Consider the following 227069-nt stretch of genomic DNA (forward strand, 5'->3'; position numbering starts at 1 on the left):
GGGCGCCTGGTCATCGATATCGACGACACGGGCTACAAGTTCGATGTCGAGATCGCTGGCAGCCCGAGCGAAGGCATCAGCAAGATGAAGATTTTCTGCTATGATCTCATGCTCTTGTGCTTCGCACGCCAGCGCGGTCTGGGCATAGACTTCCTTATCCATGACAGCACCATCTTTGACGGTGTCGATCCGCGGCAGCGAGCGCATGCGCTCGAACTCGCCGCCGAGATGTCCGCCAAGTATGGCTTTCAATACATCTGCACGCTCAACACCGATATGGTGCCGGTGAGCGACTTCTCCTCCACCTTCGACCATCAGGCGCTTGTCCGCCTACGGCTGACGGACACTGACCCGAGCGGCAGCCTGCTCGGCTTCCGATATTGAGTTCGCAGGCATCGTCCATCGGCCCGACATCAAGCGCGCACCCGCCAATATTGTCATCGCCTCGCCGCCGGAGTGATACGCAAGCCCCCTGGATATATCGCTTCGGGGCAAACGAATTGGTCTTCACCGGCGCCGCCACATTGATTGAACACTTCTTCGATCGGCTTTGGGGCTTCACAAGATTATCCCGAAGGCCGGATCGAGCGAGTAGCGCCTGCGTGCATCATCCACTTCATTGGGCGCGCAAGTTTAGATGGGCTACCTCAATTAATAAGAACGATTGCACCGATGAAGGAGAGCGACGAGAAACCAATCCTCGACAGACCGTTGGCGATCATCCGGCTGCTGTACTCGTAGGTAACGGAATAAGCATTCTGTTCGACGAGTCGCAGAAGATCGACAAAGTTGGCGGGGAGTCGCTGCAAATTCAAGATCGCCAATCGATCGAAGCTGCCTTCTAAGGCCCTTGAACTCAGGCAACCGTGGCGCGCGGCGCAATTGAGAAAATTAGCTAGGGCGGAGCCTTCCATTTCGGCCGATTTCAGTCATGGGCTTCCGCCATCTCACCTCACCGTATTGGAAAACCTGGGGATTTTTGGCTGAAATCGCGCGGAAGCGTTGCGCGCGGCTTGACCGGCCAAGTCAATTTGTTCTAATTTTGTTCTCGCGGCGGAGAATCCGCGGAAAGCCGACCGTCGAGGTCGGGCCAAGCTTACTCGAAGTTTCAACAGCAACCGCACCAGCCCTCTGTCAGGAAACATGCACGAGATCATCTGTCCCCACTGTGACAAGGCCTTCAAGGTCGACGAGTCCGGCTATGCCGAGATTCTGAAGCAGGTCCGTGACGGAGATTTTGAAAAACAACTGCACCAGCGGCTGGAATTGGCCGAGCGCGACAAGCGGAACGCTGTGGAATTGGCCAAGGCAACTATTAGCAGCGATATGCAGAAGACCGGGGCCGCCAAGGATGCCGAAATTCAGGAACTGAAGTCCAAGCTTGAGGCGAGCGCGGTCAATCAAAAGCTCGCCGTCACCGAAGCTCTCAGCGTAGTGGAGAAACAGCGAGACACGCTCGCGAACGCGCTCGCGCAGACTGAACGCGAGAAGAAGGCTTCGTCAGAGCTCGCCGACGCCCTTCTGGCCAGCGAGCTGCACAAGGTTTCTGCTGCCAAGGAAGAGGAAATCCGAGTGTTGCAAGCCAAGCTCCAGGCCGTTGAGCTCGAGAAAAAGCTCGCCGTAACCCAGGCCGTAGGTACGATCGAAAAAGAGCGCGATGAGCTGAAGAACGGCATCAAGCAGGTACAGCTTGAAAAGCAGCTCTCTGAACAGTCGCTCAAAGACAAGTACGAGACCCAGATCAAGGATCGCGACGACACGATCGATCGCCTGAAGGATATGAAGGCCCGACTGTCGACCAAGATGGTTGGCGAGACGCTCGAACAGCACTGCGAGACTGAGTTCAACCGAGTGCGCTCGATGGCCTTTCCGCGGGCCTACTTCGAGAAGGATAACGACGCTCGAACCGGCAGTAAGGGCGATTACATCTTTCGGGACTCAGACGACGCCGGCACCGAGATCATCTCTATCATGTTCGAGATGAAGAACGAGAGCGATAGAACCGCTACGAAGAGCAGGAACGAGGACTTTCTCAAGGAACTCGATCGGGATCGCGCCGAAAAGGGCTGCGAGTATGCCGTCCTGGTCTCATTGCTCGAACCCGACAGCGAACTTTATAATACCGGTATCGTTGACGTCTTTCACCGCTATCCGAAGATGTATGTCATCCGGCCGCAGTTCTTCCTGCCAATGATCACGCTACTGCGAAACGCGGCCACCAACTCTTTGAAATACAAGACAGAGCTAGCGCTCGTTAAGGCGCAAAACATAGATGTTACGCAGTTTGAGAATCAGCTTGAGACTTTCAAGAACGGGTTCGCCAAGAATTACGATCTTGCCTCCAGGAATTTCCAGACGGCGATCAACGAGATTGATAAGTCCATCGACCATCTACAGAAGACAAAAGATGCGTTGATCGGGGCTGACCGCAACCTGCGCCTGGCGAACGACAAGGCCCAGGATGTCACGATTAAGAAGCTGACGCGGGGCAATCCGACGATGGCCGCCAAGTTCGCGGAGCTCAAAGCTCCAGCGGTTGAAGCAGCCGAATAAATGGCCGTTTGCATCGAAGTGGACCGCAATTGGCTTGCCGCGCGGTGCTAGCGCACCATCCTGTTGGCGCCCAAGGCGGGTCGGGGTGCGGGCGGCGCTGCTGGCTTGGGCGACGACGTAGGTTGCGGTAGCAGCTCGATTTCCTAGCTTTTCTTTTCAATTCTCCCGCAGTGAGGATCTCCAAGCAGCGATAACGACCGCGCCCTGACAAAGCACCCTTTCACCCTCGGTCCTGTGCATCTGAAGTCGCGCGAGCACTCGCTGCTCCATCTCGTAGGCGCCGACCGAAGACTGCCACTCTTGCTGCATAACTAGGCCCCACTTCTCGCCGAGAATCTCGTGCGGAATGTGCTTGTTAATGTCCTGAAGCCTTGCGGCGAGGTCCTGGGCGTGGCCGATCTTCCAGAGGTCGCGGCTGCCGAAACGCAGCGCATAGGTGTAGGCAGTCACAGCGGCGGTTCTGGACATCTCTCCGGACCAATCAGATGGACGAGGGCCAGTAGTTGGCTTCGCAAAGGTGGCGCTAAGAGGCATCTCGGTCTGCGGCAAGATTATCTCCGTCCTTGGCAACGCCAGCACTGTGGTTGAGTCGTCCGCGTCGAGAAGCACAGCGCGTATCGTCGCCTCGTACGTAAGTTGCTCCTTCAATACGTCGATGAGCTTCATGCGGGGATCGTCGAAGCGCCACGCGCGCAGTATCGGCAGTGCCTTCGGGTAGACGAAGGTTCCGTCGAGATTAAGATCGTGAGCACGTAACCCGGACCGATCGACGAAATCCTCGGTGGCCACTGCGATGGGCGCGAATTCAGCGAGCCCGAGAAGTCTACCCCGTTGCCCGGCTAGTGTTGGCTCGCCCTGTGTGCCCACGAAGACCAGAAGGTCTCCCGGCCCCCACATGGAGATGAGCATGTCCAAATTCCCGTCACTTCCGAAGGAAGCGACGGGAATTCGGACAGGATCAAATTCGTAGCACCGCTTCGCAAAGACTTGCATGATTAGGCAGATTTCCTGAGGTCGTCGAAGACCTCATCGAGATCACCTTCGGAAACAGGCGGGGCCAACAGGCCTTTGGACATTTCTCGTTTTTTAGCCAGAAGTCGATCTAGCGACATGTCAAACGATTTGTCTCCCCACTTCGGGTGGCGCGCTAGGGGCACGTGAATAGTGACGGGCTTGGTCTGTCCAATGCGGTAAACCCGATCGTTGCACTGGTCCTCGACGGCGGGGTTCCACCACCGGCTGAGATGAACGACGTGATTCGCAGACAGGATTGTCAGACCGACGCCAGCAGCCTTCGGCGAGAGAATCATGACATCGAACGACTCCCGCCCCTCCTCGAAATCGTCCACTAAGGCCTGTCGTCTTGCTCCCGGCGTGCTGCCGTTGATGATGATCGGGCGGGGAATGTTCATATCGGTCGCGATCGCCTCCGCCAACATTACTTGCATGGCGCGGTGTTCGACGAAGACGAGAGCACGCTCGCCGCGACGCTGGACGTTTCGAAGTATCTCAAAGGTCTTCCCGAGCCTTGCTGATTGGCCAATCCAAGCGAGGCAATCTTCTCGCTTAGTCAGGTCAAACTTGCTGGGATCTCCCGGAAAAAGACTGATTCCTCGCAACCGCTGGACGGTCTCGAGCATAGCACCTCGATTGCGCTCGCTCGGCGCCAGCGCCTTCTCGACCACGTCGTCGTAATACTTCGCTTGCAGCGGCGGCATCTCGACAGGGTATGGAACTACTGTTTTGCTCGGAAGCGAGATCTTCACGTCCTCCTTCATCCGACGCAGAATGATCGAGGGCGCGCTCGTGCTCGGCTTCAGAAGAAGGTCGGACAGCGCGCGGTACCGGTCTATGTCAGCATCACGATAGGTCTTGGAGAATGTCTGAAGATCACCGAGCAGGCCCGGCGACACGCGGTCCATTATCGACCATAGGTCTTCGATACGATTCTCGATCGGAGTACCGCTCAACCCGAGGACGAAATCCGCGTTCATCGCCTTCGACGCCCATGTGTTCAGGGTGCCCGGCTCCTTTATCTTCTGGATCTCATCGAAGACCGCAGCGGAAAACCTTATCTTCGCGAAGGCCACGTGGTTGTCGGCGAGGGTTTCGTAAGTCGTCAATACCCAGTCGTGGTCAGCGATCTTGCGCCAGTCAAGCGGTTCGATGTTTGCAGTAGTTTGCTCCATGTTCCTAAACTTGCGGATGCCCGATCCGAAGACATCTGCTCTGTTCGGTCCGAGCGCATCTGGAACGAGATGCAGTCCCGCCTCCTTGATCCAGTTTTGGAGAAGGGCGGTGGGAGCAACAACGAGGATGGGAAGCGATCGGCTACCCTTATTACGCGTTTGGATTTCAGAGTTCTTGCGAATCCACGAGAGGAATGCGAGCGACTGGAAGCTCTTTCCGAGCCCCATATCATCGGCAAGAAGAACACCTTGCCAGCCGGCAAGCCACGAGTGGATCAGCCATTTGAAGCCATCGGCCTGATGCGGCTTGAAAGCATTTCTGCCGAGGCGTTCGGTGGGCGCGGTCGTTTCAACGAACGCGCGCCGTGGTACCAGTGTTGCTTCGTAGCTAACATCCTTGAAGTTGGTCTTGATCTGGACGACGAACGGGCCCTTGTGGTTATGCTGTTCTGTCTCGTTCCCGCGCGACCGATCTTCCGCATCAGACGAGATGGCCAAATCAGGGTCCGTAGCAGCGCTTCCGATCACCTGTCCGAGTATCTGGCGAGCCTCCTCCACGGGGATCTCGGCGCCCTTGAAGGCAACGTTGTCCCGTTTCTCTGCCTCGGCCTGACGACACTCATCATGCAGCTTCTCGACTTCTTCCCGTGTAACCTCGACCTCAGAGTCACCCAATCGTACCGGAAACCGCTCGGGCAGCCATTGCGTGGAGGAATTCGACAACCACGATAGCTCGGGGCGCTCCCACAGCCCGAGTCCAGTTACCCGGTCGGAGTATTGGCGAGTCTCCACGAATAGCGCGCTGGAGAGGCCATCGGACGCTCCAAGTCCGAGCTCTTTCGCGATGGCTGCGCGCGGGTTCTTGACGAATTCTCGCTTCTGAGCATCCGGTGCCGAACGAGCATTCTTGACGATTCTTAGCGCCCCCCGCAGATCCGGGTCGATTAGTACGTACGTCGTGCGGCGTAACCGATAGGCCCGGCTGACTTCGTGTTCGCCCTCGAAGGCACGCTGGAAGGCAGACTGATCGGTCGCAGCCAAAAGCCGATTTGCTTCCTCGTCGACCAATTCGTCGAAAGGGTTCTGGTCTGTTTCGCCGTCCGTATCGAGAGCTGGGGCGTTGTCATCCAGAGACCTGGCTTTGCTGCGGCTCATAAGTATGGGAACAAAGTCAAGCGAGCCGGGGATGTCTCGAACATCGAGCGAGAATGAGCCAGCCTGAAAGACAGTGAAGCTCCTAGTAAATTCGTCAGCTTCGACCATAGCCGGGTCGACCCGTGCGAGCGCGGCCGTGACAGCGGCCCACTTCTCCACCCTTTCCTCGATTGTCTTCTGCGCGACGGCGTTGAACGCCTCGGCTGCGGCGACGAGTTGGAGGAGCGCTCCTTGAAGAACACCAGACCTGCCGCCCCACTGCAACAGAATGCCCATCCGCTGCGAGTCAATGATCAAATAGCTCGTGTCTTTCCAGATAAGGCGAACAGAGGGATCGCTACTTAGGGTGCCCGCGAATGAGACGTCCACCATTACTGGTGCGGGACCAGGCAGTCCGATCATACCGCCAAACGACGAAGTGAATTCGGCGGCCGTGTCATTGGGAATCAGAAGCTTGTTTCCGTCCCAGGTCGCGACCTTATCGCGCGCGAGCGCGATTAGGCGTCGAGCGATGGGCTGCAACCGGTCTTCAACAGACGCCCACGCGTCTTGGCCGAGCTCCTTCGGGGCTCCGATTCCGAGACTCCGTGGCTGGACGAGCCGTACGGCGACATGTTCGCTCTCGCATGTCGAAAGAAACTTCGTGCTCATGCCTATCTCACCGTGTATTCGCTCTGCATGATCCGTGTGTTAGTAAGGGCAAAAATTTCGTCAGCTACCTTGCTCTGCCAGCTGTAGCCGTCCGGTGCCACGTGATTGTATGCGCGCCTTGTCCAACGCCGATCGGAAGCCGGGGCCATTACGTCGTTGGACATGTAGCTTTCGGAATGAAGTTCTGGCGCGCTCGGATCTTGAGCGTCGTGCCAGATGTTGCATCTTCCGTTGTGGCTCCATTCGGCGACTAGCCCGTTGCCGATACGCAGAAGAAGACACGAGTGACCGCGCTCGATCGGTTTGCTTCCACCCTTGCTCCAAATTGAGTAGGGCGTTTCGCCATCGAACATCCGACGAGCGCGCGCGGCTCCGGTCTTGTCGAAAATCACGCACGCGTCGGAAATGAGGTTCCTATCATAAACGGAGGTCCAGAAAGCCCTGCGGTATTTCCAGTGTCGTTCCAGTGCGATCTCGTCGACGACATCGAGAAATTGCCGCAATGACTGCTCGATGAGCCAGCGCTTGACGACATTTGTGCAATTCATCGGCGACCATTTTGCCTGGCGCGTCCTCGGATCGCCGAATTTGCCGAGGAGAAACGCGAGCATGCGGTCGCGGATGGGCTTTTCTGGTATGTTGCCTGCGTGAGGCAGTACGAGAGAGTCAGCCACTAGTCCGCGATGCCTTTCAAACGGCGCGCCGGCTTTTCTCTTGCCGCACCAGGACGACACCGCTTCTAGCCGATGGGCCGGTTGCATTTCGGCGGCTGCGATGTGGCGAAGTCCCGCCGCAAATGCCGCTTCGGCCAACCCCGCCTCCGCCGCTAGGTTGCCGATACCTTCAATGGATAGGAGTTCGGATGGCGATAGATGTCGGACGATAGCAGCCGAGGCTACGCGAGCCGGCGCCTCTGCGGCATCGAAGATACGAAACGATTGATGTGCGGCCGACCAAGCGCCGGTGAACTTGGGCGCGAGCCGGGCTAGGCATTCGGCCACAGCCTGCAGCGCCTTTGAATCTTCAGGGAACCGCACGGCATAGGCACCGGCGAGCCTACGGAAGTGCGACTTGCGCGAGAAGGACTCCACGAGGCGTAGGTATCGATCAAGCAGCTCGGGTTCATCCGCCAACGGGCTCACGCCGTCCCAGACACACCAGGGAGCGCGGAGCATGTCCGACGAGTTCGGCGACAATCCTGCGATGAGCGCGCGTCTGATCCGCTCTGCGATCTCGTCGAGGTCGGGCGGAGCCCGAACTTCGACTGATTCTGTTGGCGGGCGTATGGCGCTTGCCGCGGCCTCGGTAGCGAGCTGCCTAGGAACGTCGAAGCGAACGCTTCGAAACGTCCGCAGGTCCTCCAAGGCTGCCTTCAGCGGCATCGAGAGGTCCCTTCCTGATTAAGTTGCGCCATGCGCTCGATTTGCTGTCGGATCTCGTCGTTGAGCGTCTTGATCGCGCGAATGTCGTCGATGCCGTACTTGGTTTCAGCGTCCATCACGAACCGGAGATCGATGCGGCGGTTTCTGGCCCAGACGTCCCTACCGTCTGCCGCTGTGATTGGACGTGTAGAAGAGTACCCCGCGACCGAAAGGATCTGCTCACCACGACGGTTCCGGAACTGCCGCAGCTCGGGCTGATCGGCGAGGATTTCACGATAGGTGTTGGTTGCCCGTTCCGTCGACAGCTGCCAATTGTTGCGATCACGCTGGACTGGGTCGGCCACTCCCGTGGAGTCAGTGTGCCCCTCCAGGAAGACCGTCTCAAGCACAGCGCCGCGATGGCCGGAGCAATGGTCCGTCGCTCCGTCTTGGCACGCTGAATAGCGCTGGATGATCGGCTCGAGCACGCGCGCTATACGCGCCACGTTGTCCCGCGCGGCCGAGTCCAAATCGGATTTGTTCGGATCGAACCGGATGGCTCGCTCAGACAGCCTGACCACACCATTTTGCTCGTCGATCTCGACCTGTTGGATGCCCTCCGCCTCCAGTCTTGACTTAATGTCAGTGAGAAGCTTCTGACGCTGGTCGGCCGCGACCTGCAGTGCCTCAATCGGCCCGCGGATCGTCTGCTGGACCGACGCAATCTTCGTATTGACGTCGGCGCTTAATGCGGCGTTTTCGTTGACGACTGCCTGGAGGCAGTTACGGATGCGTTCTGCATCCTCGTCACCCTTCCTGAAATTGAGCGCGAACATCATCAGCATAATGATGAACAAGAATAGCATTCCGACCATCATGTCGGTCATGGAGATGAAGTAGTTTTCGTCCTCCGCCTCGTGACTTGATCCCGCGTCTAGTTCGATCTCGCTCATCGCGGTTTACTCCGCTGCCTCTCGCTGCGCGATCCTGCCAAGAAAGTCCTGTAATGCCTCTGCAATATCTGTTGTGTTTGCCTCTAGTGCGGCCGCCGCTCCTGACAGACCAGTGATGGCGCGCCCGCAGTTGGTGTCGATTTGACCAACGAAGTCCTTGATGGACTCTTGGTACTTGTTCGACTCCTCGATGATCGAACCGACGGCCGCCGCCAAAGACGCGTCGACACGTTCGAACTTGGCGGAATACTCGCTCCAGAGCGTCTGGAGTGCCTGGTGCTGGACGAGGAGCGACTCTGCGAGCTGTCGTGCTGCACCTTGGCTTTCGTGCAACTCGACGACGGAGGCGCGCAGTGACTGCGACATCTCTTGAGCTGACGTTGCGATCTGCGACGAGGCGTGCACAAGTGGCTGGGTTGCCGCCCCAACTGCCTCCGCGGCCTTTCCGAATGAAAGAGCGACGCTCTCGGAGCGCTCAGTGCTCAGGCGGAGGCCTTCCGCTTGGCGGCTCATGGCGGATTCCGTCTCCTTAAACGTGGAAGACAGTCGCTCAACGTCGGAACGCATAGTGGAAAGGACTTCACCCATCCCCGAGCGTAGCGCCTCCGCCGTGTGCGAGGCGGCCTTGGATGCGGCCTCCATGACCCCATCGAGGGCGGCGCGCGAGCGATCCACTGAGGCGTTCGCCTCGGACGCCGCCAGCTCGGTGACTTTGCGCATGTGCGATTGGAGGACTTCCATCTGCTCTTGAGAGCGCTGACGCATTTCCTCTTCGGCCACGCGGAAGCCCTCTGCCGCGCGCGCGACTTCTGTCCGGACACCGTCGAGCATTTCCCCAATGCCCGAGCGGATGGCTCCGGCGCCGTCTTCGGAAGCCTTGGCCGTCGAGCTCGCCAGCTTCTCGATAACTTCACGAGATCGGGCGGCAGCTTCGGCGGATTCCCGCGTCATCACCTCCTGAAGGCTCGACATGACCTGCCCGAATCCATCCATCTGGCTTCCGACCTTGGCCAGCACGTCCCGCAGACCTTCCTCCATGATTCCCGTAGCGCTTTTCGACGCAGCTTCTGTACTAGCTTGGACCAGATGCCGAGCTTCCTGGGCAGCCGACGTGAGGGTTTGGACCGCATGCTCGACGGCTTCCTTTCCGCCGATGCTAGATTGCGAAAGCTTCTCGGTAGCATCCGCGACCAGACGCGCGAAGTTGTCGGTCGCGCTTTCGATCTTTGTCGCGAACGCGTCTCCTGTCGAAGCCAGCTTTTCCTGCATGGCCCGAATTACCTCGCCGCTGCTGGCAAGTGCGGCCGATATCTCGCGTAACTCCCGACCAGCGCTGCCCTGGACTACTTCGCTAAATTGCTCCAGCAGCCCCTCAGTTCCAGTCTTGGTCGCGTTCTCCATCTGAGTGGCCGTAGCCTCGAGCGTTCTCGAGAGTGGCTCCACAGCTTGAGCGACTGCTGTTCCGATTGTGGGAGCGATCGCCTCCCCCAATTTCCGAAAGTACTGATCCGTATTCATCTCGCGCAGCTGCAGAAGCTGCTGCTGGCCAAGATCCAAATTTTTGATCGCCAGCGCCTGGGCCGAAACGGCCGACGTGCGCGCCTCCAACGCCCGGCAGAAACGATCAAACCCCATATCGATGAGGATGCCATACGACCGAAAAAAGATGCTCAGAGCGATTGATGAGAAGAGGCCGGCAATGGACGTAGAGAACTTGAAGGTCGCGGCGTTCAGAAGCTCGCGCAAAGATTGCGTCATGTCGTTCGCGGAGGCGCCTGTGCCGTGGGAAGCCTTCGAGAGCGCGATCACCAACCCAATAAACGTGAGGAGCAGACCGAGACCAACGAAATAGCCAGGAATGCTCGGCATAAGGCGCAGACTGAACATGTGCTCGCGCGCCAGGCCGGAATTGAAGAAGCTCTGGGGACGGACCGTCGCAAACCGAATAACCCGACCGTTCACTTTCTCGCTGACTTGGGTCTTTGAATAGGCGAACCAAGCAGCACCGATGAGCGGATCGATTGCAAGCGACTGGTTAAGTGCGTCGTAGTTGGCCTCGAATTCCTTCTGGTCCTTCAATTTCTCCACCTTGCGTCGGGCACGCCATAGTAGGAAGCGAACAGGAACCACGTCACCCAGAAGGAGCGCGAACGCGATTGCGACGGCACAGCGCACGATCTCTGATGCAAGTGCGTAGGCAAACTCGGGCCGGCTTACGTTATCGATGTTACTTCGAGTGACTTCCTCGAGGACCTCGCGAACTAAAATGGGATTCGCGTGTTCCACGATGAGAGGCAGATGACCTGACATCACGTAGAACGCAACAAAGATACCGATGAGAATCGGCGCCCTGACGAATGGCGACCAAACCAGCTTTGCACTCGAGATCAAGAATAACGCCCCCAGAACTTATTCCGGACCGAAGCGCATACCCTGTGCTTATCGATCCTTGAATGATGGCCCTCTCACGCTTGCGGAGTTTTAGAAAGTGAGCTTAGGCGCGCTCGCGATTCGAACAATTAGTGAACGCGCTTGCCCGCATCGTCGGTCCGTTCTAAAGGCTGCGCGGGCCGCTGCAATCGCAACTTACGTATTGTCCCTAGCGCAACCGCGGCCAACTCGCGTAATCCAAAGGAAAAGTCGGACGCAGGGCGCTCACGTGGAATATGGCCTTAACTCCAAGCGGTAGCCTGTTGCCAGCCATGGGTCGCGCCCCAAACGTGACGACGGACACCAATAGCTAAAACCGAGAGGTCCAGAGAACGCACCGTTTATTCGGAAGCTGGCATCTATTCGCTCGCCAAAATGCTCTTGAAATATCCTTATTTGCATCCGTGATTATACGGGGGCCATTTCTAGTTCCGACATTGTCCACGCAACTCGCTGCGAGAATGCGCGTGATTGGCGTCCCTTTCGCCGGTGCATTGCCGGATCGGCTGCCTGCCTGATACAGCACTGATAAGGTTTGGTCGCAAACGGGGGCAGTTTGTTTACTGATAAGGAGACTCTCAAATCCTATCCAGTTTCAGAACTGATAAGGTCTCTGCGAAACCCTTATCGGTATGAGCAATCGAAGGAACGGTCGAAAGGCAGGCCAAGCCGAAACTCGGCTTAGCCCAGGTTGATACCAACTTCGCCAACTAGAGCCGACGTGAGCAACGAATGTCCAACGTCGCGCACTAGCGACTACACTCATTCAAAATAGTGGACCAACTTTTTTACCGCCCGCAACGGCACATCAAGCTCTTGCGCAAGCTCATCCATCGCTCGTAGTAGATCTTCAGCGATTAGCATAAACGAGAAAGGTTCACTGGCGCTATCCATTTGGCGATAATATTTCCGGATTCGCACCAACATCGCGCGTATTTTTTTCTGCTGTTCTAAATTCACATCCTCTTCGTCAGTGGCCTTAACTAATCCTTCTAAGTGGACCACAGCGTCCGATATCGAGCCTTGAAGGTCGGCAATGTCTTCGTACAAGCTATAGGCCCTGAAATGCGATTGTTGCAACAACTCCGAAGCACGCTTAGCTTCAGCCCACAGCGCATGCCCAGATAGAAATTGGCCACGCAACTTTTTCTGCTTCTTTTTCGATTTCATTTTGACATTCCAATCTTTGATAGGGTTGAGATTCGCAACGGTCTTTGTCGTCGCGGACTACTTTACAAGATTGATTTTTGACTTATGCGTCCGGCCTCGTATCGAGCTTGCCCAGAGCGTACGAATTGAACCATCCGCTTCATGACTGATAAGAAAATTCTGATTTCCTTATCAGTCCCGGTCTTGGCCCAAAACGTCGCCCTCGTTGCTACGCATACGGAGCACGCGGGAGATCCTCCCCAGCCAGGGATGACTAGGTTTCGCGCTCCCTTGCTCTGCGTCTACGCGGCTGAGGTGCGCGCTACGCCAAGGCTGGCGCCATGATCAAATCGACCGTCGGCACGGTGGTGATGCCGACGGCATTGTTGTGCAGACGCTATCAGAGATATCGGCCGTAGACGAACCTTTATCAGGACCGCTCGAGTTTAGTCCGGACTTGGAAAATTGCGAACGAGCTTGCCGTCCACCAATGCGCCACCCTTCCCTTCTGCATAGATTTCTCGTGCTTCACGAGCCAACATGCCTTTCTCTACGACAAGCGGGCTATTTTGATACGAACCCCACTGCTTATGAAACGGCGCCACACCGGAACGGTGGCAGTCGGCGATGACGTCACGAACCCATTGCGTGGTCCATAGAACGGGCATCCGCCCCACTTTCCCTCCGCATATTAGCCATTCCGGCAGTAACCCATTGGAAGGCAATCGCATCGGCCCAAGAGCAGGCTCGTAAGAGATGAAGCGGACAACCGCTGGCACCTTCTTTAGACGTTTCCACCGGAGATCAAATCGCTTCTGATCTTCGGCCGTTGTCCGGCGAGACTTTTTGGCAGCCAATCCACGGATTGAACGTATGATCGCACCATTCTATCTTTGAGTTTTCACCCAACACTAATCTCCACTGGTTCAGAGCATCGCTCTGCCCGAGACAACGGTCACGGTCCCATCCTTTACAAGCCTTTGCGGCAGACAATCTCGCCTTCTCTTTCTGAACGTGACTGAACTGCAATTTGCATTCGCCATTGCGCAACTACGTTGCCCGAGCGGTCTGTGCACACCGTGCTGCACACTTTGCACATGACGAATCTTAGGCAGGCCGAGCGCACTGCAGCTGCGGACTGATAAGAAAATATTGAAGCTTATCGGTCTGAGACATGCGAGATTTTCCCTTGCACGCAGAGGCTGATTGTCTAGAATCTTACTGTAACTGGTTTAAGTACGATGGCCGGCAAGCAAGCCAAGACACTTTCGACTGATCATATCGACGATCTCTTGTTTTTCGCCGAGCGCTCTCGCCACCCACTTCGCAACCGTTTGGTCGCGCTACTCTCGGTCAAGGCTGGTCTTCGCGCCGCTGAGATAGCCAAGTTGACCTGGGCTATGGTGCTTGACCCAAGTGGTCAGGTCGGCTGCACGCTCAACATTTGCGACCATATCGCCAAGAAGCGCGGCGGCAGGTCAATTCCGATTCATCCGGATCTTCGCCAGGCGTTGATCGAGGCGCGACGAATGTGCGTTGGCCAAGGGCCCGTCATTAGATCGGAACGTGGCGGCGCAATGACGCCAATGAGCATTGTCGTTTGGTTCAACCGCGCGTTCAGCGAGCTCGGCTTCGAAGGCTGCTCCTCGCATTCCGGTCGCCGGACCTTCATCACGCGTGCCGCCCGCGTGGTGCACAAGGCAGGCGGCTCGTTGCGCGATGTTCAGCTGCTCGCAGGGCACCGGTCCATTCAAACCACACAGCGCTACATAGATGGCGACAGTGACGCGCAGCGGAGGCTAGTATCACTGATCTGATAACCAGCGCTCCTACTTCACGCTTGCCGGGAGATCGTTCCGGCAAGAAGTCGCGCGCGTTCAACAGAGGCTCCGACGCGTTTGCGCGCGCAGATGGGTTGATCCGGACCGTCTGTGCTGTGGCTGGGTCCATGTCGTTTCTCGACGAAATCGACGACGAAGTTCGAGAAGCCGGTCTGGACCGAGCCATTGCTTTGGGCAGTACGCCCCCGATCTTTGATTGGCTTTTGACGACGTTCAGTCTCCAGGGAGTTAGCGACAAGGTCGCCCGGAACTACGTTGCCAAGCACGGTGCGGCCTGTTGGGCCGACATCGAGGCCGCCATTAGGGATGCGCCCTCCTGTCCAAAGCTTCGCAGCTACTGGCATTTCGAAGGCTGCCGCTACGACAAGACGAGCTTTACTTGCTCAGAGCCGGACCACATCGACGCGTGCCCCCTTCCGCGCCCCCGCTTACGCAACGGCCGCTTGAACAGTCTCGCTTGGGCCTTCGGCTTGTTTGTCCGCGACATCATGGGCGGAGACCTGGTCGGTTGGATCGACCACCAACTGGAGAGCGCGCAAGGCGCGAGTAGGCCGGAATTAGAGGCCGCACGGCAGGAAGCCCTGATTGGTCCGCTTCGGAACATTTACGGCATCAGCGACAAGATTCTGACGATGACGCTGTCAACGCTTCTGATTGGCGCCCGCAACATTCGGCCGGTCTGGTTCGAGACTGGCAAAGCCATGATCGCGGTGGACACGCTGGTCCATAATTGGCTCGTTCGAACCGGGATCGTACAGGAGTGCGGCGTGCCTCATGCCTTTGGTGCCGCCTGCTACGGCCGCGGCGGCTGCGCCGAAATCATTCGCACGGTGGCCGACCGTATCGATGCGAGCAGCTTCAATCGTGCATTTCCGCCATGGTTTCCCCGCTTCGTTCAAAATAGCATCTGGAGGTTGTGTTCTGCCGATTTCCTCAACCTGTGCAACGGCAACAGAATTGACGACCGGCGCGCCTGTGAAATTGGCTATTGCCACCTGTACCAAAGGTGCAGCCGAATACCACTAAGATTACCAAAAAACACTAATAAATCAATTATTTAGATCGACGATACCGCCCACCATTTGCTTGAAGGCGCAGCACGATTCGTCTATACTCGTTCTACAAAGTCTAATAATGACTTTGCAATTTGTAATGGAGATAAATCCGTGATTTGTTTGCCTCAGCGGGCGCCTGGCCCGCCACCATGGCCAAGCCATGACATCGTTAGAACCGCAGATCACGGGGCCCTATTGGGCCCCGTCTGCTTTTGAGGAGGGGAAACATGGGAAAGCAGCCAGAGAAGAAGACGGCCAACGCAACGGACAAGCTGTTTGTCTTCGGCCTTGATGAAGACGGAAAGCCGAGGGGCGCACGGTTTGCGGAGTTCAACGAGAAAGTCGTCAGCGCCGCGGCGCAGATGAAGCTAGCGTCCGTGCACCCGGCCTCGCCAGCAGTCACTGAGATCGGCATGAAGCTGCCCGTTGGGAGACTATACGCCAGCGGCAAGGCATTCGTGCCACCGATCCGGCGGGACCTTCTGGGCAAGCTCAAAGCCGCGCTCGATGTGCCTGGCGACGAAAGTCAGGTACAACAGCCCGCCCCAGCGCCATCCCCCGAAAAGGCAAACGAAGGCGCCGTTGTTGCTGCTGGCCTACCACGAACGTGGGAGAGCATCGCTGTCGGCCAACTGGTGCTCGTCGAGGACGACGACCCCGGGTTTGGGTGGTGGCCTTGTTTGGTGACCCAGCGCCAGGGCCAGGTCTTAACGCTTCGGCTTCGCGACTACCCAGACAAGGGCACCTACGTCCGGCACATCGCTCAGGTGGGGCTTGTAAACCCCGGTCCAGAATAACCTGCTCGCTTAGCGCCAAGCCCGGACCACGGCCCGGGCTTCGACCACCTGCCCCTGCCTGACGCTCAGCAGAGGCGAGCCAGGCCCACCAACCAACAGACATTATGGAGAACAGGCATGTCCCTTCACACGGACCGGATACGCATGCTCAATGACGAACTTCGCCAGCACCTCCTCGGCGGCGGCGCCGTGATTACTACGGGGATCGCCGAACTAGGGGCTGAGGCCGTCAAACGTCTGGTCAAAACAATTGCAGCGTTCGACGACTTTTGCCAGGCCAACGGTTCCTACCAAGAGCATGACTATGGTGTCTTTGAATTCGAGGGCACCCAGGTCGCGTTCAAAATCGATTACTACGATAAATCGCTTACCTTTCATTCGCCCAACCCGGCAGATCCCTCCGTCACCGAACGGATAATCACGATCATGAGGGCGGACGAATACTAGCGCCCTCGCAATCGACCAAGCATACCCTCACTGCTCGCTCAAGAGTTTGACGAGCGGCACCGACAAAGCCTCAGCAATTCGAGCCATCGCCAAGAGGCTGGGGTTACGCCGCCCCCGCTCGATCCCGCCGATGTAGGTCAAGTCCAGGTCAGCTTCGAACGCCAGCTTCTCTTGGGTCATTCGACGCTGCTGGCGCATACGCCGGACATTCTTGCCAACAATGACGCGCCAATCGTGCATTGCACGATGGAGCATCATCGGGCATATAGTCTCTAGGGACTATATTCCCTATCAGCGAGATTTTGGGTCGAAGCGAGGGCGAATTCCAAAAGACTGCCTTGAAACAGGAAAGCCAAAATGACTGAAGAACTGTCTGCACCACCCCCGCTGCCAAGCTTCGGAGACCCGAACAACCAGCCATCAACAGAGTGGTACTACGTGGCGAATGGCTCCCGGCAAGGACCTGTGCCCGCTTCGGCCATCAGAGAGCTATTGAAGAGGAAGGAGCTCAAGACTGACACGCAGGTTTGGCGGAAAGGCATGCCCGAATGGAAAAGCCTGCGTGAAAGCGATCTCGCGGAGTTTGTTGCAGCGGAGCCGCCCGCGATTTCGGCTCAGCACATCGGTAATGGTTACGTATGGACGCTGGCGCTCTTGCCTCTCGTTGTCGGTGTGATTGAGGCAGCCGTGAGCGCGAGCAACCAGGAAGCTGCGGCTCGGTCCTTGATACTGGGATTTCCATATCACCCGAGCAAAGGGCTGCCGTTCCAGATACCCCTTCTCGTCAATGCTTTGCTCGGTTGGCTCGATGATCGGAAATTGAAGCAGGCCGGGTATGGTTCTCGGATAACGCGCGTCACTGCGGTGCTATTCCAACCCGTCTATCTGTTTTTAAGGGCGAAGCGCCTAAAGCAGCGGCCATACTACGCTGTCGCCTGGATCATCAGTTTTATTGCCGGCCTCCTGATATACGCTTCGGTCGAGGGATAGACGTAACGCTGATGCCGGGCTCCATCGCGAGCCCGGCCCTTTCAATCAGCAACCATACATGGTCCATCGGAGAAGTTCGCCAAAGCCGTCAAACTCCGATCCACCAAGGACCTTCTCAATGGGTCAGAAATCGGAACCTGCGGCATTCGAACAGGTCTATGTCGTCGGTCTGGACGACGATGGGAGACCGCTCGGCGCGCGGTTCACTATGCTAAGGGACAGTATCGTCTCCGCGGCCATGGATATCAAAAACTGCCGGGTTCTAATCCGACAGCCCGCCGAGGTGTGCGCAGTAGCCAGAAAACTGCCGATAGGACATGTGTTTGGCTCGGGCAAGATGGTAACGTTGCTCCTGTCGAACATCCGCCGCGAGCTCTATGTGGCGATATTGGCGGCGGAACGACTTGCTGCCCAGCAAGACAACCTCCGGGTCGCGGGAGCGCTTCTTCGTACGATTCATTGAGCGGGCCCGGTGGCCGCATATCTTTGCTGTCGTCCAGAATGCCGCTCAACAACGCGTTCTCGACTGTTTTCGCGAAATTTAGCCGATCTGAATCGGCAATCTTTTCTGGGTGAGATAGCACCCGCTTTTCCGCACGAATGATCGCCTCAGGCGACCCTAATTTCTCAGACATATCGCCTGAGGAAAAAGGGAAAGATCATCCATGCAGACCACCCAACAAGACAAAAGGCTCGCTACGCGCTTGTCGCCCGAACTCGCAGCGGCCATTCGCCCTGCAATGAAAGCAGCAACAAGACTGAGGCTGCGTGGCGGCCGGTTCGAAATCTACAACGTCGTGGAAGCGGTCTATTCCGTCTATATCGATTGGAAGCATCGCAAAATCGCGAAGCGGTCAGCTCGCGCCCTCGCTGACCAGCTAGGCATCGCCCAGCGCAAAGGCATGACCTCGATCCGCATTTTGATCGAGGCCGTTCTGCCTGACGCGGACCATAAGCAAAAGAGCCGGTGGGCACGAGCCCTGGAATACATCTACTCACAAGATGTCCCGGCCACTAGGCTGCGGCAATTCGCTCGACTACACGATGGATTGGCCGGATGTGCGCGAGCAGCCGTGGAGATCAAAAGGAAGCGGAGGCGGTCGCTTCGCGATTATCCTGAGGGCGATTGGAGCGACTAAGCGGAGACCTACCTCATGCAAGCGGGGCGGTCCATCGATCCGCCCCGTTGCCGCACGGCTACTGCTAGACAGAAACGGGGATAGTGCATCACTCGAAAATACACTTAGGCTCTGCTCAGGGTTTGCCGTTCGCAATGCACGACCGATTGGCGATCAAACGGAAGCTACCGTGCCTCGTCGGCCGCGGACATTGCCAACACGAACCACGAACCTCTTTTCGAGCGATGATGGTATGAATTTTGTTCTCCGCATAAAGAGATCCACGACGCTGGTGTTCTGCCGCCACGAAAACACGCGTTGTGGGACCATCAAGGTCAGATAGTTTCTCGCGCGGGACATTGCCACGTACAACAGCCGCCGCTCTTCCTCCATTTCCTCACCGGCCCTAGCACGCGAGGACGGAATGCAACCATCGATGGCGTTCAAGATGTAAACCGAATCCCACTCCTGGCCTTTGGCAGAATGTATCGTGGAAAGTACAAGCTGATCATCCGCGGATTGCTCGCGGGTGGGGCCTGCGCAAATCGTGCTTTCAGGCGGTTCAAGGGTAACCTCGACTAGAAACTGCTCCCGCGAGCGATAGGCAGCCGCGACGATACATAGCTGCTGGAGATCCGCAGTACGAAGTTGAACGTTATCGTGCTTCATTATGGGGATGTACCACGCAACCAACTCTCGCAGACCGGCCTTCCAGTTCCCTTGTCGGAGACGCTTGATAAGCCGCACAAACGCCTTCCAGTGATGATAGTCGCAACCAGGGGGCCTATCCGCCTGTCGCAATGAGCCGCCGGATCTCTCGCGAAGCCGGTTAATGAGTCGCATGGCCGCGCTGGGTCCGATGCCCGACAACAGTTTAAAGGTGCGCAGTGCGGCAACCTCGTCGCGCGAGTTCTCCAACCAACGCAGAACGCTCAGCACGTCTTTGACGTGAGCGGCCTCCAAGAACTTGATACCACCCCATTTTTGAAATGGTATTTTTCGCTTCGCGAGTTCGATTTCGAGCTTTTGGCTGTGGTGTGACGACCGCATCAGGACGGCTTGCGATCTAAAGGGTATGCCTCCTTCTTTCGCACGGAGAACACTCTCGGCAATATATCGAGCTTGCTCGGCGTCATCCTGAACGAGCCGTAGCTCAGGTTTGCCAAAATCGGGACGGCTCGACCACAGCTTCTTACGATATGCTTGCTCCGACAGGTTGATGACCGAATTGCAGGCCCGGAGGATTCGGTTCGTGGACCGATAATTTTCCTCCAGATCAATCACGCGCACGTTGCGAAATAGATTAGGAAATTCGCGGATGTTCTCGACCGTGGCAGCCCGGAACGAGTAAATGGCCTGGGCATCATCACCGACAACAGTGACACCTCGCCCGGTTGGCTTCAGGACGACTAGGATTGCCGCTTGTAGGCGATTGGTGTCCTGATATTCATCGACTAGAACGTGACGGAAGCGGGCCTTTAGTTGTTCGGCAACTTGGGGGCACTTCAGCAAGCGCAGCCAGTACACCAGCAGATCATCGTAGTCGAGTACGTTCTGCTCGCGTTTGGCACGCTTATACTCCCGGAACAACTTCACAAATTGAGCAAGCTGCCCTTTGTAAGTAGAGAACTTGGTTCGTAGGACCTGCTTCAACGTCAGCCGCGCGTTGGTCCTATAGGAGTGGATGTCAAGGCAAATGTCCTTATCGGGAAAGTGGACCTCTGACGAAGAAAGGCAGAGCTTCTGCCGAACCATTTCCATCAGGTCTGCACTGTCGCCCCGGTCCTTGATCGTGAAATTTGGCAGTAGCCCGACATCCTGCGCAAACTCTCTGATCAGCCGCGCACCCACCGCGTGAAAAGTACCCGACCATGTAATCTCAACCGGTCTTGCGAGAGCCAGTCCCGCGATTTTGGTTGCACGATTGGCCATCTGCTGAGCGGCCTTTCGGGTGAAGGTAAGCAAGAGTATCTCGTCTGGACTCGCGCCATTCTCAATGAGATGGGCCACTCGATTCGACAGAGTTTCCGTTTTGCCAGTTCCTGCGCCAGCGATAATCAGAAGCGGTCTGGATCCGTGCTGTACTGCCGCACGCTGCTGCTTGTTCAATTCACTGAGAGCCTTGGTTGCCATGTTATCCTCACGAGCATTCACTAGCCTTCTCTTTACAAGTGCCTTCGCGAGAAGCGGCGAATGCTCATTCATTGACGCACCGGAGCTGCTAAAGAGCTACAACGAGCAAGCCACCAGCGATAAGAGCCGCGTAGTCCTGCGCGATGCATCAGTGCCACGATGTTCTGAGCCTAGACCCCGCCTAACGGGCCGCAGAACTTGAGTCCCTACATAGAAGACCCCACCGTTCTGGCGGGGCTCTCATCCGTTGCACGATCAAGTAACGCAGTTCATTAGCTTGAGCCTGCTACTTGGCCCCTCCCTGCTCAAGCGCCGCTCGCGCGACCCGGATCATAGCCAGCAGGTCCACCACCCGGGACATAGAGCCGGTAAGGCTCGCGTCTAGGTGATCGAGCAGAACGGCATCTCTATCGACCTCGTGGCCGACGGAAGCCAAAGGTGGCGGCGCGACATAAATGGCATCGTTCCAACCCTCGACGAACGCGCTCAGCCGACCCAAGTCCGACAGCAGCCCTGAGATAGATTCGACAAACTTCGGTCCGTCGAGGCCGCCGCGAGCAGTGCTATACTTTTCCGTTTCGATGTGATCTTCACCCATTTGTTCCTCTTGTCACGACAATCACGTTGCGAATGGCGTGGCTTTGCCACGCAGGAACCATTTACAACATGGATGTCGGAGACGCTGCGGAAGGCAGAACTGCGAGATTCGTTGCGAAAAGTGGCGTCCATCGCCGCGCCATGGCGACCCGTCTGCGCTTTCTTTCGATTGGGCCGGGGACGCAGCTTCGGAGCGCAGTGTCATCCCTCAAGGCGAGCCGCTTGACAGTTTTGAGAAGCTTTGCACCCTCACCGCCAGCAACGGCGAGCTTATCAAGGTGAAGATGCTTCATCGCTTGGAAAATTACGATCCTATCTCCGTGCCGCAGATCCTCCTTGCCCTGTTTGAACTGCTGCACAACCGCACCACTAGCGTCGGTGATCGGCCTCCCCAATTGATCCTTTTTAGCGCACACCGAGAGTCGATAACCTTTGCACGGCGATTTCAGCAAATAGGCCACATGCCTAGGCAGCCGACCCTGTTTGATTTTGCGGATGTGAGTAGCGCGCAGACCATCGGCGATTGCGCTATAGTAGCCCGCGCGCACTAGCTTTCGCAGCCGCTTCTTTAGCTCCTTACGCGAAACACCCCAGACGAGGGCATGCAGGTGCCAGAACATGCACCGCTTCCCGTTGTACCGCACGCCGTGCTGCAGATCGACGAAGTAGGCAGGCTCGATCATCCCAATAAAGGAATATACTCGTAAGCCATACTTCAGCCGGTTCTTGATGAGCTCCAGGTCGTCTGCGGTCAGCCGATCTTCGGGCGATCTCGCGCACCGCACATCCATAAGGGAGACAAAAAATACATCCTGGTTGTGCGTTGAGCCATCCCCACCGTCACAGAACAATTGCGACAACAGCCCACTCACAACTTCGCCCCACCTTCTACGTGAGAACGAATTTACGGCCAGCAGGTCATATTTGAACTTTGGTTTAGGCAGCTCTGGGTCTCCGCGGGACAACGTGTGGCGGCTGCGAGCTTTCTCAAAAGCACGCCGCAGGGCTGAATGCTGACGCGACTGCCAATAATCGATCCTAGTGTTGGAATAGAAGTCCATGACCATCTCCAATGATGTACTGGATATGCTTTACAAGTATCGCGTCACGCAATTCTCGTCGTTGGTGGCTCAAACTGTCCAGTTGCAGCCTGTAGAGCGTCAGTTGGTCGATTGGTGTGTTCAAGCAGCAGCAGCGAGAAGGCAGGGGGAAAGTGCGACAAAACCAAAGGAGCACGTCCAGTCGCACTGATATCCAATAGCTCGGCCGTGCAATCCGTGCTCCTGCGGAGCTTTAATTCAATTTCTCAGTGTGTAAATCTGCGACTGACTCGGATCGCCTTGTGTGAAAGGAACGAATCGTTGCACGGATCGCACACCTGAATAGGCAGTGGGTCGTGTTGTGCCAAAAACCGGCATCTCGCAGCGCTTCAATCCGAAAGACGCAATCGCCGTCCTCACCGGGGGTCGACGGGAGCATTTTGGGAAGGAACGCGAAACGGCCCTGGTCGGGTTTATCGCTTGGATGTGCTACCCTAACAACCCGAAGGTCATTGCGGCCGCCCAGGCAATCGGCGCTGCAAATTATCTTCTTAACTCAAAGGGCGACACGAGGCTACCACGATCCAATCCTCACTTTTCGCAAGCCACCTTCGCATCGACCTTGATCGATTATCCCCTGGATGCCTCTTTCAAAGAGTTGGATTTAGAGTTCGACGATCTCCAAAACATAACCGAGATTGTGAATTTTTTCATGAGTTGTCCGGATGAGCAAAAGCCCTCTCTCCTTAAAGCAATCTACTTCATCGACGAAGGCGGGTTTGTCCCGAGCGACGTTCGACCCGAGGAGAGAAGGAAGTATAAGCGATCAGCCGCTACGTTGAAAAATAGCTGGCGAAAGCTTGCTGTTGCCGCTCCATTCATTTGGGCCGCTAGCCTTGATGATTTCAAGATCATTTTCGATTTGTCGCCCGCGTCACCAACAATGGTAAAGGCAAGCAGCAAGCTATTATCTCACCGCAGCGCACTTCTAGATTTTTTTGGCAACGCAAAATTTTGCCAGGAGCAGTTGCTCAGTCGTTTTTCTCCCAGGACCTTCCAGTTCATCACGTTTCCATCGAGCGTCCAATCGCAGCCAGTTCAGAGCGAGGCACTTGATAAAGCCGGAATTGAGCTAATCAGGACCTACCGTGCTCCCAAGTGGAGCTAGGGTAAAAAGCTGTTAGCATAGGCTAGCCTACTGTCAGACGATTACATCGCGTCTCTAAACGCTATAGATGGACGGCCTCAAGGCGTGTGCATTCCGTGCACGCACAGGAGGCAGGCAATGCCCGTTTTGAAAAAGACTGCACTTATCGAGGACCTATCAGACAATCAGTTCGTTCAACGCTATTCTTTCACGCGCGAAGATGGCGCCGAGGGTTCAATTGAACTGAGGCCTGCGGAAGCAGACAAGTGGACCACCTTCCGCGATCAACTTCGGAACAGGAACGCTCATCCCTCTTTGCTCATCAAGCCTACGATCGAGGCTGCGGCGGCATCGGAACCAGAAAAGCGATCCGCATACGCCGCCACTACCGGTTGGCGCCCCGGCTATAAGACGTTTGTGCTGGCAGATCGGGCCATTGGCGCCAACACGAAGAACATCTGCGGCTTGCCGCCTGATGCGTATCGGCCGCAACCGCGAGGTACATCCAAGGCTTGGCTCAGGTCGGTCGGAATGCTCGCCAGGAAGTCGTCGGGCATGATGCTGACCACGTGCTGCTCATTTGCGGCGCCCCTCTTGCGCATCGCTAACGAGCAGTCGTTCGGATTTTGTCTCGCAGGGAAAACCGGAGGTGGAAAGACGACAGCTACCTTAGTCGGCTCGTCAGTTGGTGGGGCCGGACAGATCGACCAGTTACTCACTTGGAACGCAACATTGGCTGGCCTTGAGCCAGCCCTGCGCTCATATAATGACTGCCTGATGGTCGTCGACGATCTAAACAAGATGCCAGTCGCATCTGAGAAGGAAAAGTATCACAGTACAAACAATTTCGCCCACAATCTTGGCACAGGCTCGACCAAGCTACGCAGCCCCGCGTTCGACGACGGTTCGGACAATGGCGAGCAATACCGGGTGATTTCGCTCACATCAGCGGAGACTACAATAGCGGAGCTTGCGGCCAAGTGCGGCGAGCAAAGAGGCGGTGATGCTCGCCGCCTAATCGACGTGCCCATTTATTTGGACGGTCTCGATCACATATTTGATCGAGTGCCAAACGCTGGTCAGCTCAGCCAATCAGAATTGCAGCAACTGTTTTCGGCGGTTCACACCGCGTGCGCCCAAGAGCACGGCGAAATCTTCGCACAGTATGTTAGGTTTCTGATCAGGTCTCGGTCAGAGCTCCCGGATAAGATAGTCAAGCACATGAAGCGGTTTAGGGCGAATGCTACCGGCGGGACAGATGGCATCGTGTACGCCGACATCATACGAAAGTTCGGTCTGGTTTACGCGGGCGGCTCACTTGCTATCGAAGGCGTTGGCCTTCCCTGGAAAAGGGCAGAACTCTTGTACGCAGTCGCAAAATGCTGCGACGTGGCTCTCGATACGCTTTCAACTGAACAGCGAACCCTTGAGGCCGGCTGGAAATTGCTCAAGGCCCGGCTGATGAGCTTACCAAGGGCTTCGACGGTCGAGCGGAGTGAGTATTCTTCGATTGATGGGTACGTTGAGCAAAAGCCAGATCGGTACCGCTGCGTGATCAAGAACGACAAGTTCAACCGTATGTTCAGCAACCCTTTGCAGCGCAAGATGGTGATGGATAAGTTGGCGCGGCTCGGCTGGATCACTCTCTCGAGGTCGCAAGAGAACCAAGGTCAATTCATTTGGCCAGATGGCGTCCGCAGGCGATCTTTAGAAATTAACTGGCGGCGCCGAACTTCGTGATCAACGAGAAAGGTGGGGACGCGGCTTGGTGGCGAAATCTTGCCGCCCGGCTTTGACTTCACCGCTCTTCTCATGTATGTTCTTGACAACACACGGTTATATCCGGTGTCACGCTTCTTCTCCTTCCACTCAGTCTCTAAGACGAGTCACGTGAAACAATCGCCGCTGGTACCGGCGACTGGCACGTCAAAATGGAATCGAATCTTGAGAACGTAGCACCTCACGCCCCTCTCCGACTTTCAATTGCAGCAAAGTTAGCCTTTCCCGACGGATCAATGACCGAATCGGGCCTGCGGCGCGAGGCTAAGCGCGGTCGGCTGCAAGTGGAGCGTATTTCGGGCAAAGACTACACCACCCTGGAAGCCATTAATGAAATGAGGAAACTATGCCGCGTCCAAGCAAGGGAGCTCGGCTCTACAAACGTAAGCCCAGATATAGAGACGGTAAGGTCGTCCACCAAGCCGTCTGGATCATCAAAGACGGCGATCGCCATATCGCCACAGGATGCGTTGCGAGCACGTCTGAAAAAAAGCCGCCAGCAAAAGCAGAGCAAGCGCTAGCGGACTACATTGCTCGTAAGTATCAACCCGAACGGCGCCGCCAAGACATTGAGGACATCGATTGTGCTGATGTCCTCTCGATTTATCTGACCGACATTGGCGAGCCCGGCGATCAGTTCGAGATCGAGGCCCGAATTGAGCGGCTCAACGAGTATTGGGGTGGCAAGAAGCTGGCGCAGGTTAATGCCCAGACTTGTGCAGGCTACACCAAGCATCGTGGCAGTCCGGGTGGTGCTCGCCGCGACCTTGAGACACTGCGCGCCGCGATCAATCACCACGCAAAGGAAGGCTTTCACCGCGGCTTAGTGCGAGTGTCGCTCCCTCCCAAAGGCGAGGCACGCGACCGATGGCTGACTCGCAAGGAGGCCGCAGCGTTGCTTTGGCATTGTTGGAGGTATCGCGAGAAGCAGACGATCCACTCGGGAACGTCGAAGGGCGGCCCGATCGCCACGAACCGAAGGCCTCTGCGTCATATCGCGCGGTTCATCCTGATCGGCCTGTACACCGGCACGCGAGCAGGCGCGATCGCGTCGGCGTCGCCCTATGCGATAACTGGGCGCTCGTACGTGGATATGGAGCGCGGCATTTTTTATCGTAAGGCCATTGGCAAGCGCGCGACAAAGAAGCGACAGACGCCAGCCCCAATCCCGCCTCGGCTGCTCACCCACCTTCGGCGTTGGTGGAACCGTAAGCTGATCGCAGAGTGCTTTGTTGAGTTCAACGGCAAGCCGGTAGCTTCGGTGAAAAAGGGCTTCAAGACCGCCGTAGGGCTTGCCCGCCTGCCTGGGAGGGTCACACCCCACACCCTACGCCACACCGCTGCGACGTGGCTCATGCAGCGTGGCGTGCCAATCTGGGAGGCGGCAGGGTTCCTGGGAATGTCACCCGAGGTCCTGCAGGACACCTATGGCCATCACCACCCGGACTTCCTCCAGGGGGCGGCCGCGGCCATCGGCCAAAAGAGCCGATACGTTTCGGTGGCCGAAACGGTGGTCAACTTGACCGAGGATCGAAATCAGAAGAAAAAGCCTAATGATTTCTGGTCGGAGTGGCAGGATTCGAACCTGCGACCCCTGCGTCCCGAACGCAGTGCTCTACCGGGCTGAGCCACACTCCGACAAGAAGGCGGCTTATAGCGTCGGGTTTCGCGCACCGCAAGCGGCCGAGTTGAGGAATTTTATCCCTGTGAAAACGGGTCTTGAAACGCTGATTTTACCGGCCGGAGAGGCTGCCGCCGCGGCCGCGGCCCGGGCGCTCGCGGCCGGTGGGCTGGTCGCGTTTCCGACCGAGACGGTCTATGGGCTCGGGGCGGATGCCGCCAATGCCGCCGCGATCGCCCATCTCTACGCCGCCAAGGGGCGGCCCGCGTTCAATCCGCTGATCGCCCATGTCGCGGACGTTGCCGCCGCGCGGCAGATCGGCCGGTTCGATGCACGCGCCCTGAAGCTCGCGGAGGCGTTCTGGCCGGGGCCGCTGACGCTGGTGGTGCCGAAGACGGACGACTGCCCGGTGGCCGATCTCGCCACCGCCGGCCTCGACACGGTCGCGATCCGCATCCCCGCCCATCCGGTGGCGCAGGCGATCCTGCGCGCTTTTGGCGGGGCGGTGGTGGCGCCGTCCGCAAACATCTCCGGCCATGTCTCGCCGACGTTGGCCGCCCATGTCGAAAGCGACCTTGCGGGGCGGATCGATCTGATCGTTGACGGCGGCTCCGTCGAGGTCGGCGTCGAATCGACAATTGTCGGCTGCTTCGAGACCTTGATGCTGCTCCGCCCTGGCGGGCTGTCGCGTGAGCGAATCGAGGCCGTGCTCGGCGCGCCCTTGGCGCGGCCGCCCGCGGAGGCCGAGAGCGAGGACAGCCAGCCGCTGGCGCCGGGCATGCTGGCCTCGCACTATGCGCCGCGCGCGGCCGTACGGCTCAATGCGCACGAGGTGGCACCGGGCGAAGCGCTGCTGGCATTCGGCCCGGCGCGCCTTTCCGGCGTTGATGCCGCCGCCGCTGTCATGAATTTGTCGCCCGCCGGTGATCTCGATGAAGCCGCTGCCAATCTGTTCGGCTATCTTCGCGCCCTCGATGCCAGAGGGCCACGTGCGATCGCCGTGATGGCGATCCCCGAAGAAGGACTCGGCGAAGCGATCAACGACCGGCTGCGCCGGGCTGCGGTTGCGCGATAAGAAGCTTGAGAAGAGACAACACCATGAACGTCAATCAATCCGCCACCCCGCCGCTTGCGCCCGAGTTGATCGAACAATTTCGCAAGATCGTCGGCGAGCGCCACGCGATCACCGATGCCGCAGACATCGAGGCTTACGTCACCGAGGAGCGCAATCTGTTTCACGGCCGCTCGCCGCTGGTGCTGCGTCCGGGCTCGACGGCTGAAGTCTCGGAGATCTGCAAGCTCGCCTCCGCGCACAGGATCGCGCTGGTGCCGCAGGGCGGCAATACCGGCCTCGTCGGCGGGCAGACGCCGCACAATGGCGAAGTCGTGGTGTCGTTGCGCCGGCTCGACAAGATCCGCGAGGTCGACACCGCCTCCAACACCATGACCTGCGAGGCCGGCGTCGTGCTGCAAATCGCGCAGCAGAAGGCGTCCGACGTAGACCGGCTGTTCCCGCTCTCGCTCGGCGCGGAAGGCAGCTGCACCATCGGCGGCAATCTCTCGACCAATGCCGGCGGCACCGCCGCGCTCGCCTATGGCGTCGCGCGCGAGATGGCGCTGGGGTTGGAGGTGGTACTGGCCGACGGGCGCGTGCTGAACGTGCTGTCGAAGCTGAAGAAGGACAACACCGGCTACAACCTGCACAACCTCTTCATCGGCGCGGAAGGCACGCTCGGCATCATCACGGCGGCGACTTTGAAACTGTTTCCGAAGCCGCGGGCGGTCGAAACGGCCTTCGTCGGGCTGAAGTCGCCGGCGGCGGCGCTCAAACTGCTCACGATCGCGCAGAGCGAGGCCGCCAATGTGCTGACGAGTTTCGAGCTGTTGTCGCAGATGGCGGTCGATTTCTCGATCCGCCACGGCATCGACGTGCGCGATCCGCTCGCAGAAAAGCATCCCTGGTACGTGCTGATGGAATTGTCCTCTCCGAGCGAGGATGCGCGCACGCCGCTGGAGACGATCCTGACCCGCGCCATGGAAGAGGAGATCGTCGACGATGCCGTGATCGCGGCCAACCTCACCCAGCGCGCCGGCTTCTGGAAGCTGCGCGACGAGATGTCGGCGGCACAGAAGCCGGAAGGCGGCTCGATCAAGCACGACATCTCCGTGCCCGTCGCCGCCGTGCCCGCCTTCATCGCCGAGGCCGATGCTGCCGTGGTGAAGCTGATCCCCGGCGCGCGGCCGGTGCCGTTCGGCCATCTCGGCGACGGCAATCTGCACTACAATGTCAGCCAGCCGGTCGGCGTCAACAGTGCGGACTTCCTCGCCCGCTGGCACGAGATGAACGCGGTCGTGTTCGAGATCGTGCTGCGCATGGGTGGCTCGATCTCGGCCGAGCACGGCATCGGCGTGCTCAAGCGCGACGAGCTGCCCGAGGTAAAGGACAAGACCGCGATCGAGCTGATGCGGTCGATCAAGGCGATGCTCGATCCGCTGGGAATCATGAATCCGGGGAAGGTGCTGTGAGCGCCCTTACGATCGATGCCATCACGGATGCCGACATCGAGCCCGTCGTCGCGCTGTGGCAGCGCTGCGGCCTGACCCGGCCCTGGAACGATCCGCATGCCGACATCGCGCTGGCGCGGCGCCGCGACAATTCCACCGTGCTGCTCGGCCGCGACAATGGCGCGACCGTCGCCACAATCATGGTCGGCCATGACGGCCATCGCGGCTGGGTCTATTACGTCGCCGTCGATCCCGACCGCCAGAAGCGCGGCTACGGCCGCGTCATCATGACAGCGGCCGAGGACTGGCTGCGCGCGGCCGGAATTCTCAAGCTCCAGCTCCTGGTCCGGCGCGAAAACGCGCAGGCCAATGCGTTCTACCAGTCACTGGGCTTCGAGGAATCCACCTCGGTGATGTTCCAGAAGTGGCTCGACGGCCGCGCCACGACTTCAAGCAACTGAGATCGAGCCATGACCATTTCCGACCGTGTCCGCATCAAGGACGTCCGCGTGCTCTCCGACAATTGGACTCCCCTGAAGAACACCACGCTCGAGTACCGGCGCGCCAATGGCGAGTGGCAGACGCAGCACCGCGAGACCTATGAGCGCGACAACGCCGCGGCCGTGCTGCCCTACAACCGCGCCCGGCGCACGGTGATCCTGGTGCGCCAGTTCCGTCTGCCCGCCTATATCCGCGGCTACGACGATCTGCTGATCGAAGCGGCCGCCGGCGTGCTCGACGATGCCGCCCCCGAGGTGCGCATCCGCGCCGAGGCCGAGGAGGAAACCGGTTATCGCCTGCACGACGTCCACAAGGTGTTCGAGGCCTTCATGAGCCCCGGCGCCATCACCGAGAAGCTGCACTTCTTCGTCGCCGAATACGAGCCGGAGATGCGGGTCAGCAACGGCGGCGGCCTCGAACATGAGGGCGAGGACATCGAGGTGCTGGAGCTTTCCATCGACGAGGCGCTGGCGATGATCGCAGACGGCCGCATCATCGACGCCAAGGCGATCATGCTGCTTCAGTATGTGGCACTGCAGGTGTTCAGGTAGGTGACGCTCTTCACCCTCCCCTGGAGGGGAGGGTCGATCGCGCGCAGCGCGAGCGGGGTGGAGTGATCTTTCCACTCGGGCTCTGTTGGATGTGGAGAGACCGTCACCCCACCCCGGCTCACATTTCGCTACGCTCCATGTGAGCCGACCCTCCCCCTCCAGGGGAGGGTAAGAGTCCGCGCCGCATCATCCTCATCTGCAATTCTGGCCTGCGCCACCCCACTCCCCGTTGAGCAACTCGAAAACTATCTCTAGTCTGGGCCCTAACCAAGAACCAGGAGACGCGCCCATGTCCGCTCCGCGCGACGACGAATTTGGCTTTGCGCCCGACTACGATTCGCCCGTGCCCTACATGCAGCGCACGCGCGACTATTACGCGGCGATCGGCTACACCACGCCTTATCGCTGGGCGCACTACACGGAGGCACCGTTCCAGCCGCTGAAGAAGCCATTGGCGCAGTCGCGCGTGACGATCATCACGACCGCGGCGCCGTTCGATCCGGCCAAGGGCGATCAGGGGCCGGGCGCGGCGTATAATGGCAGCGCGAAATTCTACCAGGTCTATGACGGCGACACGTCGAAAGAGCACGACCTTCGCATCTCGCACATCGGCTACGACCGCAAGCACACCAGCGCGACCGACAGCGGCACCTGGTTTCCGCTGCCGCAGCTCCTGATGGCCAGCGCCGCTGGCCGCATCGGCGAGGTCGCGCCGCGTTTCTTCGGCGCACCGACCAACCGCAGCCATCGGGTCACGCTGGATACCGACGCGCCGGAGATCCTGGCGCGCTGTCTTGCCGACAAGGTCGACGTCGCCGTGCTGGTGCCGAACTGCCCGGTCTGCCACCAGACCACCGCGCTAGTCGCGCGGCACCTGGAGCGGAACGGCATTCCGACCGTGATCATGGGCTGCGCCAAGGACATCATCGAGCACGCGGCCGTGCCGCGCTTCCTGTTCTCCGATTTCCCGCTCGGCAATTCCGCCGGCAAGCCACACGACATCGCCTCGCAGGCGCAGACGCTCGAGCTCGCGCTAAAACTGCTGGAGACCGCAAGCGGTCCGCAGACGACGATGCAGTCGCCGCTGCGCTGGAGCGAGGATGCCTCCTGGAAGCTCGACTACAACAACGTGGCGCAGCTTTCGCCGGAAGAGCTGGCGCGGCGCCGCGCCGAATTCGACAAGCAGAAGGAGATCGCGCGCGGCAACCGCGCCGCCTGACGTCCTCCGATAACGAAGAAAAAGGGGAGAGCGACGTGACGCGACCGTTCGAGGGCGTGAAGATCCTGGACTTCACGCAAGTGCTGGCCGGTCCCTATGCGAGCTATCAGCTCGCGCTGCTAGGAGCCGACGTCATCAAGGTCGAGCGGCGCGAGGGCGAGGACATGCGCCGCACGCCGCTCAGCCGCGAATGGGCCGAGCGCGGGCTGGCGCCGGCATTCCAGGCCATCAACGGCAACAAGCGCAGCCTGACGCTCGATCTGCAGAAGCCGGAGGCGATCGCGATCGTGAAGAAGCTCGCAGAGACCGTCGACGTCGTGATGGAGAATTTCCGCCCCGGCGTGATGGACAAGCTCGGCATCGGCTACGAGGCGCTCTCGGCGATCAATCCGAAGCTGATCTATTGCGCCGTATCAGGCTTCGGCCAGACCGGCCCGGACCGCTTGCGGCCCGGCTATGACGGCAAGATGCAGGCGCTGTCCGGGATCATGGCGATCACCGGCCATCCCGAGACGGGACCGACGCGCGCGGGCTTTGCGGTGTGCGACGTGCTGTCGGGCGCGACCGCTGCGTTTGGCGTGTCGAGCGCACTGTATCAGCGCGACCGCACCGGCAAGGGCCAGCTCATCGACGTCTCCATGCTCGAGGCGACGATGGCGTTTCTGTCAGGGCAGATCGCGGACTGGTCGGTCGCCGGCCACCGTCAAACACTTTCGGGCAACCAGGCGGTGAGCCGCAGGACCACGGCCAACCTGTTCAAATGCGGCGACGGCCACATCCTGCTCGCGGTCAACAACGAGAAGCAGTACCGCGCGCTGATGAGCACACTCGGCCGCGAGGACACGCTGAGTGATCCGCGCTTTGCCGACTGGTTCTCCCGCAACGAGAACGAGGGCGCGCTCCGCGCCATCATCGAGGAAGCGCTGGCGGCAAGGCCGGCACGCGAATGGGAGACGATCCTGGAAGACGCCGGCGCACCCTGCGCCAGCATTTGGAAGGTCGAGGAGGTGATCGACCACCCGCAAATCAAGGCACGCGGCGCGATCCAGGAGCTGGACACGCCCTATGGGCGCCTGCGCTTTGCCGGCAGCGGGTTCAAGCTCGCCCATGGCGGCGGCAAGCTGGACCACATGGCGCCGGAGCTGGGCGCGGATACGGATGCGGTGCTGGGCGAGCTGGGATTCGACGCGGCGGAGATCGCAGCGCTGCGGGCAAGGGAGATTGTGTGAAACACCGCTGCCGTAGGGTGGGCAAAGGCGCAACGCGCCGTGCCCACCACCTATCGATTGCTTGGCGCACGATGGTGGGCACGCTTCGCTTTGCCCACCCTACGGCATCGGCGATCAGAACAACGACCCCTGCCCGTCATCCACCGAGGTAACCGCAGCCTTCCGCGCCACCTTCTTCGGCTTCACCACCTCCGCCGCCATCTCCTCCGCACTGATCTGCAGCAGCAACTGCTCGTCGTCATTGGCGACGCGGTTGACGCGGGTGGAGACCGGATGCCAGGCGAACTCGCCGATGCGCGGGGCGGCCATCAGCGGCAGGATCGCGTCGATTTCGTCGCTGCGGCAGTCGAGCCAGCGCTCGAAATCGCGCGGGCCGATGGTGACGGGCACGCGGTCATGCAGTGCGGCGAGATCCTCGCCCGCCGCCGCCGTGACGATCGCGACCGTGTCGAGTTCCTCGCCGTTCGGCCCGACCCATGTCTCGAACACCGCAGCAAAGCCGAGCGGCGCGCCGTCGGCGCGATGGATGAAGAAGGGCTGCTTGCGGCCACCCTCCGCCTTCCACTCGTAATAGCCGTCCGCCGGGATCAGGCCGCGCCGGCGGCGAATCGCCTTTTTGAAGGCGGGCTTCTCCAGCACCGTCTCGGAGCGGGCGTTGATCAGGAGCGTAAATCCGCGGGGGTCCTTGACCCAGCTCGGCAGCAGGCCCCAACGCATCAGGCGGAAATGGCGTGCGTCGTTCTCGATCAGCACGACCGGAATCGGCTGCGTCGGGGCGACGTTGTACCGAGGCGGGAAATTCGGCTGCTCGACATAGCCGAACAGTTGCCGCAAAGCCGCGGGGGCCGAAGTTATGACGAAGCGTCCACACATCCTGGGGTATCTATATAGGGTCCGTTCAGGTCCTTTTAACCCCGAACGTTAACACTGCGGCCGATGAGCTCAACGGTCTCCCAACCCGCGCGGACGCATGTACAGACGGGCCCCGAGGCCGCCGCCTGGGCCGAGCGGCTGCGCGTCGCCAACATCAATCCGCGGACCGGGCTTGCCACCGACTATCTCAACCATTTCAATGAAGCCGTGATGCTGCTGGAAATGGTCCCCGACATGCCGGAATGCGCGGAAGATTTTCTGACCTGGACGCCACTGTCCTATGCCGAGCATTTCACCGCGTCGAATTTCAGGGCGCGCGACCTCGCCATCGAGGCCTATGAGAAGGCCGATCCCAACGTGCGCGCCCAGTTCGACCACATCACGGATACCATGACGTCGATCCTGACCGCGGTCGGCTCGGCCATGCGCGAGGTCGAGAAGGACACGACGCGCGTCCGGCTCGCCGAGCAGGCCACGGCCTGGGTCAAGCCGCTGATCGCGGCCTGCGGCGGCATCATCAATGGCGGCGCCGAAGCCGACATCGACACCATCATGGCGAACTGAGCCGTGGTTTCGGCGGTCCAGCCTGCTCACCCCCAGATTGCGGTCAGTGCCGCGATTTTTCGCGACGGCAAGGTGCTTCTGACCCGCCGCGCCCGCTCGCCCGCAAAAGGGTTCTATTCGCTGCCCGGCGGCCGGGTCGAGTTCGGCGAATCGCTGCACCAGGCCCTGCTGCGCGAGGTCGATGAGGAGACCGGGCTCGCCATCGAGATCATTGGTCTCGCCGGCTGGCGCGAGGTGCTGCCGGCGGCGGCCGGAGCCGGTCATTACCTGATCATGTCCTTTGCCGCCCGCTGGGTAGCCAAGGAACCCGTTCTCAACGACGAGCTCGACGACTACCGCTGGATTGCCCCGGACGCGTTGGCAGGCCTCGCCGACCTCAAGCTGACCGGGGGGCTGGAGGAGGTCATCCAGTCGGCGCGGCGTCTGATTGGGGCTTAGAGCGAGCCGCGAGCTCCGCTGCACCTCTCCCGCTTGCGGGAGAGGTCGACGCGCGAGAGCGCGGCGGGTTAGGGTTTTCTCCTCTTGGGGATTCTCGCCCGCGGAAGCACCCTCTCCCCACCCCTCCCCCGCAAGCGGAGGAGGGAGCGCACCGCTCCCGTGGCTCGCCTTGCGTCCATTGAGCGAAGGGGGCATACACCCGGCGATGTCCACGCGATTTCTGGCCATTTTTGTCCTGATTCTCGCCTGCGCCTCCGTGCCCGCCCGGGGCCAGGAGGGGGCAGCGCCGTTTGACGGCGATTTGCAGCGGCTGGCGGAGATCCTCGGCGGGCTGCACTATCTGCGCGGCATCTGCGGGTCCAACGAGGGCAACAAATGGCGCAACGAGATGCAGGCGCTAATCGATGCCGAAACCCCCTCCGGCGAGCGCCGCACCCGCATGATCGCCGGCTTCAACCGCGGCTATAACGGCTTCCAGCAGACCTATCGGAGCTGCACGCCGGCGGCCACGGTGGCGATCCGCCGCTATATCGAGGAAGGCTCGAAGATCTCGCGCGATCTCACGGCGCGCTACGCGAACTAGACTCTTTCTTTCAATCGCGCCCTGCGCTGCTAGTCCCTCATCCTGAGGAGCCGCGAAGCGGCGTCTCGAAGGATGAAGAGCCCGGCTGCAACAGCGTGGGCCTCTATGGTTCGAGACGGCGCTGCGCGCCTCCCCACCATGAGGGTTTGGCGGTAGCTGGAACTCTGTCATCGATTTTGTTCACAGCCGTTAACCGTTCTTAAAGATGTGGCCTAGCGGTCGTTAACGCCCGTGCTACACCTCTCGCACAGCGCATCGCCGTGGATCGCGCCCCAGCCCTGATCGAGTTTCATGAGCCAGCCGATTTCCTACGCCCCCGCCCGCGCGCCACTGCCCGATCACGAGCAGAAGCAGGCCGCACTGAGCTATCTCAATGAGGCATGGGCCGAGGCGCGCCATGAAGGTGTCGACGGCGACTGCCTTGCGCAGGCGAGCCTGTTCGCGGCCTTTGCCGAACTCGTCGGCACCTACGGCGAGGACGCGGTGGCGAAATTCGTCGAGGGCTTTCCCGGCCGTATCCGCAACGGTGAATTCTCGGTCAGCCTCTCCAGGCAATAACCGTTTTCGAAAAATGACCCCGCCACGGGACGGGGCCAGTTCACGGATGAATGACTTTGCGAAGTGCTCGCGAAGTCTGCCGCGATTTATCGCATGGAAGCGATTGAACGCGGACAAGCATTAGTCTGGCGATGACCGGGAGACGTTCCCGATGCGATCGGGAATGCACGCCCAGGGATCAGGGCTCGACTTTCAGAGTCGCCTTCATATTGGGATGATAGCGACAGTAGTAGCCGACCGTTCCCGCCTTCTTCAAAACGAACGTCGCTGACTTCTTCGGCAGCAGAGGAACGTCGAAATCGCCATTGGTCGCGGTGGCGGTGTGGGCGAAGATGTCCTTGTTGATCCACTCAACGGTGTCGCCGACCTTGGCCGAGATTTCGGCCGGCGAGATCACGAGATTGTCCATCGTGATTTGAATGGTCGCCGCACGTGCCGGGACGACCACTGACAGGACCATGACCGCAAGCGCGATCGAGGCGAGGCGTCCCGGCTTCATCGCACCCTCCTATTTCAGCTCGGCCGCGACGTGCTCGGCGTGCTGCTGATGGCCCTGGAAGATCTTCAGGCCGGTCTGCAACAGGCTCTTCAGCTCGTTATTGCTCGCGGACGGAATGAGCTGGGTCTCGAGCGCGCTATTGACCGCCTTGTGGTAGGCGACCTCGTTCTGGACATAGGCCTTGTCGAAGGCGGCGCCGCTCAGCTTGTCGAGCTCAGCCATCTTGTCACTCGCCTGCTTCGACAGCGCCCGGCTGGTGTCGTTATCTTCAGGCGTGACGTTCAGCTTTTTGACCAGCGCGAGCGCCTGCTTGTTGACCGCCTCGTGGTCGCGCAGCATGTCCTCGGCGAAGGCCTTGACGTCCTTGTTCTTGGCTTTCTTCTGCGCCTGCTTGGCCGCGCTGATGTCGATCACGCCCGCGGTGTAGGCGATATGGGCGATCTGCGGATCGGTGGGCTTGTCGGCTGCGCGAGCGCCCTGCAGCAGCGCAGGACTCGACAGCAGGACGGCTGCGGCGATCGCCGCGCTCGATCGGAAGAACATGGCTTGATACTCCTGTGGTGCCGGACGTTTGGGCCGGCGCGTTGCTTCACAGGAGTTGGATGGGCATTTCGCGCAAACGTTCCCGAAAACTTTAGCTGCCGAAGCCGAGCCGCTTCAGCACTGCTTCAGTCAAGCGCTCACAGCGCCACCCGGCGAACGGGAACGCATCCATCACCACCGGGCCGATCTCCTTCTCGACGTTCTCGCGCAGCATGGTGCGGGCGCGGTGCAGCCGCGTCTTCACGGTCTCAGGCTTGACGGCGAGCAGATCGGCGGTCTCCTCGATACTCATGCCTTCCATGACCCGGGCGACGAACACCATGCGGAAGACATCCGGCAACTCGTCGATGGCGCGTTCGACGACGCGCTGGATTTCACGTTGGGCCATTGTCCTTTCCGGATCACCTGCGGGAGAAACGGGAAACTTGATGATCTGCGCGTCGAGCGCGGCATCTGGTATCGCGCCAAGTTCGACATCGGGCTTTCGGCTGCGCACCCGGCCGAGCGCCTCGTTGATGGCGATGCGCGACAGCCAGGTCGACAACCCGGCCTCGCCCCGGAAGCCATCGAGACGGGTGAACGCGCGGACGTAGGTTTCCTGCACCACGTCCTCGGCTTCGCTGTCGCTGCGCAGGATTCCGCGCGCGAGGCGATAGAGCCTGCGGTTGTTGGCCTGCATGATCTCGCGCAAGGCGGCTTCGTCTCGGCCCCGCGCCCGGTCGATCAGCTCGGCTTCCAATGTCCTGGCGCCGGCGGACAGGCCGGCTGCGGTCCGTTGCATGGCTGTTACCTGCTTGTTTCGCTTCGTTCCGGACATTGGATGCAGGCCCAAACGAAAGGTTCCCAACATTCTTACTCGGGGCTCCGACCCGGAGGGGGAGGGTCGCTTCGCATGGAGCAAAGCGCAATGCGAAGCGGGGTGGGGTGATCTCTCCAAACGGGCACTGCCAATGGCGAAAGACTGTCACCCCACCCCGCTCGCGCTGCGCGCGACCGACCCTCCCCCTCCAGGGGAGGGTAAGTAAGCACCCTAATCCGTCTCGATCGGCAGCGCCGGATCCCGCGCCCATTCGCCCATGGAGGCGTCATAGAGCGTGAGCTTATCGTAGCCGAGCTGCGTCAGCATGAGCAGGTCGATCGTCGCCGAGATGCCGCCGCCGCAATACAGGATCACATTCTTGTCGCGCGTAACGCCTTGGGCCGTGAATTTGGCCTCGGCATCGGCCAGTGTCGTCAGCGTTTTGTCGGCATTGGTGAGCGACGCCGCCGGGACGTTGACGCTGCCCGGCACACGGCCGGGCCGGCCGTAGCGGCTCGGCTCGAGACCCTGATGAAATTGCGGACCGAGCGCGTTGAGGATCACCGTCGCGGGATCGCCGATCCGGGCCTTCACAGTATCCTTGTCGACGAAGAAGGCTCGGCGCGGGGCGGCCTTGAACGTGGTTGCCGGATAGCCCTTCGGCGCACCTCTCTCGACCGGGCGCCCCTCGTCCTTCCATTTGTCGAAACCGCCGTCGAGCACACGCGCATCGACGCCGAGCGAGCGCAGCATCCACCAGAACCGCGTCGACCACATCATCGTGCCGATGCTGTAGAGCACGATGGTCTTGGACGCATCGAGGCCGTGCCGGCCGAAGGCAGCCTCCAACTGGGCCACATCGGGCATCATGAAAAACTGTTGCGACGAGGTGTCGGAGAACTCGCCCTGCAGGTCGAGGAAATCGGCGCCGGGAATGTGGCCGGCCGCAAACGTCTTGTCGCCGGGCACCGCACGATACGGCACATCGCTGCCCGGCGGCACCGGCTCGTTGTAGGTCGTGCAGTCGTAGAGGCGGAGATTATGATCGCCGAGCAGGCCTGCGAGTTGCTCAGTGGTGATGAGCGGTTGAGTCATAGAATGCTCTCCCATGCTTCCTCAATGTCGTCCCGGCGAAGGCCGGGACCCATACCGCGTGACCTATCGGTGAACGGAGGTATTCGTACCGAGAGAAGGCCCAGCAACGACTAGTCTCCGCCAAACGTCTCCCTGTGGTTATGGGTCCCGGCCTTCGCCGGGACGACACCGAGTGTGGAGCGGCCTACGCCTTCAGCGTCTCCAGAAACCGCACCGGCTCGCCTAGCGAGGCCGTCACCAACTCGCCCTGCCACATCACGCGGCGGCCGCGGATGAAGGTGCCGACGGGCCATCCGGTGACGCGGACGCCGTCATAGGGGGTCCAGCCGGCTTTGGATGCCACCCATTTGTTGGTGATGGTCTCGCTGCGCTTCAGGTCGACGATGGTGAAGTCGGCGTCGTAGCCGGCGGCGATGCGGCCCTTGCAGGCCATGTTGTAGACGCGCGCGGGGCCGGCGCTGGTGAGATCGACGAACCGTGCCAGTGACAGCCGGCCGGCACTGACGTGATCGAGCATGATCGGCACCAGCGTCTGCACGCCGGTCATGCCGGAGGGCGAGGCCGGATAGGTCTTCTGCTTCTCGTCCAGCGCATGCGGGGCGTGGTCGGAGCCGAGCACGTCGATGATGCCCTGCTCGATGCCACGCCAGATTCCGGCGCGATGTTCGGCGCCGCGCACCGGCGGATTCATCTGCGCCAGCGTGCCGAGCCGCTCGTAGCATTCGGGCGCGGCCAGCGTGAGATGATGCGGCGTTGCTTCGCAGGAGGCGACGTCCTTGTGGTCGCGCAGGAACTCGATCTCTTCCTTGGTCGAGATGTGCAGCACATGGATGCGCTTGCCCGTCTCATGCGCGAGCTTGACCAGGCGCTGTGTCGCCATCAGCGCCGCGGTCTCGTCGCGCCAGACCGGATGCGACCGCGCATCGCCCTCGATGCGCAGCGATTTGCGGTCGTTGAGGCGGTACTCGTCCTCGGCGTGGAACGCGGCGCGGCGGCGGATGACCTGGAAGATGCGCCGCAGGCTCTCGTCGTCCTCCACCAGCAGCGCGCCGGTCGAGGAGCCAATGAACACCTTGACGCCGGCGCAGCCCGGCGCGCGCTCCAGCACCGGCAGATCCTGCACATTCTCGCGGGTGCCGCCGATGAAAAAGGCGAAATCGCAATGCATGCGGTGACGAGCGCGCTTCACCTTGTCGGTGAATTCGGCTTCCGTCACCGTGAGGGGCGAGGTGTTCGGCATCTCGAACACGGCGGTGACGCCGCCCATCACGGCGCTGCGCGAGCCGGTCTCGAGGTCTTCCTTGTGCGTCAGCCCGGGCTCGCGGAAATGCACCTGCGTATCCATCACGCCGGGCAGGATGTGCAGGCCCTTGCAGTCGATCACCTCCGCGGCGCTGGCTTGTGACAGCGCGCCGATCTCGGCGATGCGGCCACCCGTGATGCCGATATCGCGCAGGCCCTCGCCGTCCTGGTTGACCACGGTGCCGCCTTTGAGGATCACGTCGAAACGCTGAGTCATGGGGCCTCTCTCATCCCCAAGCGCAGGGCTCGAGGTCTTGTCGTTTTTGCCTTGCGGGCTTACGTTCCGGAGCAACATGTCGCAAGAGATTTTCGCATGAAATCAGCGTTTCTTCCCGACCGGGGCGTGGTCAAGGTCGCGGGCGAGGATGCGCGCAACTTCCTCAACGGCCTCGTCACCACCGATGTCGACAGGCTCAAGCCGGGCTTGGGGCGATTCGGCGCGCTGCTGACGCCGCAGGGCAAGATCATCGTCGATTTCCTCATCACGGAGGTGCCCGCCGGCCATGGCGGCGGGTTCCTGATCGATTGCCCGAAAGCGCTGGCCGAGGGCCTCGCCACCAAGCTGAAATTCTACAAGCTGCGCGCCAAGGTCACGGTGGAAAACCTCTCCGATGCTCTGGGTGTGCTCGCAGCCTGGGACGGCCAGCCTGCCGCTCAGCCCGACCTCGGCTTCGCCGATCCACGCCACAATGAGCTCGGCTATCGCATCCTGATCCCCGAGGATCTCAAGCAGAAGCTGTCCGATCTCATCGGCGCCGAGCTGGTCGATGCCGCCGAATACGAGGCTCACCGCATCGCGCTCGGCGTGCCGCGCGGCGGGCTCGATTTCATGTACAGCGACGCCTTCCCGCACGAGACCAATATGGACCGGCTTGCCGGCGTCGATTTCGACAAGGGCTGCTATGTCGGCCAGGAGGTCGTCTCGCGCATGCAGCATCGCGGCACCGCGCGCACCCGCAGCGTCAAGGTGCTGCTTGAGGGACCCTCGCCCGAGATTGGTGCCACGATTCTCGCCGGCGACAAGCCGGTCGGCACCATCGGCTCGACCGCCGGCGGCAAAGGCATCGCGCTGGTGCGTGTCGACCGCGTCGCCGATGCGCTCGATGTGGGCCAGCCGCTCACAGCGGGCGGCCTCGCGCTGACGCTCGCCGAACCCGACATCGTCCGCATTCCATCGAAGCAACCCATCGCATGAGCCGCGCTCCTCGCCTGCATCCCGACGGAAAGACCCGCTGCCCCTGGCCCGGCGAAGATCCGCTCTATGTCGCCTATCACGACACCGAATGGGGCGTACCTGAGTATGACGACCGCGCACTCTACGAAAAGCTGATCCTCGACGGCTTCCAGGCCGGCCTCTCCTGGATCACGATCCTGCGCAAGCGCGACAATTTCCGCAAAGCCTTCGACGATTTCCAGCCGGAGAAGATCGCGCGCTACAACGACAAGAAGGTGCACGCGCTGATGAACGATGCCGGCATCGTGCGCAACAAGGCCAAGATCGACGGTACGATCCTGAGCGCAAAATCGTATCTGGAGATCATGGAGAAGGGACCGGGCTTCTCGAAGCTGTTGTGGGACTTCATGGACGGTCGCCCCAAGGTCAACAATTTCAAGACCAGCGCGAGCGTACCAGCCTCGACGCCGCTGTCGGTGCAGATCTCCAAGGAGCTGTCCTCGCGCGGCTTCAAGTTCGTCGGCCCGACCATCGTCTACGCCTTCATGCAGGCGACCGGCATGGTCAACGACCATCTGGTCGACTGCCATTGTCACGCGACCTGCGGCAAGACGCAGCGCAAGCCGCGCCTCAAGGCCAAATGACAGCCGAGAAGAAGACCGCGCGCGATGCGCAGTCCCGCGCCTGGCAGCGCATGCTGTCGGGCCGGCGGCTCGATCTGCTCGATCCCTCCCCGCTCGACGTCGAGATCGCCGACATCGCGCACGGGCTGGCGCGCGTGGCCCGTTGGAACGGCCAAACCATTGGCACCCACATCTTCTCGGTCGCGCAGCATACGCTGCTGGTGGAGACCGTGATGCGGCATGAGATGCCGCGCGTCGACCAGCGCGTGCGGCTCGCAGCCCTGCTGCATGACGCACCCGAGTATGTCATCGGCGACATGATCTCCCCGTTCAAGGCCGTGCTCGAGGGCCATTACAAAACGGTCGAGAAACGCCTGCTCAGCGCCATCCACATCCGCTTCGGGCTGCCGCCGGTGCTGCCGGAGGAGATCACGCAGGCGATCAAGGCCGCCGACCGCGGCGCGGCTTATCTGGAGGCGACCGAGCTTGCCGGTTTCAGCGAGAGCGAGGCACGGCGCCTGTTCGGCAAGGATCCCGGCCTACCCGACAGCGTCCGGCGCGACTATCTCACGCCCTGGACCGCGGCGCGGGCCGAGAAGCAGTTCCTGGAGCGGTTTGGCGCGGTGATTGCGTAGGGCAGTGGTGCCTCGATCTCTGTTGTCGTCCCGGCGCAGGCCGGGGACCCATACTCCGGGAAGGGGTTTTGCGAAGACTGGGAGTTGCCACCGCCTCAGTCACGCCGGCCGGTGGTTATGGGTCCCGGCCTGCGCCGGGACGACAATGTGGGATGCTTTGCCCACCCTACGGCCGCTCGCTATAATCGGCGCCAAAAAGGTCCGCCATGATCCACGTCTGTTCACTCGCCGCACTTCCCGAAACCGTCCGCCTCACTGGCGCCAGCCACGTGCTGACGGTGATGGCCAATGTCGAGCAGGTGGCGCGGCCCGTGTCCGTGCTGCCAGCCAACCATCTCAAGGTGTCGATGGACGATATCACCGAGGAGATGGACGGCTTCGTCGCACCGTCAGAGACGCATATCGAGCAGGTGTTGAATTTCGTGCGGGGCTGGGACCGCAGCGCGCCGCTGGTGGTGCATTGCTACGCCGGCATCAGCCGCTCCACCGCCAGCGCGTTTGCAGCGGTATGCGCGCTCAATCCGAACCGCGACGAGATCGAGATCGCCAAGAAGATCCGCGCGGCCTCGCCGATCGCTTCGCCGAACCGGCGCATCGTCGGCCTCGCCGATCGTGCATTGGGACGCAACGGCCGCATGCTGCGCGCGCTCGACGAAATGGGCCCGGGCGCGATGATGGTCGAGGGCCGCCCCTTCGTGATCGAGCTCGAATGAGTCGGGAGCCGAATAGCAGCCGCGACGGGACTGCGCCCCCTCTCCCGCATGCGGGAGAGGCACAGGCGGCCTTCGGCCGCCGTCCTTTAAGAAGACGCCGATGCGAAGCATCGGCTATGGGTGAGGGTGCTTCCGCATCGGGGCACCCCCAGCGTGGAGAGAGCCCTCACCCGCCGCTGCGCGCCGACCTCTCCCGCAAGCGGGAGAGGTTACAGCGAGCATGCGGAGAGACCGGCTCAATCAGCCGGCATATCTTGTTCACAACACCAGCGACCTCAGCCGCATGAGCGAGATGCTGCTGACGCCGATCGAGATTGGCCTGACCGCCGCGATCGTCGCGATCGAGGACCACGAACCGCAGATCCTCACCGCACGCGCCGGTGACGGGCTTGCCGGCCTGCCGTTCGGGCCGTTCGATGCGCTCGCCCATCGCACCTTCGAGATCGGCCTGCGCGCCTGGGTCGAGCAACAGGCGGGACTGCGGCTCGGCTATGTCGAGCAACTCTACACGTTCGGCGACCGCGGCCGTCATGCCGAAGCCGCCCACACCGGCGCGCACATGGTGTCGATCGGCTATCTGGCGCTGACGCGCGCCGTCGATGGCGAGCTCGCCGCGACCGGCGCGAGCTTCGAGCCATGGTATCGCTTCTTCCCCTGGGAAGACTGGCGCGAGCAGCCGCCAGAGATCATCGCCCGCGACATCATCCCGGCGCTGATGAAATGGGCCGAGGAGGAGACGCCGGAGACGACGCGCGCGCTGCCGCGGAAGGATCGCGTGCGGTTCTATTTCGGTCTCGACGGTGCGCCCTGGGACGAGGAGCGCGTGCTCGACCGCTATGAGCTCCTGTACGAGGCCGGGCTGATCGAGGAGGCGCGGCGCGACGGCAGGCCTGCGGCATTAGCGCGCAAGACGCTTCCCGCGCTTGGGACCTCGATGCGGTTCGATCACCGGCGCATCCTCGCCACAGCCATCGCGCGGCTGCGTGCAAAACTGAAGTATCGTCCTGTCGTCTTTGAACTTTTGCCCGCCGAGTTCACACTCACGGAATTGCAGCATACGGTGGAGGCCATCTCCGGCCGCCACCTGCACAAGCAGAATTTCCGCCGCCTCGTCGAAACGGAAGCTCTGGTCGAACCGACCGGGGCGATGTCGACACAGACCGGCGGACGCCCGGCGGCGCTCTATCGCTTCCGCCGCGACGTGCTCCAGGAGCGGCCCGCGCCGGGCTTGCGCGTACGCTCCCGGCGCTGAGCATGATCCGGAAAAGTGCGTAAGCGGTTTTCCGAGCAAGGTCATGCTCCAAACTAAGATCGTAAGATTTCGCGTTGCCCGGAGGCTTCATGTTCGACGGCCCGTTTGACGTCTTTGCGTTGATCATTGCGATCGCCGCCTTCCTCGTCGCGATCAAGGCCTCCAGTCAGGCAGCCGAACTGCGCCGCCGACTAAGCTCGCTCGAAGAGACGTTTGACGCGCAACGGCGGGTTCAGCCGCCGCCACTCACGCCGACGTGGGAGCAGGCGCCCGCGACGGCTGCGGCGGAGCCGCCGCCGCTTGCGCCGGAAGCTGAGCCGGCACCGCCACCCGCCACCGAAGCTGCTTCGCCGCCGCCGCTCGAAACGAGCACCGAGGCCGCTGCACCGCCTCCGCTGCCTGCATCCGCACCCGGCTTCGAGGAGCGACTCGGCACGCGCTGGGTGGTGTGGATCGGCGGGCTCGCACTCGCGCTCGGCGGCTTCTTCATGGTGCGCTATTCGATCGAGGCCGGCCTTGTCGGCCCCGGCGTGCGCGTGTTCCTCGGCGGCCTGTTCGCGCTGGCGCTGCTAGGTGCCGGCGAATGGACGCGGCGCAAGGAAAGCATCTCGACGATCCAGGCGCTGCCGATCGCCAACATCCCAGCGATCCTCACCGCGGCCGGCACGGCGGTGGCGTTCGCGACCATCTATGCAGCCTATGCGCTCTACGGTTTCCTCGTGCCCGCCACCGCCTTCGTGCTGCTCGGCCTCGTCGCGCTCGGCACGCTGGCCGCTGCGCTGCTGCATGGGCCCGCGCTCGCGGGCCTTGGCGTCGTCGGCGCGTTCGTGACGCCGGTCCTCGTCTCCAGCGGCAAGCCGGACTATTGGGCGCTCTACATCTATCTCGCGATCGTGACCGCCGCGAGCTTCGGCCTCGCCCGCATCCGGCTGTGGCGTTGGCTCGCGGTGACCACCATCGTCTTCGCGGTGCTCTGGACTTTCATGGGGCTCGAGCCCGAATTGCAGGTGGCGCCGCACGCCTTCCACGTCATTGCGGGCTTCACGCTCGCTTCCCTCCTCGTCGTCTGCGGCTTCATGTTCGGCCCAACCATCGAGGACGGCGAGATCGAGCCGGTGTCGTCAAGCTCGCTCGGCGCCTATCTGTTCGCAGCCATGATCATCGTGCTGTCGAGCGCGCATGCCGATCTGGCGCTGATCGCCTTCACGCTACTCGTCGGCGCGACCCTGCTCGTCGCCTGGCGTGGGCCGGCAGCAACCGGTGCGCTGGGCGCGGCCGCGGCAACCGTCTTCATCGTGTTCGCCGAATGGGCGGTGCGGGCCAATCCCGACATGCTGGTGCTGCCGGGCGGCCCGCTGCCGGGTGTCGGGCCAGCAGCGATCGACAGCTCCGTGACGCTGCATCTGGTGATGGCCGCGGTCTTCGCCGCCGGCTTCGGCATCGCGGGCTTCCTCGCGCAGGGCCGGTCGAATTCGGCTGTCATCCCGGTGGTGTGGTCGGCGGCAGGCGTCGCGACGCCGATCGCGATCCTGGTCGCGCTCTATGCGCGCATCGCCCATCTCGACCGCTCGATCCCGTTTGCGATCCTCGCCGTGCTGCTCGCCGCCGCCTTTGGTGCTGCGACCGAATCGCTCACGCGCCGCGAGACCCGGCCGGGCATCATGATCTCCACGGCGCTGTTCGCGACCGGCACGCTCGGCGCGCTGGCGCTGGCACTGACCTTCGCGCTGGAGAAGGGCTGGCTCACCATCGCGCTCGCGCTGATGTCGCTCGGCACCGCCTGGATCTCGATGCAGCGGCCCATCCCGTTTCTACGCTGGCTCGCCGCCATCTTTGCCGGCATCGTCACCGCTCGGATAGCCTACGATCCGCGCATCGTCGGCGATGCCGTCGGCACCACGCCGATCCTCAATTGGCTGCTTTGGGGCTACGGCCTGCCGGCGGCATCGTTCTGGGGCGCGAGCATCTTCCTGCGCCGCCGCGCCGACGATCCGCCGCTGCGCATGATCGAGACCGCCGCGATCCTGTTCACCGCGCTGCTCGCCTTCATGGAGATCCGGCACTTTGCGACTGGTGGCGACATGATCTCGCCGCCGTCGCTGCTCGAGTTCGCGCTGCAGGTCTGCGTCACGCTCGCGATGGCGATCGGGCTGGAGCGCCTGCGACTGCGCAGCCACAGCATCGTGCACAATGTCGGCGCGATCGCGCTCAGCGCGATCGCCGCACTCATAAGCGTGTTCGGCCTGCTGATCCTGGAGAACCCGCTGCTGTTCTCCAGCGTCAATGTCGGCGGCCTCGTGTTCAACCTGCTGCTGCTCGGCTACGCGCTCCCCGCGATGCTGATGCTGCTGCTGTCCTACGCCGTGGCGGGACATCGCCCCGTCGCCTACGCCAATACGATCGCGGGCGGGGCACTGGCGTTTGCGCTCACCTACGTGACGTTGGAGATCCGCCGCTTCTATCACGGCCCGGTCCTGCTCTACGGCGGCACCACGGGCGCGGAGCAATACACCTATTCGATCGGCTGGCTCGCCTTCGGCGTGGTGCTGCTCGGCGTCGGCGTCCTGGTCAACTCGGAGCGCGCGCGGCTGGCCTCTGCCGCCGTCATCGCGCTGACGATCCTCAAAGCCTTCGTCATCGACGTGTGGACGCTGACAGGCGTCTATCGCGCGCTGTCGTTCATGTGCCTCGGCGTTGTGCTGGTGGCGATCGGCTGGCTCTACCAGCGCATCCTGTTCCGGCGACAGGCCGCACCGCCGCCGGTTCCACAGACAGGCAGTTGAGGATCAGGCGGCGCGGACCGACTCCAGGAACTGCGCGACTTCGACCTTCAGGCGGGTGCTGTCGGTCGCCAGCGATTTGGCCGCCGACAGCACTTCGGTCGAGGCCGAGCCGGTCTCGGTCGCACCGCGCTGCACGTCGGTGATGTTCATCGAGACCTCCTGCGTGCCGACCGAAGCCTGCTGCACGTTGCGTGAGATCTCCTGGGTGGCCGCGCCCTGTTCTTCGACGGCGGCGGCGATCGCCGCCGAGACCTCGGACAGCCGCTCGATGGTGCCGCCGATCTCCTGGATGGCGCTGACGGATTCCTGCGTGGCGGCCTGGATACCCGACACCTGCGCTCCGATCTCGCCGGTCGCTTTCGCGGTCTGCTCGGCGAGCGCCTTCACTTCCGAGGCAACGACGGCGAAGCCGCGGCCGGCCTCGCCAGCGCGTGCCGCCTCGATGGTCGCGTTCAGCGCCAACAGATTGGTCTGGCCGGCGATGGTGTTGATGAGCTCGACGACGTCGCCGATGCGGGCCGCCGCCTGCGACAGCGCGTTGACGCGCTCGTTGGTCCGCGCCGCCTGTTCGACGGCTTCCGCGGCCATCCGCGCCGAATCCTGAACGCGGCGGCTGATCTCGGTGATGGAGGAGGACAGCTCCTCCGAGGCGGAGGCCACGGCCTGGACGTTGGTGGAGGCCTCCTCGGAGGCAGCTGCGACGACGGTCGCGAGCTTCTGGCCGCGCTGCGCCGTGTTGGTCAGCGTCGTCGCCGATGCCTCCAGCTCGGTCGAGGCCGACGACACGGTCCCGACCACTTCACCGATCATCGCTTCGAACTTGCGGGTGATGGCGTCGACGCGGCGACCGCGCTCGATCTTGGCCTCGGCGTCGCGCGCCGCTGCCCCGTCGGCGGTTTTCTTGGCAATCAGCGCCTCCTTGAAGATCTGCAGCGCATCGGCCATCGAGCCGATCTCGGTCTTCTCGCCGCGATGCGGCACCTCGGCCGAGAGGTCGCCTTCACCGAGCGACTGCATCGGACGGATGATCGAAGCAATGCCGCGGGAGACGTCGCGCACGAGATAATAGGCGGCGCCGATCGCGATCACGACCGAGAGCAAGATGATGCCGACCAGCACGCGGAAGATCGTGGCATAGCTGTCGGCCGCCTGCTTCGTCTCCAGCTCGGCGCCCTGATTGTTCAACTCGATGCCCTTCTGGAGCAGGGGATCGGCGGCCTGGGCCATCTTCGCGACCTTGGTCTGCAACAGCTCGTTGGCATCGGTCGGGAAGCGACCGACGCTCTTGCGCGACAGCGCCATCACGTCCTGAACGCCATTCAGATACTCAGCCCACGCCTTGGCCCATTGTCCGTAGAGCGAGCGCTCCTCGGCAGCGGTGATCAGCGGCTCGTAGACCTTGCGGGTCTTCTCGATGCGTTCGCGCAAGGAGGCCAGGCGCTTCTCGGCGGCTTCCTTGCCTTCAGCTGTGTCCTGCATCAGGTGCAGACGCAGCGCGACGCGCAGCTCGTTGATGTCGGCGCGCATGGAGCCGAGCGCACGCACGCTCGGCAACCAGCTCTGCGCAATCTCGACGGTGTGGGCGTTGATGTTCTGCATCGTGCCGATCGCCGTCACGCCGACACCGGCGAGCGAGAGCACGAGGACCGACAACACGGTCAGCAGCTTGAAGACGATCGACAACTTCGACATCACACGAATCCCGATGATAGCTGGCAGCGCGCACGTCGCCTGCGCCACAGCGTCACGACGGACGACCGGGCGGAGGTCAGTTCAACAATGCTGGCTGGTTCTTATTCCGTAGAATTGCGCCCTATATTCGCAAGCAGGCGTTAACATGGTCCTACGTAAAACTATTGGACGTCCCGACAATCGCTATTTTCCCCGACCATCCGCTGCAGCTGCACAGATCTCGCGCGGCGCCGTGCTTCATGCATAGCAACATCGCCAGGGCCGACGTCGTCACGCGGCCCGCACCGACTCCAGGAAACGCGCCACTTCGCTCTTCAGCCGGTTGCTCTCCTGCGAGAGCGACTGGGCGGCCGAATGCACCTGCGCAGAAGCAGCCCCGGTCTCGCCGGCGCCGCGCTGGACATGGCCTATGTTCGCCGAGACCTCCGAGGTGCCCTGCGCGGCGTTTTGGATGTTGCGGGAGATCTCCTGCGTCGCAGCGCCCTGCTCCTCGACCGCGGCGGCGATGGTCGACGAGATCTCCGACATGCGCGCTATGGTGTCACCGATCTCCTTGATCGCGCCGACGGAGTCCTCCGTCGCGGCCTGGATCGCGCCGATGTGCTGGCCGATCTCGCCCGTCGCCTTGGCGGTCTGCTCGGCAAGCGCCTTCACTTCCGTCGCCACCACGGCGAAGCCCTTGCCGGCCTCGCCGGCCCGCGCCGCCTCGATCGTCGCATTCAGCGCCAGCAGGTTGGTCTGGGCGGCGATGGTGTTGATCAGATCGACCACGTCGCCGATGCGGCCGGCCGCTTTTGTCAGCTCGGCGACGCGCGCATTGGTACGCTTCGCCTGTTCCACCGCAACGTCGGCGACCCGCGCCGATTCCTGCACCTGACGGCTGATCTCGGTGATCGAAGAGGTCATCTCTTCACTTGCAGCCGACACCGACTGAACGTTGGCGGAGGCCTCCTCCGAGGCCGCAGCCACAGCGGTGGCGAGCCCGTTGCCGCGCTCGGCGGCCTCAGTCAGCGTGTTGGATGACGCTTCGAGCTCGGTTGCCGCCGATGATACGGTCTCGACGATCTCGCCGACCGCGCCCTCGAAGGCGTCGGCAAGCCGCTGCATGTCCGCCTTGCGCTGTTCGCGCCGACGTGCATCGGCCTCCACCTGCTCGACGCGCAGCCGCTCGGCCTCCGCCATGCCGGTCCTGAACACCTCGACCGCGCCGGCCATCTCGCCGATCTCGTCCCTGCGTCCGACACCGGGAACGGCTATCGAAAGCTCGCCGCGCGCCAGCCGCGTCATCGCGCCCACCATGGCGCCGAGCGCGTTCGAGATCGAGCGTCCGAGCAGGAAGCCGACCGCCGCGAGCACGACGACGGTGACGCCGAAGGCGACCATCATCCACAGACGTACGGCATCGCGGGTCGCGGCCTCGGCAGCATCGGCCTGCTTCTGCATGGCATCGACGGCGCTCTGCACTTCCGCCATGACCGGCTCGAGCTCGCGAAACGTCTTCATCATGCTGGCGTCGAGGGCCGCAGTCTGCTGCGCGGTCTCCGCCCAGGCCGCGAACTCGGACTGGTATTTCTGCAGCTTGGCGGTGATGTCGTTCATCACCGCCGTAGGGACCGCGACGACTTCTATCGCCTTGGAGAATTCGGCCGCCGCCTTCTTCATCTCGGCAATGTATTTTGGATCGCGCCGCAGCATGAAATCCTTCTCGTGCCGGCGCATCATCAGCATCCAGCTCGTCGTCCGCGGATCGTCGATCTGCTTCAGCTTGGTCTCGATGTCGTGCGCCGCGGCGCGGAGCGAGCCGGACAGGCCGAGCGTCTCGCTCAGGCCGAGCCTGGTCTCGGCCGCCACCAGAGCGCCGAAATCCAAGGCATAGCGCTTGAAGCCGTTTTGAGCCTGCTTCATCCTGTCGGACAGCGCACTCATGCCGCCAGTCGTCAACAACTGCTCCACATCGTCGAAATCACGGTTGATCGGTCCGATCAGCTCGGCATGCGCCTTGGCGAAGCTTTCGTTTCGCCGCTGCTGGAAATTCTTCTCGTTGCGGCGCGCTTCCAGCATTTCGATCGAAAGCTGCTTGTCGAGATCAGCGATCGCGCGGGCGCGGTTGGCAACCTCGCGCGACGCATCCTGGGAGAGGCTGCCGATCTCGTAGATTGCACCGAAGGCGGCGAGACCGATAAGGCCGAAGAGTCCGATCGCCATGACCTTATGGGTGAGGCGAATGGAAATGCCGCTCATTGAATGTGCTCCAACGACTGAGACGCAATACATGAAGGGCGACTCAGCGCCCGGAATATTGCGGAGATCATGCCTGCATCGCTTTTCCGGAAGGTTAACCCTGCGCGCATCGGTCGCGGCGTCGAAATACGAACGCGCGCAACCATCGCAGTTTCGCGCGCGGCGGTTGCAGATCGGGGTCTGCTCAAGACGCCACCGTCAGCCGGCGCGCACAGAGCCGAGAAACTTGCCGACCTCGAGCTTGAGGCGGTTGCTGTCACCGGACAGCATTTGCGCGGCAGACAGGACTTGCGAGGACGCCGAGCCGGTCTCGCTTGCGCCGCGCTGCACGTCAGTGATGTTGGACGACACCTGATGAGTGCCTTCTGCAGCCTGCTGCACATTGCGGGAAATTTCCTGCGTCGCGGCGCCCTGCTCTTCCACGGCCGCCGCAATCGTCGAAGAGATCTCCGACAGCTTCTCGATGGTGTTGCTGATGTCCCTGATCGCGCCGACCGAATGTTCGGTCGCGGTCTGGATGCTGGAAATCTGCTGCCCAATCTCGCCGGTTGCCTTGGCCGTCTGCTCGGCCAGGGCCTTGACCTCGGAGGCAACCACCGCAAACCCCTTGCCCGCTTCGCCGGCGCGGGCGGCCTCGATCGTGGCATTGAGTGCGAGCAGATTTGTCTGGCCAGCGATCGAATTGATCAACTCGATCACGTCGCCGATGCGCGTCGCCGCCTTGGACAACTCGCTGACCCGCTCGGTCGTGACACGAGCCTGGCCCACCGCTTCGTTGGCCACGCGCGCGGACTGCTGAACCTGACGACTGATCTCGTTGATCGATGAGGACAGTTCTTCGGTAGCGGATGCCACCGACTGCACGTTGGTCGAGGCCTCTTCGGAGGCGGCAGCAACCACCGTGGTCAACTCCTGCGCGCGCTCGGCGGTCGAGGTGAGCGTCGAAGCCGAGGCCTCGAGCTCGGTCGAGGCCGAAGAGACGGTCTCGACGATCTCGCCGATGGCGGATTCGAAACTGTCGGCGAGCTTGTGCATCTCGGCCTTGCGTCGCGCGGCCGCGATCTGGTCCTGCCTGATCTTGGCTTCGGCCTCCTCTTGCGCCTTCTGCTCGGACACGATCTTGAATTTCTCGACGGCAGCAGCAACGCCGCCCACCTCGTCCTTGCGACCAAGCCCGGGTAGCACCACTGAAAAATCGCCGCCGGCGAGCTTGTCCATGGCCACGGTGAGCGCGCGGATCGGCCGCGCGATGCTGAGGAAGGAGAGGAGCCAGGAGCCGATCAGAACGAGCGCCGCGAAGGCGCCGACCGCCGTTCCGATCTGCTCGCTCGATCTCATCTGAGCGGCAGCCGCGGCGTTGTCCTCGTCGGATTTGTGTCTCGCATAGTCGGCGATCTGGCTGATCAGCGTGTCGAGTTGGGCTGCGATCGGCAGGGTAACCTCCCGCGCGATGCGAATGCCTTCGTCATTGAGCTTCGCGGCGCGCGTCGCGCCGTCTGGGCCAGACGCGGCGACGGCGACGGCTTCGCCGCGCACGCCGGCAATCTGCTGCGCAGCTTTGCCATAGTCCGCCGCGAGCGATCTCAGTTTCTCCATGCGGACACGATTCTCCGCCGCGTGAGAAAGCCTCAGCATCGCCTCGACCAGCATGCTCATCGAATTCTGCTGATCGCCGAGACTCTGGCTGGCCTTGTGAAGATCGGCCGCACTATTGGCGAGACGAAGGTCGCGCACTGCGAGTTGCATGCCGCGAACTGCAACTTCGGCCCTGACTGCGTCGCGCGCGATCTCCTGCTGTGCAAGTGCGCTTTGGCTGGTCTCGCGGATGCTCGCATTGCCGAGCATCTGGCTCGCAATCATGGCTCCAACCAGGAGCACGCCGAGAGCCGAAGCGATCGCCAGCTTGGTCCCGATCCGCATATCCTGAAAAAGGCTCAACATGGTACGTTTCCCAAGCAACGAGCTGCCAAGTCATTGCTGGCCGCTTGGACGTTGATCGCCCTTACCGTGAAAGCCTATCGGTCAGAGTTCCTCTTTTGGTTAATGAGCGCCCTCGCAGAAATACTGATTTTGCGCGCTAAATAATTGAAATTGAACGAGGATAGTCTCGTCATAGTTGTAAATTGCAGCTTGAAGTCGGACCTAGGACGTTTTGCATCCGACAGCCTCTCCAACCAGGCTGACGCGAAAAATCGGCTGCTTGTTCTCGTCAAGCAGCTCCATGCGCCACTCGGCATTCGGCTTCAGGCCGCGAGCGATGCCGCCGAGCAGATTGGCGCAAACCTCGGTCATCTCGGTCCAGGCCGCTGCGCGATCCTCGAACTCGTAAGGTTGGTCGGCAGCGCCGGAATAGCGGCCGGTGCTGATGCGGAAAAAGTACAGCGACATCGTTGAACCCTTGCGTAGGGCCGCGTCCCCCGGCCGTACGCAAACTGGGACGCGAACAGCTACCAACGCATGAAAGCCGCCGTCCGTATGACTACGGCGCGGCGGCTTCGTGTTCGATAGGAATCTTCAACGACAAAGTGCGCGGCCTGCCCCGCGCAGCCAGCTCACTGAGTCGAACGGCGCAGCTCCAACGGGGCCTCGGTCTTCGCGGGTTCCGACTTCACCGGCTCGAGGCGACCGCTCTCGACACGCGGCGTCTCGACCCGCGCGGCGACCTCTGTGTTGGGCGCGCCGATCGAACCTGTGCGCTCCGATGAGCGCAGCGAGCGCGGACGCGCGACGGCGCGCGCCATCAGCATCTGATTGCCGCCCTGATGGTGGAAGTCGCAATAGGCGAAGCCCATGCCCGACACCGAGCCGCGGAAGCTGCGTTCGTCGGTCTTTTCCAGGTTGAAACAGGGCTCGAACGGAATGCCCTTGATCGAGGCGCAGACGTTCTGGCCGCGAATCTGGAGCGTGTTGCCGGGCAGGCGGAGATGTTTCACCGGGCCTGCGCCGGAGAACTGCACCGCGCCGGCGGCACCGAGGTCGTCGAGGATGCGGCCCGCACCGCGGGTGCCGTCGAAACAGGTGAAAGCAAACACCTTGCCGGCGACGAAGCGGCGCGCCTCGTCTGCATTCATGCTTCCGGCAATGGCCGGCGCAAACGTCGCTGCCGCCGTGACAGCCCCCAACACAATACGCGCAAGCATGCTCAACTCCGAACCAACCCCGCGGCGGGCGATGCCTTATCTCTCTTTACCCGCTGCTTACCATACTAACCATGGCAAGATTGGAGCAGGTTGGTTGGTAAAGTCTGAACGCCGTCAGACTATTTTTACCACGATGCGCCCGCGGACCGCGCCGGCCAGAATTTTCGCGCCCCAGTCGGACACCTCGGCAAGCGGAATTTCATGAGTGATTTCAGCTAGTTTCGTCCGGTCGAGATCGGACGCCAGGCGCTGCCAGGCGGCTTTCCGCGGCTCGATCGGGCACATCACCGAATCGATGCCGAGAAGGCACACTCCGCGCAAAATGAACGGCGCGACGGAAGATGGCAGGTCCATGCCGGCCGCCAGGCCGCACGCCGCGATCGCTCCACCGTATTTTGTCATCGACAGGAGGTTGGCGAGCGTGGTCGAGCCGACGCTATCGACGCCACCCGCCCAGCGCTCCTTGGCCAGCGGCTTCGCCGGTGCCGACAATTCGTTGCGGTCGATCACTTCGGCTGCGCCCAGGTGCTTCAGATAGTCTGCCTCCGAGGCCCGACCGGTCGAAGCGATGACGTGATAGCCGAGCTTCGACAGCACCGCGGTCGCAACCGAGCCGACGCCACCGGCGGCACCCGTCACCACCACCGGGCCACTCTTCGGCGAGATGCCGTGCTTCTCCAGCGCCAGGACGGACAGCATCGCGGTGAATCCGGCTGTGCCGATCGCCATGGCGTCGCGCGCCGACAGGCCCTGCGGCAGCGCGACCAGCCAGTCGCCCTTCACCCGCGCCTTCTCGGCATAGGCGCCGAGATGGGTTTCGCCCATGCCCCAGCCGGTGCAGACCACCTTGTCGCCCGCCTTCCACTGCGGGTGCGAGGACGCTTCAACCGTGCCGGCGAAATCGATGCCGGCGATCATCGGGAAGCGGCGCACCACCGGCGCCTTGCCGGTGAGCGCGAGGCCGTCCTTGTAGTTCAGCGTCGACCATTCCACACGCACGGTGACGTCGCCGTCCATCAGCTCGGCTTCGTCGAACTGCGTCAGCTGCGCGGTGGTGCCCCTGTCCGCCTTGTCGATCCGGATTGCGTTGAACGTGGCCACGACTGAACTCCCTGACTTGTTTGTCGGGAATGTTTAGCCGATCAGGCCGGCTGCGCAACCGCCCGTGCGACCGGTTTCTCCACGATCGGGAGATTGATCAGTGCGGAGAGCACGCCAAACAGGATCGAGAGCCACCAGATCGGCGTGTAGGAACCGAAGCGCTCGAACACGACGCCGCCGAGCCAGACACCGAGGAAGCCGCCGACCTGATGGCTGACGAAGGCAAAGCCATAGAGCGTTGCGAGCCAGCGCGTGCCGAACATCAGCGCCACCAACGCCGAGGTCGGCGGCACCGTCGACAGCCAGGTCAGGCCGGAGATCGCACCGAATGCGATCGCCGAGAACGGCGTGATCGGGAACGAGATGAAGGCGAGCGTCGCGAGCGCGCGGGTGAAATAGATCGTCGAGAGGATGTAGCGCTTGGGCAGCGTGTTCTGGAGGTAGCCGACACTCAACGAGCCCATGATGTTGAACAGGCCGATCGCCGCGATCACCCAGCCGCCGGTTTGCGCCGAGATGCCGCGATCGACCAGGAAGGCCGGCAGATGCACCGTGATGAAGGCGAGCTGGAAGCCGCAGGTGAAGAAGCCGAGCACCAAGAGCACGTAGGAGCGGTGACCGAAGGCTTCCGCCAGCGCCCTGGTGAAGGTCTGCTCATCCGCAGGCGCCGCGGTCGCCGCGCTTGCGACCGGCGGCGTCGAGAGCGCCAGCGACAGCGGGATGATCAGCAGCATCAGGAAGCCGAACACGGAGAGCGCCTGCTGCCAGCCGAAATTGTCGATCAGCGCGACGCCGATCGGCGCGAACAGGAACTGCCCGAACGATCCCGCCGCGGTGCCGGCGCCGAGCGCAAGGCCGCGCTTCTCGGCCGGCAGGAGCTTGCTGAACGCCGACAGCACCAGATTGAACGAGCAGCCGGCGAGGCCGAAGCCGATCATGACGCCGGCGCCGATGTCGAGCGACACTGGGGTCGAGGAGTAGCGCATCAAGAGCAGACCGCCGGCATAGAGCAGAGCGCCGACACACATCACCCGGAACAGGCCGAAGCGATCGGCGACCGCGCCGGCGAGGGGCTGGCCCAAGCCCCACAGCAGGTTCTGCATGGCGATCGCGAGGCCGAACACGTCGCGGCCCCAGGCGAACTCATGACTCATCGGCTGCACGAAGAAGCCGAGCGCCGAGCGCGGGCCGAAGCCAAGCATGCCGATCGCGCAGCCGCATAGAATGATGACGGCCGGGGTGCGCCAGGTCGAGGAACGTGAGACCGGAGCGAGCTCGCCTATCTGTGTCGACATGGTGTTCCTCGTCTGTTGGCGGATTCGCAAATAGGAAGTCAGGGCTCAGGCGTTTAATGCATTTGCATGAAAATCCCAAGTCAAAAACGGTTGCATTCCACGAGGAGCTATCGCGAGAGCATTGCGTTTCACGCGGCTCGCCGGACGCGCGTCGGGTGACTTGACGGGAATGTGTGCGATGGGGCCTAGCGATCTTCGGCGGAGCGTGTTATCTTTGATTTACTCATATTGAGCATATTAGAGTGTCGATGACATCCAGCTCCGGCCTTCGGCCGGATTACTCGGGCTCAAAATATACTCATATTGAGCATAATTGGCATGCAAGGGAGGCTTCGATGCCGATCACTGGAATCTACGGTCCCGACGACTTCGCCAACCGGCCGCACGGCCGAATCAATGGCCAAGTCAATGTCCAAGACATCAGCTCCCCTCGCGCCGCGCCCTCCCGAGCGGGAGCCGCGCTGCCAATGCCCTCGCTGGACTGGACGCCCGAGGTCGAGCGCGCCACTGCATCCCTTTACGAACGCGTGAAACACGTGATCCCGCCGATCGAGTGGCCGCTGCTAGCGCCGACCATCAAGGCGATCAACGAGCTGAAGCGCGCCCGGAACGCCGTGATCCTCGCGCATAACTACCAGGCGCCGGAGATCTTCCATTGCGTCGCCGACATCGGCGGCGACTCGCTCCAGCTCGCGGTCGAGGCGACCAAGGTGAAGGCCGGCATCATCGTCCAGTGCGGCGTGCACTTCATGGCGGAAACGTCGAAGCTGCTCAACCCGGACAAGACGGTGCTGATCCCGGATTCACGGGCCGGCTGCTCGCTCGCCGCCAGCATTACCGGCGCCGACGTGCGCCTGCTCCGCGAAAGATTCCCCGGCGTGCCGGTCGTCGCCTATGTCAACACCTCAGCGGAGGTGAAGGCCGAGGTCGATATCTGCTGCACCTCGTCGAACGCGGTGCAGGTGGTCGAGAGCCTGAACGCGCCAAGCGTGATCTTCCTGCCCGACCGCTATCTCGCCACCTACGTGGCCTCCAAGACCGATGTGAGGATCATCGCCTGGAAGGGCGCCTGCGAAGTGCACGAGCGCTTCACGGGTGAAGAGCTGCGCAACCTTCGCGATGGCGATCCCACGGTGCAGATCATCGCGCATCCCGAATGCCCGCCCGACGTGCTGGCGGAGGCCGATTTCACCGGCTCGACCGCGCACATGATCAACTGGGTGCGTAACAAGCGGCCGCGACGGCTGGTGATGATCACGGAGTGCTCGATGGCCGACAACGTGCGGGCGGAGCTGCCCGACGTGGAGATGCTGCGCCCCTGCAATCTCTGCCCACACATGAAGCGCATCACCCTTGCCAACATCTTGGAAAGCCTGCGGACGCTCCGCGAGGAAGTGACGATCGACCCCGCACTCGCGATGCGCGCACGGCGCTCGGTCGAGCGAATGATCAATCTGAAGAATTAGCAACACACTCGGTGTCGTCCCGGCCTAGTGCGCAATTGCGCACGGGGGCCGGGACCCATAACCACCGAACGATGTGGTTTGCGAAGAACGTCGTTACAGAGCTTCGCAAAACAACAACCGCCGCGGCGTATGGGTCCCGGCTTTCGCCGGGACGACGACGGAAAGCTTGGAGAGAACTATGACGAACACGATCCACAATCTCACCCGCGCCACCGACGACGTCGTCATCGTTGGCGGCGGCCTTGCCGGACTCTTTTGCGCGCTGAAGCTCGCGCCGCGGCCGGTGACGCTGATCTCGGCGGCGCCGCTCGGACAGGGCGCATCATCGGCATGGGCGCAAGGCGGCATCGCGGCGGCGGTGGCCGAAGGCGATACGCCGGAAGCGCATGCCGCGGACACGATTGCCGTCGGGGGCGGTCTCGTCGATGAAGCCGTTGCACTTGGCATCGCGCGGGAGGCGGCGCCGCGAATCCATGAGCTTCTCGCCTATGGCGTCCCATTCGATCGCGACCTCGAAGGAAAGCTCGCCGTGGGACGCGAAGCCGCACACTCGGCCCGGCGCATCGTGCATGTGCGCGGCGATCGGGCCGGCGCCGCGATCATCGCAGCGCTGAGCGAGGCCGTGCGCCACACGCCGTCGATCCGCATCATCGAAGGTCTCGTCGCCGAAGCACTGCTGAGCGAAGACGGCGCCGTCGCGGGCCTCCAATTGCGCGAGGCCGGCAATCCCGCTGCACGGCCGATCATCCTCGCCTCGCGCGCGATCGTGCTCGCCACCGGCGGCCTCGGGCATCTCTATGCCGCCACCACCAATCCGCTCGAGGCCTGCGGCTCGGGCCTTGCGATCGCCGCTCGCGCCGGCGCGGTGATCGCCGATCCCGAATTCGTGCAGTTCCATCCGACTGCCATCATGGTCGGGCGTGATCCGGCGCCGCTTGCGACCGAGGCGCTGCGCGGCGAAGGCGCGACGCTGATCAACCGCCACGGTGAGCGCTTCATGCCGGCGCGCCATCCGCTCGCCGAGCTCGCGCCGCGCGACATCGTGGCCCGCGGCGTCTTCGCCGAGATCGCGGCCGGGCGCGGCGCCTTCCTCGATGCGCGACAGGCGCTGGGGACGCGCTTCGCCGAAAAGTTTCCGACCGTGTATGCGAGCTGCATCGCCGCCGGAATCGATCCCGCGACAGAGGCGATCCCGATCGCGCCGGCCGCGCATTACCACATGGGCGGCATCGCAGTGGACGCGCGCGGCCGCAGCTCGATCGACGGGCTTTGGGCCGGCGGCGAAGTGTCCTCCACCGGCGCGCATGGTGCCAATCGGCTGGCGTCGAATTCGCTGCTGGAGGCCGTGGTCTACGCCGCGCGCATCGCTGAGGACATCGACGGCTGCGCCGCCCCCGCGCCTGCCCGGCTTCCGGACGCGCTGGTGACGCCGCACGGCGGTGTGCCCGATGCTGCGGCCGTGAAGCGGCTGCGGGCGGTGATGACCGCACGCGTCGGCGTGATCCGCCACAGTGACGGGCTTGCCGAGGCCGTCCACAGCTTCGCTGCGCTCGAACGCGAGGCTACGAGCATCGCGCTACGCAACATGGCGACGTCCGCGCTGCTCGTCGCGGCCGCGGCCTGGAGCCGGCAGGAGAGCCGCGGCGCGCATTTCCGCTCCGACCATCCGGCGGAAGTCCCTGCCCTGGCGCAACGAATGATGACCACGCTCGCCGCAGTGCGCGAGGTGGCCGACGGCCTCGCCGATCACTCAATGCCGCACACCGCGCAACCCATCATGGCCTGACGGAGTTCTCATGATCACCGCAACCTCACTGCTCCATCCCGACGCCTTTCTCTCGCCGCTCGCCATCGACGGGGCCGTGCAGCGCGCGCTCGACGAAGACCTCGGGCGCGCCGGCGACGTCACCTCGCTGGCAACAATTCCGGAAGCCACGACGGCGCAGGCGATCCTGGTCGCGCGCCAATCCGGCGTGATCGCCGGATTGCCGCTGGCGCTGGCGACGCTGCAAAAGCTCTCACCCGACATCGAGGTCCGCGCGCATGTCCGCGACGCCGCGCGGGTTGCCCGCGGACAGCAGGTGTTGACGATCTCAGGGCCTGCGCGCGCCATTCTCACGTCGGAGCGGACCGCGCTGAACTTCGTCGGTCGCCTGTCGGGCATCGCGACGCTCACGGCCGACTACGTCGCGCGCACCGAAGGCACGAAAATGCGCATCTGCTGCACGCGGAAGACCACGCCGGGATTGCGGGCGCTGGAGAAATATGCCGTGCGCTGCGGCGGCGGGTTCAATCACCGCTTCGGCCTCGACGATGCGATCCTGATCAAGGACAACCACATCGCGGTCGCCGGCGGCATCCGGCCCGTGCTGGAGCGCGCCCGCGCTTATGCCGGCCATCTCGTCAAGATCGAGATCGAAGTGGACACGCTTGCGCAACTGCGCGAGGTGCTGGCCACCGGACTGGCCGACGCGGTGCTGCTCGACAACATGGATATCGCGACGTTGCGCGAGGCAGTGAGGCTCACCGAGGGCCGCCTCAAGCTGGAGGCGTCCGGCGGCGTCACGCTGGACTCGATCGCGGCGATCGCGGCCACCGGCGTCGACTACGCCTCGGCCGGTGCGCTGACGCATTCGGCGCCGAATTTCGATTGTGCGCTGGATATCGAGGCGTGATTGGAACACTAACGCCTCCACAACGTCATGGCCGGGCTTGTCCCGGCCATCCACGTCTTGCGGCACAGCGCGAAGAACGTGGATGCGCGGGACAAGCCCGGGCATGACGGTCTTTCGTGAAGGCGCTACCGCCGCTCGCCCATCTCCGCGGAACTCTTGGCTTCCTGCGCGAGCGCGGCGGAGAGCGCCGCGGTCTGCGCGGGCGTGCCCCAGCTCGGCTCCTCGCTGCCGTCGCCCCAGTTGCGTGGCCGATAGAAGGTGTGCACGCCGGTCTTGTACATCTTCTTCATCTCGGCGACCCAGGACGGGCGCACCCAATAGGCGTGGTAGTGCGTCGACTTGCCGACCTCGGGCAGCCAGATCTGGCCATCGAGCATCGCCTTCGAAATCTTCTTCGCGCGCTCCCACATCTCGGGCTCGCGGATCACGTCCGGATTGTTGTCGCAGGCAAAGGTGAACTGGCAGGCGAAATGGCGGTACTTGTTCTGGTAGACGACGCCGCACACGGTGTCGGGATATTTGCCCGAGAAGACGCGGTTCATCACCACCTGCGCCACCGCGATCTGGCCACGCACGGCCTCACCGCGCGATTCGAAATAGACCGCTTCGGCGAGACACTTCTCGGACTTGGCGCGCGACTTGTCGTCGAGCGCGAGCCGCTCTGCCGGCGACCTGGCGCGCTGGTTGTCGGCGTTGACCTCGCCCTTCGGCGCGACGCTCTCACCGCTTTCGACGTCCTTGGCAATCTCCGCTGTCGGCGGCGACAGCGAGGCCGTCACCTTCATATCGGGATCAGGTATCACGATCAGCGGCTCGGCCCCGGGCTGCCAGCTCTCGATGCTTTCGAGATTGCCGCCGAGCGAGGAGCTGCCGAAGAACAGGTTCGACGTCTTGACGGTGAAGGGATCGCGCGCCGGCGCGGTGGCCTGCTTCAGCGCTTCCGGCGGCTGCACCGCAAACGCGCGCGCGCTATCGCTCGCCTGCGGCGCATTGGTATATTGCGGCAGCGGCGGCGCACGCAGCGCTTCCTGGAGCTCGGGATCGAGCGCGGCCGCGGACTCCGGCGACATCGGCTGCGGTAGCGTGGCGGTCTTGGCGCCGAACACGGAGCTGTTCGACGTCGCAGGATCTTCCTGCGCGGGCGCTGCCGGCGGCGTAGCCGCATCGGGAGACGTCGTCGGCGTCACGATCGCGAGACGATCACCCTTCATGGAGCGATCGACCTTGGGAAAATCGGCGGCCTGGTAGCGCGGCGGCGCCTGCAGCGCCGGATTGCGGCTGATCGCGCCGGTGACGTCGCGGCCATCGATGCTGGCGAGGCGAACCATCGCGCTCTGCGGAACCGAGGTGCCGATCGGCCGGGAAAAACTGTAGGTGGCGAGCTGGATCGAGGATGCCGCGGAATACACCTGCTTCTGCCACCGCTCGGCGACGCCGGGTTGGCGCGCCAGCAGCGAGGCAATGTCCTGATAGCCGGTCTCTCTCGGCATCAATGCGAAGATGCAGAGACCGATGCCGAAGGACGCGAACCGCGCGCCCTTCGGATGGTTACGCAACACTGACATCGATACGCTCACGCTACGCTTACGCCAGAAAAATCGAACGGCAGTACGTCCGTGCAATTCGATCTTTATTGTAAGTATCTAATTTAGGTTGCCGGGGCGTTAATCGACGTGGCGCGCACGGCACACTCAAGCGAACACAGGTGTTTTCACGGAGTGATCGCGCGTGTTGGTAAATGCCGAGCGAGGTGAAGCGGTAAATAATGGGTCAACGCATATGGTGAAGGAACTCTTGCACGCACGTATCATTACGGGACGTGTGATGAGTTCCGTTGTTGGCGTTTGCGCAAAGCGTTTCCACATAACCGATGTCATGCCCGCGAAGGCGGGCATCCAGTACGCCGCGGCTTCTCGATTCAGACACTGCCGTCTCGGCGTACTGGATGCCCGGTTAAGCCGGGCGATGACACTAAGTGTGTGGCGCGAGGCACATGCAACACGATCGTCATTGCGAGGAGCACTTGCGACGAAGCAATCCAGAATCGCTCCGCGGAAAGATTCTGGATCGCTTCGCGGAGCCTGTCATCGGGCCGCGCTTCGCGCGGACCCGTTGGGCTCGCAATGACGGTGTGGATACAGCACGGCGCAAAATGAAAGAGGCGGGGTTGGGCCCCGCCTCTTCGCATTCAACATTTGACCTCGTCGCTTTACGCCTGGCTCGCGATCTCCTTGCCGAGCGCGGCTTGCGCCGCAGCGAGGCGGGCGATCGGTACGCGGTAGGGCGAGCAGGAGACGTAGTCGAGGCCGATCGTGTGGCAGAAGGCGACGGAAGCGGGATCGCCGCCGTGCTCGCCGCAGATGCCGACCTTGAGCGAGGACCGCGTCTTGCGGCCGCGCGCGACGCCGATCTTGACGAGCTCACCGACGCCTTCCTGGTCGAGCGCGATGAAGGGATCGACCGAGAGGATGCCCTTCGCAACGTACGGACCGAGGAAGCTCGCCGCGTCGTCGCGGCTGATGCCGTATGTCGTCTGCGTCAGATCGTTGGTGCCGAACGAGAAGAACTCGGCGGACTGCGCGATCTCGGCCGCGAGCAGACAGGCGCGCGGCAGCTCGATCATGGTGCCGACCTGATAGGCGAGCTTCGTATTGGTCTCGCGCATCACCGCCTGCGCGGTGGCATCGACCCGCGCCTTGACGAGGTCGAGCTCGGCCTTGGTCGCGATCAGCGGCACCATTACCTCGAGACCGACGGCCTTGCCGGTGCGCTTCTGCGCCTCGACCGCCGCCTCGAAGATCGCACGCGCCTGCATCTCGGCGATTTCAGGATAGGCGATCGCGATGCGGCAGCCGCGGAAGCCGAGCATCGGGTTGAACTCCGAGAGCTCGCGGGCGCGGTCGGCGAGGCGCCTGGGGTCGGTGTTCATGGCGCGCGCCACTTCCTCGACCTCGGCATGGGTGTGCGGCAGGAATTCATGGAGGGGAGGATCCAAAAGCCGGATCGTGACGGGCAGGCCCTTCATGATCTCGAACAGCTCGACGAAGTCGGCGCGCTGCATCGGAAGCAGCTTTGCGAGCGCGGCACGGCGCGACTGCTCGTCTTCGGAGAGGATCATCTCGCGCACCGTGCGGATGCGCGTCTCCTCGAAGAACATGTGCTCGGTGCGGCACAGGCCAATGCCTTCCGCGCCGAACTTGATCGCGGTGTGCGCGTCCTCCGGCGTATCGGCATTGACCCGCACGCCGATCTTGCGGACCTGGTCGGCCCAATTCATCAGCGTGCCGAACTCGCCGGACAGCTCCGGCTCGATCATCGGCATGCGGCCGGCGAGCACCTGGCCGAGCGATCCGTCGATGGTAATGACGTCGCCGGTCTTAAAGGTGCGCGAGCCGATGCTCATGGTGCCGCGGCCGTAATCGACGCGGATGGTGCCGCAGCCGGAGACGCAGGGCTTGCCCATGCCGCGCGCGACCACCGCCGCGTGCGAGGTCATGCCGCCGCGCGTGGTCAAGATACCTTCGGCGGCATGCATGCCGTGAATGTCTTCCGGGCTGGTCTCGATACGGACCAGGATCACCTTGCGTCCGTCGGCCTGGAGCTTGGCCGCTTCATCCGAGGAGAACACGATCTCGCCGGACGCAGCGCCAGGCGAGGCCGGCAGGCCGGTCGCGATCACGTCGCGCTTGGCGTTGGGATCGATGGTCGGATGCAAGAGTTGATCGAGCGAGGCGGGATCAATCCGCGTCACCGCTTCCTTCTTCGAGATCAGGCCCTCATTGGCGAGCTCGACCGCGATGCGCAGCGCCGCTTTCGCGGTGCGCTTGCCGCCGCGGGTCTGGAGCATCCAGAGCTTGCCCTGCTCGACCGTGAACTCCATGTCCTGCATGTCGCGGTAGTGCTTCTCGAGCAGCGTGTAGATCCGCGTCAGCTCCTTGAAGGCCTCCGGCATCGCCGATTCCATCGACGCCTTGTCGGAGCCCGATTCCTTGCGTGCCTCCTCAGTGATGTCCTGCGGCGTGCGGATGCCCGCCACCACGTCCTCGCCTTGCGCGTTGATCAGGAACTCGCCGTAGAGCTTGCTCTCGCCGGTCGAGGGATTGCGCGTGAAGGCAACGCCCGTCGCCGAGGTCTCGCCCATGTTGCCGAACACCATGGCCTGCACGTTGACCGCGGTGCCCCAGGATTCCGGAATGTCGTGCAGCTTGCGGTAGGTCACCGCGCGCGTGTTCATCCAGGAGGAAAACACTGCGCCGATCGCGCCCCAGAGCTGGTCGTGCGGATCCTGCGGGAATTCCTTGCCGGTCTCGCGGGCGACCGCGTCCTTGTACTTGCCGACCAGCTCGACCCAGTCGTCGGCGGACAGATCGGTGTCGAGCGTATAGCCCTGGCTGTCTTTGAAGGTGTCGAGGATTTCCTCGAAATGATGATGCTCGAAGCCGAGCACCACGTCCGAATACATGGTGATGAAGCGGCGATAGCTGTCATAGGCGAAGCGACGGTCACCCGACAGCTCGGCCAGCGCTTCCACGGTCTGGTCGTTGAGGCCGAGATTGAGCACGGTGTCCATCATGCCCGGCATCGAGGCGCGCGCGCCGGAGCGCACGGAGACGAGCAGCGGGTTCTTGGTGTCGCCGAATACCTTGCCGGTCAACTTGCCGACATGCTCCAGCGCCTTCTCAACCTGCGACTGCAGTTCCTTCGGATAGGTTTTGCCGTGTGCGTAGAAATAGGTGCAGACCGAGGCCGGGATGGTGAAGCCCGGAGGCACCGGCAGGCCCAGATTTGCCATCTCGGCGAGGTTGGCGCCCTTGCCGCCGAGCAGGTCACGCATTTCCGAGCGGCCCTCGGCCTTGCCGTCACCGAACGTGAACACCCATTTGCCGGCCTTGGCCGCTGCTGGCGCCGCTTTCGCGGGCGCAGCCTTCTTCGGTGCGGGCTTCGCAGCGACCTTCGGCAGAGCCGCCTTGGTCACGGCCTTTGCCGCCGGCTTGGCGGCGGACTTGGCAGCGGGCTTGGCGACCGACTTCGGCGCTCTCTTGGCCAGCGCCTTGCGGGCCGGCGGCGCGGCCTTCGCGGCGGCGGAGGACTTTGATTTCGCTGGGATTTTCGCTGGCATTTTCTTCGGCTTCGAAGCGGCTTTGGCCATAGCTTGCACACAACCTGCGAGAGGAATGGGAAATCGCGGGCCTTACACCATTTTGGGCGGGCCCGCGCAAGACGGACAGTTCCGAAAAGTGAACGCCTAGAAGCGGAGCCACTTCAGGAGCCCAAGCCCGATCGCGCCATTCACGATGAGGAAGATCGCGACGATCAGATTGAGGAGTCGCGGCATGATCAGGATGAGCACGCCCGCAATCAACGACAGGATCGGCGAAATGTGGGCGACGGTGATGTGCATGAATTATCTTTCTGTGGAGGTGGACGAATCGCGGGCGGATCATAGCGGCCCCGGTTCCGCGAGTAGAGACGCGTAAGACCGATGCGAGTTCCCGGCTTCGCGAAAACTGCCCGAAATTGCCGCGGATACGGCAGGCCCTTTCCCGGAACATTGCGAAGTCGCATGCATTGGCAACCGAATGCGCCACTGGCGCTTGCCGAACATCACTTCGAAGGAGTTGCCCATGCGAAACAGGATTCTTGCGCTCGCGGCGCTGTGCGTTGCGATCGGCTCGCCCCTCGCGGCACAGGCGCAAAGCGATGTCACGGTGGGACGCGCGCCCGCCGTGGTCGACAGCAGCCCGACCATTGCGGCCGACCAGCGGGTAGCCTTCCGCGACTATGTCGTCGAACAACGTGTGCCGCCCTTCCGCATCCCGGATCGCGTGGTGGTCGGCGCCATCTTACCCGAGAGCGGCATCACCTATTATGACGTGCCGCAACGTTTCGGCGCCACCACCTATCGCTACACCGTCGTGAACGGCGAGACCGTGCTGGTCGAACCGCGCTCACGCCGCATCGTCGAGGTGCTGAACTGAGATCGACGACCTGAGATCGACTAGATGTCCGGCGCGCCACATCAGGCTGGCGCGAGCAGTATTAATCGGACATCAGGCCCCGCCCGGTCCTCCCCCCGCCGGGTGGGGCTTTTTTGCGCCACACCAATAGCCGTCATTCCGGGACACGCCGAAGGCGTGGACCCGGAATCCATCGGGCCGCAGCGCATGAGGATGAATGGATTCCGGGCTCGCGCTCCGCGCGCCACAGCCTCCTGCGCGACTCAATCCTGGATCTTCGAGAAATCCGCCACCGCCCGCGTGGCGCTGCGGATCTCGTTCAGCAGCTTCAACCGATTCTCGCGCACCTTCGCATCGTCGTCATTGACGCGGACCTTGTCGAAGAACGCGTCGACCGGCGGACGCAATTTCGCCATCGCGCTCATCGCGGCGGCAAAGTCTTCCTTGGCGACGGCAGCGCTCGCTTCCGCCTTGACCTCACCGATCGCCTTCGCCAGCGCTTTCTCCTCGTTGAGGCTGTAGAGCGCAGCATCGGGCGCGCCGTCGAACGTGCGCTTGTCCTTCTTCTCTTCGATCGAAAGGATGTTGCTGGCGCGCTTGGTGCCGGCGAGCAGGTTCTTGCCATCGTCGCTATCGAGGAACTTGCCGAGCGCCTCGACTCGGCGGACGATCATCAGGAGATCGTCCTGGCCGCCGAGCGCGAACACGGCATCGACGAGATCGTGCCGCGCCCCCTGCTCGCGGAGTTGGACTTTCAGGCGGTCGGCGAAGAAGGCGAGCAGGTCACTCGGAAGCTTTTGCGCATCGGCCGGCTTGACCGACAAGCCGGCGAGTGCGGACGCCGCCACCTCCATGAGCGACAAACGCAACGCGTTCTCGGCAATCAGCCTGATCACCCCGAGTGCTGCCCGCCGCAGTGCATACGGATCCTTGCTGCCCGTCGGCTTCTCGTCGATGACCCAGAAGCCGACGAGCGTATCGATCTTATCCGCGAGCGCCACAGCCACGCTGACCGAATCTGTCGGCACGCGATCGGCAGGACCTTGCGGCTTGTAATGCTCCTCGCAGGCAGCAGCGACGGATGCATCCTCACCCTGTGCCAACGCGTAATACTTGCCCATCAGGCCCTGCACTTCCGGGAATTCGCCGACCACTTCGGTCAGCAGATCCGCCTTGGCGAGATGTGCGGCACGCATCGCCTTGGCGACATCGGCGCCGACCAGCGGCGCGATCTCGGCGGCGAGGCGTTCGATACGCTTGATGCGCTCCGCCTGCGTGCCGAGCTTCTCGTGGAACACGATCTGCTCGAACTTCGGCAGCCGATCCTCGAGCTTCGTCTTCAGATCGGTCTCGTAGAAGAATTTTGCATCGCTGAGCCGCGCGCGGATCACGCGCTCGTTGCCGCCGATGATGGTCTTGCCGCCATCGGTGGCCTCGATGTTGGCGACCAGGATGAACTTGTTGGCGAGTTTGCCCGTCTTGGGGTCGCGCACTACGAAGCACTTCTGGTTGTTGCGGATGGTGGCGCGGACCACCTCGTCGGGAGTTTTCAAGAACTCCTGCTCGAACGAGCCCATCAGCACGACCGGCCATTCGACGAGGCCTGCGACCTCATCGAGCAGGTTCTGGTCCTCGACCAGCTCGAAGCCTTGCGCGAAGGCAAGCTGCTTGGCGTCGGTCAGGACCGCGTCCTTGCGCCTGTCAGGGTCGAGCACGACCTTCGCATTCAGGAGCTTGGCTTCGTAGTCCGCGAAACGGCGGACAGAAATAGCTGATGGCGCGAGGAAGCGATGGCCGTAGGTGGTCTGGCCGGCCTCGATGCCATCGACCGAGAATTTTACGACATCGGGCTCTTCGGTCTCGAGGCCGAAGGTCGCGGTGATCGCGTGCAGCGGACGCACCCAGTTGAGCGAGCCGGGCTTGGCCGAGCGCGCGCCCCACCGCATCGATTTCGGCCAGGGGAAGGTGCGGATGATGACGGGCAGGATTTCCGCGAGCACGTCGATGGCGTCGCGGCCGGTCTTCTCGATCAGCGCGATGTAGAAGTCGCCCTTCGGGTCGCGCTGGATCTTGGCTTCGTCCAGCGATTTCAGACCGGTCGCTTTCAAAAAGCCCTGCACGGCCGCATCGGGGCCGCCGACTTTCGGTCCGCGGCGCTCGGTCTTGAGATCAGGCTGGCGCGCAGGGATGCCGTGCACGGTGAGCGCAAGGCGGCGCGGCGTCGCGAAGGCTTTCGCGCCCTCATAGACGAGGCCTTCGGCGACGAGCTTGTCCGTGACCAGGCGGCGCAGATCGTCGGCCGCCTTGGCCTGCATGCGCGCGGGGATTTCTTCCGAGAACAGTTCAAGCAACAATTCGGGCATCAGGCCGCTCCACCGGCTTCGGTGTGCACCCAGGCTTCGCCGCAGGCTTTCGCCAGCTCGCGGACCCGGAAGATGTAGCTCTGTCGCTCCGTCACCGAAATCACGCCGCGCGCGTCGAGCAGGTTGAAGACATGGCTCGCCTTGATGCACTGGTCGTAAGCCGGCAGCGCCATCAGATGCGCCTCGCGCTTCTCGTCCTTCCAGCCGGCATCGAGGTATTTCTTGCAGGCCGTTTCGGCCATCTTGAATTGCTCGAACAGCATCGCGGTGTCAGCGTGCTCGAAATTGTGCCGCGAATATTCCTGCTCGGCCTGGAAGAACACCTCCCTGTAGGTGACCTTCTCGGCGCCCTCGCGACCGTTGAAGTTCAGATCCATGATGCGGTCGACGCCTTGCAGATAGCAGGCCAGCCGCTCGAGCCCGTAGGTGAGCTCGCCCGCGACCGGCGCGCATTCGACGCCAGCGACCTGCTGGAAATAGGTGAACTGGCTGACTTCCATGCCGTCGCACCAGCACTCCCACCCCAGGCCCCAGGCGCCCAGCGTCGGGCTTTCCCAGTCGTCCTCGACGAAGCGGATGTCGTGCACGGCGGAATCGATGCCGATGGCCGCGAGCGACTTCAGGTACAGCTCCTGAAGGTTCGGCGGCGACGGCTTGAGGATGACCTGGAACTGATAATAGTGCTGGAGCCGGTTCGGGTTCTCGCCGTAGCGGCCGTCCTTGGGCCGGCGGGAGGGTTGCACATAGGCGGCATTCCACGGCCTCGGACCGAGCGCGCGCAGGGTCGTCCCGGGGTGGAAGGTGCCGGCGCCAACTTCCATGTCGTAGGGCTGAAGGATCACGCAGCCGTAATCCGCCCAGTAGCGCTGCAAGGCCAGGAGCAGGCCCTGGAACGAGCGTTCCGGGCGCATATGGGCGGGCAATGAGGCGTCCATCGTCAGATCAGGCTCTCGCGGGGGGTTGAATCGCGCGGGACCGTATCGACGGCGGGGGTGGGAATCAAGGCGAAGGGGGCTTCTTACCTCGCCCGCCTGCGGGAGATGTCGGCGCGAAGCGCCGGGTGAGGGCTTTCTCCTCTTGGGGTTCTCGCTCGTGGAGGGACCCTCTCCCCAGCCCTCCCCCGCAAGCGGGAGAGGGGGCGCACCTTGCGCGCGGGAAGAGCTAGCCCGGCCGGTAAGCTCCGGTCACGGGGTCACGTTTCAGCGTCTGGATGTCCCCCATAGGGGCGGCCTCGGTGACGCGCGACAGGCGCATCTCCTCCAGCTCCTGGTTGATCCGGACAGCGGTCTTGTAGGCCCAGCGGACCACGGCAAGCCCGCCCAGGACGCCCGCGAAAGCGACGAACGGCGGCATCGGTCGATCCTTGTCTAATGCTCAGCCCCCACGCGCATTGTTGCGCAGATGGACCTGCGCCGCAATCGGAGCGTCGAGGGGCCAAATGGCGCGGGAGCGCGAGCCCTAGAACCCGAATTTCGCCCAAATCGCCCGCGTCTCGACCGCCGAGATCAGCTCGTCCGGCAGGCCGGCCATTGATTCCAGGGCCGAAAGCTGCCCCGCGCCGGGCGCTTTCCGGCCCAGAAGGCCGGAGAGGAGCCCAGTCGGCTGCGCGATCACCGGGGTGAGAACCTTCTCGCCATAGCGGGCACGAAGAGTTGAGCGGATATCACCGATGCCGTCGGCGAGCCCCAGCGCGATCGCGCTCTCGCCGGCCCAGTATTCTCCCGTGAACAGGGTGTCGTCCGCGCCCTTCAGCCGCGCGCCGCGGCTGTCCTTTACCAGCGAGATGAAGATCTGGTGGATCTCGCGCTGGATCGCCTTCAGCTTGGCGACGTCATCCGGGTTCTCGGGGAGGAACGGGTCGAGCATCGCCTTGTGGGCGCCGGCGGTGTAGAGGCGCCGCTCGACGCCGAGCCGCCTGATCGCCTCCTGGAAACCAAAACTGCCACCGACCACGCCGATCGAGCCGAGGATCGAAGAGGGATCGCAGATGATCTCATCGCCGGCACAGGCGATCATGTAGCCGCCCGAGGCCGCAACGTCCTCGACGAAGACCAGCACGGGCAGCTTCTTCTCCGCCGCGAGCTGCTTGATGCGCAGGTAGATCTGGCGCGACTGCACCGGCGAGCCGCCGGGCGAATTGATCACCAGCGCCACCGCCTTCGCGTTCCGATACGAAAACGCCCGCTCCAGCACCCGTGCGACGGTCGCGAGCGTCATGCCCGGACGCAGCGGCGTCACTGCGCCGATTACGCCGGATAGCCGCACCACCGGCACGATTGCCGCGCCGGGCCGGAAACGCGCCGGCAGATATTGCATGAGCTTGTCGGCCAGGCCGGAACTCTCACGATCGTTCAATTGTTCGGCCATGCCGTTACCTCTGCTTAACCATTTCTTATCACGCGACTGTCATTGGAAGTGCCTGGAACGTGTTTTGCAGATTTTCCGTTGGGAGGCTGCAATGAGGCAGCGGAGAACGCCATGAAAATCTATTTGCTGATGCTGCTGATCGGTGCGCTATTCATGGCGATCCGTCTGACGACGCCGCAGGAACAGCAGTCGGAATCGCTTCCGCAGTAGGCCGTCACGGCTCCGCCAACGGCAACACCGCCCTCCCCTCCAGAATCTCCTTCACCTCTTTTTTAGGGACGCCTGACTCGTCGTTGAGCATGAGGCCCGGCAGCAGTCGCGTCGGCGCCCGGCCGCCTTTGACCGCGCGCACCAGCACCCGGATCGCGGGACGTCCGGCTTCCCCATGAACCGGAAGAATCGACAGGCTGCCGAAGCCGCGTGACAGCGCTGCCAGGACGTCGGCAATCCCATCTGCACGCCAGATCAATGTCAGCACGCCATTCGATCGCAGGATGCGCCGCGCCGCATGCACCCATGCATTCAGCGTCTCCTCGCTCGCGACATGGGCGGTGTGACGCGCCTGGTCCGGCGACCCGCGATGCCGAGCCGGATCGTTGAAAGGCGGGTTCATCAGCACCACGTCGACGCTGTCGGGCACGAGCCCATGTGCCGCAAATGCCTGGGCATCGGCCGTGACGTCGAGCACGATCGCTTCGGCGGCAATTCCATTCGCCGCGGCGTTGGCCCGCGCAAGCTCCGCCAGCTCCGGATCGATCTCGACCAAGCTGAGGTTGATCCCCGCCACGCGCCGGGCGAGCGCGAGGCCCGCCGCGCCGATGCCGGCGCCGAGATCGACCACGCGATCGCCTGCCCTGGCCTCGGTCGCCGCCGCGAGCAGGATGGCGTCGTGCCCGGCGCGATGGCCGGACCGCTTCTGCTTCAGGCGCAACTGCCCGCCGAGAAAGGCGTCCTCGGTGATATCAGCCGGCGCCTCAATCATCGCCGCGCAGTTCGTGGCTGAGGCCAGCCTCGGTGAGGAGCTGACGGGCCTCGAGGGCGTCGTCTTCATGGACCAGGATACGGCGCGGCAAAATGCCGAGCGAGCCCTCGATGATGCTCATGTTCTGGTCCAGCACCAGATGATGGATGTTGGCACCGTCGAGCAGTGCGCCGATCGCCGACACCAGCACCATGTCGTTGGTCCGAACCAGTTCACGCAAAACGCAGGTCTCCTGCCTGAAAAAGGGGGAAAGCGGCAAATGTCAATGGTTCCGCGGCACTTGCCGCGTCCGCCGCCAGTTTCTATTGTCTTTCCATCAGAATAGCCCTTCCGGGGCAAATATTGGAGACCGGCGTGGCCGTCATCGTACCTTTCGAAACTCCCGGCGCGTCGATCGAAGAGCTGGTTACCCTTGTCGCCGGTGACATGGAGCGCGTCAACGCCACGATCCTGTCGCGGACCGGTTCGGATGTAACCATGATCCCGGAGGTCGCCAACCATCTGATTTCCTCCGGAGGAAAACGACTGCGGCCGATGCTGACGCTCGCCATGGCCAACCTCGCCGGCTACACCGGCGACGGCCACATCAAGCTCGCCGCCTCCGTGGAGTTCATGCACACCGCGACGCTGCTCCACGACGACGTCGTCGACGAGAGCGAGATGCGCCGCGGCAAGCTGTCGGCGCGCATGCTCTGGGGCAACGAGGCGAGCGTGCTGGTCGGCGACTTCCTGCTCGGCCAGGCTTTTCGCATGATGGTGGAGGTCGGCTCGCTGCGCGCGCTCGACATCCTCTCCGCGGCTGCCGCCACCATCGCCGAGGGCGAGGTGATGCAGCTCGCGGCTGCCAAGAACACCGCGACCACTGAGGACGAATATCTCGCCGTGATCCGCGGCAAGACCGCCGAGCTGTTCGCGGCCGCCTGCGAGGTCGGCCCTGTCATCGCCAACCGTCCGAAGGCGGAGCAGACCGCCTGCCGCTCGGTCGGCATGAATCTCGGCATCGCCTTCCAGCTCGTCGATGACGTGCTCGACTATGGTGGCAAGAGCGCCAAGCTCGGCAAGAACACCGGCGACGATTTCCGCGAGGGCAAGATCACCCTGCCCGTCGTGCTCGCCTTCCGCCGCGGCAACGACACCGAGCGCGCCTTCTGGATCCGGGCGCTGGAGCGCGGCGAGATCGGCGATTCCGATCTCGACCACGCCATCGGCCTGATGAACAAGCACCGCGCCCTCGAGGACACGCTGAGCCGCGCCCAGCACTACGGCGCCATGGCGGTCGACGCGCTGGCGCTGTTCCCGCCCTCGCCGATGAAGAGCGCGCTGGAGCAGGTCGTGGCGTTCTGCCTGGCGCGGTCGCATTAGGCGCCCCTCTACGGCACACACCGGCGACACCGGTGAGATCCGCCCACCGCTGCCTCCACATCGTCATTGCGAGCGCAGCGAAGCAATCCAGAATCCCTCTGCGGAAATAGTCTGGATTGCTTCGCTCCGCTCGCAATGACGGAGTGTGGCGCACGACCATGTTTCGCCAACTCGCATTTCAACTCACCCCACAGCCCCGCGGTCGCGCCGCTTCCTTACCAGCCTCCACCCGCGCTCACCCGGTAACTTGCATTTTGCAAGTTACTGCCCTACCTTCCCGCCATGCAGCCCAAATCCCCTTCCATCCTGGAATGCCCGGTCGGCCGCGCCGTGGAGACGGTCGGCGAATGGTGGAGCATTCTGATCCTGCGGGATGCGTTTCAGGGCGCGACGAAGTTCGACGAGTTTTCGCAAAACCTCGGCATCGCGCCGAACATCCTGTCGCGGCGGCTCGCCCATCTCACCGAGAGCGGCATGTTCGTTCGCCGCCGCTATCATGAGCGGCCGCCGCGCTACGAATATGTGCTGACGGATAAGGCGCGGGATTTCTTCCCCGTGATCGTGGCGCTGCTCGCCTGGGGCAACAAGCATCTCGCTCCCAAAGGCGAATCTATCCTGCTGGCGAACCGAAGCGACGTTCGCCCGCTCGATCCTGTCGTCGTCGACGCCGCCGACATGCGTCCGATCACGCTCACCAATGCAGTCGTCATCGCAGGCCCCCGCGCCAGCCGCGGGATGCGTGCGCGGCTCGCTTCGCTCAAAGCCATGAACCCGGCCGTCGCGCCGGCTGGAGACTGACATGCGTCGTATCGTTGTGACCGGAATGGGCGCAGTGTCGCCGCTTGGCTGCGGTGTCGAACTGTCCTGGCGCCGGCTGCTGGCCGGTCAAAGCGGGCTGCGCCCGCTGCCGGAATGGGCGCAGGCACTGCCGGCGCGCATTGCCGGGCTCGTGCCCGACAGGACCGATGACACCGAAGGCGGCTTCGATCCCGCACAGGCGGCCGCGCCAAAAGACCAGCGCAAGATGGACCGCTTCATCCTGTTCGCGCTGCTCGCCACCGCAGAAGCGGTGACGCAAGCCAAATGGATGCCGCAAGACGCAGCGGCGCAGGAACGGACTGCGACGATCATCGCCTCCGGCGTCGGCGGCTTCCCGGCGATGGCGGAAGCGGTGCGCATCACCGAGCAGCGCGGCGCGCGCCGGCTCTCGCCGTTCACGATCCCCTCGTTCCTCGCCAATCTCGCCGCCGGCCACGTCTCGATCAAATACGGCTACAAGGGCGCGCTGGGCACGCCTGTCACGGCCTGCGCCGCCGGCGTGCAGGCGATCGGCGATGCCGCGCGCATGATCCGCGCTGGCGAAGCCGACGTTGCGATCTGCGGCGGCGCGGAGGCCTGTATCGATATCGTCAGCCTCGGTGGCTTTGCAGCCGCACGTGCACTGTCGAGCGGCTACAACGACGAGCCCGCGCGCGCCTCGCGCCCGTTCGATCGGAAGCGCGACGGGTTTGTGATGGGCGAAGGCGCCGGCATCCTGGTGATCGAGGGGCTGGAGCATGCGCTGGCGCGCGGTGCAACGCCGATCGCGGAGATCGTCGGCTACGGCACGAGCGCGGATGCCTATCACATGACATCGGGTCCGCCCGATGGCGACGGCGCCCGCCGCGCCATGGAGATCGCGCTTCGGCAGGCGGATCTTGCGCCCACGGATTTGCAGCATCTGAACGCGCATGCGACGTCGACGCCGGCCGGCGACGAGAGCGAGCTTGGTGCGATCGGCGCGCTGTTCGGCCGTAACCGCGGCATTGCCGTGAGCGCGACCAAATCGGCCACCGGCCATCTGCTTGGCGCCGCCGGCGGTCTCGAGGCGATCTTCACGGTGCTCGCTTTGCGCGACCAGATCGCGCCGCCGACACTCAATCTCGAAAACCCGGATCCTGGCGCTGATGGCATTGACATCGTCTCCGGCGCAGCGCGGCCGATGCCGATGCAATGCGCCATCTCCAACGGCTTCGGCTTTGGCGGGGTCAATGCCAGCGTGATCTTCCGCCGGATGGGCTAAACGAGGGCCTTGCAATCGCGTCAGGCTTCGTTACCAAAACAGCATGATCACGACGAATTTCTGGCTGTTCCTGGCAGCAGCCTGTCTCATTGCCGCCATTCCAGGCCCCGGCATTTTCTATGTCGCGGCACGGACCTTGTCGGAGGGACGCATCAGCGGCTTTGCGTCAACCGCGGGCACGGCGCTGGGCGGACTGGTTCATGTGGTGGCGGGCAGCCTCGGCATCTCCGCGATCATCCTGGCCAGTGCCGAACTGTTCGCGGCCGTAAAATTCGTCGGCGCGCTCTATCTGGTCTGGCTCGGTATCAAGACGTTCCGCAGCGCCGGCCGGACGCTGTCGCTCGAGAGCGAGCCCGTCGGCGACAAGCGCGCCTTCCGCGACGGTGTGCTGGTGGAGGCGCTGAACCCGAAGACCGCGGCGTTTTTCCTCGCCTTCGTTCCACAATTCCTGGATCCCGCGGGATCGAACCCCACGCTTCATTTCATCGTGCTCGGCGCGATCTCGGTGATCTTGAACACGCTCGCCGATGTGGCGGTGGTGCTGATGGCATCAGCAACGCGCAAGCAGTTGATCGGAAGGCCACATCTGATGCGGCGACTTACGCAAGGCTCGGGCGTCTTCATCGCCGGCCTTGGCCTGTCGCTCGCACTGGCGCGGCGGCCGGCAAATGGCTAGCGCCCCGCAAAGCCGCTATTATGAATCGCACGGCCTGCGGCTGCATTATGCCGACTGGGGCAATGACGGCGCGCCCGTCGCCATCCTGGTCCATGGCGGCCGCGATCATTGCCGGAGCTGGGACGTCATCGCAGAATCGTTGCAGCCGCACTTTCACGTGCTCGCACCCGACCTGCGCGGACACGGCGATTCCGATTGGACCCGAGGCGGCAGCTACGCGCTGACGGAATATGTGTACGATCTTGCCCAGCTCGTCCGCAGCATCGCAGCGCCTCAGGTGACGCTCATCGGGCATTCGATGGGCGGCATGGTCAGCCTGATCTTTTCAGGATCATTCCCCGATCTGGTCTCGAAGCTCGTCGTCCTCGACGGCGTGACCATGTTGCCGGACACGCCGAAGCCGCCGGTGCATGAGCGCATCGGCAAATGGATCGCCCAGCTCGACAAACTGCATGACCGCACGCCGCGCCGCTATGCGAGCCTCGAGGCCGCAGCCGCGCAGATGATGCTGCACAACAAGCGCCTCGCCCGCGACCTCGCGCTGCATCTCGCCACGCATGGCGCGCGGCGGAACGAGGACGACACCTATAGCTGGAAATTCGATCCCTACCAGCGCGCCAGCGCGCCGCACCGGCTCTGGTCGGACGACCACGTCGCGCTGTGGTCACGCATCGCCTGCCCGACGCTGCTGCTCAACGCCGGCGAAAGTTTTCTGGTGGGCGCAAAGGCAGCAGGCCTGGAACGGTATTTTCGGAACGCGCGCATCGAGACCATCGCCGGGGCGGGACACTGGCTGCAGCATGACCGGCCGCAGGAGGTGCTGGGCGCGATCCGAAAGTTTCTTGGGCTGGCAGCGGTCAGCGGCTAGCTCAACTGCCGTAGGGTGGGCAAAGGCGCAACAGCGCCGTGCCCACCATGCATCCAGATTGCACGAATAAGTTCGTGGGCACGCTTCGCTTTGCCCACCCTACGGCACCGTCTTCGCAGAAATACCTAGCTCAACGTCCCCGCATGCACCCACCAGCCGGGGTGATCGCGCCGGATCTTTTCGGCGGCGGTATGGGCCTCGGCCGGCGCGCCATAGATCGCAAAGCACGTCGCGCCGGAGCCGGACATGCGGGCGAGCTTGACGCCGGCGGAATCGCGCAAAGCTTCCAGCACCTCGCCAATGACAGGTTCGATGCGCATCGCGGGCGCTTCGAGGTCGTTGGGGACGGTTTCGAGAACGTCGACCCAGTCAGCGATCGACGCCCCCTCCTCCGGCCAGGCCGGGGCGCGGATGACGTCGGTGACGCCGACCAGGAGCTCGCCGTTGCGCAGGCCCAGCGCCTTGAACACGTCCTTGGTCGCGACCGGCACGCGCGGATTGACCATGACGCAGGGCATGCTCGGCAACGCGAGCGACAGCAGCTGCTCGCCGACCCCGGTCATGTCACAGGCGCGCGATTGGAGACACACCGGCACGTCCGCGCCGGTCGCGAGCGCGACCTTCTGAACGCGGGAATCATCGAGCGACAAATCGTTGAGACGCGCCAAGAGCCGCAGCGCCGCCGCGGCATCCGCCGAGCCGCCGCCGATGCCGGCTGCAACCGGGAGCACCTTGTCGAGCACGAAGGCGCCCAGCTTGAGGCCGGGCACAGCGTCGGCCAGAAGCTTGGCGGCCTTGAGCACGAGATTGTCGGCGGTGTCGCCGCAAGCTGCCGCCAGCGGTCCGGTGGTGGTGAGCTTCAGTTCGCCACCCGGCTCCAGCGTCAGCCGGTCGGCGCAGTCGGCAAACGCAACCACGCTTTCGAGATCATGATAGCCATCGGCACGACGGCCGACGACGCGAAGGCTCAAATTGACCTTCGCCCGTCCCTCTTCAATCAACGCCGACATCAGCGACACGCCCCCAACAAACCTCAGCCGCCCTTGCCGTCGTCCTTCTTCTTCTCGGCCTGCGCCGCCGAAGAGTTCGAATTGTCGTCGGTCAGCCCGTTGGCGATCTTGGCCTCGATCTTCGGCAGTTCTTCCGGCTCGGGCTTGAGATCGCGCGCATGCGACCACTGGAACTTTGCTTCCAGCGTGCGGCCGACGCGCCAGTAGGCATCGCCGAGGTGATCGTTGATGGTGGGATCCTCGGGCTTGAGATCGATCGCGCGCTCGAGGTTCTTCACCGCCTCCTCGTAATTGCCGATGCGGTAATAGGCCCAGCCGAGGGAGTCCACGATATAGCCGTCGTCGGGACGCTGCTCGACGGCGCGCTTGATCATCTTCATGCCCTCGTCGAGATTCACGCCCTGGTCGATCCAGGAATAGCCGAGATAGTTGAGGACGTGCGGCTGATCGGGCTGCAGCTCGAGCGCCTTCTTCATGTCGGATTCGGCCTTGGCCCACTGCTTGGAGCGCTCCTCGCAGATGCCGCGATAGTAGTACCAGACGCTGTTGGCCTTGTCGTTGCCGGCCGGCAGCACATCGATGCCTTGCGAATAGGTCGCACCGCAATCGCCGAACTTCTTGCGGCCGCGCTCGATGTTGCCGAGCGCCATGATGGCTTCGAGATCCTTGGAATCCTCCGACGTGACGCCCTTGAGGATCTTGATCGCCTCGTCGGTGCGGTCCGCGGAATCGAGGTCAATTGCGAGCTGGATCTGCGCGTTGCGCTTGAGCGGCGAGGACGAGGGCACGCGCTCGTAGACCTTGATCGCCATCTGCGGCCGCTTCACCGATTCATAGAGATCGGCGAGCGAGAGCAGCGCCAGCGGATGGCTGGGCTGGAGGTAGAGCGAGAGCTGGAGATAGACCAGCGCCAGATCCTCGCCGCCACGGCGGGTCAGCGTGGCGCCGATGCCGTAGAGCGCTTCGGCGGCGCCGGCTTGCGCGGAATCGACCAGCGGCGGCATCTTCTTGCCGGCCTTGGTCTCGCGCAGGCCTTCCACGATCAGCGGATGGCGGGCGAGCTTCTTGTCGAAAGCCTGGTACACGGTGGTCGCGGCGGCGGAATCCTTGTTGCGCGACAGCCAGCGCGCATAGGCCTCGGTGACGCGCAGCATGGAATCGTCGAGCTTGTAGGCGCGCTCGAAGCGGGTGCCGGCATCCTTCTCCTTGCCGGAGAGCTCGAGGATCATGCCCGCGTGGAGGTCCTTGAACAGCGGATACCATTCCGGACCGGCCAGCTTGTCGATGGTGGCGACACCGCCCTTGGCGTCGCCCGCACCATAGGCGGCCCAGCCCGACAGCAGCGTGGCGACGAGATCGGTGATCGGACCGCGGATCGACTGGTTGATGTTGGTTTGCGCCGTCGCATACTTCTTCAGCTTGAGATCATGCACGCCGACGACGAGCCGCGCGACGCGGTTGGTCTTGTCGATGGTGAGGATGCGCTCGGCGAGCTTGACGGCCTCGTCGATGTCGCCGTCGGCGACCGAGGAGATGAAGGCGCGGTCGAGCAGTTCGTTGTTCTTCGGATCGGTGCGCAGGGCCGAGCGGTAGAACGCGGCGGCGGAGGCTGCGTCGCGCTCGACGCTGGCGTGGCGGGCGGCGAGATAGCTGCCGGCGCCGGTGAGCGACTTCAGATCGTTCCGGGTCGGAAACTGCGCCGCCGTGTTTTCCGGGTGATCCGGCGTCTGCGCCAGGACCGCGCCGGGGACCGCGACGAACGCGGTGCCCATGAGAGCGATGGCGGCAGCAGTCCAGCGGTTGAAACGATTCGAAAACATCAGGGCTCGCCTTGAGTTGGTAGTGCCTGGGTCTGCAGCAGAGGGCCGTATCGCATGCGAACGCGGCCGGTGGCATCGGGACCCGGAACCGTCAGGCCGACAATGCCGCTTTTGGCGCTTCGCCGCAAGGATTCGGACCGGGCGATCCCCGCCGCACGCCCCAAATCGGTCAGATGAATCGGCCAAGAGCGCCCCAAGACGCTGCTACTATGGCCTTATCGTGGCCGCGGGCGTCTCCCGCGGCCCGGTTCTCACGCGAACGTGCGTCACATTGCCGGGGTCGCGTAACCTTGGTTACATCGGCCCAGGCTGCATGTTCCCCGGCTTACATCGCCTCGTAATTCGGACCGCCACCGCCCTCCGGGGGAACCCAGGTGATGTTGCCGTTGGGGTCCTTCACGTCGCAGGTTTTGCAGTGAACGCAATTCTGGGCGTTGATCTGGAAGCGCGGGCCAGAACCCTCCTCAATCCACTCATAGACGCCGGCCGGGCAATAGCGGTTCGAGGGACCGGCGAACACGTCGTGCTCCGAGGTCTTCTGGAGGTCCATGTCCGTGACCTTCAGATGGATCGGCTGGTCTTCTTCGTGATTGGTGTTGGACAAAAACACCGAGGACAGCTTGTCGAAGGTGATTTTGCCGTCCGGCTTCGGGTAGTTCTTCGGCGCGTGGCTCTTGGCCGGATCGAGTGTGGCGCGGTCATGCTTGCGATGCGACTGGGTGCCGAACAGCGATGCGCCGAACAGCGTGTTGCACCACATGTCGAAGCCGCCGAGCGCGACGCCGAGCACGGTGCCGAACTTCGACCACAGCGGCTTGACGTTGCGGACCAGGAACAAATCCTTGCCGACCGACGACGTGCGCCAGGCATTCTCGTATTCGACGAGCTCGTCATTGGCGCGCTCGGCGGCGATCGCGGCCGCGACATGTTCGGCGGCGAGCATGCCGGTGCCCATCGCATTGTGCACGCCCTTGATGCGCGGCACGTTGACGAAGCCGGCCGCGCAGCCGATCAGCGCGCCGCCGGGGAAGCTCAGCTTCGGCACCGACTGATAGCCCCCCTCGGTGATGGCGCGCGCACCATAAGCGAGCCGCTTGGCGCCTTCGAAAGTGCCGCGGATCGAGGGATGGGTCTTGAAGCGCTGGAATTCGTCGAACGGTGACAGATAGGGATCGTCGTAATTCAGATGCACGACGAAGCCGACGGCGACAAGATTGTCGTCATAGTGATAGAGGAACGAGCCGCCGCCGGTCTTCATGTCGAGCGGCCAGCCGAAGGAATGCTGGATCAAGCCCTTCTGGTGCTTGGCGGCATCGATCTGCCAGACCTCCTTGAGGCCGATGCCGAACTTGGGTGGCTCGGCCTTGGCGTCGAGCGCGAATTTGTTGATGAGTTGCTTGGTCAGGCTGCCTCGGGCGCCTTCGGCGAACAGCGTGTACTTGCCGAGCAATTCCATGCCACGGGTGAAGGAATCTTTCGGCTTGCCGTCGCGGCCGATGCCCATGTCGCCGGTGGCGATGCCCTTGACCTTGCCCTCCTCGTCATAGAGCACTTCGGCCGCCGCAAAGCCCGGATAGATCTCGACGCCGAGTGCCTCGGCCTTGCGCGCCAGCCAGCGGCAGACATTGCCGAGCGAGCCGATGTAGCAGTGATGATTGTCCATCAGCGGCGGCATCATGAAGCCCGGCAGCTTGATCGCGCCAGCGCCCGTCATCCAGTAGAAGCGGTCGTCCTTCACCTGCGTCTTCAGCGGGCAGTCCGAATCCTCGCGCCAGTCCGGGATCAGCTTGTCGAGCCCCGCCGGGTCGATCACGGCGCCGGAAAGAATGTGCGCGCCGACCTCGGAGCCTTTCTCCACCACGACGACGTTGAGATCGGCGTTGAGCTGCTTCAGCCGGATCGCAGCCGACAGGCCGGAGGGGCCGGCGCCGACGATGACGACGTCGAATTCCATGGATTCGCGCGGGGGAAGTTCTTCGGTGCTCATCTGATCTCAGCCCTTGAGACGGTCCTTGGTCGATTGCGCCCTCTTGTTTCCGATTTTTCCGGGTAGGACAACCTCGGAATCGCGTTCTGCCGGGATGCAAGGCCGCCCAAGGTGATATAATAGTCAAACTTTCCCATGATCCCCGAGCCCGCACCCACCGTTCGTGAGCTTCTCGCCTTCTATCTGGAGGCCGGTGTCGACTGCACGCTCGCGGAGGAACCAATCGACCGCCTGGCGGAATTAGATGCCCCGCCGCCGGCCCCGCGCGTGGCACCGCCGGTCGAGCCATTGCGGCCGGTCGCTGCGCCGACGGTCCTGCGCGGCGAAGCCGCCCCAGCGCCCGACGTCGCGATCGCTTCCGCACGCGAGGCCGCGCGGACCGCGCCGACGTTGGAGGCGCTGCGCGAGCTGATGCAGAGTTTTGAGGGCTGCGCGCTGAAGCATACCGCGACGCGGCTGGTGTTCGCCGACGGCAATCCTAAGGCGCGCATCATGTTTGTCGGCGAGGCGCCCGGGCGCGACGAGGACATCGAGGGACTGCCCTTCGTCGGACGCAGCGGCAAGCTGCTCGACCTCATGATCGGCGCGATCGGGCTCAACCGCACCACCGCCTACATCGCCAACGTCATTCCCTGGCGGCCGCCCGGCAATCGCACGCCGACGCCGCAGGAGACCCAAATCTGCCTGCCCTTCATCCAGCGCCAGATCGAGCTGGTGAATCCGGATGTGCTGGTGACGCTCGGCAATCCCTCGACGCAGACGCTGCTGTCGACGCGCGAAGGCATCATGCGCACCCGCGGCCGCTGGTTCGACTACGACACCGGCCAGCGCACCATCCGCGCGTTGCCGACATTTCACCCGGCGTACCTGCTCCGCTCGCCGTCTTACAAGCGGCTGGCCTGGCAGGATCTGCGCGCGGTCGCAAAGGTGCTGGCGGGCACGTGAGGGGCGGGATGCTCCCTCCCCGTCATTGCGAGCGGAGCGAAGCAATCCAGGCTGCCACCGCGGAAAGACTCTGGATTGCTTCGCTCCGCTCGCAATGACGACGGAGAGACCGCGCTAAGTCCCCTTCGGCCGCACGATGGCCCAGCCGATGCGCAGCAGTTGCTGGCGGCCGTTCACCAGCCATTCGAAGGCGCGCGGGACTTCCGGCACGATGCCGGGGAAGCGCTTGAGGATCTCCGGCGGCGGGGTGCCGGCGGTATCCGAGGCGCGCCAGACCACGACGCCGCCGGTCTCGCTGAACCTGGCCTGATTCATCCACGGCGTGCGCGCCGGGTCGGCGTCGATGAAGAGATGCGGCCGCCCGGAATGCAGCGTGATCAGGCTCGCAAGCTGGGTCTCGCCGGCGACCGCGCGCAGGCGATGGTTGGTGCGGCGGGCGAAGCTCTCGTCGAAGAAATCGGAGATCGCGCGCGCCGGCATCGAGGTCGCGATCTCGCCGGTACCGGTCCAGGGCATGACCAGGACGGCGAGCACGACGCCGATGGCGGGCGCCACGACGGCGGCGGCCCATACCATGCGCAGCATCCGCGCGCGGCGCATCGCGATGAGATCCCCTGCGGCAACCACCACGACAAGCCCGGACATGACGAGCACGACACCGGCGCCGCCGGCGGCGGATTCCAGCCCAAGCAGACCGGAGATCAGCACCGCGCCGAGCGGCGGCGCCAGCGCGAAGAAATAGACGAAGTTGCGCGCGAGCGGCTCGACCGGCGGGCGATAGATGATCGGCGCTTCCTCGCCCTTGTCGGCGAACATCCCAGTGTTGAGGAAGGTCAGCGCCGGAATCGCCGCCGCCCCAACCACGAGCCCGCCGAGCAGCCAGGCTGCGTGCAGAGCGCGGGCGCTAAGCTCCGAAACCTGCGGCAAGGCCGGCATGGTCAACGTCTCGGCCCGCATCAGCCAGACCGCGTAGGGCAGCGCCAGCACGGCAACGACGATCAGCGCAAACAGCGGATCGAGCCCCCACAGCGTCCTGCGGCCGCGCGCGGTCGAGATCGCGAAGACGACGATCAGCAGGAGGAGGAAGATTGCGGCGGGCGTGGTGAGCAACAACAGGCCGGCTTCGATCGACCAAGCGAACCAGGCATTGCCGTGGCGCTGGCCGATGATCTGCCAGGAGTGCAGCAGCAGCAGCGCCCAAAGCGGTCGCGCCAGCACCAGCGGGCCGAAATCGAGCGCGGACGAGGAGAAGGCCAGCACGGTCATGGTCAGCAGCACGGCGAGCACGGCCTGCTGGGAGCCGACCACGGCGCGAGACAGATGAAAGAGCGCGATGAAAGTCGCGATCTCGCAGAGCTGGGCGAGCACATAGACGCCGAACATGTGACCGCCGGCGGCGCGATAGGCAATGTCGGCGAGCCAGATCGGCAAGGGAGGGCCGAGATCGGTGCCGACTTGGTACTCGCGGCCGAAAGCCAGCAGCGTCGCAAGGGTGCCGGGCGGGCTGCGGTAGAACACCAGCGCCACGAACAGCCACATCGCTGCCTGAAGCAACACGGCGATCCACACGATCAGCCGCGGCCGGGCGCGAATGAGCTCGATGACCAGGGAGGTAAACCGCATGCAAGGTCCGAAAGATGCAGCCAACCCGTCCAGCCGGCCCTATTCGCTCACATCTGTTTTGATAAAGGGCGCTGCGCGTCGTGGCAACTTCGGTCTGCTGTCTCTCCCCGACAGTGTCTCTTCTCCCCTCTCCCCGCACGCGGGGGAGGCAAAGAGGCCGCAGCGAAAAACGGAGTCCTCCTAGAGACCTGTGGAGGCGCCGGCTTCGACACCCGCCTCCACCTCCATCTCGACCTCGGTGACGGAGAACAGATCCTGCACCGGCTCGACGGTCCAGGGCATATGCTTGGCGCGGGCGGCCGCGACGGGGGCGAAGAAGCGGCGGTGGTGGATGGAGGGGCCGAGGCGGTCGAGGGCGTCGAGATGCTCGGGCACGGCGTAACCCTTGTGCTGCTCGAAGCCGTAGCCGGGGCAGTCTTGCGCCAGCGCGCACATCAGCCGGTCGCGCGTGACCTTGGCGACGATGGATGCCGCCGCAATCGACAGCACGATGCCATCGCCGCCGATCACGGCCTCGCAGTCGCATTCCGTATCGAGTCGGTCGCGGCCGTCGACGAAGACGTGGCGCGGCGTCTCGGGCAACGCCACCACGGCACGCTTCAGTGCCCACAGCGAGGCGCGCAGGATGTTGTCGCGGTCGATCCGCGCGGGCGAAGCCACGACAACCGAGACCTGCGCGCTGGCGCAGATCTTGTCGAACAGCTTTTCGCGCTCCTCTACCGTCAGCCGCTTGGAATCGTCGATGCCACGCGGAATGCGGTTGGGATCAAGGATCACGGCCGCCGCCACCACGGGGCCGGCCAGCGGGCCGCGGCCGGCCTCGTCGCAGCCCGCGACCGGCCAGACGCCGCGCTTGATCAGCGCGCGCTCGCGGCGGAAGCTCGGCGGCGCTACGGCGATGATGCCTTTCGGGCCCTCACTCTTGCCGGCTAAAGCCTCAACCTCCGACGGCTTGGCTTCCGGCGTCTTGGCTTCCGAGGCCTTGGCAGGCGCGGCCTTCTTCGCACCGTTCTTTTTTGGCGCGTCTTTGGCCGGCTTCTTGGCGGACTTGTCTCGAATCATGGCCGGGATCGTGCGCAAGGGACTTCGCCAGCGCAACTAGGAACCCCAGATAATTCCCGTTATTCAGATGAGCCGCCCTACTCCGCCAGATGTACCCGCCGGTCATCGCCGACATCGATGCCGGGCGCGACCACAACCTCCCACGGATGGCCGTCGGGGTCCGTGAAATAACCTGCATAGCCGCCGTAATCGGTCTCGTGCGCGGCTTTCAGCAGCGCTGCGCCCTTGTCGACAGCGAAAGCCAGCACCGCATCGACCTCCGCGCGCGTCCGGCAGTTCCAAGCGAGCGTCACCCCACGAAAGGTCGACGGCCTCGGATTGTCCGGCAACGCCGCCTCGGCGGCGAGTTGATCCCAGGGATACAAGGCGAGCACCGGACCACCGGTATCGTAGAAGGCGACCGCCTCACCGGTCGCCTTCAGCCGGCGCGAGAAACCCAGCGCGTCGTAGAAAGCGATGCTGGCGCGGATGTCGCTGACACCGAGCGTGATGACGGTCAGCCGCGGCACCGGCACGGTGAGTTCCCTAACCATGCTACCCCTCGTCCACTTCCCGATCAGAACAGGCTGAGCTGATCGCCGTTCCGCTTCGGCCGCGCGAAGTGATCCGTGGTCAGCTTGGAGCGCCGTTTGTTGAGGCCGAGCCTGTCGCAGGCGATCTCGAAGCGGCGGCCGATGGTCCAAGCCATCGGGCCGGTTCCCTTCATCCGCTCGCCCCATTTCGCATCGTAGTCACGGCCGCCGCGCATGTCGCGGATTAGCGTGAAGACGTGGCGATAACGGTCCGGATAGTTCGCCATCAGCCATTCGCGGAACAGATCGCGCACCTCGAGCGGCAGCCGCAGCAGCACGTAGGAGGCTTCCTTGACGCCGGCATGGGCTGCGGCATCGAGGATGCGCTCTATCTCGGAATCGTTCAGCGCGGGGATCACAGGTGCGACCATCACCGTGGTCGGAATGCCGGCCTCCGAGAGCTGCCTGAGCGCCTCCAGCCGCTTCGGCGGCGTGGAGGCCCGCGGCTCCATGGTGCGCGCAAGTTTTGGGTCGAGTGACGTCACCGAGATCGCGACCTTGGCGAGGTTGCGCTTGGCCATGCGCGCGAGAACGTCGATGTCGCGCACCACCAGCGCCGACTTGGTGACGATGCCGACGGGATGGCCGGTGCGCTCCAGCACTTCGAGAATGCCGCGCATGATTTTGCGCTCACGCTCGATTGGCTGATAGGGATCGGTATTGGTGCCGATCGCGATCATCCGCGGCTCGTAGCCTGAGGCTGCGAGCTCCTTCTCGAGCAGCGCCGGCGCCTCGGGCTTCACGAACAGCTTCGACTCGAAGTCGAGCCCGGGCGACAGCCCGAGATAGGCGTGGGTCGGCCGCGCGAAGCAATAGACGCAGCCGTGCTCGCAGCCGCGATAGGGATTGATCGAGCGGTCGAAGCCGATGTCGGGGGAATCGTTGCGGGTGATCACCTTGCGTGAGGTATCGACGGCGACCGTGGTCTTGAACGGCGGCAGCTCCTCCAGGCTCTGCCAGCCATCGTCGAAGGCGACGCGCGCCTCGGCCTCATAGCGGCCGCTGGCATTGGACTGGGCACCCCGCCCTCGCCGGCGCGCACGGTCGATGGCGACGCCAAGCTCGGGAAAATCGGCAGGAAAATCAGAAGGCGCACCCGCCGGCTCGGAGGGCGCCGTGACCGGCGGGTGCTTGAGGGCACGAGAAGATGCTCGACTCATGAAGCCAACATAGCACCCGAACGGAACAAATCAAGAACAAGAACAAAAAACGCGAAAACAACCCCATGCACAGTAGCGCTGCCCAAACTTCGGGCGCGCGCCCTTGACCTCACGCAACACCGGTGCCGCGGCGATCCCGTTTCATGAAAAGGGATCAATCGCTCCGGAACAATGTTGGTGACGATCGCTGGGTGAAGGTCGGCAAGAACATGACAAGTCAACGACAATTGCGCGACGCGAGCAGCGAACTCGATCTCCTCGATCGCTACTGGCGTGCCGCCAACTATCTCTCCGTCGGGCAAATCTATCTCCTCGACAATCCGCTGCTGCGCGAGCCGCTGCGGCCCGAGCACATCAAGCCGCGCCTGCTCGGCCATTGGGGCACGACGCCCGGTTTGAACTTCATCTATGCCCATCTCAATCGCGTCATCCGGGCGCTTGACCTCAACGTGATCTACGTCTGCGGCCCCGGCCATGGCGGCCCGGGCATGGTCGCCAACACCTACCTGGAAGGCAGCTACAGCGAGATCTATCCCGACATCGCCCGGGATGCGGACGGATTGCGCAAGCTGTTCAGGCAGTTCTCTTTCCCCGGCGGCATTCCGAGCCATGCGGCGCCGGAAACGCCGGGCTCGATCCACGAGGGCGGCGAGCTCGGCTATGCCCTGGTGCACGCCTATGGCGCAGCATTCGACAATCCCGACCTCATCGTCGCCTGCGTCGTCGGCGACGGCGAGGCCGAAACCGGCCCGCTCGCGGCGTCCTGGCACTCCAACAAGTTCCTCAACCCTGCCCATGACGGCGCGGTGCTTCCGATTCTGCATCTCAACGGCTACAAGATCGCCAACCCAACCGTGCTCGGGCGGATGCGGGACGACGAGATCCGCGATCTCTTCCGCGGGCTCGGCCACGAGCCGCTGTTCGTCGCGGGCGACGATCCCAAATTGATGCACCAGGCCATGGCGGATGCGCTCGACGTTGCGCTCGCCAGCATCCGTTCGATCCAGCAGCACGCCCGCGATGGGCGCAGAAACGTCGAGCGGCCGCGCTGGCCGATGATCGTGCTGCGCAGCCCCAAGGGCTGGACCGGCCCGAAGGAGGTCGACGGCAAGAAGGTCGAAGGTTTTTGGCGCGCGCATCAGGTGCCCGTTGCGAGCTGCCGCGAGAATCCCGCGCATCTGAAGCTGCTCGAAGACTGGATGCGCAGCTATGAGCCGGACAAGTTGTTCGACGCCGGCGGCGCGTTCATTCCCGAGCTTCAGGCACTGGCGCCCGAAGGCCAGCGGCGGATGGGCGCCAATCCGCATGCCAATGGCGGGCTGTTGAAAAAAGAGCTGAAGCTGCCGGACTTCCGCAGCTTCGCAATCGAGGTGCCGCAGCCCGGCGGCATGGTGGCGGAAGCCACGCGCGAGCTCGGCAAATTCCTGCGCGACGTCGTCCGCCTCAATGCCGAGGCGCGCAACTTCCGCATCATGGGCCCGGACGAGACGGCATCAAACCGGCTCGATGCGGTGTTCGAGACGACCGAACGGGTGTGGATGGAGCCGATCGAATCTTACGACGTGCATCTCGCGCAGGACGGCCGCGTGATGGAGGTCCTCAGCGAACATCTCTGCCAGGGCTGGCTCGAAGGCTATCTGCTGACCGGCAGGCACGGCTTGTTCTCCTGCTATGAGGCCTTCATCCACATCGTGGATTCCATGTTCAACCAGCACGCCAAATGGCTGAAGGTGACGCGCGATCTGCCCTGGCGGCGCCCGATCGCCTCACTCAACTATCTCCTGACCTCGCATGTCTGGCGCCAGGACCATAACGGCTTCAGCCATCAGGACCCTGGTTTCGTCGATCTCGTCGCCAACAAAAAGGCCGATATCGTCCGGATCTATTTCCCGCCTGATACCAACACGCTGCTGTGGATCGCCGATCATTGCCTGCGCACCTACAACCGCATCAACGTGATCGTCGCCGGCAAGCAGCCGGCGCCGCAATGGCTGTCGATGCAGGAGGCGGCCACGCATTGCGATGCCGGCATCGGCATCTGGACCTGGGCGGGCACGGAGGACACAAACGCAGAGCCCGACGTGGTGATGGCCTGCGCCGGCGATGTACCGACACTGGAGACGCTCGCCGCCGTCGACCTCTTGCACACGGCGCTGCCCGACCTGAAGATCCGCGTCGTCAACGTCGTCGACCTCATGACGCTGCAGCCGAAGGAGCAGCATCCGCACGGTCTGTCCGACCGCGATTTCGACAGCCTGTTCACATCGGACAAGCCGGTCATCTTCGCCTATCACGGCTATCCTTATCTCATTCACCGGCTGACCTATAACCGCACCAACCATGCCGGCATGCATGTGCGCGGATTCGCCGAGGAAGGAACCACGACGACGCCGTTCGACATGGTCGTGCTCAACGAGCTCGACCGCTACCATCTCGCCATCGAGGCGATCGAGCGCGTGCCGGGGCTTGCGACCAGGGCTGCGCAGGTCAAGCAACAGTTCCGCGACAAGCTGATCAAACATTCCCGCTATGTCCGCGAGCATGGCGAGGACATGCCTGAGGTCCGCGATTGGGTCTGGCCAAACAGCGCCGGCGGCAACACGCCGGCCAAAGCCGGCGACTGAAGCCATGTCGGATACCGTCCTTGTGCTCAACTCGGGATCATCGAGCATCAAGTTCGGCCTGTTCGAGCTGCCGGCGTCCGGCCCCGACCTGCTCTGCAACGGCTTGCTCGACGAGCACGAGGCAGCGCCCCGGCTCGTGGTGAAGAGCCCAGCGGGCGAGACAATGTTCGAGGCGCGGAAGGACGCATCCGATACGAACAGTGGTCATCTGTTCGCCGAGGTGCTGGCGTTCATCGACGAGCGTTTTGGCGAGCATCGTCTGCGCGCCATCGGTTACCGCATCGTCCACGGCGGTCCGGATTACTCCGGCCCGGTCGAACTGACGGACGACGTCTACGCCAAGCTGGCGGCGCTGACGCCGCTGGCTCCGCTGCATCAGCCGCGTTGCCTCGAGCCGGTTCGCACCATCCAGGCGATCCGCCCCGGTCTGACGCAGATCGCCTGCTTCGACACCGCCTTTCATCACAGCATGGCCCAGCCCGCGAGCCGTTTCGCCATTCCGAGGCGCTATGAGGAGCGCGGCGTCCGGCGCTACGGGTTTCACGGCCTCTCCTTCGAATATGTCGCGGGGCGCCTCGCGGCAATCGCGCCGCAGCTCGTCGCAAAGCGCACCGTCATCGCGCATCTGGGCAACGGGGCGAGCCTTTGCGCGCTGCGCGATGGCCGCAGCGTCGACACCACGATGGGACTGACACCGCTCGATGGCCTCGTGATGGGGACGCGCTGCGGCGCCATCGATCCCGGCGTGCTGCTCTATCTGCAACAGCACCAGAACATGTCCAGCGAGGATATACAGCATCTGCTCTACAACGAGTCCGGCCTGCGCGGCGTCTCCGGCATCTCCGCGGACATGCGCACGCTGCTCGCAAGCAGCGAGGCTGCGGCACGGGAGGCGGTCGATCTGTTCGTTTTCCGAGCGGCGCAGGAGATCGCGATGATGGCGACCACGCTTGAAGGATTGGACTGCCTGGTGTTCACCGGCGGCATCGGCGAGCATGCGAAGGAGATCCGCAGCGCGATCGGCGAACGTCTTAGCTGGCTCGGTGTGAGCATCGATGCCGCGGCGAATGATGCCGCGCGCGAGCGCATCAGCGGGGGCGATAGCGCTGTTGAGGTGTTCGTCATTCCAACGAATGAGGAACTAACGATCGCGCGGCATTGTGCGGCGGTGCTGCAGACAATAGAGTCTTATCCGATTAGCCCGTGATGGCCGCCAATCCGTCATTGCGAGCAATCCAGACTGGCGGCGGGACTCTGGATTGCTTCGCTCCGCTCGCAATGACGACGAATGCGGCAAAGCAACGCATCACAACGCACCGGCGATTATGCGGCGACAACCCCTCACCGAAGTGAGCTTGTGTCGACCAGCGTCGCCGCCCTCTCCCACAAGGGGAGAGGGCACAGTAACGCGTCTCGCTCGCGAACAAAATTCAGCTTGGCTAATGCGTCCCCGACCATATCTGAAAGCACCCGATCGCGACCTCGATCACGATCAGCACCACCACCGCGATTTCGAGGCGGAGCGAGCGCTGGGTGTCGATGATGTCGGTCAATGCGTTGGCGGTCTCCGACACCGCTGTGAGCTTGCGCTCGAGCGTGTCGAGGCGCTCCTTCAGCTCATACTCGTCCTCGAGACGAGCATAGAGCCGGTCGAGCTCGGGCTTCTCCCAGAGCACGTCGGGTTTCTCGGCGACGGCAACACGGCCCGCGACACGCTGCTGGACAAGAAGCGCATTGCCGATCAGCTGTAAAATGCCCTTGCGCCGCCGCGGCGTGCGGCCGCGCTCGGCTAGCTCCCGTGCAAACGGCTCGATCACGTCGAAGACCGCCGCGACGCGCCGCTCGTCGCGGGCGAGCGACGTGCTCTTGGCGAGCGCATCCGCGATCAGGAGCAGCCGGTCGTCGGAGAATTTGGCGAGGCAGATCGGCCCGCCCGGCTGGATCGCCTCGACATTCTCGTCCTTGCAGAGCTGCGCCTGCGCGGTCTCTTCCTCATGAGGACTGAGCTCGCCGATCACCCGCGGCTTCAGGCTGTCGATCAGCACCTTCTCCTCCGAGGGCAGAAGACCGATCAGCACCACGACGCCGTAGCGGAAAATCACGACAAGTCCGGCGTGGACGCGGAAGGCAGCCGGCGTCGAGGAGACCAGCGTGCCGATCTCGAGGCCGGAGGCATTGATGCGGTCGCCCAACATCAGCGCGCGAACCCGCAGGGTCGGCGCGGCGTCCTGCTTCGGCGTTGCTGCCGTCGCGTTGACGGCGAGTTGATCGGCATTCATGCAAAGCCTCCGTCAGCACCAATCAGCGCCCAAGTCAGCACCCAAGTCGCACATCGTTCCCGTTCGACGGTTGGTTGCATCCCATCCTCTCCTTGGACGGTTGCGAACTGCCCTGCGCCGCGCAACATCATCGTCGGGCTCCGGGTTAATACGGGCCGGACGAGCTTGTGCCGAAACATTCGACCAAAATACCATCCCGCGCGCGACACATTTGGTTGCGAGTTTACCATTGCATGCCGAAGCCCCGCCGAAAAAGTTGCACTCGGCAACGCCACGTGTTTATGACAACATCATGAAAAGCTACGCTTCTTCCGAAGTGCAGATATTGAAGCTTCAATCATGCTGAGCGTCATCATTCCGACCGAAGGCGTCGAGCAGACGGCAGTCGCAACGCTGGCCGCGCTCGTCCCCGGCGCCGCGGCGGGCATCATCCGGGAAGTGCTCCTGGTCGACGGCACCCGCAACGGCGTCATCGAGCGCGTCGCCGACGTCGCAGGTTGCCGCTTCATCGGCTTCGAGGGCTCTTCGCAAGGGGCCGCGCGCGCCGCCGGCGCCCTCCAGGCCCGTTCGCCGTGGCTGATGTTCCTCCCCGCTGGCGCGGTGCTGGAAACCGGCTGGATCGAGGAGACCACCCAGTTCATCCAGGCCGTCTCGAGCAGCGGCCGCGATCGAGCGGCGGTGTTTCGCTATGCGCGCTCGCCCTACGCCGACACCGGGCTCGGCGACATCCTCCGCGCCGTGGCGCGCAAGCTCGTCGGCCCGTTTGGCGATCAGGGGCTTTTGATCGCGCGCGATCATTATGACCGGATCGGCGGCTACCCGCCGCAGGCCCGCCGGTCCGAGGCACGGCTGCTCCGGCGGCTCGGCCGCTCGTCCCGGACCATGTTGCGCAGCCGGATCGTCATGGTCGGCTGAAGCCTCCAATACTTGCCAAAGTCAAATAATTGTTTGACAATGGCAAGTATCGAGGTGACCCATGTCCTTTGAAGCTACCGACGACCACATCGGAGCGGTCCGCGCCTTCAACCGCTTCTATACCCGCAAGCTTGGTGTGCTCGACCAGCACCTTGGAAAGAGCCCGTTTTCGCTCAGCGAGGCCCGGGTGCTCTATGAACTCGCGCATCGCGACGACCTGGCAGCCAAAGAGATCGGAAACGAGCTTGGTCTTGACCCCGGCTATCTCAGCCGCATCGTACAGAGCTTCGACGAAAAGGGGCTGATCACGCGAAGACCCCTGCCCGCAGATCGCAGGCAATACCAGCTCAGCCTCACCGCCAAGGGCCGCCAGGCCTTCGCCAAGCTGAACCTAGGCTCGCAAAACGACGTTGCCGCCATGCTGGCTCAGCTTTCGGCCAGCGATGCAACGCGGCTCACGCAGGCTATGGCGACCATCGAGGCTGTGCTGGAGCAACGTCGAAGCCAGCCCGCGGCTTTCATGCTGCGCAGCCATCGCGTCGGTGACATGGGCTGGGTCATCTCCCGACAGGCCGCCGCCTACGCCGCGGATTACAACTGGGATATCAGCTACGAGGCGCTGGTCGCCGAGATCTGTGCACAGTTCATCAGAAACTACGACGCCGCGCGCGAGCACTGCTGGATCGCGGAAGTAGCTGGCGAGCCGGTCGGCTCGATCTTTCTGGTCAAGGCCTCGGATGAGATCGCCAAGCTGCGCCTCTTGCAGGTGGAGAAGAAAGCACGAGGGCTCGGTGTCGGCCGCGCACTGGTCGAGCAATGCATCCAAGGCGCACGCGAGAGGGGCTACAGCAAGATGACGCTGTGGACGCAGAGCATCCTCGTCGCCGCGCGCAGCATCTATCAAAGTGCAGGCTTCAAGCTCGTGAAGGAAGAGAAGCACCACAGCTTCGGTGCCGATCTGGTCGGCGAGACCTGGGAGCTGGATCTCTGATCTCGCAGCGGGCGGCATGCGCATGATTGCGCCCTCTCCCCTTGCGGGAGAGGGCATCTCCGCTGGCGGATACGAACTCGGTTGGGTGAGGGTCTCTCGCCGCGAGTCTGGAATCGTAGGGTGGGCAAAGGCGCATTAGCGCCGTGCCCACCGATCTAGCATTGCGACAGGAGTGGTGGGCACGCTTCGCTTTGCCCACCTACGATACTGATGGTGTGGAGAGACGCCGGAGAGCTATCCGTGCTTACACCGTCGCGCCCTGCGCCTTCGGTCTCCGCAGATGCTCATCTAACCGCGGCATGATCTCGACGAAATTGCAGGGCCGCGTGCGGTAGTCGAGCTGAGCGGCAAGGATGCCGTCCCAGCCGTCGCGGCAGGCGCCGGGCGAACCTGGCAGGCAGAAGATGTAGGTCGCGCCGGCGACGCCCGCAGTGGCGCGGCTCTGGATCGTCGACGCGCCGATCTTGGCGTGGCTCAGCATATGGAACGCGATCGAGAAACCATCCATGCGCTTATCGAACAGCGGCTCGATCGCCTCCGGCGTGACGTCGCGCCCGGTGAAGCCGGTGCCGCCGGTGGTGATGACGACGTCGATGCCGGCATCCGCGATCCAGCGGCGGATCACGTTGCGGATCGCCTCGATGTCGTCGGTGACGATCTCGCGCGCGGCGAGCTTATGGCCGGCAGCTAGGAGACGGTCGGCCAGCGTCTGGCCCGACTTGTCGTCGGCGAGGGCGCGCGTGTCTGATACGGTGAGCACCGCGATGTTGAGCGGGATGAATTGCTTTGTCTCGTCGATGGAGGCCATTGTATCGCACCTTCTATCCCGCCCACCGCCGTCATCCTTCGAGGCTCGCCGAAGCGGCGAGCACCTCAGGATGACGCCACTACTTCTGAATCCTCAGAAGCGCAACCGCGCAACATAATTCGTGCCGCGCTGCGTCCGGGGCACGAAGCCTTCGTTACAGCGCCCCGGCACTGAACGTGTTGCAGGCCTGCACCGATCCCTGCTGGTAGCCGGTCATGAACCACTGCTTGCGTTGCGCCGCCGAACCGTGGGTGAAGGAATCGGGCACGACGCGACCCGTCGCCTGGCGCTGGAGCGTATCGTCGCCGATCGCGCTCGCCGTGGTCAGCGCGGCGTCGATGTCGCCGGGCTCCAGGAAGTTCGGACGCTTCTTGGCCTCGCGGTTGACCCAGACGCCGGACAGGCAGTCGGCCTGCAATTCCACCTTCACCTGAAGCGCATTCGCTTCGGCCTTGCTGCCGGCCTGCTGCTGCAGCCGCGTCACGCGCGGAATAATGCCGAGCAGGTTCTGGATGTGATGGCCGGCCTCATGCGCAATGATGTAGGCGGTGGTGAAGTTACAGGCGGACTTGCCGGAGCAGCCGCGGAAGCGCGTCTCGACCTCTCGGAAGAAGCCGGTGTCGAGGAAGATGGTGCGATCGGGCGGACAATAGAACGGCCCCATCGCCGACTGCGCCATCCCGCAACGGCCGCCATTGGTGGCGTTGCGGAACAGTACGATCTTCGGACCGGTATAGGACTGGCCGCTGGCCTGGAAGATCTCGCTCCAGCGATCGTCGATCTCGCCGAGAATGCCGGAGATCATGCTGCCCATCTCGTCGGTCGGTGCGCCGCGCTTGCCGGAGGAGGCCTGGCGGTCGGTCTGGTAGGTGGGCGCATGGCCGCCGCCGGTGAGGATCTCGGCGCCGCCGATCAGGATGCGCGGGTCGATGCCGAAGGCGTAGCCGACCAGGCCGAGTATGATGATGGTGCCGATGCCGAGCCCGCCGCCGCCCATCGGCAGCCCGAGCCCGCCTCCTCCGCCGCCGCCAAACCCACCACCTTCGTCGCGACGATCCTCGATGTCGTCGCTGCGGCGGAAGTCATCGTAACGCATGGCGGCCTTTCCCCTGGGGGTCCCTGGTTTAGTCGGCTTCGTCGGGCACATGAGCGCCAAAGCTCAACGCGCCACACAGGTAAAATTTCCGTTGCGTTTATCAATATCGTGGCCGGCAAAAATTGCCTAGTGCGACACCATGCCGATGCCAGCAATTTTTTCCGAGGGTCGAGCAATTTTTTCCGAGAGAAATTTGGATCTTTTCTGAAGCCTCGACTGCTCGCGTGAGGCGAAGAAGCACGAAATGCACTGTAAAACACGGCGAATGCGCGCAACGTCCCGCACACGACGCGCGATGCGGAGGCTGCTCACGAAAGCGGCGGGTTAAGTCGATTTTTACTTTGCCGCTTCAATGTAGCGGTCAGTCGGTTGTTTGGTCCCGCGTCGCCGACAGCGTCGCCTGAGTCAGAGTTCTTGAGTCATGGTAGAGTCGCGTCGCGGGGCGTCTGCAAGGGCGCCCCGCACAAATTTTGAGTCCCCTTCGCATCGCATCATCCTCGGCGATTGCGTCGCCGAGATGTCGAAGCTTCAGGCCGGTTCGGTCGACCTCGTGTTCGCCGATCCGCCCTACAATCTCCAGCTCAAGGGCGATCTCAAGCGTCCTGACGAATCCCATGTCGATGCCGTCGACGACGAATGGGACAAGTTCGATTCGTTCTCCGCCTATGACGATTTCACCCGCGCCTGGCTGCTTGCCGCCCGCCGCGCGATGAAGCCGTCGGCGACGATCTGGGTGATCGGCTCCTATCACAACATCTTTCGCGTCGGCGCCATCATGCAGGATCTCGGCTTCTGGCTCCTGAACGACATCGTCTGGCGCAAGACCAACCCGATGCCGAATTTCCGCGGCCGCCGTTTCACCAACGCGCACGAGACCATGATCTGGGCCGCGCGGGATGAGAAGGCCAGGGGCTACACGTTCAACTACGAGGCCCTGAAAGCCGCGAACGAGGACGTGCAGGCGCGTTCCGACTGGCTGATCCCGCTCTGCACCGGCGAGGAGCGCCTCAAAGGCGCCGACGGCAAGAAAGTTCATCCGACGCAGAAGCCGGAGGGCCTGCTCGCGCGTGTGCTGCTGTCCTCATCCAAGCCCGGCGATCTCGTGATCGATCCCTTCAACGGCACCGGCACCACCGGTGCGGTCGCAAAGCGTCTCGGCCGCTCCTATATCGGATTCGAGCGTGACAAGACCTATGCGAAGGCGGCCGAAGCCCGCATCGCGGCGGTCGAGCCGCTGCCGGAACAGAGCCTCGCCCCATTCATGACCGCGCGCGAGGCGCCGCGGGTCGCATTCTCCGAGCTGATCGAGCGCGGCATGATCATGCCCGGCACGAAACTGTTCGACGCCAAGAAGAAACTCGGCGCCCTCGTGCGCGCCGACGGCGCCATCATGTTCGGCGACAAGGTCGGCTCGATCCACCGCATCGGCGCCGTGGCGCAAGGCTCGGCCGCCTGCAACGGCTGGACCTTCTGGCACGTCGAGACCAAGAAAGGTCTCAAGCTGATCGACGAGCTGCGCGCCGAGATCCGCGCCGGCATGGCGGCGGAGTAAGGTCCCTCCATCGTCATTCCGGGGCTCGCGCAGCGAGAACCCGGAATCCATCGAACCACAGCGCAAGCCGCCCAATGGATTCCGGGCTCGCGCCAAGAGGCGCGCCCCGGAATGACGGCGGCGGTGCTTGAATGCCGCCCCCGCCAGGACTAGATTCGCCCGATCAGTCTCGTCCCGACCGGTCCTCCCATGCGACGACAGTCCGAGACATTGCTGCTGGTGCCGCTGCTGCCGATCTTCCTGCTCGGCATGTTTCCGATGTTCCTGATTGCGCTCTTGGGATTTTTCGGCCTCGCCTTGTTCGGCGTGCTCGTGGTCTGTGTCGGGCTCGCCAGCAGCAACGAGGCCCACGACAATTTCAATCACGACGTCATCGTGCACGGTTACGCGCGCGGAACGGAGCGCAAGGCGCGGGCGTCCGATATGCATCTCGCCACGCGACTCGGCCTGCGCCTGGAAGCGGTCGGCGCGGCGATGATCATTACGGCGGCGATCGGCCTCTGTTACGCCGCCTGATCTGCGCTGCGCGCAGATACCGCCCGGCAAACTCGCCGGTTGCGCTTCCGAAAGGTTCGGGCAAGACATGCGGCCTCGCTGCAATGATGCTGCGCTCGCTCTCGGCAACACCCCCCTGGGGAGATGATCGATGCTCAAATTCTATTTCAACGGATCGCCGAACCCGACCAAGGTCGCGCTTTATCTCGAAGAGTCCGGCCTGCCCTTCGAGCCGGTCGCGGTCGACACCCGCAAGGGCGAGCAATTCACGCCGGAGTTCCTCAAGATCAATCCGAACGGCAAGGTGCCGGCGATCGATGACAATGGCACCATCGTGTTCGACTCGAACGCCATCCTGCTCTATCTCGCCGAGAAGACCGGAAAATTCCTGCCCGCCGCCAGCGTGCGCGGCGAGACGCTGTCGTGGCTGATGTTCATCGCGACCGGCGTCGGGCCCTATTCGGGTCAGGCCGTGCACTTCAAGCATTTTGCGCCGAAGGACCAGAACCACGACTACGCCCACAACCGCTACCAGTACGAGACCGACCGCCACTACAGGGTTCTCGACGGTCACCTCAAAGGCCGCCGCTACATGGTCGGCGATGACTATTCGATCGTCGACATGGCGCTGTGGGGCTGGGCGCGGATGGTGCCGTTCAAGCTCGGCGACGACGCCTTCGCCCGATACCCGAACGTGAAGCGGCTGGTGGACGAGATCTCGGCGCGGCCCGCGGCGGCGCGCGCCATCGCCTTGAAGGACAAGTTCACCTTCAAGGCCGAGATGGACGAGGAGGCGAGAGCCAACATGTTCAAGCACATGAAAACGAAAGCGGCCTGATCGCGCGCCGTTCTTCGAGGCCACGCGCATGCGCGTGGCCTCTTGCTTTTAAAGCTCAGGCGGCGTGAACCGTCTCCAGGAACCTGGCGACTTCGACCTTCAAGCGGTTGCTGTCCGCCGACAGCGAGCGCGCCGCCGAGAGCACCTGCGATGAGGCCGAGCCGGTCTCGGAGGCCCCACGCTGCACGTCGCCGATATTGGTCGAGACGCGCTGGGTCCCGTGAGCGGCCTGCTGCACGTTGCGCGAGATTTCCTGCGTGGCGGCGCCCTGCTCTTCCACGGCGGCGGCGACCGCTGAGGAAATCTCCGACAGCCGCTCGATGGTGCCGCTGATCTCCCTGATGGCGCCGACCGATTGCTCGGTGGCGGCCTGGATGTTGGCGATCTGCTGGCCGATCTCGCCGGTCGCCCTCGCCGTCTGCTCCGCGAGCGCCTTGACCTCGGAGGCGACCACGGCAAAGCCGCGGCCGGCTTCGCCCGCGCGCGCGGCCTCGATGGTGGCGTTGAGCGCGAGGAGATTGGTCTGGCCGGCGATGGTGCTGATCAGCTCGACCACGTCGCCGATCCGGGCGGCCGCCTTGGAGAGCTCGCCGACGCGGTCATTGGTCCTGCTCGCCTGCCCGACGGCCTCGCCCGCGATGCGGGCGGATTCCTGCACCTGGCGGGCGATCTCGCTCACCGAGGAGGACAGCTCCTCGGTGGCGGAGGCGACCGCCTGCACGTTGGCGGTGGCTTCCTGCGATGCGGATGCCACTTCGGTCGACAGATCCTGGGCGCGCGAGGCGGTCGTGGTCAGCGTGCCGGCGGAGGCTTCCAGCTCGTTCGACGCCGCCGACACGGTGTTGACGATCTCGCCGACAGCCTGCTCGAACTGGTCGGCGAGCCTGACCATGTCTTTCTTGCGGCTCTCGGCCTGCCGCGCCTCGAGCTCGGCCTGCTCGGCGCGCATGCGCTCGGTGTCGATCATGTTGTCCTTGAACACCTGGATCGCCTTGGCCATGTCGCCGGTCTCGTCGGCCTTGCCGCGCCCGGGAATCTCGATGTCGAGATCACCGCCGGCCAGCCGCCCCATCGCACGCGTCATCGAGGTCAGGGGACCGACGATGCTGCGGGCAATCAGGAAGGCGACGATGCCGCCGAACAGGATGGCGAGACCGCCGGCGATCTCCTGAACAGTCGTCGTGCCGGCGATCACGGCTGCGGCATGGTTGCGCGATTCCTGATAGTCCTTCTTCAGCGTCGTTTCCGCGGCCTTGAGCCTGCCGATGCTCTCGACGATGAGCGGCGCGAGATTCTTGTGATAGATCTCGTCGGCCTGAAGCATCGCGGCCGATGTCGTCTCGAACGCGGATTTATAGATTCCGAGCGAGGTCTTCACCGGCGCGATCGTGGCGCGCAAATCCGCGGCCTGCGGGCTTTTCTCGATCGCCGCGAGCCGTTGCGCAGCCCTGTCCACACTCGCCCTGAAATTCGCCGGTCCCTGCGCGTCGCGCAGGGCCAGGAAACGCCAGTTTGCGACCCGGACAAGGAGGATCCTGGATTCGAGGTCGGCGACCAGGGCCGCGGTGTCTTCATCGACGGCGGCGCGCGCCGCATCGACCAGCTTGCCCATCTTGACGGCCAGCTCCTCCCCGCTCGGCAGCAGCGTCGCCTTGCCCGTTCTCGCCTCGTTGACGGCATCCCCGAGATTGTCACGCAGGCGTCGCATCTTGGCGATGTCGCCGATGAGGCCGTTGTAGAGCGCTCGCCGCTCCTCCGAGAGCGTGCCCTTCGCCCCGACCTGCAACAGCTCGGTCGCCGCGGTCTCCCGCTCTTGCGCCTCTTTCATTGCGGGTTCGTTGGCGTCGTAGACGTAACGCAGATTGGCGCGCTGGATCGCCTGAAGATGGGTCGATATCTCCAGCACCCGCGCCGTGCTGTCCGAGAGCGCGGATTGTCTTGCGACCTGATCCTGCACCGCCCGCAAATTCCAGACGGCGACCACCGCCATCACCAGACCGACCGCCACGAGGGCCATGAAGCCTGCGTACAGGCGTCCCCTGATCCGCAAACGAAACTTCGGCATTCCCACTGTCCACCCAGATGCATTTCACTTCGAGCGGCCGAACGATTCCGGCGATCGTCACCGGCCACCCCGGCAGCCGCGTGTCGCGTCTTTGCGACTCACGCTGCACCGCGACACAATGGGGGACACTCGTTAATTGAACCTTCCAATTGTTCGCGCAGAGCTGCGGCAGCGCCGACAAAACCTGCTGATTTTGTCGGCAGTTGCTCCCGCTCCCTACTTCCGCCGGACAGGCTTCTTCAGCTCGTACGCAATCTCCGCCCGGGTCAACCCACAGTCCTGAAGCTCCCGTTCGGTCATGGCGGCGAGCTGACACCGTGCCCGAGACCGCTCGCGCCTGATACGAACCATCTCGACCAGCGCCTGCCAGGCCCGCACGATCATCACCGGCTCTGACGGACGAGATCGGCCGGCGGACGGGATGCAGCTCAATCCACTCAGCTCGCAGCCCTCACGCCCGCTTGCGGAAAAGGACCGAGCGCCCTCTCGGTCAGGACCGAGTCGCAATATTCCCGGATCTCCTTGATCTTGCCGTCCTCCAGGCGAAACACGAGACAATAGTCGTTGTCGTAACGGACGCCTTCGGGCGTGACGTTGTCGCCCTTGGCTTCCACCACGACGATGTCGCCATCGGCAATGAAGCGGTGGGCGACCGTGCGCGTGCGGTCACGCAGGCGGGTGCGGACATATCCGTGCAGATCGTTGAGGATCGCCTCCTTGCCCGAAAAGGTGCGCGACCAGGAATATTGCCCGGTCACGACCCATTTGGCGTCGTCGGCAAGGCTCGCGGTGAATAGCGCGCGGTCACGCGCGGCGGGGTCAGGGTTGGCGGCGGCGGCAAAGATATCCTGCATCAGTTTCTTGTTGGCGCTCGCGCTCATGGCGGCATCTCCGTTTTGGTGGCAACACGGAGAACATCGCCGCTCAACGGGAATTCTTCAAATCGATAGCGAATATGATATCTATTCACCTCATGAATTTGAATACGCTTGACCTCAATTTGCTGACCGCCCTCGACGCATTGCTGCGCGAGGCCAATGTCAGCCGCGCCGCACTTCGGATCGGCCTGTCGCAACCGGCGGCGAGCCATGCGCTCCAGCGCCTGCGTGACATCTTTGGCGATCCGCTTTTGGTGCGCACCGGCGCGCGGATGGAGCTGACGCCCCGGGCCGAGGCGCTCCGCGCACCGCTCGCCCACGCGCTCGACCAGGTGCGCGGGTTGTTCGTGCCTGAGGATTTCGACGCGGCGCGCAGCGAACGGCAATTTCGCCTGATGATGCCGGACTTGGCGGTCGAGCTGTTGATGCCGCCGTTGATGGAGAAGGTGACGCGCCTTGCGCCCAACGTCCGCATCGAGATCGTGCCGTGGCGCGGATCTGCGATCTTCCACGCCGAGTTCGCCCGCACCATTGACCTCGTGATCTCGATCGGCAACGCCTTCAAGGGCTTTCACCGCCAGCTGCTTTACACCGACAGCGACGCGCTGGCGGTGCGGCGCGGCCATCCGATGGCTGCAAAGCTCACGCGGCGCGAAACGTTCCTGGCCGCACGCCATGTCGGCGTCATCATCCGCGGCAGCGCTGAGGACCTGATCGACACCTGGCTGCGCAGCAAGGGCATCGAGCGGCACATCTCATTGGTGGTGGCAGGCTATCTCGAAGCGCTGCACGTCGCCGCCCGCACCGATCTCGTCGCCTTCGTGCCACGCCGGCTGATCGCGGCGCTGTCGAAGCAGCTCGGCCTCGTCACGGTGACGCCGCCGCTCGACCCTGGGATCGACGAGCAGTTCATGTTCCATCCGACGCGCGCGCAGATGGACCCCGGCTCGATCTGGCTGCGGCGGCTGATGCTGGCGACGGGACGGGAGTTGGAGCAAGCCAAGCGCAAGCTCTCGTAGGGTGGGCAAAGCGGAGCGTGCCCACCGCTCTTACAATCGTGGGAAGATGGTGGGCACGACACTTCGCGCCTTTGCCCACCCTACAAGAGCCTGAGTGTGTGGCCGCGCGCTACGCCTTCTGCGCGTCCATCACCTTGCGCACCGCGGGCCGATCCGACATGCGCTTGAAATGATCGGCGATCTTCGGCGTCGCGTTGATGTCGACGCTGTCGCCTTCGAGCCAGGTCGAGAGCGTGTAGAGATAGGGATCGCAGATCGTGAACTGCTCACCCATCACCCAAGGCCCTCTGAACATCTTCTGCTCGATCAGGGCGAAGCAGGCCGCCATGGTCTTCGGGACCATCGCCTTCATGTCGGCGAACGAGCTCTCCTGCGTCGCCCAGCGCGCGCCGCGCATCTTGTGGGCATGGTTGATGTGCACGGTCGAACAGAGATAGGAGTTGAACGACTGCACCTGGGCGAAATCGAAGGGATCGTCGAGCGGCGCGAGCTTCGCCTTGGGAAAGGTCTGCGCGATATAAGCCAGCATCGCCGGCGTCTCGGTCAGGATCCCGCGATCGGTCACCAGGGCCGGCACGCGGCCCTTCGGGTTGATCGCGAGATAGTCCGGACTGTTCTGCTGGTTGTCCTTGAAGCTCAGCCGCTCGGCCGTGTAGTCGGCGCCAACCTCCTCCAGGGTGATGTAGGTGGCGAGCGCGCAGGTGCCGGTGGCGTAATAGAGCTTGAGCATGTCGGACCTCCTAGGAAAGCTGGAAATTAGCGGCTGTCGGCCGTCAGGTCCATAGCACGAGCCCCTCTTCGCAGTTGCCCACCGCCGCCCGCCTATGCCAAGACGCCCGCAGTCGGAGGGGTTTTGTCATGACGGTACTCATCGCCGGTGGCGGCATCGGCGGGCTGACGCTTGCGCTCAGCCTGCACGGAATCGGCGTTCCGGTAAAAGTGTTCGAGAGCGTCGCGGAATTGAAGCCGCTCGGCGTCGGCATCAACGTGCTGCCGCATGCGGTGCGCGAGCTGATCGAGCTCGGCTTGATGGACAAGCTGGATGCCAGCGGCGTGCGCACCCGCGAGCTCGCCTATTTCTCCAAGCACGGCAAGCCGATCTGGAGCGAGCCGCGCGGGCTGGAGGCCGGCTACAAATGGCCGCAATTCTCGATCCATCGCGGCACGCTCCAGCAACTCCTGCTCGACACCACGGTCGAGCGGCTCGGCCGCGAGAACATTCTCACCAGCCATCATCTGACCGGCTGGACCGAAACGGCGGATGGCGTGCGCGCCGACTTCATCGACAAGGCGACCGGCAAACCCGCCGGGACCTACGACGGCGCGATCCTGATCGCCGCCGACGGCATCCATTCCGCCGCGCGCGAAAAGCTGTACCCGGGCGAAGGCGCGCCGATCTGGAACGGCCGCATCCTCTGGCGCGGCGTCACGCCTGCGAAGGCCTTCCTCAGCGGCCGCACCATGATCATGGCTGGTCACGAAATCCTGAAATTCGTCTGCTACCCGATCTCGAAAGAGCCGGATGCGGCGGGCAATCACCTCATCAATTGGGTGGCCGAGCGCCACATGCCGCCGACCTATCGATGGCGCCGCGAGGACTATAACCGCACCGCGCGGCTGGAGGAGTTTCTGCCCTGGTTCGAGAGCTGGACGTTCGACTGGCTCGACGTGCCCGGCCTGATCAAGAACTGCCCGCACGCCTATGAATATCCGCTGGTCGACCGCGATCCGGTGTCGCAATGGACGTTTGGCCGCGTCACGCTGATGGGCGATGCCGCACATCCGATGTACCCGATCGGATCGAACGGCGCCTCGCAGGCGATCCTCGATGCACGCGTCATCACGCGCGAAATCCTGGCGCATGGACCGACGGAAGCCGCGCTGCTCGCCTATGAGGCCGAGCGGCGGCCCGCGACCACCGACCTCGTCCTGCTCAACCGCAAGAACGGTCCCGAGCAGGTGATGCAGCTGGTCGAGGAGCGCGCGCCCGACGGCTTTGAGGTCGTCACCGACGTGCTGTCGCAGCAGGAGCTGGAAGACATCGCCGCCAATTACAAGCGCGTCGCGGGATTCCAGGTCGAGGCGCTGAATGCCAAGCCGGCGATCGTGAACGCAGGCGCGACGCGCGCGGGGGCGTGAGTTTTTGCTGATCGTCGAGCCGCGGGCTCCTCTTCACCTCGCCCCGCTTGCGGGGAGAGGTCGGATTGCATCGAAGATGCAATCCGGGTGAGGGGGTACAGGTCTCTCGACAATCTCCCGTGTGGAGAGAAGCCCCTCACCCCAACCCTCTCCCCGTAAGAACGGGGCGAGGGAGTGAGAGAGCGGTGCACACCTCACTTCACCACCCTCGCCGCCTCCAGCAGCCGCTCGCTCGCGCTCGCCGTCGCCAGCACGGTGCCGTCCTCCGCCGTCAGCTTGCCCTCGACGAACGCAATGGTCTTGCCGAGCTGCGTCACCCTGGCCTCACCGATGATCGGGCCGGGCTTTGCCGGGCTGAGGAAATTCACGGTCATGCTGATGGTGGTGGTGTAGAGCCGGCCCTCGCTCATCACCAGCACGGCGGGACCCATGGTGTCGTCGAGCATGGCCGAAAGCATGCCGCCCTGGATGAAGCCTGCTGGATTGCAGAACTCCGGCTTGCCCTCGAAGCCGAGCTTGATCCAGCCCTCCTGCGGGCGGGCATCGAGCAGGCGCCAGCCCAATAGCTCGGCGCAGGGCGGCTTTCGAAAGTTGTCCAGCGCAGTCTTGACCATACTCACCTCCGTTGCCGTCGAAGGGGATAACGCAGGCCTGCTGCCAGCATGATGTCAGTAGGGTTGGACGCTAGAGATCCAATCCATGCGCGATGACCTTGCGCATGACGTTGGGCAGCGCTTCGCCGGCAAGCGTGGCGATCGGCACCCAGCGCATGCCCTCGGGCGCGCGGGTGCGGACCTCCGCCTTCGCCGTGTAGACGATCAGCTCCAACGGAAAATGCGTGAAGACGTGGGTGACGACGCCCACCTTGCGCTGCCAGCGCGTCAGCCCCTTCAGCTCCGGCGCCTGCTGCTTCGCCGCCGCGTCGTCCTGACCGGCGAGCCAATCTGAGCCCGGCACCTCCGTCATGCCGCCGAGCAGACCCTTTTCGGGTCTTGAGCGGACGAGCAGCTCGTCGCCGCGCGTGACGACGAAGGCAGCACCGCGGCGGAGCGTTCCGCTCTTCTTCGGCGCCTTGCGCGGAAATGTTTCCTGCGTGCCCTGCGCACGCGCGATGCAATCCTCGTTGAGCGGACACAGCGAGCAGGCAGGCTTCTTCGGCGTGCAGATCGAGGCGCCGAGGTCCATCAGCGCCTGCGCGCTGTCGCCGGCCCGGGAGGCGGCCAGCAGCGTCGCGGCCAGCTGCTGGATCAGCGGCTTGGCCTGCGGCAGCTCCTCCTCGACCGCGAACAGGCGCGAGACCACCCGCTCGATATTTCCGTCGACCGGCATGGTGCGGCGGTCGAACGCGATCGCCGCAATCGCGGCCGCCGTGTAAGGCCCGATGCCCGGCAGCGCGCGCAGGCCTTCCTCTGTGTCGGGAAAGACGCCGCCATGCTCGCGCGTCACCGCGACCGCGCAGGCATGGAGGTTGCGCGCCCGCGAGTAGTAACCGAGCCCGGCCCACATTCGCAGCACGTCGTCGAGCGAGGCCCGCCCCAGCGCCGTGACGTCAGGCCAGCGCGCGACGAATTTTTCGAAGTAAGGGCCGACCGCCTTCACCGTCGTCTGCTGGAGCATGATCTCCGACAGCCAGACGCGGTAAGGGTCCGGTGCCTCTCCGGGCGCCGCGCGCCAGGGCAGTCGGCGGCGGTGGCGGTCGTACCAGGCGAGTAGGAGTTTCGGGCGCGATGAGGCTTTCGACTGAACTGGTTCCGACTTGGCCATGAGGGCAGATCTGGGGCTCATGGCTACACTGTAGCGGCAACGCGCCGGTCTCTCCACGTCATGCCCGCGCCTGTCGCGGGCATCCACGTCTTTCTTCGCGGCAAGACGTGGATGGCCGTGACAAAGCCCGGCCATGACGGCAGCAGTTCCTGAGGCATCGCGCACGGTGCTATAAGGGCCCGATGTCCAAATTCCCTCCCAAGCCCGGTCCCATCAGCGCCAAGCCGCTGTCGCTCCTGCTCAACGACGTCTTTGCCGAGGCCTATGCCAAGCAGGGCTTTGCGGCGCGCGAGCTGGTGACGCGGTGGGCGGAGATTGCAGGGCCGGAGATCGCGGCCCATGCCGAGCCCTTGAAGATGCAATGGCCGCGGCCGGTGGAGGGCCAGCCGCAGGAGCCGGCGACGCTGGTGCTGCGGGTCGAAGGGCCGATGGCGCTGGAGATCCAGCATTCGGCCGATGTGATCCTGGAACGGGTCAATCGCTTCTTCGGCTGGAGCGCGGTCGGCAAGCTGGCCTTCCGCCAGGCCCCCCTGTCGCGCCCCCGGCGGCGGGTGCGGCCCGGCCCGCCGGATCCCAAAGCGGTGGCCAAGGTGGCGGAGAGCCTGGGCGACATCGAAGATGAACAGCTCAAGACGGCGCTCGCGCGGCTCGGGGCCGCCATCAAGCGAAATTGAGCCTCATTCCCTAGCTAATCTGGACCCCGACTTGCCGCTCGCCATTGCCTCAAACGACGTTTCAAGCTAGCGACAGGCCGCCCGAGCGGGAACTCGATAGACCCCTGGGGCGACACCTTGCCAATCCGGGAGCCGACCTTGATCATCACCCGCCGCGCCTTCACCACGATGCTGTCGCTGACCGGGCTTGCCGCGCTCGCCGGGCTCTCGCCGCTGCGGTTCATCTCCGAGGCCATGATCCCCGAAGCAATGGCGCAATCCGCCGCGGATGTGGCCAAGCCGGTGTCTTTGCCCGACATGGCGCTCGGCCCGAAGGATGCCGCCGTCACCATCACCGAATACGCCTCGATGACCTGCCCGCACTGCGCGGCCTTCAACGAGCAGGTGTTCCCCAAGATCAAGAAGGAATACATCGACACCGGCAAGGTGCGTTACATCTTCCGCGAGTTCCCGCTCGACATCAAAGCCGCCGCCGGCTCGATGCTGTCGCGCTGCATCGCCAAGGACGACGCGCCGAAATATTTCGCGGTCACCGACATGCTGTTCCGCCAGCAGAGCGACTGGGTGATGAAGAACACCACCGAGACCCTGACGCGGATCGGTAAGCAGGCCGGCCTCACCCAGCAGCAGGTCGAGGCCTGCCTGAAGGACCAGTCGCTGCTCGACAAGATCGCCGCGGACCAGAAATACGCCAGCGACGTTCTGAAGGTTGACTCGACGCCGACCTTCTTCATCAACGGCGAGAAGATCAAGGGCGAGGCCTCGTTCGAGGAGTTCGCCAAGAAGATCAATCCGCTGCTGAAGAGCTGATTCGCAACGCCACAATCCTGATTCGCGCATCTAAAGCCGTATCATTCCCGGCATAAATCCCTTGGGAAAAGCGGCTCTCGCCGGTTGCCCTCGCGGCGCACCGCGGCCATTGTCCGCCGCACGAGCCGCCTCGCGCGACTCGCCCAGACAGCGACAACGCCTTCCATGGTATTGTCCCGGCAGGGGATTCGCGCCTGCCAACAGAGATGCGTGCTTATGAAAATCACCCGCCTGCGCCTTCACGGTTTCAAGTCCTTCGTTGAGCCCACGGACTTCGTTATCGAGCCCGGCCTGACCGGCGTGGTCGGACCCAATGGCTGCGGCAAGTCGAATCTCGTCGAGGCGCTGCGCTGGGCGATGGGTGAGACCTCGTACAAGTCGCTGCGCGCCGCCGACATGGACGCGGTGATCTTTGCCGGCTCCGGCAACCGTCCCGCGCGCAACCATGCCGAAGTGACGATGACGATCGACAATGCCGATCGCACCGCGCCCGCGGCGATGAACGACAGCCAGCTTCTCGAAATCTCCCGCCGTATCGAGCGCGAGGCCGGCTCGGTCTATCGCATCAACGGCCGCGACGTGCGCGCCCGCGACGTGCAGATCCTGTTCGCCGACGCAGCCACCGGTGCGCGCTCGCCGGCGCTCGTCCACCAGGGCAAGATCGGCGAAATCATCCAGGCCAAGCCCGAGCAGCGCCGCCGTGTGCTGGAAGACGCCGCCGGCGTCGCCGGCCTGCACGCCCGCCGTCACGAGGCCGAGCTGCGGCTGAAGGCGGCCGAAACCAACCTCACCCGCGTCGAGGACGTGATCGGCCAGCTCTCCGGCCAGATGGAAGGCCTGAAGAAGCAGGCCCGCCAGGCCGTGCGCTACCGCGAGGTCGCGGCCAAGGTGCGCAAGGCCGAAGCAACCCTGTTCCATCTGCGCTGGATCGGCGCCCATGCCGACGTCAACGAGTCCGGGCAGACCCATGATCTCGCGGTCCGCGAGATGGCCGAGCGCACCCAGCACCAGGCCGAAGCCGCCCGCATCCAGGCCATCCGCGCCGCCGAGATGCCGGCGCTGCGCGATGCCGAAGCGCGCGCCGCGGCCGGGCTCCAGCGCCTCACCAATGCCCGCGAGCAGCTCGACCGCGAGGAAGAGCGCGCGAAGGAGCGCGTCGCCGAGCTCGAGCGCCGCCTCGCCCAGTTCGAGGGCGACATCTCGCGCGCCCAGCAGCAGACCATGGACGCCGACGTCGCGCTCCAGCGGCTCGACACTGAGGACGCCGAGCTGAAGGAAGAGATCAAGTCGCGCGTCGAGAAGCGCTCCGGCGTCGACGAGCGCGTCGCGGAAGCCGAGGCGGTGCTGACCGAAACCGAGCAGCGCTTCGCCGAGCTCACCACCGCGCTCGCCGACCTCACCGCCAAGCGCAACCAGCTTGAAGCCAATGTCCGCACTCATCGCGACAAGCTCGCCCGGCTCGACCAGGAGATCGCGAGTGTCGCGGCGGAAGAGCAGAAGCTTGCGCAGGAGACCGGCGGCTTCGGCGATCTCGACGAGCTGACCGCCCTGGTCGAGACCGCGGAGCAGACGCTGGCAGCTTCCGAAGCCGCGGCGCAGGCGAGCGAAGCCGCCCATGTCGCCGCGCGCCAGACGCTGGAATCCTCGCGCTCGCCGCTGGTCGAAGCCGACAAGCGCGTGCAGCGGCTCGAGACCGAGGCGCGCACGATCTCGAAGATCGTCAACGGCGAGACCAAGAATCTGTGGCCGCCGATCATCGACGGCATCACCGTCGACAAGGGATTTGAGAAGGCGATCGGCGCCGCGCTTGGCGACGATCTCGACGCGCCGGTCGATCCGTCGGCGCCGATGCGCTGGACCAATGCCGGCGTCACCGACGGCGATCCGGAGCTGCCCGAGGGCGTCGTTCCGCTCGCCAACCATGTGCAGGCGCCGGCCGAGCTGGCGCGCCGTCTGGCGCAGATCGGCGTGGTGCCGCGCGAGCGCGGCGCCGAGCTGGTCTCGCAGCTCAAGACCGGCCAGCGGCTGGTCTCGCCCGAGGGCGACGTCTGGCGCTGGGACGGCTTTGTCGCCGCGGCCCACGCCCCGACCGGTGCCGCGCGGCGGCTTGCCGAACGCGCCCGCCTCGTCGACATCGAGAACGAGCTGGAGCAGGCCCGCATCGACGCGCAGATCAAGCGCCAGGCGCTGGAGAACGCCGAGTCCGAACTGCAGATGGCCGCCAGCACCGAAGGTGCCAGCCGCGAAGCCTGGCGGGCCGCGCAGCGCGAGCTCAACGTTGCCCGCGAGCGCCACGCTGGTGCCGAGCGCGAGATCAGCCGCCACGCCGCACGCAAGGCGACGCTGTCGGAAGCGCACAGCCGTCTCGCCGCCGACCGTGCCGAGGCCGAGGCGGCCTACGAATATGCCGAAGCAGGCATCAGCGAACTACCGTCGAGCGAGGACACCGAGACCCGTCTCGCCGCCGTCCGCAGCGACATCGAGGCCCATCGCCGCATCGCCGCTCAGGTCCGCGCCGAGGCGCAGGCGCTGGCCCGCGAGGCGGAGCTCGCCGACCGCCGCGTGCAGGCGATCCTGGCCGAGCGCACCGAGTGGCAGAACCGCAAGGAGAGCGCGGCCTCCCACATCGACACCATCCAGGCCCGCATCGCCGAACTGACGATCGAGCGCAGCGAGCTCGAAAACGCGCCGGCCGTGTTCGCGGAGAAGCGCAGCGCGCTGATCACCGAGATCGAATACGCCGAGAACGATCGCCGCATGGCCGCCGACGCGCTCGCCACCGCGGAAACCGCAATGGCCGAAACCGACCGCGTCGCGAAGCTGACGTTAGAGGCGCTCTCCAGCGCCCGCGAGGCCACCGCCCGCGCCGAGGAGCGCATGGAAAGCGCGCGGCGCCGGCTCGAGGACATCGAGCGCGAGATCCGCGACATGCTCGAAGTCGAGCCGCAGGCCGTCGCCGGCCTCGCCGAGATCGAGCCCGGCGCCGAGCTGCCGCCGCTGCACGACATCGAGGAAGACCTCGAAAAGATGCGCCGCGACCGCGAGCGCCTGGGCGCAGTCAACCTGCGCGCTGAGGAAGAGCTGCGCGAGGTCGAGACCCAGCACACCGGCCTCGTCACCGAGCGCGACGATTTGGTGGAGGCCATCAAGCGGCTGCGCCAAGGCATCCAGAGCCTCAACAAGGAAGCGCGCGAGCGGCTCCTGACCTCGTTCGAGATCGTCAACAACCACTTCAAGCGCCTGTTCGTCGAGCTGTTCGGCGGCGGCGAGGCCGCGCTGCATCTGATCGAGAGCGACGACCCGCTGGAAGCCGGTCTCGAAATCATCGCCAAGCCGCCGGGCAAGAAGCCGCAAACGCTGTCCCTGCTCTCCGGCGGCGAGCAGGCGCTGACCGCGATGGCGCTGATCTTTGCGGTATTCCTCACCAACCCCTCGCCGATCTGCGTGCTGGACGAAGTTGACGCACCGCTCGACGACCACAACGTCGAACGGTACTGCAACCTGCTGCACGAGATGACCGGCTCGACCGACACCCGTTTCATCATCATCACGCACAATCCGATCACGATGGCGCGGATGAACCGGCTATTCGGCGTCACCATGGCCGAGCGCGGCGTCTCGCAGCTGGTGTCGGTGAGCCTCGCAGAGGCCGTGGACATTCTCGACCAGAACGTGGCGTGACGCTGCAGTCGGTCCGCCCCCATTGACGTCATCATCCGCCTTGTGCGCAAATTGCGCACTGGAGCGGATGATCCAATACGCCGCGGCTTCTTGGTTGACGGCTACCGTCTCGGAGTACTGGATGCCCCGCCTGCGCGGGGCATGACCGCGGATGATGATCTCACCCAACCTCCCCGCCGAACTCAAAGCCGCCCTCGAGGCCAAGCTCCGGGGCTTTTCGCGCAGCGACGCCGCACAACGATCGCAGAAAATATCGACCACCTATCGCGCTGGCGGCGGCTCCGGCACGATCAAGTCGGAGGCCGATGCCCTCGCCTATGCGCTGGCGCGCATGCCGGCGACCTATGCGGCCGTCGCCGCAAGCCTGAATGCGCTGACCGAGATCGCGCCGGACTTCGCTCCGGAAACACTGCTCGACGTTGGCGCCGGCCCGGGCACCGCCAGCTGGGCCGCTGCCGAGGCGTTTCCGTCGCTGCAAGATTTCACCCTACTCGACGCCAACAGCACGCTCAGCCGGCTGGCGCTCGAATTGGCGCGCGACAGCTCGCGGTTGTCGGACTGCCGTTATCTGCCCGGTGACGCGGGCGGTAACCTCGCCGAGGTCTCGCAAGCCGATCTCGTTGTTGCCAGCTACATCATCGGCGAGCTCAGCGAGGCAGATCAGCGCAAGCTCGCGGAGGCCATGTGGGCCAAGGCGCGGCACGCGCTGGTGGTGATCGAGCCCGGTACGCCAGCCGGCTACGCCCGTATCCTCGCGCTGCGCCAGCAGCTGATCGTGGCGGGCGCCTATGTCGCCGCGCCCTGCCCGCACGAAAAGCCCTGCCCGCTCATCGCGCCCGACTGGTGCCATTTCAGCCAACGCCTGCCGCGCTCGCAGGCGCACCGGCAGATCAAGGGCGCCGAAGTGCCATTCGAGGACGAGCGCTTCATCTACGTCGCCCTGACCCGCACGCCGCCTAGAAGCCGCGCCGCCCGCGTGCTGGCACCACCGGATGTCAACAAGGCCGAGATCAATGCAAAGCTTTGCACCGAGGACGGTGTCGCTATCACCAAGGTCCCGCGACGCGACAAGCCCGCCTATGCGGACGCCCGGCGCTGGCGCTGGGGCGATGCGATCATGTCCGAAAGTTAACCTCGTCCGGCACTTTGGCCTTGAACTTGGGTGGTTCCTGATCCGACCAAGCCTTACCTCCCCTCTGCGCCGGGCTCTCGCTTCGCGCCAATTTGGTCTACCCTAGCGCCCGCCTTCTTCCCCCTTCAGGAGTTCTCCATGTCGACCGGCTGGATCGTTCTCGGCGTCATCGTCGTCCTCGTGCTGTTCGCCTTCAGCGCCTACAACCGCCTGGTGGCGCTGAGCCAGCGCGTCGGCCAGGCCTTTGCCGACATCGACGTCCAGCTCAAGCAGCGCCACGACCTGATTCCGAACCTGGTCGAGACGGTGAAGGGCTACGCCTCGCACGAGCGCGGCACGCTCGACGACGTCATCAAGGCGCGCAACTCGGCGATGTCGGCGCAGGGACCGGCGCAGGTATCCGCGGCCGAGAACCAGCTCTCCGGCGCGCTCGGCCGGCTGATCGCGCTGTCGGAGGCCTATCCCGACCTCAAGGCCAACGCCAATTTTCAGCAGCTGGCATCCGAGCTCTCCGACCTTGAGAACAAGATCGCGGCGAGCCGCCGCTTCTTCAACAATGCAGTCCAGGAATACAACACCGGCATCCAGCAGATGCCCGCTGCGCTGTTCGCCGGCATGTTCGGCTTCACCAGGAAGGAGTTCTTCGATCTCGGCACCAGCCGCACCGAGGTCGAGGCGGCGCCGCAGGTGAAGTTCTGATTTGAGCCGATAGGCCGGCAGGGCACCCGCGTCATGGCCGCGTATGGTCTCTACACGCACATCGCCTCGAACAAGTTTCGTTCGATGCTGCTGCTCGCCGGCCTGTTCATGCTGGTCTACGTGCTGGTCTATGCCGGCGCGCTGGTCGCCGAAGTCGTCATCAACGGCAATGGCACGGTGGCCTACTATCTGAGCCGCGCCTTCGCCGACCTGCTCAAAGCCGCGCCCTTCGCGACCATTGCGGCGATCGCCTGGATCGCGATCGCCTATTTCTTCCACCAGTCGATGATCGACGCCGTGACCGGCGGCCACGACGTCACCCGGCAGGAGGAGCCGCGGCTCTACAACCTGCTCGAAAACCTCTGCATCTCGCGCGGCATCACCATGCCGAAGCTGAAGATCATGGAGAGCCCGGCGCTGAACGCGTTCGCGACCGGCCTCAATCCGCGGCAATATTCCATCACCGTCACCACCGGTCTCCTCGATGCGCTGAACGACAAGGAGATCGAGGCGGTGCTGGGCCACGAGCTGACCCACATCAAGAACGGCGACGTGCAGCTCATGGTGGTCGCCGTCATCATCGCCGGCGTGGTCGGCTTCTTCGGTGAATTGTTCTTCCGCCTGTTCACGAGCTTTGACTGGAGCCCCAGCTCCGGCGGCTCGTGGTCCTCAGGCTCCTCCTCTTCGTCGCGGTCGTCCTCGTCGTCGAGCGACAGCAAGAGCTCCGGCGGCGGCGCAATCATCGTCATCATCATCGCGGTCGTGCTGATCGTGCTGGCTTGGCTGCTGTCGCAGGTGGTCAAGCTCGCGCTGTCGCGGTCGCGCGAATATCTCGCCGACGCCGGCTCGGTCGAGCTGACGAAAGACCCCGACGCCATGATCTCGGCGCTGCGCAAGATCGAGGGCCGCGGCGAGCTGCCGGGCGCGACCTCGGCGGTGATGGAGCTCTGCGTCGACAACCCGCGCGAGGGCTTTGCCGATCTGTTCGCGACCCACCCCTCGGTGCAGTCCCGGGTCGACGCGCTGGTCAAGTTTGCCGGCGGCCGCGACCCCGGCCCCCTGCCGACGCTCACGGAGGAGACGGAGGAGCTGGGGGCGCAAGCCGACCGGCAGCAGGACGCCCCGCCGCCGTTGCGCCATGGCCCGTGGGATGACGCCGACGGATCGGCCAGCCCACCGCCCGTGCCCGCCCCCAGTCGCTCCGGAACCGCCCCCAGCAACCCGGCAGGCAATCCTATGGGTAACTCTATGGATCCTTGGGGCCGCCATTGAGCACCTGATTCCCGCCACACGCGGCGAGTTTCACCGCGATTGGGAAAAACCTCGGGAATTGCCGTAACTGGGGGCCTGCGGAATTGAATTCTCCCTTGTTTCTGCCATGTTCGCGCCCAACAGCAGACTTGGGACATCGATTTGGGGCCCGGCCGATTGCGACCTAGCGATCGGGGGCGCGCGTTAGGGGACAGCAATGGCAAAGCCGGCAGTGGTTGTGGTGGGCGCGGACAAGGGCGGGGTCGGCAAGACCACGGTGTCGCGTACCTTGCTCGATTATTTTTCCGCCAACAACGTGCCGACGCGTGCGTTCGACACGGAGTCGCCGCGCGGAACCCTGAAGCGCTTCCACCCCGACATCACCGAGATCGTCGACATGACGACCACGGCCGACCAGATGAAGATCTTCGACACGCTCAACGCGGTGAGCCCGTCGGTGACCGTCATCGACGTCCGCGCCGGCCTGCTCTCGCCGGCGCTGGCGTCGCTGCGCGACATCGGCTTCCTCGACGCCGCCAAGGCCGGCCAGATCACCTTCGCGGTGTTCCACATCCTCGGCCCCTCGATCGCCTCGCTGGAGGAGATCGCCGAGACCGCGGGCTTCATGAACGGCGCAAAATATTTCCTGGTGAAGAACTTCATCAACGACACCCAGTTCTTCCAGTGGGACCAGTCGACCTACAATTCCTACTTCCACCGCATCAAGGACGCGACCGAGCTGACCATCCCCAAGCTCAATGAAATGGCCTATGAGCAGGTCGAGGTCTCCTCCGTCCCATTCCTGAAATTCGTCGCCAACAAGGGCATGAACGACGACGCCGCGAACTATTCGTTCGTGCTGCGCGGCTATGTCCGGCATTGGCTCGCGAATGTCTGGAGCGAGTTCGACCGGATCCGGCTGACCGACATCGTCGGTTCGAAACCCGTCACTCGCAACAGCGAAAAATAGTTGCGCAAGCAGGGCTGATACGGCTGGATTGGGCGACAAGTTCGCTCAGATAATGCGTAATGCCCGCGACACCCGTCTACATCATCTGCTCGCCCCGCCCGCAGGTCGGCAAGACCCTGCTGGCGCGGCTATTGAGCGAATTCCTGCTGCTCAAGAATGGTGACGTCGCGGCCTTCGACGTCAACCTGAAGGAGCCGTCGCTGCTGGATTACTTGCCGAAGATCACCGAGACCGCCGACGTGATCGACACCTACGGCAAGATGCAGCTGATGGACCGCGTCATCGTCGATGATGGCCTTGCCAAGGTGATCGACCTCGGCTTCCACGCCTTCGACGAGTTCTTCAAGATGACCGACGAGATCGGCCTCTTGAAGGAGGCGGCCCGCCGTCACGTCGCGCCTCAGATCCTGTTCGTCGCCGACACCGACCGCGTTTCGGCCCGCGCGCACGAGATGCTGCGCGCGCAGATCCCGCGCATGAACCTGATCACGGTCGACAACGAATATGTCGTGCGCGGCGAGCTGCCACCGGCGATGGCGACCGGCCGGCTGTTCCGCCTGCCCGCGCTGCCGGGTTTCCTGAAGACCTATATCGACCGGCTGAACTTCTCCTTCACCGGCTATCTGCGCCAGGAGAAGGATTCCTCGACCGAGCTGCACCAGTGGACCCGGCGAAACTACATCGCCTTCCGGGAGCTCGAGCTGAACCTGATTCTGCAGCGATCGTAGCCTGGAATTACCCGGGCTCTATATTGGTCAATGCCCCTCGAACGTCATCAGCGTGCGCACGGGCACGTCCATGGCGCGCAGCTTGGCGGCGCCGCCGAGTTCGGGCAGGTCGATGATGAAGCAGGCCGCGACGACGTTGGCGCCGATCTGGCGCAACAGCTTCACCGCGCCCTCCGCGGTGCCGCCGGTGGCAATGAGATCGTCGACCAGGATCACGCGCTCGCCGGGCAGGATGGCGTCGACATGCATCTCCATCTCGTCGATGCCGTATTCGAGGGAGTAAGCGATGCGCACGGTGGTGTGCGGCAGTTTGCCTTTCTTGCGGATCGGCACGAAGCCGGCCGAGAGCTGATGCGCCACTGCGCCGCCGAGGATGAAGCCGCGCGCCTCCATGCCGGCGACCTTGTCGATCTTGTTGCCGGCCCAGGGATTGACGAGCTCGTCGACCGCGCGGCGGAAGGCGCGCGCATCCGCAAGCAAGGTCGTGATGTCGCGGAACATGATCCCTGGCTTGGGATAGTCGGGAATGGTGCGGACGCTCGCCTTCAGATCGTGGTCAAAGGTCATTGGTGCCTCTCAATCAACGCGCGCATCCAGCCGGAACGCGTTTTCAACAATACGCAGCCCCACCTCGCCGCCAAGCGACATCAGCGATTCCGGGTGGAATTGCACGCCGGCGACGGGCAGGGTCTTGTGCTCGAGCGCCATGGCGACGCCGTCCTCGGTACTGGCGGTGACGTTCAGAACTTCGGGCATGCTGTCGCGCTCGACGAACAGCGAGTGATAGCGGCCGATGACGATCTCGTTCGGCAGATTGCGCATCAGGCGGCCGCCGCGCACCTGCACCCGCGAGGGCCGGCCGTGGGCGGGATGGGTGAGCTGGCCGAGTTCGCCGCCAAAATATTCGCCGATCGCCTGCACGCCGAGGCAGACGCCGAACACCGGCAGCCTCTTCTCCAGCGCCGCATCGATGGTCCTCTTGATCGCGAAATCCTCCGGCCTGCCGGGGCCGGGCGACAGCACCAGCAAATCCCACTTCTTCTGCTTGAGCATGTCGAGCGCATGCACATAGCGGACCACGGTGACGCTGGCACCGACCTGGCGGAAATAGTCGGCGAGCATATGGACAAAACTGTCGTCGTGATCGATCAGCAGCACCTGCTTGCCGCTTCCGGTGGCATCGGGCGCAAAGGTCGATAGCGGCTTTGGCGGATCGCCGCGCAGCGCCTGGAACAGGGCGGCGGCCTTGACCTGGCATTCGCGGTCTTCCGCGGCGGGATCTGAATCGAACAGGCAGGTCGCGCCGACACGCACTTCAGCCAAGCCATCCTTCATGCGGATGGTGCGGATGGTAAGACCAGTGTTGATGCTGCCGTCGAAATTCACCGCGCCGATCGCGCCGGCATACCAGCGCCGCGGCGAGCGCTCGTGATCCTCGACGAACTGCATCGCCCAGAGCTTTGGCGCGCCTGTTACCGTCACCGCCCAGGCGTGGGTGAGGAAGGCGTCGAGCGCGTCGAAGCCGGGGCGCAGCATGCCCTCGACGTGGTCGACGGTGTGGAACAGCTTCGAATAGGTCTCGATCTGCCGCCGCGCCAGCACCTTGATGGTGCCGGGCACGCAGACGCGCGCCTTGTCGTTGCGGTCGACGTCGGTGCACATGTTGAGCTCGAACTCGTCCTTCTCCGAGTTCAGGAGCTGGCGGATCTGCTCGGCATCGCCGATCGCATCGGTGCCGCGTGCGATCGTGCCTGATATCGGGCAGGTCTCGACGCGGCGGCCGTCCGAGCGCACGAACATCTCCGGCGAGGCCGAGACGAGAAACTCGCCCTCGCCGAGATTCATCAGCGCGCCGTAGGGCGAGGGGTTGATGACGCAGAGGCGCTGGAACACTTCGGCCGGCGAGCGGTCGCAGGGCTCGGCGAAGAGCTGGCCCGGGACCGCCTCGAACAGATCGCCACGCGCGAAGGCTGCGCGCGCCGTCTCGACGGTGGCCTGATATTCGCCGGGCGCGTGATCGGCAAAGCCCTGGCGCGGCGTCTTCAGATATGGGCTGTCGGCCGTCTCGCGCGGCAGGCCTTCGGTCGACTTGCCCTTCCAGGCGAAATCGTAAGTGAGCACCACGCCGCGGCCGGTAGCGCGGTCATAGGCCAGCAGGCGATCGGGCACGTAGAGCACGATGTCGCGCTGGTCGCTCTCTCGCGCCCGCTTCTGCACGAGATCTTCGATCTGGAAGACGAGGTCGTAGGCAAAAGCGCCGAACAGGCCGAGCAGCCCGTCGTCATTGGCGGAGAAGGCGGCGACGAGATCGCGCACCAGCGACATCACGCTGGCACGCCGGGTGCGCTGGTCCTCCTCGACCGGCGCATCGCCGCGGATGATGTGACCTGTAAGCCGCGTGGCTGTCTTCTCGGAGATCACCACGCAGGGCTCGCGCAGGACCTCAGTGAGAAAGGTGATCAGCACCTGCCCGCGTTGGTTCAGCGCTTCCAGCTTGAAATTGACGCCTGATGTCTCGAGCTTGAGCGGCGGGTCGGAGAAGCCGAGATCGAAGCTCTCATAGCGGCCGGGCACGGTCGTGCCCGAGGACAGCACCACGCCGCGGCGGCGGTCGAGCAGGCTAACGAGATCGTCGAGCCGGCTCGCGCCGCCGGTGAACTGCTCGGCCACGCGCGTGATCGCGAGACCTGCACGGGTCACATAGTCGCTTCTGGCCGGGAGGGCAAAGACTGTCCTGTTCATGTCGTCCTCTTACGAAACTTGCCGAGGGAACGCCACACAGGACAAACGATCAGGCCGCCGCACTGCGTTGGCGACCTCAGACGATTTGGGAAAGGAAAATCGCACGGCCACCTCGTTAGGAGGTGCGCCACCAGAGACGGGCTGGGCGGACGGCGGTGCTCATGGGGCGGATACTCACCATGGCGCGGGGGCGGCGTCAAGGGCGGCGCCAAGGGCTGTAGCCCGGATGGAGCGCAGCGTAATCCGGGGTCATGCCACGAGACAATCCCCGGATTACGCTTCGCTCCATCCGGGCTACGGGCTATCAGCCGAGATGCTTTCGGAAAAACTCCGTCGCCCTGCCCCAGGCGAGCTCGGCGGCCTCGCGGTCGTGCACGGCCTGGCGCTGCTCGTTGACGAAGGCGTGCTCGGCGTCATAGCGGAACAGCTCCAGCGACTTGCCGGCGGCCTTCATGGCCTTTTCGAAGCCATTGACCAACTCCGGCGTGCACCAATCGTCCTTGTTGGCGAAGTGAGCCTGGAGCGGGATCTTGACGTCGGCGGGCTTGGCCGCCTGCTCCGGCGGGATGCCGTAGAACACGACGCCGGCCGCGAGCTCCGGGATCTTGGTCGCGCCGATGATAGTGACGGCGCCGCCGAGGCAGAAGCCTGTTAGCCCGACCTTGGCGCCGTTGCGCGACAGATACTGCGTGGCGCCGCGCACGGTCTGCGTGGTGACGTCCATGAAGTCGAGCGAGTTCATCTCCTTGTTGGCGCTGTCCGTGTCGTGATAGGGCACCACCTTGCCCTTGTAGAGATCCGGCGCCAGCGCATCGAAGCCCGCGAGCGCAAAGCGATCGCACAGGCCCTTGATCTGGTCCGACAGGCCCCACCATTCCTGGATCACGACCACGCCCGGCGCGTTGCCGCGCCCGGCATTGGCGAGATAGCCCGAGGCGTCCTTGCCGTCCGGGCGCTTGAAGGTGATGGTGGTTCCCATGGTGTCCTCCGATGAGTTTTGGGGGAGCGGTTGTGGGTATTCTGGCGGGTGCAAGAGGATGAAGCAATCCACACTCACGTCATTCCGGGGCGCCCGCAGGGGCGAACCCGGAATCCGTCGGGCTACGGCGTTGGTGGAGGAATGGATTCCGGGCTCGATGCTGCGCATCGCCCCGGAATGACAGCCCAACAAAAAAGCCCCCTCGCGGGGGCTTCTTCATTCTCGTCTCGCGCCACTCAGTGCGAGCCGGCCCAGACCTTCTTCTTGGTGAAGTACATCAGGCCCGCGAAGATGATCAGGAACACGAACACCTGGAAACCGAGGCGCTTGCGCGCTTCCATGTGCGGCTCTGCGGTCCACATCAGGAACGTGGTGACGTCCTTGGCGTATTGCGCGACCGTGGTCGGCGAGCCGTCATCGTAGGTCACCTGGCCGTCGCTGAGCGGCTTCGGCATCTTGATGGCGTGACCCGGGAAGTACTTGTTGTAATAGGAGCCTTCCGGGATGGTGACGCCCTCGGGCACCTTCTCTTCAAAGCCCTGAAGCACGGCCGCGACGTAATCCGGACCCTGCTCCTGGTACTGGGTGAAGAAGTCGAAGATGAACCAGGGGAAGCCGCGCTTATACGAGCGCGCCTTGGTGATCAGGGACAGGTCCGGCGGTGCCGCACCGCCGTTCGCCGCACGCGCGGCCTGCTCGTTCGGGAATGGCGAGGGGAAATAATCCGCCGGCCGGCCCGGACGCTCGAACATGTCGCCGGCATCGTTCGGGCCGTCCTTGACCTTGTACTCGGAGGCAAACGCCGTCGCCTGCGCCACCGAATAGCCGGGGCCGCCGGCTTCCGCGAGGTTGCGGAAGGCGATGTAGGACAGGCCGTGGCAGCTGGCGCAGACTTCCTTGTAGACCTTCAGGCCACGCTGGAGCGCGCCGCGGTCGAACTTACCGAAAGGGCCCGAGAACGACCATTTGTTGGCCGGCGGCTGGTCGCTGCCTTCGGACGCTTTCGCGCTGTCGATCGAGCCCGCGAACAACGAACCGGCGAGCGCCAGCACAATCGCGGTCGACACCATCGGCGTCGATCTGCTCCCGGTTTTGGCCAGCACCGCATCCGAGATCGAGTTCGGAACCGGTCGCGGCTTCTCGATGCGCGCGAGCAGCGGCAGCACGATCAGGAAGTAGGCGAAGTAGCAGACCGTCAGCACCCGGCCGGCAATCACGTAGATGCCTTCCGGCGGCTGCGCGCCGAGATAGCCGAGCAGGATGCAGACCACGACGAAGATCCAGAAGAACTGCTTGGCCAGCGGACGGTACTTCGACGACCTCGTCCTGGCGCTGTCGAGCCAGGGCAGGAAGGCAAGGATGATGATCGCCCCGAACATCGCGATGACGCCCGCGAGCTTGTTCGGGATCGAGCGCAGGATCGCGTAGAACGGCAGGTAATACCATTCCGGCACGATGTGCGGCGGCGTCACGCCCGGATTCGCCGGGATGTAGTTGTCGGCGTCGCCGAGATAGTTCGGCATATAGAAGATGAACCAGGCGTAGAGCAGCATGAAGCAGGCGACGCCGAACATGTCCTTGATGGTCGCGTGCGGCGTGAACGGCACCGTGTCCTTTTCCGTCTTCGGCTCGACGCCATCAGGATTGTTCTGACCGGCGACGTGCAGCGCCCAGACGTGGAGGACGACAACGCCCGCGATCAGGAACGGCAGCAGATAGTGCAGCGAGAAGAAGCGGTTCAGCGTCGGGTTACCGACCGAATAGCCGCCCCACAACAGTGTCACGATGCTCTCGCCGACATAGGGAATGGCGGAGAACAGATTGGTGATGACCGTGGCGCCCCAGAAGCTCATCTGGCCCCAGGGCAGCACGTAGCCCATGAAGCCCGTCGCCATCATCAGCAGGTAGATGATGACGCCGAGGATCCACAGCACCTCGCGCGGCTCCTTGTACGACCCGTAATAGAGGCCGCGGAACATATGGACGTAGACGGCGACGAAGAACATCGAGGCGCCAACCGCGTGCATGTTGCGCAGCAGCCAGCCGTAGTTCACGTCACGAACGATCAGCTCGACCGACTTGAAGGCGAGATCGGCTTGCGGCGTGTAGTGCATCGCCAGGATCACGCCGGTCAGGATCTGCATCGCCAGCATGAAGGAGAGGATGGCGCCGAAGGTCCACCAATAGTTCAGGTTGCGCGGGGTGGGATAGGCGACGAAGGAGGAGTGGATGAGACCAAAGATCGGCAGACGCCGCTCGATCCATTGCAGGGCCGGATTGCTCGGCTGGTAGTCGGATGGTCCGCTCATGATGCGATCCTGAGGAAATAATACGACGAGACGGCGCGTCGCTTCGGACGATAGTCCGAAGCTCAGCCGATCTGGATTTTCGTGTCGGAAACGAACTGGTACGGCGGCACTGGCAGGTTCGCGGGCGCGGGCCCCTGGCGTATGCGGCCGGACGAATCGTACTGCGACCCATGGCAGGGGCAGAAGAACCCGTCGTAATTGCCCTCATGAGCGATCGGGATGCAGCCGAGATGGGTGCAAATGCCGATCACGACCAGCCACTGCTCGTGGCCGGACTTGACCCGGGCTTCGTCGGACTGCGGATCGGGCAGGCTCGCCACGTTGACGGCGCGCGCTTCGTCGATTTGCTTCTTGGTGCGGTGGCTGATGTAGATCGGCTTGCCGCGCCAGAACACCTTGATGTCCTGACCCTCGGCGATCGGGCTAAGATCGACCTCGATCGGCGCACCGGCGGCGATGGTCGAGGCATCCGGATTCATTTGCGAGATGAAGGGCCAGAGCGCGGCCGCGCCCCCTACTGCAGCGGCTGCCCCCGTTGCAACGAATAAGAAATCACGGCGTGTCGGATGGTCCGCCGAAGACGCTGTCGTCACGATTCCAACCCTTTCTTCTTATGCGACCGGTCGAACCGCTCCGGGGGGCGCCCATGAGGTCCCCAGAAGGCTGCCGGCGCCCGCGGCCCCCCGCGGCGGCAGAACTTTGCTTGCTCACGCCCAAAACGGGGAAAACAGCAGTCCAGAATCGTTCTATTGGCACCCTTGCCGGGCGAGCGCAAGCCCGCTATCGGCGCGGGAGCGTGCAATGCACGAATTCCCGGGGATGCGATGTTTTATTGAGACATTTTGCCCCCGCAACCAACCCGCCACAGCCCATGCAGATAGCGCTTTTCCAACCCGACATTCCCCAGAACACCGGCACGATTCTCAGGCTCTGCGCCTGTCTGGGCATGGCCGCTCACATCATCGAACCGGCAGGGTTCCCCGTCTCGGACCGCTCGTTCCGCCGGGCGGGAATGGACTACCTCGACCAGGTCAGCATCACCCGGCACGACTCCTGGGCGAGATTCGAGGACTGGCGTGCGGCACAAGGCGACCGCCTGTTGCTGTTCACCACCAAAGGTGCCACCGACTACCGCGATTTCCGTTACCAGACGTCGGACATCCTGCTATTCGGACGCGAGAGCGCCGGCGTCACGGATGCGGTGCTCGAGGCCGCGGATGCGCGGCTGGTGATACCGATCAGGGCCGGCCTGCGGTCGCTCAATGTGGCCATGACCGCGGCGATGGCCGCCGGCGAGGCGCTGCGCCAGATCCGGAACCCCGAAGGCCCAAAGGATTGAGGAGAGAGAGTTGAGTTACGCGGTCAAGGAAATCTTCCTGACCCTGCAAGGCGAAGGCGCCCATGCCGGGCGCGCGTCGGTGTTTTGCCGTTTTGCCGGCTGCAACCTCTGGAGCGGCCGCGAGGCGGACCGCAGCGAGGCGACCTGCAAGTTCTGCGACACGGATTTCGTCGGCACCGACGGCACGCTCGGCGGCCGCTACGCCTCGGCCGCGGAACTCGCCGACACCATCGCCGCGCAATGGGCCGCATCCACTGCCAACCGCTACGTGGTGCTCACCGGCGGCGAGCCACTGCTCCAGGTCGATACCGCCTTGATCGACGCCCTGCACGCCCGCGGCTTCGAGATCGGCGTCGAGACCAACGGCACGATTGCCGCCCCGGCGGGGCTCGACTGGATCTGTGTCAGCCCCAAGGGCGGCAGCGAACTCGTGCTACGCCGCGGCCACGAGCTGAAGCTGGTCTATCCGCAGGCGCTCGCCGCGCCCGAGACCTACGAAGGCCTCGCCTTCGAGCGTTTCTCGCTGCAGCCGATGGACGGACCCGAGGTCGCCCAAAACACCGCGCGTGCGATCGACTATTGCCTGCGCCATCCGCAATGGCGGTTGAGCGTGCAGACACATAAATCGCTCGGCATCAGATAGGATTGTTGACGGACAGATGTGGGAATTGACGAAATCGTTCCGCTTCGAGGCGGCGCACTCTTTGTCGGGCACGACGTTCGGTGCGGCGAGCGAAGAGATCCACGGCCACTCCTTCCGCGCCGAGGTAACGGTTCGCGGCACGCCGGATCCCAACACTGGCATGGTCGTCGACCTCGGGCTCCTTCAGCGCGCCATCGAGGACGTGCGCCTGATGCTGGACCACAAATACCTCAACAAGATCGAGGCGCTGGGCACCCCGACGCTGGAAAACCTCTCGCGCTTCGTCTGGGACAGGCTGGCGCATATCGGCAAGCTCACCCGCGTCAGCATCCACCGCGACAGTTGCAACGAGAGCTGCACCTATTACGGTCCGCAAGAGTGAGATTCGTAGGGTCGGCAAAGCGCAAGCGTGCCCACCGTTCGGAATCGCGGTGAAGATGGTGGGCACGGCGCAAGGGCGCCTTTGCCCTCCTACGGCACACTCCGCTTGGTTGACGACGGGAATGCAGATGGACGCCTCAACAATCGAAGACCGCAAGGGCCGCGCCCGCGCCTGGTTCGAAGCCTTGCGCGACGACATCTGCGCGAGCTTCGAGCGGCTGGAGGACGACGCGCCGCAAGGCCTCTATCCGGGCGAAGCCGGCCGCTTCAAGCGCACGCCGTGGCAGCGCACCGATCATACCGGCGCGGCCGGGGGTGGCGGCGTGATGTCGACGATGCATGGTCGCCTGTTCGAGAAGGTTGGCGTGCACTGCTCGACCGTTCACGGTGAATTCGCCCCTGAATTTCGTGCCCAAATTCCCGGTGCCGCGGAGGATCCAAAATTCTGGGCCTCCGGCATCTCGCTGATCGCGCATCTGCGCAATCCGCATGTGCCCGCGGTGCATATGAACACACGCTTCGTCGTCACCACAAAAGCCTGGTTCGGCGGCGGCGCCGACCTTACGCCGGTGCTGGAGCGGCGGCGGACGCAGGATGATGCCGACAGCATCGCCTTCCACGCCGCGATGAAGGAGGCCTGCGCGCAGCCGAGCGGTGTCGCCGACTACGACAAGTACAGGAAGTGGTGTGACGAATATTTCTATCTGCCGCACCGCAAAGAGGCGCGCGGCATCGGCGGCATCTTCTACGACTGGCATGACAGCGGCGACTGGGACGCAGACCTTGCCTTCACCCAGGATGTCGGCCGCGCCTTCCTGATGATCTATCCTGAGATCGTGCGGCGCAATTTCGCGACAAGCTGGACCGCTGAAGACCGCGAAGAGCAATTGATCCGGCGCGGGCGCTATGTCGAGTTCAACCTGCTCTACGACCGCGGCACGATCTTCGGGCTCAAGACCGGCGGCAATGTGGATTCGATCCTGTCGTCGCTGCCGCCGGAAGTGAAATGGCCATGAGCCTCGCCATGCCGCCGCTCCCTCGCGCCATGCTGATCGACATGGACGACACCATTCTGTCGGCCTATGGCCGGCCCGAGATCGCGTGGAATACGATCACGGCCGAGTTCGCCGAAGAACTCGCGCCGCTGCCGCCACAGCTGGTCGCAACCGCGGTGCTGGCGTTCGCGCGAAACTTCTGGGCCAACGCGGAAGCCGCATGGCGGCTGAAGCTCGCCGAAGCCCGCCACCTCACGGTCAAGGGCGGCTTTGCCGCGCTTGCGGCCGCCGGCCACCGCGCCCTGCCCGACGATCTCGCCATCCGCCTTGCCGACCGTTTCACCGCCTATCGCGAGGAGGAGATGTTCGTCTTCCCCGGCGCGCATGAGGCAATCGACCAGCTGAAGGCGCTCGGCATCAAGCTCGCTCTGGTGACCAACGGCGCCGCCGACACTCAGCGCGCCAAGGTCGAGCGCTTCGAGCTCGCGCACCGCTTCCATCACATCCAGATCGAGGGCGAGCACGGCTTCGGCAAGCCCGAGGAGCGCGCCTATCTGCACGCGATGGAGGCGCTCGGCGTCAGCGCGAAAGACACCTGGATGATCGGCGACAATCTGGAATGGGAAGTCGTGACGCCGCAGCGCCTCGGCATCTATTCGATCTGGATCGACGTGCATGGCGACGGCCTGCCCGAAGGCTCGATCGTCAAGCCCGACCGCATCATCCGCTCGCTGACCGAGCTGCTGCCGGGATAAACTAAGCGCGCGACAACAAATTATCGAAAAACAACCCCATGCACAGTAGGGCGTTGCTGCAAATTCAAGGGCTTACGGCAACGCAAGCTCGATTTTCGATTTTACGAAATTCTTTTTGACACGTCGGGCAAAACAGGGGCATGATGGCATCGTCGCGGGCCTTGCGATGAAGGCCCCCTTTGCCAGCGGCCCCGGCACCTGAGCGTTCCGTGCATGGGAGTGCGCGGTCTCATCCACCGCCCCCGTTTTCCGGATGTCATGACAAATTGCTAGCTTCGCGTTCGGTCGATCAACGCGAAAGGACAATCCATGGAAGTGAAAGCCGGTGATGTCGTGATGCTGAAATCCGGCGGCCAGCCGCTGACGGTCGCGGAAGTGAAGGAGAACGACGTGCTCTGCCTCTGGATGGGCATGGAAGGCGATTTGTTCCGCGAGACGCTGCCGCTGGCCACGCTCGCGCGCGTGGAAGAGGACGAGAGCGACGAAGACGACGAGGATGAAGACGAGGACGAAGACGACGAGGAGTAGGCAGACCGAAGACCACAGCGCCTGGTCAGATCGGAGTGCTCGGCTCCGGCGCGCCCGATGTCCGCTTCACTGCCACTAGCGCGCAATAGCGGACATCGCTGAATGTCGCAGAAGGGCCAAATCCGGACTCATGCAGGCAGCAAATTGGCCTGAGCCTATCCGACTTTGTCGTCGCTGGATTCACACCGTGATCAAGGCGCTGGATAATTTTTGAGGCCATGCGCTGCCCTCCTCTTCGAAATCTAAAGAATGATGACCTGTGCTGCCGCCAGTACATCGCGCGTCTCGAAGCCCTAGACCAGTTTTTTTCGGCCAACCTCTGAGTGGGGGCAAGATTGGAGATGCCGGGGCCTACGCATTCCCGATTTTCAAGCAACAAAGCGTGCCGCAATCGGCAGACATTTAAATTGCAACGCCGGGTAGAGGCGCGCGCTGGATATTTAAATTTCGTATCCAATTTGTTTGGAGTTGGCCAATCCGAATACCGTCACCGGTGTCCCCAGAGCGGCACGATGGATTTATGATCATGCGGCCGTGATCGCTATTCTAACTTGCCATCCTGAGGTTATACAATTAAAATGCAAAAAATATAATGCATTTAAATGGTGCGGGACGGCGAGATCCCGAGCCCGCTTAATTAGGGAAGGCTGATCATGGCCATTAAAAAGAATGTCGTTTTGAGAGGCGCGGCGGCTCCGACAGAGGTGACGGTTCCAACCTTCTCCTTCAGCCCCAACGATTCGCTCGCGCAGTTGATCGTCGACGCGTGGGTCGAAGACGATTTCCGAAATTCGCTGCTGGAACGTGAGGCGGACAACACTACCGTGACGGCCGCCGCCGCGAACCGAGCCAAAGTCGCGCTCGCGGCGCGAGGTATCTATCTGAACCGCGCGGTCATCATCACGGAAGAAGAGCACGATGGTCACTACATCATGCAAGACCCCGATGAAGTCGTCTTTGTGCTGCCGAACAGAGGCCGCGTGACCCCTCGACCCGGCCAGTCTCTTCTGGAAACGGCTCGCTTGCTGATGTCTTGTACGCCCAACGGAATCTAGCGCTGTTACCGTTCGGTTCGAGGGGAGGCGCGATCCGTCTCCAGTTTGAAGCGCGTGTCCGAAGTGGCAACGGCAGACAGACGGTCCGTGCTGAGCACTGCAGGTTGGGAGGTTTCTAATGGAGCAGTTGAGGACGGAGTGGGTCAACGTCACGGGTGATATTTCGATCATTGCTCGCGACTCCGGACAGGTCTGGTTCCACACCACGGGTGGGACGAAAGGGAACGTAGATCCATTCGCGACGCCGATGACGGGCGTGGGTACGGCGGGCAGCGCGATCGGGCTGCTCGACGGCGCGATCAATCTCGGATTTGCCGCGATTGAAGAACGCCTCGCACGTCCGGACCAGACGCTCGCGGGCTATGTTGTGGCCCTGGTCGGCGCCTATCACACGTCTGTCGATACGCCTCGAAATCTGCGGCGCGCGGCCAGCCGCTTCGAGGAACTGGGCAGGCCCGAGGTCGCGGCCTACCTTGAAGAACGGGCGCGCGAGGAGTCTGGTCACGATCGCCTCGCGCTCAAGGACCTGCGTGCGCTCGGTTTGCCGGCCGAGCGACTCGTCACCAATTTCATCCCGCACGGGATCAAGCCGCTCTGCAAGCGCTTCGATGACCTTTGCTCGCAGGACTACCCGATCGGCTGCATAGGGTACTCCTACTGCCTGGAGCGCATCGCCGCGCTCAAGCAGAAGGCCGACGTCGAGAAGGTCCAGGCGCTGTGTCCGGATGGCGTCGACGCGACCCGCTTTCTCAGAAGCCATAGCTCTCTCGGAAGTGAGGCCACGCACGTCAAAGACACCATCGACTTCGTCGCGTCTCTTCCTGCGAGTGACCGTATCGCAGTCGTTCAGGAGACGTATGAATCGGCACTGATCATGGCGGAAGGCTATAATCACGAACTCCATAAATCCGAAGCCGAGATGGTCGACGAGCTTCGACAGGCGATCGGAGAAGCGCTCCCATACTGTCTCAGTTCAGGGCCTTCAAAAGACGAGGATTGCAGCGCTCGTCCCGCGGCTTGAGCGGAACAGCGCGACGTCATCGCGGTTTGCTGGGCCTGAGCGCAAGCACGCACTGTTCCGGCGTCCCCGTCGTGAGGTAGTATAAGGGGTCCTACAGCGGTAAGAGGAGGGCCTCTTCGATGACGAGGACAAACACCGACTTAGCCGAGTGGCTGGTCAGACACGGTCTAGGCCAGTACGCCCAAGCCTTCGCGGAAAACAACATCGAATATTCCCTGCTTCCGGATTTGACGGAAAACGATCTCAAGCAAATTGGAGTTTCTTCCTTAGGTCACCGCAAGAAGCTGCTTAGGGCGATTGAAGCATTGACCGCTTCGCGCCAGCCCGGCGGCGAGACGCTTGCGGGTTCAAGAGTCGCTGTGGCGCCGCCCTCCATTGCGCAGCATCGCGAACCTGAGTTCCGTCAGATTACCGTACTGTTCAGCGACCTTGTGGCTTCTACACAGCTCTCCGAGAAGCTGGACCCTGAGGATCTCCAAAAACTTATCGACGCGTACCGGGAGGAATGCAGCACCGCGATCGGGCGGTATGGCGGCGAGGTGGCCCGGTATTTCGGCGATGGCGTCATGGCATTTTTCGGCTGGCCCTCCGCTCATGAGGATGACGCCATTCGTGCCGTTCACGCCGCACTGGAGATCGCCTCCGGGGTCGCGAAGATTTCAGGTCCGGTTACTCTGTCTTGTCGAGTGGGTGTTTGCTCTGGACCGGTTGTTGTCGGTGACATTGGAGATAGCGGCCGCTGGTCGATGGACGCGGTGGGAGAGACACCAAACATTGCGGCGCGCCTGCAGGCCCTTGCCGCTCCAGATACGGTACTCATCTCAGAGACGACGAGGCGTCTCATATCGGCCGCTTTTGATTTTCAGGACCTCGGCATCCACGAACTCAAGGGTGTGACTCACCCCCTTCATTTGTATCGCGTGCTGGCGGCGAAAAGCACGGTTAGCCGCTTCGAGGCTGCGCATACGGGCTCTCTTACTCCGCTCATTGGACGCTCAAGCGAACTGAGCCTGCTGCTCGACAGGTGGCAGAAAGTCAAGGAGCGTGATGGCCAGGTCATACTCCTTTCGGGTATTCCGGGAGTCGGGAAGTCGAGGCTGCTCCACGAGTTGAAATCGCATATTCAGCAGGAACCGCATATTCTGCTGCATCATCAATGCTCGCCCTACCACAATCAGAGCGCGTTCTTCCCCGTCATCGAGCAGATCCAACATTCGGCCCAAATAACACCGCGCGAGCCCGATGCAGACAAGCTCGCCAAGCTCAGGGCTTACCTTCCCGATAATTCCGCCGAGCCGGTCCTGCTGGTCGCCAGGCTGTTATCCATCCCAGTGCATGATCACCTCCAATTGTCTCGCCTGACCCCGCAGCAAATAAAGAACAGAACCATAAGTACGCTTGTCGATATGCTGTTGGCGTTCTCCGTCCAAGGGCCCACGCTCTGCATCTTTGAGGATGCACACTGGCTGGATCCGTCGACGGTTGAGTTGCTTGACCTGATTATCAGCCGGATCGACCACGCCCGCGTGCTGCTTATCGTGTCGTGCCGACCGGAGTTCCGCCCTGCATGGATCACTCATGCGAATATCACCGTGCACTCGCTGACTCGATTATCGCATACGGAAGTGAAGGCGATGATTGGAGGTCTGTTGAGGGGCGGGAGGATGCCTCAGCCGCTGCTGGACCAAATTATCGAAAAGGCCGATGGCGTCCCGCTATACATCGAGGAACTGACAAACAGTATGTTGAGCGCACCTGTACTCGGTCGAAGTGGGTCCGAGCGGACGGCACAAGCAGCATTGCTCAGGGTTCCGGACACGCTGAGTGATGCATTGATGGAGCGGCTCGACCGCGTTGCGCCGAGTCGCAAACTTGCAATGATTGCGGCGGTGATCGGGCGCGAGTTCTCCTATGATCTGTTGTCGGCCGTATCGCAACTCGACGAAGATAATATCCTGTCAGCACTCTCGCTGCTCGAACAGGCTGACATCATATATCGAGTCGACATTTCGCCTTCCCTCCGCTTCGCGTTCAAACACGTATTGCTGCGTGATGCGATCTACGATTCTTTGCTCAGGAGCAAAAGACAGCAGATCCACGCCGAGATCGCCATGGTCCTGGAGCATGACTTTCCGGAGCTTGCGGAAAATCAGACCGAAGTCGTGGCGTATCATCATCAGGAAGCAGGCAATCACAATTCGGCTATCCGTTATTGGTTCAAGTCCGGGCAGCGCGCGCTCGCGCACTCCGCCAACATCGAAGCGATTGCCAATTTTCGAAGTGCGCTTCAGCTTCTGAAAACAATGCCCGAAACGCCCGAGCGGACCAAACAAGAGGTCGAGGTTCAGCTGGCGCTGGGAATACCGCTTATCGCCGTCAAAGGGTATGCCTCCACGGAAACCCGCGAAGCGTTTTCCAGAGCTAGCGCCTTATGCCTGCGTCTCGGCGACATCCCTGAATATTTCCAAGCCCTGTTTGGGTTGTGGGGACACTCATGGATGGGTGGAAGGAACGATGAGGCGCTCAGCATGGCCGATGAGTTTCTGCTGCGGTCACGAGACTTGTCTAGCCCCGTGCTGGCGATGGTGGCTCATAGAGTGATGGGCAGCACGTTGTTGACAATCGGGGACTTCCAATCCTCAGCGAACCATTTCGAAGAGACGATCAGGCTTTCGATCAGCGAAGGAAGACAGCCCCTTTATCACCTTTACATGGTGGAGCCTCAAGCGGCTTCACTGCTGCTTCAGTCCTGGGACTTGTGGTTCCTCGGCTATCCCGATCGATCCCTTTCGCGCGTGTCGGAAGCGTTGGCCCTGGCTCAGGATCTTGCTCACCCGTACACAGTGGCGTTCGCTCATTACATGACCTCTGTCGTGCACCTTCTGCGCGGGGACGCCGCTCGCGCTCTCGAGAGCGCCCAGAACAGCTTCGAAATGTCACAAGAACAGCGGTTTTCGCTGTACGTAATTCTATCGCGAATTTCGCGAGGCCGGGCCATCGGCGAGATTGGCCGAATTGAGGAGGCCCGATCCGAGATCGCACTGGGAATCGACGAGGCGCGGCGCAACGGTGTCGGTTTCATGCTGCCGATGATGAATAGCTGGCTGGCGGAAATTGACGCCAAGGCCGGCGAGAATGAACGCGCACTATCGTTGGTCGAAAGGCTCCTGGCCGGCATAGGTGATGTGACGGGCAGGGCATGGGAGTCGGAATTACACCGGCAAAAAGCCCAAATTCTCCTATCGCTCGACCCATCGAAAGTCGGCGAAGCCGAGTCTCATCTTAGGAAATCCATTGAGGTGGCGCGTGGTCAAGGCGCCAAGTCCTTGGAGTTGCGCGCCGCCACAAGCCTCGCAGAACTCTGGCGGAGCCAAGGAAGGATTGATGAGGCGCGCACGCTGCTAGAACCGATCTGCGATTGGTTTGACGAAGGAGCCGAAACGGCTGACCTCAAGCGTGCGCGCGATCAATGCGCACTGCATTAATCCTGCCTCTCGCAGAAGTGACAGCCAATCGGACCCTTTTCCGTCGACCCGCCATGAGCGGACATGATGGCGCTGGTCCGCCAGGTTAGCTCAGAGCCGCCCTCCGGCGGCCAGCCGCTGACGGTTGCGGAGGTGAAGAGAATGACGTGCTCTGCCCCTGGATGGGCATGGAAGGCGATTTGTTCCGAATTCCCCTCACCACCGGAATTGGCCAACTGCCGGCGTTAGATGGCCGCCTCGGTCTGCGCGTCGAAAACGTGAAGCCTGGAAGGCCGCATGGCAACGCGCAGCTTATCGCCCACCCTCACCCTTGCGGTCGGCTCGATGCTCGCCACCATGATGCTCTCGCCGACCTTCATATCGAGCAGGATTTCCGAGCCGAGTTGCTCGACCACCTCAATCACAGCATCGAAGCATGGGTGGCCGAGATCAACGCTACCCGCCACGGTGAGGTCCTCCGGCCGCACGCCGAGCATGACCTCGCGTCCGATATGGCCGCGCAGCCGCTGCGCGGTCTCGTCCGGTAGCTTGATGCGCAGGCCGGAGTTCTCGGCGATCAGCGATCCGTTCGCCTCGGTCACCGTAACGGCGGCGAAATTCATGGCCGGGGAGCCGATGAAGCCGGCGACAAACTTGTTGGCGGGCTGATTGTACAACTCTAGCGGCTCCCCCACCTGCTGCACCACGCCGTCTTTCATGACCACGACCCGGTCACCCAGCGTCATGGCTTCGACTTGATCATGAGTAACGTAAATGGCTGTAGTGCCGAGTCGCAGATGCAACTTCTTCAGCTCAACGCGCATCTGCACCCGCAGCTTGGCATCGAGGTTCGACAGCGGCTCGTCGAACAGGAACACGCGAGGGTGGCGCACGATAGCACGGCCTAACGCCACGCGCTGGCGCTGGCCGCCTGAGAGCTGGCGTGGCCTGCGCTTTAGCAATTCGCCGATGCCGAGGATGTCAGCCGCCTCCAGCACGCGCTTGTCTATCTCGGACTTTTCGAATTTGCGCATCTTCAGGCCGAACGCCATGTTGTCGTACACGCTCATGTGCGGGTACAGCGCGTAGTTCTGGAACACCATGGCGATGTCGCGGTCCATGGGCGCCAATTCATTGACCACGTTGCCGTCGATGGAAATATCGCCGGAACTGATCGCTTCAAGCCCGGCGATCATCCTGAGCGTCGTCGTCTTGCCACAGCCGGAGGGGCCGACGAACACCACGAACTCTTTATCGCGGATCTGCAGATTGACGTCTTTGACAGCGTGCACGCTGTCAAAGAACTTGTTGATCCCCTTGAGGACGACCTGGCCCATTCACTTTCACCTGCCTCCCAACGACCTACGCGCAATCTGGATTCGCGCCTTCGAATCCCTATGATCCGTCGTGCTGTCAGCCCTTCACCGATCCGGTCAATCCTGCGACGTAGTGCTCGACGAAAAACGAATAGGCGATAGCAACCGGTATCGATCCAAGCAGGGCCCCAGCCATCAGCGGTCCCCAGTAGAATACATCGCCACGGATCAGCTCCGATGTGACGCCGACCGGCACAGTCTTCTGCTCAGGCGAGGACAGGAAGACAAGCGCATAGATGAACTCGTTCCACGACAGCGTGAAAGCGAAAATGCCGGCCGAGAGGATGCCCGGGATCGCCACCGGGATGACGATGTAGAGCATAGCCTGCCAGCGCGAGGCGCCATCAATGCGCGCGCATTCCTCGAGCTCCTTGGGTACCGCCTTGAAGTAGCCCATCATGAGCCAGGTGCAGAACGGAATAAGAAAGGTCGGATAGGTCAGAATCAGTGACCAAGGCGTGTCACCCAGCCGATAGTTGCGTATGATCTCTGCCAGCGGAATGAACAGCAGCGTTTGCGGTACCAGATAAGTAATGAAGATGCCGGTGCCCAGGCTGCCGGCAAATGGAAAGTTCAGCCGCGACAGAGCATAGCCGGCGAACACGCCGCACACGAGCGAGATAGCGGTTGACGCGAGCGCGATGAACGTCGTGTTCCACAGCCACGATGCGAACAGCGTTTCCTCGAACAAGTACCTGACATGGTCCCAGGTCGGTTTCCAAGTCCAGAACGGATTGTAGTTGATCGAATTCCAAGGCCGGTAAAGCTCGCCGTCCGGCCGCACCGAAGTGATCACCATCCAGTAGAACGGGAACAGCAGGAAAAGCAGGAACAGCGCCATGGGGACGTAGAAGAACATCCACTTTCGCCACCTTGCGCCTTCGATCATGGCTCAGCGGACCTCCACGCGGCGGATGTAGAGAAGTTGGATAATGACGACCAGAAACAGGACCGGAAACATTGCGAGCGATATTGCGGCGCCCTCGCTTAAGAGGCCGGTGCCGATACCAATCTGATAGGCGTAGGTGGCAAACAGGTGCGTTGCGTTGGCTGGTCCGCCGCCCGTCATCACATAGACGATCTGGAAGTCGGCGAACGTCTGAATCACTGAGAACAGCACCACGACCATGGTCACGGGCAGCAGCAGTGGCCAGGTGATGTGCCAGAACCGCTGCCACGGCTTGGCGCCGTCGATGGCGGCGGCCTCGTTGAGTTCGGGACTGATAGTCTGCAAGCCTGCGAGCAGGCTGATGGCAAAGAACGGCACCCCGCGCCAGATGTTGACGACGATAATCGAGATCATGGCGAGGTCCGGATCGCCCAGCCAATTGATCCGACCGGTGATCAAGCCGAAATGGTAGAGGAGCCAATTGAGAACGCTGAACGTCGGGTCGAACATCCACTTCCAGGCGAAAGTCGAGAGCACGGTCGGGATAATGAAAGGCAGCAGGATGAAAGCACGGGTAAAGGCCTTGCCGCGGAAATTACGGTTGAGCAGCATGGCCAGCCACAGCCCGAGCGCCAGCTTGAAGACGGTGGTCACGCCCGTATAGAGGAAGGTGTTGTAAACGGAGGTGCGAAAGATTCCGTCATTGAAGATCTTGTAGAAGTTTGCGAGGCCGACGAAGTCGCCGGGCATACCGACGCGCGAGTTAGTGACCGACAGCAATATCCCTCGAATGAAGGGATAGGCAATGAACATGCCGAGCAGCGCGATGGTCGGCACCAGCAGCACGAATGCCAACCAGCGCTCGTCCTCGAGCAACCGCTGTCGCCGCGGAGGGGGCGCCTCGCGGAGCGTGGTGGCGGAAACCGCGCTTATCGCCATGTCGATCCTCGTCGGCCGGAAGATTCCCTTCCCCCACGAAAATGGGAGAGGGACGGCTTAACCTCAGACGTAGACCTTCTTGAGCTCAGCCTCTGCCCACTTCACGGCATCCTCGGCGGGCATGCCTTGGACGGCCTTTGCGTACATATCAATGATGATGTACTTGGTAACGACCTCGGCTGCCTTGCGCGTAGAGGGGCCTTGGTAGCCAGCGAAGCGCCCTGTGCGCGCCGCTTGCTTGTAGGGCAGCATGATCGGGTCGTCGCCCCACAGCTTGTGCTTTTCCCAATCCGTGGTCGGGCCGACCGAGAAGCCCTTCTGGGAGACGAACCACTTGTCGTAGACGTCCTTGGAGTGAATCCAGCCAAGGAATTTCTTCGCCGCATCCTGGTTCTTCGAATAACCCATCAGGAGGTTCGAGAACGGGACGTGATAGCTGAACTGCCCGCCGGGGCCCTTGGGCAGCGCGGCGTGCAGGATGTCGTCCTTCAATTGCCCGCCTGCCTCCGTCTTGTAGGTATCCGGCTTACGCAGAGCCTCGATGTAGATCGAGGCGCCATTGAGCGTGGCGCTGCACGTCCCGGACAGAAAAGCGCGGTTGTTGTTGGAATCGTCCCAGGCGAGCCCGCCTTCATCGTGGGCGTCCTTCCAGAAGGCCACCATGAACTTTACCGACTCGACTGTCGCTGGGCTATTCAGCACAACGGTCTTGCCGTCTGCTTCGACCTCTTTGCCGCCCCAGGACCACAGATAGGGGTAAGCGAAGGCGGGCGCATCGCCGAACGTGTGACCCAGCGTTTGGCCGATCGGCCGTCCCTTTGCCTTCAGCTTCTTGCCGGCCTCGCGATACTCTTCCCAAGTCTGGGGAAATTTTCCATCCGTGTAGCCGATCTCGGCAAACCAGGACTTTCGGTATGCGATCTGCAGGCCGACGATGCACCACGGCACTGCGATCCATTTTTTTCCGTCATTGGCGACCGCGCGGGATGTTTCGTAGAAGCCGCCCTGGCTCTTGCCGAGTGCCTCAGCGAGGTCGCTGACATCCGCGACGCTCTCGCCGTAAAGTTGCCCCCAATTGTTGAGGACACAGACGACGTCCGGGCCTGACCCCGACTGGATAGCCGAGGTGACGCGGGCCTGGATATCGTTGGCGTTGATGGTCTCGATATTGAGCTTTATGCCGAGCGCCTTCTCGCCCTCCTTGGCGATCTCGTTGCGCAGAAGCTGATCTGACGCCGGAACGAAGTCGGTCCAGCGCAGCCAGTGCACCGTGGTGGCTTGCGCATAGGCGGGCGCCCTGCCGGTCGCCAAGATACCGGCCATGCCGCCCACAACCGCGGCACCGCCCTTGAGGACGTTACGTCGGGTTACCGTCGTCATGCATCCCTCCCTCTGTGTGTCTGAGCTGATGCCCTTCGGCCGGTCTTACGCCGGCTTGGACTCCCTTTCAGCCTATCGCGCCTCCGTGGCTCAACGCATGCCCACGCCGTCGCCTGCGCAATACGTTGGCTCGATGATCTTTTGTAGGTGTTCCACTTGCAGCGCCGTGGTGGCGAGTTCGCCGCGAAACATGGTGAATTATTCGCAGAGCAGCGGCGCGACCACGTCGTTCCCAATCGTAGCGGCGATACGCCCGGCGGCCCGGATCGTGTCGGCGCTGCAGCATGAACCGCACCGTCATAACGGTCCCTCCCGCGCAGCGACGGTATTGCCGTGGCCAAGCGGGTTTTCCCCGTCTTATATGAAGTTCAGTACCGGAAGCTGGCGTGACGTCATTGTCGCCCGTCGCAGCAGGAAATCAAGTGCTAGCTTGACGCGCCGGCCATGGTCTCACTTCGGCTCTCTATGCGGGTTCGCGGCCAACGAGTCTCCTTTGGGGCAATCGCGCCAGGTCGCCGGCGGGTCGAAAGGGCTGCTTCGCACCTTTCATTCCTTTCTTCTGGAGATCTGGTCCTTCACCAAGAGCAAGCCGACGGCAAAGAGCCTGCTGGCGCACCTGTCGCAGCCGAAGGCAATCGAAAGGATGGTGGCCGCGAGCGGAGGACACGACCTTCGGGCCTTCGACAACCTGACGACGCTCAAGACCTGGGCCGACCAAGGACCGCCGAAGGGCACACTCTACCACTACCCGAATCCCTACGACCAACCAGATCCTATCGATTGCCGCGCAGCCAACACCGCTCAAGATCGCAGTGCAGATCTATTCCTGGGGCCTCATGACCCAGATGACAGTCCGCCACATGCAGGGCGAGCCGCTAGAGAAGACGCTCGCCTGGGCTGAGGGCGAGGTTGAAGGCTACTTGCGCATGTGAGGTCGCGGGTCACGTCGTTGTCCAACGAGCAGACGTTCGATTGGGGCGGGTTCTCGGCATGTCCGGTCTGGCCTCAACTGCTGACATGCCGAGCGCGACCGTGATCTTCGTCTTAGCGGCCCTTCGGCGACATCAGCAGCACGTCTTCGAAATGTTTGTTCACCCAACCGAAGCAGGCATCGGTCAGTGCGGCTGACATTTCAAGACAACAACTGGAATGGTCCCGCGGCCACGTCGTCAAAAATACTGGCGACGGGTTCTTGGCGGAGTTTCCGAGCGCGGTTGAAGCAGTGCGGGCTGCGGTGCAATTCCAGACCCGTATTCATGAACTTTCAGTCGGAGACGCTGAAGACAGGCGCCTTGCTTTCCGCGTCGGCGTCAATATCGGCGACGTAATCGTCGAGCCGCACGACATCTTTGGCGATGGCGTCAACCGAGAGGTCGGGCTTGTCTGAACTGGAAAGTGCTCGGCGTGAACCTCCTGGCCACGGCGCGCGCCTTGCCCTCGCATGTTTCCAACGCAATCTTCTGGGCAAGCATGACATCTCCGATCGGCAGCGCGCCGATCGGCATGAAGCACAGCCCCTCCCGCACGCGGCCTCTTTCGTCAATCTCGCACACGTTCACCGACGTCCCGGCGTGGATCCGGTACCGCTTCCCACTTTCGCTTCCGACAACCTCGAAGTAGCCCCTCCTTGCGAACTGCTCCCACTGCGCGGGCGATAGCCAACGCCGCAAGAGCAGCAGCGACCGCCCCTCGGGTGTGCGCTCGGCGCCGTGCCTGATGAAGAGCATTCGCGCCGCTCTCGTGCGGGAGCGGACGCCCGACGCGGACGGCCGAAAGCCGAACATGAGCGGCTAGCCGCCGATCAATCTGGGGAAAAAGAGGGTTTCATCCGCACTGGGGTCGAACGATCGGATCTGCGAGATCTGACCGGGACCCGTCCGGACCGCGGCGGTGAAGCCGGCATTCGTCAGTTCATAGAACCGCTGCTCCGCCTTCGCCACTTCCTGCAGGTCGCGGGGGTTGAAAGGGTGATGGCTGTCGCCGGTGCGGTCCATCACGATCTGAATCGCCATGATCGTCCTCCTCGGATTGATAATGGCCCAAGGGATCCTATCCAGTATCCGACTAACGTGGCGAACTTTCAAGACAAGACCACTTCAATCCGAAGAGCGATCTGCTGCTGACCGCAGAGGACAACCAAGTTCTGGAAACGTGCCGTCACCGACGCGGTCAGCGCGAATGCTGTCGTCGGCCCGCCATCGGGCCGCGACGGCCGGCTTCCTTCCGGCTGAAGCTGATAAGACAGGTCGAAGAGTATCCCGCAGGGCCCGCGCGCGGCTCGTTCAGCCCTTTGAACGCATGCGGATCATGAATGTTTCATATGAATACTCCGCGATCTGCCACCAGAGATTCTCGTCGTTTCGAAAGGCCACTTGCGAATCGTAGATCTTCTTGAAATCAGGGTTGGACGCGGAGGTTTCCGCATTGACCTCGTTCGAAGCCTTTAGGCACGCTTCCATCACCGCCTGGCTGAACGGACGCAGAAGTGTCCCGTTGGCGACGAGCCGTTTGATGGCCGCCGGATTGCGCGCATCGTAGCGCGCCTGAACGTCCATGTTGGCATAGCCGCAGGCCAGAGCGAGGAGCGACTTGTAAGCCTTTGGCAGGGCGTTCCACTTGTCCAGGTTGATGAAGAAATGCAGCGCCGTGCCACCTTCCCACCAGCCCGGATAATAGTAGTACCTCGCGACCTTGTAGAAGCCGAGCTTCTCGTCGTCATAGGGACCGACCCATTCGGTTGCGTCGATCGTGCCTTTTTCCAATGCGGGATAGATGTCGCCGCCTGCGATCTGCTGCGGAACCACGCCGAGCTTTGAAAGGGTCTTGCCCGCCCAACCGCCGATCCGCATCTTCAATCCGCTGAGATCTTCGACGCTGTTGATCTCCTTGCGGAACCAGCCGCCCATCTGAGTGCCGGTATTGCCGCCCGCAATACCGTATATGTTGTACTTCTTGCCGAACTCGTTGAGCATGTCCTGACCGCCGTGATCCTGAAACCATGCATTCTGCTGGCGCGAGTTCAGGCCGAACGGTACCGAGCAATAGAGTGCGAAGGTCGGATCCTTGCCGATGAAATAATAGGCGGCGGTGTGGCACATTTCGACCGTTGCATTGCTTACTGCATCGACAGCCTGCAAGGCAGGCACGATCTCGCCGCCTGCGAAGGGCTGAATTTGAAACTTGTTGTCGGTAGCTTCCGCAACATATTTCGCGATCGTCTCTGATGCACTGAAAGGCACATCCAGCGACTTCGGCCAACTCGTGGTGCAGCGCCACTTTAGTTCAGGCATCGACTGGGCGATGGCTGGCGCAACAATGGCGGCAGACGCGGCGAGGCCGGCGCCTGCCGTACTTAGAAATTGACGACGTTTCATGGCGTTTCCCCTGTGGATGATTGCACATTGAATAAAACCGCCGGCCCGCGACGATTTCGATGGCAGTGCTCCTCCGGGGATCAAGTTTTCATGCGGGCCTTTCTTGGATGAACCCGGCAGATATCAATTATATCAGACATAGGGATGCGCAGGAGATGCGGACAGCCACCACCTGCAAGTCGAATAGGACCGGATGGATTGGGAAGCGGCCACGCTGCATTGCGGCAATCTTGCGCCGACGAACCCCGCCCGCCTGAACCACTGACGGCGCGAAGCGACGCAATAAATGACATCACTTCGGCTTGCGTCGTCAGACGAGATGGCGAGCGAAGGTCCAGGACCGCTTCGCGGCGGCGGTCTGGACCGGTGCAAGCCGCTTCCTGTCTACTCGACGGCCGCCGCTTGGACGCGCATCGAGCTAGGCAGCATCGGGCCAATAAGCGAAGTCGGTGTAGAGCTCGATGATCGAAATCAAATTGCCTCTGATGCCCGAGTGAACAGATTGGGCCGCCAGCTAACAGCCTATTCGTTGGGGAGTTGAAGGCGCCTTTGACCTGCCGTCGCTGGATTGTCGGGTGCCGGTGACTCCAGGTCGAAGAGGGAGTAGCTTCGCGAGGAGGAAGCCCAATGCCGGCGGAACAAGGCCGGATCGAGATGCATCCAGGGGATAGCCCCATGGGATAGTGTTCAAAAGTACGCTGGGTGGTGGCGACCGCGAGCAGACGGTGCGGGTTCAAAACCGTCTGCTGGGCGGTCTTGCGCCGGCGTCCTTTGAGCAGCTTCGTCCCTTCCTGCAGCCCGTTGCGCTCAAGCGCCGGGCAATTCTTCAGGACTACCACCATCCCATCGAGCATATCTACTTCATCGAACGCGGCGTCGCCTCGCTGCTGGTGCGAACGCAGCGTGATGGCCCAGTCGGAATCGCCATGGTTGGACGGCTCGGTTTTGTCGGAGTGGCGGCGGCGCTCGGTATGCAGCGCTCACCCAATCGCTGCCTGATGTCGGTCCCCGGTTATGCATTGCGCATCGCGGTGCCGGACCTGAGCAGGGCCGCGCACAGATCCCCGGACATCCAGCAGCAGCTGTTCAGCTATATCCACGCGCTGTTGGTCCAGAATGCCCAGACAACGCTTTGCAGCGCCCGCCACAGCCTGGAGGAACGGCTGAGCCGCTGGCTGCTGCTCGCAGCCGACCGTCTGGACGACCGGATCATCCCCGTGACGCACGATATGCTGTCGGTCATCCTCGGCGTGCGACGCGCCAGCATCACGACAACGCTTGCGGAACTGGAACAGTCCGGCGGGCTCATCAGGCAGCGAGGTGGCATCGACGTGTGCGATCACGCGGCCCTCGAGCTTAGAACATGCGAATGCTATCAGATCATAGCGTCGGAATACCGGTACCTAAATCGCAGCGGCCTGCACGAGCACCGCATTTCCGCGGACGCCGACCTTATGCGCGCCTGCCTTTGCTGCGTCTGACGCAGCCATCCAAACAGCTTGCTTCCGGCCAGCGCCGCGCGACTTCGTCCGCTGTCAATCTTTGTACGGCAGCGTACCGACTGACCGGCTTTAGTAGAAAGGCCGGTCCGGGCCTCAAAGCTATAGTGACGCCAGCGATAACAAGATCCAGGGCGGAGCTAGACTGATCCCTCATCTGGATGAGCCTTTCTCCAACTGGCGATATCCGCAGGAGGAGTCCAGATGAGCACGGGCAATTTTTTGCGCGTCACGCGACGTCGTTTCCTGACACAAACTGGTCTTATCCTCGCCGCCGCTTCGGTGCCGTCCCTTGCTGCCCCATTCGTTTCCCGTGCGCTTGCCGACACCAAATCCGTCTCCATCGTACAGTGGAGCCATTTCGTTCCGGAATACGACAAATGGTTCGATCAGTTCGCAAAGGATTGGGGCACGAAAAATAACCTCGACGTCACCGTCGACCACATCCCGGTCGCCAACGTCGCCGCGCGCGCGGCCGCCGAAGCCTCGGCTCAGTCAGGTCACGATCTGTTCGGATGGAACGGCGCAGGCGGAGCGCACCTCTACCGCAAATTCCTCGTCGACGTGACAAGCCTCGTCGAGGCAACCGAGAAGAAGTACGGCAAGGTCAGCAGGATCGGCCGCCAGATCGGATACAACCAGGACGATAAGACTTGGTCAGCTTTCCCCGATTTTTACATCAACTTCCCGGCCATGTACCGCAAGAGCATGTGGGACGAGATCGGGATGCAGCCGGACACGTGGGACAACGTGCGTATCGGCGGCGCCAAGCTGAAAGCCAAGGGCCATCCGGTCGGCATTTCGCTCGGACACAGCAACGACCCGAACACGACCTGGCGCGGCCTGCTGTGGAGCTTTGGCGGTGCACTTCAGGACACCGAAGGCAAGAACGTCGTGCTCAACAGCAAGGAGACGATCGAAGCCGTCAAGTTCGTCACCGCGCTGTACAAGGAGGCGATGACGTCCGAAGTGCTGTCGTGGGACGACTCCAGCAACAATCGCTATCTCGTTTCGGGCATCGGCTCGCTGATCGTCAACCCGATCTCCGCCTATCGGACGTTTCAGAAGGCAAACAAGAAGGGCGCCGACGACACCTTCGTGATGGCTCCGCCAAGGGGGCCGGTACGCCAGATCATGGGCGGCGCTTCCGAATTCTACGGCATCTGGAAGTTCGCCAAGAATAAGGAAGGCGCAATCGAGTTCCTCAAATACTACGCCGATCATTGGCCGGAGGCGTTCAAGGCGAGCGAAGGCTACAATAACCCCTGCTTCGCCAATCTGGTGCCGAAGCCGATGCCGATCCTCTCGAACGATCCGACTTCGACGCCATCAGACAAATTAGCGGTGCTACAGGAGTCCGAGCAGTGGTCAGCCTCCCCGGGATATCCCGGCCCGTCCTGGCCCGCCGTCGACGAGGTCTATAACGACTTCGTTATCTGCGACATGATGGCAAAGGCGGCGAGCGGTCAGATGTCCGCCGAGGACTCGGTCAGATGGGCACACCAACAGTCTGATGCCATTTTCAAGAAGTGGCACGAGAAAGCCTGAAGCCGTGTCCGGACGCAGCCCTCCTTTGCGCGCTCCGGCAGCCGGCCACGTTGCAGCTCATTGGCAAACACGATTGGCGCCCTGCCCAGCGATTGGCAGCAGAGCGCCACATGAGCTCCGGGAGGATCGATGGCAGCCGTATTGACCAGAGATATCGTCAAGAAGTTCGGCGAGATTAACGCCGTCAACGGCATCTCGCTGAGGGTGCCGGATGGCGAGTTCATGGTGCTGCTCGGCCCCTCGGGCTGCGGCAAGACGACGTTCCTCCGCATCATCTGCGGCCTCGAGCAACAGACCAGCGGCGACCTCCTGATCGGCGGCAATGTCGTCAACGACATCCCGCCCCGCGCCCGCGGCATTGCGATGATGTTCCAGAGCTACGGCCTTTATCCGCACTATACGGTACGTAATAACATTGCCTTTCCGCTGCGCACGCAGCGCATGCCCTCCCAGGACATCCAAAACAAGGTCGAGTGGGCCTCGCAGTTGCTCGGCATCGGCCATCTTCTCGACCGGCGGCCACGCCAGCTCTCAGGCGGCGAGCGCCAGCGTGTGGCGCTTGCGCGCGCGCTCGTTCGCGAACCGACCGCGCTTCTGCTCGACGAGCCGCTGTCCAATCTGGATGCCAAGCTCCGTACCTCGGCCCGCCAGGAGATCAAGAACTTTCAGCAGCGCGTTGGCCTCACCACCATTTACGTGACCCACGACCAGATCGAAGCGATGGGCATGGGCGACCGTATCGCGGTGATCGATCATGGAAGGGTTCGGCAAGTGGGAACGCCAACCGATATCTATGAAGATCCTGCCGACCTTTTTGTCGCAACCTTTGTCGGCGCGCCGCCGATGAACATCGTCACCCGCAATGGCGGCGGCTATCTCGGATTCCGGCCGGAGAATTTCTTGCCCAGGGACATGATTGAAGACGGAGGCGCGACCGAATTTTCGTTTCGCGTCGACCGTTCGGAATATCTCGGGTCCGAGCGCATTGTTTACGGCGTGGTGGATGGCTTTGACTCGAAGCAGCCGATCACGGCGAAGTTGCCGCCAGCCCACGTCGCCGAAGGAAGCATTCGGCCCGGAGAGTGGCATCCGTTCGCCGTGAAGAACAGCGCGCTGCGCCATTTCGACGCCAACGGCAATCGTCGCACTCGCCACTGAACCGGGGATTCGCCGATGGCCGTCATCGCAGAGCCTGTTGCCAAGCCGATTTCACGCTTTCGCTTCATCCTGGACCGGCGCGAGGCGCTTGAAACGGTCTTGGTCGCGCCGGCGATCCTCTACGTCTTGCTATTGGTCGGCCTGCCGCTCCTGCTCGCGGTCTATTACTCGCTCAGCGCCTATACCATCTACAACCCAACCTGGAAGTTCGTCGGCCTGGCGAACTTCGAGCAGATCCTGCAAAATCCGAATTTCCTCGACACGTTGCGCAACACCTTCATCTTTACATTCGGGTCGCAATTGCTCGGCCTCGTGCTCGGAAAGTTCGGCGCCTTCCTGCTGTTGCAGCCCTTCCCCGGCCGCAAGATCGTGCGAGCGCTAATCATCCTGCCTTTTGCGGTACCGGTCGCGCTCGCCACGATCGCCTGGCAGTGGATGTTCGATTCGCTCTACAGCGTGATCAACTGGACCCTGATTGCGGCTGGCATCCTTACTCGCGAAGAGGCGCCGAACTGGCTCGGCAATCCGTACCTTGCGATGCTGTGCATTGTCATTATCAACGCTTGGCGCTTCTTTCCATTTGCCATCGTGATTTTCCTCGCCGGCATCACTGCGGTTCCGCAGGACGTGATCGACGCCGCGACGGTCGATGGTGCAGGCTTTTGGCGCCGCAACTACCAGATCATCCTGCCGATGATCCTGCCGATCATGGCCATCGGCCTGATCTTCGGCATCGTGTTCACGTTCACTGATCTTTCCATCGTCTTCCTGCTGACCCAGGGCGGCCCCGGTGGCGCAACCTCGGTGCTGGGCTTTGAAGGCTTTCAGACCGGTATTGTTTCCGGCGACGTGGCGCACGGCGCCGCGATCTCGCTGTTCATGCTGCCGGTGCTGCTAGTCGTGGTGATCTTCATGCTTCGCTTTATTCGTCGCCGGGAGATTTGACATGTCGGAGCCTTTTGTTCGGTCGCTCCGCGGAACCGGGTTTTTCCTCGGCGTCGCATTCTTCGTTATCCTGGCCGCGTTTCCGTTCTATTGGATGGTGATCACGGCGTTCAAGCAGAACAGTGACCTTTACAACGTCACCAACATCCCGTTCTGGTTCAACGAGCCGCCGACGCTGGAGCACATCAAGTACCTGTTCGAGGAAACCCTGTTCGCGCGCTGGCTGTTGAACTCGCTGATCGTCGGCGTCTGCGTTACCGCGATCACCCTGGTCACCGCGGTTCCGGCCGGTTACAGCCTGGCCCGCATGACCAGTCGCAAGGGCGAAGCGCTCGGAATCATGATTTTCCTGACCTACCTGGTGCCACCGACTTTGTTGTTCCTGCCGCTGTCCCGAATCATCGCCGAACTCGGACTGCAAAACTCGATGTGGTCGCTGGTGCTGGTCTACCCGACCTTCACGATCCCGTTCTGCTCCTGGCTGCTGATGGGGTTCTTCAAGGCGCTCCCGGTCGAGATCGAGGAAGCCGCAATCGTCGACGGCTGCAGCCTGTTTGGCGCCTTCATCAAGATGGCGATCCCGCTGTCGGTGCCGGCGATCCTGACGGTTGTGATCTTTACGTTCACCCTGACCTTGCAAGAATTCGTCTACGCGCTGACCTTCATCTCGTCGTCCGACCAAAAGCCGATCACGCTGGGCGTCTCGACCGACCTGATCCGGGGCGACGTGTTCTTCTGGGGCGAGATCATGGCGGGCGCTTTGATTGCCGCCATCCCCGTAGCCATCGCCTACAATATCTTCCTCGATCGCTTCATCGCCGGCATCACCGGGGGCGCTGTCAAATAGCCATCGTGCTGCTTCTGGCAAGGGGTGAACTAGGCTCCTGTGCGCCGCCTTCTTGGACCCGCGCCTCGGCCGCCGTAGCCGGACGCCGCGAGAACACAGAGCCGCATCCACTGTTCGGACATCATCCGACGATGGCGATGTGTCGGCTCAAAGAGAATGGGCGTTCGGACAGTCTGGCTGCCAAATTACATCGCTTGCGCCCGTACTACTTTAAGCGTTGAATTCATCGTGATGCTACGGCGCTGCTGAACGAATACATTCGGCCGCAGCGATCACCATCTGGTGTCTGCACCCCTCGCCGAGGTCAGGAGACGAGCTGCACGGATGAGGCAGCTTCTGCAAGAGGCCGCAGCAGACTGCATGTTGGATGTAGTTCCCGCGATACAATAAGGGAGGCAGAACAATGAAAGTCAGTACAAGGCACCTTACCTATGTTGCCGCACTGGCCGCTATGCTTGCACCATCAGCTTGGGCGATCGCGCCGTCAGAGATCAATTCCGCTCGCATCGAGGCGGCCGAGCAGAACCCAGGTGATTGGCTGACCTATCACGGCGGCTATAAATCGTATCACTACAGCGGGCTCGATCAAATCAATGCGAGCAATGTAAAGAATCTCGAGGTCGCCTGGATCCATATGCCCGGACGTTCCACGCGCGGTCTGCAGTCGATGCCGCTCGTTGCTGACGGCGTGCTCTATTATTCGGGGTCCTATAGCCGCGTCTATGCACTCGACGGGGCAACCGGCAAGATGATCTGGTCGCACTTTCCGGTGCTCGACGAGGAACTCGTAGCGATGCAGACGCACTCACCGTACAACCGCGGTGTCGCGCTCGGCGATGGCAAGGTCTTCGTTGGCACCGTCGACGGGCATCTCATCGCGCTCGACTTGAAAACCGGCAAGGAGGTGTGGAACACGCAGCTGGTCGACTCCAAGAAGCTCACGGTCGGCTTCACGGGTGCGCCGCTGGTAGTGAAGGACACCGTCATCATCGGCAGCCAGGGCGGCGAATGGACCTCGCGCGGTCCGCTGTTCGGAGTCGATATCAAGACGGGCAAGAAGAAATGGGAATTCTTCACCGTCGCCGGCACCGAGGAAGCCAAGGCCACCTGGGGTAGTGATTCCTGGCGCACCGGCGGGGGTGGCGCATGGATGCCCGGCACCTACGATCCTGAAACCAACACCGTCTGGTGGGGAACGGCCAATCCTGCACCGCTTTACGACTGGTCCGGCGCGGACTGGAAGAACAGCGGACCGCGGCCAGGCACCAATCTCTACACAACTTCGGTCATCGCGCTCGATCCCGACACCGGCAAGCTGAAATTCTATCATCAGGAGTTGCCTCATGATGCATGGGATTTCGACTCGGCAGTCGGTGAGTTCGTGATGATCGACCGCGACGGCCGCAAGCTCGTCGTGCATCCGAACAAGGGTGGTTTTGTGTTCGTCTACGACCGCGCCGATGGGAAGGTGCAGAACGTGTGGCGGATCGCGAAGAATATCAATTTCGTCAAGGATATCGATCCGAAAACCGGCGAACTGATCGGCCGGCGCGACTTGAGTCTCGGGAAAGCGAGCGAGCCGCTTTGTCCGGCGATTGCCGGCGGCGTCAGCTGGAACTCCGGCGCCTACAGCCCGAAGACAGGCCTGTGGTACAAGCTCGCCCAGGAATGGTGCATGGATGTGGACGTGATAAAGACCACGCCAATCACCGAGCCGATGGCGCAGCTCAATATCGGCGCGAATTTCAAGCTCGTTCCGCCGCCGGACGGAGCGGCGCGCGGTCATCTTGATGCACGTGATCCCGTGACTGGTGCGAAGAAATGGGAGGTCAATTTCGACGAGCCTCCGCTGGCGAGCGTGCTTGCGACGGCCGGCAATCTGGTGTTCGTGCCTGACTCGCGTGGTGTGCTGCGTGCTTACAATGCGGAGACCGGACAGGAACTGTGGTCGCATTTCAATGGCGTCGGTCACAATGGCGGCATCATCAGCTACAGCGCCGGCGACAAGCAATACATCGCAGTGCCGGCCGGTTGGGGCGGCATGGTGGCGGACGAGTTCCCGGCCCTTTTCGGCGAACCCTTTACGAGCATGCCGAAGGACGCCGGTGCGCTCGTTGTCTTCACGCTGAAACAATAAGAATGGTGAGGAGAGCCAGGGTGCAGTCGCCCCCTGTCTCTCCGGTCCAGATGCCAATGTTGAAGTCGATTCTTCTCATCACCGGCATTGCGTTGTCATTGCCCTTCGGCCTCTTTGCGCAGCAGAGCCAGGCTCCCAAGCAGGATCAATCGGCCCGCGAAACCGATATCGAGGGCGGGACGATGTTCGCGACCTCGTGTGGCTTCTGTCACGAGAACGGCGGCCGCGCCGCCGGCAAAGGGCCGAAGCTCGCGGGTACGGCGCGCAGCGACGATTTTATCGTGGAGCGGATCAAGAAGGGTAAGCCTGGAGCCATGCCCGCCTTCGGAGGCGCCTTTTCGGAGAGCCAGATCATGGCAATCCTGGCCTACATCCGAAATCTGGAAGAATGAGGCCGGAGATGCGCCAAAGCGTTTTCGTAGGCCTTTTGATCCTGCTCGGAGCCACCGGTGCCAGCGCGCGCTCGCTGGAGGCGATTCGTACACGCGGGGCGCTCACGCTTTGCGCACACCCCAATGCGTTGCCGTTTGCCAGCAAGCGTGATGTCGACCCCGGATTCCAGGTCGAGATCGCCCGTGAACTGGCGAAGCAGTTGAAGGTCGCGCTGGAGCAGCACTGGGTCGTCAACAGCTTTCAGTACCGCCGCGCGGACTGCGACATCATCATGGATGCGATCGCGAACCCCGCGGCGCTGGCGGAGGTGGGATTGCGCATGTCGCGGCCCTATCAGCGCAGCGGGGTCGCGTTGGCCGTCCGGGCCGACTCTGGCGCGGCGTCGCTGGCGGATTTGAGGCCTGGTCAGCGCGTCGGGGTGCAGGTCGGCTCGATCGCCTCCATGACACTCAGCAAGCGGGGCATCCAAACCTCTCCGTTTGTCTTCGAAGATGAAATCATGGACGCGCTTGCCAAGAACGAGATCGACGCCGCGGCGGTTACACCCGCCGCAATTGGTTGGTTCAACCAAGTTCATCCCGATGCGCACGTGCGCCGCATTCCTGCTTTCGAAGACGATCCCGACTTGAACTGGAATGTCGCTGTTGGGATGCTCAGCCCAGACGAGAAGCTCAGGCAAGGACTCGACGCAGCCCTTGAAGCATTGCTCGCCGACGGCACCCTCGCGCGGATCTACGCGCATTACAATGTCGAATTGCGGTCGCCAAAATGAGCAGGGCTCCCGGCGCAAGAACTGGCGGAGCAGCCGGAATTCATTGGATGATGTTCACCATATCTTGACGTTCAACTTCGTCTCAAACAGCCTCGTGCACAAAGGAGTGCCAGCCTTCGGCATCGCATCCCCGGGGATTTTGTTGGCCCGATTGCTCTGGATTCGGCAGGTCGTCTCTGGGGCATTCGCGTCGGTTTGGCCGGTGCCGACGACTTCCGCCCTCCCCCTATAAACAGACATCGTTACCGCGCGTCGGCTCGTCTCAAACGGGCCATATTGCACTTGCCATTCCCAAGGATGGAAATTCACTGGCTTTCCGCTATTTTGTGTTGAGCCGCAGTTCTGTAGCGGCGATCTCGAAACGAGGTTCGCGATGACCTCCAGGTCCTCGATCAGGCGGCTCGGCGCGCCGCTTGTCGCTTTTTTTCTAACCATCTGGCCGTTGGTCCCTCCGGTACATGCGATTGAGGACGCTGCAAAGGTTGGCGTGGTGTCCTTTGGTCTGTACGGGGATCAAGGCGTGTTTAGATCCGAGGCGACCGGCGCGGCTGAGGTCGTGGCCGGCCGTTTCGAGACTGGACCGATCAACGTGGAGTACAATTCCAAGAAAGGGGGACGTGCAACGATCGAAGCTCTGACCAAGTCGTTACAGTCGGCCGCCAACCGCTTGGATCCCGAGAAAGACGTGCTCTTTTTGATTCTCACCTCGCATGGCTCTCCTGATGGCCTTGCAATCAAGGCGGGGCGGCTCACAGAAACGCTTACACCATCTCGTCTCCGCGACATGCTCGCGAAGACAGGTGTGCGACACAAGGTGGTGGTCATCTCGGCTTGTTATTCCGGGGTTTTTATCCCGCGCCTGGCGACTCCCGACGTGCTGGTCATCACCGCGGCCGATGACAAGCATCCGTCGTTCGGCTGCCAGGACAAGGCCAAGTGGACCTATTTTGGCGACGCTTTTTTCAATATCGCGCTCCGGAAAGCCGTCAGCCTGAAGGATGCGTTTCTCGATGCGCGCTCACTCGTCCGGAAGCGAGAATTGCGGGAACATTTCGAGCCGTCGAATCCGCTCATGGCGGGCGGTGCAGACGTGCTGCCATTGCTTGTCGGACGCCCTTGAGCAACCGGCCGCGAGCGCCAAGGCTATTGCTCGCGGGCGTAGCGCGTCTCGACAAACATGGCTTTCCGCCAGCCTAGCCCGCTAGGTAGCCTACGGCTAACGGCCAAGCAGTGCAATCGATCGGGATAAGCTCATGGGCCGTGTAGCGATGGGGTCAAAAATCGGCAGTCTACACCGTTGCAAGCCCCTTCCGGTCTACACCCAACAGCCGACGCTTGGACCGGCATCGAGCTAGGCAGGATCGGGCCACAAGAGGACATCCAAGAGCCAGGCGAGCGGGGCACCGATCGCGCCGCTTCAAGCGGCGGGTCATCGCTAAGGTGGAGGGACGAAAGGCGCCGGATTCATGTTCCACGCTTTGCTGCGGCTCGGTCGATTGCATCGAACTCGGCCTCACTCAAGCGCCAACCGAGTGCATCGAGATTGGCCCTGGCGTGATGAGGCTTGGTCGCGCCGGGGATGGGAATCACGTGACTGTCGCGCGCCAACAGCCAGTTCAGGGCGACCTGGCTGATGCTGGCGTCGTGCGCGCCGGCAATATCGGCGAGACACGTCAGCAGCGCTTTCGTGTCCATGCTGTCCGACAGCTGCGTGAGGCGGCCAGACGCAAGCGGAAAATACGCGACGAGTGCCACATCGAGCTCACGGCAGGCTTCGAGCACGCCATTTGTTTCCGCTGCGCGTCGGAGCAGGCTGTAGTTGACCTGATTGGCGGCGAGCGGAACGCCTGCCCTTGCGAGGTGATCGGCGATGCGTCGCATCTGGTCCGCATTGAAATTTGCCACGCCGACCGCGCGTGCCTTGCCGGACTTCACCGCTTCGACCAAACCTTCGGCGAACACTCCCACGTCGATCAAGGGCAGCGGATAGTGAACATAGTAGAGATCGATAGTCTCGAGGCCCAGGCGCGCGAGTGAACCGTCAAGCGCGCTCATCAGGCGGCGCGGAGAGGTTCGGCCCGGAAAGGGAAGGAATTTCGATGCTATCACCGCGCGGGTGGGACCAGCGCGCAAGCAGTCCCCCACAACGCGCTCCGAGAAATAGATCTCAGCCGTGTCGATCATGCACGGGCCGACATCATGAATGGTCCTGTATGTTTCCAATACGGCCCCACGATCGGCACGCCGCCATTTGTTCGTGCCGATGCCCAAGGGCAGCACATCGATGCCGGTTCGACCCAAAGGGCGCGTGCCATGGCGCATATCATGATCTGCCGGCATCGCTGGACCTCTCACAGAGCGACAGCGCCGTTAGCTGGCTCTAGTGTGATGACGCGGGCGTTTCAAGGTACGCCGTAGCGACTACGGCCGCATCGTCTTCCGCGGCTACGTCCGTATCAGGACGACGCAAGCCGGATCAGGCTGGTCTGCCACTATCAACGGAACAGCTTGACCGAGCATTTCTTTCAACAGGTTACATGAAAGAGTCCGATTCTCTTTGCGCGTGAGCGGTTGAACATCCGGATTGCCTCGGGTGTCGGCTTCAACACGACCTCGCAGCCCTTTCTTTCGAAATAGGCTTCAGCTTCCGGTGATAGGTGTACGTTGCCCATCTGACCCGAGCCGATGACGACATGGTCGCAGCCCTTCTCGAAGAGAAATTTTGCCTCATCTTTTGAAAGCACGTGCGATGTACCATACAGCTTCTTTGATAGCTTCTTTTTCCGCTTCACAATTTCGCCGGAAAGGCGAACGACGACGTCGTGCTCATAAGTCTTTCCATCAATCGTGATCGCGCCAAATATGGTGTTGTCAATCTTCATCGTGACCTCCTGATCAGAATCCTGCTCCAACACGCAGTACTGAGGCGCCTCGACGCCGGCATCACCCTCACTCAAGAACGTTCCAGTCTGCCGATCCGGATCGGGACACGCCGCTGCCCCCAGCTGCCGGGGCGTGCCTCGAACAAGCCGGGGATTGCGGTGGAACAAACACCGCAGCGGCCGTCGCCTGTGAGCCGCCAAGTCGTGATGTCATACCAGTCTCGGCCGATGACCCGCTCACCACAGCTCGGACAGTACGTGCTTTGGCCCCTCTCGTCATGGACATTCCCGGTGTAGACGAAATGCAGTCCCACCTTGCGCGCGACATCGCGAGCGGTCGTCAGCGTGAAGGCCGGCGTACAGGGCAGATCCAGCATCTTGTAGTCAGGGTGGAAGGCGGTGAAATGTAAGGGCACGTCAGGTCCCAGCCTTGTCATCACCCATTCGCTCAGCTTCTTCACCTCCTCCGGGCTGTCATTGTGACCCGGGATCAGCAGCGTTGTGATTTCGAACCAGACATTCGTCCCGTACTTCAGATACTCAAGCGTCTCGAGGACGGCGCCGAGATGGCCGGTGCACAGCCGCTTGTAGAACGCCTCAGTGAACGCCTTGAGGTCGACATTGGCGGCGTCCATGAAAGTGTAAAGCTCCTCCCGCGCCGCCGCGTCAATGTAGCCCGCTGTGACCGCCACGTTCTTGATCCCGCGCCGGCGCGCCTCCCTTGCAACGTCCACGGCATATTCGAGGAAGACGACGGGGTCGTTATAGGTGTAGGCGATGGAGCGTGAGCCCGTGGCAATCGCGGCCTCGACAATATCTTCCGGCGAGGCTGCGTCCTGGAGCCGGTCGAGCTCTCGCGCTTTGGAGATGTCCCAGTTCTGGCAGAATTTGCACGTCAGGTTGCACCCGGCAGTACCAAACGACAACACGGGAGTTCCGGGCAGATAGTGGTTCAGTGGCTTCTTCTCTATTGGATCGACACAGAAACCCGAGGAGCGGCCGTAGGTCGTGAGCACGATCCGGTCATCCTGCCGGCCACGCACGAAGCACAGGCCGCGCTGGCCTTCGTTGAGCCTGCAATAGCGCGGGCAGATGTCGCACTGGATGCGCCCGTCTTCGAGCCGGTGCCAGTAGCGGCCAGGAACGCCATCCAAACGCTCGGGTTCGGTCACAGCATTCGTCCTGTGGATCGCTGAGCAAACCTCAGATCTTTGCCAACGGGCGTCCGAGCTGCCACGATGTATGGCCAGGCACGAACGCTCGCGGACGTCGGCTCATTTTATGCCTGATGGGCGGAGATGGTAAGCCGAACCGTTGCGGCGCGCCAAAAATACGGCGCCGATGTCGCAGTTGGGTCATTCGCGTCGATTTGGCCGCGTCGCCACCACGTCCGGTCTGGCGTCAGCTGCTGACGTCCGGGCGCTATCGCGATCTTTGCCTTCGGGTCAAACTGAGAAAAGCTCAACGAGAGCAATTCGCGTCCGCTAGACCCTGCGAAGCAGAACTCTAAAAGGCTATCCGCAGTTTCGCCGATGGGCCACAAGAGGCCATCATTCAATTACCTCGTCGGCGCCGGCGAGGAGTGTCGGGGTCATTTCGAGGCTGAGCGCCTTGGCAGCCTTCAGATTGATGACCAACTGGAATTTGTTGGGCCGATAGATCGGGATGTCGCCCGGCTTGTTCCCGTTCAGGATCTGATGCACGTCGATGGCAAGGCGTTGGGCAAGTTCGCCCAGATCCGGCGCATAGCTCATCAGCCCACCTGAATCCACATAGTCGCGAAAGGGATAGATGATCGGAAGATGAAGTTTCCCGGCGAGTTCGGCAATGGAGGCGCGTCGCGCCAAAAAGGTGCCGCTCGCGTCAACCATGGCAGCGTCGAATTGCTGTGACGTCATCTCGGCAAAGGCGCGACGGAGTTGCGCGTCATTTACCTCCGGGAGGAAATTCCAGGTCAGCGCGATGCCCAGGCCCTGCCCCGCTTTCTGAAGCGACAATCCGAGTGAGGTGTCGATAAAGATACGCGACGACGTCAGGTAAGCGACCTTGGCGGCCAAGGGCACCGCCTCCTTCAGGATTTGCAAGCGCTTGGCGACGATTTCGTAGCCTGCATCGATGCTGACACCCGTAAGGTTGCCTCCGGGATGCGCGAGGTTTGCAACCAATCCTGTCGCGATCGGATCTCCCATGATCGCAACAATCGGTATCGTTGTGGTGGCCGCCGCGAACGCTTCGATGAGATCGTTAAGATTGACGACGATCACCTGCGGGTCGCGGCCAACGACGGCGGCGGCAAGAGACGCAAAATGTTCGGAGCGGCCCTCTGCGGAATAGCGCTCGACGACGATATTGGCTCCTTCCGCATAGCCCAACCCGCGCAGCGTTTCATGAAACCGCCGCACCCAGAAGGGGCCGGCAGTCTCGGTCAGCTGACCGGCGGGAATGCCCGAATGAACAAACGCAATGCGGTGCTGCCGCGGGGCCCGCTGCGCCCGACCTGGGAGCGGCCAAGCCGCTGTCGCACCGCCCAGAAGCTTGATGAACTCCCGTCGCTGCATCGCCAATCCCCGACGCTCCCGACCCGAAGCATGCAGCCCGCCCCATCCCGAGGCTAAAGCCACAGAAAGGGCCACCCTGCGGTGGCCCTTTTGATCATTTTTGAAGTTTTGCGGCGAAGAACTTGGCGGCTTCGGCCTTCGCTTCCTGATCAGCCTTGGCGTCGTATCTGAGCGGCAAATTGAACTTCTTGCCGAGTTCGGTCGCTTCGGGGTTCGTGAACGCGTGCACAGCGCCGGGATACTCGATAACCTGATAATCGGCCTTCGCTGCGTCGAAATCCTTCTTGAGCGCATCGTACTGCTCGCGCTTCACGAACGGGTCGTCCGCGCCGTTCAGAATGAGGATTTTAGCTTTGACTGTTCCCGGCGCCGGTGCAGGAGTGTTGAGACCAAGTGTTGCGTGAAAGCCCGCAACGGCGGCGAGATCAGCGCCGGCGCGTGCCATGTTCAGCACCACCGCGCCGCCGAAGCAGTAACCGACTGCGCCGATCCGCTGGGGATTGACCGAGCTCTGCTTGGCGAGTTGCTCCCGCGCTGCGTTGAAGCGCGCCTCCATCGCCTTCGCATCCTTCATCACGGATCCCGAGAGCGCGCCGGCGTCCTTCGGGTTGTCGGCGGTCTTGCCGTCGCCGTACATATCCGCAATGAACGCCGTGTAGCCCTGCTCCGCGAATTTCCGTGCCTCGTTATGGATATGCTTGGTGATGCCCCACCATTCGGACACCATGACGATGCCGGGCCGCACGGCCTGGGTCGCGTCGTCGTAGACAACGAAGCCCTTCATCGTGGTCTGGCCATCCGTGTAGGTGACCGGCTCTTCCCTGACCGCTGCGTGTGCGCTCGCGACCATGGCGATGGCGCAAAGTGCTCCCACTATGTTCGTTCGCATGCTGACCTCCCGCGGGTTTGGCACAAGACTAACATTGGCATACCAGCGACTCCTGCGCCAGGCTTTGAAACCCGTGCAGGTGCCCTCGGTGGCTGCGCCTAAACTTCAAGTTTCCGGACCTCCAGCTTGAGGCGGAGCGTGCCGACATTGCGCTTGGTCGCTGGATGACGCAAAGGCGCGTTGCGCGGTCCGCCCAACCGGGCGCTGTGGCCCATCTCGGAAAGTAGGCTCTGGTCCGACCGGGAGCGATATGCTTTGATGGGTAGGGGCGAGTGGCGCGTGGTGGCCTCATGTACATGGTCATTCGCAAGTACACCAAGGTTCGTTCGGTCGCGGACGCCGCCCGCCGCGCCAAGAGCGGCGTCGGCGAGATCCTCAGGCAATCGCACGGCTTCAGATCTTACCATGTGCTGGATGCCGGCGACGGTGTCGGCATCGCCGTGATGATATTTGACGACCGCGAAAGCGCCAATGCGGCGAACGCCAAGATACTGGCGTTTGTTCAAGCCAGTCTGCATGACCTCGATCTTGGAGTTCCCGAAATCGCTGCCGGCGAGGTTTTGGTGAACATCGAGCCTAATGGGCCCTCGGGCATCAAGTAGCCGAAAACCTCAGCAGTTGCGTGGCGGGTGTCGCCCTTACTCATGTCGACCTGATGATGTCCCCGTCGCGTTTGTAGCGATCACGCCCTGGGCATCTGCATGTCGTCGGCCAGGAATATGCGACTGCACGTGCTTGGTGAGCACAACGACATGAAGCAACACACCTCCGAAGCATTTTCCATCACAGCGATCGGCTGGACACCGCTCGTGCTTATGGGCACCGCGATGCCACCACGAGATCCCGATGAAGACGAGGAGGAGGAAGACGACGAAGAGGACGATGACGCTGACGAACCGGCGGTCGCGCGCGAGGCGGACGAAGACTAGGCTAGCGCGTGCTCGACAGTCGGCGCTATAATATCTGCCATGGGCTGGGATGCGAAAGACATAGCGCTCCTCACTAGGCTCTGGTCCGCAGGACAGAGCGCAGCGCAGATCGCGCGCCGTCTCGGGTGCAGTCGTAACGCGGTCTGCGGCATGCTGACTCGTCAGGGCCTGAAGCGCGGCCACAAGCCGCCCACGGCAAGACCCAAGATAAGGCCGGCCCCGAAGCTGAGGCCGACGTCATCGGCAGCCTGCGTCCGTCCGGTCGCAAAGAAGGTGTCGCGGAACACAGCGGAGAGGCAGCAGCCCAAGGAATTCAGCAAGCAGCAGCTTTACGCCATGCTGGCTGAGGCGGTCAGAAACACGGGCTAAGAGCTCACCACGAACGTCGTTGCGCTCCCGTCAGTGCCTGGCCCGCTTCGACGGGTTCGGCCGTCGTGTGCCTTCCCAAGCCATTGTCTGCTTTCAACGTCTGCTTTCAACTCAGATGGCAGCTCCGGCCAGCAAGAAAACGCCGCCAAGCGCGACCATCACGAGCCCAGGCCAGTTCGATTTGATGCCGAAGCCGCTACCTGGCCTTTCAGGTTCCAGCGTGTCACGCCCGGAGCGAAGCCACTTTCCACCGCTGAATCGGCCTCGCCAGATGGGCTGAAACGCCATTTGGAGTACGCCGACGAAAACAAGGAGCACACCAAGCCATATGAGAGTCATGCTCACCTCCTCTACCTGCGAACGCCGATAGGTTGCTGCGCCGAGAACCGTGGTCCATTCAGCGCCTGCCCGCTGCTCTCGGAATCAGACCGACCTTGGAAGCCGCCGGACGCACCAGCGCGCCGCACGCAGGCTGGGGATCGCACTCACCGAAACTCAGGCGACGTCTAAGCGTCCTGCTTAGTCCTCGTCCGGCTCGCGCACGACCGGCGGTTCGTCGGTTTGGTTCTCTTCATCGTCCTGCTCTTCCTCCTCATCCTCTTCGTCGTCATCAGGATCTCGGGGCGGCATCGTGTCGGGCATGATCGCGAAGACGTGCCGGTCGATCTCGGCCGGAACCAGCTCGGGGAGTTGGGTCATGGTGTTGCTCCTCGGATGTGACCCTGGGGCACTCTACCCCTTTTCGGCGGGGCAGGCACGAAATTGGCGGCCGGCGCGGACGGTTGCGGGAGTGAAGGAGGAGGACTTTGCCTTTGGATGGCATGGAAGGCGATCTGTTCCGCGAGACCTGCGCGAGGTGCTGCGCCGGTCGAGTGCAGCCAGATGCCGGGCGGGCTGTTCCGCCCGGCGACCCGGTCCCCCGGGTTTGATCCAGCGCAAGATTCTGAATCGCTTTCAGGATAGCTTTGATCATTCAATGGTTCGTTGGAGGCCACAATGATCATTGAGCGCCTATCCCAAGAACACCGCAATATTGAGACGCTGCTCGCCGTGCTTGAGCACGAGCTTGAGATTTTCGATCGCGGCGACCACCCCGACTATGAGGTCATTCGCGCAATCATCAGCTACTTCGAACTCTATCCCGAGATTTACCATCATCCCCTGGAGGAGCTGGTCCTTGCCAAGCTAGAGCTTCGGGATCCGGCTGCGGCGGCAAGCGTCGGCAACCTGAGACTTGAGCACCAAAAGGGGACCGATCGTTTGCGCCGCGTTGCTCGCGCGATCGACGGTGTCCTGTCGGATCGGGAAATCCTTCGGCAAAACGTGGACAATATCGTTCGCGACTTCATAGAGAGCGAGCGGCGTCACATCATGATTGAAGACCGCGATTTCTTTCCTGCGGCTCTCAAGGCTCTAAAGCCTGCAGATTGGAGCGAAATCGCTTCGACCTCAATCGAGCATGAGGATCCGCTGTTTAGCGAGGCTGCCGAAGAGACCTTCGGCGCGCTCCGAGAGCGCATCTTGCAGATGGAGCACGAGTCTGAAGTCGGACGACGTTAGAAGCGCTCCACCGGTGCACAATCGAAGATATCAATGCCTCGGCCGTGTATCAGGTCAGCTGCCTCGCCGCCGCCGAGATCATCACCAGCCCGCCGGTGATCACCGCGAGGTCCAAGATCGCGGTGTGGATGTGCACCGGCATCCGCTCGACGAAGGCTTTTGCGAGGAACGCACCGGGGATCGCAATCGCGCCGATCAGCAGCGCGAAGGCGAGCACCTGCGCGGTCACGGCACCGGCAAGGCCGAACACCGAGATCTTGATCAGGCCGGTGCCGAGCGAGATCATCGCATCGGTTGCGATCACCGCCGCGCCTTCGAGCCCGGCGGCCATCAGCAGCGATAGCAGGATCACGCCGGAGCCCGAGGTGCCGCCGACCAGCACGCCGTAACCGATCGAACCGGCGGCAAGGCCGGTGTCGCCGATCCTGACCTCACGGCGGCGCAGCACGCGGCGCAGCGGCACGCTCAGGATCAGCATGGAGCCGATCACGAGCGCCGCGCCCGCATTGGTCAGCCGCGTGTAGCCATAGGCGCCGAGTGCCGTCGTCAGCGCCGCGCAGAGAAGCACGATCAGCGCGCGGCGGCGGTCGGCATGGCGCAGATAGGCGATGGCGCGGCTGCAATTGGTGAAGATGGCGGAGATCGCGATGATCGGCACCACGGGCTCGGCGCCGACCAGCGGCACCAGCACCAGCGGCATCAAGGCGCCGGTGCCGTAACCGGCGAGACCACCGATGATCGAAGCCAACAACGCCATCAACGCGACCAGCAGGAGCTGAAAAATCGAGATGTCGGCGAAGCCTGAGACGATGGTCACGTTTTCTCATCGCGGCTGACGCGTGCCGCAGCTTGATCGGCGATGGAAGCGAGCGCGGCTTGCTCTAGTGGAAAATCCGCCGCAAGCCAAGCGTCCTCGGCGAGCGTCAACACATGTCCGAGCGAAGGCCCTTCCGCCATGCCGCGCGCGATGAAATCGGCGGCCTTCAGCGGAAATTTCGGCGCAGTCCAGCGCTGCGGCAGCTCGGCGAGCGCACGCCATCGCGACGATCCGATGTCGCCGCCGGCCCGCGCCCAGGCCAGCAACACGCGATCGTGATAGCACTCGGCGCCGAGGCGATAGAGCAGCCGGCGTGCGTCGGCCTCGTCCTTGATGGCCAAGCGCCACCAGCGGTGCCCCATCGAATCCAGCGCCTTGGTCTCGCTATTGGAGAGCCGCAGGCGCGTGGCGATGCGCTTGGCATCCTCGGTCACGGCGACCGTCAGCGCGGCCAGGCGCCGCGTTGCATTCGCCGGCAGGCCGAGCTCGCGCTCGATCGCGATCATCGCCGACAGCGGACCTGTATAGACGACGCCCCCGGTCAGCGCCTGCAGCAATCCGCCCTCGGCCATCGCCAGCGCCGCTGCCGACGCACCGCCGACGACCAGCAGCTTGAGCATCTCCATGCGCACCCGCTCGGCCGAGAGGTTAGCCAGCCCCGCGCGTCCCCGGATGCAGGCGAGATAGCCGTCACGGTCTGGCTCGCCGGCGCCGAAGGCGGCGTGGATGCGGAAGAAGCGCAGGATGCGCAGATAATCCTCGGCGATGCGCTGGCCGGGATCGCCGATGAAGCGCACGCGACGCGCTCTGGCGTCCGCGATCCCGCCGACATAGTCGTGCACGACGCCATCAGCATCGACCGACAGGCCGTTCATGGTGAAATCGCGCCGCTCGGCGTCCTTGACCCAGTCGCGGCCGAATGCGACCTTGGCCTTGCGGCCGAAGGTTTCGGTGTCCTCGCGCAGCGTCGTCACTTCGTAGGGATGCCCGTCGATGACGAGCGTGACGGTGCCATGATCGATGCCGGTCGGCACGCTCTTGATGCCGGCTGCCTTGGCGCGCCGCATCACTTCGTCCGGCAACGCGGTGGTCGCGATGTCGATGTCACCGGGCTTAAGACCGAGCAGCGCGTTGCGCACCGCGCCGCCGACCACCCGCGCCTCTTCGCCGTCCGCGCCCAACAATTGCAGCACGCGCGCGGTCCCGCCTGCGGTCAGCCAGGGCGCATGGGCAAGTAAAGGCTCCGCGATCATCCGTCGGCCCCTATTTTTCCACGCCCGGCACGAGCTTGCCGTTCTCGATATGGGCGGGAACGTAGGTCGAATCCGGCGCCGCGCCGGAGAAATGCGCGAGGCCGATCAACCCCGCGATCACCAGCACGATCGCCGCCAGCGCAAGGCGCGCGACGATCGCAACCGGCCAGGAGGATCGCGCGAACAGGCCGGTCCGGGTGGCGGCCAGGAACAGCGCATAGACGGCAAAGGGGATGAGGAAGATTCCGATCTCGGTCAGAACCGGCCGGATCATGATGAATAGATCCGCTCATAAAGCACACGCAGCATACCCGCTGTCGCACCCCAGATGTAGCGTTCCGCGAACGGCATCGCGTAATAGAACCGCTCCATGCCGCGGAATTCCTTGCTGTGCACCTGGTGGTTCACCGGGTTCATCAAGAAGGATAGCGGCACTTCGAACGCGTCATCAACCTCGGAATGGTTGATCGTGAGCTTGAAGCCCGGCCTGACCCTCGCGACCGTCGGCAGGATGCGGAAGCCGAAGGCGGTGCCGTAGAGATCGAGATAGCCGATCGGCTCGACGAAGTCCCGCGACAGTCCGACCTCTTCCTCGGCTTCGCGCAGCGCCGCATCGAGCGGGGAGGAATCGGTCGCGTCGATCTTGCCGCCGGGAAAGGCGATCTGGCCGGCATGGTCGTTGAGGTGCGCCGAGCGCTGCGTCAGCAGGATGGTCGGCTCGGGATGGTCGACCACCGCGATCAGGACCGCCGCCGGCCGCACCGGCTGCTCGCGCGCGATGATCTCCAGCATCTTGTCGGTGCCTGGATCGCCCGAGGCCGGAATGATATTCGGATCATAGAGGCCGGGCGGGACGTCGAAGCCGAGCCTGGCCCTGGAGCGGGCGAAGAAATCCGCCGCGCTGAGCGCGACCGGATCGTTCTTCAGGATAGTTTTGTTCAAAGCGCGGCCCTCACCTGCTCCGCGTCGGCCATGGCGAAGAATTCGCCGGCCGACTCGACGCCGAACATCGGCTGGCCATCGACCATCCGCTCCTCGCCCATGTCAACCAGATCGTAATAGAGCGCACGGGTGACCTTGGCCCAGAGATCGGCGCGGACATGCAAGTAGGGCGTCAGCCCGCCGTCCTTCGCCTGCTCGAAGCGCAGCCGGTGCGCGGCATCGCAGGTCACCCAGTCGTCGACATTGGTGCGGAAGCTCAGCACGCGGTGGCTGCCCTCGCCGTGCTTCAGCATCTCGACCGCCATGAATGGCGCGTCGTCGACGCGAATGCCGACCTTCTCCACCGGCGTGACCAGGAAATGCTTGTCGCCTTCGCGCTTGAGGATGGTCGAGAACAGGCGGACCAGCGCGTGACGCCCGATTGGCGTCCCCATGTAGAACCAAGTACCATCAGAGGCGATTCGGATATCGAGATCCCCGCAAAACGGCGGATTCCATAGATGCACCGGAGGCAGGCCCTTTTTGGCGCCCTCGGCATTGGCAGCGCTTTTGGCGGCGGCAGTCAGCCCCTCGAGACCGCGATCGGCACTCTGCCCTTGGTTCGCCATGGTTTGCCCTGACTTTGTCATTTGGCACGATTGGTGCAGGTCTACGTTGTACCTCGGTGAGCGGTTCCACTCCGGACGAGTCCGGTGTGCGAGGTCGCCACTTCGTGATGCCGTACATAACCCGAAGCCGATAAGGTGGGGATAGGTTAATTCAACGAATACATGGCCTTCCTGCAAGTCTAGCATAGGGCCCATGATCCGACGGATGGCCTGACGTGATGTGCTGAGGTGAAGCGCTGACGTGACGACGCAGGCAAGCCGCGTGGCAGGCTGAAGGAGCGAGCGAATGGCGGAAAGTGTCGAGAAACTCGAGGACGGTATCGTCCGTTCGGCCGAGCAGGTGTCGGGCCAGATTCGCGCGGCGAAGGAAGCGATCGCATCCGTCATCTTCGGCCAGGATCGCGTGATCGAGAACACGCTCGTCACCATCCTCTCCGGCGGTCATGCGCTGCTGATCGGCGTCCCCGGCCTCGCCAAGACCAAGCTGGTCGAGACGCTCGGCGTCACGCTCGGCTTAGATGCCAAGCGCATCCAGTTCACGCCCGACCTGATGCCGTCGGACATTCTCGGCGCCGAGGTGCTAGACGAGAGCACCGCGGGCAGGCGTGCGTTCCGCTTCATTGCAGGTCCGGTGTTCGCGCAGCTCCTGATGGCCGACGAGATCAACCGCGCCAGTCCGCGCACGCAGTCGGCGCTGCTGCAGGCGATGCAGGAGCAGCACATCACGGTTGCGGGTGCGCGCCACGACCTGCCGAAGCCCTTCCACGTGCTCGCCACGCAAAACCCGCTGGAGCAGGAAGGTACCTATCCGCTGCCCGAGGCGCAGCTCGACCGCTTCCTGATGGAGATCGACGTCGACTATCCCGATCGCGACGCCGAGCGCCGCATCCTGTTCGAGACCACCGGCGCCGAGGAGACGCTGGCCAGAGGATCGATGACCGCCGACGCGCTGATCGCCGCGCAGCGGCTGATCCGCCGCCTGCCGGTCGGCGATTCCGTGGTGGAGGCGATCCTGTCGCTGGTGCGCTCGGCCCGTCCGGGTCCCGACGCCGGCGAAGCCGGCAAGTTCATCGCGTGGGGACCCGGCCCGCGCGCCAGCCAATCGCTGATGCTGGCTGTGCGCGCGCGTGCGCTGATCGACGGCCGTCTCGCGCCCTCGGTCGACGACGTGCTCGACCTCGCCGAGCCCGTGCTGAAGCACCGCATGGCGCTGACGTTCCAGGCGCGCGCCGAAGGACGCACGATTCCGGACGTGATCCGGCAATTGAAGACACGGATCGGTTGATGGCGGCAGAGAACGGGCACACAGCAAAGGAGATCATAGCGATCCGACGTGCCGATGGCGAAAGCCGCACGCTCGCCGCTTCGCTGCCGCGCCTGGTGCTCGAGGCCCGCCGTATCGCCGCCAACGTCATCCACGGCCTGCATGGAAGGCGCCGCGCCGGCTCCGGCGAAAGTTTCTGGCAGTACCGTCGCTTCGTCTCGGGCGAGCCGTCGCAGAACGTCGACTGGCGGCGCTCGGCGCGTGACGACCATCTTTACGTCCGCGAGCAGGAGTGGGAGGCCGCGCACACGGTCTGGATCTGGCCCGACCGCTCGCCCTCGATGGCCTTCGCCTCAAAGACCGCGCGCGAATCCAAGCTCGAACGCACGCTGATCGTCGCCTTCGCGCTGGCCGAGCTGCTGGTGTCCGGCGGCGAACGCGTCGGCATTCCCGGGCTGATGGCGCCGACCGCGAGCCGCAGCGTGATCGACAAGATGGCGCAGGCGATGCTGCATGACGACGCCGAACGGCTCAGCCTGCCGCCGTCCTTCGTGCCCTCGGCACTTGCCGAGACGATCGTGCTGTCGGATTTCTGGTCGCCGATCTCCGAGATCAGGGCCACGCTTGCAGGGCTCTCCGGCTCCGGCGCACATGGCACCATGGTGCAGATCGTCGATCCCGCCGAAGAGTCGTTTCCGTACTCCGGCCGCATCGAGTTCGTCGAGCCGGAAGGGTTCGGCGTGATCACCGCCGGCCGGGCCGAGAGCTGGGTGCAGGATTACACCGCGCGGCTCACGCTGCACCGCGACCAGATCCGCGCCGAGACCAACAAGCTCGACTGGCTGTTCACCACGCACGCGACCGACCGCTCGGCCGCCGAACTGCTGCTGTTCCTGCATGCCGGCCTGCAGGTGAGCAAGTCGGGCGCCCGTACCACGACGATCAAGGCGGGGCCGGCCGCATGATGGGATTGCCGCTCGCCTTCACCGAACCGCTGCTCCTGATCGGCCTCGTCAGCCTGCCCGTGCTGTGGTGGCTGCTGCGGGTGATGCCGCCGCGGCCGCGCCGGATCGAGTTTCCGCCGACACGGCTGTTGTTCGACCTCGCGCCGCGCGAAGAAACGCCCTCGCGGACGCCGTGGTGGCTGACCGCGTTGCGCCTGCTCGCGGCCGCGCTGGTGATCTTCGCCGCCGCCGGCCCGATCTGGAATCCGCAGACGGGTCTTGCCGGCAGCAAGGCGCCGCTGATGATTATGTTCGACGACGGCTGGAGCGCGGCATCGCATTGGGACGTCAGGATCAGGGCCGCCGACGAGCTGATCGCCAACGCCGACAATGACCGCCGCGCCATCGCGCTGGTGCCGCTGTCCGAGCCGAACCGCGACATCACCCTGATGCCGGCGGGTGCGGCGCGCGTCGCGCTGCGCCAGCTTGCGCCAAAGCCCTATTCGATCGACCGCGTCGAGACCCTGACCGCAATCGATCGTTTCCTCAAAGCCACCGGCGACTGCGAGATCGCCTGGCTCTCCGACGGCGTCGACACCGGCCGCGGCGAGGAATTCGTGGCTGGCCTCGGCAAGACCATCGGCGATCGCAGCCTGACCGTGTTCGAAGGCGGCACCTCCGCGCCGCTGGCGCTGGTCGCGGCCGAGAACGCCGCCGCCAGGATGACGGTGAAGGTGCTGCGCACCGACAGCGGCATCGCCGTCGGCACCGTGCGCGCGCTGGACCAGAAGGCCTCGCCGATCGGCGAAGCCCGCTATTCATTCGGCCCGCAGGACAAGGAGACCGACGCGGCGTTCGATCTGCCGGTCGAGCTGCGCAACGACATCACCCGGCTCGAGATCTCGGGCGAGCGCTCCGCCGGCGCGGTGCAGCTGCTGGACAAGCGCTGGCGCCGTCGCGCCATCGGCATCGTCTCGGGCTCGACCAGCGAGACCGCGCAGCCGCTGCTGGCGCCCACCTTCTATCTCACCCGCGCGCTGGCGCCGTTCGCCGACGTGCGGCTCGCCGACAAGGGCTCGCCGCAGCAGGGCATCACCCAGTTCCTCGACCAGAAGCTGCCGATGATCATCCTCGCCGATGTCGGCACCATCGCCCCTGAGCTGCGCGAGCGCCTCAATGCCTGGATCGATCAGGGCGGCGTGCTGGTGCGGTTCGCAGGGCCCCGGCTGGCGCAGGCCGAAGACGATCTCGTGCCGGTCAAGCTGCGCAAGGGCGGCCGCACGCTCGGCGGCAGCCTGACCTGGGAGAAGCCGCAGCATCTCGCCTCCTTCGCCGCCGACGGTCCATTTGCCGGCGTCGTGGCCCCCAAGGACGTCACCGTGAGCCGCCAGGTGCTGGCCGAGCCCGACGCGGTGCTCGCCACCAAGAGCTGGGCCTCGCTGGAGGACGGCACGCCGCTGGTGACGGGCGAGCATCGCGGCAAGGGGCTGGTCAGCCTGTTCCACGTCAGCGCCGACATGCGCTGGTCGGATCTGCCGATGTCAGGCACCTTCGTCGAAATGCTGCGGCGGGTGGTCGACATGTCCGGCTACACGTCCAAGCCCGGCGCCGGGGTCGCGGCCGAGACGACCGCCGAGACGGTGGCGCCGCTGCACATCCTCGACGGTTTCGGCGCGTTCGGCCCGCCGCCGGCCACCGCAAAACCGCTGCCGGCAGATTATCGCGACCGCGCCACACCCGATCATCCGCCGGGCTTCTATGGTCCGGCCGAAGGACCGCTCGCCGTGAACACGCTTGCCGCCGCCGACCGCATCGCAGCCCTGAACACCGCGAGCCTGCGCGCCCGGCACGCCACCTACACCAATGCCGAGCCGCGCGACTTGCGCGGCTGGCTGCTGTCGACGGCGCTGGCATTGTTCCTGATCGACGCAATTATCGTCGCGCTGCTCGGCGGCGGGATTGCCGCGCTGCTGCGCCGCCGCGCTGCGCCAGCGATGATCATCTTTGCCCTGGTGCTCGCGGGCGTCGCGGCGCTCTCGCCGACGCCGGCGCGCGCCGACGGCGTCACGGACGAGTTCGCCATGAAGGCGGTGTCGCAGACCCGCCTCGCTTATGTCGTGACGGGTAATGCCGACGTCGATTCCATCGTCAGGGCGGGGATGAACGGGCTGACGCTGTTCCTGGCGCAGCGCACCGCGCTCGAGGCCGGCGACCCCGTCGGCGTCAATCCCGCGCGCGACGAGCTCGCCTTCTTCCCGCTGATCTACTGGCCGATCGTGCCCGGGGCGCCCAAGCCGCCGCAGGATGCCATCAACAAGATCGACGCCTACATGAAGCAGGGCGGCACCGTGCTGTTCGACACCCGCGACGCGATCGAAGCACCGCCCGGCGCGAACGGCGCGGCGCAGACCCCGGCCATGCAGACGCTGCGCGAGATCCTGTCCTCGCTCGACGTGCCCGAGCTCGAGCCGGTGCCGCGCGAGCACGTGCTGACCAAGACCTTCTACCTGCTGCGCGACTTCCCCGGCCGCTTCGTCTCCGGCCAGACCTGGGTCGAGACCCTGCCGCGCGACGAGGACGAGGACAGCGCGCAGCGGCCGGCGCGCGGCGGCGACGGCGTCTCGCCGATCATCATCACCTCGAACGACCTAGCCGGCGCCTGGGCGGTGCGCCCCGACGGCCAGGCCATGCTGCCGGTGACCGGCGGCGATACCCGCCAGCGCGAATTCGCCTACCGCGCCGGCGCCAACATCGTGATGTACACCCTGACCGGCAACTACAAGGCCGACCAGGTGCACGCACCAGCCCTGATCGAACGGCTCGGGCAATGAGCATGATCCGGAAAAGTGGGAACCGGTTTTCCGTGAAGATCATGCTCACAACGAATAGAAGGGCGATATGAATTACGGCATCGCGTTCACGCCGCTTGTTCCCGCGATCGTCCTCTGGCTTGCGCTGGCCGCGATCGTCGTCGTTGCGCTGGTGCTGCCGCTCGCGCGCGCACGCGGCGCGGCCGTGCGCGTGGCCGCGCTGGCGCTGTTCCTGCTGGCGCTCGCCAATCCCTCCTTCACCCGCGAGGATCGCGATCCCCTCACCTCGGTCGCCGCCGTCGTCGTCGACAAGAGCCCGAGCCAGAATTTCGGCAACCGCAATCGCGAGGCCGCGCAAGCGCAGGAAGCGCTGGTCGACAGCCTCAAGAAGATCAAGGGCCTCGAAGTCCGCGTCGTCGATGCCGGACAGGCCGACGGCGAGACCGACGGCACGAAACTGTTCGGCGCCCTCGCCTCGGCCTTGTCGGACGTGCCGGTCGACCGCGTCGCCGGCGCGTTCCTGATCACCGACGGCCGCGTCCACGACATTCCGGCGAACGCCGCCGCGCTCGGCTTCCAGGCGCCGGTGCAAGCGCTGGTCACCGGGCAGAAGGACGAGCGCGACCGCCGCATCGCGATCACGGCGGCGCCGCGCTTCGGCATCGTCGGGCAGACCCAGACCATCAGCTACCGCCTCGACGACCAGGGCGTCTCCGGCGAGCGTGCCAAGGTCACGGTCCGCAGGGACGGCGAGGTCATCAACGAGCGCACGCTATCGAGCGGCCAGGCCGCGAGCGTCGACGTCGACATCAAGCATGCCGGCCCGAACATCGTCGAGATCGAGGCCTCGCCGCTCGAGCGAGAATTGACGCCGGTGAACAACCGCGCGGTCGTCGCCATCGACGGCGTGCGTGACAAGCTGCGCGTGCTCTTGGTCTCGGGCGAGCCGCATTCGGGTGAGCGCACCTGGCGCAATCTGCTCAAATCCGACGCCAGCGTCGATCTCGTGCATTTCACCATTCTGCGTCCGCCGGAGAAGCAGGACGGCACGCCGATCAACGAATTGTCGCTGATCGCGTTTCCGACCCGCGAGCTGTTCCAGCAGAAGATCAACGAATTCCAGCTGATCATCTTCGACCGCTACGCCCGCCAGGGCGTGCTGCCGATCGCCTATTTCGACAACATCGCGCGCTATGTGCGCTCGGGCGGCGCGGTGCTGGTCTCGGCCGGCCCCGACTACGCCTCCAACACCAGCATCTGGCGCACGCCGCTGGATTCGGTGTTGCCGGCCGAGCCCGTCGGTGTGACGGAAAAGCCGTTCTATGCGCATCTGTCAGACATCGGCAAACGCCATCCCGTCACGCGCGGGCTGGAGGGCTCGGGATCCGAGCCGCCGCGCTGGAGCCGGTTCTTCCGCACCGTCGACACCCGCAATGCGGTCAACCCGCCGGTCATGACCGGCGTCGACGGCAAGCCGTTGTTGTTCCTGTCGCGCTTCGGCGAGGGCCGCGTCGCGCTGCTGCTGTCCGATCACATCTGGCTGTGGGCGCGCGGCTATGAGGGCGGCGGACCGCATCTCGACCTGCTCAGGCGGATGTCGCACTGGCTGATGAAGCAGCCGGATCTCGATGAAGAAGCGCTGCGCCTCCAGGTGCAGGGCAAGGATCTCGTGGTGGTGCGCCAGACCATGTCGGACAGCGTCCAGCCGGTGAACGTGACCTCGCCATCGGGCGTGTCGCACGACCTGACGCTCAGCCCCGGCGATCCCGGCGAGTGGCGCGCCAGCCTGCCGGCGAACGAGCTCGGCCTGTGGCAGGCCACCGACGGCACGCTGAAGGCGCTGATCAATGTCGGCCCGACCAATCCGAAGGAGTTTTCGGAAGTCACCTCTACCACCGAGACGTTGAAGCCGCTGACCCAGGCGACCGGCGGCAACGCCGTGCGCGTGGCCAGTGGCTCCAGCGTCGAGCTGCCGCGCATCCTGCCGGTGCGCTCCACCAGCGTCTTCCACGGCGACGGCTGGATGGGCGTGCGGATGCGCGATGCCAGCGTCGTGAAGGGCGTCGGCGTGCTGCCGATCTTCGCCGGGCTGATCGGCCTGTTGCTGCTGCTCGGTGCCTTCGCCGCGACTTGGGTCCGCGAAGGGCGGTGATCTCTTGGTCGGGGGCTCGTTCAACCTCTCCCGCTTGCGGGAGAGGTTGGCGCGAAGCGCCGGGTGAGGGTTCTCTCCAAACAGACACCCTCTCCCCAGCCCTCTCCCGCAAGCGGGAGACGGAGCGCACCTTCTGCGTTGCTGCATCAGGCCTAATCTCAATCCACTCTAGACTAGTTGCCGGAACGACACATTGGGTCGGCGGCCTGCGCGCGCCGATCCGCCTACCGTTGACATCCGCTGATCGATCGGGCGATGTTACATTGTAACGCCGCGATGCCAGGGGATTGGCCGCGCGGTGTGGGGCGCTTTCGGATGAAATGGTTTCGGTCAAATGTGAGGCACGGTGCCCGGCTCGCGCTGTTCGCGATGCTGGTGCAGTTCGCGCTGACGTTCGGCCACAGCCACTGGTTCGCGCAGGCCGCGCCCCTCGCCCAATCCTCGCTGCAGCAGACGGACAGCGCCAAGGACATCGCCAAGGGCGTTGCTGCGATGGACCGCGGCGCGGTCCAGAAGCAATCGCCCGCCCGTCCTGACCGCGAGCATCCCGGCGACGACAATTGCGCGATCTGCGCCGTCGTCGCGATGGCGGGCACAATCGTGTTCGCGACGCCGCCGGTGCTGCTGCTGCCGCAGGCGATCGAGCTGCTCCACCGCACCACCGATGCCGAATTCATCCATCTGAAATCGGCCGGCACGGCGTTCCAGCCCCGCGCCCCTCCTGCGTCCTGACCTCCAACGCTTGATCATGCCCAGCCTCGCCGCATGGCGGCGAATGCCTGGGAGAAGTTGAAGTCGAATTCCGTCGCGCTGCGACGGCAGGCCGCCTCCGATCAGCAGACAATCATGCGGACGGCCTGGCTGGAATCAGGACCATGTCATTTCAATTGCGACGCGCGCAGCGCCTTGGCGGAGCAAGCCTGCTCCTGCTCGGCGTCGCCGCCACGCCCGCCTTCGCCCAAGAGCCGGCACAACAGCCTGCGCAAGACAAATCGTCGACCGAGATCCCGGCCGTCACCGTGACGGCGCCGAGCCCGATCGTGCGCCGAGCGGTGGTGCCGTCCCGCAGCGCAGGTCGCGGCACGCGAACCGCGCGGGTGCGCAGCCGCCAACAAACGGCGGAAGCCCCGCCCGCAGCCCCCGCGCCCGCCGCGCCTCAGCAGGGCGTGCTGCCTATTGTGACCAACCAGTTCGCGACCGTCACCGTGGTGCCGAACGAGGAGATCCGCCGCGAGGGCGGCGGTCAACTCGGCGATCTCCTGTTCTCCAAGCCCGGCATCACCGGCTCGAGCTTCGCGCCCGGCGCCTCCAGCCGGCCGATCATCCGCGGCCTCGATGTCAACCGCGTCGGCATCGTCGAGAACGGCACCAATGGCGGCGGCGCGTCCGATCTCGGCGAGGATCATTTCGTCCCGATCGATCCGCTCGCCACCAACCAGGTCGAAGTGGTGCGCGGGCCGGCCGCGCTGCGCTACGGCTCGACCTCGATCGGCGGCGTCGTCAGCGCCACCAACAACCGGATTCCGGACGCGATGCCGTCCTGCGCGCCGTCGTTCCAGACCTACGGCCTGCCGACCAAGGCCCCGCTCGCGAGCGCCGCGACCTCGCCTTGCGTCACCGCCGAGACGCGCACCGCGTTCAGCTCGGTCGATCGCGGCGTCGAAAGCGGCGTGCTGCTTGATACCGGCGGCGGCAATTTTGCGTTCCATGCCGACGCCTATGGCCGCACGACCTCCGACTATTACATCCCGAGCTATCCCTATCTCACCGACCAGTCGCGCCCCGTGAACGGTCGCCAGCCCAACTCGGCGACGCGTTCCGACGGCGCCTCGATCGGCGGCTCCTACTTCTTCCAGGGCGGCTATATCGGCGCGTCGATCACGCAGAACGACTCGCTCTACCACATCCCCGGCATCGACGGCGCCGACCACAACACGCGGATCGACGGCCACCAGACCAAGATCAACGTCAAGGGCGAGTACCATCCCGACGCGGCCGCGATCGATGCCGTCCGCTTCTGGGCCGGCGCGACGGATTACCGGCACAACGAGATCGGTCTTGCCGATCCCGCTGACCTCAGCAGCGACGGCATCAGGCAGACCTTCACCAACAAGGAGCAGGAGATCCGCACCGAGGTGCAGCTGATGCCATTCAACGCGCGCTTCGCCGAGGTGACCACGGCGCTGGGCTTCCAGGTCGGACATCAGGAATTGAGCGCGCCGAGCCCCGACAATCCCGGCACGCTGTTCAACGGCCTGTGGGACCCCAACAACAGCACGCGCGTTGCCGGCTACGCCTTCAACGAGTTCAAGTTCACGGAAGCGACGCGGGCGCAGATCGCCGGCCGCATCGAGCATGTCGAGCTGCACGGCACGACGCCGGACTTCCCGGCCGATTACCTGCCCGACGGCACGCCGCAGACGGCGATCTCGCGCAATCCGTCCTTCACCCCGAAGAGCGGCAGCATCGGCCTGTTGCAGGACCTGCCGGGCGGCATGGTCGGCAGCATCACCGCACAATATGTCGAGCGCGCACCGAAGGCGGCCGAGCTGTTTTCCCGCGGCGGCCACGACGCGACCGCGACCTTTGACATCGGCAATCCGAACCTCACCATCGAGACCGCGAAATCGGTCGAGCTCGGCGTGCGCAAGGCGACGGGGCCGTTCCGGTTCGAGGCGACGGTCTACTACACGCATTTCGACAATTTCATCTTCCGCCGTCTCACCGGCGTGTCCTGCGACGACGACTTTGCGTCCTGCGGCACGCCGGGCGCCGAGCTGAACCAGGCGGTCTACTCGCAACGCAATGCGAATTTCCGCGGCGGCGAATTCCAGTCGCAGCTCGACGTCGGCGCGTTCCAGGGCGGCATCTGGGGCATCGAGAACCAGCTCGATTTCGTCCGCGCCACCTTCAGCGACGGCACCAACGTGCCGCGGATTCCGCCGCTCAGAATGGGCGGCGGCGTGTTCTGGCGCGACGACAACTGGCTGATGCGCGTCAACCTGCTGCACGCCTTCGCGCAGAACAACGTCGCGGTGATCGCGGAGACCCCGACAGCTGGCTACAATCTGCTGAAGGCCGAGGTCAGCTACAAGACCAAGCTCGACCGCAATTGGTTCGGCGCACGCGAGATGATGGCCGGCATCGTCGGCAACAATCTCCTCAACGAGAACATCCGCAACTCGGTGTCCTACACCAAGGACGAGGTGTTGATGCCAGGCATCGGCGTCAGGGCATTCGCGAACTTCAAGTTCTAGTTTCGAAGCAGTCGGGGCCTATTGGCCCCGACTGACTGACCTCGCGTCTCGGATTGCGCTTCAGCTAATCCGGGCTGCACGGCTGTCTCCACACCGTCATTGCGAGCGTAGCGAAGCAATCCAGACGTCACTGCGGAAAGATTCTGGATTGCTTCGCTACGCTCGCAATGACGGTGTATGAGGCAACGCCGCGCTTCCAATTCGCAGCGTCGTAGCCCCTACCCCCGCGCCTTGCTCCAGTCGGGACCGACCGCCCCCGACACGCCCTCGAAAGCGCCGTCGACGAGCTCGAACACCAGGATACGGGCGGCGTCGACCGGCCCCGGCATGGTGACGCGGCCCTTGGGGACCGGCTTGAAGCCGACGCGGCTGTAATAGGGCTCGTCGCCGACCAGGAGCACGATGGCGTGGCCTTTTTCCTTGGCGTCCTTCAGCGCGCGCTCCATCAGGAGACGGCCGATGCCGCGGTCGCGGAACGGCGGCTCGACGGTGAGCGGCCCGAGCAGCAGCGCCGGCGTGTCGCCGATCAGGATCGGCAATTGCCTGACCGAGCCGACCAGCAGCGTGCCGATGCGCGCGGTGAAGGACAGTTCGAGCAGATGGTCGACGTGCTCGCGAATCCGATAGGCGCTGAGCACGAAGCGGCCGGGACCAAAGGTGCGCTCGTGCAGCCGTTCGATCGCCTGGGCGTCGCCGGCGGCCTCGGGAAGGATGGTGAGTGAGAGATCGGTCATGTCAGTTGGCGGGATAGCACCTGAACGCAGCGCGGTCCATCGGGCAGCAAAGATGCTCAGTTCCTTTTCAGCGCCGGCGGGAGAGGTGTTCTGACTCGCCGTTGAACGACCAGTACAGCCCGCCCTCAGCGCCACGTCGCAATCAGGGGCTTGCCGCCCAGCACTTCCGCGATCCGCAGCCGTGTGCCGGGCGTGGTCCCCTCGGGCAGCGCCGTGATCGCGAAGTACCCGCATTCGACGATCTCGTGATTGGGCGCGGGCAGGCGGTCCTGACTGAACTGCCTGACGACGTAGACCGCGACATGGTCGCGGCGGGAGACGTGGCTGTTGAGGAAGATGCCGTGCAGCACGGCATCTCCGATCAGATCGATGTCACCCTCCTCCTTGAGCTCGCGCCGTAGCGCGTGCGCCATGGTCTCGCCGAAATCGACGCCGCCGCCGGGCAGGTACCAGCCGCTGACATAGCTGTGCCTGACCAGGAACACCCGGTTCTCCGCGTCCAGCACCACGGCGCGGACGCCGAGCGTCATGCCGCGGACCAACAGGAAATAGACATGGAAGAGGCGCCGCAGCAGCGGCTCGAATTTTCGTCGAATGGTGTTCAGACGTTCTCCCATCAGGCTTTCCTTGACACCCCCTTTTGAGGCCCTGCTTGCGCGCCGGCTGCGACCTTGCCATTACAGCGGAGCAATAGCGAGGCAATCGCGCGCCATGGCCCCCTTCACGCTCGCCCATCTGTCCGATCCGCATCTGCCGCCACTGCCGGAGCCGCGGCTGATCGAGCTCGCCGGCAAGCGCGCGCTCGGTTACGTCAACTGGACGCGCAATCGGCACAAATACCAGCGCCGTGAGGTGCTCGACGCGCTGGTTGCCGACATGAAGGCGCAGGCGCCCGACCACATCGCGGTAACGGGCGATCTCGTCAACCTCGCGCTGGAAGCCGAATTCGCGCCGGCCCTGGCCTGGCTCGAAAGCGTCGGCCCGCCCGACCGCGTCACCGCGATCCCCGGTAATCACGATGCCTATGTCAGCGCGACGCGTCATCGTTTCGGCGAGACGTTCCTGCACTACATCGCCGCGGACACGCCCGACACCGTGGCTTTCCCAGCCGTCCGTCGGCGTGGGCCGCTGGCGCTGATCAGCCTGTCGACGGCGGTGCCGACCCTGCCGCTGATGGCGACGGGCACGCTCGGGCGCGATCAGCTCGCGTCGCTCGAACAGGTTCTCGACCGGCTCGCCGCGGAAGACGTCTTCCGCGTGCTGCTGGTGCACCACCCACTGAAATCCGTCGCGCGCCAGAAGCGGATGACGGACGCGGCCGAGCTGCTGGCACTGTTGAAACGCCACGGCGTCGAGTTGATCCTGCACGGCCACGACCACATTCATTCGACGATGTGGTTCGAGGGCCCGAACGGCAACATCCCTGCGGTCGGCGTGCCCTCCGCCTCCGCGCTCGCGCACGGACGCTACCCGGCGGCGGCGTATAATCTGTTCACGATCGAGAAGGACAATGCCGGCTGGCGTTGCGAGCAGACGGTGCGGAGCCTGGGGGCTGGATTCCAGATCGGACAGATCAAGCATACGCGGTTGATTTAGTTCACTGTCATTGGAGCGCAGCGAAGCAATCCAGAGTCCCTCCGCGGAAAGATTCCTGGATTGCTTCGTCGCAAGGGCTCCTCGCAATGACGACGGAGGGAGCCTCACCAGCTCCGCAGCGCCGCCAGCACGGCGACGCCAAACAAGGCGGCGGCGCCGAGGATGAAGCCAAACACGAACGGCCACAGGCGCGAGCGGCGCGGCGGCTCGGTGGCCGGTGCCTGCGGTTCGGGCGGGACCACCATCGCATGCTCGCGCTCGATCATGCGACGCGCGACATAGTCGGTGACGGCCTCGACGATAACAGCGGTGTCGTGCGATTCGGCGAGCACGATGCGGCCGAAGCGGGTGTCCTGGACGAAGCGGTACAGCCGCTTGTCACGTCCCATCATGATATGGGCGACGACGTCGATCCAGAGCCTGGGCGTATCGCCCTGGCTGATGCCGCGGTCGAACAGGTCGATCTTATCAGGCACCTGCGCGAACAAGGGATCGAGCGCGTCGTTGAGGATTTCGAGCCGGGCCACCTCGGCGTCCCTGAGATCGACGACCACGCCGGTCCGGTCGGCGGCCTCGATCCGGGCGCGCAACAGCGCATCGCGCAGCCGCACCGGGCGCGGCTGGCTGGGATGGATTCCGCTGGTTTCGGGCTCTGACATTGTCGGCCTCGTCCTCAAACACCATGGTTAACCTATCAGCAACCACAGCGTCCGCAAAGGGCCCACAATTCCAGATACTTACGGCACCCACAAACGTTTCACCCGTGCCAAAAACAGACGATCCCACCCAGGCAGGGCCTGGATGGGACCATCCGTCCTTGGACGTCTTCTTAGTTCAGTGCGTCAGGCCGGGACCCGCGACGGCTCTTCCACGATGGAGAAGCGGACGCCGGCCTTGTGGCGGCTCTCCTCCGACACCTCGCGCCAGCAGTCCTCGGCTTCCTTGCGGGTCTTGAACGGACCTTTGACCTGGGCCGAGCCTTCCACGAGCTTGTGGAAGTTCATCGAACCGAACTCGCCCCCGATCACCCAGAAATTGCTGCCTGTGGTCATTGTCAGTCTCCTGTCGAAGTGCCTGATGCGTTAGCCGAACTGGTTCATCGTGTTGTGGACGCCACCCGCCTTCAGGGCAGCTTCGCCGGCGAAGTACTCCTTGTGGTCGTCGCCGATGTCGGAGCCGGCCATGTTCTGATGCTTCACGCAGGCGATGCCCTGACGGATCTCGGCGCGCTGGACGTTCTTGACGTAACCGAGCATGCCCTGCTCGCCGAAATACTCGCGTGCGAGATTGTCGGTCGAGAGCGCCGCCGTGTGATAGGTCGGCAACGTGATCAGATGGTGGAAGATGCCGGCACGCTTGGCCGAATCCGCCTGGAAGGTGCGGATGCGCTCGTCGGCTTCCTTCGCCAGCGGCGTGTCGTCATACTCCGCCTTCATCAGCTCGGCGCGGTTGTACTGGCTGACGTCCTTGCCGGCTTCCTTCATCGCATCGTAGACCTGCCAACGGAAGTTGAGCGTCCAGTTGAACGACGGCGAGTTGTTGTAGGCCAGCTTCGCATTCGGAACGACCTTGCGGATGCGGTCGACCATCTTGGCGATCTGCTCGATATGCGGCTTCTCGGTCTCGATCCAGAGCAGGTCGGCGCCGTTCTGGAGCGAGGTGATGCAGTCCAGCACGCAGCGGTCTTCGCCGGTGCCGGGGCGGAACTGGTAGAGGTTGGAAGGCAGCCGCTTCGGACGCATCATCTTGCCGTTGCGGTTGATGATGACGTCGCCATTCTTGGCGTTCTCCGCCGTCACTTCCTCGCAATCCAGGAAGCTGTTGTACTGGTCGCCGATGTCGCCGGGCTTGTGGCTGACGGCGATCTGCTGCGTCAGGCCGGCGCCGAGCGAGTCGGTGCGGGTCACGACGACGCCGTCTTCGACGCCGAGCTCGAGGAAGGCGTGGCGGCAGGCCCGGATCTTCGCGAGGAAGACGTCATGCGGCACGGTGACCTTGCCGTCCTGATGGCCGCACTGCTTCTCGTCTGAGACCTGGTTCTCGATCTGAAGCGCGCAGGCGCCCGCTTCGATCATCTTCTTGGCGAGCAGATAGGTCGCCTCCGCGTTGCCGAAGCCGGCATCGATGTCGGCGATGACGGGCACGACGTGGGTCTGGAAGTTGTCGATCTTACCGATCAGCTCCTTCTCCCTGACCTTGTCGCCTTCCTTGCGCGCCTTGTCGAGCGCGCGGAAGATGTCGTTGAGCTCGCGGGAATCCGCCTGACGCAGGAAGGTGTACAGCTCCTCGATCAGCGCGGGCACCGAGGTCTTCTCGTGCATCGATTGGTCGGGCAGCGGGCCGAATTCGGAGCGCAGCGCGGCGATCATCCAGCCCGAGAGATACAGGTAGGTGCGATCGGTCTTGCCAAAGTGCTTCTTGACCGAGATCAGCTTCTGCTGGGCGATGAAGCCGTGCCAGCAGCCCAGCGACTGGGTGTACTTGGTGGGGTCGCCGTCATAGGCGGCCATGTCGGCCCGCATCAAGGCCGCGGTGTAGCGGGCGACGTCGAGGCCGGTCTTGAAGCGGTTCTGCAGGCGCATGCGTGCGACGGCCTCGGCCGTCACCCCGTTCCAGGTCGGCTGGGTCTTAAGAAGCGTCTGAGCCGCCTCGACCTCGCTCTGATACGAAGCCGGGCGCAGGAGGGGGCTGATGCCGCGGGGCTGATAATTCATGGCCTGATCCTTTTCGCTGACGACGACCGTTTTGCCATCGACATTTTTGACAGTGCATTGCGAAATGCGTGTCAGGAGCTAAACGCGAAAACGGAAACTTCGTACAGGTGCCTTGTTTTTTATTGGTGATGTCATGTAACATCGGAACATGTAATAGATGTTATTTTGTAAATTCTGTTAAAAATTTAGGTCAATGAGACTGTCCTTGATGCACACGGAGACCTGAAATGGCCGCCGATTCCGGCAAGAAACTCTTCGTCGGTCCGCGCTTCCGGCGGATCCGGCAGCAGTTGGGGCTGTCGCAGACCCAGATCGCCGAAGGGCTCTCGATCTCGCCGAGCTATGTCAACCTGATCGAGCGAAACCAGCGCCCGGTGACGGCGCAGATCCTGCTGCGGCTGGCCGAGACCTATGACCTCGACCTGCGCGACCTCGCCACCGCCGACGAGGACCGCTTCTTTGCCGAGCTCAACGAGATCTTCTCCGATCCGTTGTTCCGCCAGATCGACGTTCCCAAGCAGGAGCTGCGCGACCTCGCCGAGCTCTGCCCGGGCGTGACCCATGCGCTGCAACGGCTCTATGCGGCCTATACCGAGGCACGTCAGGGCGAGACGCTGGCGGCGGCGCAAATGGCCGACCGCGACGTCGGCACGCGCTACGAGGCCAATCCGGTCGAGCGCGTGCGCGAGCTGATCGAGGCCAACCGCAACTATTTCCCGGAGCTGGAGCAGGCCGCGGAAACTCTTCGCGACGAGTTGAACGTGCCGGCCGAAGGGCTCTACGCGGCGCTGGCCGCGCGCTTGCGCGAAAAGCATTCGATCCAGACCCGCATCATGCCCGTCGACGTGATGCGCGAGACACTCCGGCGGTTCGACCGCCACCGCCGCCAGCTCCTGATCTCCGAGCTGGTCGACCCGCCCGGCCGCGCGTTCCAGCTCGCCTTCCAGCTGGGCCTAGGTGAATGCGCGCAGCATCTGGAGACCATCATCGGTCGATCCGGCCCGCTCGACGACGCGCCGCGGCGACTGTTCCGCATCACGCTCGGCAATTACTTTGCAGCCGCTGTCATGATGCCCTACCCGGCATTCCTCGCCGCGGCCGAGGCGCTCAATTACGACATCCACGTGCTGGCGCAACGCTTCAATTCCGGCTTCGAGCAGGTCTGCCATCGCCTTACGACATTGCAGCGGCCGAACGCGCGCGGCATTCCGTTCTTCCTGCTCCGTGTCGACAATGCCGGCAACGTCTCGAAGCGCTTCTCGTCAGGCACGTTCCCGTTCTCGAAATTCGGCGGCACCTGCCCCTTGTGGAACGTGCACTCGACCTTCGACACGCCGGACCGCCTCCTCAAGCAGGTGATCGAGCTTCCCGACGGCACGCGCTATTTCTCGATCGCGCAGATGGTGCGCCGCCCGGTCGCGCCGCATCCGCTGCCACAGCCGCGCTTCGCCATCGGCCTCGGCTGCGAGATCCGTCACGCCGCGCGCCTGACCTACGCCGCGGGCATCGACCTGGAGAAGACCGAAGGCACGCCGATCGGCGTCAACTGCCGCCTCTGCGAGCGCGAAAACTGCGCCCAGCGCGCCGAGCCGCCGATCACGCGCACGCTGATCCTGGACGAGACGACGAGAAGGGTGAGTTCGTTTGCGTTTTCGAATGCACGGGAGTTGTGAGCGCGGCTGCTTCCACGTCATTGCGAGCGAAGCGAAGCAATCCAGACTGTCTCCGCGGTGACAGCCTGGATTGCTTCGTCGCCAGCGCAAAATTGCTTCGCAATTTTGTCGCGGGCTCCTCGCAATGACGAAGGGCCTACGCCAGCGTATGCACGATCACCGGCCCGGCCACGGCGCGGGCGTCGCCGGCGAGCAGCGGGCCGAGATCCTTCTCGATCCAGGCGATGGCGCGCTTGTTCGCCTCCTCGGCCTGCTCGAACTTGTCGAAGATCGAGATCGCGGTGACCGTGTCGTCGCCGGCATAGACGACGTAATAGGCGCGGAAACCTTCGACGTCGCTGATGATCGGAACGGCGCCGTCCTTGATGCGACGCGTCAGCTCTTCCGCACTCCCGCTTTTCGCCTTGGCCTGACGGATGGCGGCATACATGGCATCCTCCCCTTCCGGCTGTCTGGACTTTCGGGCCTGGTGCCCGGAGCGGATGTTACGCCGAAGCGCGCCGCCAATCCACGCTTGGTTAACCCCGCCCTAATCCGCCTCCACGATCTGCAACCAAGGATTAAGCACGCCTCAACATCGGTGCCTTAGTCTTGCCCCACTCACTTTTCGCAAACAACGGTGGCCTATCCTGCCGGCGAAGTGAGATCAGGGGGTTCATCATGCGCATTGCGTTGTTGCTGACCGCAACCATCGTCGCCGCGCTCTTCGCCAATCCATCCATTGCCGGATCGCCCGATGCGTCCACTGACGCAGCGCAGCCGCTGCCGCCGGGCTTCCAGAGCTACCGCGGCTACATGTTCGACCTGTCCGAGAATCGCGACCGCAAGGACGTCGACAAGCTCACCGACAATCTGAAGAGCCAGATCGACGTCGTCGAAGGCGTCGGCCTGTCGCCGCGCGTGCTGCGCTTCTTCCACACCGTTCCGATCGTCGCGAGCGAGCTGGCCTGCCTCGACGAAGGTGCCGCGACCGCGTGCTACGGCCGGGTCACGCCGGACATCCAGCGCAGCGCGCCCCGGACGCTGACGGTCTGGGACCCCGGCAAGCAGCGCTGGACCAATCCCAATGCCATCGACCTCGCGGTCGATTCGGGCCTCGGCGTGATCATGCTGCGGCCCGACATGATGCGTTACGAGAAGGAGGCCGTGCTGCTGCACGAGCTGCTGCACGCCTATCACGCGCGGCTGTTGCCGGACGGCTATGCCAACAAGGGCGTGATCGCCTACTATGCCCTGGCCAAGTCCAAGGACCTGCTGCCCAAGGAATCCTATGCGCTGAAGAATCCCATGGAGTTCTTTGCCGTGACCGCGAGCATCTTCCTCTCCGGAAAGAGCGAATTCCACGATCCGAAGTCGCGCGAGACGCTCAAGGAGAAGATGCCGGACTATTACAAATACCTGGTCGGCGTATTCGGTTTCGATCCCGACCCGGCAGCCTCGAGCGGTCCGGTCGCCTCGCTGAAGTGAGGCAGACGTCGCGCGTCGTGCGCCAGACCACATCAGAGCCGCGCGAAATGCGCGGCTTTTTTGTTTTGCCAGCCGGAAGCTGCGGATGACGCGCAGGCGGCAATTGCCAAGACAGGGCCCGATCTGCATAGTCCCGCCCGCATCGATACCGTTTTCGAAGGGGATAGAACAACATGGCGGACGCCGACCTGGATGTCGTGATCCGGCAACTGGCCAGACAGCTGCATACGGGCCTGATGACCCGCGCCAAGGAGCGGCGGGATCGCTTCAACGGCCTTGCGGCCAAGGCCAAGGGCAAAGAGACTAGCGACCGCTTCAAGATGATGGCCAAGGCCACCCTGGAGCAGGCCACCGCCGCCGCCAAGCGCCTGCAGATGTCCGCCGACAACGTCGCCGACAGTTACGCCCGCGCCATGCGCCTCGCCGCCAGCACGCCGGTTGCGGCCAAGGTGGAGAAGAAGGCGAAGGAAGAGAAGCCGGCGAAGAAGGCTGCCAAGGCGAAGAAGGCAAAAGCCAAGAAGGCGAAGTAAGGCGCGGAGCTCGCACTTCACCTCGCCCGCTTGCAGTCCGCTTGCGGGGAGAGGGAGAGAACTCCCATCACCTTCTCGGCCCGGCGAGCCGGGTCGGCTCGACATTCGAAAGCTCGGCGAGCTTGGCGCGCGCGGCTTCGCGGGTGCGCGCGTCCTTGCCGGGCGGCAGTGCCAGCGTGGCTTCGAAATCGGCACGTGCATCGTCTGTCTGGCCATGGGCGAGGAATGCGAAGCCCCGGTCGAGGCGGGCCTGCGCGTCCGAGGGATCGAGGCGGACCGCGGTGCTGTAGCTCAGGATGGCACGGTCGAGATCGCCCTTGGCGGCGAGCGCGAGACCGCGCTGGTGATAGGGCCCGGCGAGCTTGGGGTCATGCGCGATCGCCTCGTCATAATCCGCAATCGCAAGCTCGAGGTCGCCGTTCTGCCGGCGCGCCAGCGCCCGGTCGCGATAGAGTGAGGCGCGGTTGGGATTGAGGTGGATGGCCTCGTCGAAATCGGCGATCGCCCGCCTGAAGTCGCCGTGGCGCAGCGCGATCCGTCCGCGGCCCTCATAGGCGAAGGCGATCAGCGAGCCGCGCAGCGGCGAGAAGCCGATCACGGCCGAGCAGATGTCGGGATCGTCCTCGTCGCCGCAATTGACGACCATGTGCGTGGACAGCCCAATGAGCACGCACAGGACGATCAGCAATGGTACGGCAGCTCTGGTCATCTTCGACGCTGGCCGGCTGAGGTCCGGCCACGCATCCCCTTTCGAAGCAATGGTCTCGCTGGGGTGTTAACACCGGCGCCGGGGAATTTGTGTGCGCCAGGTCACAAAGCCTGGCGCAAATTCCAGCCGGTTCCGCGTCAGCCCCAAGGACCACGTGAAGGAGAGGAGCGGCCCCATGGGCTTCGCGGCGGATAGTTCTCGTTGGCGCCGACCGACGGCGACTGCGCGCCGAGCTCGGCCGCGAGCTGTTGAAGCGCCGCGATGCGGTTCTGGGTCGAGGGATGGGTGGCGAACAGATTGTCGACGCCGTGGCCCGACAGTGGATTGATGATGAACATGTGCGCGGTTGCGGGGTTTCGCTCCGCTTCCAAGTTCGGCACCTGATGCGCGGCGCCCTCGATCTTCACCAGCGCGGACGCCAGCCACATCGGCTGTCCCGCAATGCGCGCGCCGAGATTGTCGGCGGCATATTCGCGCGTGCGGCTGATCGCCATCTGCACCAGCATGGCGCCGAGCGGGGCGAGGATCATCATCAGGATCGAGCCGACGATGCCCAGACCATTGTTGTTGTCGCGATTGCCGCCGAAGAACATGCCGAACTGCGCCAGCATGGAGATCGCGCCGGCGATGGTCGCGGTAACAGTCATCAGAAGCGTGTCGTGATTCTTGATATGCGCGAGCTCATGCGCGATCACGCCGGCGAGCTCCTCGCGGCTGAGCTGGTTCATCAGGCCCGTGGTGACGGCAACCGCGGCGTTCTCGGGGTTGCGTCCGGTCGCGAACGCGTTGGGCTGCGGCTCGTCCATCAGGAACACGCGCGGCATCGGCAAGCCGGCGCGGCCGGCAAGCTCGGCGACGAGACCGACCAGCTCCGGCGCGCTGGCACGATCGACCTCGTGGGCGCCGTACATCGAGAGCACCATGCGATCGGAGTTCCAGTAGGTGAAGAGATTGGTCGCGGCGGCAATGACGAGCGCGATCATGGCGCCCGAGGCACCGCCGATCAGATAGCCCACGCCCATGAACAGGGCAGTGAGGCCTGCGAGCAGCATTGCGGTACGAAGATAGTTCATGGCCGTCTCCTGGCGCGGCCGCGCCGCTGGAGGCATTGCAGGCCGGCAAGCCTGAGGTAGGGATGACCCCGGCCCGGGTGCAAGGTTTCAAGGTGCGTCGCGGGGCCGCGGCTATTGTGGGAAGAGGTCATTCGGGGTCACCCAATGGGCCCGGACTGACGAAGGGAATGGCTCGGCCGCTTTCATTCCTTTAGACTGCGGCAGATTCCTCCTCCCCTCCGGAAACCTCATGCTCCTGACCCGATGTGCGATCGCGACCATTGCTCTCGTCGCGTGCTCCTTTGCTGCCTCCGCCCAGTTCGCGCCAACGCCCGCCAAGCCCGTGGCGCCGAAGGCGCCCTCGCCGCGCGCGGCATCGTGCCACAATGGCGCGAGCTTCGATCGCTTCCTGGCCGACGTGAAGCAACAGGCGGTGGCCGCCGGCGTGTCGCAGCGCACGATCGCGGAAGCCTCGCCGTATCTCGTCTATGACCAGGGCATCGTCAATCGTGACCGCGGCCAGCGCGTGTTCGGTCAGCTCTTCACCGAATTTGCCGGCCGCATGGCCGCACCCTACCGCATGCAGAACGGACAGCAGCACATCAAGCAATACGCGGCCGCATTCGCGCGCGCCGAGAAGGAATATGGCGTACCGCCGGCCGTGATCGCCGCCTTCTGGGGGCTGGAGAGCGACTTCGGCGCCAACATGGGCAATCTGCCGACGCTGAAATCGCTGGTGTCGCTCGCCTATGACTGTCGCCGCTCCGAGATGTTCGTGAACGAGACCATCGCCGCACTGAAGATCATCGACCGCGGCGATTTGAACCCCGAGGAGATGATCGGCTCCTGGGCCGGCGAGCTCGGACAGACGCAATTCCTGCCCGTGCATTATGTCAACTACGCGGTCGATTATGACGGCGACGGGCGGCGCGACCTGCTGCGCTCGGGACCCGACGTGATCGGCTCGACCGCGAATTACATCGCCAATGGATTGAAATGGCGGCGCGGCGAGCCGTGGTTGGAAGAGATCAAGGTGCCGCAAAACCTGCCGTGGGATAAGACCGATCTCACGGTGCGAGAGCCGCGTTCGACATGGGCCCAGCTCGGGGTGACCTATCCCGACGGCCGGCCGCTGCCGAATGACAATCTCGCGGGGTCCGTGCTGCTGCCGATGGGGCGCTTTGGGCCGGCTTTCATAGCGTATGCGAATTTCGCGGCTTACACCGAGTGGAATAACTCGCTGATCTATTCGACCACCGCGGGCTATCTCGCCTCGCGCATCGCTGGCGCCCCGCCAATGCGCAAGCCAATGACGCCGGTGGCGCAGCTGCCATTCAACGAGCTCAAGGAATTGCAGCAATTGCTGGTACGTGCCGGCTTCAATGTCGGCAAGGTCGACGGCGTGCTGGGCCAGCAGAGCCGCGCCGCGGTGAAGGCGATGCAGATCAAATACGGCCTGCCGGCCGATTCCTGGCCGACCGCGGAGCTCTTGGCGCGCATGCGCGGCGGCACGGCGCAGGCGCAGCCAGCGAGCGTGTTACGATAGCGGTCCATCCGCTGTCATGCCCCGCGAAAGCGGGCATCCAGTACGCCGCAGCCCATCGGTTCAGCCACAGCCGTCTCGGCGTACTGGATCGCCCGGTCAAGCCGGGCGATGACGGTGTGAGAGAATTTTCGCATCGCACAAGCCGCTTCCGCGATTGTATTTTTCCATGACGTTCCCATGTGAGTGGCTCAGGTTTTCTCCTGAGGTTTCCCACCATCACAGCGAGCATCACATGTCCTTCTACGACGCCGTCGTCCCCGCCTATTTGCAAATGCTGAATAGCCTCACCGGCCTGCTCACCAAGGCGGAGGCGCATTGCGCGGCCAAAAAGATCGACCCCGGCGTCCTGCTCGGGTCCCGCCTCTTCCCGGACATGCTGCCGCTGTCGAAGCAGATCCAGCTCGTCAGCGATTTCGCCACCAAGGGCTGCGCGCGGCTGACCCACAGCGACGTGCCGTCGACGCCCGACACGGAGACCAGCTTCGCGGAATTGAAGCAGCGGCTGGCGAAGACGATCGACTATGTGAAGTCGTTCAAGCCCGAGCAGTTCGAAGGTGCCGACGTCAAGGACGTCACCTTCCCGGCCGGTCCGGACAAATCCATCACCATGAAGGGCCAGCAATTCCTGAGCGCGTTCTCGCTGCCCAACTTCTATTTCCATGCCACGACCGCCCACGGCATTTTGCGCCACAACGGGGTCGAGATCGGCAAACGCGATTTCCTCGGCGCGAACTGATTTGCCAAATCGCACGGCCGCGTAGCGGAATTTCCCTGCCGCGGCCGAAATTGCACATGAATCATGCTACGCGGCCTTGCCGCGTAGCTCGCCTGCAGTTTGAGTATGGCTCGGCCCTTGCGCCTGATGTCGCGATGCACAAGTGTTCGTGACCTCTCATTGCCTGGAAACATTCCCCATGAGCCGTCCGACCAAATTGTTTGAGACCTACAAGCTCGGCCCGATCACGCTGGCCAACCGCCTGGTGATGGCGCCGCTGACGCGCAACCGTGCCGCGCCCGGCACGTTCCTGCCCAGCCCTCTCGCCGCCGATTATTACAGCCAGCGCGCCTCCGCAGGGCTTCTGATTACCGAAGCGAGCCAGGTCTCGCAGCAAGGTCAGGGCTACCAGGACACGCCCGGCATCTACTCCAAGGACCAGGTCGCCGGCTGGCGCAAGGTCACCGATCGCGTGCATGAGCGCGGCGGCAAGATCTTCATCCAGCTCTGGCATGTCGGCCGCATCTCGCATGTCGATCTCCAGGCGAATGGCGCAGCCCCGGTGGCGCCGAGCGCGATCCGCGCCAAAGGCAAGACATTCGTGAACGGCACCTTCGCCGACGTCTCGGAGCCGCGGGCGCTCGAGGTCTCCGAAATTCCGGGGATCATCGACGACTTCAAGCGTGCGACGAAGAATGCGCTCGAGGCCGGTTTCGACGGCGTCGAGATCCACGGCGCCAACGGCTATCTGCTCGACCAGTTCGCCCGGGACGGCGCCAACAAGCGCACCGATGCCTATGGCGGCTCGATCGAGAACCGCGCGCGGCTGATGCTCGAGGTCTCCAAGGCGGTTGCAACTGAGGCCGGCGCCGACCGCACCGGCATCCGCATCTCGCCGGTTACGCCGGCCAACGACCTCTCCGACTCCAACCCACAAGCCTTGTTCGATCACATCGTCGACGGTCTCAGCGCGCTCAAGCTGGTCTATCTCCACGTGGTCGAGGGCGCCACCGGCGGTCCGCGCGACATCGCGCCGTTCGACTATGCATCCTTGCGCAAGCGCTTTGCCGGCGCCTACGTCGCCAACAACGGCTACGATTTCGATCTCGCCACCAAGGTGCTGGACGCGGACGCTGCCGACCTGATCGCCTTCGGCAAGCCCTTCATCTCCAACCCCGACCTGGTCGAGCGGCTGAAGCAGGGCGTAGGCCTGAACGATTGGGACAAGGCCACATTCTACGGCGGCGGCGCCAAGGGGTACACGGATTACCCGACGCTGGCGGCCGAGCCGGCGGAGTAAGGCGCATACGCTGTCATGCCCCGCCACCGGGTCTCGCCTCCGGCGAGCCCGATGGCGGGCTCCGGCGGGACATCCAGTACGCCGCATCTTCTCGATTCAATCACGACCGTCTCTGGAATACTGGATCGCCCGCCTTCGCGGGCGATGACACCGAATGTGTGGGACGCTTGTGCCACAAGCTCGTCATTGCGAGGAGTTCGCGACAAAATTGCGAAGCAATTTTGCGCTGGCGATGAAGCAATCCAGACTGGCTCCGCGGAAAGACTCTGGATTGCTTCGCTGCGCTCGCAATGACGGCGCGGTTGCAGGGTGCGCTCACCAACAAAGAAGGTCGGGGTTGCACCCGGCCTGTACCTGCCGGCAGACTCACGCCAATGCGCGTGTCTCAGTTTCTGCAGTCACCATGCGTTCCACGATGCGACGCATGCGCTGCGGGGCGGCATCGATGGCGAGGCGGATGGTCTTGGCATTGGGGCGCGCCTGCACGACCTCCTCGATGCGCTCCAGAATCTCCTTGTCCTCGTTAAAGGCGATACGGAAATCGGCGTGCAGGCGCTGATCGACATCGGCATCGTCAAGCGCAAAATTGCGCACATGAAGCCAGTGATCGATGCAGATGTGATCGTCGACCGGCGTGATGAAGTGGCATGCGAAGATGCGCAATCCCTTCCCTCGGTCCGTGGCATCGACGATCTTGCCGGCGTCCGCGCTGCCGAAATCGATCACTGCGATACAAGGCGCAATATAGTCGTAATAGTGCCAGCGATCGACATTGCCGGCGAAATTGCCGTACTTGGCGAACAGCGGGATCGGCGGCGCGTTCCTGATCCACCGCCACACCAGCACGCCATCCTCGGAAAAAGTGTGCTCGACCGGAATGTCTTCGCTGGCCGAATTGCCGAGCGTCGACAGGTGGACGAAGCTGACATGCGCGGGATCGCAGAGATTGTCGGCGAGGTTGAGATAGTTGGTTTCGATTCGAAGAGCGTCTCCTTCCGCCGCATGCCAGTCGTTCTGACCGTATTGCGGCAGATCATAAATCCGCGACGGGTCGGCGAGCGCGGGATCGCCGGGCCAGATCCAGACCAGTCCCATCTTCTCCCTGAGCGGATAGGACGACACCCGTGCATTCGGCGGGATCATCGGCTGACCCGGAATCCGGACACAGCGCCCGTTGGCCCCAAATGTCATTCCGTGATAGCCGCACTCGATTGCATCGCCCTTGAGCTTGCCCATCGACAGCGGCGCCAATCGATGTGGACATGCGTCGTCGAGCGCAACGACGCCACCCGCTTCGCTGCGGTAGACGACAAGGTCCATGCCGAGAATGCGGTGGCGCGACAGCGTGCGCGTGATGTTGCGCGACCATGTCAGCGGGTACCAGGTATTGCGGGGAGCGAGCAGGTTCATGCGGCACCTCTAGTTCTTGAGCTTGGCCATCACCTCGGCGTCGGCGGGCTGGTAGTCGGCGCCGTCGACATAGCGCCAGTCGGTCATCACGCCCTGGCCGTCCCGTACTGCGAGCCTGCCGACATAGACGCCCATGGTGGATTGATGGTCGATCGCACGGAAGGCGATCGGCCCCACCGGCGTGTCGACCTTCAGATGCTCCATCGCCTTGATCAGATCATCGGTCTTGGTGGAGCCGGCCATCTCGATCGCCTTCGCGAGAACCAGCGTGTTGGTGTAGCCGATGAGTGCGCCGATGTTGGGCGGCTCCTTGAATCGAGCGATATAGGCCTTCAAGAACGAGTCATGCTGAGGCGTCTTGATCTCGCTCCAGGGATATCCGGTCACGATCCAGCCGGGCGGCGCCTCATCTTTCAGCGGTGCCAGATATTCCGGCTCGCCGGAGAGAATGCTTACCACGGCGCGGTTCGCGAACGCATTTCGGGTCGATCCCTCGCGCACGAGCTTGACAAGGTCCGATCCGAACGTCGCATTGAAGATGGCATCCGGGTTCTCCCCCGTCATTGCCTGCACGACGGCACCGGCATCGATCTTGCCGAGCGGCGGCCATTGTTCGGAGACGAATTCGACGTCGGGCTTCAATCGCTTCAGTTCGCGCTTGAAGCTCGCTACCGCCGCCTGACCGAACTCGTAGTTCGGTGCAATCGTCGCCCAGCGCCGCGCGGGGAACTTGGCCGCCTCCTTTGCGAGGATGGACGCCTGGGTATACGTGCTCGGCCGCAGCCTGAACGTATAGCGATTGCCCTTCTCCCAGATGAGGGCGTCAGTCAGGGGCTGTGAGGCGAGGAAGAATGTCCGCTTCTGCTTGGCGAAATCGGCGACGGCGAGGCCGACATGGGAGAGGATCGTGCCCGTCAGGAGGTCGACCTGCTCACCGTCGACGAGCTGACCGGCTGCGGTGATGGCGACGTCCGGTTTGCCGGCGTCGTCACGGGCCATGATCTCGAGCTTGCGGCGGAGCACGCCGCCTTTGCCGTTGATCTCGTCGCGCGCGAGCTCCCAGCCCTGGCGATAGCCGCGGGTCCCCAGCGGGAGGGCCGAATAGCTTGAGATCTCTCCGATCCTGATCGGCGGCGGCTCTGCGGCCCGACCTGCGCCGCAGGCCACCGCCAGGACAAGTCCGACGAACTTCGCAATAGCCGAAATGCGCATATCAGCCTCCCGCCATTGGGACCAGCTTATGTATGTAGTACTTACTACATAGCGAATACCAAGAGCTAATGATTGTCAATGGCGAAGAAATCGGCGGGCTTGCCAAAAAAACGGCAAGCCCCATCCTGCTGGTTGTGATTCCCTGGGATACGCGATGCCCAACGATACAGAGCTGCCAGCCCGTACACTGGCCGGCCCGCGCCTCAAGCGGGCAGCCAAGCGGACAAAGGCTTCAACGGTTCGACGGACGCGAGCGCCCGATCAGACCCGCGAGGCCATTCTGCGTGCGGCCGTCGCCGAGTTCGCCCGCGAAGGCTATGGCGGCGCGCGGGTCGATCGCATCAGCAAGGCCGCCAAGAGCAACGACCGGATGCTCTATTATTACTTCAAGAGCAAGGAGAAGCTCTTTCATCAGGTCATCGAGCATTGCTATGCCGATCTGGTCGCGTCGGAAGAGGCGCTCGATCTCGACTTTTCCAGCCCGCGCCAGGCGCTGGCGGCACTCGTCGCCTTCAATTGGAACTACTATTGGGCCCACCCGGAGCTATTGAGCATTCTCGCTACGGAGAATCTCTTCAAGGGTCGTCACGTCAAGAACAACATCCGCCGCAGCTTCGCCAATACCCAACTGAGCATGCTGGAGCGCGTGCTCCAGAGCGGCATCGAGCGGCGTGAGTTCAGGCCGGACTGTGACCGCCTCCACCTTTATCTGTCGATCCTATCGCTGACCTATTTCTACCGCGCCAACCTCTATACGCTGTCGAGCTACATGCAGACCGACCTCGCCGATCAGGAGATGCGGAGGGCGTGGCTTGCACATGTGCAGGCCATGATCGAGGATCTGGTGAGACGGAAGGAGTGAAGGCGCGCGCTACAGGCTCGTCATGGCGAGCGCAGCGAAGCAAACCAGAATCCTTCCGCGGCGACAGTCTGGATTGCTTCGCTGCGCTCGCAATGACGGTGTGGAGACAGCGCGCCGAACTCCAGAAAAAGGAGAAAGGCCGGGATCGCTCCCGGCCTTTCGTGCTTGATGCCTTACGCGCCGCTTACTTCGCTTCCGCGCGCTTGGGCGGGGTGGCCGGCCACGACTTGATCAGCGTGTCGTAGTCGACCGTCTCGCCCTTCGGCTTCTCGTTGGCGAGCTTGCGCTGCGGCGCAATCGTGCCGTCCTTCTGGGCCTTGGCGAACCAGTATTCGGCCGACTCCTTCTTGTGCAGCTTCGGACCGCAGGCGCCCTGCACGCCGGACTTCTCCAGGCGCTCCATGACGGAGTCCTGGGCGGCCGCAAGGGCATCCATCGCGGCTTGCGGCGTCTTCGCACCGGACGACGCATCGCCGATGTTCTGCCACCAGAGCTGCGCGAGCTTCGGATAGTCGGGCACGTTGTTGCCGGTCGGGGTCCACTGCACGCGGGCGGGCGAACGGTAGAACTCGATCAGGCCGCCGAGCTTCGGCGCACGTTCCGTGAAGGACTTATCCCAGATGTCGGATTCACGGATGAAGGTGAGACCGACATGGCTCTTCTTCAGGCTCACCGACTTGGAGACGATGAACTGGAGATAGAGCCAGGCTGCCTTGCGGCGGTCCGCCGGGGTCGACTTCAGCAGCGTCGCGGAGCCGGCGTCCTGGTAGCCGAGCTTCATGCCTTCCTTCCAGTACGAGCCATGCGGCGACGGAGCCATGCGCCATTTTGGCGTACCGTCCGCGTTCACCACCGGCAGACCCGGCTTCACCATGTCGGCGGTGAAGGCGGTGTACCAAAACATCTGCTGGGCGATGTTGCCCTGCGCCGGCACCGGGCCCGCCTCCGAGAAGGTCATGCCCTGCGCCTGCGGCGGCGCGTACTTCTTCAGCCACTCGAGATACTTGGTGATCGAGTAGACCGCGGCCGGGCCGTTGGTGTCGCCACCACGCTCCACCGAGGAGCCGACCGGACGGCAGCCTTCCATACGGATGCCCCACTCGTCGACCGGCAGGCCGTTCGGAATGCCCTTGTCACCGTTGCCGGCCATCGACAGCCAGGCGTCGGTGAAACGCCATCCGAGCGAAGGGTCCTTCTTGCCATAATCCATATGGCCGTAGACCTTGACGCCGTTGATCTCCTTGATGTCGTTGGTGAAGAACTCGGCGATGTCCTCATAGGCGGACCAGTTCACGGGCACGCCGAGCTCGTAGCCATACTTGGCCTTGAACTTGGCCTTGTAGTCGGGATTGGTGAACCAGTCGTAGCGGAACCAGTAGAGGTTGGCGAACTGCTGGTCGGGAAGCTGATATAGCTTGCCGTCCGGCCCCGTGGTGAACGACTTGCCAATGAAGTCGTTGACGTCGAGCATGGGATCGGTGACGTCCTTGCCCTCGCCGGTCATGTAATCCGACAGCACGATGGTCTGGCCGTAGCGGAAGTGCGTGCCGATCAGGTCGGAATCGTTGATCCAGCCGTCATACACGTTCTTGCCCGACTGCATCTGGGTCTGGAGCTTCTCGACGACGTCACCTTCCTGGATGAGGTCGTGCTTGAGCTTGATGCCGGTGAGCTCGGAGAACGCCTTGGCCAGCGTCTGCGATTCATATTCGTGGGTCGTGATGGTCTCGGAGACGACGTTGATCTCCATGCCCTTGAAGGGTTCGGCGGCCTTGGCGAACCATTCCAGCTCCTTCTTCTGGTCTTCCTTCGACAGCGTCGAGGGTTGGAATTCCGCGATCCACTTCTGGATCACGGCGTCGTCGGCGGCGCGAACCGGCGCCGAGACAGCGAACGACACCGCAACAATCGCGGCGACGCTGGACATGGTCAGAAAGCTATTCTTGGTCAATGGACCTTTCCTTCTCCTAAACTGTCGCATGTTATTCCTCCGTTGCAGCGACAAACTTTTATACAGGCCCGGGTTGGTCCCGGATCTGGCCGTCCCTTCGCGAGCTTCAGACCGTGCGGAAAATGAGCACGGCCGTGGCCAGCGAAATTCCTGACGCGAGCCACAGGCTCGAGATCTCAAAACCCTCCTCACCGATCGGCAGCGTGGCGATCGCATCGGTGCCGACGAGGCCTATCCACACGAGGTGAATGACGGCGGCCGCGATCAGCGAGATGAACAGGCGGTCGCCGCGCGTGGTCGGAATGCTGAGTACGCCGACGCGCTCGGCCTCAGGATAGACCGCGGCAAGCCACGTCATCACGGCCAGCGTGCAGGCGAGCGCGGCGAAGAAGATCGCGGTCGGCAGCGTCCAGGCCATCCATGCGATTGATTCCATGGTCGCCTCCTTACACGCGACCGAGCGCAAAGCCGCGCGCGATATAGTTGCGGACGAACCAGATCACGAGCGCGCCCGGAATGATGGTGAGCACGCCGGCGGCGGCGAGCAGGCCCCAGTCCATGCCGGCGGCCGACACCGTGCGCGTCATGATCGCGGCGATCGGCTTGGCCTGCACCGAGGTCAGCGTGCGTGCGAGCAGGAGCTCGACCCAGGAGAACATGAAGCAGAAGAACGCGGCGACGCCGATGCCGCTCGCGATCAGCGGCACCAGGATCCTGATGAAGAAGCGCGGGAACGAATAGCCGTCGAGGAAGGCAGTCTCGTCGATCTCGCGCGGCACGCCGGAGACGAAGCCTTCGAGGATCCACACCGCCAGCGGTACGTTGAAGATGCAGTGCGCCAGCGCGACCGCCCAGGGCGTATCGAACAGGCCGATCGCCGAATAGAGGTTGAAGAACGGCAGCGCATAGACCGCGGCCGGCGCCATGCGGTTCGACAAGAGCCAGAAGAACAGGTGCTTGTCGCCGAGGAAGCGGTAACGCGAGAACGCGTAGGCCGCCGGCAGCGCCACCGCGATCGAGATGATGGTGTTGAGGACGACGTATTCCAGCGAGTTGATATAGCCGGAATACCAGCTCTCGTCGGTGAAGATGCGCTTGTAGTGCTGCAGCGTCGGGGTGTGCGGCCACAGCGTCATCGTCGAGACGATCTCGCTGTTGGTCTTGAAGCTCATGTTGACGAGCCAGTAGATCGGCAACAACAGGAAGATCAGGAACAGCCCCATGACGAGGCGGCGGCCGGGGATCGAATGCATCAGGCCACTCCTTCCTTAGGCTTGAGCGCGGGCACGGGCTTGAGCCCAGCCACAGGCTTGGGCTCCACCGCCGGCTCGCTCTCCGCCTGGACTTTGCGTTCGACGCCGGCATTGGTCATGACGGTGTAGAAGATCCAGCAAACGATCAGGATGATCAGATTGTAGACCAGCGACAGCGCGGCGGCCTTGCCGAGGTCGAACTGGCCGAGCGCAATCTTGACCAACTCGATCGACACGAAGGTCGTGGAGTTGCCGGGCCCGCCGCCGGTGACGACGAAGGGCTCGGTGTAGATCATGAAACTGTCCATGAAGCGCAACAGCACAGCGATCAAGAGCACGCGGTTCATCTTCGGCAGCTGGATCGCCTTGAACACGGCCCAGCGCGAGGCGCCGTCGATTTGGGCGGCCTGGTAATAGGCTTCGGGAATCGACTTCAGGCCGGCATAGCAGAGCAGCGCGACGAGGCTGGTCCAGTGCCAGACATCCATCACGATGACGGTGACCCAGGCGTCGATGTCGTTGGAGACGTAATTGTAGTCGAAGCCCATCGCGTTGAGAACATAGCCGAGCAGGCCGATGTCCGGGCGGCCGAAGATCTGCCAGATCGTGCCGACCACGTTCCACGGAATCAATAGCGGCAGCGCGAGGATCACGAGGCAGGCCGCGACGGTCCAGCCCTCGCGCGGCATCGACAGCGCGACGACGATGCCGAGCGGCACCTCGATGGCGAGGATCACCAGCGAGAAAAACAGATTGCGGCCGAGCGAGGCGAGGAAGCGGCCGCCGAGATCGGTCGAAGGATCGAGCAGCTCCTTGAACCAGCCGACGCCGTTCCAGAAGAACTGGTTGTTGCCGAAGGTGTCCTGCATCGAATAGTTCACCACCGTCATCAGCGGCAGCACCGCCGAGAAGGCGACGACCAGGAACACCGGCAGCACCAGGAACCAGGCTTTTTGGTTGACGGTCTTGTCCATCAGGCGGCTCCCTCCACCAGAAGGCTGTCGGCATAGACGTGGACATGCGACGGATCGAATTGCAGCCCGGCGTTGCCATCCGGGCTGGTGAAGCCGCCAGGGGCGCGCGCCGCGAGCTTTGCGTCGCCGAGCCGCGCTCGCGCGAAACGGATGCGACCGAGATCGTCGATGCGCTCGATCTTCGCGGTGAGCAGGTCGGGCGCGGGCGCGACGACCTCGACGAATTCGGGACGGACGCCGATCTCGATCTTCGCGCCCGAAGGCAGATTGTCGTAGCTGCGGTTGAGCGCGATGACATGGCCGCCGATCCGCGCCTCGCGTCCCCTCACCTCCGCGGGCAGGATGTTCATGCCGGGCGAGCCGATGAAATAGCCGACGAAGGTGTGCGCCGGCTTGTCGAACAGTTCGGCCGGCGTGCCGCTCTGCACCACGCGGCCGTCATGCATGACGACCACGGTGTCGGCAAAGGTCAGCGCCTCGGTCTGGTCATGGGTGACGTAGATCATCGTGAGATCGAGCTCGCGATGCAGCGCCTTCAGCTTGGAGCGGAGCTGCCATTTCAGCTCCGGATCGATCACCGTCAGCGGCTCATCGAACAGCACGGCGGCGACGTCGGAGCGGACGAGGCCGCGGCCAAGCGAGATCTTCTGCTTGGCGTCGGCCGTGAGCCGCGTCGCCTTGCGGTTCAGATAGGGTTCGAGATCGAGCAGGCGGCCGATCTCGGCAACGCGCTTGTCGATTTCGGCCTTCGGCACGCCGCGGTTCTTCAGCGGAAACGCCAGGTTCTGCCCCACCGTCATGGTGTCGTAAATCACCGGAAACTGGAATACCTGGGCGATGTTGCGCTTCTGGGTTGACAGCGGTGTGATGTCCACCCCGTCGAACATGATCCTTCCGCGCGAGGGCGTGATGATGCCGGAGATGACGTTGAGCAGCGTGGTCTTGCCGCAGCCGGACGGCCCGAGCAGCGCATAGGCGCCGCCCTGCCGCCAGGTCATGGTGACGGGCTTCAGCGCGAAGCTTTCCGGCGCGGCATCATTGCCGCCGTAGGAGTGCGCGAGATCGACGAGGTCAATGCGGGCCATGTCGCACCTCCCTCAAGAGCTTTTTCTGTTTGACGCGTTTTCTTCACGCGAACCGCTACGCACTTCGCTTGAAAACGCTATGCCAGGAGCCGCGACGAGCCGGTCGGCCGCGTCGAAGACAAAGATGTCATTGGGATCGAGCACGGCATCGATGGTCTGGCCCGGCTCGAATTCGTGCACGCCGTGCAGCACCGCCACCCAATTCAATCCGTCGCGGGTCAGATGCACGAAACTCTCCGAACCGGTGATCTCGGTCACCGTCACCGTGGCATGGAAGGCGTGGCGGTCGGCCTCGCCATTGGCAAGGGCGAGCTGATGCGCGCGGAAGCCGACGCGATAGGCGCCGTCGGCAAGGCCGGCATAGAGCCCCGAGGCCGGTGAGGTCGTGCCGCCGGCATATTGCACGGAGCCGTTCTTCTTCTCGAGACCGACGAGATTCAGCGGCGGATCCGAAAACACCTGCGCGACGCGGAGCGTCTGCGGGCGGCGGTAGACGTTGGCGGTCTCGCCCATCTGAAGCGCCCGGCCCTCCCACATGCACACCGTATTGCCGCCGAGCAACAGCGCCTCGGTCGGCTCGGTCGTGGCATAGACGAAGATCGCGCCGGAAGCCTCGAAGATGCGCGGCAGCTCGGCGCGCAGCTCCTCGCGCAGCTTGTAATCGAGATTGGCGAGCGGCTCGTCGAGCAGCACGAGATCGGCGCCCTTGACCAGTGCGCGCGCGATCGCGGTACGCTGCTGCTGGCCGCCGGAGAGCTGGAGCGGCGTGCGCTTCAGGAACGGCTCGAGGCGGAGCAGTCTTGCAGCCTCCGCAACACGCGCCTCGATCTCATCGCGCGGCTTGCCCTGCACACGCAAGGGCGAGGCGATGTTCTCATAGACCGTGAGCGAGGGGTAATTGATGAACTGCTGATAGACCATCGCGACCGAACGCTGGCGCACATCGGCGCCGGTGACGTCCTTGCCATTGACCAGCACCTTGCCCGTGGTCGGCTTGTCGAGGCCGGCGAGCAGCCGCATGATCGAGGTCTTGCCTGACAGCGTCGGGCCGAGCAGCACGTTGAGGGTTCCGCTCTCGAGCGTCAGCGAGACGTCGCGGATGTGCGGGACGCCTTCGACAGTCCGGGTCACGTGATCGAGTGTCACGGTCATGAGCGCCCTCCCGCTTCCAGCAGGGGAGTTTGCGGCACGGCGTTGGTCCTGATCCAGTCGTCAAGCGCCGCGATCTCGTCGGCAGATAGTCGCAGGCCGAGCTTGGACCGGCGCCAGACGATGTCGTCGGCGGTGACGGCCCATTCATTGGCCATGAGATAGCGGACCTCGCGCTCGGTCAGCGTCGCGCCAAAGGCCTGGCCGAGATCGGCGGCCGATTTCGCATCGCCGAGCAGCTTGATCGCCCTTGTGCCGTAGGCGCGGGCGAGGCGCCGCGCATGCTCGTGGCTGAGGAAGGGATACCCGCGCTGGAGCTCGGCGATCAGGCCGTCGATGTCGGATACGTTCATGTCGCCGCCGGGCAGTGGCCATTTGCCGGTCCAGCCCTCGCGCGCTTTCGCGCTGCGAAGATAGGGGGCGAGCCGTTCCAGCGCCTCTTCGGCGAGGCGGCGGTAGGTCGTGATCTTGCCGCCATAGATCGACAGCAGCGGCACGCCGCCGGGTGTGTCGAGCTCGAACACATAGTCGCGGGTTGCGGCCTTGGCTTCGCTGGCGCCGTCGTCATAGAGCGGGCGCACCCCGGAATAGGTCCAGACCACGTCCTCTGGCGTGACCGGTTTGGCCAGATATTCGCTGGCGGCAGCGCAAAGATACTGGATCTCCTCAGGTGTCGCCTTCACCTTGGCGGGATCGCCGTCATAGTCGCGGTCGGTGGTGCCGATCAGCGTGAAATCGTCCTGGTACGGGATCACGAAGATGATGCGCCCGTCGGCGTTCTGGAACATGTAGGCGCGGTCGTGGTCGTAGAGCTTCTTGACCACGATGTGCGAGCCCTGGACCAGGCGTACCTTGGCCTTCGCGTTGACGCCGGCGCCGCGGCCGAGCACGTCCTCGACCCAAGGACCGCCGGCATTGACCAGCGCGCGCGCCTGGATCGACGAGCGCGCGCCAGTCAGCGTGTCGACCATGCTCACGGTCCAGATGCCGTCGGACTGGCGGATCTCGGTCGCGCGGGTGCGGGTGCGGATCTCGGCGCCCTTGTCGGCGGCATCGCGCGCGTTCAGCACGACGAGGCGGGCGTCATCGACGAAGCAGTCGGAATATTCGAATGCGCGGGAGTAGCGGTTCGGGATCAGCGGGCGGCCGACCTCGTCGCGTCGGAGATCGATCGTGCGCGTAGCGGGCAACAGGTGGCGGCCGCCGATGTGATCATAGAGGAAAAGGCCGAGGCGCAGCAGCCAGGCCGGGCGCAGGCCGGCGTGATGCGGCAGGACGAACCTCAGGGGGCGGATGATGTGGGGCGCGATGCCCCAGAGGACCTCGCGCTCGATCAGCGCCTCGCGGACCAGGCGGAATTCGTAATATTCGAGATAGCGCAGGCCGCCATGCACCAGCTTGGTCGACCAGGACGACGTCCCGCTCGCCAGATCGTTCATTTCGCATAGGAAAACCGTGTTGCCGCGGCCCACCGCATCGCGCGCGATGCCGCAGCCGTTCACACCGCCTCCGATGATGGCGAGGTCGAAAATACGCTCCAACAGACGCATCCCCCGAAGACCGCCCGTTCCATCGAGCGGCTACTTTCGTTTTTGATTAGATCACACCACAAAACGAAAGCAAGATGAAAGAGAGGCGAAAGGAAGTGAAAGCGGAACATTTTTTGTGGGCGTTGCGAGGGACAAGCCGCAACTTAGCGGAGACCCAAGGCAGGACTCACTGAAATGGAGCGGGGAATCGAGCTACCAGTAAATGCGTTGACGGCTTGAATGTAGTAACATGCCTACATAAGATTTGTACCGGCGAAGCCCCGGCCAGGAGGTGCAAGCAATGGTGACCACTCTCACCAGCCGAGAGTTCAATCACGATACCAGCGGCGCAAAAAAAGCGGCTTCGCGGGGACCGGTCTTTATTACGGACCGCGGCCGCCCGGCCCATGTCCTGCTGACGATCGAAGATTATTTGCGCCTAACTGGCGGGCACATGAGCCTTGCCGAAGCCTTGGCGCAGGCCGGAACGGACTTCGATTTCGATGCGCCGCGCATTGCCGGTGGGATCTTCAAGCCGGCCGATCTCGACTGATGTTTCTGCTGGACACCAATGTCATTTCCGAACTGAGGCGACCAGATAAAGCTCATCGCAACGTCGCCGCCTGGGCCAGTTCAATTCCGGCGGCAAGCTTCTTCATATCCGTCATCTCGATACTCGAAATCGAACTTGGCGCACGCCTTATCGAGCGCAAAGACACCACGCAAGGAGCCATTCTGCGCGCTTGGATCGACAATCATATTCTGGCTCGTTTTGAAGACCGAATCCTGGCCATCGACACGGCCGTGGCGCAGCGCTGCGCACAACTTCACGTTCCCAACCCGCGGGCCGAACGCGACGCTCTTATTGAGGCAACCGCGTTTGTTCACGGCTTGACGATCGTTACGCGCAACGTCGGGGATTTCGAACCTACCGGCGTTCCGCTGCTCAACCCGTGGGGCGACGCCTAAGGCACTATCGCAGCCTGACCACCGGCGCCGCTTCAGGCGCGGCGTCCTGCGCATCGGCCTGGGCCTCATCGATCTCCCTCACCTCCTTCGGCATCGCTTCGACCACCTCGATGCCCTTGCTGTGGCAGATGGTGGCGAGGCGCTCGGGCAGCTCCTGGTCGGTGACGAAGGTCTGGATCTGGGTGATGTGCGCGATGCGCACCGGCGCGCTGCGGCGCAGCTTTGTGGAATCGGCGACCAGCATGACGCTGCGGGCATTGGCGATGATGGCCTGCGCCACCTGCACCTCGCGATAGTCGAAGTCGAGCAAAGCGCCCTCTTCATCGATCGCGGACGCACCGATGATGGCATAGTCGACCTTGAACTGGCCGATCAGCTGCGTCGCGGTCGAGCCGACCACCGCGCCGTCGGCGCGCCGCACCGTGCCACCGGCGACGACCACCTCGATGCGGGGATGGCGGTAGAGCAGCATGGCAACGTTGAGATTGTTGGTGATGACGAGGAGATCCTCGTGCGAGGTCAGCGCGCTCGCGACCTCCTCGGTGGTGGTGCCGATGTTGATGAACAGCGAACAGCCGTTCGGGATCAGCGAGGCGGCGGCGGCGCCAATCGCCTTCTTCTCGTCGGCGGCGACGAAGCGGCGCGCCTCATAGGCGAGGTTTTCGACGCCCGAGGCGATGATGGCGCCGCCATGGATGCGGGTCAGCGATCTCCGCTCGCAGAGATCGTTGAGATCTTTCCTGATGGTCTGCGCGGAAACCTCGAACCGGCGCGCGAGCTCCTCGACCATGACGCGGCCCGAGGCGCGCGCGATGTTGAGGATTTCGGCTTGGCGATGGGTCAGTCCGGTCACGGCAAGGGCCTCACATCAGGAAGCTGCATGGTGCGGCGGTTCACGCGTCCGGTCAATGCGTGATCACGGTTAACGGACAAGGATCTTCACCACGCCATCGCGGCTGCGAGGTGCGCAAGCAGCTCCGGATCGTCGAACGCACCGGCGGAAGCGACCGCGCCGGCCGCAACGAGGTCAGCATGGCTGAGCGTGGTGCGCAGCCCGATGGTGGGAATGCCGGCCGCCGCGGCCGATTGCACGCCGGAGCGTGAATCCTCGAATGCGATCGAGGCTGGCGCGCTGGCGCCGACGAAACGCAGCCCTTCCTGATAGGGCAGCGGATGCGGCTTGCCGTGCGGCAGCTCGTCGCCGATCACGATTGCCTTGAACCGCTCGGTGATGCCGAGGCCCGAGAGCAGCAGCTCGGCGTTGAGCCGCGGCGCGTTGGTCACGGCGACCATAGGGATGCCGGCGCCATCCGCACGGTCGAGCAGCGCCATCAGCCCCGGTATCGGCGCGATCTGCCCGGCCACCAGATCACGAAAGATCGCCTCCTTCTCGCCGAGGATCGCGAGCCGCCGTTCCGGCGATTCGTCTGGCAGAAATCGCTCCCCGATCGAAACATTGGAAAAGCCCTGAAGCTCGCGCTTGAAGCGCTCATCATCCACGACGTGGCCGCGCGGGGCGAACACGCGGTGAAAGGCCTCGCGATGAAGCGGATCCGTATCGGCCAGCGTGCCGTCGATGTCGAATAGCAACGCCCTGCCCATCGCTTGCCTTTTGACCTCGATCATTTCCGTACTTTCCCACATGCGCAGCGCATCAATGCGAAAGACGTATCAATACGGCCTCGCACGCGCAATGAGCATCCACATGACGACAATGCGACACTCGACAAAGTCGCGCGCGGCTGCAACACTCGTCGCAAGATCAAAAAGGAGGAAACGATGACGATCAACCGACGCGATCTGGCTCTCTCGACTCTCGCCGTCTCCGCGCTCGCTCTCACCACACCGGCGTTCGCTGCCTCGGCAGACGAAGAGGCCGTGGCGAAGAAGGTGGAGGCCTTTCGTCTCGCCCAGATCGCGGCCGACCCGAAGGCGCTCGGCGCACTGTGCTGGGACGATCTCAGCTACAGCCATTCCAGCGGCAAGGTCGAGGACAAGGCGACCTTCATCGCCAATGCCACCGACGGCAAGTCGAAATTCCTATCGATCGAATACAAGGACCCGACCATCAAGGTCGTCGGCCCTGCGGCGATCGTCCGTTTCCACTGGCTCGGCGAGCAGGAGATGGCAGCCGATGGGAAAAAAGTGTCGACCAATCTTCATATCCTGATGAACTGGCAGAAGCAGGGCGACGACTGGAAGCTGCTCTCGCGGGCAGCGACGAAGTTGTGATGCAGTTCTTACCCTCTCCCCTTGCGGGAGAGGGTGGCTCACGCCGCGCCGAGGCGAGACGGGTGAGGGGTATGCTTCAGCGAGTCATTCTCTCGCTTTTCAATTGCCGATAGAACCCTCATCCGGCGCCATAGCTGAAGCTTTGCTTCGGCGTTCTCTTAAGAACGGCGGCTGAAGTCGGCCTATGCCACGTTCTCCCGCAAGGGGAGAAGGAAAGGCAGCTGTGTGCTCGGCAAAAAATTCCGACCTCGCGCTTCGCGCGCCCCAGAATGACGAGTGCGGCGCTTACGCCGCCTCCTTCTCATCGCCGTTAATCAGCTTGCGCGCGGCGCGCTCGGCTTCGCGGGCGTTGCGGAAGAGTTGACCTTCGAGGCGGTTGAAGCGGTGGGATGAAGCGAAGAAGCAGTAGCCTCCGGAAGAACGAACGACGATACCTGCGGTCTGCGAGTCGACTTCGATGATGTAGCTATCCGGCATGGTCCGTGGATTCCTCAGTGCGGGCAAATAACGATGCTCCTGCCCAAAGGTTCCTCAGGCATTTGAGACCGTTTCCACCCCGAATCGACACGTAATTGAGTACGCTGGGACCTCATCCGTTTTATGACTGGTTCTTGACTGGTTCTTGGCGAGGGCGCGACGCGATGACTTCGTCGCGCCGCGTTTGGCGGTGCTGCACATCTTCGTGAGATGAGGCAGAGCGTCGCGCGCGATTACGTCGCGATCCTCGTGTCGGTCGCGCGAACCGCCTGCGGGCGGCCGTGCTCGTCGATCGAGACGTAGGTGAAGTTGCCGTCGGTGACGAGGAACGGATGCTCCTCGCCGCGCCGCAGCGCCCAGGCTTCCAGATGCACGGTGAGCGAGGTGCGGCCGACGCGCACGAGATTGGCGTAGACGGACACGAGATCGCCGACATAGACCGCCTTGCGAAAATTCATCGCTTCGATCGCGACAGTCACCGTGCGCGACTTCGCGACTTTCGAGGCGAACACACCGCCGCCGACATCCATCTGGCTGAGCAGCCAGCCGCCGAAGATGTCACCATTGGCGTTGGTGTCGGCGGGCATCGCCAGCGTGCGGATGCAGAGATCGCCGCTCGGCCCGGTCATGGCTTGTTCGTTCATGCCTGTCTCACTTGAAATTGTCCCAGCCCGGATCTGGCGCGAAGCGCTCGCCGAATCGCTCGGCCAGTGCGCGCAAGGTGGATACGACATTCTCCACGCCGCGCGTGCGCGCATAGTTCAGCGGACCGCCACGGAACGGTGCATAACCGGTGCCGAAGATCATGGCACCATCGACCGCGTCGGCATTGTCGACGATGCCTTCGCGCAGCGCCGCGACGCAGACATTGGACATCGGCAGCACCAGGCGATCGATCATCTGGTCGGTGACGCGCGGACCGGTCTCGGGACGCTGTGCCTTCTCCGCCTTGCCGTCCTTCCAGACATAAAAACCCTTGCCGCTCTTGCGGCCGAGTTCACCCTTGGTGACCTTCTCGCGCAGCCAGGCCGGCGTCGGCGGCAAGAGATCGCCGAACTTGGTGCGCAGCATGTCGCCGACGTCGAGACAGATGTCGAGCCCGACCTGGTCGGCCAGCTCGATCGGTCCCATCGGCATGCCGAACTGCTCGGCCGCGGCGTCGATCAGCCGCTGATCGGTTTTCTCGTCCAGCATCACCATCGCTTCCAGCATGTACGGCGTCAGCGCGCGGTTGACGAGGAAGCCGGGCGAGCTCTTCACGGCGAGCGGCAGGCGATCAATCGCACCGACGAAGGCGAGCGCCTCCTTCAGCACTTGCGGGTCATTGCCGTCATGGCTGACGACCTCGACCAGTTGCAGCCGCGACACCGGATTGAAGAAGTGCAGGCCGACCAGCCGCTCCGGCCGCGCCAGCGTCGTCCGCAGATCCTGGAGCGGAATGCTCGAGGTGTTGGTCGCAAGGATCGCGCCCGGCTTCATCCGCGGCTCGATGCCGGCATAGACCTTCTGCTTCAGCTCTAACTTTTCCGGCACGGCCTCGATGATGAGATCGGCGTTGCGCACGCCTTCCCCGTCCATGTCAGGGATGAGGCGATCGAGTGCGTCGCGCACGTCGGTCGGCTTGCGGATGATCTTGCCGTAGAGCTCGTTGGCGCGCTTCACCGCGCCGGCGATCGGCTCCGCCTTCATGTCGGCGAGCGAGACGCGCAGTCCCTGCCCCGCGCACCAGGCCGCGATGTCGCCGCCCATGGCGCCGGCGCCGATGACATGGACATGCTTGACGGCATTGCCGCTGCCCGCCGCCTTCTTCATCTGCTCGCGCAGGAAGAACACGCGGATCAGGTTCTGTGCGGTCGGCGTCACCATCAGCTTGGCAAATGACGCCTGCTCGGCCCTCAGCATCGCGATCTTGCTGCCGCCATGGGTCTCCCAGAGATCGATCAGCGCGTAAGGCGCGGGATAGTGCTCGCGGGACGCCGCCTTCGCCGCCTCCGAGCGCATGCGCTTGGCGAGCAGCCCGCGCACGAAGCCGAAACCCGCCGCGCGCGTCAGCAAGCCCGGCCGCGCCCGCTTCAGGCGTCCGAACAGCGCGTCCTTCACGGCGTTGTGGACGTGGCGCTCCTGCGTGACGGTGTCGACGAGGCCGAGTGATCTGGCGCGGCGCGCATCGATGGTGCGCCCGGTCAGCATCAGGGTCATCGACTGCGTCGGATTGACCAGCGCGGTGAAGCGCGCGGTGCCGCCGAGGCCGGGATGCAAGCCCAGCATCACCTCCGGGAAGCCGAACCGCGCCCCCTCGATGGCGATGCGAGTCTGGCAGGCGAGCGCAACCTCGAGGCCGCCGCCGAGGCAGAAGCCGTGGATGACCGCCACCGTCGGCAGCCTCAGGGCTTCCAGATGGTCGACCACCGCATGCGCGGCGCGGATGCGCGTCTCCACCATGTCGGGATCGCTGGCGCCGCGGAATTCGTTGACGTCGGCGCCCGCAATGAAACCGGACGGCTTGGCCGAGCGGATCACGAGGCCGGCGGGACGCTCGGTCTCGATCGCCGCGAGCACAGCGTCGAACTCTTCCATCACATCCGAGGACAGCGTGTTGGCGCTTGTCTCGGCGCGGTCGAACAGCAGCCAGGCGACACCATCGGCATCGCGTGTCAGCTTGAAGTGCTTGTAGGGACCGTCGGTCGCAGGCTTGGGCCCGAGCGCCAGCACGCGGTCGCCAAGCGCGGTCATGATCTTGGAATCCATGGTCACACCGCCTCGATCAGCATGGCGCCGCCGAGCCCGCCGCCGATGCATTCGGTGGCAACGCCGCGCCGCGTGCCAAGCCGCTTCATCGCGTTGACGAGATGCAGCACGATCCGGTTGCCGGAGGTGCCGACGGGATGGCCGAGCGAGATCGCGCCGCCGTCGACATTCAGTCTTTCGTGGTCGATCTCGCCGGCTGCGCCGTCGAGGCCGAGAATCTCACGGCAGAATTTATCGTCCTTCCACGCGGCGAGGCAGCCGAGCACTTGCGTCGCAAAAGCCTCGTTCAGCTCCCAGGTCTCGACGTCTTTGATGGTGAGGTCGTTGCGCTGGAGCAGCGGCGTCGCCGACATCACCGGACCCAGGCCCATGATGCTGGGATCGAGCGCAGCCCAATGGCTGTCAACGATGACGGCTTTCGGCGTCAGCTTGTGCTTGGCCACCGCCTGGTCGGAGGCCAGGATCACCCAGGAGGCACCATCGGTGATCTGCGAGGAATTTCCGGCGGTGACCTGTCCCCAGGGGCGCTCGAACACCGGCCGGAGCTTTGCCAGCGTCTCGGCCGTCGAGTCCTTGCGCACGCCGTCGTCATGGTCGAAGAACTTGCCGTCGCGGGAAAACGCGGTCTCGACCTCGTCCTTGAGAAAACCCGCGTCTTGCGCATGCGCGAGCCGGCGATGACTCTCGGCGGCGTAAGCATCGGACTGTGCGCGGGTGATGCCGAAGAGATGGCCGACGACCTCGGCGGTCTGGCCCATATTCAGATCGGTGACGGGATCGGTCAGTCCGCGCTCGAGGCCGATGATCGGCTTGAGATAACGCGGGCGCAGCTTGAAGGCCGCGCCGAGCTTCGCAGCCACGCCCTTGGCGGTGGCAAGGCCGGCAAACCAGCGCACGCCGGAATTCGGCCAGACCAGCGGCGCGTGGCTCAGCGCCTCGGTGCCGCCGGCCAGGATCATGTCGGCATGACCTTCGCGGATGTAGCGATAGGCGGTGTCGATCGACTGCATCCCGGAGCCGCAATTGATCTGCACGGTGAAGGCGACCATGTCCTCGCCCATGCCGAGCCGCAGCGCGGCGACACGGGCCGGGTTCATCTCGTCCGCGATCACGTTGACGCAGCCGAGGATGACCTGGTCGAAGTCAGTCGGGGCGAACGGCTGGCGCGCCAGCAGCGGCCGGCCGCATTGCACGGCAAGATCGACCGGCGTGAACGGCCCGGGTCCCGAACGCGCCTTCAGAAACGGCGTCCGGCTGCCGTCGACGATGAAAACCGGTCGTGCCATCAGCTCGCCGCCCTCTGTTCACCGAGTTCCTGGAAGAATTGATGCACGTCGCTGGATTTCTTGTAAATCGGCGACAGCGCCTCCGGCGCAAAATCGTCGACCTCAATCACCTCGGTGACGGCGTCGCGGGCCGCGGCAACCTGCTCGCCCTCAGCCTGCGTGATCACGCCTTTGGTGACCGCTTCCTTCCAGTCGCGGACATGCGCCGCGCGCATGCGCTTGGCGATGGCCTCCGTGCCTGCGACCAGCTTGAACGCGCGCTCCAGCCGGGCAAAGCCGCCGTTGTCATCGACTTGGGCCAGATCCGGCGTCAGACGCTCGCGCGCCGCCGAGGGCTCCAGCACGAGGCTCGCGCATTGGTGCACGACACGGTCGGAGGGGCCGAGCACGCGGGCACCGAACGGCTGGACCACGAGCTTGAGGAAGATTGCGACAAAGCGGTTCGGCAGATTGGCGAGGATTTCGGCGAGCCGGTTCTCGATAGTCCGGAAGCCCGTTGCCATGCACCATTCCAGCGCGGCGAAATCCTCCTTCTGCCGGCCCTCGTCCTGCCAGCGTTTCAGTACCGCCGAGAGTAGATAGAGCTCGGACAGGATGTCGCCGAACCGCGCCGACAGCATCTCCTTGCGCTTGAGCGCGCCGCCGAGCGTCAGCAGCGCCATGTCGGCGCAGAGCGCGAAGGCGGCGGAGTAACGCGAGAGCTGGCGATAGAAGGGCGTGGCATCGCCCGCGTCCGGCGCAGGCGCGAAGGCGCCAAAGGTCCAGCTCCGGCCGAACGCGCGGAACAGGGTCCGGAAGCTGTGGCCGACGTGCTTCCAGAACGCCTTATCGAACGCGGCGAGGCCACGCTCGCGATCGGTGTCGGCCAGCGCGTTCATCTCGTCGAGCAGATGGGGATGGGCGCGGATAGCGCCCTGCCCGAACACGATCAGATTACGAGTCAGGATGTTGGCGCCTTCCACCGTGATGCCGACCGGCACGGCGCGATGCAGATTGCCGAGATAGTTTTGCGGACCGTCGATCACGGCCTTGCCGCCGTGGATGTCCATGGCATCGTCGATCGCGACCCGCATCCGCTCGGTCGCGTGCAGCTTCATGATGCCGGAGATGACGGCAGGATGAATGCCGGCATTCAGCGCCGAGCAGGTCAGGCGCCGCGCGGCGTCCAGCTGATAGGCGGTCGCGACGATGCGCGCGAGCGGCTCCTCGACGCCTTCAAACTTGGAGATGGAGATGCCGAACTGCTCGCGGATGCGGGCATAGGCGCCGGTGGTGCGCGCCGCAAAGGCAGCGCCGGCGGCCGAGAGTGATGGCAGCGAGATGCCGCGGCCGGCGGCGAGCGCCGTCATCAGCATCTTCCAGCCCTGCCCCAGCCGAGCCTCGCCGCCGATGACATAGTCGAGCGGAATGAAGACGTCGCGGCCCCGGTTCGGGCCGTTCTGGAACACCTGCATCGACGGCAGATGACGGTGACCGATCTCGACGCCGGGCAGATTGGTCGGGATCAGCGCCACTGTGATGCCGAGCTCTTCCTGATCGCCGACGAGATGATCGGGATCATAGGCCTTGAAGGCGAGGCCGAGCAGCGTCGCGACGGGGCCGAGCGTGATGTAGCGCTTGTGCCAGTTGAGCCTGAGGCCGAGGACTTCGCGGCCCTCGAAATCGCCCTTGCAGATGATACCGGTGTCGACCATCGAGGCGGCGTCGGAGCCGGCCTCGGGGCTGGTGAGGCCGAAGCAGGGAATGTCGCGGCCGTCGGCGAGGCGCGGCAGCCAGCGCTGCTGCTGCTCCCTGGTGCCGAAGCGCATCAGCAGTTCGCCGGGGCCGAGCGAGTTCGGCACCATCACCGTGACCGCGGCCGCGATCGAGCGCGTCGAGATTTTCCGCACGACTTCGGAATGCGCATAGGGCGAGAAGCCGAGGCCGCCAAACTCCTTCGGAATGATCATGCCGAAGAACTTTTCGCGCTTGACGAAGTGCCAGACGTCCTGCGGCAGGTCGCGCCATTCCCAGAAGATCTTCCACTCGTCGAGCATGGCGCAGAGTTCGTCGACGGGGCCATTGAGGAAAGCCTGCTCCTCCGCGGTCAACCTCGCCTGCGGGACCTTCAGCAGCTTCGACCAATCAGGGTTGCCGGTGAAGAGATCGGCGTCCCACCAGACGTCACCGGCCTCCAGCGCCTCGCGCTCGGTATCGGACATCGCCGGCAGCACGCCGCGCGCGAGAGTGAAGATCGGCTTCGTCAGAGTGTCGCGGCGGAAGCTCATGGCGGACCTCATGCATCGGCGCGGTGCCGGGCATTTTAGCGGAAACGGGCTGGCGGAGGCGAACACTTCGCCTGCGAAATTGACGCGGCCGGGCGGCCGCCCCCGACCATAACGGCCGGGGCGTGAGGGCAGTTCCAGGAGGGGGAATGGGGCTGAATGGCTCCCCGAGTCATTCCGGGGCGCGCGAACCGTGAACCCGGAATCCATCGTGCGGCAGCGTCGGTGGATGAACGGATTCTCTGATGCGCAATTGCGCATCATAGTTCGCGCCTGGCGGCGCGCCCCGGAATGACGGCATAGGGAGAGGCGCCTTCCTAATCCGGCCGGACCATCTCGAACATATTTTCCGGCTTGATCTCGAAATAATCGCCGCGGCGGCCGGCGCGGACGATCGGGCGGGCGGCGGCGGTCTGGTAGATGCCGTCCTTGATCATGGCCTTGTCGATGTGGACGGCGACGACCTCGCCCAGGGTCAGCCAGGCGTCGGCCTCCTTGCCGTCAGCGCCCTTGAGACGGACGATGTCGGAGACCTTGCATTCGAAGGCGACGGGGCTCTCAGCCACGCGAGGCACGTTGACGAGCCGACCGGGCACGGCGGTGAGGCCCGCGACCTCGAATTCGTCGACCTCGGGGCCGACATGCGCGGCGGTCGCGTTCATGTGCTTCGCCAGATCCATCGTGGCGAGATTCCAGACGAACTCGCCGGTCTGCTGGATGTTCTCGACCGTATCCTTCCAGTTGGTGGAGGAGAAGCCGATGATCGGCGGCACGTAACAGAAGGCGTTGAAGAAGCTGTAGGGCGCGAGGTTGACGTGGCCCCTGGCGTCGCGCGAGGAGATCCAACCGATCGGCCGCGGCGCGATGATGGCGTTGAAGGGATCGTGCTTGAGGCCGTGCCCCTTGGAGGGCTCGTAGAAATAAAGCTCTTTGTCGGTCACGCTGGCTTTCCCCTGCTCGTCATTGCGAGCGCAGCGAAGCAATCTAGGATCCGTCCGCGGAGACAGCCTGGATTGCTTCGCTACGCTCGCAATGGCGGAGTTTGACGATCCGTCCTGGGCCGCCACGCGGCGGTCAGCCCGGAGCGGTCGGCCTGCTTATAGGAAGAAACGGCTCCGCCCGTCAGTGGCGCGGCGACAGACCCGCGATGACGAAATCGATCATCTGGTCGATGGTCGGGCCCGGTTTGGTGGCGCACTGGGCGATCATCTGGGGGTGGAAGAAGCGTATCATCGCGGTGCAGGCGCAGAGCGAGGCGAGCTGCAGGTCGGGCGCCTCGAACTCGCCGGAGGCAACGCCTTGCGCGATCATCTGGCCGATCACGCCCGCAATGCACTCCATGTGAGCGACGCAGACGTCCCAGTCCTCCTCCATCGCGATCGCGACCATCTCGTGGAGCTTGTTGTCACCGACATAGCGCTCGGTGTTCATTCGATGGATGGTGGTGAGCAGCTCGCGGAAGCGCGGGAGCACCGGGCCGGGCCGGGTCACGATCCGCTGCGCCTCCAGCTCGACCTCGCCCATCAAGCCCCGCGCCACCGCCTGATGGATCGCCTTCTTCGATTCGAAGAAGCGATAGACATTGGCGGGGCTCATCCTGAGCTCCTTGGCGATGTCCCCGACCGTGGTCTTCTGATAGCCGATCTGGCGGAACAGCCGCTCGGCCACCTCAAGGATACGATCCCGGGTGTCGCCTTCGATATGTTCCGCAACCAGTGTCATCTGTCAGGACTCGTCATTCAGCACTACTTCTCACTTATTCAGCCGCTTCAGCAAGCGGAATTGCGTGCTGGTCATCGCTCCCATGCTGCGGCACGGCAGGCTGCTCGGGGGTGCCCGCCTCGTCCAGGCTCTTCCTGAACCAGAGCGCATAGAGGCCCGGCAGGTACAAGAGCGTCAGGAAGGTCGCGACGAACAGGCCGCCCATGATGGTGATCGCCATCGGGCCCCAGAAGGCCGAGCGCGACAGCGGGATCATGGCGAGGATGGCGGCGAGCGCCGTCAGCACCACCGGACGGGCGCGGCGGACGGTCGCCTCCACGATCGCCTCGCGCCGGGTCAGGCCGTGCGAGACGTCGGTCTCGATCTGGTCGACCAGGATGACGGTGTTGCGCATGATCATGCCGGCAAGCGCGATCAGGCCGAGCAGCGCCACGAAGCCGAACGGGGCATTGGCGACGTTGAGCCCGAGCGAGGCGCCGACAATGCCGAGCGGCGCGGTCAGGAACACCAGGATCAGGCGCGAGAAGCTCTGCAGCTGGATCATGAGCAGCGTCAGCATCACCATGACCATCACCGGGAAGAGGATGAAGATCGAGGCGTTACCCTTGGCGGATTCCTCGAACGCGCCGCCCGGCTCGATGCGGTAGGCCGGCTCGAGGTTGTCCTTGATCGCCTTCAGCTTCGGCGTGATCTGGTTGGTGACGTCGGGCGCCTGCACGCCGTCGACCACGTCGGAGCGCACGGTAATCGCCATGTCGCGGTTGCGCCGCCACATGATCGGCTCCTCGTGGGCATATTCGATCTTCGCGATCTGCTGCAGCGGCACGGCCACGCCGTTACGCGAGGTGATGGTGAGGTCGCCGACGCCGCCGAGGTCGAGGCGTTCGGACGGGATCGCACGGGCGACCACGCCGACCTTCTCGATGCCGTCACGTACCGTCGTGACCTGCGAACCCGAGATCAGCATCGCCAGCGCCTGCGAGACCTCCTGCGGGGTCAGGCCCATGGCACGAGCACGGTCCTGGTCGACGACGAGCTTCAGGTAGGGCGACTGCTCGTTCCAGTCGAGCTGGACGTCCTTGACGCTCTTGTTCTGGCGCATGACGTCGCGGACCTGGTAGGCGATCTCGCGCACCTTGTTGGCGTCGGGCCCGATCACGCGGAACTGGACGGGGAAGCCGACCGGCGGGCCGAAATTGAAGCGGTCGACGCGGACGCGCGCCTCCGTCAGCACGCCCTCGGCAGCGGCGTTCTCGATCTTGGCCTTGATCCGCTCGCGCGCCTCGACGCCCTTGGCGACGATGACGATCTCGGCAAAGGCCTCGTTCGGCAGTTGCGGGTTGAGGCCGAGCCAGAAGCGCGGCGAGCCCTGGCCGACATAGGACGTATAGGTCTCGATGTCCTTGTCGTCCTTCAGCAGCGTCTCGGCCTTCTTCACAGCCTTCTCGGTGACGTTGAAGGCAGTGCCCTCGGGCAGACGCAGCTGGAGGAACAGCTCGGGCCGCTCCGACAGCGGGAAGAACTGCTGCTGGACATGGCCGAAGCCGACGATCGAAGCGACGAAGACGCCGACGGTCGCGACCACCACGGTGATGCGGTGGTTGACGCACCATTGCACGATGGCGCGCAGGCCGCGGTACATGCGGGTCTCGTAGACCGCGTGCGGATCGTGGTTGTGGTGCTTCATCTCCGGCAGCAGCTTGACGCCGATATAGGGCGTGAAGATCACCGCCACGAACCAGGAGGCGACCAGCGCGATCGCCACGATCCAGAAGATGCTGCCGGCATATTCGCCGACCGCAGAATTGGCAAAGCCGATGGGGAGGAAGCCAGCGGCCGTGACCAGCGTTCCCGTGAGCATCGGAAACGCAGTTGATTCCCAGGCAAAGGACGCCGCACGCATGCGGTCCCAGCCCTGCTCCATCTTTACCACCATCATCTCGACCGCGATGATGGCGTCGTCGACGAGCAGGCCGAGCGCGATGATCAGCGCTCCCAGCGTGATGCGATGCAGGTCGAGCGACATCGTATTCATGACGACGAAGACGATGCCGAGCACCAGCGGCACCGACAGCGCGACCACGATGCCGGTGCGCCAGCCGAGCGCCAGGAACGAGACGAACAGCACGATGACGAGCGCCTCCATGAAGGAGTGCACGAACTCGCCGACGGCGTGCTCGACCACCTTGGGCTGGTCGGCGATGAGCTTGACGTCGATGCCCTGCGGCACGGCCTTCATGAATTCGCTGGTCGCCTTCTCGACCTCCTTGCCGAGATCGAGGATGTTGGCGCCCTTGGCGGTGACGACGCCGATGCCGATCGCGGGCTTGCCTTCCTGGCGGACGACGAAGCTCGGCGGATCGACATAGCCATGGGTGACGGTGGCGATGTCGCCGAGGCGGAAGACGCGGCCGTTGCTCTCGACCGGCGTCTCGGCCACGGCCTTGGCGCCATCGAGCGCGCCGGTGACGCGCAGCGGCACGCGCTGCGACGAGGTCTCGACCGTGCCGGCCGGCGTCACGTTGTTCTGCTTGGCGAGCGAATCGAACAGCGCCTGCGGCGTGATGCCGAGCGTGGCGAGCTTGGCGTGGCTGAACTCGACGAAGATGCGTTCGTCCTGATTGCCGTAGACGTCGACCTTGGTCACGCCAGGCACCTTCAAGAGACGCTGACGGAAGCCTTCCGAGACCTTCTTCAGTTGGGCATAGTCGGCGCCCTCGCCGGTCATCATGTAGAGGATGGAATCGACGTCGGAGAACTCGTCATTGACGACGGGCCCGAGGATGCCGGACGGCAGCTGGCCCTGCACGTCGACCAGCTTCTTGCGCAGCAGGTAGAAGAGATAAGGCACGTCCTTCGGCGGGGTGTTGTCGCGGAAGGTCACCTGGAGCGCGGTGAAGGCGGGCTTGGAATAGGTCTGCACCTTCTCGAAATAGGGCAGCTCCTGGATCTTCTTCTCGATGGGATCGGCGACCTGGGTCTGCATCTCCTGCGCGGTCGCGCCCGGCCACATCACGGAGACGTTGACCACCTTCACCGTGAAGAACGGATCCTCGGCGCGGCCGAGCTTCTCATAGGAGAAGAAGCCGGCGACGCCGAGCACGATCATCAGGAAGAGCACCAGCGTCGGATGGCTGACGGCCCAGGCCGAAAGGTTGAAGCGCTTCATCGCACTCTCCGAAAGACGATCCAATTGCCAAAAACGACAGCCACTCTGTTCAAGGCGTCATCGCGAGGCAGCGAAGCAATCCAGGGGGCTGGGCAGGTTCTGGATCGCTTCGCCGCTTCAGCCTTCGCATTTGCGCTCGGGCCGAAACTCGCCTTGCAACGACGAACTCAAAAACACTTAGAAAGACAGCGACGACACGATCCGCACCCTCTGGCTAGGATCGAGCTTCTGCACGCCGAGGGCGACGATCTTGGCGCCCTCCTCCACGCCGCCGGTAATGACGACGTCGTTGCTCTCGTAGGATTTCACCACGACCGGCTTCAGCGTGACCGCGCCGTTATCGTCGACAACGTAGAACGAGGGCTTGCCGCCTTCGTTGAAAAGCGCCGACAGCGGCAGCCGCGCAACACGCTCGGTGGCGGCATCCGACAGCGTCAGCGTCGCGGTCATGCCGAGCGCGACCTTGTCGTCGGCCTCGGGCAGCGAGAATTTTGCCAGATAGGTGCGCGTGGCCGGATCGGCCGCCGGCGCGATCTCGCGCAGCTTGGCCGTGTACTTCCTGTCCGGCTCGGACCAAAGAGTGACACTGGCGACGCCCGACTTGGCGCGTCCAACCAGCGTCTCAGGGATCGCGACGACCGCTTCCTTCTCGGCAAAGCGGGCGACACGGATCGAAGCCTGGCCCGCGGCGACCACCTGGCCGGGCTCGATCAGCGTTGCGGTGACGACGCCACGGGCGTCGGCAACAAGCGTCGCGTAGGAAAGGGAATTCTTGCTCAATTCGAGCGCGCGCTCGGCGCGGTTCAGGCGGGCGCGGGCTTCATCCGCGGCGGCGCGGCTCGAGTCCATCTGCGCGTCCGTGGTCCAGCCCTTGGCCTTCAGGTCCTTCGCACGCTGCTCGGCGGCGGCGGCCTGCGCCAGCACGCCGGTCGCGGCGGTCTGCTCGGCCAGCGCCTGCTCGGCCTGGAGCTTCAAATCGACCTCGTCCAGGGTGGCGAGCGGCTGACCAACCTCTACCGTCTGGCCGACCTCGACCAAGCGCTTTGCGACCTTGCCAGCGACGCGGAAGCCGAGGTCACTCTCGATCCGCGGCCTGATGGTGCCGACGAAACTCCGCTCCGGCGTCTCGGCATCATAATGGGCGGTTGCGACCAGAACCGGCCGCGGCGGCTCGGCCTTCTCGGCAACGGTGTCATTGCACCCGGCCAGCGCAGCGGCCATCAGAGCCAGCGAGACACCCGCCAAGAGCCTGGAATAGCTGGACAAAACCGACCGGACGAACATCGAAGGACACTCCTGCATCTCGAATGAGAGGAATGTCGACTAATCACTGATAAAAGTCAATAATCGTCAGTCATCAGGAATCTGTGATCGTGAAGAGGTAGTAAGGATTGGGCGGCTGAGGCCTAAGAAGGTGCTATCGTAGGGTGAAAGCGCAAGCGTGCCCACCAGGAGGGGGTCTCCATAAGGGAAGATCGTGGGCACGGCGTGCGAAGAGCACGCCTTTGCCCACCCTACAAGGCTCGCGTTACCGCCCCCGTTCAGCAAACTCCTGCTTGCTGTCGTGGCCGCCGACGAAGACCAGGAGGCCGGCGATCAGCGGCAGGACGGCGAGGACGAGCAGGCCGGTCGAGGTCTGGCCGGTGGCTTCCTTGACCCAGCCGATCAGGTACGGCCCACCGAAGCCGGCGAGATTGCCGATCGAGTTGATCAGCGCGATGGCACCGGCCGCCGCCGTGCCGGACAGCCAGGCGGTCGGCAGGGTCCAGAACACGCCGAAGCAGCAGAACACCCGATCGCGGCCACCGTCAGCACCACCATCGTGAGGGTGGGGTCGGTGAGATAGGAGGAGATGCCGAGCGCAACGGCGGTGAGCAGCAGCGGCGCGCCGACATGCATCACGCGCTCGCGGCTCGCATCCGAATGCCGCGCCCACAGGATCATGGCGATGGTGCCGAACAGATAGGGGATCGCAGTGATGAAGCCGGTCTGCGCGTTGGTGAGGCCGAACGCCTTGACGATCTGCGGCAGCCAGAACTGCATGCCATAGAGTGCGCCGACGAAGCCGAAATAGATCAGGCTGAGCGCGATCACCTTCGGCGACGACAGCGCCTGGCCGAGCGAGGGATGCTTCACCGCCTGCTTGGCGGCGATCTCGGAATCGAGCTTGGCCTTGAGCCAGGCCTTCTGCTCGGCCGAGAGCCAATTCGCCTTCTCCGGTCGGTCGGTGAGATAGAACCAGGTGACGAGGCCGAGCAGCACCGAAGGAATGCCCTCGATGATGAACAGCCACTGCCAGCCCTTCAGCCCCATCATGCCGTCGAGCCCGAGCAAGAGGCCCGAGACCGGCGCGCCGATCACGGTCGAGACCGGCACGGCGATGGCGAAGGCCGCCAGGAAGCGGGCGCGATATTCGGCCGGATACCAATAGGTCAGATACAGGATGATGCCCGGGAAGAAGCCGGCCTCGGCGACGCCGATCAGGAAGCGCAGGACGTAGAAGCTCGTGACACCGCTGACCAGCGCCATCAGCGCCGAGATGATGCCCCAGGTCACCATGATGCGGGCGATCCAGCGGCTGGCGCCGAATTTTTCCAGCGCGAGGTTGCTCGGCACCTCGAAGATGAAATAGCCGATGAAGAAGATGCCGGCGCCCCAGGAGAAGATCAGCGGCGTGAACTTCAGCTCCGCATTCATGGTCAGCGCGGCGAAGCCGAGATTGACGCGGTCGAGATAGGAGAAGAAGTAGGCCAGCACCAGGAACGGAATCAGGCGCCAGGAGATGGCGCGGATGGTCGAGGTCTCAATGTCGCTCTTACTGGCGTTCCTGGCAGCGCCGGCGGAACCGGCATAGGTGGTGGTCTGGCTCATGGCTCCCCCCGGGGTTGTTGCTTTTGTGGGCTGGTTGGCGGTTTTCAGCATCGCAGGCAAAGAGTCAATGGAGCGAGCAATGCATGGAGCGCAGCCGGATAAACCTGTTGCGCTGTTACGGACATCCCTGATCCGCGCCGCCCTCGCGCTCGGGGTGATCGTCTGCGGACTCTCCTTGCGCTGGTACGGCTTTCCGCTCGGGCTGCCCGCCTTCGTCGTGAAGTATGGTGGCTCGATCTTGTGGGCGACAATGGTGCTTCTGCTGGCCGGGGTTTTGCTGCCGCGGCTCACTCGGACGCAGATCGCGGCGATCGCGGTGATGATCGCCATCGTGGTCGAGTTCTCCCGGCTGGTTCACACGCCGTGGCTCGATGCGTTCCGGCTGACGACGGCCGGCGCGCTACTGCTGGGGCGAATTTTTTCGCTGTGGAATTTAGTGGCCTATGCGGTGGGGATTTTGCTCGGCGTTTGGCTCGATCGACTCGTCGCAATGCGTGGTCTCGTAGGGTGGGCAAAGGCGCCCTAGCGCCGTGCCCACCATCCGCATCACCTAGGACGATGGTGGGCACGCTTCGCTTTGTCCACCCGACGAAACCGACACCGTGGCGAGCAGTGTTCACTCCGCCAATTGAAACCGCTCGAAGCGATCGAGCTCGTCCTCGATCTTGCGCTTGAGCTCCTTGCGGCCTGCGGTCTTCTTGCCCTCGCCGACCCAAGTCCATTTCTGCATCAGGAGCTTCTTCGCCTGCCGGTCCGTCTTGAGGTCGAGCGCGGCAACGATCTCGTCGCCGACCAGGACGGGCAGCGCGAAATAGCCGAGCTTGCGCTTGGCCTTCGGCACATAGGCTTCGAACAGATGGTTGTAGCCGAAGATGAGATTGGTGCGCTTGCGCTGGATGATCAGCGGATCGAACGGCGACAGGATATGGACGAGATCCGGCGATGCCCGCTCACCCAGCTCCAGCGCGCCCGGCGTGGCCCAATGCTCCTGCTTGCCCGCGCCGTCGATCGCGACAGGCACGAGCTCGCCGCGGCGCACGCGCGAGGCGACCAGGCCCGCCACCGCCTTTTTGCGCGGCGCATCGAGATGGCAGATCGAATCCAGGCTCACCACGCCCTGCGAGCGCAGCGCGCGCTCGAGCAGATAGGCCGTGATCTCCTTCGCCGACGCGGGCTTCGGCAGCTTGTCCCAGCCGAAATGCCGCGTCATCAGTTCATAGGTCTTGAGCATGCCCTGACGCGCGCTGATGGTCACGGCGCCGGTGTAGAAGGCGAGCTGCAAGGCCCGCTTCGAGGGCTTGCGGCTCTGCCACAAATGCTCCTTCTCGACGAGCACGTCGTCCTCGATGTCGCGGATCGTCAGCGGGCCGGCGCGCAGCAGCCGCATCACCTTGCGCGTGTCGGCCGGCTGCACCGAAGCGAACCATTTATGGCCCTCGCGCCGGTGCTCGCGCATCGCCGGCAGAAAGAAACGGAAGTCGCTCGCCGGCACGTAGGACAGCGCATGCGTCCAGTATTCGAACACACTTCGGTCGACGCTCTGGGCATGGCGAAGATCGGCGCGGCGGTAGGACGGGATACGGCTGAACAGGATGTGGTGGTGGCAGCGCTCGATCACGTTGATGGTGTCGATCTGCACATAACCGAGATGAGCGACCGCGTCCGCGACGGCCTGCGCGCCGTCGCCGAACGGGGCGCGCTCGCCCAGCCGCTGTGCATGTAGCCAGATCTGCCGGGCCTGTATCGTCGAGAGGGGAAGAGGTTTCGGGGACATTGCGGAAAGCAATGTAGCGGGATTCGCGCCGAGGCAAACAAGAGAGGCAAAGAAAACCGCGCTGCCATCTGCTGACAGCGCGATCTGTCGGCGAAATGGAGCAAATTATTTTGCGCTCATCTTCTGCGCCTGCATGTAATGCTTGCAGGCGGCGCGCATATTGCCTTTGCTCATCTCGCTGTTGGCCGCAGCCATTTCCTTGGCCATCGCCTGTTTGGCGGGCGAATCCACGGTTCCCATCGCGGTCATGGACTTGCCGATGGCCTCGCCTGTGCAGGGCTGCATCTTTGCCGCAGAAGCCGGCGAGACCGCGAACGCGGCGAGCACAACGGCCGAAAGCAACATCTTCATCGAATGTCTCCTCCGTAGAACAAAACCGGCGTCATGCCGGCCAACGCAAGAGCCATTCTTCAGCGACAAGTTTTCAGGGAGAAGACATTTTCGTTGCTGCGGCGCAGCGATAGCCGCTCCTAGCGTGCGGCTTTTGGGCGCTCCCCAAGGCTGCCGGTGGCAGTGTCCGGCTCGCACGAGGCCTTGCCGCGCCCCTCCGACTGGCAGCGATAGACGCTGCCGGTGAGACGATCGACCAGCCACATGTTATCCTCGGCCGGCCCTTCCAGGCCGACATAGCGGGAGGTCAGCCCCGTGATCAATGTCGACAGAAGGATCGCCACCGCGATCATCGCCGCGCCGATATAGATGGGCATTGAGCTCAGGAACATTGTCCGATCCGGCGGGCCGCTGCGATAGAACTGGTAGTCACGCTGGTAATCGCTCGGCCTCGGCACTGGATGGAACTCGGCTCCCTCGCGGACGAATTATTGAATGATCAAAACCTGCTAGGCGCGCATCTGGACGAATTCTTGTTCGTAGGCGGGCCGTGGGGCGACGCCTTTGCGACGATCGGTGAACGCGGATTTCCGGGAATGGTCGGTGAGCTGGTTCGGCGCAACCCACAAACCAACACTGTGACCTCCGGCTCGTGGCTTCGAATGTGACAAGGATCACATCAGGGTCTTTGAACCTTCCCTAAGCTCGCAACATCAAATCGCCATCAGGCGTAACAGCGAGGATACGACAATGACCCGTTTTGATAAATTTTTCGGACTGAAGGCGATTACTCTCTCCGCGGCCCTGTCGATGACGGCGAGCCTTGCCCTGGCCGGCGACAACAACGTCTCCGCGGGCCAGATCCTGGATGCACTGAAGCCGAAGCCGGTAACTCGTGGCCTGTCCGTTGGGCCGCAGGTCGATACCGCCGCGCAGGCCAAGGAATCGACCTTCCTCAACACCGTGCGCAACCGCTCGACCCGGTCGCTATCGACGGGCGAACGCGAGCAGATTGCAGAGCTCGCGGCGACCAAGCCGAAGATCGATCTGGAGATCCAGTTCGACTACAACTCGGCTGAGATCGCCAAGACGTCGGTGGCATCGGTGCAAGCGCTCGGCAAGGCTCTGTCCGATCCGGCGCTCAAAGGTTCGACCTTCGTGGTCGCCGGCCACACCGACACGATCGGCGGCGAACAGTACAACCAGGGCCTCTCCGAACGGCGCGCCGACACCATCAAGAAGTACCTGGTGCAGAACTACGGCCTGAACAGCGCCGATCTCGTCACCGTCGGTTACGGCGAGACCAAGCTGAAGGACGCCGCCAACGGCGCCGACCCGATCAACCGCCGCGTCCAGGTCGTGAACATGGACACCAAGACCGCGTCGAAGTGATCTCCAAGTTACGCCTGACGAAACGCGCCGCCTGCTCTAATCCGGCAGGCGGCGATGTCATATCCAGCTCTGGAACAACATCAGCCGGCCGAAGGTTCGCATGGAGGTGCCGACGAAGGCCGCGGAGATCGGCAGCAGAAGCGCAAAGCCGGCCGCGGCGACGCCGACATAGGCCCACAGCAGCCAGCGCGGCAGCCCCTCCCGGCGCAGCACATAGACCAGCGCAAGCGACGCCGCGGTCGCGGCCGGCAAATAGTAATAGATGAAACCCAGCGTGCGCGGCAGCAAGGCCCAGGCGAGCCAGGGACCGAAATAGAACGCCGCGATCAGGAATGCATCCCAGCGCCGCGCCACGATGAAATCGCGTAGCACCACAGTGAGCGCGAGCAGCGCCGGCCATAACACCAGCGGATTGCCGAGGAAGACGATCGCGGCAATGTTGTCCTCCGTCGTCTTGTCGAACAGGAACCAGACCGGGCGGATGAGCAACGGCCAGGATGGCCACGCGCTCATATAGGTGTGGCCGGCGATCGCGGTCGTGGTGTTGTCGGTGAAGATTCGCCGCTGCGCCTCGATCAGATCCGGCACCGACAATCCGTAGAGCGGAACGAAAGCGGCAAGATACGTCAAGGCCGGCAGGACGGCGAAGCAGAGCGCGGCATGCTGCACCCGAAAACCGGCCCAGAGATCGGGCCGATACCAGTCGCTCGGCCTGGCGTCGGCAAACTGCGTGCGCCAGCCCTGCATCAGGCGGATCACCGCAACGATAACGATGCAGACGCCCAGTGGAAACAGGCCGCTCCATTTGCAGGCCGCAGCACAGCCAAACAGGCTGCCCGTGAGCGCGAACAGCGCATGCGGCCGCTCTCTTCGAAAACCATGCATGAAGGCGGCGGTCGCGAGCAGGCCGAAGCCGAGCGCAAAGATGTCGAGCATGGCGATACGCGCCTGCACGTAGAGCATCTGGTTGCTGCCCGCGATGAGCGCGGCTGCGATCGCGGGCCCTTGCGCGGAGAACAGCGCAAGACCGCACAGATAGATCGCGACGACCGCGAGCGCGCCGAACAAGGTCGCCGGATAGCGCCAGCCAAACGCGTTGTCGCCAAGGGCTGCGATCGATGCCGCGATCAGCTCCTTGCCCAGCGGCGGGTGCATTGGATTGAGCATCGGCTCCGACATCACAGGCGTCAGCATCTGCCGCGCCGCCGGCACATAATGCACCTCGTCGAAGACGAACTTCTCCGGCGTCGCGAGACCGATCAGCAACGCGAGATGAGCAACCAGGAAAATCGCGACGGCAATCACTGCGCTCCGCGACATCTTTGGAACCGCGGATAATTCGAGCGTCGGCTGTGGAGATGTTTTGCGTGGCAAATTGGCGTCACCGCGGACAAAAAAGGAGATCGCGATCTTCATTGAACGCATTCTGCCGCGACTGTCACTAAGCATAACGCACGTCCCGCGCCCCTTGTGATAATTCCGCCACATCGCAAGTGCGCGCGATCCGGTACGATCAGGGACATATCGATCGGTTGCGAAATGAATTTGCGTTTCTGGCTTTTCCCCTCTCTGTTGTCGGCCGCATTGTGCGCAGGCCCTCGCGCGCAGGCGCAGACGCGCGTTGGCGAAGCCGTCGTGATCCAGAACGAAGTGGTGCGCGTGGCCGTGACCACCACGCCGATCAATGTCGGCGACAGCATGCTGCGCGACGAGACCGTGCGCACCGGCGCCGACAGCGCAGCGCGCTTCGTCATGGCCGACAGCACCAACCTGTCGCTGGGCCCGAGCGCCACGCTGAAGCTCGACCGCACCGTCTTCAACGACGAGCACAGCTATCGCGACGTCGCGATCCGCATGACCACCGGCGCCTTCCGCTTCGTCACCGGGCACTCCGACAAGGCCGCCTACAAGATCACGACCCCGCTCGCGACCATCGGCGTGCGCGGCACCACGCTCGACATCCTCTCGCAACGCGGCCGCTCCGTCATCGTGCTTCAGGAAGGCGCGGCCAGCGTCTGCACGAAGAGCTCCCAGTGCGTGCAGCTCACCCAGCCCGGCGACACCGCCATCATCACCTCGACCGGTGGCAAGGTCGGCATCACCAAGACCAACACACCGCCCTGGACGTTTGCCGCCAACTGCGCAGCGAGCGCTGGGCTTTGCGCCGTCAATCAATATGCCACCGCCTCGCCGACCATCACGCCTGCCGTCCAAGACGACGGCATGCTGTGCGGGCGGTGACAATGGTGAAACTCCGCTTGAAGCGCTGGGTTCTCGCTGGCGCGCTGGCCGCCTTGGCTGCGCTTGCCTTTGCGCTGGACATTCGACCGGCGGCAGCCCAGGCGACGTGCGGATCCGAATGCGGTGAGCCGACGCCTGACCCGACCTATTCGCCGTCCCCAACGCCGACCTATTCTCCGTCACCCTCCCCCTCGCCGAGCCCCTCTCCGTCGCCCTCGCCGACCCCGGATCCTGCGTCCGCGCCGAGCCCGAATCCATCGCCAAGCCCGACGCCGACCGGCGCGGATTCCAGCGGCAATTCGATCGGCGGCCTTGCCAATCAGCGCTTCAACCAGATGATCACCAACAGCGTGCTCGGCACGGTACTGCTCGGCGTCAACGAGCAGATCAATTGCAGCGACTGCATCAGCGCGTTCGGCTCGGCCGGCTCGTTCTCCGCTGGCATCCACGGCCGCAAGGAGCTGACCAACAATCTGTCGCTGCTCGCCGGCATCGCCTACACGCACTACAACGAGGGCGGCTACAAGATCACGAGCGCACCGATCGGCGCCTTCGCGCTACGTTATGACTTCACCGACTGGGGCTCGTCGCGCCCGTTCTTCGACGTCGGCACGATCCTGACGCCGTGGGAGAAGGCGCGGTACACACGCAGCTATGATACCAGCCTCGGCCCTGTGAGCGTGACCGGCTCGACCAACGCTTCGAACTACGCCGTCTATGGTCGCGCCGGCTGGATCAGCCGCCTGTCGCCGCGCGACGAGGTCGCGGCCTCAGTCGAGGTCTGGCAGCTCTGGCAGCGCGTGTCGGGCTACACCGATAGCGCAGTGGGCTTCAATCCGTTCGACGCCACGATTGCGACCGGTACCGACCGCACCAGCCTGGTCAAGATCGGCGGCCAGTGGACGCATCTCTACGGCAGCAACATCGAGGCCAATATCAACGGCGGCTGGGTGCAGTCGTTCGCCAGCCACAGCGGCATCGTGGCGACCGTGACCGGCAACGGCGTGGTGGTTCCGATCATGGGCACCCAGGGCTGGTTCGAATATGGCGGCCGCCTCGGCTTCCGCCTGCAAAAGGGCTGGATCGTGGATCTCTTCGCCAACGGCACGCTGGGCCCGCAGCCGGTCGGCAACACCATCCATGGCGGCGTGGGGCTGCGGATCAATTATTGAGGCGCCTCGCGGAGGCACAGTCTCGTAGGGTGGGCGAAGCGAAGCGCGCCCACCGCTTCTCTCCCATCTTGAGAACAATGGTGGGCACGGCGCAAGCGCCTTTGCCCACCCTACGGCACCTATGTTGACGTCACGCCGCCGACTTGCCCTCGAACGCGCGACGCAACGCGTCGACATCCAACTTGACCATCTTCATCATGGCCTGCATGGCGCGCGCGGCCGCGGCCTTGTCCGGGCTCGACAGGAACTCGAACATCGCCTTCGGCACCACCTGCCAGGCTACCCCCCAGCGATCCCTGAGCCAGCCGCACTGCTCTTCCTTTCCGCCATGGGCGAGGAAAGCGTTCCAGACGCTGTCGACTTGGGCCTGGTCGTCGCAATTGATCATCAGCGACAGCGCGTGGGTATACTCCATCTTCATTCCGCCATTCAGCGCGACCAGGCGCTGCCCGCCGAGCGTGAACTCGACGACGAGCACCGAACCCTGCTTGCCGGAGGGCCCATCGGAGACGTTGTGCTGGACATGCACGATCTTGGAGTCGGGCAGCAGGGAGACGTAGAAGTTGGCGGCTTGTTCAGCGTCACCGTTGAACCACAGGCAAGGCGTGACCTTGGACATTGAATGCTCCTGTTGTGTTCTGGGGCCGCGATCAGGCGTTCGCCATCTCGGGCTGCAGAGGGGCGGCCGCGAGATCCATCCAGTTCACACCCCACATATGACCATCCGGATCCTCGAAGCTGCGCCCGTACATGAAGCTGTATTCGTCCTTCGGACTGGGATCGGCCACCCCGCCCGCAGCCTCGGCCTTGCCGACAATATCATCGACATCGCTGCGACTGTCCGCGGACAGGCAGAACAGCACCTGGTTCGAGGTCTTGGCATCCGCGATCGGCTTCGGCGTGAACTGACGGAATTTGTCGTGGGTCAGCAGCATGGCGAAAACGGTCTCGGAAAAGACCATGCAGCTCGCTGTCTCATCGCTGAATTGCGGGTTCTTGACCGCGCCAATCGCCTCGTAGAAGGCAGTGGCGCGCTTAAGGTCGGTCACCGGCAGATTGACGAAGATCATCTTGGGCATCAGAAGCTCCTTGGCGGGGGTTCTGCCCAAGGACGGACCAGCCGGCGGTCATCCGACACGGCTTCCGAATATTTTTTGGTCTTCCCGCTGCGAGGTTCTGTCGCACCGAACCTCGCTCCTCGGACGGCCTTACTTCTTCTCGTTGGGATCGCGGTGCACGGGGTCGATCCACAGCACGGTCTCGGGCTTCTCGACCGGCTCGATATCGAGGTTGATCGCGACCGCCTCGCCGTCGCTGCGCACCAATACGCATTCCAGCACCTCGTCGGGGCTGGCGTTGATCTCCTGATGCGGGACGTAGGGCGGGACGAAAATGAAATCGCCGGGCCCGGCCTCCGCGGTGAATTGCAGACGCTCGCCCCAGCGCATCCGCGCCTTGCCCTTCACCACATAGATGACGCTTTCGAGATGGCCGTGGTGATGCGCGCCGGTCTTGGCATCGGGCTTGATGCTGACCGTACCCGCCCACAATTTCTGGGCGCCGACGCGCGCGAAATTGATCGCGGCCGCGCGGTCCATGCCTGCCGTCGACGGCACGTTCGTATCGAGCTGGTTGCCGGGAATGACGCGCACGCCGTCATGTTTCCAGCGATCTTCGTGATCGTGTGCATGGTGCGAATGCGTGTGGTCATGGCCGGTCATGGGACTTGCTTTCTGTTGGTTCCTTGGGCGGCAAACTAACCCAAAGCCGCGCCCACGAGCCACAGCAAAATCGGAGCCCTCATAGTCATGAGACCATGCTTTCGCGAGCAAACCCGTATGGCTCAGTCATCCCGGGGCGATGCGCGGCACGAACCCGGGATGGACGGCGCAAACTATTTTACCGCGAGCAATTCCACGTCGAACATCAGCGTCGCGTTCGGCGGGATCACGCCGCCGGCACCGCGGGCGCCGTAGCCCAGCTGCGGCGGGATGATCAGCGTACGCTTGCCGCCGACCTTCATCGAGGCAACGCCCTCGTCCCAGCCGGCGATGACACGGCCCTTGCCGATCGGGAATTCGAACGGCTCGTTGCGATCGACGGACGAGTCGAATTTCTTGCCCTTCTGGCCGTTCTCGTAGAGCCAGCCGGTGTAGTGCATCACGCAGATCTGGCCCGGCTTTGGCGAAGCGCCAGTGCCGGCGACGCTGTCGATGATCTGCAAGCCTGAAGCTGTGGTCATGGTCTTTCCTGCAGTCTGGGCCGAGGCCGTGGTGGAAACGAAATGCGACACGCCGGCGATCACGGTGATCGCGAGTGCCGACATCAGGGCGAGGAGTGCGCGCTGGAAACGCTGCATTAGGCACCTTCCGTTTGAAGCGGGAGGTGTCTAGCGCAACGCGGGTGAGGTTTCCACCCCTCACACCTCGATATTTTCCAGCCGGACCGGCAGCTTGCGGATGCGCTGGCCCGTGGCGTGATAGATCGCATTGCAGACCGCCGCATTGGTGCCGACATTGGCAAGCTCGCCGAGGCCCTTCGCACCTGCCGGATTGATGCGATCGTCCTGCTCGGAGAGCATGATGACCTCGACGCTGGGCACGTCCGCATTCACGGGCACGAGGTAATCCGCGAAGTTGTCGTTGACGTAGCGCGCATTGCGTTCGTCGATCTCGGTGGCCTCGAGCAGCGCCGACGACATACCCCAGATCAGCCCGCCCATCAGCTGGCTCCGCGCGGTGCGCGGGTTCATAATGCGGCCTGCCGCGAACGCGCCGACCAGACGGGGCGCACGGATTTCGTGCGTGAAGCGGTTGACGCGGACCTCGACGAACTCCGCACCGAAGGCATAGGCGATCTGGTCTTTCATGGCGTGGCCACCGACCAGCCGCACCTGGCCGCTGTGCATGGCGCGGAAGGAATCCAGCGGCGCGTCTTCCGGCTTCCACTCGCCATATTCCTCGACGACGCCGACACCGAG

The 227069-nt window shown here is 63.4% G+C and carries 211 protein-coding genes, 1 tRNA gene and 5 pseudogenes (2 of these 217 running past the window's edge); 102 read left to right on the forward strand and 115 right to left on the reverse strand.

Annotated features, from left to right (window positions below; translation table 11 throughout):
* Positions 1–384: the 3' end of a DUF2326 domain-containing protein gene (locus XH85_RS34800; protein WP_245473835.1), read on the forward strand. The gene continues 1350 nt to the left of window position 1, outside the view; 384 of the gene's 1734 nt are visible here — the last part of the coding sequence; its start codon lies beyond the left edge, outside the window; its stop codon occupies positions 382–384.
* A 263-nt stretch (positions 385–647) separates the two neighbouring features.
* Here XH85_RS34800 and XH85_RS34805 read toward each other — a convergent pair whose 3' ends face one another.
* Entirely contained in the window at positions 648–914 is a 267-nt protein-coding gene (locus XH85_RS34805) for a hypothetical protein (protein WP_128935491.1), read from the reverse strand.
* A 229-nt stretch (positions 915–1143) separates the two neighbouring features.
* Between XH85_RS34805 and XH85_RS34810 the strand changes: the two genes are divergently transcribed.
* Complete coding sequence (locus tag XH85_RS34810) at positions 1144–2553, forward strand: DUF2130 domain-containing protein (protein ID WP_128935492.1); 1410 nt, start codon at positions 1144–1146, stop codon at positions 2551–2553.
* 156 nt (positions 2554–2709) lie between these two features.
* Here XH85_RS34810 and XH85_RS34815 read toward each other — a convergent pair whose 3' ends face one another.
* The 8 genes and pseudogenes from XH85_RS34815 to XH85_RS48165 all read right to left on the reverse strand — a co-directional run.
* Positions 2710–3462, reverse strand: coding sequence for a hypothetical protein (locus tag XH85_RS34815; RefSeq protein ID WP_128935493.1), 753 nt, complete (start codon positions 3460–3462; stop codon positions 2710–2712).
* An 86-nt stretch (positions 3463–3548) separates the two neighbouring features.
* Positions 3549–6548 (reverse strand): DEAD/DEAH box helicase, encoded by a 3000-nt coding sequence (locus XH85_RS34820; protein ID WP_128935494.1) that lies wholly within the window; start codon positions 6546–6548, stop codon positions 3549–3551.
* Positions 6549–6550: 2 nt separating this feature from the next.
* A complete protein-coding gene (locus XH85_RS34825) occupies positions 6551–7930 on the reverse strand; it encodes an EH signature domain-containing protein (RefSeq protein WP_128935495.1) in 1380 nt (459 codons plus the stop codon).
* The gene (locus XH85_RS34830; protein ID WP_128935496.1) at positions 7921–8862 is read right to left on the reverse strand and encodes an OmpA/MotB family protein; all 942 of its coding nucleotides are present in this window, start codon (positions 8860–8862) and stop codon (positions 7921–7923) included. Before XH85_RS34830 ends, XH85_RS34825 begins: the two co-directional genes overlap by 10 nt.
* Positions 8863–8868: 6 nt before the next feature.
* The gene (gene zorA / locus XH85_RS34835; protein WP_128935497.1) at positions 8869–11253 is read right to left on the reverse strand and encodes an anti-phage ZorAB system protein ZorA; all 2385 of its coding nucleotides are present in this window, start codon (positions 11251–11253) and stop codon (positions 8869–8871) included.
* 801 nt (positions 11254–12054) lie between these two features.
* Positions 12055–12462: a hypothetical protein gene (locus XH85_RS34840; protein ID WP_128935498.1), complete on the reverse strand. Its 408-nt coding sequence runs from the start codon at positions 12460–12462 to the stop codon at positions 12055–12057.
* 425 nt (positions 12463–12887) lie between these two features.
* Entirely contained in the window at positions 12888–13298 is a 411-nt protein-coding gene (locus XH85_RS45990) for a DUF5131 family protein (RefSeq protein WP_164940879.1), read from the reverse strand.
* A pseudogene (locus XH85_RS48165) lies at positions 13282–13353 on the reverse strand (DUF5131 family protein); the annotation flags it as partial. The pseudogene XH85_RS48165 and the gene XH85_RS45990, both read right to left, overlap by 17 nt.
* 329 nt (positions 13354–13682) lie before the next feature.
* On the opposite strand from XH85_RS48165, the gene XH85_RS34855 reads away from it, so the two are divergent.
* The 4 genes from XH85_RS34855 (at position 13683) to XH85_RS34870 (ending at position 16581) form a co-directional block, all read left to right on the forward strand.
* Positions 13683–14258 (forward strand): tyrosine-type recombinase/integrase, encoded by a 576-nt coding sequence (locus XH85_RS34855; protein ID WP_128935500.1) that lies wholly within the window; start codon positions 13683–13685, stop codon positions 14256–14258.
* 131 nt (positions 14259–14389) lie between these two features.
* Complete coding sequence (locus XH85_RS45995) at positions 14390–15343, forward strand: hypothetical protein (RefSeq protein ID WP_128935501.1); 954 nt, start codon at positions 14390–14392, stop codon at positions 15341–15343.
* A gap of 221 nt (positions 15344–15564) precedes the next feature.
* Entirely contained in the window at positions 15565–16134 is a 570-nt protein-coding gene (locus tag XH85_RS34865) for a hypothetical protein (RefSeq protein ID WP_128935502.1), read from the forward strand.
* A 117-nt stretch (positions 16135–16251) separates the two neighbouring features.
* The gene (locus XH85_RS34870; protein WP_128935503.1) at positions 16252–16581 is read left to right on the forward strand and encodes a DUF3768 domain-containing protein; all 330 of its coding nucleotides are present in this window, start codon (positions 16252–16254) and stop codon (positions 16579–16581) included.
* Between the two features lie 27 nt (positions 16582–16608).
* On the opposite strand, the gene XH85_RS34875 is transcribed toward XH85_RS34870, so the two are convergent.
* Complete coding sequence (locus tag XH85_RS34875) at positions 16609–16839, reverse strand: helix-turn-helix domain-containing protein (RefSeq protein WP_208758076.1); 231 nt, start codon at positions 16837–16839, stop codon at positions 16609–16611.
* 99 nt (positions 16840–16938) lie between these two features.
* Here XH85_RS34875 and XH85_RS34880 point away from each other — a divergent pair, with 99 nt between their 5' ends.
* The 3 genes from XH85_RS34880 to XH85_RS34890 all read left to right on the forward strand — a co-directional run bounded on the left by XH85_RS34880 (position 16939) and on the right by XH85_RS34890 (position 18710).
* A complete protein-coding gene (locus XH85_RS34880; RefSeq protein WP_128935504.1) occupies positions 16939–17571 on the forward strand; it encodes a DUF4339 domain-containing protein in 633 nt (210 codons plus the stop codon).
* Between the two features lie 118 nt (positions 17572–17689).
* Positions 17690–18034: a hypothetical protein gene (locus tag XH85_RS34885; RefSeq protein WP_128935505.1), complete on the forward strand. Its 345-nt coding sequence runs from the start codon at positions 17690–17692 to the stop codon at positions 18032–18034.
* Between the two features lie 202 nt (positions 18035–18236).
* Positions 18237–18710: a hypothetical protein gene (locus tag XH85_RS34890; RefSeq protein WP_128935506.1), complete on the forward strand. Its 474-nt coding sequence runs from the start codon at positions 18237–18239 to the stop codon at positions 18708–18710.
* A 153-nt stretch (positions 18711–18863) separates the two neighbouring features.
* Here the strand turns inward: XH85_RS34890 and XH85_RS34895 are convergent, their stop codons facing one another.
* The 3 genes from XH85_RS34895 to XH85_RS34905 form a co-directional block, all read right to left on the reverse strand.
* Positions 18864–20822 (reverse strand): ATP-dependent helicase, encoded by a 1959-nt coding sequence (locus XH85_RS34895; protein ID WP_128935507.1) that lies wholly within the window; start codon positions 20820–20822, stop codon positions 18864–18866.
* Between the two features lie 286 nt (positions 20823–21108).
* Positions 21109–21420: a hypothetical protein gene (locus XH85_RS34900; RefSeq protein WP_128935508.1), complete on the reverse strand. Its 312-nt coding sequence runs from the start codon at positions 21418–21420 to the stop codon at positions 21109–21111.
* A 61-nt stretch (positions 21421–21481) separates the two neighbouring features.
* Positions 21482–22480 (reverse strand): hypothetical protein, encoded by a 999-nt coding sequence (locus XH85_RS34905; protein ID WP_128935509.1) that lies wholly within the window; start codon positions 22478–22480, stop codon positions 21482–21484.
* Between XH85_RS34905 and XH85_RS34910 the strand changes: the two genes are divergently transcribed.
* The 4 genes from XH85_RS34910 (at position 22479) to XH85_RS47040 (ending at position 25906) form a co-directional block, all read left to right on the forward strand.
* Positions 22479–22670 (forward strand): hypothetical protein, encoded by a 192-nt coding sequence (locus XH85_RS34910; protein ID WP_128935510.1) that lies wholly within the window; start codon positions 22479–22481, stop codon positions 22668–22670. The two genes, XH85_RS34905 and XH85_RS34910, sit on opposite strands and share 2 nt — an antisense overlap.
* Before the next feature lie 138 nt (positions 22671–22808).
* Positions 22809–23627, forward strand: coding sequence for a hypothetical protein (locus XH85_RS34915; protein WP_128935511.1), 819 nt, complete (start codon positions 22809–22811; stop codon positions 23625–23627).
* 117 nt (positions 23628–23744) lie between these two features.
* Positions 23745–25346 carry a DUF927 domain-containing protein gene (locus XH85_RS34920; protein WP_128935512.1) on the forward strand — a complete coding sequence of 534 codons (1602 nt, stop codon included), beginning with the start codon at positions 23745–23747 and terminating at the stop codon, positions 25344–25346.
* A gap of 191 nt (positions 25347–25537) precedes the next feature.
* Complete coding sequence (locus tag XH85_RS47040) at positions 25538–25906, forward strand: excisionase (RefSeq protein WP_245473836.1); 369 nt, start codon at positions 25538–25540, stop codon at positions 25904–25906.
* Here the strand turns inward: XH85_RS47040 and XH85_RS47740 are convergent.
* The gene (locus XH85_RS47740; protein WP_338025577.1) at positions 25903–26202 is read right to left on the reverse strand and encodes a hypothetical protein; all 300 of its coding nucleotides are present in this window, start codon (positions 26200–26202) and stop codon (positions 25903–25905) included. The two genes, XH85_RS47040 and XH85_RS47740, sit on opposite strands and share 4 nt — an antisense overlap.
* A 15-nt stretch (positions 26203–26217) precedes the next feature.
* Here XH85_RS47740 and XH85_RS47745 point away from each other — a divergent pair.
* A pseudogene (locus XH85_RS47745) lies at positions 26218–26775 on the forward strand (tyrosine-type recombinase/integrase); the annotation flags it as partial.
* Positions 26776–26946: 171 nt separating this feature from the next.
* Here XH85_RS47745 and XH85_RS34930 read toward each other — a convergent pair.
* A tRNA-Pro gene (locus XH85_RS34930) sits at positions 26947–27023 on the reverse strand.
* Positions 27024–27091: 68 nt separating this feature from the next.
* Here XH85_RS34930 and XH85_RS34935 point away from each other — a divergent pair.
* The 6 genes from XH85_RS34935 to XH85_RS34960 all read left to right on the forward strand — a co-directional run bounded on the left by XH85_RS34935 (position 27092) and on the right by XH85_RS34960 (position 33011).
* Entirely contained in the window at positions 27092–28081 is a 990-nt protein-coding gene (locus XH85_RS34935; RefSeq protein ID WP_128935513.1) for an L-threonylcarbamoyladenylate synthase, read from the forward strand.
* A 23-nt stretch (positions 28082–28104) separates the two neighbouring features.
* Positions 28105–29532: an FAD-binding oxidoreductase gene (locus XH85_RS34940; RefSeq protein WP_128935514.1), complete on the forward strand. Its 1428-nt coding sequence runs from the start codon at positions 28105–28107 to the stop codon at positions 29530–29532.
* Complete coding sequence (locus XH85_RS34945; protein WP_128935515.1) at positions 29529–29972, forward strand: GNAT family acetyltransferase; 444 nt, start codon at positions 29529–29531, stop codon at positions 29970–29972. The genes XH85_RS34940 and XH85_RS34945 overlap by 4 nt, the downstream gene beginning before the upstream one ends.
* A gap of 9 nt (positions 29973–29981) precedes the next feature.
* Positions 29982–30563: an NUDIX hydrolase gene (locus XH85_RS34950; protein ID WP_128935516.1), complete on the forward strand. Its 582-nt coding sequence runs from the start codon at positions 29982–29984 to the stop codon at positions 30561–30563.
* A 289-nt stretch (positions 30564–30852) separates the two neighbouring features.
* Entirely contained in the window at positions 30853–31782 is a 930-nt protein-coding gene (locus XH85_RS34955) for a glycine reductase (protein WP_128935517.1), read from the forward strand.
* Positions 31783–31817: 35 nt separating this feature from the next.
* Positions 31818–33011: a CaiB/BaiF CoA transferase family protein gene (locus XH85_RS34960; protein WP_128935518.1), complete on the forward strand. Its 1194-nt coding sequence runs from the start codon at positions 31818–31820 to the stop codon at positions 33009–33011.
* 114 nt (positions 33012–33125) lie between these two features.
* Here the strand turns inward: XH85_RS34960 and XH85_RS34965 are convergent, their stop codons facing one another.
* A complete protein-coding gene (locus XH85_RS34965; protein WP_128935519.1) occupies positions 33126–33884 on the reverse strand; it encodes an SOS response-associated peptidase in 759 nt (252 codons plus the stop codon).
* 63 nt (positions 33885–33947) lie between these two features.
* Here XH85_RS34965 and XH85_RS34970 point away from each other — a divergent pair, with 63 nt between their 5' ends.
* From XH85_RS34970 to XH85_RS34985, 4 genes are all read left to right on the forward strand, one after another.
* Complete coding sequence (locus XH85_RS34970) at positions 33948–34448, forward strand: hypothetical protein (protein ID WP_128935520.1); 501 nt, start codon at positions 33948–33950, stop codon at positions 34446–34448.
* A 3-nt stretch (positions 34449–34451) separates the two neighbouring features.
* Entirely contained in the window at positions 34452–34886 is a 435-nt protein-coding gene (locus XH85_RS34975; RefSeq protein WP_128935521.1) for an NUDIX hydrolase, read from the forward strand.
* 205 nt (positions 34887–35091) lie between these two features.
* Complete coding sequence (locus XH85_RS34980; RefSeq protein WP_128935522.1) at positions 35092–35469, forward strand: TIGR02301 family protein; 378 nt, start codon at positions 35092–35094, stop codon at positions 35467–35469.
* Between the two features lie 291 nt (positions 35470–35760).
* Positions 35761–36027 (forward strand): hypothetical protein, encoded by a 267-nt coding sequence (locus XH85_RS34985; protein ID WP_091892566.1) that lies wholly within the window; start codon positions 35761–35763, stop codon positions 36025–36027.
* A 178-nt stretch (positions 36028–36205) separates the two neighbouring features.
* Here XH85_RS34985 and XH85_RS34990 read toward each other — a convergent pair whose 3' ends face one another.
* From XH85_RS34990 to XH85_RS35010, 5 genes are all read right to left on the reverse strand, one after another.
* Positions 36206–36526 carry a cupredoxin domain-containing protein gene (locus XH85_RS34990; protein WP_128935523.1) on the reverse strand — a complete coding sequence of 107 codons (321 nt, stop codon included), beginning with the start codon at positions 36524–36526 and terminating at the stop codon, positions 36206–36208.
* 9 nt (positions 36527–36535) lie between these two features.
* Positions 36536–37069 (reverse strand): DUF4142 domain-containing protein, encoded by a 534-nt coding sequence (locus XH85_RS34995; protein ID WP_128935524.1) that lies wholly within the window; start codon positions 37067–37069, stop codon positions 36536–36538.
* A gap of 91 nt (positions 37070–37160) precedes the next feature.
* Positions 37161–37850 carry an RNA polymerase sigma factor gene (locus XH85_RS35000; RefSeq protein WP_164939094.1) on the reverse strand — a complete coding sequence of 230 codons (690 nt, stop codon included), beginning with the start codon at positions 37848–37850 and terminating at the stop codon, positions 37161–37163.
* 249 nt (positions 37851–38099) lie between these two features.
* Positions 38100–38963 carry a sulfurtransferase gene (locus XH85_RS35005; protein ID WP_128935526.1) on the reverse strand — a complete coding sequence of 288 codons (864 nt, stop codon included), beginning with the start codon at positions 38961–38963 and terminating at the stop codon, positions 38100–38102.
* A 184-nt stretch (positions 38964–39147) separates the two neighbouring features.
* The gene (locus XH85_RS35010; RefSeq protein WP_128935527.1) at positions 39148–40482 is read right to left on the reverse strand and encodes a dihydroorotase; all 1335 of its coding nucleotides are present in this window, start codon (positions 40480–40482) and stop codon (positions 39148–39150) included.
* Between the two features lie 96 nt (positions 40483–40578).
* Between XH85_RS35010 and ygfZ the strand changes: the two genes are divergently transcribed.
* From ygfZ to XH85_RS35040, 6 genes are all read left to right on the forward strand, one after another.
* Positions 40579–41460: a CAF17-like 4Fe-4S cluster assembly/insertion protein YgfZ gene (gene ygfZ / locus XH85_RS35015; RefSeq protein WP_128935528.1), complete on the forward strand. Its 882-nt coding sequence runs from the start codon at positions 40579–40581 to the stop codon at positions 41458–41460.
* The gene (locus tag XH85_RS35020) at positions 41457–42083 is read left to right on the forward strand and encodes a DNA-3-methyladenine glycosylase I (protein ID WP_128935529.1); all 627 of its coding nucleotides are present in this window, start codon (positions 41457–41459) and stop codon (positions 42081–42083) included. Before ygfZ ends, XH85_RS35020 begins: the two co-directional genes overlap by 4 nt.
* On the forward strand, positions 42080–42697 hold the full coding sequence (locus XH85_RS35025) for a YfbR-like 5'-deoxynucleotidase (RefSeq protein ID WP_128935530.1): 618 nt from the start codon (positions 42080–42082) through the stop codon (positions 42695–42697). The genes XH85_RS35020 and XH85_RS35025 overlap by 4 nt, the downstream gene beginning before the upstream one ends.
* Before the next feature lie 206 nt (positions 42698–42903).
* Positions 42904–43410, forward strand: a complete 507-nt coding sequence (locus XH85_RS35030; RefSeq protein ID WP_128935531.1) for a tyrosine phosphatase family protein — start codon at positions 42904–42906, stop codon at positions 43408–43410.
* A 283-nt stretch (positions 43411–43693) separates the two neighbouring features.
* Complete coding sequence (locus tag XH85_RS35035) at positions 43694–44662, forward strand: NUDIX hydrolase (protein WP_128935532.1); 969 nt, start codon at positions 43694–43696, stop codon at positions 44660–44662.
* A gap of 89 nt (positions 44663–44751) precedes the next feature.
* On the forward strand, positions 44752–47445 hold the full coding sequence (locus XH85_RS35040; protein WP_128935533.1) for a DUF2339 domain-containing protein: 2694 nt from the start codon (positions 44752–44754) through the stop codon (positions 47443–47445).
* A gap of 3 nt (positions 47446–47448) precedes the next feature.
* Here the strand turns inward: XH85_RS35040 and XH85_RS35045 are convergent, their stop codons facing one another.
* The 7 genes from XH85_RS35045 to XH85_RS35075 form a co-directional block, all read right to left on the reverse strand.
* The gene (locus tag XH85_RS35045) at positions 47449–49137 is read right to left on the reverse strand and encodes a methyl-accepting chemotaxis protein (protein ID WP_164939913.1); all 1689 of its coding nucleotides are present in this window, start codon (positions 49135–49137) and stop codon (positions 47449–47451) included.
* A 270-nt stretch (positions 49138–49407) separates the two neighbouring features.
* Positions 49408–51378 carry a methyl-accepting chemotaxis protein gene (locus tag XH85_RS35050; RefSeq protein ID WP_128935535.1) on the reverse strand — a complete coding sequence of 657 codons (1971 nt, stop codon included), beginning with the start codon at positions 51376–51378 and terminating at the stop codon, positions 49408–49410.
* Positions 51379–51576: 198 nt separating this feature from the next.
* Positions 51577–53319, reverse strand: a complete 1743-nt coding sequence (locus XH85_RS35055; RefSeq protein WP_128935536.1) for a methyl-accepting chemotaxis protein — start codon at positions 53317–53319, stop codon at positions 51577–51579.
* 201 nt (positions 53320–53520) lie between these two features.
* Positions 53521–53766, reverse strand: a complete 246-nt coding sequence (locus tag XH85_RS35060; RefSeq protein WP_091892596.1) for a DUF6894 family protein — start codon at positions 53764–53766, stop codon at positions 53521–53523.
* Positions 53767–53930: 164 nt separating this feature from the next.
* On the reverse strand, positions 53931–54518 hold the full coding sequence (locus XH85_RS35065) for a hypothetical protein (RefSeq protein ID WP_128935537.1): 588 nt from the start codon (positions 54516–54518) through the stop codon (positions 53931–53933).
* Between the two features lie 114 nt (positions 54519–54632).
* Positions 54633–55619 carry an acrylyl-CoA reductase (NADPH) gene (gene acuI / locus XH85_RS35070; RefSeq protein ID WP_128935538.1) on the reverse strand — a complete coding sequence of 329 codons (987 nt, stop codon included), beginning with the start codon at positions 55617–55619 and terminating at the stop codon, positions 54633–54635.
* Between the two features lie 41 nt (positions 55620–55660).
* On the reverse strand, positions 55661–56914 hold the full coding sequence (locus XH85_RS35075; protein ID WP_128935539.1) for an MFS transporter: 1254 nt from the start codon (positions 56912–56914) through the stop codon (positions 55661–55663).
* Positions 56915–57249: 335 nt separating this feature from the next.
* Here XH85_RS35075 and nadA point away from each other — a divergent pair, with 335 nt between their 5' ends.
* The 3 genes from nadA to nadC all read left to right on the forward strand — a co-directional run bounded on the left by nadA (position 57250) and on the right by nadC (position 61055).
* A complete protein-coding gene (gene nadA, locus XH85_RS35080) occupies positions 57250–58380 on the forward strand; it encodes a quinolinate synthase NadA (RefSeq protein WP_128935540.1) in 1131 nt (376 codons plus the stop codon).
* Between the two features lie 178 nt (positions 58381–58558).
* Positions 58559–60166 (forward strand): L-aspartate oxidase, encoded by a 1608-nt coding sequence (locus XH85_RS35085; RefSeq protein ID WP_128935541.1) that lies wholly within the window; start codon positions 58559–58561, stop codon positions 60164–60166.
* Between the two features lie 10 nt (positions 60167–60176).
* Positions 60177–61055: a carboxylating nicotinate-nucleotide diphosphorylase gene (nadC, locus tag XH85_RS35090; RefSeq protein ID WP_128935542.1), complete on the forward strand. Its 879-nt coding sequence runs from the start codon at positions 60177–60179 to the stop codon at positions 61053–61055.
* A 125-nt stretch (positions 61056–61180) separates the two neighbouring features.
* Here the strand turns inward: nadC and XH85_RS35095 are convergent, their stop codons facing one another.
* The 3 genes from XH85_RS35095 to XH85_RS35110 form a co-directional block, all read right to left on the reverse strand.
* Positions 61181–62620: a cell wall hydrolase gene (locus XH85_RS35095; protein ID WP_164939914.1), complete on the reverse strand. Its 1440-nt coding sequence runs from the start codon at positions 62618–62620 to the stop codon at positions 61181–61183.
* 644 nt (positions 62621–63264) lie between these two features.
* Entirely contained in the window at positions 63265–66204 is a 2940-nt protein-coding gene (ppdK, locus tag XH85_RS35105; protein WP_164939915.1) for a pyruvate, phosphate dikinase, read from the reverse strand.
* A 96-nt stretch (positions 66205–66300) separates the two neighbouring features.
* Positions 66301–66456, reverse strand: a complete 156-nt coding sequence (locus tag XH85_RS35110) for a DUF3096 domain-containing protein (RefSeq protein ID WP_008562090.1) — start codon at positions 66454–66456, stop codon at positions 66301–66303.
* A 223-nt stretch (positions 66457–66679) separates the two neighbouring features.
* Between XH85_RS35110 and XH85_RS35115 the strand changes: the two genes are divergently transcribed.
* Positions 66680–67033: a DUF1236 domain-containing protein gene (locus XH85_RS35115; RefSeq protein ID WP_128935546.1), complete on the forward strand. Its 354-nt coding sequence runs from the start codon at positions 66680–66682 to the stop codon at positions 67031–67033.
* A gap of 242 nt (positions 67034–67275) precedes the next feature.
* Here the strand turns inward: XH85_RS35115 and glyS are convergent, their stop codons facing one another.
* The 6 genes from glyS to XH85_RS35145 form a co-directional block, all read right to left on the reverse strand.
* The gene (gene glyS, locus XH85_RS35120; RefSeq protein WP_128935547.1) at positions 67276–69375 is read right to left on the reverse strand and encodes a glycine--tRNA ligase subunit beta; all 2100 of its coding nucleotides are present in this window, start codon (positions 69373–69375) and stop codon (positions 67276–67278) included.
* Positions 69375–70310 carry a glycine--tRNA ligase subunit alpha gene (locus XH85_RS35125; RefSeq protein ID WP_128935548.1) on the reverse strand — a complete coding sequence of 312 codons (936 nt, stop codon included), beginning with the start codon at positions 70308–70310 and terminating at the stop codon, positions 69375–69377. Before XH85_RS35125 ends, glyS begins: the two co-directional genes overlap by 1 nt.
* A 226-nt stretch (positions 70311–70536) precedes the next feature.
* The gene (locus XH85_RS35130) at positions 70537–70728 is read right to left on the reverse strand and encodes a hypothetical protein (protein ID WP_091892621.1); all 192 of its coding nucleotides are present in this window, start codon (positions 70726–70728) and stop codon (positions 70537–70539) included.
* Between the two features lie 105 nt (positions 70729–70833).
* Positions 70834–71742, reverse strand: a complete 909-nt coding sequence (locus XH85_RS35135; protein ID WP_128935549.1) for a S49 family peptidase — start codon at positions 71740–71742, stop codon at positions 70834–70836.
* Positions 71743–71956: 214 nt separating this feature from the next.
* Positions 71957–72724, reverse strand: a complete 768-nt coding sequence (locus tag XH85_RS35140; protein WP_128935550.1) for a tRNA1(Val) (adenine(37)-N6)-methyltransferase — start codon at positions 72722–72724, stop codon at positions 71957–71959.
* Complete coding sequence (locus XH85_RS35145; protein ID WP_080135683.1) at positions 72717–72944, reverse strand: putative signal transducing protein; 228 nt, start codon at positions 72942–72944, stop codon at positions 72717–72719. The genes XH85_RS35140 and XH85_RS35145 overlap by 8 nt, the downstream gene beginning before the upstream one ends.
* A gap of 134 nt (positions 72945–73078) precedes the next feature.
* On the opposite strand from XH85_RS35145, the gene XH85_RS35150 reads away from it, so the two are divergent.
* The 5 genes from XH85_RS35150 (at position 73079) to XH85_RS35170 (ending at position 77692) form a co-directional block, all read left to right on the forward strand.
* Positions 73079–74086 (forward strand): polyprenyl synthetase family protein, encoded by a 1008-nt coding sequence (locus XH85_RS35150; RefSeq protein WP_128935551.1) that lies wholly within the window; start codon positions 73079–73081, stop codon positions 74084–74086.
* Between the two features lie 282 nt (positions 74087–74368).
* Positions 74369–74884 (forward strand): winged helix-turn-helix transcriptional regulator, encoded by a 516-nt coding sequence (locus tag XH85_RS35155; RefSeq protein WP_128935552.1) that lies wholly within the window; start codon positions 74369–74371, stop codon positions 74882–74884.
* A 1-nt stretch (position 74885) separates the two neighbouring features.
* Positions 74886–76148 (forward strand): beta-ketoacyl-ACP synthase II, encoded by a 1263-nt coding sequence (gene fabF / locus XH85_RS35160; RefSeq protein ID WP_128935553.1) that lies wholly within the window; start codon positions 74886–74888, stop codon positions 76146–76148.
* A 43-nt stretch (positions 76149–76191) separates the two neighbouring features.
* Positions 76192–76824, forward strand: coding sequence for a LysE family translocator (locus XH85_RS35165; RefSeq protein ID WP_128935554.1), 633 nt, complete (start codon positions 76192–76194; stop codon positions 76822–76824).
* Positions 76817–77692 (forward strand): alpha/beta fold hydrolase, encoded by an 876-nt coding sequence (locus XH85_RS35170; RefSeq protein ID WP_128935555.1) that lies wholly within the window; start codon positions 76817–76819, stop codon positions 77690–77692. The genes XH85_RS35165 and XH85_RS35170 overlap by 8 nt, the downstream gene beginning before the upstream one ends.
* Before the next feature lie 125 nt (positions 77693–77817).
* Here XH85_RS35170 and XH85_RS35175 read toward each other — a convergent pair whose 3' ends face one another.
* From XH85_RS35175 to XH85_RS35185, 3 genes are all read right to left on the reverse strand, one after another.
* Complete coding sequence (locus tag XH85_RS35175; protein ID WP_164939916.1) at positions 77818–78702, reverse strand: 4-(cytidine 5'-diphospho)-2-C-methyl-D-erythritol kinase; 885 nt, start codon at positions 78700–78702, stop codon at positions 77818–77820.
* A gap of 23 nt (positions 78703–78725) precedes the next feature.
* Positions 78726–80522 (reverse strand): tetratricopeptide repeat protein, encoded by a 1797-nt coding sequence (locus XH85_RS35180; RefSeq protein WP_128935557.1) that lies wholly within the window; start codon positions 80520–80522, stop codon positions 78726–78728.
* Positions 80523–80847: 325 nt separating this feature from the next.
* Positions 80848–82509 (reverse strand): electron transfer flavoprotein-ubiquinone oxidoreductase, encoded by a 1662-nt coding sequence (locus tag XH85_RS35185; protein WP_128935558.1) that lies wholly within the window; start codon positions 82507–82509, stop codon positions 80848–80850.
* A gap of 135 nt (positions 82510–82644) precedes the next feature.
* Here XH85_RS35185 and XH85_RS35190 point away from each other — a divergent pair, with 135 nt between their 5' ends.
* Positions 82645–83454 carry a uracil-DNA glycosylase gene (locus XH85_RS35190; RefSeq protein WP_128935559.1) on the forward strand — a complete coding sequence of 270 codons (810 nt, stop codon included), beginning with the start codon at positions 82645–82647 and terminating at the stop codon, positions 83452–83454.
* Positions 83455–83568: 114 nt separating this feature from the next.
* Here XH85_RS35190 and XH85_RS35195 read toward each other — a convergent pair whose 3' ends face one another.
* The 4 genes from XH85_RS35195 to XH85_RS35210 all read right to left on the reverse strand — a co-directional run bounded on the left by XH85_RS35195 (position 83569) and on the right by XH85_RS35210 (position 87871).
* On the reverse strand, positions 83569–85077 hold the full coding sequence (locus XH85_RS35195; RefSeq protein ID WP_128935560.1) for a glycosyltransferase family 39 protein: 1509 nt from the start codon (positions 85075–85077) through the stop codon (positions 83569–83571).
* Between the two features lie 180 nt (positions 85078–85257).
* Positions 85258–86139, reverse strand: coding sequence for a ribonuclease HII (locus XH85_RS35200; protein ID WP_128935561.1), 882 nt, complete (start codon positions 86137–86139; stop codon positions 85258–85260).
* Between the two features lie 77 nt (positions 86140–86216).
* Positions 86217–86672, reverse strand: coding sequence for a VOC family protein (locus tag XH85_RS35205; RefSeq protein WP_128935562.1), 456 nt, complete (start codon positions 86670–86672; stop codon positions 86217–86219).
* 23 nt (positions 86673–86695) lie between these two features.
* Positions 86696–87871, reverse strand: coding sequence for a PA0069 family radical SAM protein (locus XH85_RS35210; RefSeq protein ID WP_128935563.1), 1176 nt, complete (start codon positions 87869–87871; stop codon positions 86696–86698).
* Positions 87872–88080: 209 nt separating this feature from the next.
* Between XH85_RS35210 and XH85_RS35215 the strand changes: the two genes are divergently transcribed.
* Both XH85_RS35215 and XH85_RS35220 read left to right on the forward strand, forming a co-directional pair.
* Positions 88081–90495 carry a phosphoketolase family protein gene (locus tag XH85_RS35215; protein WP_164940942.1) on the forward strand — a complete coding sequence of 805 codons (2415 nt, stop codon included), beginning with the start codon at positions 88081–88083 and terminating at the stop codon, positions 90493–90495.
* Positions 90496–90499: 4 nt separating this feature from the next.
* Entirely contained in the window at positions 90500–91702 is a 1203-nt protein-coding gene (locus XH85_RS35220; protein WP_128935564.1) for an acetate/propionate family kinase, read from the forward strand.
* Between the two features lie 232 nt (positions 91703–91934).
* On the opposite strand, the gene XH85_RS35225 is transcribed toward XH85_RS35220, so the two are convergent.
* Positions 91935–92774 (reverse strand): RMD1 family protein, encoded by an 840-nt coding sequence (locus XH85_RS35225; RefSeq protein WP_128935565.1) that lies wholly within the window; start codon positions 92772–92774, stop codon positions 91935–91937.
* Between the two features lie 339 nt (positions 92775–93113).
* Between XH85_RS35225 and XH85_RS35230 the strand changes: the two genes are divergently transcribed.
* Both XH85_RS35230 and XH85_RS35235 read left to right on the forward strand, forming a co-directional pair.
* The gene (locus tag XH85_RS35230; RefSeq protein ID WP_128935566.1) at positions 93114–93689 is read left to right on the forward strand and encodes a glycosyltransferase family protein; all 576 of its coding nucleotides are present in this window, start codon (positions 93114–93116) and stop codon (positions 93687–93689) included.
* Positions 93690–93750: 61 nt separating this feature from the next.
* Positions 93751–94680, forward strand: a complete 930-nt coding sequence (locus XH85_RS35235; RefSeq protein WP_128935567.1) for a bifunctional helix-turn-helix transcriptional regulator/GNAT family N-acetyltransferase — start codon at positions 93751–93753, stop codon at positions 94678–94680.
* Positions 94681–94924: 244 nt separating this feature from the next.
* Here the strand turns inward: XH85_RS35235 and moaB are convergent, their stop codons facing one another.
* Both moaB and ypfJ read right to left on the reverse strand, forming a co-directional pair.
* A complete protein-coding gene (gene moaB, locus XH85_RS35240) occupies positions 94925–95488 on the reverse strand; it encodes a molybdenum cofactor biosynthesis protein B (RefSeq protein ID WP_128935568.1) in 564 nt (187 codons plus the stop codon).
* A 154-nt stretch (positions 95489–95642) separates the two neighbouring features.
* Positions 95643–96584, reverse strand: a complete 942-nt coding sequence (gene ypfJ, locus XH85_RS35245) for a KPN_02809 family neutral zinc metallopeptidase (protein WP_128935569.1) — start codon at positions 96582–96584, stop codon at positions 95643–95645.
* 421 nt (positions 96585–97005) lie between these two features.
* On the opposite strand from ypfJ, the gene XH85_RS35250 reads away from it, so the two are divergent.
* The 3 genes from XH85_RS35250 to XH85_RS35260 all read left to right on the forward strand — a co-directional run bounded on the left by XH85_RS35250 (position 97006) and on the right by XH85_RS35260 (position 99469).
* Positions 97006–98136 carry a site-specific DNA-methyltransferase gene (locus XH85_RS35250; protein WP_128935570.1) on the forward strand — a complete coding sequence of 377 codons (1131 nt, stop codon included), beginning with the start codon at positions 97006–97008 and terminating at the stop codon, positions 98134–98136.
* Between the two features lie 189 nt (positions 98137–98325).
* On the forward strand, positions 98326–98652 hold the full coding sequence (locus XH85_RS35255; protein ID WP_091894190.1) for a hypothetical protein: 327 nt from the start codon (positions 98326–98328) through the stop codon (positions 98650–98652).
* A 130-nt stretch (positions 98653–98782) separates the two neighbouring features.
* Positions 98783–99469: a glutathione S-transferase family protein gene (locus XH85_RS35260; protein ID WP_128935571.1), complete on the forward strand. Its 687-nt coding sequence runs from the start codon at positions 98783–98785 to the stop codon at positions 99467–99469.
* A 55-nt stretch (positions 99470–99524) separates the two neighbouring features.
* On the opposite strand, the gene XH85_RS35265 is transcribed toward XH85_RS35260, so the two are convergent.
* From XH85_RS35265 to XH85_RS35275, 3 genes are all read right to left on the reverse strand, one after another.
* Positions 99525–101534: a HAMP domain-containing methyl-accepting chemotaxis protein gene (locus XH85_RS35265; protein ID WP_164939193.1), complete on the reverse strand. Its 2010-nt coding sequence runs from the start codon at positions 101532–101534 to the stop codon at positions 99525–99527.
* Positions 101535–101750: 216 nt separating this feature from the next.
* Positions 101751–101918 carry a YjiS-like domain-containing protein gene (locus XH85_RS47505; protein ID WP_128935573.1) on the reverse strand — a complete coding sequence of 56 codons (168 nt, stop codon included), beginning with the start codon at positions 101916–101918 and terminating at the stop codon, positions 101751–101753.
* Between the two features lie 53 nt (positions 101919–101971).
* Positions 101972–102415, reverse strand: coding sequence for a nuclear transport factor 2 family protein (locus XH85_RS35275; protein WP_128935574.1), 444 nt, complete (start codon positions 102413–102415; stop codon positions 101972–101974).
* 92 nt (positions 102416–102507) lie between these two features.
* Here XH85_RS35275 and XH85_RS35280 point away from each other — a divergent pair, with 92 nt between their 5' ends.
* Positions 102508–103431, forward strand: coding sequence for a LysR family transcriptional regulator (locus tag XH85_RS35280; protein WP_128935575.1), 924 nt, complete (start codon positions 102508–102510; stop codon positions 103429–103431).
* Positions 103432–103540: 109 nt separating this feature from the next.
* On the opposite strand, the gene XH85_RS35285 is transcribed toward XH85_RS35280, so the two are convergent.
* Positions 103541–104161: a glutathione S-transferase family protein gene (locus XH85_RS35285; protein WP_128935576.1), complete on the reverse strand. Its 621-nt coding sequence runs from the start codon at positions 104159–104161 to the stop codon at positions 103541–103543.
* A 128-nt stretch (positions 104162–104289) separates the two neighbouring features.
* On the opposite strand from XH85_RS35285, the gene XH85_RS35290 reads away from it, so the two are divergent.
* Positions 104290–105570, forward strand: coding sequence for a flavin-dependent oxidoreductase (locus XH85_RS35290; RefSeq protein ID WP_128935577.1), 1281 nt, complete (start codon positions 104290–104292; stop codon positions 105568–105570).
* A 194-nt stretch (positions 105571–105764) separates the two neighbouring features.
* On the opposite strand, the gene XH85_RS35295 is transcribed toward XH85_RS35290, so the two are convergent.
* Complete coding sequence (locus tag XH85_RS35295; protein ID WP_128935578.1) at positions 105765–106184, reverse strand: PaaI family thioesterase; 420 nt, start codon at positions 106182–106184, stop codon at positions 105765–105767.
* Positions 106185–106254: 70 nt separating this feature from the next.
* Positions 106255–107355, reverse strand: a complete 1101-nt coding sequence (gene mutY / locus XH85_RS35300; protein ID WP_164939917.1) for an A/G-specific adenine glycosylase — start codon at positions 107353–107355, stop codon at positions 106255–106257.
* A 161-nt stretch (positions 107356–107516) separates the two neighbouring features.
* On the opposite strand from mutY, the gene XH85_RS35305 reads away from it, so the two are divergent.
* From XH85_RS35305 to XH85_RS35340, 8 genes are all read left to right on the forward strand, one after another.
* The gene (locus XH85_RS35305; protein WP_128935580.1) at positions 107517–108008 is read left to right on the forward strand and encodes a DUF721 domain-containing protein; all 492 of its coding nucleotides are present in this window, start codon (positions 107517–107519) and stop codon (positions 108006–108008) included.
* A gap of 138 nt (positions 108009–108146) precedes the next feature.
* Positions 108147–108818 carry a DsbA family protein gene (locus XH85_RS35310; protein WP_091894218.1) on the forward strand — a complete coding sequence of 224 codons (672 nt, stop codon included), beginning with the start codon at positions 108147–108149 and terminating at the stop codon, positions 108816–108818.
* Between the two features lie 216 nt (positions 108819–109034).
* On the forward strand, positions 109035–112499 hold the full coding sequence (gene smc / locus XH85_RS35315; RefSeq protein ID WP_128935581.1) for a chromosome segregation protein SMC: 3465 nt from the start codon (positions 109035–109037) through the stop codon (positions 112497–112499).
* Between the two features lie 151 nt (positions 112500–112650).
* Positions 112651–113631 carry a small ribosomal subunit Rsm22 family protein gene (locus XH85_RS35320; protein ID WP_128935582.1) on the forward strand — a complete coding sequence of 327 codons (981 nt, stop codon included), beginning with the start codon at positions 112651–112653 and terminating at the stop codon, positions 113629–113631.
* Positions 113632–113769: 138 nt separating this feature from the next.
* Positions 113770–114330 carry a LemA family protein gene (locus tag XH85_RS35325; protein WP_091894224.1) on the forward strand — a complete coding sequence of 187 codons (561 nt, stop codon included), beginning with the start codon at positions 113770–113772 and terminating at the stop codon, positions 114328–114330.
* A 33-nt stretch (positions 114331–114363) separates the two neighbouring features.
* On the forward strand, positions 114364–115602 hold the full coding sequence (locus XH85_RS35330; RefSeq protein ID WP_128935583.1) for a M48 family metallopeptidase: 1239 nt from the start codon (positions 114364–114366) through the stop codon (positions 115600–115602).
* A 196-nt stretch (positions 115603–115798) separates the two neighbouring features.
* A complete protein-coding gene (locus XH85_RS35335) occupies positions 115799–116551 on the forward strand; it encodes a P-loop NTPase family protein (protein WP_128935584.1) in 753 nt (250 codons plus the stop codon).
* Positions 116552–116610: 59 nt separating this feature from the next.
* Positions 116611–117279 (forward strand): hypothetical protein, encoded by a 669-nt coding sequence (locus XH85_RS35340; protein ID WP_128935585.1) that lies wholly within the window; start codon positions 116611–116613, stop codon positions 117277–117279.
* A 27-nt stretch (positions 117280–117306) separates the two neighbouring features.
* Here XH85_RS35340 and XH85_RS35345 read toward each other — a convergent pair whose 3' ends face one another.
* The 5 genes from XH85_RS35345 to petA all read right to left on the reverse strand — a co-directional run bounded on the left by XH85_RS35345 (position 117307) and on the right by petA (position 123902).
* Positions 117307–117846: an adenine phosphoribosyltransferase gene (locus tag XH85_RS35345; RefSeq protein ID WP_128935586.1), complete on the reverse strand. Its 540-nt coding sequence runs from the start codon at positions 117844–117846 to the stop codon at positions 117307–117309.
* Positions 117847–117855: 9 nt separating this feature from the next.
* Complete coding sequence (locus tag XH85_RS35350; protein WP_128935587.1) at positions 117856–120021, reverse strand: anthranilate synthase component I; 2166 nt, start codon at positions 120019–120021, stop codon at positions 117856–117858.
* 304 nt (positions 120022–120325) lie between these two features.
* On the reverse strand, positions 120326–121000 hold the full coding sequence (locus XH85_RS35355) for a dienelactone hydrolase family protein (RefSeq protein WP_128935588.1): 675 nt from the start codon (positions 120998–121000) through the stop codon (positions 120326–120328).
* Positions 121001–121236: 236 nt separating this feature from the next.
* Positions 121237–123309 (reverse strand): cytochrome b/c1, encoded by a 2073-nt coding sequence (gene fbcH, locus XH85_RS35360; protein ID WP_128935589.1) that lies wholly within the window; start codon positions 123307–123309, stop codon positions 121237–121239.
* Between the two features lie 62 nt (positions 123310–123371).
* Positions 123372–123902 carry a ubiquinol-cytochrome c reductase iron-sulfur subunit gene (gene petA / locus XH85_RS35365; RefSeq protein WP_011085272.1) on the reverse strand — a complete coding sequence of 177 codons (531 nt, stop codon included), beginning with the start codon at positions 123900–123902 and terminating at the stop codon, positions 123372–123374.
* A 278-nt stretch (positions 123903–124180) separates the two neighbouring features.
* On the opposite strand from petA, the gene XH85_RS35370 reads away from it, so the two are divergent.
* The 9 genes from XH85_RS35370 (at position 124181) to XH85_RS35410 (ending at position 133511) form a co-directional block, all read left to right on the forward strand.
* The gene (locus tag XH85_RS35370) at positions 124181–124648 is read left to right on the forward strand and encodes a tRNA (cytidine(34)-2'-O)-methyltransferase (RefSeq protein WP_128935590.1); all 468 of its coding nucleotides are present in this window, start codon (positions 124181–124183) and stop codon (positions 124646–124648) included.
* Between the two features lie 10 nt (positions 124649–124658).
* A complete protein-coding gene (gene queE / locus XH85_RS35375; RefSeq protein ID WP_128935591.1) occupies positions 124659–125291 on the forward strand; it encodes a 7-carboxy-7-deazaguanine synthase in 633 nt (210 codons plus the stop codon).
* A gap of 16 nt (positions 125292–125307) precedes the next feature.
* Positions 125308–125673, forward strand: a complete 366-nt coding sequence (locus XH85_RS35380) for a 6-pyruvoyl trahydropterin synthase family protein (RefSeq protein ID WP_128935592.1) — start codon at positions 125308–125310, stop codon at positions 125671–125673.
* A gap of 127 nt (positions 125674–125800) precedes the next feature.
* On the forward strand, positions 125801–126688 hold the full coding sequence (hemF, locus tag XH85_RS35385; RefSeq protein ID WP_164939918.1) for an oxygen-dependent coproporphyrinogen oxidase: 888 nt from the start codon (positions 125801–125803) through the stop codon (positions 126686–126688).
* Positions 126679–127422, forward strand: a complete 744-nt coding sequence (locus tag XH85_RS35390; RefSeq protein ID WP_128935593.1) for an HAD family hydrolase — start codon at positions 126679–126681, stop codon at positions 127420–127422. Before hemF ends, XH85_RS35390 begins: the two co-directional genes overlap by 10 nt.
* A gap of 309 nt (positions 127423–127731) precedes the next feature.
* Positions 127732–127950, forward strand: a complete 219-nt coding sequence (locus XH85_RS35395; protein ID WP_128935594.1) for a YodC family protein — start codon at positions 127732–127734, stop codon at positions 127948–127950.
* A 653-nt stretch (positions 127951–128603) separates the two neighbouring features.
* Positions 128604–129005: a hypothetical protein gene (locus tag XH85_RS35400; protein WP_128935595.1), complete on the forward strand. Its 402-nt coding sequence runs from the start codon at positions 128604–128606 to the stop codon at positions 129003–129005.
* A gap of 118 nt (positions 129006–129123) precedes the next feature.
* Positions 129124–130026, forward strand: coding sequence for a hypothetical protein (locus tag XH85_RS35405; protein ID WP_128935596.1), 903 nt, complete (start codon positions 129124–129126; stop codon positions 130024–130026).
* A 119-nt stretch (positions 130027–130145) separates the two neighbouring features.
* Positions 130146–133511: an adenylate/guanylate cyclase domain-containing protein gene (locus XH85_RS35410; RefSeq protein ID WP_128935597.1), complete on the forward strand. Its 3366-nt coding sequence runs from the start codon at positions 130146–130148 to the stop codon at positions 133509–133511.
* Positions 133512–133735: 224 nt separating this feature from the next.
* On the opposite strand, the gene XH85_RS35415 is transcribed toward XH85_RS35410, so the two are convergent.
* From XH85_RS35415 to XH85_RS35430, 4 genes are all read right to left on the reverse strand, one after another.
* Positions 133736–134827 (reverse strand): ABC transporter ATP-binding protein, encoded by a 1092-nt coding sequence (locus XH85_RS35415; protein WP_128935598.1) that lies wholly within the window; start codon positions 134825–134827, stop codon positions 133736–133738.
* A gap of 76 nt (positions 134828–134903) precedes the next feature.
* A complete protein-coding gene (locus XH85_RS35420; protein ID WP_244551276.1) occupies positions 134904–135725 on the reverse strand; it encodes a carbohydrate ABC transporter permease in 822 nt (273 codons plus the stop codon).
* Positions 135726–135758: 33 nt separating this feature from the next.
* A complete protein-coding gene (locus tag XH85_RS35425; protein ID WP_128935599.1) occupies positions 135759–136694 on the reverse strand; it encodes a carbohydrate ABC transporter permease in 936 nt (311 codons plus the stop codon).
* A 63-nt stretch (positions 136695–136757) separates the two neighbouring features.
* Positions 136758–138074 carry an ABC transporter substrate-binding protein gene (locus XH85_RS35430; protein ID WP_128935600.1) on the reverse strand — a complete coding sequence of 439 codons (1317 nt, stop codon included), beginning with the start codon at positions 138072–138074 and terminating at the stop codon, positions 136758–136760.
* A gap of 515 nt (positions 138075–138589) precedes the next feature.
* Here XH85_RS35430 and XH85_RS47045 point away from each other — a divergent pair.
* Positions 138590–139006 (forward strand): annotated as a pseudogene (locus XH85_RS47045) (ABC transporter substrate-binding protein); the annotation flags it as partial.
* 227 nt (positions 139007–139233) lie between these two features.
* Positions 139234–139440 (forward strand): annotated as a pseudogene (locus XH85_RS35435) (nucleotidyl cyclase domain-containing protein); the annotation flags it as partial.
* Here XH85_RS35435 and XH85_RS35440 read toward each other — a convergent pair.
* The 3 genes from XH85_RS35440 to XH85_RS35450 all read right to left on the reverse strand — a co-directional run bounded on the left by XH85_RS35440 (position 139436) and on the right by XH85_RS35450 (position 141448).
* Positions 139436–139858 (reverse strand): hypothetical protein, encoded by a 423-nt coding sequence (locus tag XH85_RS35440; RefSeq protein WP_128935601.1) that lies wholly within the window; start codon positions 139856–139858, stop codon positions 139436–139438. The pseudogene XH85_RS35435 and the gene XH85_RS35440 overlap by 5 nt on opposite strands.
* Positions 139859–139864: 6 nt before the next feature.
* Positions 139865–140086, reverse strand: a complete 222-nt coding sequence (locus XH85_RS35445) for a hypothetical protein (protein ID WP_128935602.1) — start codon at positions 140084–140086, stop codon at positions 139865–139867.
* Positions 140087–140356: 270 nt separating this feature from the next.
* On the reverse strand, positions 140357–141448 hold the full coding sequence (locus XH85_RS35450) for a TRAP transporter substrate-binding protein (protein ID WP_128937539.1): 1092 nt from the start codon (positions 141446–141448) through the stop codon (positions 140357–140359).
* Positions 141449–142131: 683 nt separating this feature from the next.
* Here XH85_RS35450 and XH85_RS35455 point away from each other — a divergent pair.
* The 9 genes from XH85_RS35455 (at position 142132) to XH85_RS35495 (ending at position 151867) form a co-directional block, all read left to right on the forward strand.
* A complete protein-coding gene (locus XH85_RS35455) occupies positions 142132–142929 on the forward strand; it encodes a Crp/Fnr family transcriptional regulator (RefSeq protein ID WP_128935603.1) in 798 nt (265 codons plus the stop codon).
* Positions 142930–143151: 222 nt separating this feature from the next.
* Positions 143152–144495, forward strand: a complete 1344-nt coding sequence (locus tag XH85_RS35460; protein WP_128935604.1) for an ABC transporter substrate-binding protein — start codon at positions 143152–143154, stop codon at positions 144493–144495.
* Positions 144496–144624: 129 nt separating this feature from the next.
* Positions 144625–145653: an ABC transporter ATP-binding protein gene (locus XH85_RS35465; protein WP_128935605.1), complete on the forward strand. Its 1029-nt coding sequence runs from the start codon at positions 144625–144627 to the stop codon at positions 145651–145653.
* Positions 145654–145668: 15 nt separating this feature from the next.
* Positions 145669–146598 carry a carbohydrate ABC transporter permease gene (locus tag XH85_RS35470; RefSeq protein ID WP_128935606.1) on the forward strand — a complete coding sequence of 310 codons (930 nt, stop codon included), beginning with the start codon at positions 145669–145671 and terminating at the stop codon, positions 146596–146598.
* 1 nt (position 146599) lies between these two features.
* Positions 146600–147445, forward strand: coding sequence for a carbohydrate ABC transporter permease (locus tag XH85_RS35475; RefSeq protein WP_128935607.1), 846 nt, complete (start codon positions 146600–146602; stop codon positions 147443–147445).
* A gap of 451 nt (positions 147446–147896) precedes the next feature.
* The gene (locus XH85_RS35480; RefSeq protein ID WP_245473159.1) at positions 147897–149582 is read left to right on the forward strand and encodes a pyrroloquinoline quinone-dependent dehydrogenase; all 1686 of its coding nucleotides are present in this window, start codon (positions 147897–147899) and stop codon (positions 149580–149582) included.
* 2 nt (positions 149583–149584) lie between these two features.
* Positions 149585–149974 (forward strand): c-type cytochrome, encoded by a 390-nt coding sequence (locus tag XH85_RS35485; protein ID WP_245473145.1) that lies wholly within the window; start codon positions 149585–149587, stop codon positions 149972–149974.
* An 8-nt stretch (positions 149975–149982) separates the two neighbouring features.
* On the forward strand, positions 149983–150747 hold the full coding sequence (locus XH85_RS35490; RefSeq protein WP_128935609.1) for a substrate-binding periplasmic protein: 765 nt from the start codon (positions 149983–149985) through the stop codon (positions 150745–150747).
* A 373-nt stretch (positions 150748–151120) separates the two neighbouring features.
* A complete protein-coding gene (locus XH85_RS35495; RefSeq protein ID WP_245473147.1) occupies positions 151121–151867 on the forward strand; it encodes a C13 family peptidase in 747 nt (248 codons plus the stop codon).
* Positions 151868–152211: 344 nt separating this feature from the next.
* Here the strand turns inward: XH85_RS35495 and XH85_RS35500 are convergent, their stop codons facing one another.
* From XH85_RS35500 to XH85_RS35520, 5 genes are all read right to left on the reverse strand, one after another.
* Complete coding sequence (locus XH85_RS35500; RefSeq protein ID WP_206734785.1) at positions 152212–153087, reverse strand: aldo/keto reductase; 876 nt, start codon at positions 153085–153087, stop codon at positions 152212–152214.
* 185 nt (positions 153088–153272) lie between these two features.
* Entirely contained in the window at positions 153273–153704 is a 432-nt protein-coding gene (locus tag XH85_RS35505; protein ID WP_245473152.1) for an Mth938-like domain-containing protein, read from the reverse strand.
* The gene (gene amrS / locus XH85_RS35510; RefSeq protein ID WP_128935610.1) at positions 153701–154801 is read right to left on the reverse strand and encodes an AmmeMemoRadiSam system radical SAM enzyme; all 1101 of its coding nucleotides are present in this window, start codon (positions 154799–154801) and stop codon (positions 153701–153703) included. The genes XH85_RS35505 and amrS overlap by 4 nt, the downstream gene beginning before the upstream one ends.
* Before the next feature lie 378 nt (positions 154802–155179).
* Positions 155180–156187, reverse strand: coding sequence for an ABC transporter substrate-binding protein (locus tag XH85_RS35515; RefSeq protein WP_245473161.1), 1008 nt, complete (start codon positions 156185–156187; stop codon positions 155180–155182).
* 94 nt (positions 156188–156281) lie between these two features.
* Positions 156282–157076, reverse strand: a complete 795-nt coding sequence (locus XH85_RS35520) for a dienelactone hydrolase family protein (RefSeq protein ID WP_245473155.1) — start codon at positions 157074–157076, stop codon at positions 156282–156284.
* A 290-nt stretch (positions 157077–157366) separates the two neighbouring features.
* Here XH85_RS35520 and XH85_RS35525 point away from each other — a divergent pair, with 290 nt between their 5' ends.
* The 3 genes from XH85_RS35525 (at position 157367) to XH85_RS35530 (ending at position 158374) form a co-directional block, all read left to right on the forward strand.
* On the forward strand, positions 157367–157678 hold the full coding sequence (locus XH85_RS35525) for a hypothetical protein (protein WP_091894301.1): 312 nt from the start codon (positions 157367–157369) through the stop codon (positions 157676–157678).
* A gap of 150 nt (positions 157679–157828) precedes the next feature.
* Positions 157829–158005: a hypothetical protein gene (locus tag XH85_RS45535; protein ID WP_164939919.1), complete on the forward strand. Its 177-nt coding sequence runs from the start codon at positions 157829–157831 to the stop codon at positions 158003–158005.
* A gap of 39 nt (positions 158006–158044) precedes the next feature.
* Entirely contained in the window at positions 158045–158374 is a 330-nt protein-coding gene (locus tag XH85_RS35530; protein WP_128935612.1) for a GcrA family cell cycle regulator, read from the forward strand.
* Between the two features lie 111 nt (positions 158375–158485).
* Here XH85_RS35530 and XH85_RS35535 read toward each other — a convergent pair whose 3' ends face one another.
* Both XH85_RS35535 and XH85_RS35540 read right to left on the reverse strand, forming a co-directional pair.
* Positions 158486–158713, reverse strand: a complete 228-nt coding sequence (locus XH85_RS35535) for a hypothetical protein (protein WP_128935613.1) — start codon at positions 158711–158713, stop codon at positions 158486–158488.
* A 180-nt stretch (positions 158714–158893) separates the two neighbouring features.
* Entirely contained in the window at positions 158894–159073 is a 180-nt protein-coding gene (locus tag XH85_RS35540; protein WP_128935614.1) for a hypothetical protein, read from the reverse strand.
* 297 nt (positions 159074–159370) lie between these two features.
* On the opposite strand from XH85_RS35540, the gene XH85_RS35545 reads away from it, so the two are divergent.
* Entirely contained in the window at positions 159371–159934 is a 564-nt protein-coding gene (locus tag XH85_RS35545) for a hemerythrin domain-containing protein (protein WP_128935615.1), read from the forward strand.
* Positions 159935–159983: 49 nt separating this feature from the next.
* Here the strand turns inward: XH85_RS35545 and XH85_RS35550 are convergent, their stop codons facing one another.
* Genes XH85_RS35550 through XH85_RS35570 form a run of 5 tightly spaced genes read right to left on the reverse strand, consistent with a single transcriptional unit; the run spans position 159984 to position 163554 of the window.
* Positions 159984–160751 (reverse strand): sulfite exporter TauE/SafE family protein, encoded by a 768-nt coding sequence (locus XH85_RS35550; RefSeq protein WP_128935616.1) that lies wholly within the window; start codon positions 160749–160751, stop codon positions 159984–159986.
* On the reverse strand, positions 160748–162004 hold the full coding sequence (locus tag XH85_RS35555) for a CCA tRNA nucleotidyltransferase (RefSeq protein WP_128935617.1): 1257 nt from the start codon (positions 162002–162004) through the stop codon (positions 160748–160750). Before XH85_RS35555 ends, XH85_RS35550 begins: the two co-directional genes overlap by 4 nt.
* Before the next feature lie 10 nt (positions 162005–162014).
* Positions 162015–162278, reverse strand: coding sequence for a DUF6111 family protein (locus XH85_RS35560; protein WP_128935618.1), 264 nt, complete (start codon positions 162276–162278; stop codon positions 162015–162017).
* The gene (locus tag XH85_RS35565) at positions 162275–162946 is read right to left on the reverse strand and encodes a CoA pyrophosphatase (protein WP_128935619.1); all 672 of its coding nucleotides are present in this window, start codon (positions 162944–162946) and stop codon (positions 162275–162277) included. Before XH85_RS35565 ends, XH85_RS35560 begins: the two co-directional genes overlap by 4 nt.
* Entirely contained in the window at positions 162943–163554 is a 612-nt protein-coding gene (locus XH85_RS35570) for a DUF1285 domain-containing protein (protein ID WP_128935620.1), read from the reverse strand. The genes XH85_RS35565 and XH85_RS35570 overlap by 4 nt, the downstream gene beginning before the upstream one ends.
* A 286-nt stretch (positions 163555–163840) precedes the next feature.
* On the opposite strand from XH85_RS35570, the gene XH85_RS35575 reads away from it, so the two are divergent.
* From XH85_RS35575 to XH85_RS35605, 6 genes are all read left to right on the forward strand, one after another.
* Entirely contained in the window at positions 163841–164839 is a 999-nt protein-coding gene (locus tag XH85_RS35575) for an AAA family ATPase (protein WP_128935621.1), read from the forward strand.
* Entirely contained in the window at positions 164839–165783 is a 945-nt protein-coding gene (locus XH85_RS35580) for a DUF58 domain-containing protein (RefSeq protein ID WP_128935622.1), read from the forward strand. The genes XH85_RS35575 and XH85_RS35580 overlap by 1 nt, the downstream gene beginning before the upstream one ends.
* Positions 165780–168593: a DUF4159 domain-containing protein gene (locus tag XH85_RS35585; protein WP_128935623.1), complete on the forward strand. Its 2814-nt coding sequence runs from the start codon at positions 165780–165782 to the stop codon at positions 168591–168593. The genes XH85_RS35580 and XH85_RS35585 overlap by 4 nt, the downstream gene beginning before the upstream one ends.
* A 67-nt stretch (positions 168594–168660) precedes the next feature.
* Positions 168661–170724, forward strand: a complete 2064-nt coding sequence (locus tag XH85_RS35590; RefSeq protein ID WP_128935624.1) for a hypothetical protein — start codon at positions 168661–168663, stop codon at positions 170722–170724.
* A gap of 315 nt (positions 170725–171039) precedes the next feature.
* On the forward strand, positions 171040–171456 hold the full coding sequence (locus tag XH85_RS35600) for a DUF2946 family protein (protein WP_164939189.1): 417 nt from the start codon (positions 171040–171042) through the stop codon (positions 171454–171456).
* A gap of 143 nt (positions 171457–171599) precedes the next feature.
* Positions 171600–173981 (forward strand): TonB-dependent receptor, encoded by a 2382-nt coding sequence (locus XH85_RS35605; protein WP_128935626.1) that lies wholly within the window; start codon positions 171600–171602, stop codon positions 173979–173981.
* Positions 173982–174199: 218 nt separating this feature from the next.
* On the opposite strand, the gene XH85_RS35610 is transcribed toward XH85_RS35605, so the two are convergent.
* Positions 174200–174715 carry a GNAT family N-acetyltransferase gene (locus XH85_RS35610; RefSeq protein ID WP_128935627.1) on the reverse strand — a complete coding sequence of 172 codons (516 nt, stop codon included), beginning with the start codon at positions 174713–174715 and terminating at the stop codon, positions 174200–174202.
* 125 nt (positions 174716–174840) lie between these two features.
* Positions 174841–175332 carry an NUDIX domain-containing protein gene (locus XH85_RS35615; RefSeq protein WP_128935628.1) on the reverse strand — a complete coding sequence of 164 codons (492 nt, stop codon included), beginning with the start codon at positions 175330–175332 and terminating at the stop codon, positions 174841–174843.
* A gap of 94 nt (positions 175333–175426) precedes the next feature.
* Here XH85_RS35615 and XH85_RS35620 point away from each other — a divergent pair, with 94 nt between their 5' ends.
* Complete coding sequence (locus XH85_RS35620; RefSeq protein WP_128935629.1) at positions 175427–176311, forward strand: metallophosphoesterase family protein; 885 nt, start codon at positions 175427–175429, stop codon at positions 176309–176311.
* 104 nt (positions 176312–176415) lie between these two features.
* On the opposite strand, the gene XH85_RS35625 is transcribed toward XH85_RS35620, so the two are convergent.
* From XH85_RS35625 to XH85_RS35635, 3 genes are all read right to left on the reverse strand, one after another.
* Complete coding sequence (locus XH85_RS35625) at positions 176416–176970, reverse strand: hypothetical protein (RefSeq protein WP_164939188.1); 555 nt, start codon at positions 176968–176970, stop codon at positions 176416–176418.
* Between the two features lie 183 nt (positions 176971–177153).
* A complete protein-coding gene (locus tag XH85_RS35630) occupies positions 177154–177363 on the reverse strand; it encodes a DUF4170 domain-containing protein (protein WP_128935631.1) in 210 nt (69 codons plus the stop codon).
* 30 nt (positions 177364–177393) lie between these two features.
* On the reverse strand, positions 177394–179025 hold the full coding sequence (locus XH85_RS35635; RefSeq protein WP_128935632.1) for an isocitrate lyase: 1632 nt from the start codon (positions 179023–179025) through the stop codon (positions 177394–177396).
* A gap of 227 nt (positions 179026–179252) precedes the next feature.
* On the opposite strand from XH85_RS35635, the gene XH85_RS35640 reads away from it, so the two are divergent.
* On the forward strand, positions 179253–180698 hold the full coding sequence (locus XH85_RS35640; RefSeq protein ID WP_128935633.1) for a helix-turn-helix domain-containing protein: 1446 nt from the start codon (positions 179253–179255) through the stop codon (positions 180696–180698).
* A 136-nt stretch (positions 180699–180834) separates the two neighbouring features.
* Here XH85_RS35640 and XH85_RS45540 read toward each other — a convergent pair whose 3' ends face one another.
* Positions 180835–181128 carry an antibiotic biosynthesis monooxygenase gene (locus XH85_RS45540; RefSeq protein ID WP_018648871.1) on the reverse strand — a complete coding sequence of 98 codons (294 nt, stop codon included), beginning with the start codon at positions 181126–181128 and terminating at the stop codon, positions 180835–180837.
* Between the two features lie 230 nt (positions 181129–181358).
* Between XH85_RS45540 and XH85_RS35650 the strand changes: the two genes are divergently transcribed.
* Both XH85_RS35650 and XH85_RS35655 read left to right on the forward strand, forming a co-directional pair.
* Entirely contained in the window at positions 181359–182165 is an 807-nt protein-coding gene (locus XH85_RS35650; protein ID WP_128935635.1) for a hypothetical protein, read from the forward strand.
* A gap of 173 nt (positions 182166–182338) precedes the next feature.
* Complete coding sequence (locus XH85_RS35655) at positions 182339–182695, forward strand: hypothetical protein (RefSeq protein ID WP_091898092.1); 357 nt, start codon at positions 182339–182341, stop codon at positions 182693–182695.
* A 67-nt stretch (positions 182696–182762) separates the two neighbouring features.
* On the opposite strand, the gene XH85_RS35660 is transcribed toward XH85_RS35655, so the two are convergent.
* On the reverse strand, positions 182763–183404 hold the full coding sequence (locus tag XH85_RS35660) for a tetratricopeptide repeat protein (protein WP_128935636.1): 642 nt from the start codon (positions 183402–183404) through the stop codon (positions 182763–182765).
* Positions 183405–183541: 137 nt separating this feature from the next.
* Positions 183542–184477, reverse strand: a complete 936-nt coding sequence (htpX, locus tag XH85_RS35665) for a zinc metalloprotease HtpX (protein WP_128935637.1) — start codon at positions 184475–184477, stop codon at positions 183542–183544.
* Between the two features lie 229 nt (positions 184478–184706).
* Here htpX and XH85_RS35670 point away from each other — a divergent pair, with 229 nt between their 5' ends.
* The 3 genes from XH85_RS35670 (at position 184707) to XH85_RS35680 (ending at position 188017) form a co-directional block, all read left to right on the forward strand.
* Positions 184707–186002, forward strand: a complete 1296-nt coding sequence (locus XH85_RS35670; RefSeq protein WP_128935638.1) for a lytic murein transglycosylase — start codon at positions 184707–184709, stop codon at positions 186000–186002.
* A gap of 232 nt (positions 186003–186234) precedes the next feature.
* Entirely contained in the window at positions 186235–186738 is a 504-nt protein-coding gene (locus tag XH85_RS35675) for a DUF1993 domain-containing protein (protein WP_128935639.1), read from the forward strand.
* 178 nt (positions 186739–186916) lie between these two features.
* On the forward strand, positions 186917–188017 hold the full coding sequence (locus tag XH85_RS35680) for an alkene reductase (protein WP_128935640.1): 1101 nt from the start codon (positions 186917–186919) through the stop codon (positions 188015–188017).
* Positions 188018–188383: 366 nt separating this feature from the next.
* Here the strand turns inward: XH85_RS35680 and XH85_RS35685 are convergent, their stop codons facing one another.
* Together XH85_RS35685 and XH85_RS35690 are read right to left on the reverse strand one after the other, a co-directional pair.
* Entirely contained in the window at positions 188384–189427 is a 1044-nt protein-coding gene (locus tag XH85_RS35685; protein WP_128935641.1) for an aromatic ring-hydroxylating dioxygenase subunit alpha, read from the reverse strand.
* Between the two features lie 9 nt (positions 189428–189436).
* A complete protein-coding gene (locus tag XH85_RS35690; protein WP_420837923.1) occupies positions 189437–190633 on the reverse strand; it encodes an ABC transporter substrate-binding protein in 1197 nt (398 codons plus the stop codon).
* A 160-nt stretch (positions 190634–190793) separates the two neighbouring features.
* Between XH85_RS35690 and XH85_RS35695 the strand changes: the two genes are divergently transcribed.
* A complete protein-coding gene (locus XH85_RS35695) occupies positions 190794–191501 on the forward strand; it encodes a TetR/AcrR family transcriptional regulator (protein WP_128935643.1) in 708 nt (235 codons plus the stop codon).
* A gap of 184 nt (positions 191502–191685) precedes the next feature.
* Here the strand turns inward: XH85_RS35695 and XH85_RS35705 are convergent, their stop codons facing one another.
* The 7 genes from XH85_RS35705 to glpD form a co-directional block, all read right to left on the reverse strand.
* Positions 191686–193428, reverse strand: coding sequence for an ABC transporter substrate-binding protein (locus XH85_RS35705; protein ID WP_164934424.1), 1743 nt, complete (start codon positions 193426–193428; stop codon positions 191686–191688).
* A gap of 130 nt (positions 193429–193558) precedes the next feature.
* On the reverse strand, positions 193559–193888 hold the full coding sequence (locus XH85_RS35710; protein ID WP_128935646.1) for a DUF2160 domain-containing protein: 330 nt from the start codon (positions 193886–193888) through the stop codon (positions 193559–193561).
* Positions 193889–193898: 10 nt separating this feature from the next.
* The gene (locus XH85_RS35715; RefSeq protein ID WP_128935647.1) at positions 193899–194705 is read right to left on the reverse strand and encodes a carbohydrate ABC transporter permease; all 807 of its coding nucleotides are present in this window, start codon (positions 194703–194705) and stop codon (positions 193899–193901) included.
* Positions 194705–195679 (reverse strand): carbohydrate ABC transporter permease, encoded by a 975-nt coding sequence (locus XH85_RS35720; RefSeq protein ID WP_128935648.1) that lies wholly within the window; start codon positions 195677–195679, stop codon positions 194705–194707. Before XH85_RS35720 ends, XH85_RS35715 begins: the two co-directional genes overlap by 1 nt.
* Entirely contained in the window at positions 195679–196764 is a 1086-nt protein-coding gene (locus XH85_RS35725; protein ID WP_091898068.1) for an ABC transporter ATP-binding protein, read from the reverse strand. The genes XH85_RS35720 and XH85_RS35725 overlap by 1 nt, the downstream gene beginning before the upstream one ends.
* Positions 196765–196776: 12 nt before the next feature.
* A complete protein-coding gene (locus XH85_RS35730; RefSeq protein ID WP_128935649.1) occupies positions 196777–197916 on the reverse strand; it encodes an ABC transporter ATP-binding protein in 1140 nt (379 codons plus the stop codon).
* Positions 197913–199463, reverse strand: coding sequence for a glycerol-3-phosphate dehydrogenase (gene glpD, locus XH85_RS35735; protein WP_128935650.1), 1551 nt, complete (start codon positions 199461–199463; stop codon positions 197913–197915). Before glpD ends, XH85_RS35730 begins: the two co-directional genes overlap by 4 nt.
* 280 nt (positions 199464–199743) lie before the next feature.
* Between glpD and XH85_RS35740 the strand changes: the two genes are divergently transcribed.
* Entirely contained in the window at positions 199744–199995 is a 252-nt protein-coding gene (locus tag XH85_RS35740) for a type II toxin-antitoxin system prevent-host-death family antitoxin (RefSeq protein WP_128935651.1), read from the forward strand.
* Positions 199995–200411 (forward strand): type II toxin-antitoxin system VapC family toxin, encoded by a 417-nt coding sequence (locus tag XH85_RS35745; RefSeq protein ID WP_128935652.1) that lies wholly within the window; start codon positions 199995–199997, stop codon positions 200409–200411. The genes XH85_RS35740 and XH85_RS35745 overlap by 1 nt, the downstream gene beginning before the upstream one ends.
* A 4-nt stretch (positions 200412–200415) precedes the next feature.
* On the opposite strand, the gene XH85_RS35750 is transcribed toward XH85_RS35745, so the two are convergent.
* Positions 200416–201264, reverse strand: coding sequence for a DeoR/GlpR family DNA-binding transcription regulator (locus XH85_RS35750; RefSeq protein ID WP_091898058.1), 849 nt, complete (start codon positions 201262–201264; stop codon positions 200416–200418).
* 86 nt (positions 201265–201350) lie between these two features.
* The gene (locus tag XH85_RS35755) at positions 201351–202037 is read right to left on the reverse strand and encodes an HAD family hydrolase (RefSeq protein WP_128935653.1); all 687 of its coding nucleotides are present in this window, start codon (positions 202035–202037) and stop codon (positions 201351–201353) included.
* 153 nt (positions 202038–202190) lie between these two features.
* On the opposite strand from XH85_RS35755, the gene XH85_RS35760 reads away from it, so the two are divergent.
* Entirely contained in the window at positions 202191–202643 is a 453-nt protein-coding gene (locus tag XH85_RS35760) for a nuclear transport factor 2 family protein (RefSeq protein WP_091898055.1), read from the forward strand.
* Between the two features lie 285 nt (positions 202644–202928).
* Here the strand turns inward: XH85_RS35760 and XH85_RS35765 are convergent, their stop codons facing one another.
* From XH85_RS35765 to XH85_RS35810, 10 genes and pseudogenes are all read right to left on the reverse strand, one after another.
* On the reverse strand, positions 202929–203120 hold the full coding sequence (locus XH85_RS35765; RefSeq protein ID WP_091898053.1) for a hypothetical protein: 192 nt from the start codon (positions 203118–203120) through the stop codon (positions 202929–202931).
* A gap of 233 nt (positions 203121–203353) precedes the next feature.
* Positions 203354–203764 (reverse strand): acyl-CoA thioesterase, encoded by a 411-nt coding sequence (locus tag XH85_RS35770; RefSeq protein ID WP_091898051.1) that lies wholly within the window; start codon positions 203762–203764, stop codon positions 203354–203356.
* Between the two features lie 7 nt (positions 203765–203771).
* Entirely contained in the window at positions 203772–205868 is a 2097-nt protein-coding gene (locus XH85_RS35775) for a 3-hydroxyacyl-CoA dehydrogenase NAD-binding domain-containing protein (protein ID WP_164939187.1), read from the reverse strand.
* 2 nt (positions 205869–205870) lie between these two features.
* Positions 205871–207154: an acetyl-CoA C-acetyltransferase gene (locus tag XH85_RS35780; RefSeq protein WP_128935655.1), complete on the reverse strand. Its 1284-nt coding sequence runs from the start codon at positions 207152–207154 to the stop codon at positions 205871–205873.
* A complete protein-coding gene (locus tag XH85_RS35785; protein ID WP_164939186.1) occupies positions 207154–209421 on the reverse strand; it encodes an acyl-CoA dehydrogenase in 2268 nt (755 codons plus the stop codon). The genes XH85_RS35780 and XH85_RS35785 overlap by 1 nt, the downstream gene beginning before the upstream one ends.
* A 314-nt stretch (positions 209422–209735) precedes the next feature.
* Entirely contained in the window at positions 209736–210359 is a 624-nt protein-coding gene (locus XH85_RS35790) for a flavin reductase family protein (RefSeq protein WP_164939185.1), read from the reverse strand.
* 181 nt (positions 210360–210540) lie between these two features.
* The gene (locus XH85_RS35795) at positions 210541–211140 is read right to left on the reverse strand and encodes a TetR/AcrR family transcriptional regulator (protein WP_028160320.1); all 600 of its coding nucleotides are present in this window, start codon (positions 211138–211140) and stop codon (positions 210541–210543) included.
* 34 nt (positions 211141–211174) lie between these two features.
* Positions 211175–214309, reverse strand: a complete 3135-nt coding sequence (locus XH85_RS35800) for an efflux RND transporter permease subunit (protein WP_128935658.1) — start codon at positions 214307–214309, stop codon at positions 211175–211177.
* Positions 214310–214486: 177 nt separating this feature from the next.
* A complete protein-coding gene (locus XH85_RS35805; RefSeq protein WP_128935659.1) occupies positions 214487–215593 on the reverse strand; it encodes an efflux RND transporter periplasmic adaptor subunit in 1107 nt (368 codons plus the stop codon).
* A gap of 244 nt (positions 215594–215837) precedes the next feature.
* A pseudogene (locus XH85_RS35810) lies at positions 215838–217180 on the reverse strand (MFS transporter).
* A gap of 79 nt (positions 217181–217259) precedes the next feature.
* Between XH85_RS35810 and XH85_RS35815 the strand changes: the two are divergent.
* The gene (locus XH85_RS35815; RefSeq protein WP_164934425.1) at positions 217260–217706 is read left to right on the forward strand and encodes a ribosomal maturation YjgA family protein; all 447 of its coding nucleotides are present in this window, start codon (positions 217260–217262) and stop codon (positions 217704–217706) included.
* Between the two features lie 90 nt (positions 217707–217796).
* Here the strand turns inward: XH85_RS35815 and XH85_RS35825 are convergent, their stop codons facing one another.
* The 3 genes from XH85_RS35825 to XH85_RS35835 form a co-directional block, all read right to left on the reverse strand.
* Positions 217797–218954 carry a winged helix-turn-helix domain-containing protein gene (locus XH85_RS35825; protein ID WP_128935660.1) on the reverse strand — a complete coding sequence of 386 codons (1158 nt, stop codon included), beginning with the start codon at positions 218952–218954 and terminating at the stop codon, positions 217797–217799.
* A 105-nt stretch (positions 218955–219059) separates the two neighbouring features.
* Positions 219060–219305 carry a hypothetical protein gene (locus XH85_RS35830; RefSeq protein ID WP_128935661.1) on the reverse strand — a complete coding sequence of 82 codons (246 nt, stop codon included), beginning with the start codon at positions 219303–219305 and terminating at the stop codon, positions 219060–219062.
* Positions 219306–219424: 119 nt separating this feature from the next.
* Positions 219425–219661 (reverse strand): hypothetical protein, encoded by a 237-nt coding sequence (locus tag XH85_RS35835; protein ID WP_128937546.1) that lies wholly within the window; start codon positions 219659–219661, stop codon positions 219425–219427.
* A gap of 373 nt (positions 219662–220034) precedes the next feature.
* Here XH85_RS35835 and XH85_RS35840 point away from each other — a divergent pair, with 373 nt between their 5' ends.
* The gene (locus XH85_RS35840) at positions 220035–220676 is read left to right on the forward strand and encodes an OmpA family protein (protein WP_091898980.1); all 642 of its coding nucleotides are present in this window, start codon (positions 220035–220037) and stop codon (positions 220674–220676) included.
* Between the two features lie 57 nt (positions 220677–220733).
* Here XH85_RS35840 and XH85_RS35845 read toward each other — a convergent pair whose 3' ends face one another.
* Positions 220734–222164: a phospholipid carrier-dependent glycosyltransferase gene (locus XH85_RS35845; protein ID WP_128935662.1), complete on the reverse strand. Its 1431-nt coding sequence runs from the start codon at positions 222162–222164 to the stop codon at positions 220734–220736.
* 51 nt (positions 222165–222215) lie between these two features.
* Here XH85_RS35845 and XH85_RS35850 point away from each other — a divergent pair, with 51 nt between their 5' ends.
* Both XH85_RS35850 and XH85_RS35855 read left to right on the forward strand, forming a co-directional pair.
* A complete protein-coding gene (locus XH85_RS35850) occupies positions 222216–222917 on the forward strand; it encodes a FecR family protein (RefSeq protein ID WP_164939184.1) in 702 nt (233 codons plus the stop codon).
* A 2-nt stretch (positions 222918–222919) separates the two neighbouring features.
* On the forward strand, positions 222920–224089 hold the full coding sequence (locus tag XH85_RS35855) for a hypothetical protein (RefSeq protein WP_164939183.1): 1170 nt from the start codon (positions 222920–222922) through the stop codon (positions 224087–224089).
* Positions 224090–224219: 130 nt separating this feature from the next.
* Here XH85_RS35855 and XH85_RS35860 read toward each other — a convergent pair whose 3' ends face one another.
* From XH85_RS35860 to XH85_RS35880, 5 genes are all read right to left on the reverse strand, one after another.
* Positions 224220–224708, reverse strand: a complete 489-nt coding sequence (locus XH85_RS35860) for a VOC family protein (protein WP_128935665.1) — start codon at positions 224706–224708, stop codon at positions 224220–224222.
* A 31-nt stretch (positions 224709–224739) separates the two neighbouring features.
* The gene (locus XH85_RS35865; protein WP_128935666.1) at positions 224740–225168 is read right to left on the reverse strand and encodes a VOC family protein; all 429 of its coding nucleotides are present in this window, start codon (positions 225166–225168) and stop codon (positions 224740–224742) included.
* Between the two features lie 129 nt (positions 225169–225297).
* Complete coding sequence (locus XH85_RS35870; RefSeq protein WP_128935667.1) at positions 225298–225810, reverse strand: cupin domain-containing protein; 513 nt, start codon at positions 225808–225810, stop codon at positions 225298–225300.
* Positions 225811–225983: 173 nt separating this feature from the next.
* Positions 225984–226448: an FKBP-type peptidyl-prolyl cis-trans isomerase gene (locus XH85_RS35875; RefSeq protein ID WP_091898973.1), complete on the reverse strand. Its 465-nt coding sequence runs from the start codon at positions 226446–226448 to the stop codon at positions 225984–225986.
* Between the two features lie 60 nt (positions 226449–226508).
* Positions 226509–227069: the 3' end of a xanthine dehydrogenase family protein molybdopterin-binding subunit gene (locus tag XH85_RS35880; protein WP_128935668.1), read on the reverse strand. Its footprint extends 1731 nt past the window's final position; the window shows 561 of its 2292 coding nt (coding positions 1732–2292); its start codon lies off the right edge, out of view — the gene reads right to left on this strand; its stop codon occupies positions 226509–226511.

The sequence above is a fragment of the Bradyrhizobium zhanjiangense genome, assembly GCF_004114935.1.
Lineage (GTDB): Bacteria > Pseudomonadota > Alphaproteobacteria > Rhizobiales > Xanthobacteraceae > Bradyrhizobium > Bradyrhizobium zhanjiangense.

Excerpts from the sequence above, each read along its gene's own strand:
- XH85_RS34805 (WP_128935491.1), bottom strand. The coding sequence starts at position 914 with ATGGAAGGCTCCGCCCTAGCTAATTTTCTCAATTGCGCCGCGCGCCAC.
- XH85_RS34810 (WP_128935492.1), top strand. The coding sequence starts at position 1,144 with ATGCACGAGATCATCTGTCCCCACTGTGACAAGGCCTTCAAGGTCGAC.
- XH85_RS34815 (WP_128935493.1), bottom strand. The coding sequence starts at position 3,462 with ATGCTCATCTCCATGTGGGGGCCGGGAGACCTTCTGGTCTTCGTGGGC.
- XH85_RS34820 (WP_128935494.1), bottom strand. The coding sequence starts at position 6,548 with ATGAGCACGAAGTTTCTTTCGACATGCGAGAGCGAACATGTCGCCGTA.
- XH85_RS34825 (WP_128935495.1), bottom strand. The coding sequence starts at position 7,930 with ATGCCGCTGAAGGCAGCCTTGGAGGACCTGCGGACGTTTCGAAGCGTT.
- XH85_RS34830 (WP_128935496.1), bottom strand. The coding sequence starts at position 8,862 with ATGAGCGAGATCGAACTAGACGCGGGATCAAGTCACGAGGCGGAGGAC.
- XH85_RS34840 (WP_128935498.1), bottom strand. The coding sequence starts at position 12,462 with ATGAAATCGAAAAAGAAGCAGAAAAAGTTGCGTGGCCAATTTCTATCT.
- XH85_RS34855 (WP_128935500.1), top strand. The coding sequence starts at position 13,683 with ATGGCCGGCAAGCAAGCCAAGACACTTTCGACTGATCATATCGACGAT.
- XH85_RS45995 (WP_128935501.1), top strand. The coding sequence starts at position 14,390 with ATGTCGTTTCTCGACGAAATCGACGACGAAGTTCGAGAAGCCGGTCTG.
- XH85_RS34865 (WP_128935502.1), top strand. The coding sequence starts at position 15,565 with ATGGGAAAGCAGCCAGAGAAGAAGACGGCCAACGCAACGGACAAGCTG.
- XH85_RS34870 (WP_128935503.1), top strand. The coding sequence starts at position 16,252 with ATGTCCCTTCACACGGACCGGATACGCATGCTCAATGACGAACTTCGC.
- XH85_RS34875 (WP_208758076.1), bottom strand. The coding sequence starts at position 16,839 with ATGATGCTCCATCGTGCAATGCACGATTGGCGCGTCATTGTTGGCAAG.
- XH85_RS34880 (WP_128935504.1), top strand. The coding sequence starts at position 16,939 with ATGACTGAAGAACTGTCTGCACCACCCCCGCTGCCAAGCTTCGGAGAC.
- XH85_RS34885 (WP_128935505.1), top strand. The coding sequence starts at position 17,690 with ATGGGTCAGAAATCGGAACCTGCGGCATTCGAACAGGTCTATGTCGTC.
- XH85_RS34890 (WP_128935506.1), top strand. The coding sequence starts at position 18,237 with ATGCAGACCACCCAACAAGACAAAAGGCTCGCTACGCGCTTGTCGCCC.
- XH85_RS34895 (WP_128935507.1), bottom strand. The coding sequence starts at position 20,822 with ATGGCAACCAAGGCTCTCAGTGAATTGAACAAGCAGCAGCGTGCGGCA.
- XH85_RS34900 (WP_128935508.1), bottom strand. The coding sequence starts at position 21,420 with ATGGGTGAAGATCACATCGAAACGGAAAAGTATAGCACTGCTCGCGGC.
- XH85_RS34910 (WP_128935510.1), top strand. The coding sequence starts at position 22,479 with ATGACCATCTCCAATGATGTACTGGATATGCTTTACAAGTATCGCGTC.
- XH85_RS34905 (WP_128935509.1), bottom strand. The coding sequence starts at position 22,480 with ATGGACTTCTATTCCAACACTAGGATCGATTATTGGCAGTCGCGTCAG.
- XH85_RS34920 (WP_128935512.1), top strand. The coding sequence starts at position 23,745 with ATGCCCGTTTTGAAAAAGACTGCACTTATCGAGGACCTATCAGACAAT.
- XH85_RS47040 (WP_245473836.1), top strand. The coding sequence starts at position 25,538 with ATGGAATCGAATCTTGAGAACGTAGCACCTCACGCCCCTCTCCGACTT.
- XH85_RS34940 (WP_128935514.1), top strand. The coding sequence starts at position 28,105 with ATGAACGTCAATCAATCCGCCACCCCGCCGCTTGCGCCCGAGTTGATC.
- XH85_RS34950 (WP_128935516.1), top strand. The coding sequence starts at position 29,982 with ATGACCATTTCCGACCGTGTCCGCATCAAGGACGTCCGCGTGCTCTCC.
- XH85_RS34955 (WP_128935517.1), top strand. The coding sequence starts at position 30,853 with ATGTCCGCTCCGCGCGACGACGAATTTGGCTTTGCGCCCGACTACGAT.
- XH85_RS34965 (WP_128935519.1), bottom strand. The coding sequence starts at position 33,884 with ATGTGTGGACGCTTCGTCATAACTTCGGCCCCCGCGGCTTTGCGGCAA.
- XH85_RS34970 (WP_128935520.1), top strand. The coding sequence starts at position 33,948 with ATGAGCTCAACGGTCTCCCAACCCGCGCGGACGCATGTACAGACGGGC.
- XH85_RS34980 (WP_128935522.1), top strand. The coding sequence starts at position 35,092 with ATGTCCACGCGATTTCTGGCCATTTTTGTCCTGATTCTCGCCTGCGCC.
- XH85_RS34985 (WP_091892566.1), top strand. The coding sequence starts at position 35,761 with ATGAGCCAGCCGATTTCCTACGCCCCCGCCCGCGCGCCACTGCCCGAT.
- XH85_RS34990 (WP_128935523.1), bottom strand. The coding sequence starts at position 36,526 with ATGAAGCCGGGACGCCTCGCCTCGATCGCGCTTGCGGTCATGGTCCTG.
- XH85_RS34995 (WP_128935524.1), bottom strand. The coding sequence starts at position 37,069 with ATGTTCTTCCGATCGAGCGCGGCGATCGCCGCAGCCGTCCTGCTGTCG.
- XH85_RS35000 (WP_164939094.1), bottom strand. The coding sequence starts at position 37,850 with ATGCAACGGACCGCAGCCGGCCTGTCCGCCGGCGCCAGGACATTGGAA.
- XH85_RS35005 (WP_128935526.1), bottom strand. The coding sequence starts at position 38,963 with ATGACTCAACCGCTCATCACCACTGAGCAACTCGCAGGCCTGCTCGGC.
- XH85_RS35010 (WP_128935527.1), bottom strand. The coding sequence starts at position 40,482 with ATGACTCAGCGTTTCGACGTGATCCTCAAAGGCGGCACCGTGGTCAAC.
- ygfZ (WP_128935528.1), top strand. The coding sequence starts at position 40,579 with ATGAAATCAGCGTTTCTTCCCGACCGGGGCGTGGTCAAGGTCGCGGGC.
- XH85_RS35020 (WP_128935529.1), top strand. The coding sequence starts at position 41,457 with ATGAGCCGCGCTCCTCGCCTGCATCCCGACGGAAAGACCCGCTGCCCC.
- XH85_RS35025 (WP_128935530.1), top strand. The coding sequence starts at position 42,080 with ATGACAGCCGAGAAGAAGACCGCGCGCGATGCGCAGTCCCGCGCCTGG.
- XH85_RS35030 (WP_128935531.1), top strand. The coding sequence starts at position 42,904 with ATGATCCACGTCTGTTCACTCGCCGCACTTCCCGAAACCGTCCGCCTC.
- XH85_RS35035 (WP_128935532.1), top strand. The coding sequence starts at position 43,694 with ATGAGCGAGATGCTGCTGACGCCGATCGAGATTGGCCTGACCGCCGCG.
- XH85_RS35040 (WP_128935533.1), top strand. The coding sequence starts at position 44,752 with ATGTTCGACGGCCCGTTTGACGTCTTTGCGTTGATCATTGCGATCGCC.
- XH85_RS35045 (WP_164939913.1), bottom strand. The coding sequence starts at position 49,137 with ATGTCGAAGTTGTCGATCGTCTTCAAGCTGCTGACCGTGTTGTCGGTC.
- XH85_RS35050 (WP_128935535.1), bottom strand. The coding sequence starts at position 51,378 with ATGAGCGGCATTTCCATTCGCCTCACCCATAAGGTCATGGCGATCGGA.
- XH85_RS35055 (WP_128935536.1), bottom strand. The coding sequence starts at position 53,319 with ATGTTGAGCCTTTTTCAGGATATGCGGATCGGGACCAAGCTGGCGATC.
- XH85_RS35060 (WP_091892596.1), bottom strand. The coding sequence starts at position 53,766 with ATGTCGCTGTACTTTTTCCGCATCAGCACCGGCCGCTATTCCGGCGCT.
- XH85_RS35065 (WP_128935537.1), bottom strand. The coding sequence starts at position 54,518 with ATGCTTGCGCGTATTGTGTTGGGGGCTGTCACGGCGGCAGCGACGTTT.
- XH85_RS35075 (WP_128935539.1), bottom strand. The coding sequence starts at position 56,914 with ATGTCGACACAGATAGGCGAGCTCGCTCCGGTCTCACGTTCCTCGACC.
- nadA (WP_128935540.1), top strand. The coding sequence starts at position 57,250 with ATGCCGATCACTGGAATCTACGGTCCCGACGACTTCGCCAACCGGCCG.
- XH85_RS35085 (WP_128935541.1), top strand. The coding sequence starts at position 58,559 with ATGACGAACACGATCCACAATCTCACCCGCGCCACCGACGACGTCGTC.
- nadC (WP_128935542.1), top strand. The coding sequence starts at position 60,177 with ATGATCACCGCAACCTCACTGCTCCATCCCGACGCCTTTCTCTCGCCG.
- XH85_RS35095 (WP_164939914.1), bottom strand. The coding sequence starts at position 62,620 with ATGTCAGTGTTGCGTAACCATCCGAAGGGCGCGCGGTTCGCGTCCTTC.
- ppdK (WP_164939915.1), bottom strand. The coding sequence starts at position 66,204 with ATGGCCAAAGCCGCTTCGAAGCCGAAGAAAATGCCAGCGAAAATCCCA.
- XH85_RS35110 (WP_008562090.1), bottom strand. The coding sequence starts at position 66,456 with ATGCACATCACCGTCGCCCACATTTCGCCGATCCTGTCGTTGATTGCG.
- XH85_RS35115 (WP_128935546.1), top strand. The coding sequence starts at position 66,680 with ATGCGAAACAGGATTCTTGCGCTCGCGGCGCTGTGCGTTGCGATCGGC.
- glyS (WP_128935547.1), bottom strand. The coding sequence starts at position 69,375 with ATGCCCGAATTGTTGCTTGAACTGTTCTCGGAAGAAATCCCCGCGCGC.
- XH85_RS35125 (WP_128935548.1), bottom strand. The coding sequence starts at position 70,310 with ATGGACGCCTCATTGCCCGCCCATATGCGCCCGGAACGCTCGTTCCAG.
- XH85_RS35130 (WP_091892621.1), bottom strand. The coding sequence starts at position 70,728 with ATGCCGCCGTTCGTCGCTTTCGCGGGCGTCCTGGGCGGGCTTGCCGTG.
- XH85_RS35135 (WP_128935549.1), bottom strand. The coding sequence starts at position 71,742 with ATGGCCGAACAATTGAACGATCGTGAGAGTTCCGGCCTGGCCGACAAG.
- XH85_RS35140 (WP_128935550.1), bottom strand. The coding sequence starts at position 72,724 with ATGATTGAGGCGCCGGCTGATATCACCGAGGACGCCTTTCTCGGCGGG.
- XH85_RS35155 (WP_128935552.1), top strand. The coding sequence starts at position 74,369 with ATGCAGCCCAAATCCCCTTCCATCCTGGAATGCCCGGTCGGCCGCGCC.
- fabF (WP_128935553.1), top strand. The coding sequence starts at position 74,886 with ATGCGTCGTATCGTTGTGACCGGAATGGGCGCAGTGTCGCCGCTTGGC.
- XH85_RS35165 (WP_128935554.1), top strand. The coding sequence starts at position 76,192 with ATGATCACGACGAATTTCTGGCTGTTCCTGGCAGCAGCCTGTCTCATT.
- XH85_RS35170 (WP_128935555.1), top strand. The coding sequence starts at position 76,817 with ATGGCTAGCGCCCCGCAAAGCCGCTATTATGAATCGCACGGCCTGCGG.
- XH85_RS35175 (WP_164939916.1), bottom strand. The coding sequence starts at position 78,702 with ATGTCGGCGTTGATTGAAGAGGGACGGGCGAAGGTCAATTTGAGCCTT.
- XH85_RS35180 (WP_128935557.1), bottom strand. The coding sequence starts at position 80,522 with ATGTTTTCGAATCGTTTCAACCGCTGGACTGCTGCCGCCATCGCTCTC.
- XH85_RS35185 (WP_128935558.1), bottom strand. The coding sequence starts at position 82,509 with ATGAGCACCGAAGAACTTCCCCCGCGCGAATCCATGGAATTCGACGTC.
- XH85_RS35190 (WP_128935559.1), top strand. The coding sequence starts at position 82,645 with ATGATCCCCGAGCCCGCACCCACCGTTCGTGAGCTTCTCGCCTTCTAT.
- XH85_RS35195 (WP_128935560.1), bottom strand. The coding sequence starts at position 85,077 with ATGCGGTTTACCTCCCTGGTCATCGAGCTCATTCGCGCCCGGCCGCGG.
- XH85_RS35200 (WP_128935561.1), bottom strand. The coding sequence starts at position 86,139 with ATGATTCGAGACAAGTCCGCCAAGAAGCCGGCCAAAGACGCGCCAAAA.
- XH85_RS35205 (WP_128935562.1), bottom strand. The coding sequence starts at position 86,672 with ATGGTTAGGGAACTCACCGTGCCGGTGCCGCGGCTGACCGTCATCACG.
- XH85_RS35210 (WP_128935563.1), bottom strand. The coding sequence starts at position 87,871 with ATGAGTCGAGCATCTTCTCGTGCCCTCAAGCACCCGCCGGTCACGGCG.
- XH85_RS35215 (WP_164940942.1), top strand. The coding sequence starts at position 88,081 with ATGACAAGTCAACGACAATTGCGCGACGCGAGCAGCGAACTCGATCTC.
- XH85_RS35220 (WP_128935564.1), top strand. The coding sequence starts at position 90,500 with ATGTCGGATACCGTCCTTGTGCTCAACTCGGGATCATCGAGCATCAAG.
- XH85_RS35225 (WP_128935565.1), bottom strand. The coding sequence starts at position 92,774 with ATGAATGCCGATCAACTCGCCGTCAACGCGACGGCAGCAACGCCGAAG.
- XH85_RS35230 (WP_128935566.1), top strand. The coding sequence starts at position 93,114 with ATGCTGAGCGTCATCATTCCGACCGAAGGCGTCGAGCAGACGGCAGTC.
- XH85_RS35235 (WP_128935567.1), top strand. The coding sequence starts at position 93,751 with ATGTCCTTTGAAGCTACCGACGACCACATCGGAGCGGTCCGCGCCTTC.
- moaB (WP_128935568.1), bottom strand. The coding sequence starts at position 95,488 with ATGGCCTCCATCGACGAGACAAAGCAATTCATCCCGCTCAACATCGCG.
- ypfJ (WP_128935569.1), bottom strand. The coding sequence starts at position 96,584 with ATGCGTTACGATGACTTCCGCCGCAGCGACGACATCGAGGATCGTCGC.
- XH85_RS35250 (WP_128935570.1), top strand. The coding sequence starts at position 97,006 with ATGGTAGAGTCGCGTCGCGGGGCGTCTGCAAGGGCGCCCCGCACAAAT.
- XH85_RS35255 (WP_091894190.1), top strand. The coding sequence starts at position 98,326 with ATGCGACGACAGTCCGAGACATTGCTGCTGGTGCCGCTGCTGCCGATC.
- XH85_RS35260 (WP_128935571.1), top strand. The coding sequence starts at position 98,783 with ATGCTCAAATTCTATTTCAACGGATCGCCGAACCCGACCAAGGTCGCG.
- XH85_RS35265 (WP_164939193.1), bottom strand. The coding sequence starts at position 101,534 with ATGCCGAAGTTTCGTTTGCGGATCAGGGGACGCCTGTACGCAGGCTTC.
- XH85_RS47505 (WP_128935573.1), bottom strand. The coding sequence starts at position 101,918 with ATGATCGTGCGGGCCTGGCAGGCGCTGGTCGAGATGGTTCGTATCAGG.
- XH85_RS35275 (WP_128935574.1), bottom strand. The coding sequence starts at position 102,415 with ATGAGCGCGAGCGCCAACAAGAAACTGATGCAGGATATCTTTGCCGCC.
- XH85_RS35280 (WP_128935575.1), top strand. The coding sequence starts at position 102,508 with ATGAATTTGAATACGCTTGACCTCAATTTGCTGACCGCCCTCGACGCA.
- XH85_RS35285 (WP_128935576.1), bottom strand. The coding sequence starts at position 104,161 with ATGCTCAAGCTCTATTACGCCACCGGCACCTGCGCGCTCGCCACCTAC.
- XH85_RS35290 (WP_128935577.1), top strand. The coding sequence starts at position 104,290 with ATGACGGTACTCATCGCCGGTGGCGGCATCGGCGGGCTGACGCTTGCG.
- XH85_RS35295 (WP_128935578.1), bottom strand. The coding sequence starts at position 106,184 with ATGGTCAAGACTGCGCTGGACAACTTTCGAAAGCCGCCCTGCGCCGAG.
- mutY (WP_164939917.1), bottom strand. The coding sequence starts at position 107,355 with ATGAGCCCCAGATCTGCCCTCATGGCCAAGTCGGAACCAGTTCAGTCG.
- XH85_RS35305 (WP_128935580.1), top strand. The coding sequence starts at position 107,517 with ATGTCCAAATTCCCTCCCAAGCCCGGTCCCATCAGCGCCAAGCCGCTG.
- smc (WP_128935581.1), top strand. The coding sequence starts at position 109,035 with ATGAAAATCACCCGCCTGCGCCTTCACGGTTTCAAGTCCTTCGTTGAG.
- XH85_RS35320 (WP_128935582.1), top strand. The coding sequence starts at position 112,651 with ATGATGATCTCACCCAACCTCCCCGCCGAACTCAAAGCCGCCCTCGAG.
- XH85_RS35325 (WP_091894224.1), top strand. The coding sequence starts at position 113,770 with ATGTCGACCGGCTGGATCGTTCTCGGCGTCATCGTCGTCCTCGTGCTG.
- XH85_RS35330 (WP_128935583.1), top strand. The coding sequence starts at position 114,364 with ATGGCCGCGTATGGTCTCTACACGCACATCGCCTCGAACAAGTTTCGT.
- XH85_RS35335 (WP_128935584.1), top strand. The coding sequence starts at position 115,799 with ATGGCAAAGCCGGCAGTGGTTGTGGTGGGCGCGGACAAGGGCGGGGTC.
- XH85_RS35340 (WP_128935585.1), top strand. The coding sequence starts at position 116,611 with ATGCCCGCGACACCCGTCTACATCATCTGCTCGCCCCGCCCGCAGGTC.
- XH85_RS35345 (WP_128935586.1), bottom strand. The coding sequence starts at position 117,846 with ATGACCTTTGACCACGATCTGAAGGCGAGCGTCCGCACCATTCCCGAC.
- XH85_RS35350 (WP_128935587.1), bottom strand. The coding sequence starts at position 120,021 with ATGAACAGGACAGTCTTTGCCCTCCCGGCCAGAAGCGACTATGTGACC.
- XH85_RS35355 (WP_128935588.1), bottom strand. The coding sequence starts at position 121,000 with ATGGGAACCACCATCACCTTCAAGCGCCCGGACGGCAAGGACGCCTCG.
- fbcH (WP_128935589.1), bottom strand. The coding sequence starts at position 123,309 with ATGAGCGGACCATCCGACTACCAGCCGAGCAATCCGGCCCTGCAATGG.
- XH85_RS35370 (WP_128935590.1), top strand. The coding sequence starts at position 124,181 with ATGCAGATAGCGCTTTTCCAACCCGACATTCCCCAGAACACCGGCACG.
- XH85_RS35380 (WP_128935592.1), top strand. The coding sequence starts at position 125,308 with ATGTGGGAATTGACGAAATCGTTCCGCTTCGAGGCGGCGCACTCTTTG.
- hemF (WP_164939918.1), top strand. The coding sequence starts at position 125,801 with ATGGACGCCTCAACAATCGAAGACCGCAAGGGCCGCGCCCGCGCCTGG.
- XH85_RS35390 (WP_128935593.1), top strand. The coding sequence starts at position 126,679 with ATGGCCATGAGCCTCGCCATGCCGCCGCTCCCTCGCGCCATGCTGATC.
- XH85_RS35395 (WP_128935594.1), top strand. The coding sequence starts at position 127,732 with ATGGAAGTGAAAGCCGGTGATGTCGTGATGCTGAAATCCGGCGGCCAG.
- XH85_RS35400 (WP_128935595.1), top strand. The coding sequence starts at position 128,604 with ATGGCCATTAAAAAGAATGTCGTTTTGAGAGGCGCGGCGGCTCCGACA.
- XH85_RS35405 (WP_128935596.1), top strand. The coding sequence starts at position 129,124 with ATGGAGCAGTTGAGGACGGAGTGGGTCAACGTCACGGGTGATATTTCG.
- XH85_RS35410 (WP_128935597.1), top strand. The coding sequence starts at position 130,146 with ATGACGAGGACAAACACCGACTTAGCCGAGTGGCTGGTCAGACACGGT.
- XH85_RS35415 (WP_128935598.1), bottom strand. The coding sequence starts at position 134,827 with ATGGGCCAGGTCGTCCTCAAGGGGATCAACAAGTTCTTTGACAGCGTG.
- XH85_RS35420 (WP_244551276.1), bottom strand. The coding sequence starts at position 135,725 with ATGTTCTTCTACGTCCCCATGGCGCTGTTCCTGCTTTTCCTGCTGTTC.
- XH85_RS35425 (WP_128935599.1), bottom strand. The coding sequence starts at position 136,694 with ATGGCGATAAGCGCGGTTTCCGCCACCACGCTCCGCGAGGCGCCCCCT.
- XH85_RS35430 (WP_128935600.1), bottom strand. The coding sequence starts at position 138,074 with ATGACGACGGTAACCCGACGTAACGTCCTCAAGGGCGGTGCCGCGGTT.
- XH85_RS35440 (WP_128935601.1), bottom strand. The coding sequence starts at position 139,858 with ATGTTCGGCTTTCGGCCGTCCGCGTCGGGCGTCCGCTCCCGCACGAGA.
- XH85_RS35445 (WP_128935602.1), bottom strand. The coding sequence starts at position 140,086 with ATGGCGATTCAGATCGTGATGGACCGCACCGGCGACAGCCATCACCCT.
- XH85_RS35450 (WP_128937539.1), bottom strand. The coding sequence starts at position 141,448 with ATGAAACGTCGTCAATTTCTAAGTACGGCAGGCGCCGGCCTCGCCGCG.
- XH85_RS35460 (WP_128935604.1), top strand. The coding sequence starts at position 143,152 with ATGAGCACGGGCAATTTTTTGCGCGTCACGCGACGTCGTTTCCTGACA.
- XH85_RS35465 (WP_128935605.1), top strand. The coding sequence starts at position 144,625 with ATGGCAGCCGTATTGACCAGAGATATCGTCAAGAAGTTCGGCGAGATT.
- XH85_RS35470 (WP_128935606.1), top strand. The coding sequence starts at position 145,669 with ATGGCCGTCATCGCAGAGCCTGTTGCCAAGCCGATTTCACGCTTTCGC.
- XH85_RS35475 (WP_128935607.1), top strand. The coding sequence starts at position 146,600 with ATGTCGGAGCCTTTTGTTCGGTCGCTCCGCGGAACCGGGTTTTTCCTC.
- XH85_RS35480 (WP_245473159.1), top strand. The coding sequence starts at position 147,897 with ATGCTTGCACCATCAGCTTGGGCGATCGCGCCGTCAGAGATCAATTCC.
- XH85_RS35485 (WP_245473145.1), top strand. The coding sequence starts at position 149,585 with ATGGTGAGGAGAGCCAGGGTGCAGTCGCCCCCTGTCTCTCCGGTCCAG.
- XH85_RS35490 (WP_128935609.1), top strand. The coding sequence starts at position 149,983 with ATGCGCCAAAGCGTTTTCGTAGGCCTTTTGATCCTGCTCGGAGCCACC.
- XH85_RS35495 (WP_245473147.1), top strand. The coding sequence starts at position 151,121 with ATGACCTCCAGGTCCTCGATCAGGCGGCTCGGCGCGCCGCTTGTCGCT.
- XH85_RS35500 (WP_206734785.1), bottom strand. The coding sequence starts at position 153,087 with ATGCCGGCAGATCATGATATGCGCCATGGCACGCGCCCTTTGGGTCGA.
- XH85_RS35515 (WP_245473161.1), bottom strand. The coding sequence starts at position 156,187 with ATGCAGCGACGGGAGTTCATCAAGCTTCTGGGCGGTGCGACAGCGGCT.
- XH85_RS35520 (WP_245473155.1), bottom strand. The coding sequence starts at position 157,076 with ATGCGAACGAACATAGTGGGAGCACTTTGCGCCATCGCCATGGTCGCG.
- XH85_RS35525 (WP_091894301.1), top strand. The coding sequence starts at position 157,367 with ATGTACATGGTCATTCGCAAGTACACCAAGGTTCGTTCGGTCGCGGAC.
- XH85_RS45535 (WP_164939919.1), top strand. The coding sequence starts at position 157,829 with ATGAAGCAACACACCTCCGAAGCATTTTCCATCACAGCGATCGGCTGG.
- XH85_RS35530 (WP_128935612.1), top strand. The coding sequence starts at position 158,045 with ATGGGCTGGGATGCGAAAGACATAGCGCTCCTCACTAGGCTCTGGTCC.
- XH85_RS35535 (WP_128935613.1), bottom strand. The coding sequence starts at position 158,713 with ATGACTCTCATATGGCTTGGTGTGCTCCTTGTTTTCGTCGGCGTACTC.
- XH85_RS35540 (WP_128935614.1), bottom strand. The coding sequence starts at position 159,073 with ATGACCCAACTCCCCGAGCTGGTTCCGGCCGAGATCGACCGGCACGTC.
- XH85_RS35545 (WP_128935615.1), top strand. The coding sequence starts at position 159,371 with ATGATCATTGAGCGCCTATCCCAAGAACACCGCAATATTGAGACGCTG.
- XH85_RS35555 (WP_128935617.1), bottom strand. The coding sequence starts at position 162,004 with ATGATCGCGGAGCCTTTACTTGCCCATGCGCCCTGGCTGACCGCAGGC.
- XH85_RS35560 (WP_128935618.1), bottom strand. The coding sequence starts at position 162,278 with ATGATCCGGCCGGTTCTGACCGAGATCGGAATCTTCCTCATCCCCTTT.
- XH85_RS35570 (WP_128935620.1), bottom strand. The coding sequence starts at position 163,554 with ATGGCGAACCAAGGGCAGAGTGCCGATCGCGGTCTCGAGGGGCTGACT.
- XH85_RS35575 (WP_128935621.1), top strand. The coding sequence starts at position 163,841 with ATGGCGGAAAGTGTCGAGAAACTCGAGGACGGTATCGTCCGTTCGGCC.
- XH85_RS35580 (WP_128935622.1), top strand. The coding sequence starts at position 164,839 with ATGGCGGCAGAGAACGGGCACACAGCAAAGGAGATCATAGCGATCCGA.
- XH85_RS35585 (WP_128935623.1), top strand. The coding sequence starts at position 165,780 with ATGATGGGATTGCCGCTCGCCTTCACCGAACCGCTGCTCCTGATCGGC.
- XH85_RS35590 (WP_128935624.1), top strand. The coding sequence starts at position 168,661 with ATGAATTACGGCATCGCGTTCACGCCGCTTGTTCCCGCGATCGTCCTC.
- XH85_RS35600 (WP_164939189.1), top strand. The coding sequence starts at position 171,040 with ATGAAATGGTTTCGGTCAAATGTGAGGCACGGTGCCCGGCTCGCGCTG.
- XH85_RS35605 (WP_128935626.1), top strand. The coding sequence starts at position 171,600 with ATGTCATTTCAATTGCGACGCGCGCAGCGCCTTGGCGGAGCAAGCCTG.
- XH85_RS35610 (WP_128935627.1), bottom strand. The coding sequence starts at position 174,715 with ATGACCGATCTCTCACTCACCATCCTTCCCGAGGCCGCCGGCGACGCC.
- XH85_RS35615 (WP_128935628.1), bottom strand. The coding sequence starts at position 175,332 with ATGGGAGAACGTCTGAACACCATTCGACGAAAATTCGAGCCGCTGCTG.
- XH85_RS35620 (WP_128935629.1), top strand. The coding sequence starts at position 175,427 with ATGGCCCCCTTCACGCTCGCCCATCTGTCCGATCCGCATCTGCCGCCA.
- XH85_RS35625 (WP_164939188.1), bottom strand. The coding sequence starts at position 176,970 with ATGTCAGAGCCCGAAACCAGCGGAATCCATCCCAGCCAGCCGCGCCCG.
- XH85_RS35630 (WP_128935631.1), bottom strand. The coding sequence starts at position 177,363 with ATGACCACAGGCAGCAATTTCTGGGTGATCGGGGGCGAGTTCGGTTCG.
- XH85_RS35635 (WP_128935632.1), bottom strand. The coding sequence starts at position 179,025 with ATGAATTATCAGCCCCGCGGCATCAGCCCCCTCCTGCGCCCGGCTTCG.
- XH85_RS35640 (WP_128935633.1), top strand. The coding sequence starts at position 179,253 with ATGGCCGCCGATTCCGGCAAGAAACTCTTCGTCGGTCCGCGCTTCCGG.
- XH85_RS45540 (WP_018648871.1), bottom strand. The coding sequence starts at position 181,128 with ATGTATGCCGCCATCCGTCAGGCCAAGGCGAAAAGCGGGAGTGCGGAA.
- XH85_RS35650 (WP_128935635.1), top strand. The coding sequence starts at position 181,359 with ATGCGCATTGCGTTGTTGCTGACCGCAACCATCGTCGCCGCGCTCTTC.
- XH85_RS35655 (WP_091898092.1), top strand. The coding sequence starts at position 182,339 with ATGGCGGACGCCGACCTGGATGTCGTGATCCGGCAACTGGCCAGACAG.
- XH85_RS35660 (WP_128935636.1), bottom strand. The coding sequence starts at position 183,404 with ATGACCAGAGCTGCCGTACCATTGCTGATCGTCCTGTGCGTGCTCATT.
- htpX (WP_128935637.1), bottom strand. The coding sequence starts at position 184,477 with ATGAACTATCTTCGTACCGCAATGCTGCTCGCAGGCCTCACTGCCCTG.
- XH85_RS35670 (WP_128935638.1), top strand. The coding sequence starts at position 184,707 with ATGCTCCTGACCCGATGTGCGATCGCGACCATTGCTCTCGTCGCGTGC.
- XH85_RS35675 (WP_128935639.1), top strand. The coding sequence starts at position 186,235 with ATGTCCTTCTACGACGCCGTCGTCCCCGCCTATTTGCAAATGCTGAAT.
- XH85_RS35680 (WP_128935640.1), top strand. The coding sequence starts at position 186,917 with ATGAGCCGTCCGACCAAATTGTTTGAGACCTACAAGCTCGGCCCGATC.
- XH85_RS35685 (WP_128935641.1), bottom strand. The coding sequence starts at position 189,427 with ATGAACCTGCTCGCTCCCCGCAATACCTGGTACCCGCTGACATGGTCG.
- XH85_RS35695 (WP_128935643.1), top strand. The coding sequence starts at position 190,794 with ATGCCCAACGATACAGAGCTGCCAGCCCGTACACTGGCCGGCCCGCGC.
- XH85_RS35705 (WP_164934424.1), bottom strand. The coding sequence starts at position 193,428 with ATGTCCAGCGTCGCCGCGATTGTTGCGGTGTCGTTCGCTGTCTCGGCG.
- XH85_RS35710 (WP_128935646.1), bottom strand. The coding sequence starts at position 193,888 with ATGGAATCAATCGCATGGATGGCCTGGACGCTGCCGACCGCGATCTTC.
- XH85_RS35715 (WP_128935647.1), bottom strand. The coding sequence starts at position 194,705 with ATGCATTCGATCCCCGGCCGCCGCCTCGTCATGGGGCTGTTCCTGATC.
- XH85_RS35720 (WP_128935648.1), bottom strand. The coding sequence starts at position 195,679 with ATGGACAAGACCGTCAACCAAAAAGCCTGGTTCCTGGTGCTGCCGGTG.
- XH85_RS35725 (WP_091898068.1), bottom strand. The coding sequence starts at position 196,764 with ATGGCCCGCATTGACCTCGTCGATCTCGCGCACTCCTACGGCGGCAAT.
- XH85_RS35730 (WP_128935649.1), bottom strand. The coding sequence starts at position 197,916 with ATGACCGTGACACTCGATCACGTGACCCGGACTGTCGAAGGCGTCCCG.
- glpD (WP_128935650.1), bottom strand. The coding sequence starts at position 199,463 with ATGCGTCTGTTGGAGCGTATTTTCGACCTCGCCATCATCGGAGGCGGT.
- XH85_RS35740 (WP_128935651.1), top strand. The coding sequence starts at position 199,744 with ATGGTGACCACTCTCACCAGCCGAGAGTTCAATCACGATACCAGCGGC.
- XH85_RS35745 (WP_128935652.1), top strand. The coding sequence starts at position 199,995 with ATGTTTCTGCTGGACACCAATGTCATTTCCGAACTGAGGCGACCAGAT.
- XH85_RS35755 (WP_128935653.1), bottom strand. The coding sequence starts at position 202,037 with ATGATCGAGGTCAAAAGGCAAGCGATGGGCAGGGCGTTGCTATTCGAC.
- XH85_RS35760 (WP_091898055.1), top strand. The coding sequence starts at position 202,191 with ATGACGATCAACCGACGCGATCTGGCTCTCTCGACTCTCGCCGTCTCC.
- XH85_RS35765 (WP_091898053.1), bottom strand. The coding sequence starts at position 203,120 with ATGCCGGATAGCTACATCATCGAAGTCGACTCGCAGACCGCAGGTATC.
- XH85_RS35770 (WP_091898051.1), bottom strand. The coding sequence starts at position 203,764 with ATGAACGAACAAGCCATGACCGGGCCGAGCGGCGATCTCTGCATCCGC.
- XH85_RS35775 (WP_164939187.1), bottom strand. The coding sequence starts at position 205,868 with ATGGATTCCAAGATCATGACCGCGCTTGGCGACCGCGTGCTGGCGCTC.
- XH85_RS35780 (WP_128935655.1), bottom strand. The coding sequence starts at position 207,154 with ATGGCACGACCGGTTTTCATCGTCGACGGCAGCCGGACGCCGTTTCTG.
- XH85_RS35785 (WP_164939186.1), bottom strand. The coding sequence starts at position 209,421 with ATGAGCTTCCGCCGCGACACTCTGACGAAGCCGATCTTCACTCTCGCG.
- XH85_RS35795 (WP_028160320.1), bottom strand. The coding sequence starts at position 211,140 with ATGACACTGGTTGCGGAACATATCGAAGGCGACACCCGGGATCGTATC.
- XH85_RS35800 (WP_128935658.1), bottom strand. The coding sequence starts at position 214,309 with ATGAAGCGCTTCAACCTTTCGGCCTGGGCCGTCAGCCATCCGACGCTG.
- XH85_RS35805 (WP_128935659.1), bottom strand. The coding sequence starts at position 215,593 with ATGTTCGTCCGGTCGGTTTTGTCCAGCTATTCCAGGCTCTTGGCGGGT.
- XH85_RS35815 (WP_164934425.1), top strand. The coding sequence starts at position 217,260 with ATGCATGGAGCGCAGCCGGATAAACCTGTTGCGCTGTTACGGACATCC.
- XH85_RS35825 (WP_128935660.1), bottom strand. The coding sequence starts at position 218,954 with ATGTCCCCGAAACCTCTTCCCCTCTCGACGATACAGGCCCGGCAGATC.
- XH85_RS35830 (WP_128935661.1), bottom strand. The coding sequence starts at position 219,305 with ATGAAGATGTTGCTTTCGGCCGTTGTGCTCGCCGCGTTCGCGGTCTCG.
- XH85_RS35835 (WP_128937546.1), bottom strand. The coding sequence starts at position 219,661 with ATGCCCATCTATATCGGCGCGGCGATGATCGCGGTGGCGATCCTTCTG.
- XH85_RS35840 (WP_091898980.1), top strand. The coding sequence starts at position 220,035 with ATGACCCGTTTTGATAAATTTTTCGGACTGAAGGCGATTACTCTCTCC.
- XH85_RS35845 (WP_128935662.1), bottom strand. The coding sequence starts at position 222,164 with ATGTGGCGGAATTATCACAAGGGGCGCGGGACGTGCGTTATGCTTAGT.
- XH85_RS35850 (WP_164939184.1), top strand. The coding sequence starts at position 222,216 with ATGAATTTGCGTTTCTGGCTTTTCCCCTCTCTGTTGTCGGCCGCATTG.
- XH85_RS35855 (WP_164939183.1), top strand. The coding sequence starts at position 222,920 with ATGGTGAAACTCCGCTTGAAGCGCTGGGTTCTCGCTGGCGCGCTGGCC.
- XH85_RS35860 (WP_128935665.1), bottom strand. The coding sequence starts at position 224,708 with ATGTCCAAGGTCACGCCTTGCCTGTGGTTCAACGGTGACGCTGAACAA.
- XH85_RS35865 (WP_128935666.1), bottom strand. The coding sequence starts at position 225,168 with ATGCCCAAGATGATCTTCGTCAATCTGCCGGTGACCGACCTTAAGCGC.
- XH85_RS35870 (WP_128935667.1), bottom strand. The coding sequence starts at position 225,810 with ATGACCGGCCATGACCACACGCATTCGCACCATGCACACGATCACGAA.
- XH85_RS35875 (WP_091898973.1), bottom strand. The coding sequence starts at position 226,448 with ATGCAGCGTTTCCAGCGCGCACTCCTCGCCCTGATGTCGGCACTCGCG.